The organism is Xanthomonas indica (assembly GCF_040529045.1).
GTDB lineage: Bacteria > Pseudomonadota > Gammaproteobacteria > Xanthomonadales > Xanthomonadaceae > Xanthomonas_A > Xanthomonas_A indica.
This window is the reverse complement of the sequence record NZ_CP131914.1, coordinates 713603-944288: the sequence shown is the minus strand read 5'-3', so window position 1 is coordinate 944288 and position 230686 is coordinate 713603. Positions and strand designations below refer to the sequence as shown.

General features: G+C 69.9%; 171 protein-coding genes and 1 riboswitch (2 of these 172 cut by a window edge). Of the genes, 65 read left to right on the top strand and 106 right to left on the bottom strand.

The genetic code is table 11. The annotated features are described in order from the left end of the window. Positions 1–1711, top strand: partial view of an acetyl/propionyl/methylcrotonyl-CoA carboxylase subunit alpha gene (locus Q7W82_RS03945; RefSeq protein ID WP_242157016.1) — the 3' portion only. 299 nt of this gene lie to the left of the window's left edge; only the last 1711 of its 2010 coding nucleotides appear in the window; its start codon lies beyond the left edge, outside the window; it ends in the stop codon at positions 1709–1711. Positions 1712–1788: 77 nt separating this feature from the next. After that, positions 1789–2529, top strand: a complete 741-nt coding sequence (locus tag Q7W82_RS03940; RefSeq protein ID WP_242157025.1) for a DUF6065 family protein — start codon at positions 1789–1791, stop codon at positions 2527–2529. A 7-nt stretch (positions 2530–2536) separates the two neighbouring features. Here the strand turns inward: Q7W82_RS03940 and Q7W82_RS03935 are convergent, their stop codons facing one another. Continuing rightward, positions 2537–2917, bottom strand: a complete 381-nt coding sequence (locus Q7W82_RS03935) for a hypothetical protein (RefSeq protein ID WP_242157028.1) — start codon at positions 2915–2917, stop codon at positions 2537–2539. 87 nt (positions 2918–3004) lie between these two features. After that, positions 3005–3568, bottom strand: a complete 564-nt coding sequence (locus Q7W82_RS03930; protein ID WP_242157044.1) for an excalibur calcium-binding domain-containing protein — start codon at positions 3566–3568, stop codon at positions 3005–3007. Positions 3569–4470: 902 nt separating this feature from the next. Here Q7W82_RS03930 and Q7W82_RS03925 point away from each other — a divergent pair. After that, the gene (locus tag Q7W82_RS03925) at positions 4471–5358 is read left to right on the top strand and encodes a hypothetical protein (protein WP_242157046.1); all 888 of its coding nucleotides are present in this window, start codon (positions 4471–4473) and stop codon (positions 5356–5358) included. 309 nt (positions 5359–5667) lie between these two features. Here Q7W82_RS03925 and Q7W82_RS03920 read toward each other — a convergent pair whose 3' ends face one another. Both Q7W82_RS03920 and Q7W82_RS03915 read right to left on the bottom strand, forming a co-directional pair. Continuing rightward, positions 5668–6078 carry a hypothetical protein gene (locus tag Q7W82_RS03920; protein WP_242157048.1) on the bottom strand — a complete coding sequence of 137 codons (411 nt, stop codon included), beginning with the start codon at positions 6076–6078 and terminating at the stop codon, positions 5668–5670. A gap of 14 nt (positions 6079–6092) precedes the next feature. Further along, positions 6093–8789: a bifunctional acetate--CoA ligase family protein/GNAT family N-acetyltransferase gene (locus Q7W82_RS03915; RefSeq protein ID WP_242157057.1), complete on the bottom strand. Its 2697-nt coding sequence runs from the start codon at positions 8787–8789 to the stop codon at positions 6093–6095. 620 nt (positions 8790–9409) lie between these two features. Between Q7W82_RS03915 and Q7W82_RS03910 the strand changes: the two genes are divergently transcribed. After that, positions 9410–11248: a monovalent cation:proton antiporter-2 (CPA2) family protein gene (locus tag Q7W82_RS03910; protein WP_242082920.1), complete on the top strand. Its 1839-nt coding sequence runs from the start codon at positions 9410–9412 to the stop codon at positions 11246–11248. 485 nt (positions 11249–11733) lie between these two features. Here the strand turns inward: Q7W82_RS03910 and zwf are convergent, their stop codons facing one another. Then, on the bottom strand, positions 11734–13515 hold the full coding sequence (gene zwf, locus Q7W82_RS03905) for a glucose-6-phosphate dehydrogenase (RefSeq protein WP_242157072.1): 1782 nt from the start codon (positions 13513–13515) through the stop codon (positions 11734–11736). After that, complete coding sequence (locus Q7W82_RS03900; protein ID WP_242157074.1) at positions 13512–15302, bottom strand: glycoside hydrolase family 15 protein; 1791 nt, start codon at positions 15300–15302, stop codon at positions 13512–13514. The genes zwf and Q7W82_RS03900 overlap by 4 nt, the downstream gene beginning before the upstream one ends. Positions 15303–15423: 121 nt before the next feature. Here Q7W82_RS03900 and Q7W82_RS03895 point away from each other — a divergent pair, with 121 nt between their 5' ends. Then, entirely contained in the window at positions 15424–16134 is a 711-nt protein-coding gene (locus Q7W82_RS03895) for a response regulator transcription factor (RefSeq protein WP_242157083.1), read from the top strand. A gap of 62 nt (positions 16135–16196) precedes the next feature. On the opposite strand, the gene Q7W82_RS03890 is transcribed toward Q7W82_RS03895, so the two are convergent. Next, on the bottom strand, positions 16197–17573 hold the full coding sequence (locus Q7W82_RS03890) for an ATP-binding protein (protein WP_242157087.1): 1377 nt from the start codon (positions 17571–17573) through the stop codon (positions 16197–16199). 257 nt (positions 17574–17830) lie between these two features. Between Q7W82_RS03890 and Q7W82_RS03885 the strand changes: the two genes are divergently transcribed. Together Q7W82_RS03885 and Q7W82_RS03880 are read left to right on the top strand one after the other, a co-directional pair. Beyond that, on the top strand, positions 17831–20119 hold the full coding sequence (locus Q7W82_RS03885; RefSeq protein ID WP_242157097.1) for a YadA-like family protein: 2289 nt from the start codon (positions 17831–17833) through the stop codon (positions 20117–20119). Positions 20120–20185: 66 nt separating this feature from the next. Next, positions 20186–22069, top strand: coding sequence for a S8 family peptidase (locus tag Q7W82_RS03880; protein ID WP_353949510.1), 1884 nt, complete (start codon positions 20186–20188; stop codon positions 22067–22069). Positions 22070–22362: 293 nt separating this feature from the next. Here Q7W82_RS03880 and Q7W82_RS03875 read toward each other — a convergent pair whose 3' ends face one another. Together Q7W82_RS03875 and Q7W82_RS03870 are read right to left on the bottom strand one after the other, a co-directional pair. After that, positions 22363–25680, bottom strand: coding sequence for an ankyrin repeat domain-containing protein (locus Q7W82_RS03875; protein ID WP_242157101.1), 3318 nt, complete (start codon positions 25678–25680; stop codon positions 22363–22365). Further along, a complete protein-coding gene (locus Q7W82_RS03870; protein WP_017909431.1) occupies positions 25673–25933 on the bottom strand; it encodes a YcgL domain-containing protein in 261 nt (86 codons plus the stop codon). The genes Q7W82_RS03875 and Q7W82_RS03870 overlap by 8 nt, the downstream gene beginning before the upstream one ends. A 218-nt stretch (positions 25934–26151) precedes the next feature. On the opposite strand from Q7W82_RS03870, the gene Q7W82_RS03865 reads away from it, so the two are divergent. The 5 genes from Q7W82_RS03865 to Q7W82_RS03845 all read left to right on the top strand — a co-directional run bounded on the left by Q7W82_RS03865 (position 26152) and on the right by Q7W82_RS03845 (position 32465). After that, complete coding sequence (locus tag Q7W82_RS03865; protein WP_242157103.1) at positions 26152–27351, top strand: beta-ketoacyl-[acyl-carrier-protein] synthase family protein; 1200 nt, start codon at positions 26152–26154, stop codon at positions 27349–27351. A gap of 8 nt (positions 27352–27359) precedes the next feature. Then, a complete protein-coding gene (locus Q7W82_RS03860; protein WP_242157106.1) occupies positions 27360–28136 on the top strand; it encodes a beta-ketoacyl synthase chain length factor in 777 nt (258 codons plus the stop codon). Beyond that, entirely contained in the window at positions 28133–28954 is an 822-nt protein-coding gene (locus tag Q7W82_RS03855; RefSeq protein WP_242157107.1) for a glycosyltransferase family 2 protein, read from the top strand. The genes Q7W82_RS03860 and Q7W82_RS03855 overlap by 4 nt, the downstream gene beginning before the upstream one ends. After that, on the top strand, positions 28951–30576 hold the full coding sequence (locus Q7W82_RS03850; RefSeq protein WP_242157117.1) for a tryptophan 7-halogenase: 1626 nt from the start codon (positions 28951–28953) through the stop codon (positions 30574–30576). The genes Q7W82_RS03855 and Q7W82_RS03850 overlap by 4 nt, the downstream gene beginning before the upstream one ends. 209 nt (positions 30577–30785) lie before the next feature. Beyond that, a complete protein-coding gene (locus Q7W82_RS03845; RefSeq protein ID WP_242157131.1) occupies positions 30786–32465 on the top strand; it encodes a tannase/feruloyl esterase family alpha/beta hydrolase in 1680 nt (559 codons plus the stop codon). Positions 32466–32526: 61 nt separating this feature from the next. On the opposite strand, the gene fabG is transcribed toward Q7W82_RS03845, so the two are convergent. The 9 genes from fabG to xanC form a co-directional block, all read right to left on the bottom strand. Further along, positions 32527–33264, bottom strand: coding sequence for a 3-oxoacyl-ACP reductase FabG (gene fabG / locus Q7W82_RS03840; RefSeq protein WP_242157133.1), 738 nt, complete (start codon positions 33262–33264; stop codon positions 32527–32529). Positions 33265–33414: 150 nt separating this feature from the next. Next, positions 33415–33846: a phosphotransferase gene (locus Q7W82_RS03835; protein WP_242158329.1), complete on the bottom strand. Its 432-nt coding sequence runs from the start codon at positions 33844–33846 to the stop codon at positions 33415–33417. 4 nt (positions 33847–33850) lie between these two features. After that, entirely contained in the window at positions 33851–36208 is a 2358-nt protein-coding gene (locus Q7W82_RS03830) for an MMPL family transporter (RefSeq protein WP_242157135.1), read from the bottom strand. Between the two features lie 100 nt (positions 36209–36308). After that, complete coding sequence (locus Q7W82_RS03825; RefSeq protein ID WP_311195487.1) at positions 36309–36956, bottom strand: LolA-related protein; 648 nt, start codon at positions 36954–36956, stop codon at positions 36309–36311. Further along, the gene (locus Q7W82_RS03820) at positions 36880–37854 is read right to left on the bottom strand and encodes an acyltransferase (RefSeq protein WP_160946961.1); all 975 of its coding nucleotides are present in this window, start codon (positions 37852–37854) and stop codon (positions 36880–36882) included. Before Q7W82_RS03820 ends, Q7W82_RS03825 begins: the two co-directional genes overlap by 77 nt. Then, positions 37851–38138 carry a hypothetical protein gene (locus Q7W82_RS03815; RefSeq protein WP_242157137.1) on the bottom strand — a complete coding sequence of 96 codons (288 nt, stop codon included), beginning with the start codon at positions 38136–38138 and terminating at the stop codon, positions 37851–37853. The genes Q7W82_RS03820 and Q7W82_RS03815 overlap by 4 nt, the downstream gene beginning before the upstream one ends. Positions 38139–38147: 9 nt before the next feature. Beyond that, positions 38148–38897, bottom strand: coding sequence for a lysophospholipid acyltransferase family protein (locus Q7W82_RS03810; protein ID WP_242158333.1), 750 nt, complete (start codon positions 38895–38897; stop codon positions 38148–38150). Positions 38898–38952: 55 nt separating this feature from the next. Then, positions 38953–39684: a ketosynthase gene (locus Q7W82_RS03805; protein ID WP_160946959.1), complete on the bottom strand. Its 732-nt coding sequence runs from the start codon at positions 39682–39684 to the stop codon at positions 38953–38955. Beyond that, entirely contained in the window at positions 39659–39928 is a 270-nt protein-coding gene (xanC, locus tag Q7W82_RS03800; protein ID WP_003470209.1) for a xanthomonadin biosynthesis acyl carrier protein XanC, read from the bottom strand. Before xanC ends, Q7W82_RS03805 begins: the two co-directional genes overlap by 26 nt. Positions 39929–40059: 131 nt before the next feature. On the opposite strand from xanC, the gene Q7W82_RS03795 reads away from it, so the two are divergent. Next, entirely contained in the window at positions 40060–41415 is a 1356-nt protein-coding gene (locus tag Q7W82_RS03795) for an NAD(P)/FAD-dependent oxidoreductase (RefSeq protein WP_242157141.1), read from the top strand. Continuing rightward, complete coding sequence (locus tag Q7W82_RS03790; protein ID WP_242157144.1) at positions 41412–42428, top strand: pteridine-dependent deoxygenase; 1017 nt, start codon at positions 41412–41414, stop codon at positions 42426–42428. The genes Q7W82_RS03795 and Q7W82_RS03790 overlap by 4 nt, the downstream gene beginning before the upstream one ends. A 231-nt stretch (positions 42429–42659) precedes the next feature. Here the strand turns inward: Q7W82_RS03790 and Q7W82_RS03785 are convergent, their stop codons facing one another. The 3 genes from Q7W82_RS03785 to Q7W82_RS03775 form a co-directional block, all read right to left on the bottom strand. Beyond that, complete coding sequence (locus Q7W82_RS03785; RefSeq protein WP_242157158.1) at positions 42660–44024, bottom strand: AMP-binding protein; 1365 nt, start codon at positions 44022–44024, stop codon at positions 42660–42662. A gap of 106 nt (positions 44025–44130) precedes the next feature. Beyond that, a complete protein-coding gene (gene cydB / locus Q7W82_RS03780) occupies positions 44131–45147 on the bottom strand; it encodes a cytochrome d ubiquinol oxidase subunit II (RefSeq protein WP_242157160.1) in 1017 nt (338 codons plus the stop codon). Beyond that, a complete protein-coding gene (locus tag Q7W82_RS03775; RefSeq protein ID WP_242157163.1) occupies positions 45147–46547 on the bottom strand; it encodes a cytochrome ubiquinol oxidase subunit I in 1401 nt (466 codons plus the stop codon). Before Q7W82_RS03775 ends, cydB begins: the two co-directional genes overlap by 1 nt. 497 nt (positions 46548–47044) lie before the next feature. Here Q7W82_RS03775 and Q7W82_RS03770 point away from each other — a divergent pair, with 497 nt between their 5' ends. The 4 genes from Q7W82_RS03770 to Q7W82_RS03755 all read left to right on the top strand — a co-directional run bounded on the left by Q7W82_RS03770 (position 47045) and on the right by Q7W82_RS03755 (position 51688). Next, positions 47045–49429, top strand: coding sequence for a S9 family peptidase (locus Q7W82_RS03770; RefSeq protein ID WP_242157165.1), 2385 nt, complete (start codon positions 47045–47047; stop codon positions 49427–49429). Positions 49430–49889: 460 nt separating this feature from the next. Beyond that, positions 49890–50450: a hypothetical protein gene (locus Q7W82_RS03765; RefSeq protein ID WP_242157167.1), complete on the top strand. Its 561-nt coding sequence runs from the start codon at positions 49890–49892 to the stop codon at positions 50448–50450. A 75-nt stretch (positions 50451–50525) separates the two neighbouring features. Next, on the top strand, positions 50526–51425 hold the full coding sequence (hemF, locus tag Q7W82_RS03760) for an oxygen-dependent coproporphyrinogen oxidase (protein ID WP_242157176.1): 900 nt from the start codon (positions 50526–50528) through the stop codon (positions 51423–51425). Then, positions 51422–51688, top strand: coding sequence for a DUF2164 domain-containing protein (locus tag Q7W82_RS03755; protein ID WP_242157178.1), 267 nt, complete (start codon positions 51422–51424; stop codon positions 51686–51688). Before hemF ends, Q7W82_RS03755 begins: the two co-directional genes overlap by 4 nt. 517 nt (positions 51689–52205) lie before the next feature. Here the strand turns inward: Q7W82_RS03755 and polA are convergent. Next, positions 52206–54977 (bottom strand): DNA polymerase I, encoded by a 2772-nt coding sequence (polA, locus tag Q7W82_RS03750; RefSeq protein WP_242157180.1) that lies wholly within the window; start codon positions 54975–54977, stop codon positions 52206–52208. A gap of 711 nt (positions 54978–55688) precedes the next feature. Between polA and Q7W82_RS03745 the strand changes: the two genes are divergently transcribed. Next, a complete protein-coding gene (locus Q7W82_RS03745) occupies positions 55689–55982 on the top strand; it encodes a DUF2782 domain-containing protein (protein ID WP_160946949.1) in 294 nt (97 codons plus the stop codon). A 294-nt stretch (positions 55983–56276) separates the two neighbouring features. Here the strand turns inward: Q7W82_RS03745 and Q7W82_RS03740 are convergent, their stop codons facing one another. Both Q7W82_RS03740 and Q7W82_RS03735 read right to left on the bottom strand, forming a co-directional pair. Then, positions 56277–56723 carry a universal stress protein gene (locus tag Q7W82_RS03740; RefSeq protein ID WP_242082880.1) on the bottom strand — a complete coding sequence of 149 codons (447 nt, stop codon included), beginning with the start codon at positions 56721–56723 and terminating at the stop codon, positions 56277–56279. An 85-nt stretch (positions 56724–56808) separates the two neighbouring features. Further along, positions 56809–57369 (bottom strand): sugar O-acetyltransferase, encoded by a 561-nt coding sequence (locus Q7W82_RS03735; protein WP_242157182.1) that lies wholly within the window; start codon positions 57367–57369, stop codon positions 56809–56811. Between the two features lie 222 nt (positions 57370–57591). Here Q7W82_RS03735 and Q7W82_RS03730 point away from each other — a divergent pair, with 222 nt between their 5' ends. The 6 genes from Q7W82_RS03730 (at position 57592) to Q7W82_RS03705 (ending at position 63508) form a co-directional block, all read left to right on the top strand. Then, positions 57592–57888, top strand: a complete 297-nt coding sequence (locus Q7W82_RS03730; protein WP_242157184.1) for a hypothetical protein — start codon at positions 57592–57594, stop codon at positions 57886–57888. Positions 57889–58171: 283 nt separating this feature from the next. Continuing rightward, a complete protein-coding gene (locus tag Q7W82_RS03725; RefSeq protein ID WP_242157186.1) occupies positions 58172–60109 on the top strand; it encodes a peptidase M61 in 1938 nt (645 codons plus the stop codon). Positions 60110–60228: 119 nt separating this feature from the next. Next, positions 60229–60969, top strand: a complete 741-nt coding sequence (locus tag Q7W82_RS03720) for an endonuclease/exonuclease/phosphatase family protein (protein ID WP_242157187.1) — start codon at positions 60229–60231, stop codon at positions 60967–60969. Further along, a complete protein-coding gene (gene clsB / locus Q7W82_RS03715) occupies positions 60966–62171 on the top strand; it encodes a cardiolipin synthase ClsB (RefSeq protein ID WP_242157195.1) in 1206 nt (401 codons plus the stop codon). Before Q7W82_RS03720 ends, clsB begins: the two co-directional genes overlap by 4 nt. Beyond that, entirely contained in the window at positions 62168–63130 is a 963-nt protein-coding gene (locus Q7W82_RS03710; RefSeq protein ID WP_242157198.1) for a lysylphosphatidylglycerol synthase domain-containing protein, read from the top strand. Before clsB ends, Q7W82_RS03710 begins: the two co-directional genes overlap by 4 nt. A gap of 135 nt (positions 63131–63265) precedes the next feature. Beyond that, the gene (locus Q7W82_RS03705; protein WP_242157200.1) at positions 63266–63508 is read left to right on the top strand and encodes a hypothetical protein; all 243 of its coding nucleotides are present in this window, start codon (positions 63266–63268) and stop codon (positions 63506–63508) included. Between the two features lie 76 nt (positions 63509–63584). On the opposite strand, the gene uvrD is transcribed toward Q7W82_RS03705, so the two are convergent. Both uvrD and Q7W82_RS03695 read right to left on the bottom strand, forming a co-directional pair. Next, a complete protein-coding gene (gene uvrD / locus Q7W82_RS03700) occupies positions 63585–65786 on the bottom strand; it encodes a DNA helicase II (protein ID WP_160946940.1) in 2202 nt (733 codons plus the stop codon). A gap of 70 nt (positions 65787–65856) precedes the next feature. Next, positions 65857–66738 carry a LysR substrate-binding domain-containing protein gene (locus Q7W82_RS03695; RefSeq protein WP_242157202.1) on the bottom strand — a complete coding sequence of 294 codons (882 nt, stop codon included), beginning with the start codon at positions 66736–66738 and terminating at the stop codon, positions 65857–65859. Between the two features lie 115 nt (positions 66739–66853). On the opposite strand from Q7W82_RS03695, the gene Q7W82_RS03690 reads away from it, so the two are divergent. Next, on the top strand, positions 66854–68371 hold the full coding sequence (locus Q7W82_RS03690) for an MFS transporter (protein WP_242157204.1): 1518 nt from the start codon (positions 66854–66856) through the stop codon (positions 68369–68371). Positions 68372–68558: 187 nt separating this feature from the next. Here Q7W82_RS03690 and Q7W82_RS03685 read toward each other — a convergent pair whose 3' ends face one another. The 4 genes from Q7W82_RS03685 to rpmB form a co-directional block, all read right to left on the bottom strand. After that, entirely contained in the window at positions 68559–69986 is a 1428-nt protein-coding gene (locus Q7W82_RS03685) for an FAD-dependent oxidoreductase (RefSeq protein ID WP_242157206.1), read from the bottom strand. A gap of 111 nt (positions 69987–70097) precedes the next feature. Further along, complete coding sequence (cls, locus tag Q7W82_RS03680) at positions 70098–71516, bottom strand: cardiolipin synthase (RefSeq protein ID WP_160946936.1); 1419 nt, start codon at positions 71514–71516, stop codon at positions 70098–70100. A gap of 159 nt (positions 71517–71675) precedes the next feature. Next, positions 71676–71843 carry a 50S ribosomal protein L33 gene (gene rpmG, locus Q7W82_RS03675; RefSeq protein ID WP_169411268.1) on the bottom strand — a complete coding sequence of 56 codons (168 nt, stop codon included), beginning with the start codon at positions 71841–71843 and terminating at the stop codon, positions 71676–71678. Positions 71844–71853: 10 nt separating this feature from the next. Further along, complete coding sequence (gene rpmB / locus Q7W82_RS03670) at positions 71854–72090, bottom strand: 50S ribosomal protein L28 (RefSeq protein ID WP_010342733.1); 237 nt, start codon at positions 72088–72090, stop codon at positions 71854–71856. A 296-nt stretch (positions 72091–72386) separates the two neighbouring features. On the opposite strand from rpmB, the gene Q7W82_RS03665 reads away from it, so the two are divergent. Genes Q7W82_RS03665 through Q7W82_RS03650 form a run of 4 tightly spaced genes read left to right on the top strand, consistent with a single transcriptional unit; the run spans position 72387 to position 78430 of the window. Continuing rightward, entirely contained in the window at positions 72387–72725 is a 339-nt protein-coding gene (locus Q7W82_RS03665; protein ID WP_242157208.1) for a hypothetical protein, read from the top strand. Between the two features lie 56 nt (positions 72726–72781). After that, a complete protein-coding gene (locus tag Q7W82_RS03660) occupies positions 72782–74035 on the top strand; it encodes a TolC family protein (RefSeq protein WP_242157210.1) in 1254 nt (417 codons plus the stop codon). Then, entirely contained in the window at positions 74032–75210 is a 1179-nt protein-coding gene (locus Q7W82_RS03655) for an efflux RND transporter periplasmic adaptor subunit (protein WP_242157220.1), read from the top strand. The genes Q7W82_RS03660 and Q7W82_RS03655 overlap by 4 nt, the downstream gene beginning before the upstream one ends. 10 nt (positions 75211–75220) lie before the next feature. Then, a complete protein-coding gene (locus Q7W82_RS03650) occupies positions 75221–78430 on the top strand; it encodes a CusA/CzcA family heavy metal efflux RND transporter (protein ID WP_242157221.1) in 3210 nt (1069 codons plus the stop codon). 57 nt (positions 78431–78487) lie between these two features. On the opposite strand, the gene Q7W82_RS03645 is transcribed toward Q7W82_RS03650, so the two are convergent. The 10 genes from Q7W82_RS03645 to Q7W82_RS03600 form a co-directional block, all read right to left on the bottom strand. Continuing rightward, positions 78488–80302 (bottom strand): DUF885 family protein, encoded by a 1815-nt coding sequence (locus tag Q7W82_RS03645; protein ID WP_242157224.1) that lies wholly within the window; start codon positions 80300–80302, stop codon positions 78488–78490. A gap of 379 nt (positions 80303–80681) precedes the next feature. Beyond that, positions 80682–81206, bottom strand: a complete 525-nt coding sequence (locus Q7W82_RS03640; protein WP_242157234.1) for a transposase — start codon at positions 81204–81206, stop codon at positions 80682–80684. Positions 81207–81632: 426 nt separating this feature from the next. Next, positions 81633–81974 carry a lipid-A-disaccharide synthase N-terminal domain-containing protein gene (locus tag Q7W82_RS03635; protein ID WP_019798940.1) on the bottom strand — a complete coding sequence of 114 codons (342 nt, stop codon included), beginning with the start codon at positions 81972–81974 and terminating at the stop codon, positions 81633–81635. A gap of 1 nt (position 81975) precedes the next feature. Continuing rightward, on the bottom strand, positions 81976–82698 hold the full coding sequence (locus Q7W82_RS03630) for a glycosyltransferase family 2 protein (RefSeq protein ID WP_209230346.1): 723 nt from the start codon (positions 82696–82698) through the stop codon (positions 81976–81978). Between the two features lie 86 nt (positions 82699–82784). Beyond that, positions 82785–83750 carry an NAD-dependent epimerase/dehydratase family protein gene (locus Q7W82_RS03625; protein WP_242157235.1) on the bottom strand — a complete coding sequence of 322 codons (966 nt, stop codon included), beginning with the start codon at positions 83748–83750 and terminating at the stop codon, positions 82785–82787. A 203-nt stretch (positions 83751–83953) separates the two neighbouring features. Next, complete coding sequence (locus tag Q7W82_RS03620; RefSeq protein WP_019798938.1) at positions 83954–84262, bottom strand: helix-hairpin-helix domain-containing protein; 309 nt, start codon at positions 84260–84262, stop codon at positions 83954–83956. Between the two features lie 33 nt (positions 84263–84295). Then, positions 84296–85216, bottom strand: a complete 921-nt coding sequence (locus Q7W82_RS03615) for a ParB/RepB/Spo0J family partition protein (protein WP_160946928.1) — start codon at positions 85214–85216, stop codon at positions 84296–84298. Continuing rightward, positions 85216–86013 (bottom strand): AAA family ATPase, encoded by a 798-nt coding sequence (locus tag Q7W82_RS03610; protein WP_242157243.1) that lies wholly within the window; start codon positions 86011–86013, stop codon positions 85216–85218. The genes Q7W82_RS03615 and Q7W82_RS03610 overlap by 1 nt, the downstream gene beginning before the upstream one ends. An 89-nt stretch (positions 86014–86102) precedes the next feature. Next, positions 86103–86744 carry a 16S rRNA (guanine(527)-N(7))-methyltransferase RsmG gene (rsmG, locus tag Q7W82_RS03605; RefSeq protein WP_242157261.1) on the bottom strand — a complete coding sequence of 214 codons (642 nt, stop codon included), beginning with the start codon at positions 86742–86744 and terminating at the stop codon, positions 86103–86105. Positions 86745–86790: 46 nt separating this feature from the next. Then, on the bottom strand, positions 86791–87405 hold the full coding sequence (locus tag Q7W82_RS03600) for a 4'-phosphopantetheinyl transferase superfamily protein (protein WP_242157295.1): 615 nt from the start codon (positions 87403–87405) through the stop codon (positions 86791–86793). 141 nt (positions 87406–87546) lie between these two features. On the opposite strand from Q7W82_RS03600, the gene Q7W82_RS03595 reads away from it, so the two are divergent. After that, positions 87547–87798 (top strand): GlsB/YeaQ/YmgE family stress response membrane protein, encoded by a 252-nt coding sequence (locus Q7W82_RS03595; protein ID WP_017908994.1) that lies wholly within the window; start codon positions 87547–87549, stop codon positions 87796–87798. A gap of 64 nt (positions 87799–87862) precedes the next feature. Here the strand turns inward: Q7W82_RS03595 and Q7W82_RS03590 are convergent, their stop codons facing one another. The 11 genes from Q7W82_RS03590 to Q7W82_RS03540 form a co-directional block, all read right to left on the bottom strand. Beyond that, the gene (locus Q7W82_RS03590) at positions 87863–88294 is read right to left on the bottom strand and encodes a GFA family protein (RefSeq protein ID WP_242157304.1); all 432 of its coding nucleotides are present in this window, start codon (positions 88292–88294) and stop codon (positions 87863–87865) included. Further along, on the bottom strand, positions 88291–89067 hold the full coding sequence (xth, locus tag Q7W82_RS03585) for an exodeoxyribonuclease III (protein WP_242157306.1): 777 nt from the start codon (positions 89065–89067) through the stop codon (positions 88291–88293). The genes Q7W82_RS03590 and xth overlap by 4 nt, the downstream gene beginning before the upstream one ends. 78 nt (positions 89068–89145) lie before the next feature. Then, a complete protein-coding gene (locus tag Q7W82_RS03580; protein WP_242157308.1) occupies positions 89146–89829 on the bottom strand; it encodes a hypothetical protein in 684 nt (227 codons plus the stop codon). Between the two features lie 161 nt (positions 89830–89990). Beyond that, positions 89991–90875 carry a peptidylprolyl isomerase gene (locus Q7W82_RS03575; protein WP_242157310.1) on the bottom strand — a complete coding sequence of 295 codons (885 nt, stop codon included), beginning with the start codon at positions 90873–90875 and terminating at the stop codon, positions 89991–89993. Positions 90876–90969: 94 nt separating this feature from the next. Next, entirely contained in the window at positions 90970–91983 is a 1014-nt protein-coding gene (locus Q7W82_RS03570; protein ID WP_242158335.1) for a glycerophosphodiester phosphodiesterase family protein, read from the bottom strand. A gap of 552 nt (positions 91984–92535) precedes the next feature. Next, a complete protein-coding gene (locus tag Q7W82_RS03565) occupies positions 92536–93972 on the bottom strand; it encodes a coniferyl aldehyde dehydrogenase (protein ID WP_242157312.1) in 1437 nt (478 codons plus the stop codon). A gap of 311 nt (positions 93973–94283) precedes the next feature. Next, positions 94284–94967, bottom strand: coding sequence for a pyrimidine 5'-nucleotidase (gene yjjG / locus Q7W82_RS03560; RefSeq protein ID WP_242157314.1), 684 nt, complete (start codon positions 94965–94967; stop codon positions 94284–94286). Positions 94968–95083: 116 nt separating this feature from the next. Next, positions 95084–95569 (bottom strand): M35 family metallo-endopeptidase, encoded by a 486-nt coding sequence (locus tag Q7W82_RS03555; RefSeq protein WP_242157323.1) that lies wholly within the window; start codon positions 95567–95569, stop codon positions 95084–95086. A 194-nt stretch (positions 95570–95763) separates the two neighbouring features. Then, the gene (locus tag Q7W82_RS03550) at positions 95764–97494 is read right to left on the bottom strand and encodes a cation acetate symporter (RefSeq protein ID WP_242157326.1); all 1731 of its coding nucleotides are present in this window, start codon (positions 97492–97494) and stop codon (positions 95764–95766) included. Next, the gene (locus Q7W82_RS03545; RefSeq protein ID WP_160969548.1) at positions 97491–97808 is read right to left on the bottom strand and encodes a DUF485 domain-containing protein; all 318 of its coding nucleotides are present in this window, start codon (positions 97806–97808) and stop codon (positions 97491–97493) included. The genes Q7W82_RS03550 and Q7W82_RS03545 overlap by 4 nt, the downstream gene beginning before the upstream one ends. Before the next feature lie 33 nt (positions 97809–97841). Next, positions 97842–99254 carry a DcaP family trimeric outer membrane transporter gene (locus Q7W82_RS03540; RefSeq protein WP_242157328.1) on the bottom strand — a complete coding sequence of 471 codons (1413 nt, stop codon included), beginning with the start codon at positions 99252–99254 and terminating at the stop codon, positions 97842–97844. 215 nt (positions 99255–99469) lie between these two features. Here Q7W82_RS03540 and acs point away from each other — a divergent pair, with 215 nt between their 5' ends. Both acs and Q7W82_RS03530 read left to right on the top strand, forming a co-directional pair. Beyond that, positions 99470–101413 (top strand): acetate--CoA ligase, encoded by a 1944-nt coding sequence (gene acs, locus Q7W82_RS03535; RefSeq protein WP_209230359.1) that lies wholly within the window; start codon positions 99470–99472, stop codon positions 101411–101413. 155 nt (positions 101414–101568) lie between these two features. Beyond that, on the top strand, positions 101569–102234 hold the full coding sequence (locus Q7W82_RS03530) for a response regulator transcription factor (RefSeq protein WP_242157330.1): 666 nt from the start codon (positions 101569–101571) through the stop codon (positions 102232–102234). A 117-nt stretch (positions 102235–102351) separates the two neighbouring features. Here Q7W82_RS03530 and Q7W82_RS03525 read toward each other — a convergent pair whose 3' ends face one another. The 6 genes from Q7W82_RS03525 to Q7W82_RS03500 are packed head-to-tail and all read right to left on the bottom strand — an operon-like array spanning position 102352 to position 108583. Beyond that, a complete protein-coding gene (locus tag Q7W82_RS03525) occupies positions 102352–103017 on the bottom strand; it encodes an epoxyqueuosine reductase QueH (protein WP_242157332.1) in 666 nt (221 codons plus the stop codon). Further along, complete coding sequence (gene mmsB, locus Q7W82_RS03520; RefSeq protein ID WP_242157334.1) at positions 103014–103904, bottom strand: 3-hydroxyisobutyrate dehydrogenase; 891 nt, start codon at positions 103902–103904, stop codon at positions 103014–103016. The genes Q7W82_RS03525 and mmsB overlap by 4 nt, the downstream gene beginning before the upstream one ends. Continuing rightward, positions 103901–105088 (bottom strand): enoyl-CoA hydratase/isomerase family protein, encoded by a 1188-nt coding sequence (locus tag Q7W82_RS03515; protein ID WP_242157336.1) that lies wholly within the window; start codon positions 105086–105088, stop codon positions 103901–103903. Before Q7W82_RS03515 ends, mmsB begins: the two co-directional genes overlap by 4 nt. Beyond that, on the bottom strand, positions 105073–105882 hold the full coding sequence (locus Q7W82_RS03510; protein ID WP_242157347.1) for an enoyl-CoA hydratase: 810 nt from the start codon (positions 105880–105882) through the stop codon (positions 105073–105075). The genes Q7W82_RS03515 and Q7W82_RS03510 overlap by 16 nt, the downstream gene beginning before the upstream one ends. Continuing rightward, positions 105879–107057 carry an acyl-CoA dehydrogenase family protein gene (locus Q7W82_RS03505; protein WP_242158350.1) on the bottom strand — a complete coding sequence of 393 codons (1179 nt, stop codon included), beginning with the start codon at positions 107055–107057 and terminating at the stop codon, positions 105879–105881. Before Q7W82_RS03505 ends, Q7W82_RS03510 begins: the two co-directional genes overlap by 4 nt. Before the next feature lie 11 nt (positions 107058–107068). After that, the gene (locus tag Q7W82_RS03500; protein ID WP_242158366.1) at positions 107069–108583 is read right to left on the bottom strand and encodes a CoA-acylating methylmalonate-semialdehyde dehydrogenase; all 1515 of its coding nucleotides are present in this window, start codon (positions 108581–108583) and stop codon (positions 107069–107071) included. A gap of 137 nt (positions 108584–108720) precedes the next feature. Beyond that, positions 108721–108921: riboswitch (cobalamin riboswitch) on the bottom strand. Between the two features lie 483 nt (positions 108922–109404). Between Q7W82_RS03500 and Q7W82_RS03495 the strand changes: the two genes are divergently transcribed. Further along, positions 109405–109980: a manganese efflux pump MntP family protein gene (locus tag Q7W82_RS03495; protein WP_242082790.1), complete on the top strand. Its 576-nt coding sequence runs from the start codon at positions 109405–109407 to the stop codon at positions 109978–109980. A 92-nt stretch (positions 109981–110072) separates the two neighbouring features. Here the strand turns inward: Q7W82_RS03495 and Q7W82_RS03490 are convergent, their stop codons facing one another. The 4 genes from Q7W82_RS03490 to Q7W82_RS03475 form a co-directional block, all read right to left on the bottom strand. Beyond that, positions 110073–110660: a 2OG-Fe(II) oxygenase gene (locus Q7W82_RS03490; RefSeq protein ID WP_242158368.1), complete on the bottom strand. Its 588-nt coding sequence runs from the start codon at positions 110658–110660 to the stop codon at positions 110073–110075. Between the two features lie 97 nt (positions 110661–110757). After that, positions 110758–113469: a TonB-dependent receptor gene (locus Q7W82_RS03485; protein WP_242157356.1), complete on the bottom strand. Its 2712-nt coding sequence runs from the start codon at positions 113467–113469 to the stop codon at positions 110758–110760. A gap of 325 nt (positions 113470–113794) precedes the next feature. Beyond that, positions 113795–115651 carry a sulfotransferase gene (locus Q7W82_RS03480; protein WP_242157357.1) on the bottom strand — a complete coding sequence of 619 codons (1857 nt, stop codon included), beginning with the start codon at positions 115649–115651 and terminating at the stop codon, positions 113795–113797. 122 nt (positions 115652–115773) lie between these two features. Next, complete coding sequence (locus tag Q7W82_RS03475; RefSeq protein WP_242157391.1) at positions 115774–119205, bottom strand: PAS domain-containing hybrid sensor histidine kinase/response regulator; 3432 nt, start codon at positions 119203–119205, stop codon at positions 115774–115776. Between the two features lie 968 nt (positions 119206–120173). Between Q7W82_RS03475 and Q7W82_RS03470 the strand changes: the two genes are divergently transcribed. Together Q7W82_RS03470 and Q7W82_RS03465 are read left to right on the top strand one after the other, a co-directional pair. Beyond that, a complete protein-coding gene (locus Q7W82_RS03470; RefSeq protein ID WP_242157396.1) occupies positions 120174–122600 on the top strand; it encodes an AAA family ATPase in 2427 nt (808 codons plus the stop codon). Positions 122601–122880: 280 nt separating this feature from the next. Continuing rightward, entirely contained in the window at positions 122881–123375 is a 495-nt protein-coding gene (locus tag Q7W82_RS03465) for a gluconokinase (RefSeq protein ID WP_242158376.1), read from the top strand. Positions 123376–123529: 154 nt separating this feature from the next. On the opposite strand, the gene Q7W82_RS03460 is transcribed toward Q7W82_RS03465, so the two are convergent. The 10 genes from Q7W82_RS03460 to Q7W82_RS03415 form a co-directional block, all read right to left on the bottom strand. Further along, positions 123530–123763, bottom strand: coding sequence for a DUF378 domain-containing protein (locus Q7W82_RS03460; RefSeq protein ID WP_048492074.1), 234 nt, complete (start codon positions 123761–123763; stop codon positions 123530–123532). 638 nt (positions 123764–124401) lie between these two features. After that, positions 124402–125013, bottom strand: coding sequence for a DNA-3-methyladenine glycosylase (locus Q7W82_RS03455; RefSeq protein WP_242157398.1), 612 nt, complete (start codon positions 125011–125013; stop codon positions 124402–124404). A 321-nt stretch (positions 125014–125334) separates the two neighbouring features. Next, positions 125335–127404, bottom strand: coding sequence for a S46 family peptidase (locus Q7W82_RS03450; protein ID WP_242157400.1), 2070 nt, complete (start codon positions 127402–127404; stop codon positions 125335–125337). 338 nt (positions 127405–127742) lie between these two features. Further along, on the bottom strand, positions 127743–128111 hold the full coding sequence (locus Q7W82_RS03445) for a hypothetical protein (protein ID WP_242157401.1): 369 nt from the start codon (positions 128109–128111) through the stop codon (positions 127743–127745). A 5-nt stretch (positions 128112–128116) separates the two neighbouring features. Beyond that, positions 128117–129052, bottom strand: a complete 936-nt coding sequence (locus Q7W82_RS03440) for an RHS repeat-associated core domain-containing protein (RefSeq protein WP_242157409.1) — start codon at positions 129050–129052, stop codon at positions 128117–128119. Between the two features lie 145 nt (positions 129053–129197). Then, complete coding sequence (locus Q7W82_RS03435; RefSeq protein WP_242157411.1) at positions 129198–129482, bottom strand: hypothetical protein; 285 nt, start codon at positions 129480–129482, stop codon at positions 129198–129200. 94 nt (positions 129483–129576) lie between these two features. Then, positions 129577–129921 (bottom strand): hypothetical protein, encoded by a 345-nt coding sequence (locus Q7W82_RS03430; RefSeq protein ID WP_242157413.1) that lies wholly within the window; start codon positions 129919–129921, stop codon positions 129577–129579. Between the two features lie 93 nt (positions 129922–130014). Continuing rightward, complete coding sequence (locus tag Q7W82_RS03425; RefSeq protein WP_242157415.1) at positions 130015–134220, bottom strand: RHS repeat protein; 4206 nt, start codon at positions 134218–134220, stop codon at positions 130015–130017. Between the two features lie 396 nt (positions 134221–134616). Beyond that, positions 134617–138456, bottom strand: a complete 3840-nt coding sequence (locus Q7W82_RS03420) for a translocation/assembly module TamB domain-containing protein (RefSeq protein ID WP_242157422.1) — start codon at positions 138454–138456, stop codon at positions 134617–134619. Further along, positions 138453–140234 carry an autotransporter assembly complex family protein gene (locus Q7W82_RS03415; protein ID WP_242157431.1) on the bottom strand — a complete coding sequence of 594 codons (1782 nt, stop codon included), beginning with the start codon at positions 140232–140234 and terminating at the stop codon, positions 138453–138455. The genes Q7W82_RS03420 and Q7W82_RS03415 overlap by 4 nt, the downstream gene beginning before the upstream one ends. A 206-nt stretch (positions 140235–140440) precedes the next feature. On the opposite strand from Q7W82_RS03415, the gene Q7W82_RS03410 reads away from it, so the two are divergent. Continuing rightward, complete coding sequence (locus Q7W82_RS03410; RefSeq protein ID WP_242157438.1) at positions 140441–140977, top strand: GNAT family N-acetyltransferase; 537 nt, start codon at positions 140441–140443, stop codon at positions 140975–140977. Between the two features lie 2 nt (positions 140978–140979). Further along, positions 140980–141522: a DinB family protein gene (locus tag Q7W82_RS03405; protein WP_242157440.1), complete on the top strand. Its 543-nt coding sequence runs from the start codon at positions 140980–140982 to the stop codon at positions 141520–141522. A 226-nt stretch (positions 141523–141748) separates the two neighbouring features. On the opposite strand, the gene Q7W82_RS03400 is transcribed toward Q7W82_RS03405, so the two are convergent. From Q7W82_RS03400 to Q7W82_RS03385, 4 genes are all read right to left on the bottom strand, one after another. Further along, entirely contained in the window at positions 141749–142399 is a 651-nt protein-coding gene (locus tag Q7W82_RS03400) for a DUF480 domain-containing protein (protein WP_242157442.1), read from the bottom strand. Between the two features lie 311 nt (positions 142400–142710). Next, on the bottom strand, positions 142711–143151 hold the full coding sequence (locus tag Q7W82_RS03395; protein WP_242157450.1) for a DUF2247 family protein: 441 nt from the start codon (positions 143149–143151) through the stop codon (positions 142711–142713). 31 nt (positions 143152–143182) lie between these two features. Beyond that, entirely contained in the window at positions 143183–158533 is a 15351-nt protein-coding gene (locus tag Q7W82_RS03390) for a hemagglutinin repeat-containing protein (protein WP_353949509.1), read from the bottom strand. Positions 158534–158601: 68 nt separating this feature from the next. Beyond that, positions 158602–160242: a ShlB/FhaC/HecB family hemolysin secretion/activation protein gene (locus tag Q7W82_RS03385; RefSeq protein ID WP_242158378.1), complete on the bottom strand. Its 1641-nt coding sequence runs from the start codon at positions 160240–160242 to the stop codon at positions 158602–158604. A 595-nt stretch (positions 160243–160837) separates the two neighbouring features. On the opposite strand from Q7W82_RS03385, the gene Q7W82_RS03380 reads away from it, so the two are divergent. Both Q7W82_RS03380 and pyrF read left to right on the top strand, forming a co-directional pair. Further along, positions 160838–161752, top strand: coding sequence for a 5'-nucleotidase, lipoprotein e(P4) family (locus tag Q7W82_RS03380; protein WP_242157477.1), 915 nt, complete (start codon positions 160838–160840; stop codon positions 161750–161752). Continuing rightward, the gene (gene pyrF, locus Q7W82_RS03375) at positions 161749–162483 is read left to right on the top strand and encodes an orotidine-5'-phosphate decarboxylase (protein WP_242157486.1); all 735 of its coding nucleotides are present in this window, start codon (positions 161749–161751) and stop codon (positions 162481–162483) included. The genes Q7W82_RS03380 and pyrF overlap by 4 nt, the downstream gene beginning before the upstream one ends. Positions 162484–162670: 187 nt before the next feature. Here pyrF and Q7W82_RS03370 read toward each other — a convergent pair whose 3' ends face one another. The 4 genes from Q7W82_RS03370 to Q7W82_RS03355 all read right to left on the bottom strand — a co-directional run bounded on the left by Q7W82_RS03370 (position 162671) and on the right by Q7W82_RS03355 (position 171549). After that, positions 162671–164188: a tryptophan halogenase family protein gene (locus tag Q7W82_RS03370; protein WP_242157488.1), complete on the bottom strand. Its 1518-nt coding sequence runs from the start codon at positions 164186–164188 to the stop codon at positions 162671–162673. A gap of 118 nt (positions 164189–164306) precedes the next feature. Further along, the gene (locus tag Q7W82_RS03365) at positions 164307–167336 is read right to left on the bottom strand and encodes a TonB-dependent receptor (protein ID WP_242157490.1); all 3030 of its coding nucleotides are present in this window, start codon (positions 167334–167336) and stop codon (positions 164307–164309) included. An 89-nt stretch (positions 167337–167425) separates the two neighbouring features. Beyond that, positions 167426–168487, bottom strand: a complete 1062-nt coding sequence (locus tag Q7W82_RS03360) for a LacI family DNA-binding transcriptional regulator (RefSeq protein ID WP_242157493.1) — start codon at positions 168485–168487, stop codon at positions 167426–167428. Further along, a complete protein-coding gene (locus Q7W82_RS03355; RefSeq protein WP_242157502.1) occupies positions 168484–171549 on the bottom strand; it encodes a discoidin domain-containing protein in 3066 nt (1021 codons plus the stop codon). Before Q7W82_RS03355 ends, Q7W82_RS03360 begins: the two co-directional genes overlap by 4 nt. A 377-nt stretch (positions 171550–171926) precedes the next feature. Between Q7W82_RS03355 and Q7W82_RS03350 the strand changes: the two genes are divergently transcribed. The 3 genes from Q7W82_RS03350 to Q7W82_RS03340 all read left to right on the top strand — a co-directional run bounded on the left by Q7W82_RS03350 (position 171927) and on the right by Q7W82_RS03340 (position 176591). After that, complete coding sequence (locus Q7W82_RS03350; protein ID WP_242157504.1) at positions 171927–172865, top strand: hypothetical protein; 939 nt, start codon at positions 171927–171929, stop codon at positions 172863–172865. Continuing rightward, positions 172865–175534, top strand: coding sequence for a glycerol-3-phosphate 1-O-acyltransferase PlsB (plsB, locus tag Q7W82_RS03345; protein ID WP_242157507.1), 2670 nt, complete (start codon positions 172865–172867; stop codon positions 175532–175534). Before Q7W82_RS03350 ends, plsB begins: the two co-directional genes overlap by 1 nt. A 214-nt stretch (positions 175535–175748) precedes the next feature. Further along, entirely contained in the window at positions 175749–176591 is an 843-nt protein-coding gene (locus Q7W82_RS03340) for a DUF2884 family protein (protein ID WP_242158380.1), read from the top strand. Positions 176592–176687: 96 nt separating this feature from the next. On the opposite strand, the gene Q7W82_RS03335 is transcribed toward Q7W82_RS03340, so the two are convergent. Further along, positions 176688–177266, bottom strand: a complete 579-nt coding sequence (locus Q7W82_RS03335; protein ID WP_242157509.1) for a DUF488 domain-containing protein — start codon at positions 177264–177266, stop codon at positions 176688–176690. Further along, a complete protein-coding gene (locus Q7W82_RS03330) occupies positions 177263–177466 on the bottom strand; it encodes a DUF465 domain-containing protein (protein ID WP_010342388.1) in 204 nt (67 codons plus the stop codon). Before Q7W82_RS03330 ends, Q7W82_RS03335 begins: the two co-directional genes overlap by 4 nt. 164 nt (positions 177467–177630) lie before the next feature. Here Q7W82_RS03330 and Q7W82_RS03325 point away from each other — a divergent pair, with 164 nt between their 5' ends. Next, the gene (locus Q7W82_RS03325; protein ID WP_242157511.1) at positions 177631–178209 is read left to right on the top strand and encodes an outer membrane protein assembly factor BamE; all 579 of its coding nucleotides are present in this window, start codon (positions 177631–177633) and stop codon (positions 178207–178209) included. Between the two features lie 119 nt (positions 178210–178328). On the opposite strand, the gene Q7W82_RS03320 is transcribed toward Q7W82_RS03325, so the two are convergent. The 4 genes from Q7W82_RS03320 to Q7W82_RS03305 all read right to left on the bottom strand — a co-directional run bounded on the left by Q7W82_RS03320 (position 178329) and on the right by Q7W82_RS03305 (position 183447). Further along, a complete protein-coding gene (locus Q7W82_RS03320; protein ID WP_242157513.1) occupies positions 178329–179708 on the bottom strand; it encodes an XVIPCD domain-containing protein in 1380 nt (459 codons plus the stop codon). An 11-nt stretch (positions 179709–179719) separates the two neighbouring features. Further along, positions 179720–180193, bottom strand: coding sequence for a hypothetical protein (locus tag Q7W82_RS03315; RefSeq protein WP_242157516.1), 474 nt, complete (start codon positions 180191–180193; stop codon positions 179720–179722). Positions 180194–180473: 280 nt separating this feature from the next. Beyond that, positions 180474–181037 (bottom strand): hypothetical protein, encoded by a 564-nt coding sequence (locus Q7W82_RS03310; protein WP_242157526.1) that lies wholly within the window; start codon positions 181035–181037, stop codon positions 180474–180476. Between the two features lie 202 nt (positions 181038–181239). After that, a complete protein-coding gene (locus tag Q7W82_RS03305) occupies positions 181240–183447 on the bottom strand; it encodes a methyl-accepting chemotaxis protein (RefSeq protein WP_242157527.1) in 2208 nt (735 codons plus the stop codon). A gap of 208 nt (positions 183448–183655) precedes the next feature. Between Q7W82_RS03305 and Q7W82_RS03300 the strand changes: the two genes are divergently transcribed. Continuing rightward, positions 183656–184018, top strand: a complete 363-nt coding sequence (locus Q7W82_RS03300; protein WP_242157529.1) for a hypothetical protein — start codon at positions 183656–183658, stop codon at positions 184016–184018. Here Q7W82_RS03300 and Q7W82_RS03295 read toward each other — a convergent pair. The 3 genes from Q7W82_RS03295 to Q7W82_RS03285 form a co-directional block, all read right to left on the bottom strand. Next, positions 184011–185603 carry a choice-of-anchor Q domain-containing protein gene (locus Q7W82_RS03295; protein WP_242157537.1) on the bottom strand — a complete coding sequence of 531 codons (1593 nt, stop codon included), beginning with the start codon at positions 185601–185603 and terminating at the stop codon, positions 184011–184013. The genes Q7W82_RS03300 and Q7W82_RS03295 overlap by 8 nt on opposite strands. A 287-nt stretch (positions 185604–185890) precedes the next feature. Beyond that, the gene (locus tag Q7W82_RS03290; protein ID WP_242157538.1) at positions 185891–187441 is read right to left on the bottom strand and encodes a cryptochrome/photolyase family protein; all 1551 of its coding nucleotides are present in this window, start codon (positions 187439–187441) and stop codon (positions 185891–185893) included. A gap of 49 nt (positions 187442–187490) precedes the next feature. Beyond that, complete coding sequence (locus tag Q7W82_RS03285; RefSeq protein ID WP_017912123.1) at positions 187491–187649, bottom strand: DUF2256 domain-containing protein; 159 nt, start codon at positions 187647–187649, stop codon at positions 187491–187493. A gap of 207 nt (positions 187650–187856) precedes the next feature. Between Q7W82_RS03285 and Q7W82_RS03280 the strand changes: the two genes are divergently transcribed. Beyond that, positions 187857–188765 (top strand): DUF6624 domain-containing protein, encoded by a 909-nt coding sequence (locus Q7W82_RS03280; RefSeq protein ID WP_242157539.1) that lies wholly within the window; start codon positions 187857–187859, stop codon positions 188763–188765. 36 nt (positions 188766–188801) lie between these two features. On the opposite strand, the gene Q7W82_RS03275 is transcribed toward Q7W82_RS03280, so the two are convergent. After that, complete coding sequence (locus tag Q7W82_RS03275) at positions 188802–189164, bottom strand: hypothetical protein (protein ID WP_242157541.1); 363 nt, start codon at positions 189162–189164, stop codon at positions 188802–188804. A 57-nt stretch (positions 189165–189221) separates the two neighbouring features. Here Q7W82_RS03275 and Q7W82_RS03270 point away from each other — a divergent pair, with 57 nt between their 5' ends. The 5 genes from Q7W82_RS03270 (at position 189222) to Q7W82_RS03250 (ending at position 193201) form a co-directional block, all read left to right on the top strand. Beyond that, on the top strand, positions 189222–189860 hold the full coding sequence (locus Q7W82_RS03270) for a DUF2199 domain-containing protein (protein WP_242157552.1): 639 nt from the start codon (positions 189222–189224) through the stop codon (positions 189858–189860). Positions 189861–190123: 263 nt separating this feature from the next. Continuing rightward, positions 190124–190396 carry a hypothetical protein gene (locus Q7W82_RS03265; protein ID WP_242157554.1) on the top strand — a complete coding sequence of 91 codons (273 nt, stop codon included), beginning with the start codon at positions 190124–190126 and terminating at the stop codon, positions 190394–190396. A 52-nt stretch (positions 190397–190448) separates the two neighbouring features. Next, on the top strand, positions 190449–191324 hold the full coding sequence (ttcA, locus tag Q7W82_RS03260) for a tRNA 2-thiocytidine(32) synthetase TtcA (protein ID WP_242157556.1): 876 nt from the start codon (positions 190449–190451) through the stop codon (positions 191322–191324). A 112-nt stretch (positions 191325–191436) separates the two neighbouring features. Further along, the gene (locus Q7W82_RS03255; RefSeq protein WP_242157565.1) at positions 191437–192342 is read left to right on the top strand and encodes a recombination-associated protein RdgC; all 906 of its coding nucleotides are present in this window, start codon (positions 191437–191439) and stop codon (positions 192340–192342) included. A gap of 67 nt (positions 192343–192409) precedes the next feature. Then, complete coding sequence (locus Q7W82_RS03250) at positions 192410–193201, top strand: SprT family zinc-dependent metalloprotease (RefSeq protein ID WP_242157567.1); 792 nt, start codon at positions 192410–192412, stop codon at positions 193199–193201. 671 nt (positions 193202–193872) lie between these two features. Here Q7W82_RS03250 and Q7W82_RS03245 read toward each other — a convergent pair. The 3 genes from Q7W82_RS03245 to hemH all read right to left on the bottom strand — a co-directional run bounded on the left by Q7W82_RS03245 (position 193873) and on the right by hemH (position 198104). Then, entirely contained in the window at positions 193873–196068 is a 2196-nt protein-coding gene (locus tag Q7W82_RS03245) for a methyl-accepting chemotaxis protein (protein ID WP_242157569.1), read from the bottom strand. Between the two features lie 237 nt (positions 196069–196305). After that, positions 196306–197148, bottom strand: a complete 843-nt coding sequence (locus Q7W82_RS03240; protein WP_242157578.1) for an alpha/beta hydrolase — start codon at positions 197146–197148, stop codon at positions 196306–196308. Beyond that, positions 197145–198104, bottom strand: a complete 960-nt coding sequence (gene hemH / locus Q7W82_RS03235) for a ferrochelatase (RefSeq protein ID WP_242157580.1) — start codon at positions 198102–198104, stop codon at positions 197145–197147. The genes Q7W82_RS03240 and hemH overlap by 4 nt, the downstream gene beginning before the upstream one ends. A 166-nt stretch (positions 198105–198270) precedes the next feature. On the opposite strand from hemH, the gene Q7W82_RS03230 reads away from it, so the two are divergent. From Q7W82_RS03230 to Q7W82_RS03205, 6 genes are all read left to right on the top strand, one after another. Continuing rightward, entirely contained in the window at positions 198271–199167 is an 897-nt protein-coding gene (locus tag Q7W82_RS03230) for a YSC84-related protein (protein WP_242157588.1), read from the top strand. A 125-nt stretch (positions 199168–199292) separates the two neighbouring features. Then, positions 199293–199523 carry a Sec-independent protein translocase subunit TatA gene (gene tatA / locus Q7W82_RS03225; RefSeq protein ID WP_242157590.1) on the top strand — a complete coding sequence of 77 codons (231 nt, stop codon included), beginning with the start codon at positions 199293–199295 and terminating at the stop codon, positions 199521–199523. A gap of 15 nt (positions 199524–199538) precedes the next feature. After that, positions 199539–200063, top strand: a complete 525-nt coding sequence (gene tatB, locus Q7W82_RS03220; RefSeq protein ID WP_242157599.1) for a Sec-independent protein translocase protein TatB — start codon at positions 199539–199541, stop codon at positions 200061–200063. Beyond that, positions 200060–200794 carry a twin-arginine translocase subunit TatC gene (tatC, locus tag Q7W82_RS03215; protein WP_160947470.1) on the top strand — a complete coding sequence of 245 codons (735 nt, stop codon included), beginning with the start codon at positions 200060–200062 and terminating at the stop codon, positions 200792–200794. The genes tatB and tatC overlap by 4 nt, the downstream gene beginning before the upstream one ends. A 628-nt stretch (positions 200795–201422) precedes the next feature. Continuing rightward, positions 201423–202415 (top strand): trypsin-like peptidase domain-containing protein, encoded by a 993-nt coding sequence (locus tag Q7W82_RS03210; protein WP_242157615.1) that lies wholly within the window; start codon positions 201423–201425, stop codon positions 202413–202415. A 98-nt stretch (positions 202416–202513) separates the two neighbouring features. Continuing rightward, positions 202514–202813 carry a hypothetical protein gene (locus tag Q7W82_RS03205; RefSeq protein WP_242157617.1) on the top strand — a complete coding sequence of 100 codons (300 nt, stop codon included), beginning with the start codon at positions 202514–202516 and terminating at the stop codon, positions 202811–202813. Between the two features lie 10 nt (positions 202814–202823). Here the strand turns inward: Q7W82_RS03205 and Q7W82_RS03200 are convergent, their stop codons facing one another. Continuing rightward, complete coding sequence (locus Q7W82_RS03200) at positions 202824–203717, bottom strand: BPSS1780 family membrane protein (protein ID WP_160947472.1); 894 nt, start codon at positions 203715–203717, stop codon at positions 202824–202826. A gap of 47 nt (positions 203718–203764) precedes the next feature. Further along, complete coding sequence (locus Q7W82_RS03195; RefSeq protein ID WP_242157623.1) at positions 203765–204535, bottom strand: glutamine amidotransferase; 771 nt, start codon at positions 204533–204535, stop codon at positions 203765–203767. A 230-nt stretch (positions 204536–204765) separates the two neighbouring features. Here Q7W82_RS03195 and Q7W82_RS03190 point away from each other — a divergent pair, with 230 nt between their 5' ends. Further along, positions 204766–205575, top strand: a complete 810-nt coding sequence (locus Q7W82_RS03190; protein ID WP_242157625.1) for a substrate-binding domain-containing protein — start codon at positions 204766–204768, stop codon at positions 205573–205575. Between the two features lie 261 nt (positions 205576–205836). Here the strand turns inward: Q7W82_RS03190 and Q7W82_RS03185 are convergent, their stop codons facing one another. Continuing rightward, positions 205837–207657 carry a GspE/PulE family protein gene (locus Q7W82_RS03185; protein WP_242157627.1) on the bottom strand — a complete coding sequence of 607 codons (1821 nt, stop codon included), beginning with the start codon at positions 207655–207657 and terminating at the stop codon, positions 205837–205839. A 76-nt stretch (positions 207658–207733) separates the two neighbouring features. On the opposite strand from Q7W82_RS03185, the gene glyQ reads away from it, so the two are divergent. Further along, positions 207734–208642 carry a glycine--tRNA ligase subunit alpha gene (glyQ, locus tag Q7W82_RS03180; protein ID WP_160947476.1) on the top strand — a complete coding sequence of 303 codons (909 nt, stop codon included), beginning with the start codon at positions 207734–207736 and terminating at the stop codon, positions 208640–208642. Positions 208643–208797: 155 nt separating this feature from the next. Continuing rightward, the gene (gene glyS, locus Q7W82_RS03175; RefSeq protein ID WP_242157637.1) at positions 208798–211104 is read left to right on the top strand and encodes a glycine--tRNA ligase subunit beta; all 2307 of its coding nucleotides are present in this window, start codon (positions 208798–208800) and stop codon (positions 211102–211104) included. An 808-nt stretch (positions 211105–211912) separates the two neighbouring features. Here the strand turns inward: glyS and rep are convergent. Beyond that, the gene (gene rep, locus Q7W82_RS03170) at positions 211913–213889 is read right to left on the bottom strand and encodes a DNA helicase Rep (protein ID WP_010340793.1); all 1977 of its coding nucleotides are present in this window, start codon (positions 213887–213889) and stop codon (positions 211913–211915) included. A gap of 135 nt (positions 213890–214024) precedes the next feature. Here rep and Q7W82_RS03165 point away from each other — a divergent pair, with 135 nt between their 5' ends. Next, positions 214025–214645, top strand: a complete 621-nt coding sequence (locus Q7W82_RS03165; protein WP_242082658.1) for a thymidine kinase — start codon at positions 214025–214027, stop codon at positions 214643–214645. A 166-nt stretch (positions 214646–214811) separates the two neighbouring features. After that, a complete protein-coding gene (locus tag Q7W82_RS03160) occupies positions 214812–215576 on the top strand; it encodes a sel1 repeat family protein (RefSeq protein ID WP_242157639.1) in 765 nt (254 codons plus the stop codon). A 202-nt stretch (positions 215577–215778) separates the two neighbouring features. Here the strand turns inward: Q7W82_RS03160 and Q7W82_RS03155 are convergent, their stop codons facing one another. From Q7W82_RS03155 to Q7W82_RS03140, 4 genes are all read right to left on the bottom strand, one after another. Beyond that, positions 215779–217383, bottom strand: a complete 1605-nt coding sequence (locus tag Q7W82_RS03155) for a glucan biosynthesis protein D (RefSeq protein ID WP_242157661.1) — start codon at positions 217381–217383, stop codon at positions 215779–215781. Between the two features lie 235 nt (positions 217384–217618). Further along, positions 217619–218431, bottom strand: coding sequence for a bifunctional DNA-formamidopyrimidine glycosylase/DNA-(apurinic or apyrimidinic site) lyase (gene mutM / locus Q7W82_RS03150; protein WP_242157682.1), 813 nt, complete (start codon positions 218429–218431; stop codon positions 217619–217621). Positions 218432–218566: 135 nt separating this feature from the next. Further along, positions 218567–218899, bottom strand: coding sequence for an EF-hand domain-containing protein (locus tag Q7W82_RS03145; protein WP_242157712.1), 333 nt, complete (start codon positions 218897–218899; stop codon positions 218567–218569). 71 nt (positions 218900–218970) lie between these two features. Next, the gene (locus Q7W82_RS03140) at positions 218971–220167 is read right to left on the bottom strand and encodes a fatty acid desaturase (RefSeq protein ID WP_242157714.1); all 1197 of its coding nucleotides are present in this window, start codon (positions 220165–220167) and stop codon (positions 218971–218973) included. 132 nt (positions 220168–220299) lie between these two features. On the opposite strand from Q7W82_RS03140, the gene Q7W82_RS03135 reads away from it, so the two are divergent. Further along, positions 220300–221142, top strand: coding sequence for an ATP-binding cassette domain-containing protein (locus tag Q7W82_RS03135; RefSeq protein ID WP_242157723.1), 843 nt, complete (start codon positions 220300–220302; stop codon positions 221140–221142). A 208-nt stretch (positions 221143–221350) separates the two neighbouring features. On the opposite strand, the gene Q7W82_RS03130 is transcribed toward Q7W82_RS03135, so the two are convergent. Then, positions 221351–221725: a helix-turn-helix domain-containing protein gene (locus tag Q7W82_RS03130; RefSeq protein WP_311195489.1), complete on the bottom strand. Its 375-nt coding sequence runs from the start codon at positions 221723–221725 to the stop codon at positions 221351–221353. 211 nt (positions 221726–221936) lie between these two features. On the opposite strand from Q7W82_RS03130, the gene Q7W82_RS03125 reads away from it, so the two are divergent. Then, on the top strand, positions 221937–222842 hold the full coding sequence (locus Q7W82_RS03125) for an NAD(P)H-binding protein (RefSeq protein WP_242157735.1): 906 nt from the start codon (positions 221937–221939) through the stop codon (positions 222840–222842). Positions 222843–222869: 27 nt separating this feature from the next. Here Q7W82_RS03125 and mnmE read toward each other — a convergent pair whose 3' ends face one another. The 5 genes from mnmE to rpmH all read right to left on the bottom strand — a co-directional run bounded on the left by mnmE (position 222870) and on the right by rpmH (position 229450). Continuing rightward, complete coding sequence (gene mnmE, locus Q7W82_RS03120) at positions 222870–224213, bottom strand: tRNA uridine-5-carboxymethylaminomethyl(34) synthesis GTPase MnmE (protein ID WP_242157765.1); 1344 nt, start codon at positions 224211–224213, stop codon at positions 222870–222872. A gap of 31 nt (positions 224214–224244) precedes the next feature. After that, a complete protein-coding gene (locus Q7W82_RS03115) occupies positions 224245–226986 on the bottom strand; it encodes a tetratricopeptide repeat protein (protein ID WP_242157771.1) in 2742 nt (913 codons plus the stop codon). Positions 226987–227084: 98 nt separating this feature from the next. After that, positions 227085–228815: a membrane protein insertase YidC gene (gene yidC / locus Q7W82_RS03110; RefSeq protein WP_242157787.1), complete on the bottom strand. Its 1731-nt coding sequence runs from the start codon at positions 228813–228815 to the stop codon at positions 227085–227087. Positions 228816–228833: 18 nt separating this feature from the next. Then, a complete protein-coding gene (gene rnpA / locus Q7W82_RS03105; RefSeq protein WP_160947493.1) occupies positions 228834–229271 on the bottom strand; it encodes a ribonuclease P protein component in 438 nt (145 codons plus the stop codon). A gap of 38 nt (positions 229272–229309) precedes the next feature. After that, positions 229310–229450, bottom strand: coding sequence for a 50S ribosomal protein L34 (gene rpmH / locus Q7W82_RS03100; protein ID WP_003469983.1), 141 nt, complete (start codon positions 229448–229450; stop codon positions 229310–229312). Between the two features lie 261 nt (positions 229451–229711). Between rpmH and dnaA the strand changes: the two genes are divergently transcribed. Next, on the top strand, positions 229712–230686 hold the 5' portion of the coding sequence (dnaA, locus tag Q7W82_RS03095) for a chromosomal replication initiator protein DnaA (protein ID WP_242157788.1). It continues 366 nt past the right edge of the window; only the first 975 of its 1341 coding nucleotides appear in the window; its start codon is at positions 229712–229714; its stop codon lies off the right edge, out of view.

Here is a 230686-nt window from a genome sequence, read left to right as displayed (position 1 = left end):
GGCCTGCGCCGCGCGTGGCCTGGTGTTCATCGGCCCGCCGCCAACGGCGATCCGCGCGATGGGCGACAAGAGCGCGGCCAAGGCGCTGATGCAGGCAGCCGGGGTGCCGCTGACGCCCGGCTACCACGGCGAGCGCCAGGATCCGCAATTCCTGCGCGAACAAGCCGCGGCCATCGGCTATCCGGTGCTGATCAAGGCCAGCGCCGGTGGCGGCGGCAAGGGCATGCGCCGGGTCGATGACGACGCCGACTTCGACGCCGCGCTCGCCGCCTGCCAGCGCGAGGCGCAGGCCGCGTTCGGCAACGCGCACGTGCTGGTGGAGAAGTACGTGCTGCGGCCGCGGCACATCGAGATCCAGGTGTTCGGCGACAGCCACGGCGAATTGGTGTACCTGTTCGAGCGCGACTGCTCGGTGCAGCGCCGCCACCAGAAGGTGCTGGAGGAAGCGCCCGCCCCTGGCATGGATGAGGCGCGGCGTGCGGCGATGGGCCAGGCCGCGGTGGAGGCGGCGCGCGCGGTCGGCTATGTCGGCGCCGGCACCGTGGAGTTCATCGTCGCGCCCGATGGCGCGTTCTACTTCATGGAAATGAATACCCGCCTGCAGGTGGAGCATCCGGTCACCGAGTGCATCACCGGCACCGACCTGGTGGAGTGGCAGTTGCGTGTGGCGGCCGGGCAGCCGCTGCCGCAGCGCCAGCACGAGCTGGCGATCCGCGGCCATGCGCTGGAAGCGCGGCTGTACGCCGAAGATCCGGCGCGCGGCTTCCTGCCCTCGATCGGCACGCTGCAGCACCTGCGCCTGCCCGCCGCCGACGCGCATACCCGGGTCGATGCCGGCGTCGAGCAGGGTGATGTGATCAGCCCGCATTACGATCCGATGATCGCCAAGCTGATCGTGTGGGATGTGACCCGCGAGCGCGCACTGCGGCGCATGCAGGCGGCGCTGGCCGCGTGCCAGGTGGTCGGCGTGTCGACCAATGCCGCGTTCCTGCAGCGCCTGGTCGGCACCGCCGCGTTCGCGCAGGCGGATCTGGACACCGCGCTGATCGAGCGCGAGCACGCCGCCCTGTTCGACACCCCCAACCCGACCACCGACGTCCTATGGAGCCTGGCGGCGCTGGCCTGGCAACTGCACGCGCACGCACCGGCCGCGCACGCCGACGATCCGCACTCGCCGTGGGACCTGCGCGACGGCTGGCGGCTGGGTGCGCCGGCGCCGCGTGCGCTGACCTTGCAGCAGGGCGACACGCAACGCACGTTGCACCTGGCCGCGCACGCCGGCGGCTGGCGGATCCACGCCGCGCAGGCGCAGGACGCGCTGGAGGCGAGCGGCCAGTTGCGCGACGGGCGCCTGTCCGCGTTCCTCGGCACGCAGCGGGTGCAGGCCGATGCGGTGTTCGCCGGCACGCAGTTGCATCTGTTCGTCGACGGCCACGGCTACCTGTTCGAGCGCCACGACCCAGTCGCCGATGCCGACCAGCCGGCGGTGGAAGGCGGCGGCCTGACCGCGCCGATGCCGGGACGCATCGTCGCCCTGCTGGTCGCGCCCGGCACCCAGGTGACCCGCGGCACGCCGCTGCTGGTGCTGGAGGCGATGAAGATGGAGCACACCCTGCAGGCGCCGGCCGACGGCACCGTGCAGGGCTTTCGCGTGCGCGAGGGCGAACTGGTCGGCGACGGCGTGGCGTTGCTGGATTTCGAAGCGGCGTGAGCCGCGCGCCTCGCCGCGGTCGCCAAGACCGTGGCGAGGCGTCACACTCGGCGCTGGTCCATCGTCCTGCCTGCGCCATGAAACTCACTGCCCACGTTCTCGACGGCCACACCCTCGACGTGCGCCCGGCACCGCGCGAGCGGCCGTGGATGGACCGCACCGCCGAGCGCTATGCCTACCGCTGCCTGCCGCTGGACATCGCCAATGCGCACGGCTGGGAATTGCTGTGCCAGACCGCCTTCGAGGCCGAGTGGAACGGCGGCAACGCGCTGGACGACCTGCGCGTGCAGCCCGCACCAGGCACGCACGCGCCGGCGGTCAGCCACTTCGGCTACGGCGTGCTCACCTTCCACGTGCCGTGCCTGTTCCGCACCGACGCCGGCGTGGACCTGTACGTCACCGCGCCGGTGAACCGGCCCAAGGACGGCATCGCCGGGCTCACCGGGCTGATCGAGACCGACTGGAGCCCGTATACCTTCACCATGAACTGGCAGTTCACCCGGCCCGGCCGGGTGCGGTTCGAGGCCGGCGAGCCGTTCTGCCATTTCTTCCCGGTGCAGCGGCGGGTGCTGGCCGAGACCGAACCGCGCTGGCAGCCGCTGTCGCAGACGCCGGAACTGGAGCGCGAACACCAGGCGTGGATGCACAGCCGCGGGCAGTTCCTGCACGACCTGGAACAGCCCGGCTCCGACGCGACCCGCGCAGGCTGGCAGCGCAGCTACTTCCGCGGGCCGGCGCCGGGGCAGTGCCCGGCCGGCGTGGAGCACCGGGTGAAGCTGCGGCTGGCGCCGTTCACCCGCAGCGAGGACGCGGAGTGAGCGTGACTCAGCGCGCGTGGCGCTGGCGCACGCGGGTGGACAGGCGGAACACGCCGTAGGCCAGCAGCATGCCCAGCATCCCGGCGACGGCATGCGCCCAGTCGAACACGCGCGGGCCGATACCGCCGACCTGGTCGCCCCACAGGTTGAACAGCACCAGGACGATGGCGGTGAGCCCCAGCCCGGCCAGGAACGCGGCGCGGTTGGCGCCCAGTGCGTAGAACAGGAACGGAAGCCCCAGCCCGACCAGGAAATGCACCGGGAAGAAGTACACCGAACCGTAGGGCCGCAGCAGCAACCAGACGATGGCGGCGAACACCGCGACGAAGGCGAACAGGCCCAGCGACAGCGCGCGGGTCTTGGCGGGGGGAAGGCGTGGCTCGGTCATGCGTCACCTGCAGGCAATCGCTGACCCTAGCCGAGGCCGGATCACGGTCCGGTCAAGATCCTGCGCAGCGCACGCGGCTGCCGGTCCTCAGCGCGCGCGCCGGCACCACTGCCGTTCGCACGGCACGCCGTCGTGGTTGCCGTCCATCTCCACGCCCGGGCAGTGCTGCAGGAAGTACACCGCTTCGGCGCACGAGGTCATCTGCGCGCAATGGGTGCGGCCGTCGCACTGGAATGCGGGCGCCGTCGCGGGCGTGGCCGGTGCGGTGGCCGTGCGCGAAGTGGGCGATGGCGCCGCCGCCGGGGTGGCGTGCGGTGCCGCCACGAAGCGCAGCGCCGCATAGCCGGCGAGTGCGAGCACCGCCAACAGCATCAGCACGCCGCGCCAGCGGCCGCGACGCGCGCGTGATGGGGCGGCCGCGCGTACTGGCGTGTCCGGTGCGCGACCAGGCCGCATCACCCGCAAGGCCCGCGGCCGTCCCTGCCCGTCGTGCTCCAGGTCGAAGGAGATCAGCTCGCCCACGCGCGGCGGCACGCCGTCGGCCGGGAACGCCGCGCGTTGCACCTCCACTTCGGTCTCGCGATGGGCCAGGCGCACCCGGCCGCAGCCGCGCGCTTCGTCCCACTGAATCAAGGTCCCGTGCGTGCGCATGGCGTCACCGCAAGAAGTGCATCGCCGCAGTGGACGCCGCCGTGCCCGGTGCGTCCCACCGTCCCTACCGCGCCTGCCTGCTCCCGCCAGGCGCAGCCCCACGCGCAGCATGCCATGGCCGCGCTGTCCGCGCCGGCCGGTCGCCACCGCGGCATGGAGGAGGCGGGCTACGTCGGCATGCCGCGTCGTCCGCTCAACGCTGCAGCGCCGGCGCGCGCAACTGTCTACCACCGGCTGCGCGGCGCTCGCTAGAGTCCGAAGCGTCGAGCAACGCCGACGCCCGCACACCGCGCGGCGCTGGCGATCGGCGCGCAACCCGGCATCGCGGCCGCCGCATGGCGCCGCCCCTGCAGCATTCGTCCCCCGATGCTGCCTGCCGGGCTCGCGCGTTTCCCCCACGCTCGACGCAACGGGGTCGTTCAACGCAGTTGCCTTCCACACGGGGTCAGGAGAGCGACATGGACATGTCTTCGGTCCGCTAGGCCGTTTTCACCGCATCGCCGCTTCCACCGCATCGCGTTCGCGCGGCGGCGGTGGACGCTGCACCTCCCACCGCGTCTCCCGCTTCGTCTGCGCGTGCAGGCGGATGCGGACGCCCGTGCCTGCGGCGTGGCCCTGGCGCGGCGGGAGTCCTTTCATCGCGGTCGCGCAGCAGCGCGGGCGTGCGACCGGTCCGGGGCCCGGGGATGTCCGGACACAGGACGCGGCATCGCCCGCACGCATCGACGCACACGACCGGAGGTCCATCATGCATCCGTCCCACACGCGCACCCTCGCCATCGCCGTCGCGCTGACCCTCGCCAGCGGCGCCGCCTCGGAAGGAAGCGCAGATCCAGGTCAAGCAACTGGCCCCGACCCAGCTCACCTCCGGGCAGACCTTCGCGGTCGGCATCTACAACGACGTGGGCGCCTACACCTTCGGCCAGGTGTGGAAGGATCCGCAGAACCCGGATCCGAGCTTCACCTCCAAGCCGAACAGCTTCCGCGACGGCACCGTGGTGTGCAAGGCGCTGTTCGCCGACGTGGACCTGAGCCAGGTGCCGTTCCTGCAGAACCCGGTGCTGTGGAACGCCTGGGTCACCAACAGCTTCAAGTCCGCCGATCGCGCGTTCAAGAAGGTGGCGCTGATCCAGATGGACTTCGCCGTACGCGACAGCCGCGTGCCCGGCACCGGCTGGATCTTCGGCACCTTCCAGTACAACGGCGCGGTCAGCGGCAAGCCCGGCTGGCAGAACCTGGTGCCGGTGGGCGTCATGTTTGGCAACGACCCGCAGAACACCGGCGACACCTACACCAACAAGCAGCCGACCCAGACCCGGATCAACCCGAACATCCTGCAGTCGGCGATCAACGCCAACGTGAAAGAACTGCCGCCGACCCACCTCGGCTGGAACGGCCGCCTCAACGGGCCGGTGGACAACCCGATCAGCTCCTGCATGAGCTGCCACATGACCGCCGAATCGCCGCAGCTCTCGCCGATGAACCCAACCTTCCAGGCCGACCAGAAAAAGATCCCGCCGGTCGGCTCCAAGGAATGGATGCGCTGGTTCCAGAACGTCCCGGCCGGGCAGCCCTTCGACGCGGCGGCCAAGAGCACCGACTACAGCCTGCAGCTGGCCGGCGGCATCGCCAATTTCTACGACTGGAAGTGCACCCAGGACGGCGTGTTCGTCAGCGGCGGCAACCTGTGCGAGCAGAGCAAGACGTCGCTGAAGCTGATGCGCTCCACCACGCCGCCGCCGACCGTGTACCCGGTCGAGCGCGGGGTGAGCAACCAGGAACTGGAGTAACCGTCACCACGCCTTGCCTGTCGCGCGCCGCTCGACGGCGCCGGCAGGCGGCCTGCGCAGAGCGCGGCGAAAGACGCAGGGATGCGTGGCGTCAGGCGTACTGGCGCCTGCGCTCGCTCAGCCGACCTGCTGCCCAACCTTCGCGACTCCTCCTGCACGACGTGCGTGGCGATCCCCTTCTCGCGTAGCAATCGACGCGCGCGCAGCAGCGTGTCGCCGTCGTAGTAGCGCGCGATGTACCTCATGATCGTCGCTGAACCCATGGGGAGCAGTGCCGATGAGCGCTGCGGGCTGCGCGGTCTACGGCACTTACAACGCGCACGAGCTCACCCGCGCCGCCAGGGTGAAGGGCACCTTGCCCAGGTCGCCAAGGCCCTCGACATCGAACGCATACACGCCCTTGGCCACGAGCGTCAGTTGCCCGTCGCGCGCGAGGTTGAAGGTCAGCATGTCGACGTCGACGGGGTGGTGCGCGCCGTCCAGGTAGAGCGAGCCGTCGATGTAGCCGGCGTGCGGGTTGCGCGGGAAGTCGAAGCGCTGGCCGGCCAGATCGCCGAGCCGGAGCGACGGCAGCGCGATGCCGTCCAGGCGGATCGCCGTATCCACGATCTCGCCGTCACGCAGGAACGGGCGCAGCAGGATCTCCAGCGCGGCAGCGTCCGGCTCGCCGGACAGGATCGCGTGGCGCGGCTGCAGGACGCTGGGCGAGAACGTCGACATCGCGGCGGCACCCGTCAGTGTTGCGCCACCGGCAACACCACGTCCATCAGCGTGGCGTCGTCCGGATCCGGCGTGGCCTTGAAGCCGAGTTGCTGGCACATCGCCAGCATGGTGCGGTTCTCGCGCAGCACCTGGCCTTCGACCACCTTGAGGCCGAGCCAGCCGGCGTACTCGATCATGATCCGCATCAGCTGCCAGCCGATGCCGTGGCCCTTGAGGTCGGAGCGGATCAGGATGCCGTATTCGCCGCGATCGTAATCGGCATCGGCATGCAGGCGCACCGCACCGAGCATGTCGCCGCTGCGCGGTTCGATCGCCACCAGCGCGATCGAGCGTGCGTAGTCGAGCTGGGTCAGGCGCGCGATGAACTCGTGGCTGAAATGCTTGACCGCCTGGAAGAAGCGCAGGCGCAGGTCCTCGTCGGTGACGCGGGCGAAGAAGCTGCGGAACAGCGCGTCGTCCTCCGGCCGCACCGGACGCACCAGCGCGGTGCTGCCGTCGTTGAGCACGATGCGCCGCTCCCACTCCTTGGGATACGGGAAGATCGCGAAACGCGGATGGCCGCGGCCCTTGTGCAGGCGCCGCGACGGCGCCACCGCCACCCGCGCATCGACCGCGATCACCCCGTCGCGGTCGGCCAGCAACGGATTGATGTCCAGTTCGCGGATCTCCGGCAGGTCGGCCGCCAGTTGCGCCAGCTTGACCAGCACCATCGCCACCGCACGTTCGTCGGCGGCCGGCACGTCGCGGTAAGCCTTGAGGATGCGGCTGACGCGGGTGCGGCCGATCAGTTCGTGGGCCAGGCGCAGGTCCAGCGGCGGCAGCGCCAGCGCCTTGTCGTCGATCACCTCCACCGCGGTGCCGCCGCGGCCGAACACGATCACCGGGCCAAAGGTCGGATCGTCGGCGATGCCGGCGATCAGCTCGCGCGCCTTCGGCCGCAGCAGCGAGGGCTGCACCAGCACGCCGTCGATGCGCGCATCCGGGCGCGCGGCGCGCGCGCGGGCGAGGATGCCCTCGGCCGCGTCGCGCACCGCCTCCACGCTGACCAGGTTGAGGCGCACGCCGTCCACGTCGGACTTGTGCGGGATGTCGGCCGAATGGATCTTCACCGCCACCGCCGAGCCCTGCGCCAGCATCGGCGCGGCCACCTGCGCCGCGGCCTCGGCATCGGCGGCGTGGGCTACGGCCGCGGTGGGAATGCCGTAGGCGGCCAGCAGCCGCGTGGTCGCCAGCGGATCCAGCCAGGTCTGCCCGGCGGCCAGCGCGGCATCGACGATGCCGCGCGCGGCGGCGGCGTCGAAGGCGAAATCGTCGGGCAGACTCGGCGGCGTTTCCATCAGCGCCGCCTGCGCCTCGCGGTAGCGCACCAGGTGCATGAAGCCGCGCACCGCGTCGGCCTCGGTGGCGTAGGTGGGGATGCGCGCGGCGTTGAGCGTGGCGGTGGCGCTCTCGTCGTTGCCCAGCCACACCGCGAACACCGGCTTGTCGCGGTGGTGGCGCGGGCGCTGGCCGAGGATGCGGGTCAGCGCCTGCGCCGCGTCGGCCGAGGAGGTGAACGCGGTGGGCACGTTGACCACCAGCACCGCGTCGTTCTCCGGATCGTCCAGCAGCGCGCCGGCGGCCGCGGCATAGCGCTCGCCATCGGCGTCCACCACGATGTCCACCGGATTGCGGTGCGACCACTCCTGCGGCAGCGCCGCGTCCAGCCGCTGCTGGATGGGCGCCGACAGTGCGGCCAGGGTGCCGCCGAGATCGGCCAGGGTATCCACCGCCAGGCGGCCGACGCCGCCGCCGTTGCTGAGGATGGCCAGGCGCCGGCCGGGGAAGGTGCTGAGCCGGCCCAGCGTCTCGGCCGCGGCGAACAGTTCGTCCAGCGCGCGTACCCGCAGCAGGCCGGCACGGGCGAACGCGGCGCCGTACACCGCATCGGAACTGGCCAGCGCCTGCACATGGGTGTCGGCGTTGGGATCGATGCGCAGCTGCCGGCCCGACTTCACCACCACCACGGGTTTGGCACGCGCGGCGGCGCGCGCGGCGGACATGAACTTGCGCGCGTCGCGGATGTGCTCGACGTAGAGCAGGATCGCACGGGTGCGGTAGTCGGTGGCGAAGTAGTCGAGCAGGTCGGCGAAATCCACGTCCAGCGCGTCGCCCAGCGAGACCACCGCCGAGAAGCCGACCGCGCGCGCCACGCCCCACTCCACCAGCGCTGCGGCGATGGCGCTGGATTCGGAGATCAGCGCCAGGTCGCCCGGCTGCGGGCAGTGCGCGGCGATGCTGGCGTTGAGCCGCGCATGCGGGGCGATCACGCCCAGGCAGTGTGGACCGAGGATGCGCAGGCCCTTGGCGCGCGCGGCGCTCTCCACCCGCGCCGCAGCCGAGCCCGGCCCGCTGCCGAGCCCGGCGGTGAGGATGATCGCCGCGGCGACGCCGCGCCGCGCGGCGATCGACACGATGCGCGGCACCATCCGCGCCGGCGCGGTGATCACCACCAGGTCCGGCACCCAGGGCAGATCGGTGAGGCGGCGCACCGTGGGTACGCCGTCGATCTCGCGGTAGCGCGGGCTGACCCAGCCGATCTGCCCGGGAAACCCGGCCGCGCGCAGGCTGCGCACCACCGCGCGCCCGGCCGAGCGCTCGCGCGGGCTGCCGCCGACGATGGCGACCGAGGCGGGGCGGAACACGGACTGCAGGTGATAGGTGCTCATGGCGGCGGCAGAGGCGAGCGAATGTGCTAACGGTACACGGCTGGCTGCGGCGCGGGGATGATCCAGGTCATCGATGCGGTGGTGCAGCCGATGCAGCGTCTGCGGCGACAGGGGTCGCTGTTGCGATGCCGACATCCGCGCGTCGGGGCTGAAGCCCCTCCCACAGGGGCGTCGGTCGGCTGCCCGGTGCTCACGGCTCGCGTGTGTCGCTGGGTCCAGAACGGCCCCGACCGCGGCACGTCATTCCTTGTGGGAGAGACTTCAGGGCACCTCGCATCAGCTGTGTTCGCCGCGCATAGCGCTCTCGTAGGAGCGGCTTCAGCCGCGACGAGGCTCTACCGGTAAGGAACGGTCGCGGCTGAAGCCGCTCCTACGCGTGTGCGCTTGTGCTTGCTCGAGGGCGCGCTTCGGGCGCGACGCGACCACGCCAGCAGGCCAGGCGACAGGGCAAACCCGGCGCTCCGGTCAAGGCGCCCCCCTCCACGCGAAGGCCCGCAGCACCGCTGCCTATATCCGCCCCCGACCTCTAGGATGCGCGGCGCCCAGCCGACACCCGCACACAGCCCGGGTCAGCAGACGGTCGCCTTGGCGGCCGCATAATGCGCCGATGGAGACGACTCGTGCATAGCGGCGGCCTGGAACTGGCGCTGGTGCTGCTGCTGGCCGCGGTGATCGCGGTGCCGGTGTTCAAGCGGCTGGGCCTGGGCGCGGTGCTGGCCTACCTGGCCGCGGGCGTGGTGCTGGGACCGGACGGACTGGGCTTCGTGCAGGACACCGAGCGCATCCTCAACGCCGCCGAGATCGGCGTGGTGATGCTGCTGTTCCTGATCGGCCTGGAGCTGTCGCCGGCGCGCTTGAAGGTGATGCGGCATGCGGTGTTCGGCGCGGGCTCGGCGCAGGTGGCGCTGACCGCGCTGCCGCTGGGTGCGCTGGCGCTGTGCATGGGCCTGAACTGGAAGAGCGCGCTGGTGATCGGCCTGGCGCTGGCGCTGTCGTCCACCGCGGTGGGCCTGCAGCTGCTGGCCGAGCGCAAGGCGCTCAACAGCGACTACGGCCGGCTCGGCTTCGCCATCCTGCTGTTCCAGGACCTGATCGCGATCCCGCTGCTGGCCGCGGTGCCGCTGCTCGGCGGCGCCAAGAACGACACCCTGACCTGGGCGGAAGTGGGCCAGGCGCTGGGCGCGCTGGCGCTGGTGGTGGTGTGCGGGCGCTTCGTGCTGCGCCACCTGTTCCGCACGGTGGCGCGCACGCGCATGCCCGAGGTGTTCACCGCCAGCGCGCTGCTGGTGGTGCTGGGCACTGCCTGGTTCCTGCAGAAGGCCGGCCTGAGCCCCAGCCTGGGCGCGTTCCTGGCCGGCGTGCTGCTGGCCGATTCGGAGTTCCGCCACGAGCTGGAGGCGCAGATCGAGCCGTTCCAGGGCCTGCTGCTGGGCGTGTTCTTCATCGCCGTGGGGATGGGCATCGACCTGGACCGCATCGTCGCCGAGCCGTGGCTGATCGCCGGCGCGGTGGCCACGCTGCTGCTGGTCAAGTTTGCGCTGCTGGCCGGCATCGGCCGCGTGCTGCGCCTGCCCTGGCGCAGCGCGCTGCTGCTGGGCAGCCTGTTGTGGCTGGGCGGCGAGTTCGCCTTCGTGGTGTTCACCGAGGCGCAGCGCGTGCGCCTGCTCGACGATGCCACCCACGACCGCCTGGTCGCGGTGGTCGGCGTGTCGATGGCGCTGACGCCGCTGCTGCTGATCGGCATGCAGCGCCTGCTCGGCGGCAGCGAGGCCGGCAAGGGCAAGCAGCCACAAACGCCGGCAGCGCAGTACGACACGGTGGAGACGCAGCGCGCGCAGGTGCTGATCGCCGGCATGGGCCGCTTCGGCCAGATCGTGGCGCGCCTGCTGACCGCGCAGCGCATCCCGTTCGTGGCGCTGGAACACAATCCGGACACGGTGGAGGACCTGCGCCGCTTCGGCAACCAGCTCTACTACGGCGACCCCAGCCGCCCGGACCTGCTGCGCGCGGCCGGCAGCGACGGCATCCGCCTCTTCGTGGTGGCGATGGACGACCCGGAGACCAACATCAAGACCACGCGGCTGATCCGCCGGCTCTACCCCAACGCCAGGGTGCTGGCGCGCGCGCGCAACCGCCAGCACGCCTGGCGGCTGATGGACCTGGGCGCCGAACCGTTCCGCGAGGTGTTCGCCTCCAGCCTGGAACTGAGCGAGCAGGTACTGCTCGGCCTGGGCCTGGATGCGGCCACCGCACGCGACCGCATCGCCCGCTTCCGCGAGCACGACACGCAACTGCTGCGCGCCCAGCACCTGGTCTACGACGACGACGCGGCAGTGGTGCAGACCGCGCGCGCGGCGCGTGCGGATCTGACCCAGCTGTTCGAGGCCGACGTCAACGATCCCACGGCCGGGCCGGCGGAGACGACGGGTGCGACAGGCGCGGAACAGCAGCGCAGTTGATGCGGGTGGCTTGGATGCTGCGACCGGAGCACGCGGCCAGCGGTGTCGCGGACGTGCGCTGCGTGATGTGCGCTCGTCGCTGCCGACAACGGCGGTCACGGTGGGTACGCCGTTGCCACGCACGGCGGAACGCGATGGGGATGCCGACGAGTCGCCGAGGCACCTGCCCACTGCGGCGTGGTGCGCGTGCAGTCGGGCGTGGTCGCGTCGGGGCTGAAGCCCCTCCCACAATTGCGATCGAAAGCTTCCGGCGCGGTGACGCCTGCTGGCTTCGACAACAGGGAACGATGGAACTCCGATGACCTGCCGGTTTGCCAAAGCCAATGCTCGGCAAGCGCGCTGTATCCGCACGCCATCAAGCCTTGCATTGTGGGAGGGGCTTCAGCCCCGACTGCAGGAGCCAGCCGCCATCGCTGCGCCGCTCCTGCTGACATGGAAGCATTTCCCCGAACACTGGCGCCCACGCCAGCGCCCGGGGCACCGCTTCAGCGCTTCCGTGCGGGACGCTTCGTGGCGCTGCCGGCCGCACGCTTGACGGCCTTCTTCGCGGTGGGCTTGGCGACCTTCTTCGCTGCCGATGGCTTTGCTGGCGCCGCGGCGGGCTTGGCCATGGTCGACTTGCGTGCCTTGGGCGAAGCGGAAGCATCGGCCGCCTTGGCCCCGCTGCGCTTCGGCGCCGGCGTCACCGGCCGGGTCTCGGTCGTGGCGGTGGCCTCCGGCGGACGCCGCGGCGGCGGGCGGCGCCCGGCGGTCAGGGTGCGCCAGGTGTGGCCGCCGTTGAGCGCCAGCAGCGCATCGGCCGCCGCCGGGCCGGCGCTGCCGGCCGGGTACTGCGGGGTTTCGTCGGCCGAGGTCTGCCAGGCGTCGAGGATCGGCTGCACGATGGTCCAGGCCGCTTCGACCATGGTCGCGTCCTGGAACAGGCCGGCCTCGCCGTGCATGCAATCCTGCAGCAGGCGTTCGTAGCCCACCGTGTATTCCTTGGGGAACCAGTCGCGGTAGCGGAAGTCCATGCGCACCGGCGCCAGGCTGACCCGCGCGCCCGGGCGCTTGACGTCGAACTGCAGCGAGATGCCCTCGTCGGGCTGGATGTGCAGCACCAGCCAGTCCGGGCCGTAGCCGCCGATCTCGGCGCTGCGCAGCGGCGCCAGCGGCGCCGGCTTGAAGCGGATCGCGATCTCGGTGGTGCGCTCGCGCAGGCGCTTGCCGGTGCGCAGGTAGAACGGCACGCCGGCCCAGCGCCAGGTGTCGACCTGCAGCTTCATCGCGACGTAGGTCTCGGTGTTGGAATCCGGCGGCACCGTGTCTTCCTCGCGGTAGCCGGGCACCGCGTTGCGGCCGATCGCGCCGGCCGCGTACTGGCCGCGCACCACGTCGGCGGGGCTCAGCGGCCGTACCGCCTCGATCACCTCGGCGCGCCGGCGCAGCATCGCCGCCGGGGTGAACGCCGCCGGCGGTTCCATCGCGATCATCGCCAGCAACTGGAACAGGTGGTTGGGCACCATGTCGCGCAGGCAGCCGGTGGGATCGTAGAAGCCGCCGCGGCCTTCCACGCCGATGGTCTCGGCCGCGGTGATCTGCACGTGGTCGATGCGGTCGCGGTTCCACACCGGCTCGAACAGGCCATTAGCGAAGCGGAAGGCGAGGATGTTCTGCACCGTTTCCTTGCCCAGGAAATGGTCGATGCGGAACACCTGGTCCTCGTCGAGCACGCGCCCGACGATGGCGTTGAGCTCGCGCGCGCTCTGCAGGTCGTGGCCGAACGGCTTCTCCACGATCACCCGGCGCCAGCCGCCGTTGGCGCTCTGCTTGACCAGCCCGGCCGCGCCCAGTTGCTCGATCACCGGCGCGAAGAAGCGCGCCGCGGTGGCGAGGTAGAACAGCACGTTGCCGCCGGTGCGGTACTGCGCGGCGACCTTGTCCAGCAGCGCGCCCAGGCTGCGATAGGTGCCGGCATCGTTGAAGTCGCCGCGCAGGTAGTGCAGGCGCGAGCGCAGCCAGCCCCACACCTCTTCGTCCAGGCCGTCGGCCTTGAACTCGGCATCGCGATCGGCCATCAGCCCACGCATCGCATCGCCGAGCATGCGCCGCCACGCCACTTCGCTGACCGCGCCGTGATCCACGCCGATCACCGCGAATTCCTCGGGCAGCGCGCCGCTGTGGCGCAGGTTGTACAGCGCCGGCAGCACCAGGCGCCGGGTCAGGTCGCCGCGGGCGCCGAACACCACGATCAGGCAGGGTGGGGTGGTCTGGGAGGCATCGCTCATGGATGGGTGTCCTGTTCGCCGATCAAGCCATGCAGGCGCAGCGCCGCGTGGACCAGCGCCACGTGCGAATAGCCCTGCGGGAAATTGCCGAGCATGCGGCCGCTGCGCGGGTCGTATTCCTCGGCCAGCAGGCCGACGTCGTTGCACAGGCCGAGCAGGCGTTCGAACAGCGCCTGCGCCTGCTCGCGGCGGCCCAGCAGCGCATAGTTCTCCACCAGCCAGAAGCTGCAGGCGACGAAGGTGCCCTCGCCGGCCGGCAGGCCGTCGCCGCTGTCGTCGTCGGCACGGTAGCGTTCGACCAGGCCGTCGATGCTCAGGCGCTCGGCGATGGCATCGGCGGTGGCGGCCACGCGCGGATCGTCCGGCGGCAGGAAGCCGACCAGCGGGATCAGCAGGGTCGCCGCGTCCAGCCGCTCGCTGCCGTAGCTCTGCACGAAATAGCCGTCGCGGTGCACGCCCTGCGCCAGCACCTGCGCGTGGATCTCGTCGGCCAGCGCGCGCCAGTGCGCGCGTTGCGTGGCATCGGCGTCGGTGACGCCGTCGCGCGCGCCGCAGTCGAACGCCAGCCACGCCATCACCTTGGAATGCACGAAGTGCTGGCGCTTGTCGCGGATCTCCCAGATGCCTTCGTCCGGATCGCGCCAGCGCTCTTCCAGCACCTCCAGCAGCTGCCGCGCCAGCGAGCGGCCATGCACCGCCGAGGCCATGCCCTCGTGGTGGCCACGGTGGAACGCGGCGATCACTTCGCCATAGACGTCGAGCTGGAACTGGCCGACCGCGGCATTGCCCACGCGTACCGGCGAGGCGCCTTCGTAGCCGGGCAGCCAGTCCACCTGCCATTCGGCCATGCGCCGCTCGCCGCCGATGCCGTACAGCGCCTGCAACTGGTCCGGCGACCCGGCCACGGTGCGCTGCAGCCAGCCATGGAAGGCGGCGGCCTCGTCGAAGTAGCCGGCCGCGCGCAACGCGGTGAGGGTGAACACCGCATCGCGCAGCCAGCAGAACCGGTAGTCCCAGTTGCGCTCGCCGCCCAGGCGCTCGGGCAGCGAGGTGGTCGGCGCGGCGACGATGGCGCCGGTCGGCAGGTAGCTCAGCCCCTTCAGCACCACCAGCGAGCGCCGCACCGCCTCGGTCCACGGGCCGGCATGCAGGCAACGGTGCGACCAGCCGTGCCAGAACGCCTCGGTCTGCGCCAGCGCCTGTTCCGGCTCCAGCAAGGGCGGCAGTTCCAGGTGCGAGGCGCCATGGCTGAGCACGAACCAGGTGCTTTCGCCGGCCTCCAACACGAATTCGGCCTCGGTGGCAAAGCCGTGGCCGTGCATGGCCTGCGGGCTGCGCAACGCGATCTGGTCCGGCCCGGCCACCGCCTGCAGGCCGCCGTCGATCTGCGACACCCAGGGAATGGTGCGCCCATAGTTGAAGCGCAACTGCAGCTGCATGCGCAGCGGCACCCGCCCGTGCAACCCGCGCACGATCCGCACCACGTGGTTGTGCAGCACCTCGTCGTGGCTGGCGACCATGAAGTCCAGCAGGGCCACCGCGCCGGTGTCGGTCTCGAACCGCGTCTCCAGCACCAGGCTGCCGTCGCGATAGGCACGGGTGCTGGTGAAGGCACCCTGCGGCGCGATCGCCCAGCGGCCGTGGTCGGGTTCGCCGAGCAGGGCCGCGAACAACGCGTCGGAATCGAAGCGCGGCAGACACAGCCAGTCGATCGAGCCGCAACGGTCCACCAGAGCCGCGCTGCGGCAGTTGCCGAGCATGGCGTAGTCTTCGATTCGCGAGGCCATCGTGGGCGCCGGGGCGGAGGAGCCGCGAGTCTGCCAGCGCCGGTGTTTGCGTTGCGTAATCGCCGCGCGGCGCCGTTCAGGCGCGCGCAAGCGACCGGCTGCCGCTACACTGCGCCTGCGCATGACTTCCGATCCCGCTGCCGCCGCCCTGCGCACCCTGGTCCTGGAGGACGATCCGATACTGCGCGATCGCATCCTGGTGCCGGGCCTGCGCCGCTTCGGCTTCGCCGCCGATGGCTGCGGCACCGGCGCGGAACTGCAGCAACGGGTGCAGCGCGAAGGTGCCGAGATCGTGGTGCTGGATGTCGGCCTGCCCGACACCGACGGCTTCACCCTGGCCGGCGCGCTGCGCCAGCAGTATCCGGACCTGGGCATCGTCATGCTGACCAGCCTGGGCCAGACCGAGGACCGCATCCGCGGCCTGACCGGTGGCGCCGACGCTTATCTGTCCAAGCCGGTGGAAATCGACCTGCTGGCCGCGACCCTGCACAGCCTGGCGCGGCGCGTGAGCGGGCGCCTGCCCGCGGCGCCGGCGCGCGGACGCTGGCAGGTCAGCGAAGACGGCTGGTGCCTGCTGTCGCCGTCCGGCGCTGCGGCCGCGCTGACCGGCAGCGAACGCCGGCTGTGCCTGCGCCTGCTCGAGCAACCGGGCCTGCTGGTGGCGCGCGAGGCGTTGATCGCCGCGCTCACCGACCGCGTCTATGACTTCGACGCGCACCGCCTGGATTCGATGGTGCACCGCCTGCGCAGCAAGGTGCAGCGCCGCTGCGGCGAACCGCTGCCGCTGGCCGCGGTGCACGGCCAGGGCTACATCTTCGATCCCGCCGGCTGACGCGCCCCTCGCCGGCGCGCGTCGCGTGGCGCGTTGCGCGGGCCGGCGAGGCCGCCCAGTCCCTACGCCGGCACCGACACAGGCGCCGGCACCGCATCGGCATGCGGCAGCACGATGCGGAAGCGCGTGCCCACGCCCACGGTGCTGTGCACCTGGATGCGGCCTCCGGCACGCACCACCAGGTCGCGCACCACCGCCAGACCCAGGCCGGTGCCGCGGTCGGCCGGCTTGGTGCTGTAGAACGGCTCGAACACCTGTGCGGCCACCTCCGCCGGCATGCCGTGGCCGTCGTCGGCGATCTCGATGACGGTGCCCTCCTCCGTGCTGGACACGGCGATGTCGAAATGGCCGCGGTCGGCGATCGCGTCGCGGCTGTTGGACGCCAGGTTCAGCAGCATCAGGTCGAACTGGCTGCGCTCGAAGCGGATCGGCGCCGGTGCCGCCGGTAGCGCGCAGCGCAGCACGATCCGCGCTTCCAGCAACTGCCGCAGCATCGGCTGCAGCGCCTCCACCGCGGCCGCGGCGTCGAAACGTTCGACATGCTCGGCATCGCGGCGGCTGAAGCGCAGCAGCCGGCGCACGATGGTCATGCCGCGCTCGGCCGACTCTTCCACCGCCGCCAGGCTGTCCTCCAGTTGCGCGATGCGCTGCGCGTCGCCGGCCAGATCGTCGTCGTGGCGTGCGGCGGCGAAGCCGGACATCACCGCCAGGATGTTGTTGAAGTCGTGGGCCAGGCCGCTGGCCATGCGCTCGGTGATCTCGCGTTTCTGCGCGTGGATCAGCTGGGTCTGCGCGCGTTCGCGCTCCTGCATCTCCTGCTGCAGGCGCTGGCCGCGCGCATTGGATTCGCGCAGGCTCTCGCGCAGCGCCTCGGTGGTGCGGTCCAGCAGCAGCGCCACCAGCAGGTAACTGAACAGCACCGGCAACACATTGAAGAACGCCTGGGCGGGCGTGTCGGCGAGCTCCAGCAGCGCGTCATGGCCGACGCCGACGCCGAGCATCAGCAGCAGCGCTGCGAACGTCACCCACAGCGCGCGGCGCCCGAGCACCAGGCCGGCCAGGATCAGCACCAGCATCTGCGCCAGCTGGTCCGGCAACTGCCGCTGGAACCCATGGATGGCGGCATTGACCAGCAGCGACCCGAGCATCGCCCCGAGCAGCAGCCGCACGCCACCGCGCAAGGCGCCATGGCGCACGCGCACGAAGCCGATCGCCGCGCACACCCCGATCAGCAGGCTCATGGTCAGCGAGATGAGCAGGCCGGGCTGCATCGGCTGCCCGCGCAGCTGTGGCCACGCCAGCACCAGCGCGATCACCAGCGTGGCCGGAATGGTCACCGCCAGGAACAGCAGCAGCAACTGGATCACCCGCGCATTGCGCCGATCCACCTCGTCCATCAGCGGCGCGCGGCCCAGCCAGTTCCAGAACGCCTTCGCCATGCCGCCGTGCTCCATTCCCGTTCAGTGAGAATCCGATGATGATCATGCGAGAACTTGCAGGTGACAAGCCGGTGACGGCGGGCCTAAGTTCGCATGACGGAACGCGCCTGGGGACGACGGCGCGGCTCCCAGATCACTCCTGACCGATGCGGAGGCGCACACGCGCCGCCGACGTCACCTTCTGCCCTGCCGTTTCCCAGCCCGAGATCGCCATGAACGATTGCACTTCCCCGCGCGGCGCCGCCGCCCGTCATCCAATGCCCCGTGCGACCAGCACCCTGGCCCTGGCCTGCGCACTGTGCCTGACCTCGACGGCGATGGCGCAGACGCCCGCCACCACGACAACGGCGGCCGGCACGGCCCAGTCCACCGGCACCGACGCCACGGCCAGCGACGCCAGCGCTACCCCGGCCGCGACCACCTACGATCCCAGCGTCTACTTCAAGGCCACCGGCGGCGCCGACAGCAACGCCGGCGCCGAGGCCGACGGCGACGAAGCGCTGGCCGCCGGCGAGGCCGCCTCGGCGGTGGGGACAGGGGCCATCGCGCTCGGCGGCGGTGCGGTCGGTTATGCCAACCACGCGGTGGCGGTGGGCCACAACAGCCTGGCCACCGAGATCTCCACCACCGCCGTCGGCGGCATGCTCGATGTGGATTATTCGTACCTGTCCGGCGGCGTGACGATCCTGCAGCAGACCTCCGCCACCGGCATGGCCGCGACCGCACTGGGCGCCGGCGCGCAGGCCAGCGGCAAGTTCAACGTGGCCGCCGGTGCCGGCGCGATCGCCAGCGACCGTTCCAGCGTCGCCGTCGGCGGCCTCGTCGACGTGGGCGAAGACGGCTTGAGCAGTGAAGGCATGCAGTTGCAGGCGACCCAGGCCACCGGTCCGATGTCGACCGCGCTGGGCGGTGGCGCGCTGGCCACTGCCTACAGTTCCACCGCGGTCGGCGCCCTGGCCGAGGCCAGCGCCAACCGCACCGTGGCCGTGGGCTCCACCGCCGTGGCCAACCAGTACGCGGCCGTGGCCGTCGGCGCACAGAGCCAGGCCACCGCCGAGTGGGCGAGCGCCTTCGGCAACGGCGCGCGCGCCTGGGGCGCCCACAGCGTGGCCATGGGCGCCAGCGCGTTCGCACAGAGCGACGACGGCACGGCGGTCGGCCCGGCCGCGCTCGCCCTCGGCGTCGGCTCCACCGCGCTGGGCAACGGCTCCTGGGCTGGCGGCACCCGCAGCCTGGCCCTGGGCGGGGGAATGGTGTGGAACGGCGAGTTCTTCCGCGAGACCCCGGTGCTGTTCTACGACAGCATCGCCGTTGGCACCGGCGCGGACGTGTTCGGCGACCAGTCGATCGCGATCGGCCCCGGCGCCCGCGTCGGCAACTCGAAGTTCGTCAACGACCAAACGACCATCACCAACCGCAGCGTAGCGCTGGGCGCCGGCTCGGTCGCCGAACGCGACAACACCGTGTCCATCGGCGCGGCCGGCAGCGAGCGCCAGCTCACCAACCTGGCCGCCGGCACCCTGGACACCGATGCGGTCAACCTGGCGCAGCTGCGCAACGTCGCCGCCGCATTCGGCGCCGGCAGCGTGGTCGACGCCAACGGCACCCTGATCGGCGGCAACTACCTGGTGCAGGGCAACCACTACACCGACCTGGGCTCGGCGATGGGTGCGCTGGACACCGCGCTGACCGGCTTCGGCAACCGCCTGAACACCCTCGGCGGCTCCGGCGGCATCAGCGTCGGCGACGGCGGCGGCGCGGCCACCGCGCCCAGCACCGGTGCCGGCACCAATGCCGTGGCCGTGGGCTCCGGGGCCACCGCCAACGGCAACAACGGCCTGGCGATGGGCGCGCAGGCGCTGGCCTACGGCCCCAACGACACCGCCATCGGCGGCAACGCCACGGTCAACGCCGACGGCAGTACCGCGGTCGGCGCCAACGCCCGCGTCGCCGCGGTGGCGACCAATGCGGTGGCGCTGGGCGAAAGCGCCAACGCGTCGGCGGCCTCGGCCACCGCGCTGGGCCAGGGCGCTTCGGCCAGCGCCGCGAACTCGGTGGCGCTTGGCCAGGGCGCGGTCGCCAACCGCGCCAACACGGTGTCGGTGGGCAGCGCCGGCAACGAGCGCCAGGTCGCCAACGTCGCCGCCGGCAGCGCCGACACCGACGCGGTCAACGTGGCGCAGATGCGCGCGGGCAACAGCGCCACCCTGAGCAGTGCCAACGCCTACACCAACACCCGCATCACCGCGCTGGACGACAGCTTCAACCAGTTGCGCACCGACACCGAACACCGCCTCGACGGCATGGACCGGCGCATGGACAAGCTGGGCGCGATGAGCGCGGCGATGCTCAACATGGCGGTCAACGCCGCCGGCACGCAGAGCCCGCGCGGGCGCGTGTCGGTCGGCGCCGGCTTCCAGGGCGGGCAGCAGGCGCTGTCGGTCGGCTACGCCCGCAAGCTCGGCGAGCGCGCCTCGTTCAGCCTGGGCGGCGCCTTCAGCAGCGGCGAGTCCTCGGCCGGCATCGGCGTGGGCATTGACCTGTGACCCAACGCGGCGCCGCGTGCGCCGCCGTTTTCTTTCTTCTCACTTCTCTTCCAGGATCTGCAGATGATGTCTTCCAATTCGCTCGCCGCTGCCCTCGCCGCCATCCTGTTCGCCGGCGCCGCGCAGGCGGCCACGCCCACCATCGGCCTGGGGGGCGTGCACGGCCCGGTGCCGCAATCGGCCACCCCTGGCGACCTGGGGCAGCGCTTCATCGTCAAGACTCGCGACGGCGGCACCCAGGCGCGCAGCCTGCTCGCCACCACCCTGAGCAGCGCGGTGGCGCGCAGCGGCATGCAGCGCGCGCAGATCGCCAGCAACGGCCTGACGCTGCGCAGCGCGGTCAGCGCCAAGGTGCTGCGCGACATGGCGGTGCCGGGCTGGCACGTGGTGCAGACCTCGCGTCACCTCAGCGACAGCGAACGCACCGCCTTCATCAACGAACTCAAGGCCGACCCGTCGGTGGTGTCGGTGCAGGTCGACCGCCTGTACCGGCGCCTGGACGAGGCCAGCGTGCGCCTGCCGGCGGCGATGGCGGCCGCCGCCTCCACCACGCCCAACGATCCGGCCTACGCCAAGCTGCAGTGGAACTTCCACGACCCGGTCGGCGGGGTCAACGCCGAAGCCGCCTGGACCCGCTCCACCGGCAAGGGCGTGGTGGTGGCGGTGGTCGACACCGGCGTGGTCAAGGACAACCCGGACCTGGCCGCCAACGTGCTGCCCGGCTACGACATGATCACCGACCACCGCGTCTCGCGCCGCGACACCGACGGCCGCGCGGCCGGCGGCTACGATCTGGGCGACTGGGTCGAGGCCGACTACTGCAATGCGCTGGGCGGGTCCGGCAACGCCGCGGAGCCGAGCTCGTGGCACGGCAGCCATGTCTCCGGCACCATCGCCCAGGTCACCAACAACAACCTGGCCACCGCCGGCCTGGCCTACGACGCCAAGATCGTGCCGGTGCGCGTGCTCGGCTCCTGCGGCGGCTTCGGCAGCGACATCGCCGACGGCATGCTGTGGGCCGCGGGCCTGCCGGTGGCCGGCCTGCCGACCAATCCGAACCCGGCCGAGGTGATCAACATGAGCCTGGGCAGCGGTGGCCCGGACACCTGCCCGCAGATCTACCAGGACGCGATCGACCAGATCAACGCCAAGGGCACGATCATCGTGGTCGCCGCCGGCAACTCCAATGCCGATGCCGGGACCTACACCATGTCGTCCTGCAACGGCGTCATCAGCGTCGGCGCCTCGCGGGTCAATGGCGGCCGCGCCAGCTACTCCAACTACGGCACCCGCGTGGACATTGCCGCGCCGGGTGGCGGCGGCGACGTCGACGGCAACCCGAACGGCTACATCTTCCAGGTGCTCAACGGCGGCACCCAGAGCCCGACCAGCGACTGGCAGATCGGCGGCATGGCCGGCACCTCGATGGCGTCCCCGCACGTGGCCGCGGCGGTGGCGATGGTGCAGAGCGTGGCCAAGACCCCGCTCAGCTGGACCGGCATGCGCGACCTGCTGCGCGCCAGCGCGCGGCCGTTCCCGGTGGCGATCCCGACCACCACGCCGATCGGCGCCGGCATCCTGGACATCGACATGCTGCTGCAGATGGCCACCACCCCGCCGTGCGATCCCTCGGACAGCAGCTGCGTGCCGCCGACCAAGACCCTGGTCAACAAGGTCGAGATGCGTGGTGTCGGCAGCCAGGGCGGCGACAGGCTGTACAGCTTCCAGGCCGCGGCCGGCACGGTGGTGAGCTTCATGACCTTCGGCGGCACCGGCAACGTGGCGATGTACGTGTCGGCGGGCAAGACGCCGACCAGCAGCAGCTACGACGCGCGGTCCACCCGTGCCGGCACCACGCAGACGGTGCGCCTCACTCCGTCCAGCGCCACGACCTACTACGTGCGCCTGAGCGGCAGCTACAGCGGCCTGACCGTGGTGGCGCGGCAGTAACGCCAAACCGCGCGGCGGTGCCGCTTGCCGCCGCGCCACGTGCGCGGGAGGCGGCCCTCCCGCAGCGGTTCCGACAGCAGCGACGTACCCACCATGACGCACTCGCCCGCCCTCCGGCGGGCATTTTTTTGGGCGCTGCGGCGCACCGCGCTGCCGCAAGCCCCCTCTCCCACCAGGAGAGGGATCGGGGTGAGGGTGCGGCACGAGACGCGGTGCAATGGGCGAGGCGCGGCGGCGCCCTCCCCTCATCCGGCCCTCAGGGCCACCTTCTCCCGCTGGGAGAAGGAAGAGCGCTAGCGGCTCTCGCGCAGGAACCGCGCCATCGACGACACCCCCGGCAGCGCCGGCTGGAACTGCCCGGCGACGTCGACGAAGCCGCGCATCACCGCGATCTCGCGCGGGGTGCGGTTCAAGGTGTCGCGCAGTTCCGGATCGGCGCCGGCGCGCAGCAGGCGCTGCACCAGCAGCGGCAGGCCGTGCAGCGCGGCCAGGTGCAGCGGGCCGAAGCCGCGCGGATCCTGCACCTCCAGGCTGACGTCCTCGTCGAGCAGGCGCTCGACGCCGGCCAGCACCACCGGCTCCTCACAGGCCGTGCCCGGTTCGGCGCGCGCGCCCAGCAGCAACAGCAGCGGCGTCACCCCGCCGGCGGAGCCGCGGTCGGCCTCGGCGCCGGCCAGCAGCAAGGTGTCCAGCAACGCCAGCAGGCGCGTCTTGTCGCGCGCGGTGAAGCCGTACAGCGCCGCGCAGTGCAGCGGCGCCAGTTGCTGGGCGTCGCCGGCATGCACGTCGGCACCGGCGGCCAGCAGCCGCGCGGCGATGTCGGGCAGGCCCAGCGCGCAGGCCAGCATCAGCACGGTGACCCCGCCGGGCAGGCGGTGTTCGATCTGCGCGCCGGCCTGCAGCAGGGCGGCGACGATCTCGGTCTGGCGCATGCTCACCGCCGCCGACAGCGGCGTGGCGCCACTGGCCGCGGCGTGCTGCAGATCGGCGCCGCGCGACAGCAGCAGCTTCACCGCTGCGGCATGGCCACCGCCGGCAGCGCGCAGCAGCGCGGTGCAGCCCTGCGCGTCCACCGCATCCACCGGCAGGCCCAGGTCGATCAGGCGGCGGATCGCCTCGGCATCGCCGACCATCGCCGCGGCCGGCACGTCGGCCTCGCGCAGCGGGCGCCGCGGCAGCGGCCAGGTGCGCCAGTCCAGCCAGTCGGCCAGGTCGCGGCGGCCGCTGGCCAGGGCCACGCCGAGCGGGGTCTGGCCGTCGGCGGCGCGCGCGTCCGGCGAAGCGCCTTGCTGGATCAGCAGTTTCAGCGAGGCCTCGCGGCCCAGCGCAGCGGCCAGGTGCAGCGCGGTCATGCCGTGGCTGTCGCGGGCCTCGCGGTCGGCGCCGCGCTCGAGCAGTTGCAGTTGCAGGCGCAGCCAGCCCAGCCGCACCGCCAGCGACAGCGGCGGATCGCCGGCCGGCGACGGCGCGAACGGATCGGCGCCACGCTCGAGCAGTTCCAGGGCGAACTGTTCCAGAGCGCGCGAGGCGTGATCGTGCTGGGCGCAGGCGGCGAGCAGGCGGGTCAGGCCGCCGCGGCCGGCCGGCGACACGCCGTGGCGCAGCATCGCCTGCAGGCTGGGCACCGCCTCCACGCCACGCGAGAGCAGCGCGAACATCGGGGTATCGCCACAGGCATCGAGCACCTCCGGCTCGGCGCCGTGCGCCAGCAGCCAGTCCACCGCCTGCGCGTTCAGCGCCAGCGGCGCATCGTGCAGCAGCGCGCCCAGTTCCTCGGCCGCGCACAGCCGCGCCAGCGCGGCCAGGCCGCCGCGCGGCTGGCCCAGTTGCAGGCCTTCGCGCAGCAGTTCCAGCGGCGGCCGGTCGGGCAGGCCGGCGGGGCCGGTCTCGCCCTGGCCGTCGCTGACCGCGGCCGGCAGCGGATAGTCCGGGTCCAGCGCGGACACGATCGCCCAGCGCCCGGCCTCGGCGGCCAGGTCGACCGCGCGGCGGCCGCTCTGGTCCGGCTGCGCCGGCGCCACGCCCAGCTCCAGCAGGCGCCGGATCAGGCCGGGGGCGACGTGATCGGCGGTGCAAGCCAGCAGGATCGCGTTGCGGCCGTCGCCATCGACCGCAACCACGTCCGGCTTGTGCGGCAGCAGCCGTTCCAGCACCGCCACGCGGCCGTGGCGGGCGGCTTCCAGCCACGGCGTGCGGCCCAGCGCGTCGCGCGCTTCCAGGTTGGCGCCAGCGCCGAGCAGGGCCTGCACGATCTCCACGTGGCCGGCCTGCGCCGCCTCGTGCAGCGCGCTGCGGCGCTGGCGATCGCGCGCATCGACCCGCGCCTTGTGCTTGAGCAGCAACTGCACGCCGGCCGGATCGTCTTCCTCGGTGCCGGCGGCGGCCAGCAGCACCGGGCTGGCGTCGGCCGGCTCCGGCTTGGCGCCGCGCTCGAGCAGGAACTTGGCCATGCGCCAGTTGCCGACCTGGCAGGCCACCGCCAGCGGGGTCAGGCCGTCGCGGTTGGCCGCGTCCAGTTCGGCGGCGGCGTCGCGCAGCAGCGCGGCCACGCCCGGGTCGGAACTGCGCGCGGCGTGATGCAGCGGGGTGTTGCCGTCGCCGTCGCTGGCGCGCGGGTCGGCGCCGTTGGCGAGCAGGGTCATCACCGCTTCCGGGCGGCCGTGCCAGCTGTCGCGGGTGGCGGCCAGCAGCGGGGTCATGCCCAGGTGCGGGCGATTGACGTCGACCCCGCGCACGATCAGTTCGCGCAGCAGGCGCAGGTCCGGCAGCACCGCGGCCAGCACCGGCAGGCTGCGCTGGTCGCGCCACTCGGCAGCGGGCAGCGCATGCGGATCGGCACCGGCCTGCAGCAACTGCAGCGCGCGGTCGACGCGGCCGCCGCGGGCAGCGTCGTACAGCGCCGCATGCAATTCGTCCTGTGCGGGCGCCGGCTCGTCGGCGCGCGGCGCGGTGTTGGCGCTCAGTTCGGCGAACAGGTCGGCGGAGGACACCGGCGGGGTCAGCGTCTGCGGCGGTGCCACCCGTTGCAGGCCGGCATGCAGCAGCGGCGACAGCAGCGCATAGGCCAGCGCCAGCGGCCAGCGCGCAGCGGCGGCGAGCAGTCCCGGCCAGGCCAGCACCACGCCGAGCCCGGCCAGCACCAGCACCAGCGCGGCCACCGCCAGTCCGCGCCAGGCCTGCACGTCCTGCTGCGCCAGCGCGTGCCAGCGCGCGCCCAGCGCGCCGTCCTCGCCGTCGCTGGCGTGCCACAGCGGCCAGGTCCGCCACAGGCCGAGCAGTGCGGCACTGGCGGCCACGCTCAGCGCCAGCGCGGCCGCCAGGCTGCCGCTGTCGTGCAGGGCCGCCAGCGGCCAGGCCACCAGCACCGCGACCAGCACCATGCCGCCGGCCCACAGCGCCAGCAGCGGCGCCACCGCGCCGATCAGCTCGCGCGCGGCACGCGGACGCGGCCGGCTGCCGCGGTGCCAGGACAGCGCCAGCGCGAACGCCGGCTGCGCCAGCCAGGCGCCCAGGGCGGCGGCCAGCGGGCCGAATCCGGCGGCCAGCGCCAGCACCGCACCCAGCGCGGCGGCGAGCATCGGCGCGCGCGCGCGGAGAAAGGAGTCAGTCATCGTGTCGATCGGTGGTGCCGGGCAGAGACGGCGGCAATTGCAGATGGAAGCCGCAGCCGGCGAGGTTGGCGCGCACCGCGGCCGGATCGGCGCGGGCCAGCGTGCGTTCGGCGGTCAACGCCACCTCGAGCACGAACGCCAGCGGCTGCAGCGACGCCAGCAGCGCCGGCGGCAACCGGCCGAAGTCGTCGCGGGCGGCGAGATACAGATAGGTGTCCGGCTTGCGTTGGCTTTTGTAGACGTAGGCTTGCATGCCCGTGGCGTGCGCCTGGCGTGGAAAGGCAAGCGATTGTGGAGGAAATGCGCCAGCGGCGAAAGCGCACGCCGGCCGTGCGCTGAACGGATCCAGGGCAAGCGCGCCATTCACGTTCGCGTCGTTGGCGTTTCACGGCATGACCGAATGCGTCGATATACTGCGGTAATTGTCCTTGTATGGAATACCGCGTGACCGAAGCGTCCTCGTCGCCCCGCATGGCTCCCGTGGCCATCCGTGCCTACACCGCGACCAATGCGCTCGGCAGCGGACTGCAGGCCCAGGCCGCGGCGCTGCGCGAGGGCCGCAGCGGCCTGCGTCGCAACGATTTCGGTCCGCAACCGCTGGAATGCTGGATCGGCCGGGTGGACGGGCTGGAAACCGCCGCGCTGCCGGATGCCCTGGCCGCATGGGAATGCCGCAACAATCGCCTGGCCTGGCTGGCGCTGCAGCAGGACGGCATGGCCGACGCGGTCGCCGCCGCGGCGCAGCGGCATGGCGCCGACCGGGTGGCGGTGGTGATGGGCACCTCCACCTCCAGCATCGGCGCCAGCGAGGAGGCCTACACCCGGCTCGATCACGATGCGGACGGCCCGCGCCTGCCCGCCGACCTGGATCGGCCGATCGTGCACACCCCGCATTCGCTCGGCGACTTCGTGCGCGCCGCCACCGGCCTGCGCGGCCCGTGCATCACCGTCGCCACCGCCTGCTCGTCCAGCGCCAAGGTGTTCGCCCAGGCGGCGCGGCTGATCGCCGCCGGCGTGGTCGATGCGGCGCTGGTCGGCGGCGTGGACACGCTGTGCGGCAGCGTGCTGTTCGGCTTCAACTCGCTGCAGGTGGTGTCGCCGGAGCCGTGCCGGCCGTTCGACGTGCGCCGGGTCGGGCTGTCGCTGGGCGAGGCCGGCGGCTACGCGCTGCTGGAACGCGCCGATGCCGCCGACGCGCCGCCGGCGCAGGCGCTGCTGTGCGGCTACGGCGAATCCAGCGATGCCCACCACATGTCCGCGCCGCATCCGCAGGGGCTGGGCGCCGGCCTGGCGATGCGCGGCGCGCTGCAACGTGCCGGGGTGGATCCGGCCGAGGTCGGGTATCTGAACCTGCACGGCACCGCGACCCCAGCCAACGACAGCGTCGAGGCCGCCGCGGTGGCGGCGCTGTTCCCGCCAACCCTGCACGCCAGTTCGACCAAGGCCTGGACCGGGCACACGCTCGGCGCCGCCGGCATCGTCGAGTCGGTGTTCGCCCTGCTGGCGCTGCGCGACGGCCTGCTGCCCGGCACCCTCAACAGCGAACTGCCCGATCCCGCCTGCGGCCCGCAGATCCGCTTCGCCACCGCCCATGCACAGGTCCGCTACGCCATGAACAACTCCTTCGGCTTCGGCGGCAACAACTGCTCGCTGCTGTTCGGCCGCGCATGAACATGCCGATGCTGAGCGCGACGATCGAAGGCATTGGTTTCTGGGCGCCCGGGCTGCCGTCGTGGACGCTGGCGCAGGCGTTCGCCCGCGGCGAAGGCGTGCTGCAGGAGACGCCGGCACGGCCGTCGCCGCAGTTGTTGGCGCCCAACGAGCGCCGCCGCGCGCCGGACACCGTGGCGGTGTCGCTGGACGCGGCGCTGGCCGCCTGCCAGCACGCCGGCCGCGACCCGGCCACGCTGCCGTCGGTGTTCACCTCCACCCACGGCGACCTGGCGATCACCGACTACATGTGCACCACCCTGGCCAGCGAACCGCTGTCGGTCTCGCCGACCAAGTTCCACAACTCGGTGCACAACGCCGCCGCCGGCTACTGGACCATCGGCGCCGGCGCCACCGCCGCGGCGACCGCGATCAGTGCGCACTCGGGCAGCTTCGCGCAGGGCCTGCTGGAAGCGCTGTCGCAACTGGCCGCGGGCGAAGACGCAGTGCTGCTGGTCGGCTACGACAGCCGCTCGGTGGGCGCGCTGGGCCGCATCGCGCGCAGCGAAGGCCTGCTCGGCGGTGCGCTGGTGCTGAGCGCCGGCACGCGCGACGGCAAGCCGCAGCTCCACGCGCAGTTGCGCGACGGCACCGCCCCGGCCGGCGATGGCGCGCTGGCGCGGCACGCCGCGGGCAACGCGATGGCGCCGATGCTGCCGCTGTTCGACGCGCTGGCGCTGGGCGGCAGCGGCTGCGTGCTCGACGCCGGCGGCGGCCGCTGCCTGCAGGTGGAGCTGCGCGCATGAGCCGCACGCCGCTGACCGCCGCCGACGCCGCGATCCTGATTCCGGCCCTGAACGAACGGCTGCGCATCCGCGAGGTGGTCAGCGCCGCGCTGGCACACTGCCCGCGGGTAATCGTGGTCGACGACGGCTCCGACGACGGCACCAGCGACTGCATCGCCGACCTGCCGGTGACCCTGCTGCGCCATCCGCAACGCCGCGGCAAGGGGGCGGCACTGCGCAGCGGCTTCGCCGAGGCGCAGCGCCAGGGCGCGCGCGCGGTGATGACCATGGACGGCGACGGCCAGCACAGCGCCGCCGACTTCCCGCGGCTGCTGGCCGCGGCCAACCGCCATCCCGGCTGCGTGATCGTGGGCGCGCGCCTGCGCAAGCGCGCCAGCCAGCCGCCGATCCGCCGCATCGGCAACGATTTCGGCGACTGGGGCATCGCCTGGGGCTGCGGCTTCCGCCTGGTCGACAGCCAGAGCGGCCAGCGCCTGTATCCGCAGTCGGTCTACACCCTGCCCGACGTGCCCGGCGAAGGCTTCGTGTTCGAGGCGCAGCTGCTGATCTCCGCGGCGCGCCAGGCCGGCGCGCGGGTGGTGGCGGTGCCGATCGAGACCCGCTACGCCAACCAGACCCCCGGCACGTTCCGCAAGAGCCACTTCCGGCTGGTGCGCGATCTGTGGAAGATCACCTCGCACGTGATCGTGCAGGTATGGACCTATGGGCACGTGGTACGCGAGTACCGACGCACCCGCGCCAACCCGGTGCTGATCGACGACGCCGACGGCACCCTCGACACGGCCCCCCTGGCCGTCGCCAAGGAAAAGACGACATGAATGCAGCGCAGGCGGATGTGGCGATTCTGGGCGGCGGGCTGGCCGGACTGACCCTGGCGCTGCAGTTGCGCCAGCGCGACCCGCAACTGCGCATCCGCGTGCTGGAACGGCGCGCGCACCCGGTGCGCGAGGCCGCCTTCAAGGTCGGCGAATCCTCGGTGGAGATCGGCGCGCACTACTTCGCCGAAGTGCTGGGCCTGCGCGAGCACCTGGATGCCGAACAGATCCGCAAGTTCGGCTTCCGCTTCTTCTTCTCCGACGGGCGCGCGGACATCGACCAGTGCACCGAGCTGGGCGTGAGCCAGTTGCTGCCAACCCCGTCGTGGCAGATCGACCGCGGCCGCTTCGAGAACTTCCTCGGGCAGCGCGCGCGCGAGATGGGCGTGGAATTCCTCGACGGCAGCACGGTACGCGGCGTCGACCTGGCCGAGGACGACGGCGAGCACTGCGTGCGCTACAGCCGCGACGGCGTCGACGCCCACCTGCAGGCGCGCTGGGTGATCGACGCCAGCGGCCGCGCCGGCCTGCTCAAGCGCAAGCTCGGCCTGGCCCAGGACAACGCACACCAGGCCAACGCGGTGTGGTGGCGAGTGGACGGGCTGGTCGATCCCAACGGCTGGTCGCAGGACAGCGCCTGGCTGCAGCGCTGCACGCCGCCGGACCGCTGGCGCTCGACCAACCACATGTGCGGCCCCGGCTACTGGTTCTGGCTGATCCCGCTGTCCTCCGGCGCGCATTCGCTGGGCATCGTCTGCGATGCCGCCCTGCATCCGCTGGAGACCATGAACACCCACGCCAAGGCGATGGACTGGCTGCGCACGCACCAGCCGCAGGTGGCCAGCACGCTGGAGCGCAGCGAACACACGGTGCAGGACTTCCTGTTCCTGCGCGACTTCTCCTACGGCTGCAAGCAGGTGTTCTCGGCGCAGCGCTGGGCGCTGACCGGCGAGGCCGGGGTGTTCCTGGACCCGTTCTATTCCCCGGGCAGCGACTTCATCGCCATCAGCAACACCTACATCTGCGAACTGATCGGGCGCGAGCGCGCCGGGCGCGACATCGCGCCGTATGCCGAGCTGTACCAGCAGCTGTACTTCTCGTTCTACGAGAACACCCTGACCCTCTACCAGGACCAGTACCCGCTGTTCGGCGACGCCCAGGTGATGCCGGTCAAGGTGATCTGGGACTACACCTACTACTGGTCGCTGCTGGCGCCGCTGTACTGCACCGACCGCATCGCCGACCTGGCGGTACTGGGCCGGCTGCGCCCAGCGCTGCAGCAGGCCCGCGCGCTCAACCTGGGCATGCAGGCGCTGCTGCGCGACTGGGGCGCGGCCAACCGCGCGCAGGCCGCGGCGGTGGCCGACGGGCGCCTGCTGGACCAGTACCTGATCGGCTGGTTCCACGAACTCAATCGCGCGCTGAGCGACCGGCTGGACGAGGCCGCGTTCGTCGCCCGCCTGCACGGCAACGTCGCGCGCATGGCGGAACTGGCCGGAGAGATCCTGGCGCGTGCCCGCCAGCAGCATCCCACGCTGGCCGACCACGGCCTGCTGGACGCCTGCCGCGATGCGGCGACGCCGCTGCCGGTGCTGTCGCCCGCCTGGTACGCGGACGCCGCCTGATCCACGCGCAGGGCCATGCCGCCCTGCAACAACACGCGCTCCGCCCGCCGTCGCAACATGCCCCGCGTGGGCCTCCATTGCGCGGCGCACGTCACACGGGGCGAATATCGCCCACGCATTCGTGTTTTCGCACGGGTGCCGGTTGACGCCCCGGCGCCACCGGCGCGACACAGGCCCGCCGCGCCCGGCGCGTCCCCCAGGAGAACTGCATGCGCTCCACGCTGCTCGCATTGGCCCTGCCACTGGCCGCTCTTGCCGCCACGTCCACCACCGCCCACGCGCAGGCGGCCCCGCGCGCACCGGCCACCCCGGCGCCGCTGCAACAATCCTGCGACGCGCTGGCGAGCCGGCTCGCCTATCCCGGCACCCGCTTCACCGCGGTGCGCAGCGTGGCCGCCGGCACTTTGCAAGTGGCCGGCCAGCCGATCGGCGCGCACTGCCAGATCACCGGCCTGATGCACGAACGGGTCGGCACGGACGGCCAGTCCTACGCGATCGGCTTCGAGATGCGCCTGCCGGCGGCGTGGAACGGGCGCTTCTTCTACCAGGCCAACGGCGGCCTGGATGGCAACGTGGTCCCCGCGCTCGGCGACATCGGCGGCGGCGGCCAGCGCGACAACCCGCTGCGCATGGGCTTTGCGGTCATCAGTTCCGATGCCGGGCACAGCAACGCGCAGAACCCGCTGTTCGGCCGCGATCCGCAGGCGCGCCTGGACTACGGCTACCAGGCGGTGCAGGCCCTGACCCCGATGGCCAAGCGCGTGGTGCAGATCGCCTACGGCAAGGCGCCGGACTACAGCTACTTCGGCGGCTGCTCCAACGGCGGCCGCCACGGCATGGTCGCCGCCGCGCGCGACGCGCAGGACTACGACGGCATCCTGGTCGGCGATCCCGGGTTCCACCTGCCCAAGGCGGCGATCGCCGACCTCGCCGCGGCCCAGCAACTGGCGGCGCTGGCCGGCGGCAGCGACACGCGCAGCGGCCTGACCGCGGCCGAGCGCAGCCTGGTGGCCGAGCGCATCGTCGCCACCTGCGATGCGCTGGACGGGGTGCGCGACGGCATGGTGCAGGACGTGCTCGCCTGCCAGCGCCGCTTCGACCTGAATCGCGACGTCGCCACCTGCGGCAGCGCCGGGCGCACCGGGCAATGCCTGACCCCGGCGCAGAAGCGCGCGCTCGGCGCCATCCACGCCGGCGTGCGCAACAGCGCCGGCACGCCGCTGTACGCGCCCTTCCCCTACGACCCGGGCATCGCCAGCGGCGACTGGGCCGGCTGGCGGCAGGACGCCTCGCTGACCCTGGTGCCCGGATCGGTGGCCTTCGGCTTCGTCACCCCGCCGGAGGATCCGGCGGTACTGCAGGACCTGAAGCGCTATGCGCTGCAGTTCGACATGGACCGCGACGCGCCGAAGATCTTCGCCACGGCCGGCGCCTTCCGCGAATCGGCCTGGTCGTACATGACCCCGCCGAACGAGACCCAGCTGACCACGCTGAAGAAGCGCGGCGGCAAGCTGCTGATCTACCACGGCACCGGCGACGGCATCTTCTCCTTCGCCGACACCGCGGCCTGGTACGACCGCCTGCGCACGGCCGATGCCGACGCCGCCAGCTACGCACGCCTGTTCGCGGTGCCGGCGATGGCCCATTGCGCCGGCGGACCGGCCACCGACCAGTTCGATGCGCTGAGCCCGCTGGTGGCCTGGGTCGAACAGGGCCAGGCGCCGGCCGCGATCATCGCCAACGCACGCGGCAGCGGCAGTGCCGCGCCCAATGCCGAGGTGCCGGCCAGCTGGAGCAGCCAGCGCAGCCGGCCGCTGTGCCCGTATCCGCAGGTGGCGCGCTACGTCGGCGGCGACGTGGAGGCGGCGTCCAGCTTCGTCTGCCGCTGAGCCCAGGCCGCGGTTGCGCCGCCGGCGTGGCGGCGCGACGCTCGCGTGGTCGTCCGTGCGGTCAGCCCATGCCGCCGTTGATGCCGATGACCTGGCCGTTGATGTAGGCGGCCGCGTCCGAGCACAGGAAGGCGACCAGCGCGGCCACTTCCTCCGGCTTGCCCGGGCGCCCGGCGGGGACCATCTGCTTGATTGTCTCCGGCGGGAATGCGCTCTCGGCCATCGCGCCCTGGATCACGCCCGGCGCGACCACGTTGACGCTGATCCCGCGGCTGGCCATTTCCCGCGCCAGCGAGAGGCTGGCGCCGTGCAGCGCGGCCTTGGCCGCGGCGTAGTTGGTCTGCCCGCGGTTGCCCAGCACCGCCGCCACCGAGGACACGCTGACGATGCGGCCCCAGCGCGTGCGCGCCATCGGCAGCAGCAGCGGCTGGGTGACGTGGAAGAAGCCGTGCAGCGAGACGTCGATGACCTTGTGCCACTGCGCCGCGCTCATGCCCGCCATCGGCGCGTCGTCGTGAATGCCGGCGTTGTTGACCAGCACCTGGATCGGGCCGGCCTCCAGTAGCGTCGCCAGCGCCTGCGCGCTGGCCTCGGCATCGGCCACGTCGAACGCCACCGCCTCGGCGCTGCCGCCGGCGGCGACGATCGCCTCCACCACTGCCGCCGCCCGCGCGACGTTGGCGTTGGCGTGCACGATCACGTGCAGGCCCTGCGCGGCCAGGGCGCGGCAGATCGCGCCACCAAGATCGCCGCTGCCGCCGGTGACCAGGGCACGGCGCGGTGCGGGGGATGCAGACATCGAAACTCCTCGGTCGCAATGGGATGGGCCGTCATCCTAACGGTTCATCTGCGCCCTCGTAGGCAAGGCGTCAGGCCCCACGACTTCCCGGGAAGACGCGTCGCGACGGAAAGGCACGTTGCGGCTGCAGCGCAGTAGCCGCCGACGCTGTCATGCCACGCGCAGCACCACCGTGGCGCGGCCCTCGGCCAGCAACTGCCCGGCATGGGTGATGCGGAAGGCGTACTGCTGGCTGTCCTCGGCCTGCAGCAGCACCTCGGCCTCGCCTTCGATCGGCTCGGCCAGGTCCTGCAGTTCGCTGACGTGCAACTGCACCCCACGCAGCGCCACCAGCATGCCCGGACGCACCGGGGTGTCGCTGGCGCGGCCGAGCAGGCCGCCGTGCACCGCCATCGCCTGCGCGCCGTATTCGCACAGGTGCAGCGCGTGCAGTCGGCCGCCGCTGCGCAGCGGATGCGCGGCCTGGCGATGCGCGCCGCTGCGCACCACCACGCGCTGCGCGTCCCAGGCCACCACCTCCTCCCACAGGCACATCAGGCCCTGGTGCGGCACCAGCGCGGCGATGGCCTCGCGTCCGTGCAAGGGTTCAGTGTGCATGGCGGCTCTCCAAGGCTTCGCTGACGGTCTCGCGCGAAATCAGCAGCGCCAGCACGAAATTGAACAGTACCCCCAGCGCCACGGTGCTGCCGATCGCACGCAGCACCGGGATGCTCGAGGCCGCCAGCAACGCGAACACCAGCAGGGTCATCAGGCTGCACACGATCAGCGCATGCAGGGTGCGCAACTGGTCGGCGCGGTCGTCGCCGGCGTGGTCGAAGAACAGCGCGTAGTCCAGGCCCAGGCCGGCGGCCAGGATCAGCGCGATCAGGTGGAACAGGTTCAGTTCGACCCCGCAGCCACGCAGGATCGCCAGGATCAGCAGCGTGGTCAGCGCCATCGGCAGCAGCACGCGCACGATCCGCCGCGGCGTGCGCAGGGCGATCGCCACGGTCAGCGCCAGCAGCACCGCGGCCACGCCCAGCGCGGCGAGCACGCGGCCGCGATAGGCGGCCACCAGCGACTCGGACGCGTCCTTCAGGTCCAGCAGCTGCGCGCCGCTGCCCTGCACCGCGCGCGCCAGCTGCGCCGGATCGCGCAGCCCGGTCAGCGACACCAGCGCGGTGGCACGGTCCGGGCGCTCCAGCAGCAGGCCGCCGACGGTGGTGGCCAGCGGCGTGCCGTGCAGGTCGCGCGCGGTCAGCAGCGGCGCGCTGCGCGCGACCTGCAGGTCGGCCAGGAACGGCGCGAAGGCGTCGGCGCGGAACGGCGTGGCGGCGACCGCCGCGGCGGTCATCGCCTGCGCCTGCGCCGGATCGGGCAAGGCGGCCTGGCGCCGGCGCTGGGTGGCGGCGCTGGGCAGGTAGCGCGCGGCCATGTCGTAGCCGGCCAGTTCGCCCTGCGCCACCAGCGCGTCCAGGCGCGGGCGCAGGCGTTCGGACGCGGCCAGCGCGGCCTCGGCGGAGGCGGCCGGCAGGGCCAGCACGTAGCGCACGTCGGGCGCGCCCAGTTCCTGGCGCAGGTGCGCGTCGCGGGCCAGGCCCTCGGCCGGCACCGGGGTCAGCTTGGACAGGTCGTTCTGCCAGAACGGCCCAGGCGCGAACACGATGACCGAGGCCGCCAGCAGCGCGAGCGGCAGCAGCGACCAGCGCGGCCGCGGCAGCCGCGCGATGCCGCGCCACAGCCGTTCCAGCAGTGGCGAGTCGGCATGGTCGCGCGGCGAGGGATCGATCAGCGCCGGCAGCAGCAGGCGCGTGGTCAGCGCCGCCACCAGCAGCCCGGCGATGGTGAACACCGCCAGCTGGCGCAGGCCGTCCACGCCGGAGAACAGGAAGGTGACGTAGGCGATGCAGGTGGAGACCACGCCGGTGGCCAGGGTCGGCCACAGATGGCGTGCGTTCTCGCGCGGGTCCAGGCCCGGGCGCTGATGGCTGAACAAGTGGATCGGGTAGTCCTGTACCACGCCGATCAGGGTGAAGCCGAACGCCACGGTGATGCCGTGCACGCCGTCGAACAGCTGCGCCACCGCGCCCAGCCCGGCCAGGCCGGCGCTGGCCAGCGGCAGCACGCCCAGCACCGGGATCTTCCAGCTGCGGTAGGCCACCAGCAGCAGCACGATCAGCCCCACCGTATCCAGGGTGCCGATCCACTGCGCCTCGTTCTGGGTACGCCCGCCGATCTCCACCGAGAACGCACCGGGACCGGTCAACGTCAGCTTGCTGCTGGTGCCGGCGCTGACCTTGGCGAAGGCGGCGTGGATGGCGTCCACGGCGCGCTGCTGGCCGGTGGGGTCGAAGCCGGCGGCGCGGGTCTGCGCCACCAGCAGCGCGTCCTTGCCGGCGCGGTCGAACCAGACCCCGTCGCGCTGCTGCGGGCCGCCGGCCGGCTGCAGGCGCTCGGCCAGGTGCAGCACTTCCAGGGTCGGATCGCGCGGCAGCAGCGGCTCCACCATCGCCGCCGCCGGCGAGCCCAGGTCCTGCAGCCGCGCCTGCAGCGCATCGCGCAAGGTCGGTGCATCCAGCGGCGTGGCGTCGAAGCTGTCGCTGAGCAGGTAGCGGTACGGCAGCAGGCGCGGCGGGATCGCATCCAGGCCGGCATCGGCGCCGTTGGCGACCAGTTCGAATACGGCGTGCTGGGCGGCCAGTTCCGCATGCAGCGCCTGCGACTGGCGCGCCAGCGTGGCCGCATCGGCCCCGGACAGCGACATCAGCAGCAGCCGCGAGCCGGGGCCTTCGCCGAGTTCGTCGAGCAGGAGTTTTTGCGCAGGGGTCTGCGCTTCCGGCATGAATTTGCGCAGATCGCCCGACACCTGCAGCGCGTTGCCCAGCCAGATCCCGGCCACGGTCAGCACAGCCAGCCACAACAGGGCCAGCGAGATGCGCATCTTCGAACTGAGGGCACGTGTCATCGCCGCGTTCCCGCGCATGCCTGCGCCGCGCGATCGGCGAGCGCGCGCACCGCCGTCAGGCCGGCAGCGCGCCGCCGGTCCTGCTCAACGCGTGCGGGGGTCACGCCGCGTCGCCGTGGCACAGCGCGGTCAGCGCAGCCCCGTCGGCGAGGGTGCCGGCGGCCTGCGCGGCGCCGGCCAGCAGGGTGCGCTGGACGTCGCCCTTGGTCGGGGTGGTCTCGATGCAGCGCAGCTCGGCGCCACGGCCGTACAGACGCAGGCTGCGCACGTGCGCGGCCATCGCCGGATCCTTGGGTTGCAACTGCAGCTGCCAGCGCTCGCGGGTGCCGCTGCTGCTGACGCTGAACTGCTGCTGCAGCAGCGCGCGGTCGCCGGACAGCAGCGCGCCGAAGCCGTTTTGCAAGCCGGCCAGTTCCGGCACGCGCGCCAGCGAGAAGCGCCGCGGCGGCTTGCCGTCGCGCTCCAGCGTGGCTTCGCCGCCGCGCAGGGTGGTGGTCTCGTGGTACGGCGCGGTGACTTCGCGCACCAGGGTCTGCGCGTCCGGGCGGCGGTACTCGCCCTGCACCCGCAGCGGCGCCTTCAGCAGCGCCGAGCCGCGCAGTTCGACGAAGGCGGTGCTGACCGGCGCCGGCCGCGCCAGCTTCTGCAGGATCCAGTCGGCGTCCGGCGCCTCAGGCGATGCGGCGCACAGCGGTGCGGCGCTGCACAGCAGTATCAGCATCCACGGCAAGGTGCGGCGCATCGGCATGGCGGTTGTTCCAGAAGTCGTAGAAGTTGAACCAGTTGTAGGGCGCGGAGCGGGTGTAATGCTCCAGCCTGGCGGCGTAATCGCGGATGAGCGCCGCCAGCACCGGCGCGCGCTGCCGGCGCGGCAGGTCCAGGCCCTCGCTGAAGGTCTCGAACACCAGTTCGTAGCGGTTGCCGCCGCGGTACAGGCCGAAGGCCAGCACCACCGGCACCTTGAGCGCGGCGGCGATCAGCCACGGCGAGGTCGGGAACAGCGCGCCCTGGCCGATGAACGCAGCCGGCAGCGCCGGATCCTCCGGGCGCGGCCGGTCCACCAGCAGCGCGACCAGCGCGCCCTCGTCGGTGGCCTGCTTGATGGCCATGACGATCGAGGTGCTGTCCATGCCGGCGTCGATGATGTTGGCGGCCAGTTGCGGATTCAGCGCGCCCAGCAGTTCGGTCATCGCCGGGTTGTGCGCCTTGTCCAGCACCACCTTGACCTGCACGTCCGGGCGCTCGGTGGCCAGCACCCGCAGCGCGTCGAAGCTGCCCAGGTGCGAGCCGAAGATCAGCACGCCGCGGCCGCGGTCCATCTGCGCGTGCAACTGGTCCAGGCCGCGGATCTGCACCCGGAACCGGTGCATCTGCCCGCACAGCATGAACACCCGGTCGAGGATGGTGGAGGCGAAGGTGTGGATGTGCCGGGCCACCTCCAGCAGCGTGGCCGGGCGGTCGAACACGCGGCTCAGGTAGTGCCGCGAATCGCGCCGCTCCGGGCCGCGCACCAGCAGGAAGTACAGGGTGATCGGATACAGCAGCAGGCGCCCGACGGCACGGCCGCCATAGCGGGCGATGCTGCGGATCAGCCACAGGGCGAAACGGCCGCCGCCTTCCGGGCGGTGCTTCCAGCCGGCGCTCACGGCGCCGCCTCGGCGTTCAGTTCGCCGCTGACCAGCAGGTCCTCGCCGCGCAGCACGCGGAAGCGCCAGCGCGGTGCGGCACCGTCCAGTTCCACCCGCGCCGGCTGCCCGGGAAACAGCGGCTGCACGAACTTCACCTGCGGCAGGCGCAGCGGCGCGCGCGCGCCGTGCGCCGCCTCGACGGCCTGCAGCACGTGGTCCAGCACCACGACGCCGGGCACCACCGGGCGGCCGGGGAAGTGACCGGGCAGGCTGGGATGATCATGCGGGACGACGAAATGCATACGGGCGACTCATATCCTGGGTTCGAGCATCGCACGGACGGCCTGGTGCGCGCGCTGGGTCACTTCCTGGCGATTCAGCGGGCCATCCTCGCCGTTCACCCGGATCGGCGTGCCGATCCGCACCCGGATGACGCCGGGCCGGACCCGGAACAGGCTGGTCGGCGGCAGCACCTTGCCCGCCCCGTCCAGCGCCACCGGCACCACGTCCACGCCCGCGTCGATCGCGGCCTGCAGCAGCCCGGCCTTGAACTCGGCCAGCGCGCCGCTGCGGCTGCGGGTGCCTTCCGGGAACAGGCACAGGTCCTCGCCACGGCGCAGCAGCGCCGCCGCCTCGCGCCGCATCATCGCCCCGGCGCGGCGGCTGTCGCGGTCCAGGAACAGCATGCCGGTATCGCGCGCATACCAGTTCACGAACGGCACCTTCAGCATCTCGTCCTTGAGCAGGAAGCGCAGCGGCACCGGCAACGCAATGAACAGCGCGCAGATGTCGATGATCGACTGGTGGTTGCTGACGAACAGGTGGTTGCGCGACCAGTCCACCCGCTCGCGGCCCTCCACCTGCAGCCGCGCCCCGGCGCCGAACAGCAGCACCGGCGCCCAGAACCGCGCGCCCATGCGCAGCGGCAGGCGCGGCCCGGTCAGCCGCAGCAGCACCAGCGCGACGACGATGCCCAGCGCGGTATGCGCCAGGGTGAAGACCAGCTGCAGGGCGTTCCACACGGCCCAGGCCATGCGCGAGGGCATCCCTGCCTGCGGCAACTTGCTGTTTTCCTTGATGATCTGCACGACCCTTGCGTCCCCTGCACTGCGCGCGTCAGCGCAACAGATCGCGCCAAAAAACCGGCCCCAGCCGCGCCAGCTGGTGCAGGAAGTCGGGCAGATTACGGTAGGGACGCTGCGGAAACCAGCGCCCGCGCAGCAGGTACTCGCCGACGAAGAAGCCGCCGATGACCCCATAGCCCAGCAGGTTGGCGAACAGCGAGGCGCGCGCGTCGCTGATCGGCAGCGGCGCGGCCAGGCCCAGTTGCGCCAGCACCCCACTGGGCTGGGCGCACAGCGCCAGCACCAGGTTGAGCAGGGTCAGCCCGACCAACAGCAGGGTCCAGGCCAGGGTCAGGCGGCGGGTGTAGCGCAACTGCTCCGGGGTGATCGGCATGCCGGCCTGGCGGTACAGGGCCTCGACGATGCGGGTGATCAGCGGCGTGCGCCCGCGCTGCAGGCTGCGCCCGAAGAACCAGGCCACCCAGGCGGTGAACAGCACCGGTGGGGCGGCCAGCAGCAGCAGGGCGTGCGGCGAGCGCCACAGCGGCACCAGCGCCACCGTCGCGGCGATGGCCAGCGCCCAGGCCCAGGGCCGCCAGCGCGCCATCGGCTCCACCAGCACCATCAGCACCAGCGCCGCCCCGGCCAGCACCGCCAGGTCCGGGCGGTGCGCGGCATTGGCCCAGTGCGCCAGCGGCGAGTAGGCCAGCGCCAGCAGCACGCCCAGGGCCAGCGCCCAGGGCGCGGCGTCGGCCGGCTCAGCTGGTCTTGTTGGCTTCGACATGCGCCGACAGCGCGCGCAGCGAGGCGAAGATGCGGCGGTTCTCGTCGTTGTCCGAGCGCAGCTGGAAGCCGTAGCGCTTGCTGATCGCCAGCGCCAGTTCCAGAGCGTCGATCGAGTCCAGCCCCAGGCCGGTATTGAACAGCGGCGCCTCCGGATCGATGTCGCCGGGCTGGACGTCTTCCAGGTTCAGGCTCTCGACCAGCAGCTCGGCCAGTTCACGTTCGGCGGCGGTTTGCGAAGACATCCAGGGGCTTCCAGGCGAAAGGACGGGTGCGACAAGATGGTGCATCGGGCGCTGCGGCGCAACCATCGGCCCGCGAACAGCACGCTATCATGCCGTTTCGCCCCGCCGTTGCGCCCGCAGGTTCCCTCAGGATGACGTCCCCCGCTGTTGCTTCCCCTCCCACCGCAAGCGCCATCGAGGCGGAAACGCCCGACGTGCTGGTGATCGGCGGAGGGCCGGCCGGCTGCGCGGCGGCGATCGTCCTGGCGCAACGCGGCTGGCGGGTGACCGTGCTGGAAAAGGACCACCACCCGCGCTTCCACATCGGCGAATCGCTGCTGCCGATGAACATGCCGATCCTGCAGCGGCTGGGCGTGCTCGACCAGGTGCGGGCGATCAGCGTGCTCAAGCTCGGCGCCGACTTCCCCAACGACGCCGGCGGCTACAACACCTTCCGCTTCGCGGATGCGCTGGGCGCGCAGTCCGACTTCGCGCTGCAGGTGCCGCGCGCCGACTTCGACCGGGTGCTGTTCGCGCAGGCGCGCGCGGTCGGCGCCGACGTGCACGAGGGCGTCCGCGTCGAGGCGGTCCAGTTGGACGGCGAGGCACCGACGGTGCAGGCGCGCAGCGCCGATGGCGTACGCCGCTACCGGCCGCGCTACCTGATCGACGCCAGCGGCCGCGACACCTTCCTCGGCAACAAGCTCAAGCTCAAGCGCGCCAACCCGCGGCACCAGTCGGCGGCGCTGTTCGGCCATTTCCGCGGCGTGGCGCGGCGCCCGGGCGAGGACGCCGGCAACATCAGCATCTACCGTCACGCGCACGGCTGGATGTGGCTGATCCCGCTGCCCGACGACGTGATGAGCGTGGGCGCGGTGTGCGACCCGGAGTACATGAAGACCCGCCAGGGCTGCGACAGCGAGACGTTCCTGCTGCGCACCCTGGCGCTGAACCCCGACGTCGTGGAGCGCATGGCCGGCGCGCAGCGCGTGGCGCCGGTGCATGCCACCGGCAACTACGCCTACGAATGCACGCGCATGAGCGGCCCGCGCTGGCTGATGCTCGGCGACGCCTACGCCTTCGTCGACCCGATGTTCTCCTCCGGCGTGTACCTGGCCATGCACAGCGCCGAGCGCGGCGCAGCGATGGTCGACGCGGCGCTGCGCGACCCGGCCAGCGAGGCGCGGCTGCAGCGGCGCCTGGAGCGGCACCTGCGCGGCGGCCTGGACGAGTTCAAGTGGTTCATCTACCGCTTCACCTCGCCGACCATGCGCGAGCTGTTCGCGCAGCCGCGTAACGTGCTGCAGGTGGAACAGGCAGTGGTGGCGATGCTCGCCGGCGACGTCTTCGACAACCGTGCGGTGCTGCGCCGCCTGCGCGTGTTCCGCGCCATCTATGCGCTGTCCGCGGTGGCGATGCTGCCGCGGGCGTGGCGCGCCTGGCGCCACCGCCGCCGCCAGGCCCGCGAACAGTTCCACGGCGACACCTTGCACGGAGATACCCCATGAGCCGCCCGCACCTGCAGTTTCCGCACCACACGCAGGGCCATCCGCAGTTGCAGGTGGACTACGTCGCCGAGACCGATCCCGGCCAGCTGCTGGGCGAGGACCACGTGCTGGCGGTGTTCGGCTTCGGCGAGACCGCGCCCTACCACGAGGACCCGCGCTACCTGCGCGTGCCGCTGCAGCCGCACGGCCCGCGCATGCTCGAGGTGTGGCGCACCGACGCGCCGGTGCACAGCGGCCGCGACGGCGCCATCGCCTGGGCCAGCGACGGCCGCCTGCAGTTCGGCGTCATCGAGATCGACGAGCGTCAGGTCGACCTGGACATCGAGGAAGCCGCCGCGCTCGCCTACGCCCAGATCACTGCCTTCGTGTCCGGCAGCGCCACGCCGCGCCTGCTGCGCATCTGGAACTACCTCGACGCGATCACCCTGGGCAGCGGCGACCGCGAGCGCTACCGGCGCTTCTGCGTGGGCCGCGCGCGCGGGCTGGGCGATTTCGACGCCACCCAGCTGCCCGCGGCGACCGCGGTCGGCCGCTGCGACGACGCACGGGTGATGCAGATCTACTGGCTGGCCGCCGCGCAGGCCGGCACCCCGCTGGAGAACCCGCGCCAGGTCAGCGCCTACCGCTACCCGCGCCAGTACGGCCCGCAGCCGCCCAGCTTCGCCCGCGCGATGCTGCCGCCGGCCGGCAGCGACATGCCGCTGCTGCTGTCGGGCACCGCCAGCGTGGTCGGCCACGCCTCCATGCACCAGGGCCAGTTGCTGGCGCAGCTGGAAGAGACCTTCGCCAACTTCGACGCCCTGCTCGCGGCCGCCCGCGAACACGCCCCGGACCTGCCGCCGCAGTTCGGCGACGGCACTCGCCTGAAGGTCTACGTGCGCGAGCCCGGCGACCTGCCGTTGGTCGCCGATGCCCTGGATGCCCGTTTCGGCGAGCGCGTGCCGCGCCTGCTGCTGCACGCGGTGATCTGCCGCGACGAACTGGCGGTGGAGATCGACGGCGTGCATGGTTGAGGCAGCTGCGGCGCGCGCTACGTCCCATGGTGTCGTAGGAGCGGCTTCAGCCGCGACGGGCCTTATCGGGAACGCCTGTCGCGGCTGAAGCCGCTCCTACGAGGGGAAGGTGCGACGTGTCCCGCTGAGTGGCGGCAGCACCGCGTTGTCAGAGTGCATCCGTCGCGATCAAGCCGCGGCGATGGCAGAACGCCAGTGCGCATGCGCCGCCGATGGCGGCGCGTGCCGCCCTCAGTCCTCGCGGCCCGCCGCCAGCAAGGCCAGCATGCGATCGCGCGGCAGCTTGCCGGTCTCGTTGCGCGGCAGGGCGTCGAGCAGGCGCAGCCGGCGCGGCAGGAACACCGGGTCCAGTTCGCGGCGCAGCGCGGCCAGGATCGCGGCCTCGTCCAGGGTCGGCGCCACCACCACCGCGGCGATGCGGCCCACCGCCTGGCCCGGCTCCGGATCCAGCTGCAGCATCGCGCCGTCGACCACGCCCGGCACGGACAGCAGGCGCCGGGTGAGGTCGGCCAGCGAGGCGCGCTTGCCGGCGATCTCCAGCAGGTCGGCCTGGCGGCCGCGCACCTGGAAACGGCCGTCGGCGTCCACGTCCATCAGGTCGGCCAGCAGCACCGGCTGCGGCAGATGCGGCGCGTGCACCAGGGTGCCGTCCGGCTGCGGCGCCACGCGCACGCCGGGCAACGGCGTCCACGGCACTTCGCAGGCGGTGCGGCGGCTGGCGAACACGCAGGTCTCGGTGGAACCGAACATCTCGCGCACCTCGCCGCCGAAGCGGGCCTCGGCGGCGGCGGCCAGTTCCTGCGCCAGCGGCGCGGTGGCCGAGACGATGCCGGCCAGCGGCGGCAAGGCGACACCGGATTCGACCAGCGCGCGCAGATGCACCGGCGTGGTCACCAGCAGGCGCGGCGCCGGCAGTTGCGCCAGCGCGCGGGCCACGTCCTCCGGGAAGAACGGGCGCCCGGCGTGCACCGCCAGCGGCGTCACCAGCGGCAGCAGGATCGACAGCTCCATGCCGTACATGTGCTGCGGCGGCACCGTCGCCACCACCTGCGGCACCGCCGTCTCCGGCCACAGCCCGACCAGCGCCAGCAGGTCCTGGCGGGTGCTGGTGAGGAAGCTGCCCCAGGTCTTCGGATTGGGCTTGGGCGCGCCGGTGCTGCCGGAGGTGAAGCCGATCGCCACCAGGGCGTCGTCGGCCAGCTGCGGCATCGGTCCGTCCAGCGACGGCAGCGTGTCCGGCAACTGCCAGTAGCGCGGCGGCGGCTCGGCCAGCGCCAGGTCGCCCAGGCAATAGCAGTCGGCATGGGTGCGCTGCACCTCGGCCACCACCGCCGGCGCGCGCGAGGACGGCAGCAGCGAGGTCTGCCCGCGTAGCGCCACCGCGCAGAACGCGACCATGAAGCGGTAGCGGTCCTCGCACAGGTTCAACGCATGCCGGCCGCTCGGCAACGCCGCGGCCAGGCCGCGCACGTGGCCGAGGAAGGTGGCCAGGTCGATGTGCTCGCCGTTGGCGAAGGCCAACGGCCGCCGCGCGTCGCCGACGGCAAGCGGATGCAACAGGGGCGCGGCGGGAATCTCGGAGGAAACGGCGGACATGCGGGGCGGCGACTCGGCGGGCGATGACCCGCACGGCGCGGGGAGCCGGTAGCTTGGCCGCCGCCGCCGCCGCTGGCAAGCCGCCGCCCAACGCGACGGCCCGCCGTCAGTGGTGGTAGCCGGTGTCGGCAGTGATCTTGCCGCGGAACACCCGGTACGACCAGGCGGTGTAACCCAGGATCACCGGCAGCAGCACCGACAGCCCGACCAGCACGAACCCCTGCGAGGACGGCGGCGAGGCCGCCTCCCAGATGGTCAGCCCGGGCGGCACGATGTTCGGCCAGATGCCCAGCACCAGGCCAAAGAAGCCAAGCACGAAGAAGCACAGGGTCAGCACGAACGGGCGCGCGTCGCGGCCCTGCGCCATCGCCGCACGCCACAGCGCCACCGCGTTGAGCAGCACCAGCAACGGCACCGGCGACAGCCACCAGAAATTGCCGTCGTGGAACCAGCGCGCCATGATCCGCGAGTCCAGGAACGGCAGCCAGGCGCTGACCAGGCCCATGAACACCACCACCACCAGCACCAGCGGCCGGGTCAGGGTGCGGGCGATGTGCTGCATCGCGCCCTCGGTCTTGAGGATCAGCCAGCTGCCGCCGAGCAGCGCATAGCCGAACACCACCGCCGCGCCGGTGAGCATCGAGAACGGGCTGAACCAGCCCAGCACCCCGCCCAGGTACTTGCCGTCCTGCAGCGGCATGCCTTCCACCAGCGCGCCCAGGATCACGCCCTGCCAGAACGCGGCGCACAGCGAACCCAGCGCGAAGGCCCAACCCCACAGGTACTTGGAACTGCGCGCCTTGAAGCGAAACTCGAAGGCCACGCCGCGGAACACCAGCGCGATCAGCATCAGCAGCACCGGCAGGTACAGCGCCGACAGCACCACCGCGTAGGCTTTCGGGAACGCCGCCAGCAGGCCGGCGCCGCCGAGCACCAGCCAGGTCTCGTTGCCGTCCCAGATCGGCGCGGCGGTGTTCATCATCAGGTCGAGCTGGTCCTCGTCCTCGGCGAACGGCGCCAGGATGCCCAGGCCGAGCACGAAACCGTCCAGCAGCACGTACATCAGCACGCCGAAGCCGATCACGCCGAACCAGATCACCGGCAATACGGTCGCCATGTCCATCAGCGGGTCTCCTCGATGTCGTCGTCGGCCGCCGACAGCGGCCGCGCCGGGGTCTTGTCGCCCTCCTGCATGCGCGGCGCCGGCTCGTGCGGCAGCGGGCCGTGGCGCAGCATGCGCAGGATGTACCAACTGCCGAAACCGAACACCAGCGCGTAGGCGAGCACGTACACGCTCAGCGAGATCCACACCATCGCCGGGCTGACCGGGCTGACCGCGTCGCGGGTATGCAGCAGGCCATAGATCACGTACGGCTGGCGCCCGATCTCGGTGACGAACCAGCCGGCGACCAGGGCCACGAACCCGGCCGGCAGCATCGCGTTCCATGCCACGTGCAGGACGCGCCGGCGCAGCAGCGTGCCGCGCCACCAGAAGAACAGTGACACCAGCGCCAGCAGCAGCATCGCCATGCCCAGCCCGACCATCACCCGGAACGCGTAGAACACCGGCTTCACCGGCGGCCGCTCGTCCCGCGGCACCGCGGTCAGCGGAGTGATCTCGCCATCCAGCGTATGGGTGAGGATCACGCTACCCAGGCGCGGAATGGTCACCTCGTAGTCGTTGCGCTCGGCGGCCTCGTTGGGCACCGCGAACACCACCAGCGGCACGCCCTGCCCCGGCGCCTCGCCGTGCCAGTGCCCCTCCATCGCCGCCACCTTGATCGGCTGGTGTTCGAGCGTATTCAGGCCATGCGCATCGCCGGCGGCGATCTGCAACGGCAGCGCGATCGCGGCGAACGCCACCGCCAGCTTGAGCATGCGCCCGGCCGCGTCCAGATGCTCGCCGCGGCGCAGATACCAGCCGCTGACCCCGCCGATCACGAAGCACGTCGTGATGAACGCGGCCAGCACCATGTGCGTGAGCCGGTACGGGAACGACGGGTTGAAGATCACCTCGCGCCAGTTTGCCGGCTGGAACACGCCTTCGACCACGGCGTAGCCGGCCGGCGTCTGCAGCCAGCTATTGGCCGAGAGGATCCAGAAGGTGGAGATCAGCGTGCCGATGGCGACCAGACAGGTCGACAGGAAGTGCAGCTTTTCCGGCACCTTGTGCCAGCCGAACAGCATCACCCCGAGGAACGAGGCTTCCAGGAAGAATGCGGTCAGCACCTCGTAGCTGAGCAGCGGACCGAGGATGTTGCCGGCACGTTCGCTGAGCACCGCCCAGTTGGTGCCGAACTGGAAGCTCATCACGATGCCGCTGACCACGCCCATGCCGAAGGACACGGCGAAGATCTTCAGCCAGAAGAAGTACAGATCGCGCCACACCGTGTCGCGGGTGCGCAGCCAGCGCCACTCCAGGAACGCCAGCCAGCTCGACAGGCCGATGGTGAAAGCCGGAAACAGCACGTGGAAACTGATGACGAATCCGAACTGGATGCGCGACAACAGCAGGGCGTCCATGGGGTGCGCCTGAGGCAGCGGAAACGATGCCTATTGTTGGTGCGGCGCGGCGAAATGGGATGTGACGGTTTGTCGCAGTGGCGTCTTGTCGCAGCAGCACCGTCGCGAGAGTGAGTGGTGCGTGGTGCGTCCTGCACGTGCGCTCACGCGGACGGGGCAGATGCCGACCACGCCGACCCTGTGTGGCCGCGCATGTAGCCGAAACATGTGCAAGCAGCTTGCGTTGCGCTTGCGCGCACCGAGGGAAGCGCGGCATCACGGGCGGGTGTTTTCAATGCACTGACGCCAGCGCTCGAGCCCTCCCAGCACACGCTTGCATCGTCCGCGGCACGATCGATGACCGAAGCGGGCGCCAGGTCCCTGAATGGGCGCCACCACGACCGGGCCGCGGCGCTTGCTCCGATCGCCTTGACCCAGCCCGCCCATGACCGATGGCGCAATCGCCGCCGCCCTGCCGGCTGCTACGCTTGCGGTTTGCCGTTCGTCCGGAATTCCAGATGCGTCGTCTCGCCCTGAGCGCTGTTGTGTTGCTGTCCCTGTCCTGCCTGCCGCCGCTGGCCGCGGCCCAGGATGCCGCCGCCCCGCTGACCATCGAGCAGGCCATGGCCGATCCGGACTGGATCGGGCCGCCGGTCGAGGACGCGTGGTGGGCCTGGGACGGGCACCAGGTGCAGTACCAGCTCAAGCGCACCGGCAGCCCGGTGCGCGACACCTACCGCCAGGGCATCGACGGCACCGCCGCGCAGCGGGTCGAGGACGCCCAGCGCAGCACCCTGGATGCGGCCAACCCGGTCTACGACGCACGCCGCCAGCGCATGCTGTTCGTGCGCAACGGCGACGTGTTCCTGCGCGACCTGCGCAGCGGCGCGCTGACCCAACTGACCCGCAGCAACCAGGCCGCGGCGCGGCCGCAATTCACCACCGACGGCGGCGCGCTGTGGCGGGTCGGCAACGATTGGTACCGCTGGAGCCCCGGCGGCGGCGTGCAGCAGGCCGCGGTGCTCAAGGCCGAGCGCGATCCCGATGCCGCGCCCAAGCCCGACGTGCTGCGCGAGCAGCAACTGCGCACGCTGGAAACCCTGGCCCGCGACCGCGCACAGCGCGACCTGCTGCGCCAGCAGGAGCAGGCCTGGCGCCGCGCCGACAGCAGCCGCGCGCCGGCGCCGGTGTACCTGGGCGACGACGTGGTGGTCGACGACAGCGCGCTGTCGCCGGACGGCCGCCACCTGCTGGTGGTGACCCACGCCAAGGGCGCCGAGGAAGGCCGCGACAGCAAGATGCCGCGCTACGTGACCGAGTCCGGCTACGCCGAATTCCAGGAAGCGCGCACCCTGGTCGGGCGCAATTCGCCGGTGGCGCAGACCCTGTGGCTGGTCGATGCGGTGGCCGGCACCGCGCGCAAGCTCGACCTGTCGGTGCTGCCCGGCATCGGCACCGATCCGCTGGCGGCGCTGCGCAAGGCCGCCAAGCAGGAGCCGCTGCAGGGCCCGCGCGCGGTGCGCGTGGAGACCGACGGCGACGGCAGCGGCGCCTCGATGCACTGGAGCGAGGACGGCCGCAACGTCGCCGTGCTGCTGCGTGCGGTGGACAACAAGGACCGCTGGATCGCCAGCGTCGACCTGGACAAGGCGGTGCTGCAGCCGCGCCACCGCCTCACCGATCCGGCCTGGATCAACTGGAGCTTCAACGATTTCGGCTGGATGCCGGACAACCAGACGCTGTGGCTGCTGTCCGAGCAGTCCGGCTATTCGCACCTGTACACCCAGCGCGGCAACGAGAAACCGCGCCAGCGCACCTCCGGCAAGTGGGAAGTGTCCGCGCCGGTGATCAGCGCCGACGGCCAGGGCTTCCTGTTCCTGTGCAACCGCAAGTGGCCGGGCGACTACGAGGTGTGCAAGCTCGACCTGCGCAACGACAGCGTCGCCGAACTGACCGCGCTGGACGGCGTCGAGGACTTCGCGCTGTCGCCGGACGGCCAGCAGTTGCTGGTGCACTACTCCGGCCCCTACCTGCCGCCGCAACTGGCAGTGCTGCCGGCCGCCGGCGGCAATGCGCGCGTGCTCACCGACACCCGTAGCGCCGCGTTCAAGGCGCGCCCGTGGGTGCAGCCGCAGTTCGTGCAGGTGCCGTCCAAGCACGGCGCCGGCACCGTCTGGGGCAAGTACTACGGTCCGGCGCAGCCGGAGCCGGGCAAGCGCTACCCGGTGGTGATGTTCGTGCACGGCGCCGGCTACCTGCAGAACGTCTCGGCGCGCTACAGCCCGTACTTCCGCGAGCAGATGTTCCATAACCTGCTGGTGCAGAAGGGCTACATCGTGCTGGACCTGGACTACCGCGCCAGCGCCGGTTACGGCCGCGACTGGCGCACCGCGATCTACCGCGACATGGGCCATCCGGAACTGGAGGACTACCTGGACGGCCTGGACTGGCTAGTCGACAGCAAGCAGGGCGACCGCAGCCGCGCCGGCATCTACGGCGGATCCTACGGCGGCTTCATGACCTACATGGCGCTGTTCCGCAGCCCTGGCACGTTCAAGGCCGGCGCCGCGCTGCGTCCGGTGGCCGACTGGAGCCAGTACAACCATGAGTACACCTCCAACATCCTCAACACCCCGGACCTGGACCCGGAGGCCTACCGCACCTCCTCGCCGATCGAGTACGCCAGCGGGCTGCGCGACCACCTGCTGATCGCCCACGGCATGGTCGACGACAACGTGTTCTTCAAGGACTCGGTGGACATGACCCAGAAGCTGATCGAGCTGCACAAGGACAACTGGGAGATCGCGCCGTACCCGCTGGAGAAGCACGGCTTCACCCGCGCCGACTCCTGGCTGGACGAGTACAAGCGCATCCTCAAGCTGTTCGAGCGCGAGCTGCACTGAGCCGGCCGCTCGCCGAGGCGCCTGCCGTCGACGTGCGGCAGGCGCCGGGGCGCCGCCGCGTCGGCGCCCGCAGGATCCCGCCGAGCACCTGCACCCGTCACGCACCGCGCCGTCCCGTAGGAGCGGCTTCAGCCGCGACGCGCGTTACCGGGCACGCCTCGTCGCGGCTGAAGCCGCTCCTACGCAAGCGCCCGCAGCTACCAGGACACGACACGGTGCTCGCGCCCCTGCGCATTCGTAGCCATGCCGTTCGACCGGACGGCATGGGCACGACCTTGCCGTAGTCCGCGCCTGGCGACACCGCATCGGCCGTGCCCCGGCCGCGAGGCCGCGCGCTCGGAACCTGCGCGTGACCGCGTCCTCTCGCGCGCACCCGGCTTGCGCCCGGGTCCACCGTCCCTATCCTTGCCGGATTGCCGCCGACGCACATGCCGGTGTCGCCCCGACCGAAGGACCGCCGATGCCGCCCCCGCCCTTGCCCCTGACCGCTGCCCGCAACCAGACCATCGATGCGATGGCTAAGCTCACGCTGCTGCTGGGGGTGCTGTCGCTGCTGTACGGGATTGGCCAGGCCCTGCTGCTGTTGGCGCTGCCCGAGGGGGCGATCGACGGCGTGCTGCGCCAGGCCGGCCTGGCGTTGCCGTCGCTGCTGCAATGGTGCGTGACCCATGCGCTGGCGCTGTCCTGGCTGACCGCGCTGCTGTCCGCGGGCCTGTGCGCGGCGGCGTGGGCGCTGCTGCAGCGGCGCGAGTGGGCGCGGCTGGCCTTCATCGTGTTCCTGGTGGTCACCGCCACGGCCAACTTCGCGGTGCTGCCGCTGCTGTGGCAACTGCTCGACATGCTGCAAGCCTGGGCGCCGCAGCATGCCTTCGATCTGCAGCAGATGCAGCACGACCTGGCCCTGGGCCGGATCACCTTCATGGTCAGCGGCGCGCTGACCGCCCTGGTCTTCGCCGGCCTGCACGGCTGGCTGGTCTACCAACTGTGCCGCCCCGCGATCCGCGCCGAGTTCCGCCGCTGACGCACACCGACCGGCACACGCCGTCCGCGCAGCCCCCCGCTGACGCCTGACACAGCCAGCTTCTAGAATGGCGGCATGCCTACCTTCGACCGTGTCCGCGACTATCTCACTGGCCTGCAAGACCGCATCTGCGCGGCGGTCGAGGCCGCCGACGGCCAAGCCCGTTTCGCCGAAGACCTGTGGCAGCGCGCGGAGGGGGGCGGTGGCCGCACCCGCATCCTGCGCGACGGCGCCCTGTTCGAGCAGGCCGGAATCGGCTTCTCCGACGTCGCCGGCACCCGCCTGCCGCCCTCGGCCAGCGCCAACCGCCCGGAACTGGCCGGCGCCTCCTGGCGCGCGGTCGGGGTGTCGCTGGTGTTCCACCCGCTCAGCCCGTACATCCCCACCACCCATGCCAACGTGCGCTACTTCGAGGCGCAGCGCGATGGCGCCACCGTGGCCTGGTGGTTCGGCGGCGGCTTCGACCTGACCCCGTACTACCCGTTCGACGAGGACGCCCGCCACTGGCACCAGACCGCGCACGACCTGTGCGCGCCGTTCGGCGAAGACCGCTATGCGGCGCACAAGCGCTGGTGCGACGAGTACTTCTTCCTCAAGCACCGCAACGAGACCCGCGGCGTCGGCGGCCTGTTCTTCGATGACCTGCATGCCGATTTCGAGCGCGACTTCGCCTACCAGCGCGCGGTCGGCGACGGCTTCCTCGACGCCTACCTGCCGATCGTCGAACGCCGCCGCGGCCTGCCCTGGGGCGAGCGCGAGCGCGAGTTCCAGCTGTACCGGCGTGGCCGCTACGTCGAGTTCAACCTGGTCTACGACCGCGGCACCCTGTTCGGCCTGCAGAGCGGCGGCCGCAGCGAGAGCATCCTGATGAGCCTGCCGCCGCGGGTGCGCTGGGAGTACGGCTTCCAGCCCGAACCGGGCAGCGCCGAGGCGCGCCTGGCCGAGTACCTGGTGCCGCGCGAGTGGCTGGCATGAGCGGGCCGGCGCGCACCGCGGTACTGGGGCGCGAGGACAAGCGCGCCATCGCCGAACAGGTGCAGGCCTACCTGCGCACCGAGCTGCAGCAGCAGGTCGGCGCGTTCGAGGCCGAGTTCCTGCTCGACTTCGTCGCCGAGCGTATCGGCGCGCATTACTACAACCGCGGCCTGCACGATGCCCGCGCGCTGTTGGCCACGCAGCTGGATACCCTGGACGACGCGCTGTACCAGCTGGAACAGCCCACCGACGCGCGCCGCTGAATGCGGCAACGCACGCCGCCGGCGCGGCGTCAAAAACCTGCGGGCATAAAAAAGCCCCGCGGACCAGGGGGAGGTCGGCGGGGCCAGGGAACGGGGACTTGGGGAGGAGTCGCCGTTCCTGGATCTGCTCCAGGGGATGGGAGGAGATCCGCGACAGGTATTGCGCCTGTCGAGGGATATAAGAACATTTCCCACCTTGCTCGTTCGTGAAGATTTAAGTTAAAAATTCGTCAGATTAAGGACGGATTCATTCCCAAAAATCGATACGAATACGCCGCGTCAAAATTCCGTTCAATGGCTGCTGCGCCGCATGGCTGCAGGTGTGACGCCAGTTGGAATTCCGCGGCGCACAGCGCTTGGACGGTCAAAAAACCAACGCGAATGGGAAAGCGAAAATCACTGGCGGGATAATCCCCGGGAAAATCCGATTTCGATATCCGCGGTGCACGCGTGCGATGTCTACGCAAGACACCGCAGCGCAGGCCGAGTCCCGGGTGCATCCCCGGGACCCGGGCGATCAATGTGCCTCGTCCCAGTTGTCGCCCACCCCGCTGTCCACCACCAGCGGCACCTTCAGCTCCGCCGCCGCGGCCATGCGCCGGGTCACCTCCGGCAGCAGGGTGTCGACGAAATCGGCATCCGCCTCGAACACCAGTTCGTCGTGCACCTGCAGGATCATCAGTGCGCGGTCGCGGTGCGCCTGCAGCCAGGCGTCCACGCCGACCATGGCGCGCTTGATGATGTCGGCGGCGGTGCCCTGCATCGGCGCGTTGATCGCCGCACGCTCGGCACCGGCGCGCAGGCCCTGCTGGCGGGCGTTGATGTCGTTCAGGTACAGGCGGCGGCCGAACAGGGTCTCCACGTAGCCCTGGGTGCGTGCCTGCTCGCGCATGCGCTCCATGAAGTCGCGCACGCCCGGGTAGCGGCTGAAGTACAGCGCCACGTAGTCCTGGGCCTCGCCACGGCCGATGCCCAGGTTGCGGGCCAGGCCGAACGCGCTCATGCCGTACATCAGGCCGAAGTTGATCGCCTTGGCGGCGCGGCGCTCGTTGCCGGTGACCTCTTCGAGCTTGCGCCCGAACACCTCGGCGGCGGTGGCGCGGTGCACGTCCACGCCGCTGCCGAAGGCGCGCAGCAGGCCCGGGTCCTCGGAGAGGTGGGCCATGATCCGCAGCTCGATCTGCGAATAGTCGCAGGCGATCAGCTTGCGCCCGGGCGGGGCGACGAAGGCGCGGCGGATGCGGCGGCCGTCGTCGGTGCGGATCGGGATGTTCTGCAGGTTGGGATCGGAGGAGGACAGCCGCCCGGTGGCGGCGCCGGCCTGGTGGTAGCTGGTGTGCACGCGGCCGGTGTCGGGATTGACCATCTCCGGCAGCTTGTCGGTGTAGGTGCTGCGCAGCTTGGCCAGGCCGCGGTATTCCAGGATCACCCGCGGCAGCTCGTGCTGGTCGGCGATCGCCTCCAGCGCCTCCTCGTTGGTGCTGGGCTGGCCCTTGGGGGTCTTCAGCACCGCCGGCAGCTTCAGCTCGTCGAACAGCACCGCCTGCAGTTGCTTGGGCGAGTCCATGTTGAAGCTGCGCCCGGCCAGCTCGGTGGCCTTCTGTTGCGCCGCCAGCATGCGCTGGCTCAGGTCCTGGCTCTGCCTGCGCAGCTCGGCGATGTCCACGCACACGCCGTTGGCCTCGACCCGCGCCAGCACCGGCACCAGCGGCATCTCGATCTCGCGGTAGACCCGCGCCAGCGCCGGCTCGGCGTCCAGCTGCGCCGACAGCGTGCGGTGCAGGCGCAGGGTGATGTCGGCGTCCTCGGCGGCGTAGCGGGTGGCGTCGTCGATGGCCACCTGCGAGAAGGCGATCTGCTTGGCGCCCTTGCCGGCCACGTCCTCGTACTTGACCGTGTCGTAGCCCAGGTAGCGCCGGGCCAGCGAATCCATGTCGTGGCGGCTGGCGGTGGAATTGAGCACGAAGCTCTCCAGCATGGTGTCGTCGGCGTAGCCCTGCACTTCCACGCCGTGGCGGCGCAGCACGTGCAGGTCGTACTTGCCGTGCTGGCCGACCTTGGCCTTGGCCGGATCCTCCAGCAGCGGTTTCAGCAGCGCCAGCGCCAGCGCGCGATCCAGTTGCACCGGTGCGCCGGGATAGTCGTGGCCCAGCGGCAGGTAGTCGGCGCGGCCCGGCTCGGTGGCGAAGCTGAGCCCGACCAGGTTGGCGCGCATCGCGTCCAGCGCGTCGGTCTCGGTGTCGAAGGCGAAGCCGTCGGCGGCGCGCAGGCGCCCGAGCAACTCCTCGAACTGCTCGGGTGTGCTCACCGCGGTGTAGTCGCCTTGGGCGGCCAGTGCCGGATCCAGCACGGCGGCATCGGCCGGCGCGGCGCCGCGGGCATAGCCGGCGGCGGTGCCGCGCAGGCTGGGCGTGGCTTCGCTGGCGGCCTCCGGCGCGGCCACGCCGCCGTCCAGGTCGCGCAGCGCCTGGGTGAAGCCGTAGCGCTGGTACAGGCCGCGCAGCTGCTCCGGTTCCTGTTCGCGCAGGCCCAGGGTGCGCGGCCCGCCGGCCAGCGCCACGTCGGTCTTGATGGTGACCAGTTCGCGGTTCAGCGGCAGGCGTTCCAGCGCCGCGCGCAGGTTGTCGCCGATCTTGCCCTTGATCGCGTCGGCGTGGGCGATCACCCCGTCCAGCGAGCCGTACTCGGCCAGCCACTTGGCCGCGGTCTTGGGCCCGCACTTCTCCACCCCGGGCACGTTGTCGATGGCGTCGCCCATCAGCGCCAGCAGGTCGACGATCTGGTGCGGCCAGACCCCGAACTTCTCCATCACCGCCGCATCCGAATCCATGCGGCTGCCGCTCATGGTGTTGACCAGCTGCACGCCGGGGCGCACCAGCTGGGCGAAATCCTTGTCGCCGGTGGAGATGGTGACGTCCAGGCCGTCGCCGGCGCCCTGCAGGGCCAGCGTGCCGATCACGTCGTCGGCCTCGACCCCGTCCTGGCGCAGGATGGTGATGCCCAGGGCATGCACGATCTGGCACATCGGCTCGACCTGCGCGCGCAGTTCGTCGGGCATCGGCGGGCGGTTGGCCTTGTACAGCGGGTACAGGTCGTCGCGGAAGGTCTTGCCCGGCGCGTCGACCACGAAGGCCACGTACTCGGGGCGCTCCTTGAGGGTGGCGCGCAACATGTTGACCACGCCGAACAGCGCGCCGGTGGGCTCGCCAGCGGCATTGGTCAGCGGCGGAAGCGCGTGGAACGCGCGATACAGGTAACTGGACCCGTCGATCAGGACTAATCGGCTCATCGGCCAATTCTACGCTGCGGCGATGAGCCCCTCTCCCAGCGGGAAATGAGATGGGGTGACGGTCGGCGCGAAGCGACGCGCTGATTTGATCCACGAGGCTGCGCCCGTACCCTCATCCGCCCCTGCGGGGCACCTTCTCCCCAAAAGGGGGCTGTGGTCCCGAAGGGAGAAGGGAACTGCGAGCCCCCTCTCCCACCGGGAGAGGGGTTGGGGTGAGGGTCCGGCGCGAAGCGACTCGCTGATTTGATCCACGAGGCTGCGCCCGTACCCTCATCCGCCCCTGCGGGGCACCTTCTCCCGAGGGGAGAAGGGAACAGCCAGAGCCCCTCTCCCCCCGGGAGAGGGGTTGGGGTGAGGGTCCGGTGCGAAGCGACGCGCTGACTTGGTCCACGAGGCTGCGCCCGTACCCTCATCCGCCCCTGCGGGGCACCTTCTCCCGAGGGGAGAAGGGAACAGCGAGCCCCTCTCCCACCGGGAGAGGGCTTGGGGTGAGGGTCCGGCGCGAAGCGACGCGCCGACTTGGATCACGACGCTGCGCCCGCACCCTCATCCGCCCCTGCGGGGCACCTTCTTCAGAGGGGAGGAGGAAACTGCGAGCCCCTCTCCTACCGGGAGAGGGCTTGGAGCGAGGATCCGGCGCGCCATTGGCATGCCGTACGCACACACTCGGCGCATACTCTGCGTCATGTCCTGCCCGTGGAGAACACCGTCATGAAAGCCCTGATCCTGGTCCCGTTGTTGCTGCTGGCGGGCTGCGCCTCGACCGGCCTTGGCCCGGACGGCGCGCCGGTGGACGTGCGCGGCGCGGAAACGACCCAGCGCAAGATGGAGAACGGCGACACCGTCGACGAGTATCGGGTGGGCGGTCAGCTGCGCATGGTCAAGGTGACGCCGGCGCGCGGACCGGCCTACTACCTGTACGACCGCAACGGCGACGGCCACATGGAAGTGGACGGCAGCAAGGACAACGTCTCGCCGGTGTACTGGAAGCTCTACAGCTGGTGATGCACACACTGCGCGCTGCCAAACGGCTGCGCGCAGCGGCGTGTGTACGCATCCGCCGCACGCCGGCCGACAGCCGCACTAGCAGCGCGACAGGCACTGGCGGCGGTAGCGGTCGGTGCGGCGGTCTTACGTCGCCGCCTGCTCCTCGCCTGCGGCGACCTACCTAGGCCCAGGCCGCGAGGCATCATTCGCGATCGCCATCCCGCGTGCGGCGACGCCGCGCCGGTACCCGCCGAACGCAGGCGTCGATCGTTCCAGCCTCCGCGCCGATGCCGGCGCGGGGCCGTCAGCCGCTCAGCGGATCACCAGCACCGGGATCTGGCTGTTGGTGAGCACTTCGGCGGTCTGGCTGCCGAGCAGGACCCGGCTCATGCCGCGGCGGCCGTGCGAGGTCATCACGATCAGGTCGCTGTTGCAGGCCACGGCCATGTCGATGATGCCCTCGGCGGCGTAGCGGTCCAGCACGTGGCGGCCGTGCGCGGTCACCCCGGTGGCCGCGGCGGCGGCCAGTGCCGGCGCCAGGATCGTCTGCGCGCCGGCTTCGCGGTCCTGGCGGTACTCGGGGCTGGCCTCGTAGCCCACGCTCCAGCCCATCGCGTCGTACATGCCCATCGCCCATGGCTCGGACACGGTGACGATATCCACCTCCGCGCCGAGCGCGGCGGCCAGCGCCAGGCCCTGCTGCAGACCCTTGGCGGACAACTCGGAACCATCGATGGCGATCAGGATGCGCTGGTACATGGGGTGCCTCCGGTGACGCCGCGCGCGGCGGCTAGGACAGCATTGCACACCCGTTGCGTGGCGCCCGCCTTGACCCGGATCAAATTCAGGCGCTGTGCGGCTTCAGCAGGCGTGCCGGATTGCCGGCCACGCGCGCACCGGCCGGCACGTCGCGGGTGACCACGCTGCCGGCGCCGATCACCGCATCGTCGCCGATGGTCACGCCCGGCAGCACGATCGCGCCGCCACCGATCCAGACGTTGCGCCCGATCGTCACCGACCGCCCCAGTTCCAGCCCTTCGGCACGCTGTGCGGCTTCGCGCGGATGATCGGCCGCGTAGATCTGCACCGCCGGCCCGATCTGGGTACCGGCGCCGATGTGCACCGGCGCCACGTCCAGGATCACGCAGTTGAAGTTGAGGAATACGTCCTCGCCGAGATGGATGTTGTAGCCGTAGTCGCAATGGAACGGCGGTCGCACCACCGTGCCGCGTCCGACCGCGCCCAGCCCTTCGACCAGCAGCGCGTGGCGCCGCGCCGGCGGCTCGGCCAGTGCCGCGTTGTAGCGCAGCATCCAGGCACTGGCCGCGTCCTGCTCGGCCTGCAGCTGTGCATCGTTGGGACGATAGGCCTCGCCGGCCAGCATCTTCTCTTTCTCGCTGCGCATCCTTGCCCTCCCAGGCAGTGGTCGAACCGGCATGATCGCATCGCGCTGCGTGACGACCAACGCGCGCCGCCCTGGGTCACGACGCGCAGACCGCGGCGACGTCGTGACCTGCGCGCCACGCCGCATTCACTGTCCAGCAACGCATCCGCGTCCGATCATCGGACGACCGTGCAGGCGCTTGCGAGGCCGCGCGGACGTTTTCCCCAGACAAGGCGGTGCGCGATGTCCCAGCGTGTGGAAGCAGGCCAGATGGTGTTCGTCGCCGACGGCGAGGTCGGTGTGGGCGCGGTGCGCGAGGTGCGCGACGGCGGCGCGGCCTTCGTCATCAATATCGAGAACGGCGGTGATTTCGTGGTGCCGTCCAGCGCGGTGCGCGACGTGCATTTCGGCAAGGTGATCCTGGCCGTCGAGCACCTGCCCGCACCGCTGCGCGAGGCGCTGCGGCATCCGCACGCTGCGGAGCTGCCGACCTCGACCTACGCCGCCAGCGATCCGAGCGACGGGGCGCTGAAGGACTGAAGCGACGGGCTGCCCGGCCGTGGCGTCGGGCGTCCAAGGGGGCTGACGACGCCTCGCTTGTGAGCGATCTGCACCGCGCCAGACCGGCCAGGCCGCGCTGCCGCCAGGCACCGGAAGGACGCCGCGTTCGCGTCGTCGCCCTCCGGCTGCCGCCAGCGCGCGCAGCACGTGCATGAACGGCATCGCCTGGCGCTTCGGCAGCCGGGCCGCCGCCGCTGCACCGGTGGCGACGGCAGGTGCTAACGTTCCGCGCTTCTGCCCCCCTCGCCCTTCGGAGCCGCGCATGTCCGCCACCGCTTTCCCCGTCTCCCGTCGCGCCCGCCGGGCGCTGGTCCTCGGCATCGGCCTGGCGCTCGCCGGCGCCGCGCAGGCGCAGGTGGTGCGCACGCCCGACGTGCCGGCGCCGCAGGACACGCCCTACCCCGGCACGCTGACCCTGCAGGTGGACGCTGGCGACGTGCGCCAGGGCATCTACCGGGTGCGCGAGACCATCCCGGTCAGCGCCGGGCGGCTGACCCTGCAGTACCCGCAGTGGATCCCGGGCGACCATTCGCCGAGCGGGCCGGTGGCGATGCTGGCCGGCCTCACCCTCACCGCCAACGGCAAGCCGCTGCCGTGGCGCCGCGACACCTTCGACGTGTATAGCTTCCACGTCGACGTGCCGCAGGGCGTGAGCGCGATCGACGCCAGCTTCCAGTACCTGTCGCCGCGCGACGACGGCTTCGAGATGACCGACAAGATGCTGCAGCTGGAGTGGAACAAGGTGGCGCTATACCCGGCCGGCCACGACACCCGCGGCATCACCGTGGTGCCCAGCGTGACCCTGCCGGCCGGCTGGGAGTTCGGCACCGCGCTGGAGACCGCCAGCCGCAACGGCGCCACCACCACCTTCAAGCCGGTGGACTTCACCACCCTGGTCGACTCGCCGATCTATGCCGGGCGCTACTTCAAGCGCGTGGACCTGACCCCGGCCGGCGGCGCGCCGGTGCACCTGGACGTGGTCGCCGACGCGCCGCGGTTCCTGGACATCAGCGCCGAGCAGTTGCAGGTGCACCGCAACCTGCCTGTGCAGGCGATCAAGCTGTTCGGCTCGCACCACTACGCGCACTACGACTTCCTGTTCTCGCTGTCGGACGTGCTCGGCGGCAACGGCCTGGAGCACCACCAGTCCAGCGAGAACGGACTGGCCGCCGACTACTTCAGCGCCTGGGACGAGAACGCCCCGGACCGCGACCTGCTCGCGCACGAGTACACGCACTCGTGGAACGGCAAGTTCCGGCGCCCGGCCGACCTGTGGACGCCCGCCTTCAACGTGCCGATGGGCGACTCGCTGCTGTGGGTCTACGAGGGCCAGACCCAGTACTGGGGGTATGTGCTGACCGCACGCGCCGGGATGTGGACGCCGCAGCAGTTCCGCGACGCGCTGGCGATGACCGCGGCCAACTACGACCGCAACCGCGCCGGCTTCCGCTGGCGCTCGCTGGAGGACACCACCAACGACCCCACCGCCGCGCATCGCGCGCCGCTGCCCTACCGCAGCTGGCAGATGAGCGAGGACTACTACAGCGGCGGGCAGATGGTGTGGCTGGCGGTGGACGCCAAGCTGCGCGCGATGAGCGGCGGACGCAAGTCGCTGGACGACGTGGCCAAGGCGTTCTTCGGCATCGACGACGGCAGTTTCGCGGTCAAGACCTATACCTTCGACGACGTCATCGCCGCGCTCGATGGCGTGGTCCACTACGACTGGGCCGACTACATCAACCGGCGCGTGTACCAGGTGGACCCGCCGCTGCTGGAAGGCCTGCAGGCCAGCGGCTGGACGCTGGTGTACACCGACCAGCCCAGCGCGTTCGAGAAGCAGTACGACGGCCGCCACCAGTCGGCGCGGCACCGCTACAACTTCGCCTGGTCGATCGGCCTGGTGATGAACGACGACGCCAGCATCAACGACGTGCTGTGGGACGGCCCGGCGTTCAAGGCCGGGGTCAGCAGCGGCGCCACGGTGCTGGCGGTCAACGGCCAGGACTACTCGCGCGACACGCTCAAGCAGGCCATCGCCGACGCCAAGGGCGGCAGCGCGCCGATCGTGCTGACGCTCAAGTACCAGGGCGGCGTGCGCGACGTGCCGGTGAACTACCACGATGGCCTGCAGTATCCGCACCTGGTGCGGGTCGAGGGCACGCCGGACTACCTGAGCAAGATCATCGCCGCACGGCGCTGAGCCGACACCGCCGCCGCTGCCGGCAACGCAGCGGCGGCAGGCCACGCGCAGCGGCGCCGTCACGCGCCGCACGCGGACGCCGGCGACAATGGCAGGCGTAATGTCCGTCCTGCCCCGGCATGCCTGCGATCGAGTTGCTGACCATCAATGCGCACATGGGCTTCAGCGTGCTGAAGCGGCGCTTCATGCTGCCGGAACTGCGCGCGGCGATCCGCGCCCTGCCCGCGGACCTGGTGTTCCTGCAGGAAGTGCTGGGCGAACACCAGGTGCATGCCGGCCGCCATGCCGACTGGCCGGCGCAGAGCCAGTACGAATTCCTCGCCGACGCGCTGTGGCCACAGTTCGCCTACGGCCGCAATGCGGTGTATCCGCATGGGCACCACGGCAACGCGCTGCTGTCGCGCTTCCCGATCGCCTCCTTCGTCAACCGCGACGTCTCCATCGCCGGCCACGAACACCGCGGACTGCTGCATGCGGTGCTGGAGATCCCCGGGCATGCCGTGGCGGTGCACGCGATCTGCGTGCACCTGGGCCTGCGCGAGGCGCACCGGCGCCGGCAGATCGGCCTGCTCGGCGCGTTGGTCGCCGAACTGCCGGCACAGGCGCCGCTGATCGTCGCCGGCGACTTCAACGACTGGCGCCAGCGCGGGCATCCGCTGCTGCTGCGGCATGGCCTGACCGAGGCCTTCGCGCACCTGCACGGGCGCGTGGCGCGCAGCTTCCCGGCGCGCTGGCCGCTGCTGCCGCTGGACCGGATCTATGTGCGCAACGTGCGCATCAAGGCCGCACGGGTGCTGACCGGCCGCCCCTGGTCGCACCTGTCCGACCACGCGCCGCTGCACGCCAGGATCGTGCTGTGAACCGGGCTGCGAACTGCGACACGCGCTGGCGCCAGGGCCACCGCCTGCAGTTGCTGGAGAACGGCGATGCGTATTTCCCGCGCGCCTTCGCCGCGATCGACGCGGCCCGGCACGAGGTGCTGCTGGAGACCTTCATCTGGTTCGAGGACAAGGTGGGCCTGGCGCTGAAGGACCACCTGGTCGCCGCCGCGCGCCGCGGCGTGCGCCTGCGCCTGCTGGTGGACGCGTTCGGCTCGCCGGATCTCTCGCCCGGCTTCGTGCGCGAACTCACCGAGGCCGGCGCCGAACTGCGCCTGTTCGACCAGCAGCCGACCCTGCTCGGCGTGCGCCTGAACGTGTTCCGGCGCATGCACCGCAAGCTGCTGGTGGTGGACGGGCGGATCGGCATGATCGGCGGCATCAACTGGTCGGCCGATCATCTGGCCGATTTCGGCCCGGAGGCCAAGCAGGACTATGCGGTGGAGGTGCACGGCCCGGTGGTGGCGGACATGGTCGCGTTCGTGCGCCGCACCCTGGACACCCACGGCACCGGCGCGGGTTGGGTGCCGCAGGAAAAGGTCGATGTGCCGCCCGCCGGCGAGGCCGAGGTCTGCTTCCTGCCGCGCGACAATGCCGGCCGTTCGCGCAGCATCGAACGCGCCTACCGGCAGGCGTTCCGCGGCGCGCGCCACGAGATCGTGCTCGCCAACGCCTACTTCTTCCCCGGCTACGGCTTCCTGCGCGACCTGTGCGCCGCTGCCCGCCGCGGGGTGGCGGTGAAGCTGATCTTCCAGGGCCAGCCGGACACGCCGCTGGCGCTGTTCGCCGCACGCGCGCTGTACCGGCATCTGGTCGATGCCGGCGTGCAGATCTTCGAATACTGCGAGCGCCCGTTCCACGGCAAGGTCGCGGTAATCGACGGCCACTGGAGCACGGTGGGATCGAGCAACCTGGATCCGCTGAGCCTGGCGCTGAACCTGGAAGCCAACCTGGTGATCCGCAATGCCGCCTTCGCGCGCGACCTGCACGGGCGCCTGCAACGGCTGATGCAGCGGCACTGCCGCGAAGTCGTGCCGGCGCAGGTGCCACGCGGACGCTTCTGGCAACCGCTGCTGCGGCCGCTGCTGTTCCATGTACTGCGCAACGTGCCGCAGTGGGCCAGCCGACTGCCCAAGCGCACGCCGCGCACCGCGGTGCTGCGGCGCAAGCGGCACGCACCATGAGCCGCCCGCGCAAACGCTGGCGCGTGCTGCGCCGCGTCGCCTATCTGGCCTTCCTGGTGCTGGTGGCGGTCCTGCTGGTCCGCGCGGCGCACAACGTGGATTGGGCGCAGGTCGGCACGACCCTGGCCGGCTACGGCGCCGGCACCCTGGCCGCCGCGGCCGGGCTGAGCCTGGCCAGCTATGTGCTGTATGCCGGCTACGACCTGGCCGCGCGTCGCTACGCGGCGCATGCGCTTCCGACGCCGCGGGTGATGGCGATCGCGACCATCGCCTACGCCTTCAGCCTGAATGTCGGCGCGCTGATCGGCGGCACCGGCATCCGCTACCGCCTGTATGGACGCGCCGGATTGGGGCTGGCGACGATCAGCCGCGTGGTCGGCTTCGCCATCGCCACCAACTGGATGGGCTACCTGCTGCTGACCGGCGCGTTGCTGGTCAGCGGCCGCCTGCGCACGCCGGCGCAGTGGCCGCTGAGCGGCGCGGCACTGCCCTGGATCGGCGCCGCGATGCTGGCCGCCGTGCTGGCGTACCTGATCGGCTGCCAGCGCGCGCATGGCCGCACGCTGCAGGTGCGCGGCCACGTCCTGCACCTGCCGCCGTTGCCGCTGGCCCTGCTGCAACTCGGCCTGGGTGCCGGCAACTGGGCGCTGATGGGGGCCCTGCTGTACGTGCTGATGCCGGCCGGCGTGGCCTACCTCTCGGTGCTCGGCGCACTGCTGGCGGCGGCCGTGGCCACCGCCATCGCCCACGTGCCGGCCGGCATCGGCGTGCTGGAAGCGGTGGTGCTGCCGCTGTTGGGATCGCAGGCGCCGCAGTCGGCCCTGCTGGCGGCATTGCTGGCCTATCGCGCCTTCTACTACCTCGGCCCGCTGCTGCTGGCCTGTGCTGGCTATGCGGTGCTGGAGGCGCGAAGACGGCGCGACACGCAGGCACCACCGCACGCAGCGGGCACCGACTGACACAGCGGCGGCCAATCGCGTTAGCAGCGGCCCCACCGCGGTGAGGCCGCGACGCTTGGCCTCAGCCAAGCATCGCCACACGCAGCGTTTGTTACGCTCGCGGCGACCAACGCGACCGCGCATGGACGGATCGGCATGAAACGCCATGGAGACCCGCTTTCGGACCTGGCGGTCGAGGCGGTACGGCCTGTCGCCATGGCCGAGGTCACGCTGTGCGCCGACCCCGGCGAGCCGAGGGCGATCGCGCAGTGCTTGCCGGATTGTGCCGACGAGATGGAGCGCATGGGTGCCGATTACGATCATCTGCACCTTTCCGACCGCATCGCGCAGTTCGAGACTGCGCCGCAGTTCGTGGTGGCTGCCGCGGCGTTGGGATGATGCAGTCCGCGCGCCGGAGCGGTTGGCGGCCGACCTGCGCACCGCGCACGCCCCGGCATACCACCATCGCGTCGGCCTACAGCACCGTCAGATTGGCGTACGCCATCACCAGCCATTTGGCGCCGGCTTCGTCGAACTGCACCTGCACGCGGGCGTGGGCGCCGCTGCCTTCGTAATCGATGACCACGCCGCCGCCGAACTTGGGATGCTGCACGTTGGCGCCGAGCTTGATCGCCGGCGCCTCGATCACGCTGTGGCCCAGGCTGCGCGGTGCGCCCAGCGAGGCGCTGCGCGAGACCTGCACCTTCGGCCGCACTTCGTGCAGCAGCTCGCGCGGGATCTCGCGCAGGAAGCGCGAGGGCACGTTGTAGTTGTCCTGGCCGTGGATGCGCCGCGACTCGGCATAGCTCAGCACCAGCTTGTGGCGGGCGCGGGTGATGCCGACGTAGGCCAGGCGCCGCTCTTCCTCCAGGCGCCCGCTCTCTTCCAGCGAACGCGCACTGGGGAACAGGCCGTCTTCCATGCCCGCCAGGAACACCAGCGGGAATTCCAGGCCCTTGGCCGAGTGCAGGGTCATCAACTGCACGCCGTCCTCGCCGGCCTGGGCCTGGCCTTCGCCGGCCTCCAGCGAGGCGTAGGCCAGGAACGCGACCAGTTCGGTCATCGCCTGGCGGCCCTCGTCGGCGTCCTCGTCGCCGTCGGCGCGGACGAAGCGCGAGGCCACCGACACCAGTTCGTCGAGGTTGTCGGTGCGCGACTCCGAATCCAGCCCGCCGCGGCTCTCCTTGCTCCAGTGATCGCGCAGGGTGGAACGCGCCAGCACCTGGTCGATCTGTTCGGGCAGCGGCAGCCCGGCCACGTCCGCGGCCAGTTGCTCGATCAGGCCGAGGAACTGGCCCAGCGCGTTGCGCGCGCGTGCGGCCAGTTCGCCGCCCTGCTGCGCGGCCTGTTGCGCCGCCGCCCACAGCGACAGCGACTGCGCGCGCGCCAGGCGCCGCACCTCGTCCAGGGTACGGTCGCCGATGCCGCGCGGCGGCGTGTTGACCGCGCGCTCGAAGGCCGCATCGTCGGCACGGTTGGCGACCAGGCGCAGGTAGGCCAGGGTGTCCTTGATTTCGGCGCGCTCGAAGAAGCGCATGCCGCCGTAGACGCGGTACGGCACCTGCTCGGCGATCAGCGCCTCTTCGAACGCGCGCGACTGCGCGTTGCTGCGATAGAGCACCGCCGCCTCGCTGTAGCTGCCGCCGTCGCGTACCCATTGGCGCACGCGCTCGACCACGTAGCGCGCCTCGTCCACCTCGTTGTAGGCCGCGTACAGGTCGATCGGCTCGCCATCGCCGGAGTCGGTCCACAGCTGCTTGCCGATGCGGTCGGGGTTGTGCGCGATCACCGCGTTGGCGGCGTTGAGGATGTTGGCGCTGGAGCGGTAGTTCTGCTCCAGGCGGATGGTCTGCGCGCTCGGGAAATCGGTGAGGAAGCGCTGCACGTTCTCGACCTTGGCGCCGCGCCAGCCGTAGATCGCCTGGTCGTCGTCGCCGACCACGAACACGTGGCCGCTGTCGCCGGCGAGCACGCGCACGAAGGCGTACTGGATGGCATTGGTGTCCTGGAATTCGTCGACCAGGATCTCGCCGAAGCGGGCGCGGTAATGCGCCAGCAACGCCGGGGTGTCGCGCAGCAGTTCGTGCGCGCGCAGCAGCAGTTCGGCGAAATCGACCAGGCCGGCGCGGTCGCAGCGCTCCTGGTACAGCGCATAGGCGTTGCGCAGGGTGGTGACCCATTCGTCGCGCGGCTCCGGCTGGATGTGCTGCGCGCGGCGGCCCTCGTCCTTCTGCTGGTTGATCCACCACACGATCTGCTTGGGCGGGAACTTGCCCTCGTCCAGCTCCAGCTGCTGCACCACGCGCTTGACCAGCCGCAGCTGGTCGTCGGCGTCGAGCACCTGGAAGCTCTCGGGCAGCTTCGCGTCCTGCCAGTGCAGGCGCAGCAGGCGGTGCGCCAGGCCGTGGAAGGTGCCGATCCACATGCCGCGGCTGCCGTTGCGCAACTGCAGGTCGGCGCGGTGGCGCATCTCGCCCGCGGCCTTGTTGGTGAAGGTGACCGCCAGGATGCCGTGCACCGGCACGCCATGCACCTGGTGCAACCAAGCGATGCGATGGGTGAGCACGCGCGTCTTGCCGGAGCCGGCGCCGGCCAGGACCAGGTAGTGGCCGGGCGCGGCGGAAACGGCCTCGCGCTGGGCGGGGTTCAGATCGTCGAGCAAATGAGAGACATCCACCCGCGCATTTTAGCCGGTGCAGCGGCGCAGCGGCTGCGACAGCGCGCGCCGCGCGGCACACGACCTGGCGTCAATCGGTGCGGAACAGCCGTTCGGCGAGGAAATCCACGAACACGCGCAGCTTCGGCGACAGTTGCCGGCGCGACGGCCACACCACGAAGAACGCGCCGCCGTCGGCCATGTGCGCATCCAGCACCGACTGCAGGCGGCCGTCGGCCAGCGCATCCTGGGCCAGGAACGCCGGCATGCAGGCGATGCCCATGCCGGCGATCGCCGCCGCACGCACCGCTTCCATGTTGTTGCAGGTGAGCACCGCCGGTGGCAGCGGCGCCGATTCGGCCAGCGGCCAGTCCTGCGGCTTGCCGGTATCGGGAACGCGGAACACCACGCCATCGTGCGCGGCCAGTTCCGCCGGGGTCTGCGGCACGCCGCGGCGGCGCAGGTAGTCCGGCGCCGCGCACAGGCAGAAGCGGAACGGTCCCAGCCGCCGCGCCAGCAGCCGCGAGTCGGCCTGCACGCCGCTGCGGATCACCGCGTCCAGGCCGTGTTCGAGCAGATCGACCACGCGGTCGTCGAAGTCCAGGTCCAGCTCCACGTCCGGATAGCGCTGGCGGAATTCGGGCAGCAGCGGTACCAGGAACCGGTAGCCGATGGTCGGCAGGCCGACCCGCAGGCGCCCGCGCGGCGCCTGCCGGGTCTGCGCCAGCGCCTCCTCGGCCTCGCGCAGGTCGGCCAGCACGCGCTGGCAATGCTCCAGGAACAGCGCGCCCTCGGCGGTCAGCGCGATGCGCCGGGTGGTCCGCTGCAGCAGGCGCACGCCGAGCTCGCGTTCCAGCGCCGCGACGCTCTTGCCCACCGCCGAGGCCGAGATGCCGAGCACGCGGCCGGCACCGACAAAACTGCGCTGCTCGGCGGCACGGGCGAAGGCAACGATGCCGGTGAGGCGGTCCATGCGGCGATATTAGAGCGTTCTGTTCCGCAAAGTGTGGAAGAGCAGTGTCTTTTTCGCGGATTGCCGCCTCGGTATCTCTAGTGACCTTCCGGCATCCGCCACACGAGTCGCTCCGATGACCGCCGCTTCGACCTCCCCCTCCACGCCCCTGCCGCGCCGGGGTGCCGCCCTGGCCGCGGTGTGCCTGGCCGCCCTGGCGCTGCCGCTGAACTTCTCCGGCGGCGCCATCGCCACCCCGGCGATCGGCGCGGCCCTGGGCGGCAGCGCGCTGGCCCTGGCCTGGATCACCAACGCCTTCATGCTCAGCTTCGGCAGCCTGCTGCTGGCCGCCGGTGCGCTCGCCGATCGGCATGGACGGCGCCGGGTGTTCCTTGGCGGCCTGGCGCTGTTCGCCCTGGCGACGCTGGGCGTGGCGGTGGCCGGTTCGGTCGCGGCGATCGACCTGTGGCGGGCGCTGCAGGGTGTCGGTGCCGCCGCCGCGCTGGCCGCCGGCACCGCGGCGCTGGCGCCGCTGTACACCGGCGCCGCGCGCACGCGTGCGTTCAGCCTGCTCGGCACCACCTTCGGCACCGGCCTGGCGTTCGGCCCGCTGGCCGCCGGCGCGTTGAGCGAACGGCTGGGCTGGCGCGCGATCTTTTTCGGCGTGGCCGCGGTCGCGGCGCTGGCATGGGCCCTGGCCGCGCGCTGGCTGCCCGCCTCGCGCGCTCCGGCCGCCGGTCCGCCCGACCGTGCCGGTGCCGTGAGCTTCAGCGCGGCGCTGGCGCTGTTCACCGCCGGCCTGATCCAGGGGCCGCACAGCGGCTGGAGCAGCGCCGCGACGTTGGCCCTGTTCGGTGCCGCCGCGCTGTTGCTGCTCGGCTTCGTGCGGATCGAACGGCGCCGCCGGCATCCATTGCTGGACCTGAGCCTGTTCCGCTACCGGCGCTTCGTCGGCGTGCAGCTGCTGCCGGTCGCCACCTGCTACAGCTACGTGGTGTTGTTGGTGCTGCTGCCGCTGCGCATGATCGGTGTGGATGGCGCGCCCGCCGCCAGCGCCGGCCTGACGCTGCTGGCGCTGTCGGCACCGATGCTGCTGGTGCCGAGCCTGGCCGCCGTGCTGGCGCAGCGGATCGCCCCGGCCTGGCTGTCCGCGGCCGGGTTGGCGGCGGCCGCGGCCGGCCTGTGCTGGCTGGGCGCGCGGCCGCCGGCGCAGGCGCTGCCGGCGCTGCTGCTGATCGGCGCCGGCACCGCCCTGCCCTGGGGCCTGATGGATGCGCTGTCGGTCAGCGTGGTGCCGAGCGAACGCGCCGGCATGGCCGCCGGCCTGTTCGGCACCCTGCGCGTGGCCGGCGAAGGCATCGCCCTGGCCAGCGTGGCGGCCTTGTTGGCGGCCTTGCTGCAGATGCGGCTGGCCGCGGTTGCGCCGCTGCTGCCGCACGCGGCCCTGGCGGACACCGCGCAGCGCCTGGTCGCCGGCGATCTGTCGGCCTCCATGCACGAGGGTGCGCTGTCCGCAACGCAACTGCGCCTGGCCTATGCGGCGGCCTTCGGCACGCTCATCCGGGTGCTGGCGGCGATCACCGCGCTGGCGGCGATCGCGATCTGCCTGCTGCTCGGGCGCACGCCGCAGCACGCGGTGGATGAACGCTTCTGATGCCCGCGGGGAAGTCCCGTGCAGGAGCGGCTTCAGCCGCGATGGGCGTTACCGGGAACGCCTGTCGCGGCTGAAGCCGCTCCTACGAGGTCCCACGTCGGTCCGCTGCGGCAACCAAAGCGATGCGAGGTGTTCGGATGTCATCGCCGCGCCGACATGCATCGTGGCGAGGCCTGCTCCGCGGTGGTCAGTGCGTCGCGACGCGGGCCGACACGTCCAGCGCCAGCAGCGCCTGCGCGGTCTGCTGCGCCTGCACCCGCAGCTCGGGGATCGCCAGGCTTTCCCACAGGCTGCCGATGCGCAGGCTGCCGAGCACGCGGATGCGCGGCGTGGCGTGGCCATCGGCGTCGAGCAGCGCACCGTCGGCGGCGCTGCCCACGCCGATGCCGTGCGGCCCCGGCTGCGCATGGCCACAGCCCAGCAACTGGTGCAGCAGCGGATTGCGCATGGTCTGCGCGCGCAGTTCCACGCCGGTGGCATTGATCACGCAGTGCGCGTCGAGCTGCAACGGCGCACCGTCGGCGCCCATGCCGTTGACCTGCACGCAGGCGCCGACCGGGAACACCGTGTCCAGCCGCGCACGGTGCAGGCGCAGCTGGCCGACCCGGCGCATCGCCTGCAGTTGCGCGAACACCGGTTCGGCGATGCGATGCCGGTGCACGTCCCAGTAGCGCACCACGTGGCGCAGGAACCGGCGCTGCTCGGCGACCGACAGCGATTGCCACAGTGCCTGGCTCAGCGGCCGCACCCGGTCCATCACGCTCTGCCAGTTCTGGCCCTGCGCCTGCGCCGCGGCGGCGTGGCGGCGCAGCGCGCGCACGCGCTGGCGCAGCGGCAGCGCCAGCAGCGCCTGCGCATCGAAGTCGGCCGGCGCGCCATGCGCGGCGTGCGGCAACGGCAGCAACGCGTGCCGCGAGACCACGTGCACCGGGCCACGGTGCGCATTGGCCAGCAGGGTCAGCACGCTGTCGGCCATGCTCAGGCCGGAGCCGACGATGCACACCGTCGCCTCGCGCGGAATCGCCTGCAACTGCGCGTAGTCCCAGGCCTCGATCCGCGACGGCGCGTCGAGACTGGGGGCACCGCGCGCCGGCAGCGGACGCAGGCTGTTGCCCAGCGCCAGCACGGTGGCACCGGCGTGCAGGTGGGCACCGTCGTGCAACTGCAGGCGTTGCCCGCCGGTCGGCTGCGGGTGCAGCGCCAGCACGCGCGCCTGTCGCCATTGCAGGCGCGCCGGCCCGGCGGCCTGCGCCTGCTGCAGCCGCGCGCGCAGGTAGGCGGCGTAATGGCGGCGCTGCACGTAGGCGTCGGCCAGCGCCGCGCGCGACAGCTGCGGATACAGCGCTTGCTGCTGCAGCCAGTCGAGGAAATCGTCGGGCGCCTCGGCGAAGGCGCTCATACGGCCGGCGGTCACGTTCAACAGGTGCTCGGCGCAGGGCGTCGCATAGGCCACGCCCTGCGCCAGCGCCGGCTGCGATTCGATCAGTTGCACGCGCAGCGCGGTGTCGGCGTGGCGCAGCAGCTGCAAGGCGACCAGCACGCCGGCCGCGCCGCCGCCGACGATGGCGATGTCGCAGTCGTCCTCGACCGGGTCGCTGGGGACAAGCTCACTCATGCCGCGATTGTAAGGGAAGCCCCCACCGACCCGGTCCGCGGCTGAGAACCGTCGCGCATGTGCCGGCACCGATCGCGCATGAGCGCGTCATGCGCCTGTCATCGGCATGCGTCACATCAGGGCATCGGCGAGGCGGGCGATGCCTTCGCGGCTGCGTCGCCAGGCCGGCCGCTTGCGCCAGTCCTGCAGCGTCAGCACCCGCGCATCGGCCAGGTAATCGGCCTCCACCGCGCGCAGCCGCTGCACCACCGCGGCGCTGTAGCACAGCATGCCGACCTCGGCGTTCAACGCGAACGAGCGGATGTCCAGGTTGATCGAGCCGACCAGGGCGATGCCTTCGTCCACGCTCAGATGCTTGGCGTGCAGGAAGCACGGCCGATACAGCGCGATCTTGACTCCGCTGCGCAGCAGTTCGTCGTAGTAGGCCTCCTGCGCCCAGGCGGTGAGCCGCTGGTTGTTGCTCTCGGACAGGATCAGTTGCACGTCCACCCCGGACAGCGCGGCGATGCGCAGCGCGCTGAGCGTGGCCTCGTCCGGCACGAAGTACGGCGTGACCATGACGATGCGCCGCCGCGCCAGATGGACGAGCGCGTTGACGGTGTCGCGCGCATTCTCGAACGGGTACGCCGGCCCGCTGGGCAGCAGCTGCGCGGCGACGCCGCCACCGTGGATGGAGGCGGGCGCGACCACGCTCAGGCGCTGCCCGGTCTCGATGAACCAGTCGCTGGCGAACACCGCTTCCAGATGCGCCACCACCGGCCCCTGCACCCGCGCCACCAGTTCGCGGTTGGGATGGCCGGGGACGAACTGCGGCTCGGCCAGGTTCTGCGAGCCGATGTAGCCGACGCGGTTGTCGATCACCGCGATCTTGCGGTGGTTGCGCAGGTCCATGCGGCCGCTGCGGCGCCAGCGCAGCCCGCCCGGCAACAAGGCCTGCACCTCGACCCCGGCCGCATGCAGGCGCTTGCGGTAACGGCGCAGGCCGCGGCGGCCGCCGCGCGCATCCAGCAGGAGCCGGCAGCGCACGCCGCGCGCGGCGGCGCGCAGCAAGGCGGCGCTCACCGCATCGCCGACCGCGTCGTCGAACATCAGGTAGTACAGCAGGTGCACGCGCTCGACCGCCGCATCGATGTCGTCGATCAGCGCCTGCAGCGAGGGCGCATAGCGATCGAGCAGCTCGACGCTGTTGCCATGGGTCGGCATGAAATCGCCCTGGCGCTCGACCAGCGGCACCACTTCGGCGACCACGGTGTCGGCCGGCGGCGCCCAGCGCAGCGCGGTCAGCGGCACCTGCTGCTCGCGGATCACCTGCGAGGCCAGCGCCTGGCGGCGGATGCGCTCGCGTGACAGCCAGGGATGGCCGAGCAACAGGTACAGCGGCAATCCCAACAACGGCACGAAGCCCACCAGCAACAGCCAGCTGCGCGCCGCGCCGGGCGTGGTGCGGGTGGGGATCCACAACAGCGCCACCAGCCGGATCAACCAGTCCAGCGCCAGCAGCCACGTGCCTTCCAACCAGACCGGCAGCATCGCGATCCTCGCAACCCAGGTCGCCCGATTCTGCGGACTGCGCCGGCAAACGCAACCATGGCCGCATCGGCGGCGGGGTTTTCCGTTCCCCAGACGCACGAAACCCGCCTTGCGGCGGGTTCGGTGTCCAGCGTGAGCGGCGATCCGAGGATCAGCCGATCACTTGATCTTGCCTTCCTTGTACAGGACGTGCTTGCGCACGACCGGATCGTACTTGAGGAATTCCATCTTCCCCGGGGTGTTCTTCTTGTTCTTGTCCGTGGTGTAGAAGTGGCCGGTACCGGCCGAGGAAATCATACGGACCTTATCGCGCTTGCCTGCCATGATGCTCTACTCCTCAGACCTTTTCGCCGCGCGCACGCAGCTCAGCCAGAACGGTGTCGATGCCGTTCTTGTCGATGGTGCGCAGCGCGTGCGCGGAAACCTTCAGCTTGACCCAGCGGTTCTCGCTGGCGACCCAGAAGCGGCGCTCGTGCAGGTTGGGCAGGAAACGACGGCGGGTCTTGTTGTTGGCGTGGGAGACGTTGTTACCCGTCTGCACACGCTTGCCGGACACTTGGCATACGCGGGACATTGCGCACCTCGATAGTAGTTTGGTCGCCCATAGCCTGGGAGACGGCGGCCCCGGCAGCCCTGCGGCCACCACGCGACGTGGGAAATCAAACGGTTACGCTGGGAAAGGCCGGCCGGAGATCGCGCATCCGGCCGCCGGCCCCGACCTCGTCGGGCACAGCGAGCCGCGCATTATGCAGGCGATCAAAGGCTTGTGCAAGTTGTCCACAGGGCCGGGCGCCGCGCAGCCCTGGCCGACGGACGCGGCGGGCGTTGCTATTGTATCCGCCGGAATCCGCTTGCTAGCCTGCTCGGGTCATGCGCCGCCTGTTCCGACCACTGCGTACCTCCCTGCTGATGCTGCTGCTGGCGGCGTTCGTGGTCGTGCCGGTGGCCGATGCGCTGGCCTGCGCGCTGGAGCCGGAGTCCGCGGACGCCGTGCACACGCCCGCCGCGGCGCATGCCGATGGCGACGACAGCGACGGCAAGCTCGCCGGCAGCTGCAGCCACAATCATTGCCACCACTCGAATCTGAGCCTGCCGGCGAGCGCCCTCGCCGTGTTCGGCGCGCCGCGACCGGCGCGCTGGATGCAGGCCACCGACGCTTCCCCTGCGGGCGTCGTCCAGGACGGATTGAAGCGCCCGCCCAGAGCGTGAGTTGAGCGTGTCCCGCGATCGCGGGTTTCCGTTTTCCTCACCTCTGGAATTTCTTCATGTCGACTCCGACACGTCGGCCGCCGCGCGCGGCCGGGCGGGTCGTCGCCGTGCTGCTGGGCCTGGCCCCGGCCACGCTGGCGATGGCGCAGACCGCTCCTTCCTACGACACCTTGCTCGAACGGCTTGACCAGTTGCCTGGCGCCCGCGTCGGCGCGGCCCTGGCCGAGGCCGCCGATGCGCGCGCCGAGCAGGCCCGGGCGCTGCCCAACCCGGCGCTGTCCTGGTCCAGCGAAAACGCCTGGGGCAGCGGCACCTATGCCGGCACCGGCCGGGCCGAGATCTCGCTCACCCTGTCGCAACCGCTGGAACTGTGGGGCCAGCGCGGCGCACGCATCCGCGCGGCCCGCGCCGACGCCGATGCGGCCGCCATGCGTGGCGCGCAGCACCGCAGCGATGCCGCCGGCGAGCTGGCGCTGGCCTATGCGCAGGCGGAGGCCACGTTGCGCCGCGCCGCCCTGGCCGACCAGGCGCTGGCGCTGACCCGCGCCGATGCGGCGGCCATGGCCGCGATGGTCGCGCAGGGCCGCGAGCCGCAGCTGCGCGCGGTGCAGGCGCGCAGCGAGGTGGCCGATGCCAGCGCCGCGCTGGACGAGGCGCAGGCATTCCGCGACGCGGCGCTGGCGCGCCTGGCCGCCATCGCCCTGCTGGAGACGCCGGTGCAGTCCATCGACGCCGGCCTGCTCGACCGCGCGCCGCCGTTGCCGCGCGCGCGTGAGGTGGCGGCACTGCCGGTGCGCATCGCCAGCGCCGAGGCCGAGGCCGCTGCGCGTCTGGTCGAGGTGGAGCGCAAGCGCGCCCTGCCCGACCTGAGCCTGACCGCCGCGCAGACACACTTCCGCGAAGACCGCGCCCACGCCTACACGCTCGGCGTCAGCCTCAGCGTGCCGCTGTTCGACCGCAACCGCGGCGGCATCCGTGCCGCCAGCGCCGAACGGCGCGCGGCCGAGGCGCGGCTGGACCAGCAACGGCGCGCCAGCGCCGCCGACCGTCTGGCGGCGCTGGCCACGCTGAAGGCCGCCGGCAGCCGCACACGCGCGGCCGACGACGGCGTGGCGGCCGCGGAGGAGGCCTATCGCCTGGCCCGCATCGGCTTCGATGCCGGACGCATCGCACAACTGGAACTGCGCAGCACCCGTGCCGCGCTCATCGCCGCCCGCGGCATTGCCGTGGATGCCCGCCTGGCGCGGGTCACGGCAGAAATCGAACTGGCCCGCCTGGAAGGGCGCGCGCCGTTCATGGAGGCCCAATGAACCTGTCCCGCCCACTCTTCCGTGCCGGCAGCCTGCTGCTGGCCCTCCTGCTGGCCGCCTGCGCCGGCGACAAGCAGGCCGCCCCGGCGACCGACGAGGCGCACGGCCATGGCGCCGAGCGCCGGCAGGATGCGCCCGAGCCTGCGGCGATGTCCGCCGCCGATGCCGGCGACACGGTGCGGCTGACCCCGCAGCAACGCGCCGCGTCCGGCATCGAGGTGGTCGCGGTTGGCCGCGGCGGCGGTGCCTCGACCCGTCTGGCGGGCCGGGTCGAACCGGCGGTGGGCGCGCGCGCCGCGGTGGCGGCGAGCATCACCGGCCGCGTCGAGCGCGTGCTGGTCGCGCCCGGCAGCATGGTGCGCCGCGGGCAGCCGCTGGCGATCGTGGTCAGCGGCGAGGCCGCGGTGTTCCGGGCCAATGCGCTGGCCGCCGGCGCCGAGGCCGAGGCCGCGCGGCTGGCGCATGCGCGCGACCAGGCGCTGGTCGCGCAGGGCGTTGTCGCCCGCCAGGAATTGGAACGCTCGCACGCGCGGGCCGTGGCGGCACGCGCGCAGGCCGCGGCGGCGCAGGCGCAGGCCGCCGCCAACGGCGCGCCCGACGCCAGCGGCCGCGTGCGCATCGTCAGCCCGCTGGACGGGCGAGTCGGCAGCGTGCAGGTCACCCCCGGCAGCGTGGTCGCGGCCGGCAGCGTGGTGGCCGAGGTCACCGATCCGGCGATGAACGAACTGGTGTTCGCCGCGCCGCCGGCACTGGCCGCGCAGGTCGCGCCGGGGACGACGCTGGAGGTGAGCGCGCCGGGCGGCACCTTTGCCGCCGCGGTCACCGCGGCGACCGCCGACCTGCGCGCGCCGGGCGGCGCCGCGGTGATCCGTGCGATGCCGGTCGCCGCGCCGGTGCCGCCGGCGGGGTCGCCGGTGTCGGCCGTGGTCGTCACCGAGGGCCAGGACACCGCGCTGAGCGTGCCGGCCGACGCGGTGCAGACGGTGGAGGGACGCAGCGCGGTGTTCGTCGCCGTTGCCGAGGGCTTCCGCGCGCAGCCGGTGCTGACCGGGCGCCGGGCGGGCGATCGCCTCGAGATCCTCGACGGGTTGCGCGGCAGCGAACGCATCGCCGGCCGCAATGCCTTCCTGCTCAAGGCCGAACTGGCCAAGGGCGACGTCGAGCACGGCCACTGAGGAGACAACCATGTTCAACCTCATCATCGACACGGCGGTGCGCCTGCGCTGGCTGGTGCTGTTCCTGGCCGCATTGATCGCCGGCTGGGGCCTGTACCAGTTGGGGCGGCTGCCGATCGACGCGGTGCCGGACATCACCAATCGCCAGGTGCAGCTCAACACCGTCGCCCCGGCGCTGACCCCCGAGCAGATCGAACGCCAGGTGACCTATCCGCTGGAGACGGCGCTTGCCGGCATTCCCGGCCTGGTCACCACGCGCTCGCTGTCGCGCAACGGCTTCTCGCAGGTCACCGCGATCTTCAGCGACGCCACCGACCTGTACTTCGCCCGCCAGCAGGTGGCCGAGCGCATGCGCGAGGCGGCCGAGGATCTGCCCGACGGCGTGACGCCGCGGCTGTCGCCGGTGACCACCGGGCTGGGCGAGGTGCTGATGTGGACGGTGGACTTCACCGCGTTCGACCCGGCCCGGCTGGCGCGGCCGGGCGCGGCGGGCTGGCAGGCCGGCGCGGTCTACCGCACGCCGGAGGGCGAGCTGCTGCGCACCCCGCAGGAGCGCGCCACCTACCTGCGCACCGTGCAGGACTGGATCATCGCGCCGCAGATGCGTGCCAGCCCGGGCCTGGCCGGGGTCGACACGATCGGCGGCTACGTCAAGGAATACGCCGTGCATCCGGACACCGCGCGGCTGGCCGCGCACGGCCTGGGGCTGGCCGATCTGGTGACGGCGCTGCAGCGCGCCAATGTGCAGGCCGGTGCCGGCTTCGTGCAGCGTGCCGGCGAAGGCCTGGTGGTGCGTGCCGACGGCCTGGCGTTGGGCGCCGACGATCTCGCGCAGGCGCCGGTAGCCACCCGCAACGGCGTGGTGGTGCGCGTGGCCGACGTGGCCGAGGTCGCACCCGGCCGTGCGCCGCGCCTGGGCGCGGCCAGCCGCAACGGCCACGAGGCGGTGCTGGGCACGGCGCTGATGCTCGCCGGCGACAACAGCCGCACCGTGGCGCAGGTCGCGGCCGCACGGCTGCAGCAGGTCAACGCCACGCTGCCGCCGGACATCGTCGCCGTGCCGGTGCTGGACCGCAGCGTGCTGGTCGACGCCACCATCCGCACGGTGGCCAGGAACCTCACCGAAGGCGCGTTGCTGGTGGTAGTGGTGCTGTTCCTGCTGCTGGGCAACCTGCGCGCGGCGGCGATCGCCGCACTGGTGATCCCGCTGTCGTTCCTGTTCGCGGTGATCGGCATGCACCGCTTCGGCATCAGCGGCAACCTGATGAGCCTGGGCGCGCTGGACTTCGGCATCCTGGTCGACGGCGCGGTGATCGTGGTCGAGTCGACGTTGCTGCTGTTGGGGCAGCGCCGTGCCGAACTGGGCCGCGCGCTCACCACGGCCGAGCGGCTGGGCGTGGCCGCCGAGGCGGCGCGCAAGATGGCGCGGCCGGCGGCGTTCGGCCAGTTGATCATCCTGCTGGTGTTCGCGCCGATCCTCACCCTGGAAGGCGTGGAGGGCAAGACCTTCCAGCCGATGGCGGCGACCTTCATGCTGGCCCTGGTCGGCGCCTTCCTGTTCTCCTTCACCTTCGTGCCGGCGCTGGCCGCGCTGCTGGTGCGCGAGCCGACGGCGCGTGCCGTCGCGCCCCAGGACCACGCAGGGGACCACGAGACCTGGCTGCTCCGCCGGCTGCGGCAGCGCCTGCAACCGCTGATCGGCGGCGCGGTCGCACGTCCACGCATGGTGGCCGCCGGGGTGGCGCTGATGGGCGTGCTGGGCGTGGGCGCGTTCGCGCTGCTGGGCCGCGAGTTCATGCCGACGCTGGACGAAGGCAACGTGGCGATGCAGGCGCTGCGCGTGCCCTCGACCTCGCTGGAGCAGTCGCTGGCGATGCAACTGGCGCTGGAGAGGGCCATCGCCCGGCAGCCGGAAGTGGCGGCGGTGTTCTCGCGCACCGGCACCGCGGAGGCGGCGATCGATCCGATGCCGACCAACATCTCCGACAGCGTGATCGTGCTGAAGCCGCGCGCGCAGTGGCCCGATCCAGCGCTGCACAAGGAGGCGCTGGTGGAACGACTGGAGAAACTGGCCGGGCAACAACTGGGCAACAGCGTGGAGTTCAGCCAGCCGATCGAACTGCGCTTCAACGAGTTGATCTCCGGCGTGCGCACCGACCTGGCGGTGATGGTGTTCGGCGAGGACATGCAGCGGCTGCGTGCGGCCGCCGACCAGGTGGCGCTGAAGCTGCGTGCGGTGCCCGGCGCCGCCGACGTGCGGGTGGAACAGGTCGCCGGCCTGCCCACCCTCAACGTGCGCATCGACCACGTGGCCGCCGCGCAACTCGGACTGACCGCGGCAGACGTCAGCGAGGCGGTGAGCACCGGCATCGGCGGCGCCACGGCCGGGCGCATCTTCGAGGGCGACCGCCGCTTCGACGTGGTGGTGCGGCTGGACGATGCCGCGCGCAACGATCCGGACCAGCTCGCCGCCTTGCCGATCGCCACGCCCGCCGGGCAGGTGGTGCCGTTGTCCTCGGTGGCGCGGATCGACGTCAGCGAGGGGCCGAACCAGATCAGCCGCGACAACGGCAGCCGCCGCGTGGTGGTGCAGGCCAACGTGCGCGGCCGCGACCTGGGCGGCTTCGTCGCCGCGGCGCAAGTGGCGGTGGCCGAGGTGACACTGCCGCCGGGCGCCTACCTGCGCTGGGGCGGGCAGTTCGAGAACCTGCAGCGCGCCGAGCGGCGCCTGGCGATGGTGGTGCCGGTGGTGTTCCTGCTGATCGGCAGCCTGCTGTTCATGGCCTTGCGCAACATCCGCGAAGCGTTGCTGGTGTTCGGCTGCGTGCCGCTGGCACTGGTCGGCGGCCTCCTCGCCCTGCTGCTGCGCGGCATGCCGTTCTCGGTGTCGGCGGCGGTCGGCTTGATCGCCGTGTCCGGCGTGGCGACCTTGAACGGGCTGGTGCTGATGCAGGCCATCGGCGAGCGCCGCCAGGCCGGTGCGACGCCGTGGCGGGCGGCGATCGACGGCGCGGCCAGCCGCCTGCGGGCGGTGCTGACCACCGCGCTGGTGGCGATCGTCGGCTTCCTGCCGATGGCCATCGCCAGCGGCGCAGGTGCGGAGGTGCAGAAACCGCTGGCGACGGTGGTGATCGGCGGGCTGCTGACCGCCACCGCGCTCACCCTGCTGGTGCTGCCGACGTTCGCCGCGCGCATCGCCGCGCCGCGCGTGGCCGGCTGATCCGGTGCAGGCCGGCGCCCTTCCCGCGGGACGCGGCGCCGGCCTGTGCGGCGGCGATCAGGCCTTCTTCTTGCGCGCGGCGATGTAGGCGCGGATCTGCTGCTGCAGCACCGGCAGCGGCACCGAGCCCTGCTGCAGCACCGCGTCGTGGAAGGACTTGATGTCGAACTCCGGGCCGAGTTCGCGCTCGGCCTCGGCGCGCAGGTCGAGGATGGTCAGCTCGCCGAGCTTGTAGCTCAGCGCCTGGCCCGGCCAGGAGATGTAGCGGTCGACCTCGGTGGTGACCTCGTGCTCGCTGAGCGCGGTGCGCTCGCGCAGGTAGGCCTGCGCCTGTGCGCGGGTCCAGCCCTTGTGGTGCACGCCGGTGTCGATCACCAGACGGCAGGCGCGCCACATCTCGTAGCTGAGCCGGCCGAAGTCCTCGTAGGGCGTGGCGTAGATGCCCATCTCCTTGCCCAGCTTCTCGGTGTACAGCGCCCAGCCCTCGCCGTAGGCGGAGATGTAGTTCTCGCGGCGGAACGCCGGCTGCGCGCCCTGCTCCTCGGCCAGCGCGCCCTGCAGCGAATGGCCCGGCGAGGACTCGTGCAGGGTCAGCGCCGGCAGGTTGTACAGCGGCCGCGACGGCAGGTCGTAGGTGTTGAGCCAGTAGGTGCCGACGCCGCCGCGCCCGGCGGTCCAGAACGGGGCGATGTCCGCCGGCACCGGCACGATGGTGAAGCGCCCGCGCGGCAGCGTGCCGATGAACTTGCCGACCTCCCCGTCCACGCGCTTGGCGATCCACGCGGCACGATCGAGCAACTCCTGCGGGGTCTTCACGTAGAACTGCGGATCGGTGCGCAGGAACTGCAGGAACGCCGGGAAGGTCTTCTGCCCGGCCGGCGCGTGGAAGCCGACCTGCTGGATGATCGCGTCCATCTCCTTCTGGATCCGCGCCACCTCGCGCAGGCCGAGCTGGTGGATCTGCTCGGGGTCCATGTCCAGCGTGGTGTACTCGCGGATCTGTTGGCGGTAGTAGGCCTTGCCGTCTGGCAGGGCTTCGGCGGCCAGCGTGGTGCGTGCCTGCGGCATGTACTCCTGGCGGTAGAAGGCCAGCAGTTGCGCATAGGCCGGGATCACCTTGTCGCGCAGTGCCGCCTGCGCCTGCGCGCGCAGTTGCGCCTGCTCGGCGGCCGGGATCTGCGCCGGCATCTGCTTGAACGGCGTGTACAGCACCGCCGTGGTCGGGTCCTTCAGTTCGGCCACAGTGGCGATGGCGCCGTCGCGACCGTCGAGCACCGCGCGCGGCACGCTGAAGCCACGCTTGAGCCCGGCGCGCATGTTGTCGGTCTGCTGCGCGAAGTAGCGCGGCACGTCCTCCAGCCGCGCGATGTAGGCGCGGTACTCGTCGAGCGTGCGCAGGTTGCGCCGCGCCATGAACGCCAGGTCCGACCAGAACGCGCTGTCGGAGTTGAACGGCATCTCGTAGGCGCGCAGGCGCACCGCCGCGGCCAGGTTCTCCACCTGCGGCCGGTACACCGCCAGGTTCACCTGGTTCTCCGGCGAAAGCTGGGCCGCATCGAGCGTGTCCAGCTGCCGCAGCACGTCCTCCCACACCTTCAGGCGCGCTGCCTGCGCGGCCGCGCCGACATCGGGCAGATGGCGATTGTCGCCGCTGCTGTCGCTGTCCTCGTCGGCCTGCCCGAGCTGCGCCTGGCGCCAGGCCCACTCCTTCTCGTAGATGGCCTGGAAGCGCGCATCGGCGGCGCTGGCGTTGGCCGTTGCCGGTGTTGCGCTGGACGCTGCCGACGACGGCGGCGCGGCCAGTGCGGGCGTGGTCACGGCGAACGCGATCAGCAGGGAAATGGCCAGCGGGGTCTTGGCGAGCATCGGCATGGGCGGCACACGGCGGGAACGGATCGTCGATGATCGCACCCCTGCCCTGCCTGGCGGGTGGGCCGGAAGTCCTGTGTGGGACAAGGCCGGGGACGCAAACGCGCCGCGCGGCGGTTGTGCCGCACTACAACCGTGAGGACTGCAGCTCTGGCTCTGGCTCTGGCTCTGGCTGGCCACGGCCACGGCCACGGCTACGGCTACGGCTACGGCTACGGCTAAGCAGGATGGCCCCCCATGTGGGAGGGACTTCAGTCCCGACGCGCGGTCGCTCCGCCTGCGATAGCACCCAGCAGCAGCCTGCAGCCATTGCACCGCTCGCATGCCTGCTGTTACGAACAGCAACCATGTAACCGCAATCCTCACAGCTGTGTGCACGACATCATGCCGCCGCACATGCACCAGAGCTGGATGCCTCGTACGGCGCGATAGCGGGCGAACACAGCCAAACCGCATCCCAGTACGGGTAGTCGCCAACCCGACGCACCAGACCGGCGCGCAATGGGTTGGCGACGATGTAGCGCGCGGCCGGCAGCAACTGCCGCGCATCGCGTAGTGCGCGATCGTGAAACCCCTCCATCCACACGGCGCCGCCACGGCCGCGCGCGTGATTGGCTGCCCTCGCGGCGCGACCCTTCGCTTCCCGTATGACGGTCGACAGCGCAGCGCCACCATCGAGCATGACCAGCCCATGCCAATGATCGGGCATCAGCACCCAGCACAGAAGTTGCGCGCCCGCCCAGGTGTCGGCATGGCCCAGGCAGGACGCGGCCGCCCAGGCGCATCGCCAATCCTCGAACAGGCGCTGGCGCTGCCAAGTCACGGTGGTGACCAGGTAGATGCGTCCGGTCTCGCTCCAGCGCCCTGCACGCAGCGCGCGGTAGCCTCTGGGAAGTCGAGTGTCCATGACCCCAGGGTTGCAGGGCGGATTCCGCGACACCATCGCGGATCGACCGGCGCAGGTGTGAGGAAACTTGCGGGTGCGGCGTCAGAAATCCTGTACTTGCTGCTGGATGCAGCAGCGGGCAGGGCTACCGAGACGTGGAAGATCGCGCGTCGGGACTGAAGTCCCTCCCACATGTGCGTACCTGATGCCATCGGAGGCGATGACAGCAGGACCACTGAAGCATGGCGGGCTCATGCGTCGGAGCTAAAGCCGCTCCTACGACGGCCGGCGTCAGAAATCCGGTACTCGCTGCTGGATGCAGCAGCGGGCAGGGCTACCGAGACGTTGGAGATCGCGCGTCGGGGCTGAAGCCCCTCCCACAGTTGCAGGGTCGCGATCGGACCGTGTTGCGCACCGCCTGCGATCACGCGCAAGCGTGCCGCGCGCTCAATGCGAGGCGCGGTCGCGGCGCCAGCCGCGGTGCTTGATGTCCAGGTACAGGCTGTAGAAGGCGGTGAAGGCGGGGAACAGGTTCTGCAGCACGCCCACCGAGTCCTGCTTGGCCGAGAACATGAAGTAGCTCAGCGTCATCAGGCTGCCGACCACGCTCATGTACCAGAACAGGCGCGGGATCACCGGCTTGCCGGCGCGCTTGGAAGCGACGAACTGCACCAGCCAGCGGCCACCGAACATCAGCGCGCCGACGTAGCCGATCAGCTTCCAGCCGGTGACGTGCAGCCCGGTCCAGTACAGCGCCTGGATCGGTTCGTTGAGGAAATGCGCCTCCATCTCAGCGCTCCTGCACCGCGGTGCGGCGGCTGCGCGCGATCAGCCAGGCCACGCCGCGCAGATCGCGGATGCCGACCAGGGCGCGGTTGAGGTTGTTGTACTTGGACACGCCGGAGGTGCGGTGGCGGTGGTTCACCGGCACACTCAGGGTCTGCCAGCCGGCGCGCTGCATCAGTGCCGGCAGGTAGCGGTGCATGTGGTCGAAGTACGGCAGGTCCAGGAACGCTTCGCGCTCGAACAGCTTGATGCCGCAACCGGTGTCCGGGGTGTCGTCGCGCAGCATGCGCGCGCGGATCGCGTTGGCCCACTTCGACGCCCAGCGCTTGCTGCCCGAATCCTGCCGCGACACCCGCCAGCCGGCGAACAGCTTGACCAGCGGCGCCGCCGCGGCGCGGGCGGCCAGCAGCTTGGGAATGTCGGCCGGGTCGTTCTGGCCGTCGCCGTCGAGGGTGGCGATCCACAGCCCGCGCGCGGCCTTGACGCCGTTGCGCACCGCGGTGCTCTGCCCGCTCTGGCTGACGTGGTGCAGCACGCGCAGTTCCGGCGTGGAGGCCTTCAGCCCTTCGAGCACCGCCAGGGTGTCGTCACGCGAATGGTCGTCGACATAGACGATCTCGAAGTCGATCGTGCCGCGCAGCGCAGCGACGATCTCGGCGACCAGCGGCGGCACGTTGTCGCGCTCGTTGAACACCGGGACGACGACGGAAAGGGAAAGCTGGCTCATGGATTCGGCAAGGCTGGGCGCGGGGGCGCGTGGGGGAAAAAAGCGGCAGGCATTGTGCCGCGGACCGATGATCCGCGGATGAAGCGTCAGGCGGCGGCGCCGAAATACTCCCGGCACCAGGCCACCACCTGCGGCAGGCCGACCTCGATCGGGGTGCTCGGATCGAAGCCGAACGCGGCGTGGGCCCGCGCAGTATCGGCCATCGTCTCGATCATGTCGCCCGGCTGCATCGGCCGGTACACCTTTTCGGCGCTGCGCCCGGCGGCGGCCTCGATCACCGCGATGAAACGCTCCAGCTCCACCGGGGTATGGTTGCCGAGGTTGAACACGCGGTGCGGCACCGCCTCGCCGGACGGGTGATCGAGCGCGCCGAGCACGCCGGCGACGATGTCGGCGACGAAGGTGAAATCGCGGCGCATGCGCCCGTGGTTGAACACCTCGATCGGGCGCCCGGCCAGCACCGCGCGGCTGAACAACAGCGGCGCCATGTCCGGGCGGCCCCACGGACCATACACGGTGAAGAAACGCAGCCCGGTGGCGCGCAGGCCGTACAGCTGCGCGTAGGTATGGGCCATCAGTTCGTTGGCGGCCTTGGTCGCCGCGTACAGCGAGCGCGGCTGGTCGATGCGCTGGTCCTCGGAGAACGGCGGCGTCGCCGAATCGCCATAGACCGAACTGCTGGACGCATAGACCAGGTGCTCCACGCCGCGGTGCCGGCACAGCTCCAGCATGTTGACGAAGCCGACCAGGTTGCTGTCGACGTAGGCGTAGGGATTCTGCAGCGAATAGCGCACCCCGGCCTGCGCGCCCAGATGCACGACGCGGGTCGGCTGCACCTCGTCGAACAGCGCGGCCAGGCCGTCGCGGTCGGTCAGGTCCAGGGTGCGGATGTCCGCGCCCGCGCACAGCGCGGCGACGCGGTCGCGCTTGAGCTGCGGGTCGTAGTAGTCGTTGTAGTTGTCCAGGCCCACCACCAGCTGCCCGGCGGCGCGCAGCGCGCGGACAGTGTGGGCACCGATGAAGCCGGCGGCGCCGGTGACGAGAGTGGGCATGGCGGAATCCTGGAAAGCGAAAGGCGAAGAAACGGCGGGCGTCGCGACACGGCAACGATCAGGGCAGGCGGGCGTTGACGCCGCCCGGATCGACGGCGCCCGCCCGGCGGTGCTGCAGGATCGGGCTGCCGCCCGGGCTGATCTGCGTGTCCTCGTTGCTCATGCAATGCTCCGGTTGCTGGTGCGCGCCGCGGCGCGCGGCCTCAGCGCAGGGTCAGCGGCGCGTCCTTGGCCAGCGCCGCCTTGCGCTCCTTGCTGAACTCCCACCACGGACGCGGCGTCTCGCCCTGCATGAAGCGCACGATCGACAGGAACACGTCGATCACGCAGTGGTCGTGCACCACCCCGGTGCGCAGGCACAGCTGCGCATACATGTCGTAGGGATCGCGGCCATGCAGGTGCGCGGGCACGCGGATGCCGATCAGGCGCAGGTCCTTCTCGCAGGCCGGCCCGACGTTGGGCAGGTCGGTCAGGCGCAGCAGATGGTGGCGGTCGACCTTGCTGGGATGCATGGCGGAAGCGGTCCTGGCGGACGCAGGCGGCGCTCAGGCCTGCCGCGGGCGCAGTTTCTCGAGCACGCCGTCCAGCGTGTCCAGGTCGGTGTAGTGGATCACCAGCTTGCCCTTGCCGCCGCGGCCGTGGGCGATGGACACCTTGGTGCCCAGCGACTCGGACAGCTCGGTCTCCAGCGAGGCGATGTCGGCCTGCGGCGCGGTGCGCGCCGGCTTGGCCTTGCGGTTGCTCGGCACCTTGCCGGCGGCGAACTGCTGCGCGCGGTGCTCGACCTCGCGCACCGACCAGCCCTGGTCGGCGGCGTCGGAGGCCAGGCGGCTGGCCAGTTCCGGCGACAGCGTCAGCAGCGCGCGCGCATGGCCCATCTCCAGGCGCCGCGCTTCCAGCAGCGCGCGGATCGCCGGCGGCAGTTCCAGCAGGCGCAGCAGGTTGGACACCGAGGCGCGCGAGCGGCCCACCGCTTCGGCGGCCTCGGCATGGGTCAGCGAGAATTCGTCGATCAGCCGCTGCAGCGCCTGCGCCTCTTCCAGCGGATTGAGGTCCTCGCGCTGGATGTTCTCGATCAGCGCCATGGCGATGACGGTGCGATCGTCCAGCTCGCGCACCACCACCGGCACCTCGCTGAGGCCGGCCAGCTGCGAGGCGCGCCAGCGGCGTTCGCCGGCGACGATCTCGAAACTGCCCGGGGCCAGTTCGCGGGCGACGATCGGCTGGATCACGCCCTGCGCCTTGATCGACTCGGCCAGCTCCTGCAGCTTGGCCTCGTCCATCTCCTGGCGCGGCTGGTACTTGCCCGGCTGCAGCTGGCCGACCGGCAGACGGCGCAGGCTCTCGCCCGGCTGCAGCTCGGCGGTGGGCACCGGCGCCGCCGCGCCCTTCGGCCCCAGCAGCGCTTCCAGGCCACGGCCGAGGCCGCGCTTCTTCGCTCCGAGGGCGGGGGGCTTGGCACTCATCAGTACGTCTCCATGGCCGGCATCGGCCGATTGCGTTCGTTGCGGCGGCGCACGATCTCGCCGGCCAGTCCCAGGTAGGCGACGCCGCCGCGCGAGGTGCGGTCGTAGCCGACGATGCTCTGGCCATGGCTGGGCGCCTCGGCTAGGCGCACGTTGCGCGGCACGATGGTGCGGAACACCTTGTCGCCGAAGTGGTTGGTCAGCTCCGCCGACACCGCGTTGGCCAGGTTGTTGCGCACGTCGAACATGGTGCGCAGCACGCCTTCGATCTCCAGCGCCGGATTCAGTTCGGCGCGCAGCGCCTCGATCGTCTCCAGCAGCGCGGTCAACCCTTCCAGCGCGTAGTACTCGCACTGCATCGGCACGATCACCGAATCGGCGGCGGTCAACGCGTTCAGGGTCAGCAGCGACAGCGCCGGCGGGCAGTCGATCAGGATGAAGTCGTAGGCCTCGCGCAGCGGCGCCAGCGCGGTCTTCAGCCGCTGCTCGCGCGCCGGCTGGTCCATCAGCTGGATCTCGGCGGCGGTGAGATCGATGTTGCCCGGCAGCAGGTCGAAGCCCTCCGGCGCGGTCACCCGGATCTGTTCGGCGCTGCTCTCGCCGAGCAGCACGTCGCAGGTGGAGGCGGCCAGCTCGCGCTTGTCGATGCCGCTGCCCATGGTCGCATTGCCCTGCGAGTCCAGGTCCACCAGCAGCACGCGCTGCGACTGCCGCGCCAGCGACGCGGCCAGATTGACCGCCGTGGTGGTCTTGCCGACGCCGCCCTTCTGGTTGGCGATGGCGATGATGCGGGCCATGCGGGAGCCTCGTCGGCGATGGGGTGGGACCGGGCATTATGCGGTCACAGCCCCCCCTGGCGGAAATCGGGGCCGGCCGCGGCCGCCGCTCAACCGCGCTCGACCACCACCAGGTGGCGGTCGGCGCCCAGGCCGGGGACCTGCAGCGGGTGCACCGTCGGCGCCACCCAGCCCGGCGGCAGCGCGGCGATCTCCTCGTCCGGGCGCACGCCCTTCATGGCCAGCAGACGCCCGCCGGGGCGCAACAGGTGGCCGCCGACGGCGACGATGCCGGCCAGGGTATCCAGCGCGCGCGCGGTCAGCAGATCGTAGGCGCCGGCCTCGTGCAGCGCCTCGGCGCGCGATTCGGCCACCCGCGCGTTGTCCAGGCGCAGCTGGCGCACCGCCTCGCGCAGGAACCGCGCCTTCTTGCCGTTGCTCTCGACCAGGGTCACCCGCAGTTGCGGCCGCGCGATCGCCAGTGGAATGCCGGGCAGCCCCGGGCCGGTGCCCAGGTCGGCCAGTGCGCCCTCGCTGGCGAACGGCTGCATTGCCAGCGAATCCAGCAGGTGGCGGGTCACCATCTCGTGCGGGTCGCGGATCGCGGTCAGGTTGTAGGTGCGGTTCCAGCGCGTCAGCAGCGCCAGGTAGGCCAGCAGCGGCGGCGCCAGTGCGGCGGCGTCCAGGCCTTGCGCGTGCAGGCCCTGCTCGAGCGCGACGCGGACGGAATCGGGAAGGGAGGCATTGGTCATCGGCGGATTATCGCAGGTGCCGCCGCGGCCCGAAGCGCGCGCCGCGCTAGGCCGACGCCGCGCACCAGGCCAGGGCGGCCCGGTAGCCGGGCGCGGCCTCCCATTCGTGCAGGTGCCAGGCCGCGACCGGGCCCAGCCCCGGGTCGCACCAGACCAGGCGCAGCGCGCCGCCGGCGTCCTCGGCGAAGCGCAGCCGGTGCAGGCCGAAGGCGATGCCGTGGCCATGCGCCTTGAGCAGCGCCTCCTTGGCGCACCACAGGCGGAAGAACAGTGCCTCGCGGGCCGGCGCCGCCAGCGCGGCCAGCAGCGCGACCTCGTCCGGATGGAAGAAGCGCTGCGCCAGTTCCAGCAGGCGCGGCCGCGGCCGCTGGCGCTCGATGTCCACGCCCAGCCGCGCATGCGCGGCGACCGCCACCAGCAGGTAGTCGCCGCTGTGGCTCCAGCCGGTGTCCACGTGCGCCAGCGGTGCGTGCAGCCCGGGCCGGCCGCGGGCGTCGCGGCGCAACGGCAACTGCGCCGCCGGCATCGCCAGTTCGCCGGCCAGCAGGCGTCGCGCCTGCGCCTCGCCGGAGGTGCGCGGCGGATGCGGGCGCAACCACACTGCCACCGGACCGAAGCGCCACTCCGGCGACTCCGCGGTCGGGGCGGGACTGGGCGGCACCGGTACGCTCACGCCGCGCCCACAAAGCGCAATGGCGGCTGCGCAGCGCGGCCGGCGCTATACGGTCGCTTCACGGCGGCGCTCCTTAAATGGCGCCCACCCCACCGCTCCGGGTGTGGGCCGAACCGAGGAGTCTGACGCATGGGCATCATCATCTGGTTGATCGTCGGCGGCATCGTGGGCTGGCTGGCCAGCATCATCATGCGCCGTGACGCACAGCAGGGCATCATCCTGAACATCGTGGTCGGCATCGTCGGCGCGCTGATCGCCGGCTGGCTGTTCGGCGGCGGCATCAACCAGGCGATCACCCTGTGGACGTTCCTGTATTCGCTGATCGGCGCGATCATCCTGCTGGCGATCGTCAACCTGTTCACCCGCGGCCGCGCGCGCTGACGCGTCGCCCCCGCCGCTTGCGCAAACGCCCGGTTCGCCGGGCGTTTTGCGTTTGTGCCCCGGCTCACGGCGCAGCGCGATCGGCCGGGTGCCGCACACCGTCCTCGACCGGTACCGCGATGGCCAGCGCATACGGGTCCACGCCTTCCAGGCAGCCGACGTTGTAGCCGTACAGGCTGGGATCGGAGCGGCGCCGATGATGCGTGTAGATGCCGCAGGTACTGCAGAAGTAGTGCTGTGCGGTGTGGGTATGGAACTGGTACAGGCGCAGCGCCTGCTCGCCCTGGCGGACATGCAGGGCGGCCAGCGGCACCGAGGCGACGATGGCGCCGCGGCGCCGGCACAGCGAGCAGTTGCAGCGGCGCGGGTCGACGATGCCGTGCGGCAGCTCGAGGTCGATCTGCACCGCACCGCAGTGGCAGCTCAGCCGGTGCAGCGGCGCGATCGCGGTATCGCCGACCTTGTCGATGCAGCGGCGCAGGTGGCGCTCGCTCATGCTGCCGGCTCCAGTTCGACCCAGGCCGGCGCATGGTCGCTGGGGCGGTCCCAGGTCCGTGGCTCGCGGTCGATGCCGGCCCCGCGGGTGCGCGCCTTCAGCGCCTCGGACACCAGGGTCAGGTCGATGCGCAGGCCCAGGTCGCGGCGGAAGCCGGCTTGGCGGTAATCCCACCAGCTGAAGATGCCGCCATCGGCATGGTGCAGGCGGAAACCGTCGTGCAGGCCGAGGGCGAGCAGCTTGTGCAGGGCGCCGCGCTCGGCGGTGGAGGTGAGGATGTGGTTGTCGCTCCACACCAGCGGATCGTGCACGTCGCGCGCGTCCGGGGCGATGTTGAAGTCGCCCAGCACCACCAGCCGCGGATGCCGCTGCAGCTCGTCGGCCAGCCAGGCGTGCACCGCCTCCAGCCAGCGCAGCTTGTAGGCGTACTTGTCGGTGCCCACGTCCTGGCCGTTGACCACGTACAGATTGACGATGCGCAGGTCGCCGACGGTGGCGGCGATGGCGCGCTTCTGTTCGTCCTCCAGGCCCGGCACGCCGATCTGCACGTCGCTGATCGGCGCGCGCGACAGGATCGCCACGCCGTTGTAGGTCTTCTGCCCGGCGAACACGCTGCGGTAGCCGGCCTCGGCCAGCGCCGTGTCGGGAAACTTGTGGTCCTCCAGCTTGGTCTCCTGGATCCCGACCACGTCCGGCGCGAACCCGGCCAGCCACTGTTGCAGGTGCGGCAGGCGCACGTTGAGCGAGTTGACGTTCCAGCTGGCGATCTTCAAGGGAAATCCGGGACGGGGAGCCGGCCGCTATTCTGACTGCAGCCGCCGCAGCGGCCAAACCCCGGGGCACCGGGCCATTCAGCGCCGCGCGCAGCACTGCGCGAACAGCGCCGGCGCCAGGCGCAGCGCCTGCTGCCGCTGCGCCTCGTTCAAGCCGTCGAGCAGTTCCTCGGCGCCGAGCGCCTGTTCCGGCGGCGGGAACGGCCGCTCCGGCGCCTGCCGCGCGGCCAGTTGCCAGGCCGCGGCATACGGCGGGTCGGCCACCGCCAGCCAGGGCGCGCGCAGCAGTTGCGCCAACGCGTCGATGGACCCGCGGTCGCCATGCAGCGCGCGGTCTTCCAGTTGCGTCACCACCTCCTCGGCGTCGCGCTCGTCGGCGGCCGACAGTGGCGTGCGTTGCCCGTCCGCGTCGGTGGCGCCAGCCCGTGCCACCACCTGCGCCACGCGCCGGGTCAGGAGGTAGCGCTGCGCATCCGCATCGCCGCGTGCGGCCGCGCTGTGCAGCATCGCCTCGATCTGTGCCGCATCGAGTTGGGCGACGTCGCGGCAGGCCGCGCGCCGGCGCTGTTCGGCGACGCGGCGCGCCGCAGCGGTCGCAGGGTCGTCCTTGTCCGCGCCCGGCAGCACGACCGGACTGGGCGGCGCCTGCGCGCGTTGCCGGCAATCCAGCGCCAGCATCGCGGTGGTGTACAGGCGTTGCGCCTCGCTGGTCGCGGGCGCGGGTGTCGCGTCGGGCGCGGTGCCGGCGGACGCGGAGGGCATCGGCGTGCTCAACGCTGGCGGTCGTGGCGAGGGCGCCAGCGCCGCCGCGCGCGGGGGCGCGGCGGGCACTGCCGCCGATGGCGTCCGCATGGCCGCGAGCGCCACCGCCGCCACGGCTGCGCCGCCGAGCCAGAGCAGGCGGCGCCGCGACCCCGCCATGCTCACTGCGCCGCGGCCGCGTAGGCCGCGCGGTCGAAGGCGATCGGCTGCGCCGCGCGCAGCCGCTGCATGGCGTAGTCGGCGGCCTGCTCGCGCAACTGCAGGGCGATCTGCCCGCGCGCCGTCTCGAACGTCGCATCGGTCTTCGCATCCAGGCGGATCAGGTGATAGCCATCGGGGCCGCGTACCGGCGCAGACACCTGATCTACCGCAAGCTGGCGGATCGGCGCGACGAAGGCATCGGCCAGGTAGCGGCCGAAGGTCGGCGACAGCTGCCCGCCCTCGCCGGCGCTGGCGGCGTCGTCGGATTCGCGCTTCGCCAACGTGGCGAAGTCGGCGCCGCCGTCGAGCTGACGCTTGAGCGCCTCGGCGCGCTGCAGCGCGTGCGCCTCGCTCAGCGTTTGCCCGGCACGCGGTCCGCCCTGCGGGCGCAGCGCGACGAACAGATGCCGCAGATGGTATTCGGTGTAGTCGTCCGGGTGCGCGGCGAACTGCTGGCGCAGCCTCGCCTCGTCGATCTGCACATCGGTCCCGAGCCGCGCCTTCGCGGCGTCGGCCAGGATCGCGTCGGCGGCCTGGCGCAGGCGCGCGGCCACCACAGGATCGTCCTGCAGATGCTGCTGCCTGGCCTGCTCCAGCAGGATGGCGCGATCGGCGAAACGGCGCACGATGGACGGGTCGTCGATCTTGGCGAGGCTGCGGACGTCATTGCCGACCAGCGCGCGGTACTCGCTGGCGGTGAACTGCTGTGCGCCCACGCGCAGGACCACCGGATCGGTGGCACCGCGGTCGGCGACGGGCGCGGCCAGCGCGGCGACGGCGCTCAGCGCGCAGGCGGCCAGCACGACGGACTTGGCGAAGGCGGACTTGGCGAAAGGAAGGAACATGCGCTTCTCCGGGAAAGAGGCGGCGCGCGGCGGCGGAGCGCCGCGGCCGCAAAAAGCGGCCGACCGCAGGGCCGGCCGCCAGACGTACCAGGACTCAGTCGTGCTTGTCGCGCGCCTTGAGGTAGGCGATCGCCGCCTTCGGATCGTCGGTGGTGATCAGGCTGAACGCCTCCTGGTTGACGATGAAGTTGAGATCGCCACGGTTGTCGGCGGTGTCGCGGCCGCCGGAATAGGAGAAGTACAGGTCCGACAGCCGATAGCAGCAGGCGCCGCTGTTCTGGTAGAACTCCCCGGCGCGCGGGCTGTCCGGAATCGCCTGGAACACGCCCACGCGCACGCCGCGTTCGCGCACGCGATCGGCCTCGTCCTGCAACAGGCCGCCGACCTGCTTGACGTTGATCTCCATCGCCTGCTTGGTGTCCAGCCAGGCCGAGACGGCATTGTTGACGTTGATCTTGGTCAGCATGTTGGTGGTGAACACCGGGATGCCGACCATGCTGCTGCCATCGGCACGGAACGCCGAGCGGCTCGGGTACAGGGTGGCGTTGACCTTGGCCGCGACGAAGCTGGGCGAGGCCGCCGAGAACGCGGCGTCGGCCGCACGCGACACCGCACGGACCGCGTCGGCGGTCTTGATGTCGAACACGATCGGGGTCTTCAGGCCGTGCGCCTTGAAGTAGGAGAACAGCTCGTCCACGCGCGGCACGTGGTAGCCGGTGGTGGTGCGGCGGTCGGGGGTCAGCAGGAACAGGCCGCTCACCACCGACCACGGGGTCACGGTGATCGACGGGTTGTAGCCCTGGTTGGTCATCGGGTCGTACTTGGTCTCGCCGGCACGGCTGGTCCAGACGTTGGTGGTGCGGCCCAGGTTCCAGTCGTGCAGCACCACCGGCACGCCGTCGCTGGTCATCTTGATGTCCAGTTCCACGCCGTCCATGCACTGGTCGTTGGCCAGCTGCAGCGCGCCACGCGAGTTTTCCGGCATGTCGGGGAAGTTGCCGTACTTGCCCCACAGACCGCGGTGGGCCAGCACCATGGTGTCGCCGCTGCTGTCGGCGAACAGGATGTTGCTCATCTTGGTGCCGACGGTGTCGTTGCAGTTGGCCATGGCCAGCTGCGGCACGACGGCCAGCACCGCCAGGGCGGCGAGCGCGCGGCAGGCGCGTGCCAGGGGCGAGGGAAACAATGCGATCTTCATTGGGCTGCGTCCGGTTCTGAAGGAAAGGGGAAGACATGGGGGACGAGCGCCGGTCAGGTCGACGCATGACGGCAGCTCGTGTGGTGCGCTCCGCACGGACGTCTCGCGCAGGAGCCTGAGCCACCGTGATCGGCGGCGGCGTCGGGCGAGAACCTAATAACTTACTGTGAATTATTTATTTCCGGTGCACGACCCGGTGATGGACTGTGGACTGCGCCGCGCTTTGGTGCCGTCTGGGTTTGCGGTGCGTCCCGGTGACGGGTCGGTCGGACCACATCTGTGAGCGCCGACCGACGCGTGCACCCGCGGGATCGGGCCTGGGCTTCGCCGGTCGCGGCTGAAGCAGGCTTCTAGTGCACACATTTTCTTGTAGGAGCGGCTTCAGCCGCGACGCTCTACCGGTAACGCCTCGTCGCGGCTGAAGCCGCTCCTACACGCAGGTGCCCTATCGCGACGTCCCGCTCACCGCACCAGGAACGAAAGCATGCGCGCGATCCGCGCGTACGGCGGCTTCAGCAGGTCGCTGCCGGCGCGGCGGGCCTGCCACAGGATCGGCAAGGCCTTGCTGAAAGCGTCGAAGCCGGCGCGGCCGTGGTAGGCGCCCATGCCGCTGGGGCCGATGCCGCCGAACGGCAGCGCGTTGGCGGCGAAGTGCAGCAGGCTGTCGTTGACGGTGACGCCGCCGGCGACGGTGGCATGCAGGATGCTCTCGATGCGCGCGCGGTCGTGGCTGAAGGGATACAGCGCCAGCGGCCGGTCGCGGCTGTTGATCTCGGCGATGGCCGCATCCAGCGAGCGGTAGCTGCGCACCGGCAGGATCGGGCCGAAGATCTCCTCCTGCATCAGCACTGCGTCGTCGCCCGGCTGCAACACCACGGTCGGCACGATCAGCCGCTCGCGCTCGGCGCGTTCGCGCTCCACCGTGGCCAGTTCGATGACCTCCAGGCCGCGCGCACGGGCATCGTCCAGATAGCTGCGCAGGCGCCGGTACTGGCCGTCGTTGACGATGCGGGTGTAGTCCTCGGCACTGGCGAAATCGCCGTAGCGCGCCAGCACCTGCGCACGCAGCGCCTGCACCAGCGCCGCCTCGCGGCCGGCGTCGACCAGCACGTAGTCCGGGGCGATGCAGGTCTGCCCGGCGTTGAACCACTTGCCGGTGGCCAGGCGCGCGGCGGCCTGTTCCAGCGGGTAGTCGGCGCAGACGATGGCCGGCGACTTGCCGCCCAGTTCCAGGGTCAGCGGGGTCAGGTTGGGCGCGGCGGCGGCCATCACCTTGCGCCCGACCGCGGTGGACCCGGTGAACACCAGGTGGTCCAGCGGCAGCGCGGCGAACGCCGACGCCACCTCGGCCCCGCCCAGCGCCACCGCCACCCGCTGCGGCGGGAACACCTCGGCCAGCAGCGACTGCAGGAACTGCGCGCTGCGCGGGGTGTGCTCGGAGGGTTTGAGATAGACGTGGTTGCCGGCGGCGATGGCGGTGGCCAGCGGGATCAGCGCCAGGTTGACCGGGTAGTTCCAGGGCGCGATCACCCCGACCACGCCGACCGGCACCGGCCGCACTTCCGCCCGCGCCGGCCACAGCCGCCAGCCGGCGCCGACCCGCTGCGGGCGCATCCAGCGCGTGAGGTGGCGCAACAGATGATCGATCTCGCCGAGCACGGTCATGCCATCGGCCAGCAGCGATTCGTGGCGCGAACGGTGGCCGAAATCGGCGGCGATGGCATCGGCCATCTCCGGCAGCCGCCGCTTCAGCGCCGCGCGCAACCGCAGCAGGTCCTCGCGGCGTTGCGTGCGATCCGGCTTGGCCGATTGCCAGGCCGCGCGCAGGCGCTGCAGGGTGACGGGCAAGGCCGCAAGCGGCGTGTCGGCGGAAGCGGCGTCGGCAACGGAGGTCGGCATGGGCGCACTATACGATGGCGGTTGCGGCTGTCGTGCGCCATGCCATGGGTCGGCAGCATGCGGCCGAGACCCCGGGTCTGAGGGTGTGTCGCGTCGGGACTGAAGTCCCTCCCACAAAGGCGCAGGAGCAACAGAGCGAGATGCTGCGGCATACCGTTCCGGGACCGACAGCCCCACCCTTCCGCTGTCGGGACTAACGTCCCTCCTACAAGGGAGCACATGTCAGCATCGCTGCGGACTGGAGTTTGCACCTGTGGGAGGGACTTCAGTCCCGACCCGATGACCTCAGGCGCTGCCGCGCATCCACCCGGCTATGCGGGTTCTTCCAGCAGCCACGCCTGCAGCTGCGCCAGCGAGGCGACTTCGTGGTGCGGCACGATGCCCTCCGGCGCGGCGGCGCCATGCGCATTGAACCAGCAGGTGTGCAGGCCCGCGGCCAGGCCGCCGGCGATGTCCGCCTGCGGGTTGTCGCCGACCATCAGCACCTGCGCCGGCGGCGGATCGCCCAGCTGCGCCAGCGCGTGCGCGAAGATCGCAGGGTGCGGCTTGGCCACGCCCACCACCTCGGAGATGGCGATCACCTCGAAGCGATCGTGCAGGCCGGTGCGCTGCAGGCGGGCGGTCTGCAGCGCGCCGAAGCCGTTGGTGACCAGGCCCAGGCGGGCGCGTCCGCGCAGGGCGTCGAGCAGGTCCACCGCCCCATCCAGCGGCGCACACAGTTCGGCCATCGCCGCCAGGAACGCCGCGTTCAAGGTCTCCGGCGCGGTCTGCAGGCGCTGCGCCCAGTCGGCGAACCGGCGCTGCTGCAATTGCAGCGCCGTGATCGCCCCGTTCTGGTACTGCACCCACAGCGGCCGGTTGCAGGCGGTGTAGGCGGCGTACTCGGCTTCGCCGAACTGCACGCCGTAGCCGGCGAACATGCGCTGCAGGCCGGCGAAGGCGTCGAAGTGGAACAGGGTGTCGTCGGCGTCGAACAGGATCCAGCGGTAGCGCATGCGGTGGCACGACGAAGGCAGCGGGCGGTCATGGTAACGCCGCCTCGCCGCACAGACGACGACGCCGGCCCTTGGGCCGGCGTCGCCTGCGGCAACTCAGCACTGCGCTGCCGCCGTCATCCGCCCGTCCGTGCCAGGTCCTCGACCAGCAACTCGTAGGCATCGGCGGTGTTGCGCTTGAGCGTATAGGACAGCGCACGGACCTGCCGCTCGCCATAAGCATGGTCGTCGGTGCCCCGCACCACCGCCCAGTGCGACGCCTCGTGAACCAGGGTCCCCGCCTGCTCCACCGCATCCAGGGTGAAGTATGCCGCGCACAGGTAGATGCGCTGCGGATTGTTCGGCCACACGTACGCGATCGTGTCCTCGGCCTCGTGCTCGTCGAACTCGAACGCGGTCGTGCGGTCCAGCCGCTGCAGCGCCTCGACGATCTGTCGGTAGTCCCGACGGTAGCCGTCCAGATGCGCGGGGGTGCCGCGGCTGTCGAAATGCTTGCCGACCAGGCCGGCGAGCGCCTGATCGGACAGCCCGAGGACGTGGTTGCAGAGGGCCACGGCGTTTGCCAGCGCTTTGTCGGCGACCTGGAATTCCTGCGGATTCAATGGGCGTGTCATCGTCTTGCCTCGTCATCGGCCACATGGCCGTGACGCCAGCGTGCGGCGACCAGCGCGCGCCGGCACTCGGTCAGCGCCTCAGATCGGCAGGCGCAGATGCTGATGCCGACAACGTCGCGATCGCTCCAACGCAGGACGCCGGCACGAGGCCGGCGTCCTGTCGATGACAGCCGTGTCGATGCTCAGTGCCCCGACCCGCGCGAGGCGCCCAGCCCGGTCTCGGCGCGGATCTGCTGCGCCTTGAACGCGGCACGTTCCTTGCCGGCCTGCGCGCTGCGGTCCAGCACCGAGAACAGCCAGATGCCGACGAAGCCGATGGTCACCGAGAACAGCGCCGGCGAGGTGTACGGGAACGGCGCCGAGCCGGTCGGGTTGCCCAGCGTGTCCACCCATACCGACGGCGACAGCACGGTCAGCACCAGCGAGGAGATCAGGCCCAGGAAGCCGCCGATCACCGCGCCGCGGGTGGTGCAGTTCTTCCACAGCAAGGACAGGATCAGCACCGGGAAGTTGGCCGATGCGGCGATGGCGAAGGCCAGCGACACCATGAAGGCCACGTTCTGCTTCTCGAACACGATGCCCAGCAGCACCGCGATCACGCCCAGGGCGATGGTGGTGACGCGCGACACCTTCAGTTCCGAGCCGGGGGCCGGATTGCCCTTCTTGATCACCGTGGCGTACAGGTCGTGGGACACCGCCGAGGCGCCGGACAGGGTCAGGCCGGCGACCACCGCCAGGATGGTGGCGAAGGCCACCGCGGAGATGAAGCCCATGAACACGTTGCCGCCCACCGCATTGCCGACCAGCACCGCCGCCATGTTGGCCGCGCCCTTGCCGCCGTGGATGGTGCCGGTGGCGACGTCGGCGAACTGCGGGTTGGTCAGCACCAGGGCGATGGCGCCGAAGCCGATGATGAAGATCAGGATGTAGAAGTAGCCGATCCAGGTGGTGGCCCACAGCACCGACTTGCGCGCCTGCTTGGCGTCGGGGACGGTGAAGAAGCGCATCAGGATGTGCGGCAGGCCGGCGGTACCGAACATCAGCGCCATGCCGAAGGAGATCGCCGAGATCGGATCCTTGACGAAGCCGCCCGGGCCCATGATCGACAGGCCGGCGCTGGCCGCCTCTTCCGGCGAGGCGCCGCCGTTGGCCGCCACCGCGGTCTTCACCCGCACGCCCTCGGCGAACAGCGCCTCGAAGCTGAAGTTGAAGTGCCACATGATCGCCACCGCCATGAACGTCACGCCGGTCAGCAGCAGCACCGCCTTGATGATCTGCACCCAGGTGGTGGCGGTCATGCCGCCGAACAGCACGTAGACCATCATCAGCACGCCGACCAGGCTCACCGCCACCCAGTAGTCCAGGCCGAACAGCAGCTTGATCAGCGCGCCGGCGCCGACCATCTGCGCGATCAGGTAGAACAGCACCACCACCAGCGTGCCGGAGGCGGCGAAGGTGCGGATCGCGGTCGGCGCGAAGCGGTAGCCGGCCACGTCGGCGAAGGTGTACTTGCCGAGGTTGCGCAGGCGCTCGGCCATCAGGAAGGTCAGGATCGGCCAGCCGACCAGGAAGCCGATGGCGTAGATCAGGCCGTCGTAGCCATTGGTCATCACCGCCGCGGTGATGCCCAGGAACGAGGCCGCCGACATGTAGTCGCCGGCGATCGCCAGGCCGTTCTGGAAGCCGGTGATGCCGCCGCCGGCGGTGTAGAAATCGGACGCCGAGCGGGTCTTCTTCGCCGCCCACTTGGTGATCCACAGGGTGCCGGCGACGAAGAAGGCGAACATCCCGATCGCCACCCAGTTGGTCGGCTGCTTGTCGGTCTGGCCGACATCGCCGCCGGCGGCCAGGGCCGCGCCGGCCGGCAGCAGCGCGGCCAGCAGCAGCAGAAGGAAGCGCAGGTGCTTGCTCATTGGCGGGCGTCCTCGAGGATGTCGGCGGTCAGCTGGTCGTACACGGTGTTGGCGCGACGCACGTAGATGGCGGTGATGGCGATGGTGAAGACCATCACCCCGATCGCGATCGGAATGCCGATGGTGGTGACGCCGCTGCCCATCGGCTGGGCCAGGAACGCCTTGTCGAAGGCGATCAGGCCGATGAAGCCGAAGTAGGCCAGCAGCATCAGGATGGTCAGCGTCCAGCCCAGCGCGTTGCGCTGGCGCTTGAGCGCGTGGTACTTCGGATTGGCGTCGATCTTGGCGATCAGCGCGTCGTTGGAGAGGGTCATGTGGTGCCTCCGGGGTAGTGACCGCAGCGCGGATCAGAAGCTGTACTTGGTGGTGAACTGCAGGCGGGTGATGTCGCCCTTGGCGCCGCTTTCGATCTCGCGCTTGCCGTACATCAGCTCGGCGCCGATATCGACCTTGGGCAACGGCGAATAGAAGACGTTGCCGCGGATGCTCTGCACGCTTTTGGTCACGCCCAGGCCGGTGCGCGCGGTGTCGTTGTCGTAGTCGCTGCGCGCGTAGATCAGGTTGGTGCGCAGCTTGGGCGAGAACGCATGCCGCCAGCCGACGTAGCCGGCGACCACCCCGACCGTGTCCAGGTCGCGATCGGCCGCGTCGTACACCGCGTTCTGGGCGATGCCCAGGCCGATGTAGCGGCCGATGCCTTCGCCGCCGGTGAGCTGGTAGAACAGGCTGTCGCTGTCGCTGGCCACCCACTTGCCGCCCAGGGTCAGGCCGCCGGAGGCCTTGCTGGCGTCGGCGCCGGTGGCGCGGTTGTCGACCTTCTGCTGGCCGACCACGCCGGCGACGCCGAAGCTGCCCCAGTCGCCCTTCCAGCCGTAGCGCACGGTCAGGTCCGGCAGCGCGCCACGGTCGGAGCTGGCGGTGCTGACCACGCCGGCCGCGCTGCGCGTGTACAGGGTGGTTTCCGGGTTCTCCAGGGCGATGCTGAAGCCGCCGTTGGTATAGCGCAGCTGCGCCTGGCGCACAAACACCACGCCGTCGGTGGGGCCGATGAAATCGGCCGCTTCCGGCAGCGCCGCCGGGTCCATGAAGTTGGACCAGGTCTGGCCGGCCAGCCAGTGGTTCCAGTACATGTAGGCGTGGCGCAGGGTGGCGCCGTAGGTGTTGGTGGCGGTCTGGGTGCCCAGCGCGTTGCCGAAGAAGTCCAGTTCCACCAGCGCGCCGGCCTTGTTGCCGCCCTCGGTGACGCTGTCCACGCCGAAGTTGATCCGCGAGAACTTGGCGTGGGCGTTGTAGTCGGTGCCGGACTTGGCGCCGCCCACCGGGGTCTGCCCGGGCAGGTACAGCGCGCGGCCGGTGGCATCGTCGGCGAGTTGGCCGTCGCCGGTGCGGGTGGCCAGGAAGTCGGCCTTGATGAAGCCGCCGACCTTGAACGTGGTGCCGGGCGCCGCGCCCGGGGTGATGGTGGTGACCTGGATCGGCGCCTTGCCGGCCGGCGGTGCCGGGGGTGCCGGCGGCGGCGCGGCCTGGCTGGAGCGGACCGCGGCGACCTCGGTCTGGGTCTGCGTGATCTGCCCCTGTTGCTGTTGCTGCGCGGACAGCAGTTGCTGCACCTGCCGCTCCAGCTCGGCCACGCGGGTCTCCAGCGCCTGTTCGCGCGCCGAGGGTTTGCCTTGGGCGAAGGCCGCGCCAGGCGCGACCAGGGCCACCAAGAGCGCGGCCGCCAACGGGCGGCGCGCCAAGGATGCGATGCGGTTGCTCATTACTCCCTCCCGAATAATGGATGGCCGCACGCATGCGCACGGCCGTAGCCCAGCGTGCGCGAGCGCGCCGGCCGCGCCTATTGGCCATTAGTCGAACGTCGGCTGAGTTACGACCATCGTCTAAGGCCCGACGCGTGTGCGCCTGACGCCGGATGCGGCACACTGCGCGTTGACGCGCCGCCGCATGCGGCGCCCCGTTCATTGCAGAGGGAACCATGGCCGATCTCTATCCCGTCGATCCGCAGTTCGCCGCCCGTGCGCGGGTCGACAAGACCCAGTACCAGACCCAGTACAAGGCATCGGTGGAACAGCCGGAGGCGTTCTGGGGCAAGGTGGCCGAGCGCCTGGACTGGTTCAAGAAGCCGACCCGCATCAAGGACGTCAGCTTCGCCCTGGACGACTTCCACATCCGCTGGTTCGACGACGGCGAACTCAACGCCAGCGTCAACTGCCTGGACCGGCAACTGGCCACCCGCGGCGACAAGACCGCGCTGCTGTTCGAGCCGGATAGCCCGGACGCGCCGTCCTACCGCGTCACCTATCGCGAGCTGTACGAGCGCGTGTGCCGGCTCGGCAACGCGCTGCGCGCACTGGGCGTGCAGAAGGGCGACCGCGTCACCATCTACCTGCCGATGATCCCCGACGCGGCAGTGGCAATGCTGGCCTGCGCGCGCATCGGCGCGATCCACTCGGTGGTGTTCGGCGGCTTTGCGCCCAACTCGATCGCCGACCGGGTGATCGACTGCGGCAGCAAGCTGATCATCACCGCCGACGAAGGCCTGCGCGGGGGCAAGAAGATCCCGCTCAAGGCCAACGTGGACGCGGCGCTGAAGCTGCCCGGCACCACCAGCGTGGAAACCGTGCTGGTGGTGCGCCACACCGGCGGCGCGGTGGACATGCAGGCCCCGCGCGACCGCTGGTTCCACGACGTGGTCGACAGCCAGCCGGCCGAATGCGAACCCGAGCGCATGAACGCCGAGGACCCGCTGTTCATCCTCTACACCTCCGGTTCCACCGGCAAGCCCAAGGGCGTGCTGCATACCACCGCCGGCTACTTGCTGTACGCGGCCTACACCCACGAGACCGTGTTCGACCTGCGCGAGGACGACATCTACTGGTGCACCGCCGACGTCGGCTGGGTCACCGGCCACAGCTACATCGTCTACGGGCCGCTGGCCAACGGCGCCACCGCGCTGATGTTCGAGGGCGTGCCCAACTACCCGAGCGTGTCGCGCTTCTGGGAGGTCATCGACAAGCACCAGGTGACGATCTTCTACACCGCCCCGACCGCGATCCGCGCGCTGATGCGCGAGGGCGAGGCGCCGGTGAAGAAGACCGCGCGCACGAGTCTGCGCCTGCTCGGCAGCGTCGGCGAGCCGATCAATCCCGAAGCCTGGCGCTGGTACTACGACGTGGTCGGCGATGGCCGCTGCCCGATCGTGGACACCTGGTGGCAGACCGAGACCGGCGGCATCCTGATCACCCCGCTGGCCGGCGCCATCGACCTCAAGCCCGGCTCGGCCACGCTGCCGTTCTTCGGCGTGCAGCCGGCGCTGGTCAGCGCCGACGGCGAGATCCTGGAAGGCGCCACCGAGGGCAATCTGGTGCTGCGCGATTCCTGGCCGGGGCAGATGCGCACCGTCTACGGCGACCACCAGCGCTTCATCGACACTTACTTCCGCACCTACCCCGGCAGCTACTTCACCGGCGACGGCTGCCGCCGCGATGCCGACGGCTACTACTGGATCACCGGCCGCGTCGACGACGTCATCAACGTCTCCGGCCATCGCATCGGCACCGCCGAGGTGGAGAGCGCGCTGGTGGCCCACCCCAAGGTCGCCGAGGCGGCGGTAGTCGGCTTCCCGCACGACATCAAGGGCCAGGGCATCTACGCCTACGTGACCCTGGTCGCCGAAGAACAGCCGAGCGAGGCCCTGCACAAGGAACTGGTGGCCTGGGTGCGCAAGGAGATCGGCCCGATCGCCGCCCCCGACCACCTGCAGTGGGCGCCCGGCCTGCCCAAGACCCGCTCGGGCAAGATCATGCGCCGCATCCTGCGCAAGATCGCCGAGAACGCCCCCGACCAACTCGGCGACACCTCGACCCTGGCCGATCCGTCGGTGGTGGATTCGTTGGTGAACGAACGGCTCGCGCGCTAGCGCGCTACGCGCGCCGGGAATGGGGAATCGAGAATGGGGAATGGAAAAAGCCATTCCCCGTCGCTTCATTCACGCAGGCGCCCGACGCGTTGCTTTTGCCGTTGCTTTTGCCGTTGCCATTCCCCATTCCCGGTTCCCCACTCCCGGCCTTCCAAATGCCCACCCTGCTGATCGCCGACGACCATCCCCTGTTCCGCGAGGCGCTGCGCGGGGCGGTGCAGCGGGTGATGCCCGGGGTGCAGTTGTACGAGGCCGACAGTGTCGAGACGCTGTACGCGCTGGCCGAGCGCCATGCCGATGCCGATCTGCTGCTGATGGATCTCAACATGCCCGGCGCGCAGGGCTTCAGCGCGCTGGTGCACATGCGCGCGCTGCATCCGCAGTTGCCGGTGGTGGTGGTGTCCGCGCGCGAGGAGCCGACGGTGATGCGGCGCGCGCTGGACCACGGCGCGTTCGGCTTCATTCCCAAGTCGGCCGATTCGGACACCATCGGCCTGGCCCTGGGCACGGTGCTGGACGGCGAACACTGGGCGCCGCCGGAAGCGCACAACGTGCCGCCCACCGACCGCGCCGAGCGCGAGGTCGGCCAGCGCCTGCGCGAACTGACCCCGCAGCAGTTCCGCGTGCTGCAGATGCTCGGCGCCGGCAGCCTCAACAAGCAGATCGCCTACGACCTGGGCGTGTCCGAGGCCACGATCAAGGCGCACGTCACCGCGATCCTGCGCAAGCTCGGCGTCACCAACCGCACCCAGGCGGTGCTGCTGGCCGGCAAGCTGGCCATCGACAGCGACGCCATCGTGCTGCCGCCGGAAGAGGACTGAGCCGGCAGCGCTCGCGCGGCCCCGGTTTGCGTCTACCGCTCCGCCCTCCCGCGCGCCAAGGTGCACGTGGCGCGCCGCATCGCGGTCCCGCGCCGGTGTCCGGCCTGCAGGCGAGGCTCAGTCCGACGGCTTGCCCTCGTCGTCGCCATAGAACAGCACGCCGAGCTTGATCCGCTCGCGGCCCTGCGCGCGGCGGTGGCGATTGGTGTCGCGCAGCGAATACACGCAACCGCAGTACTCCTGCTGGTAGAAGCGCTCGCGCTTGCTGATCTCGACCATGCGCGCGGCGCCGCCGTGCTTGCGCCAGTTGTAGTCCCAGTAGGTCAGGTCCGGGTACGGTGCGGCCGCGCGGATGCCGCTGTCGGTGATCTGGCGCATGTCCTTCCAGCGCGAAATGCCCAGCGAACTGGTCATCACCGCATAGCCGTGCTCGTGCGCATACAGCGCAGTGCGCTCGAAGCGCATGTCGAAGCACATGGTGCAGCGGATGCCGCGCTCGGGGGCGTTCTCCATGCCCCGGGCACGCGCGAACCAATTGTCGGTGTCGTAGTCGGCATCGACGAAGGGCACGCCATGTTGCTCGGCGAAGCGGATGTTCTCCTGCTTGCGCAGCTCGTATTCCCTGGCCGGGTGGATGTTGGGGTTGTAGAAGAACACCGTGTAGTCGATGCCGGACTCCACGAACGATTCCATCAGCTCGCCCGAGCACGGCGCGCAGCACGAGTGCAGCAGCAGGCGTCCACTGCCGCCGGGCAGGGTCAGGCGCTCGCGGACAGTGCTCATGGCGCCTCCGCGAGCAGCTGGACGACGCTGGAGAAATCCAGGGCGCCGCGGCCCTGGCGGCGGTTCAGCGCGTACAGGTTGCGCGCCAGTTCGCCGAGCGGGATCGCCGCGCCGGTGGCCATCGCCGCTTCCGCCGCCAGGCCCAGGTCCTTGAGCATCAGGTCGCTGCCGAAGCCGCCGCGGTAGCCGCGCGAGGCCGGCGCCTGGTCCAGCACGCCCGGCCATGGGTTGCAGACCTCGGTGGCCCAGCTGCGGCCGGTGCTGACCGCCATCATCCGCGACAGCGCCGCCGGATCCAGGCCATGCGCCGCGCCCAGCGCCAGCGCTTCGGCGGTCGCGGCCATGATCACCCCCAGCGCCATGTTGTTGCAGAGCTTGGCGACCTGCCCGGCACCGGCCTCGCCCATGTGGAAGATGTTGCGGCCCATCGCCTCCAGCACTGGGCGCGCGCGCTCCAGGGTGGCGGCCGCGCCGCCGACGATGAAGGTCAAGGTGCCCGCGGCGGCGCCGGCGGTACCGCCGGACACCGGCGCATCCAGCGGCTGCAGGCCACGCGCCACTGCCGCGGCGGCCAGCGTGCGCGCCGAGGCGGGCGCAATCGTGCTGCTGTCGATGAGCAGGGCGCCCGCGGGAATGTGCGCGAGCAGTCCCTCCGTACCGAGGAACAGGGCTTCGACGTGGCGGCTGGCCGGCAGCATCGAGATCACCACCTCGGCCTCGGCGACCGCGGCCACCGCACTGTCGGCGGCGTGCGCGCCGGCGGCGGCGGCGGCCGCGAGGGCGGCGGGGTTGAGGTCGAACACGCGCACCACGTGCCCGGCCCTGACCAGGTTGACGGCCATCGGGCCGCCCATGTTGCCCAGGCCGATGAAGGCGATCCGGCTCATGCGCGGGTCTCCGTGTGACGGCCGAGATCGGCCAGGGGGTGGGCCTGCGCCGGCCAGGGCGCATGGAAGAAGTCGCGCGCCCACGCCGCGGACGCGGCGTCGAGGGTGGCCGGCTGCCAGCGCGGGGCGCGGTCCTTGTCGATCAGCAACGCGCGGATGCCTTCGGCGAAGTCGCCATGCGCGGTGCAGTGCAGGGCCACGGTGTACTCCTGGCGGAACACCTCGGCCAAGGACAGCGATGCGGCGCGCCGCTGCAGTTCGAAGGCCAGCCGTGCCGAGCCCGGCGCGCCGGCGGCCAGCGTGGCCTGTGCCGTCGCGATCCATGGGTCGGCGGCATCGAGGCCGGCGATCGCCGCCACCACCGCGTCCAGCGTGGGATGCGCGCAGGCATCGGCGATCGCCGCGGCGTGCCGCTGCAACGGACCGGCCGGCGCCGGCGTGGCGAAGCGGGCCAGCAGCGCGTCCAGCGCGCGCGCCGTGTCCTGCGCAGCGGCCGGCCAAGGCGTCTCCTGCAGGGCGGCCAGCACCGCCGCGCGCGCGGCCTCCGGCACGTGCACATCGGCCATGCCAGCGTAGATCGCATCGCCGGCACCGAGCGGCGCGCCGGTCAGCGCCAGGAACAGGCCCGCCTGCGCCGGCACCCGCGACAGCAGCCAGCTGCCGCCGACGTCGGGGAACAGGCCGATGCTGATCTCGGGGAAGGCGAGCCGGGACCGTTCGCCGACCACGCGGTGGCTGGCGCCCGCCATCAGCCCGATCCCGCCGCCCATCACGATGCCGTGGCCCCAGCACAGCACCGGCTTGGGGAAGGTGTGGATGCGGTAGTCGAGGCGGTACTCGGTTTCGAAGAAGGCCTCGGCGTGCGCATCGCCGCGCGGGTCCGCCGGCGTGGTAGTGCCGTGCGCGACACGCTCACGCATCCCGCGATACAGGCCATGGAGGTCGCCGCCGGCGCAGAACGCCTTCTCGCCCGCGCCCTGCAGCACCACCAGCGCCAGCGTCGGGTCCTGCGCCCATTGCGTCAGTTGCGCATCCAGCAGGCGCGCCATCTCCAGCGACAGCCCGTTGAGGGTGCGCGGCGCATTGAGCGTGGCGATCCCGATGCGACGGCCATCGCCCGCGGCCCGCATCTCGAACAGCACCGCGGCATCGTCGGCAGCGGAGGCGCTCACGCGTTGCTCCATACAGGGGCGCGCTTGCCGAGGAAGGCATTGACGCCCTCGGCCTGGTCGGCGCTGTCGAACAGGTCCACGAACGCCTCGCGTTCGCTGACCAATGCGCTCGCATGCGACTGCGTGCGGGTCGCCTGCACCAGGCGCTTGGCCGCGGCCACGCTGATCGGACTCTGCCGCGCCGCCTTGGCCGCCCACTCCAGCGCGCGCGCCAGCGCCTGCCCGGTCGGCACCACCTCTTCGACCAGGCCGATCCGCAGCGCGGTCTCGGCATCGACGCGTTCGCCGAGCAGGATCATGCGCTTGGCCCAACCCTCGCCGACCAGCCGCGGCAGGTGCTGGGTGCCGCCGGCGCAGGGCAGCAGGCCCACCGTCGCCTCGGGCAGGGCCATCTGCGCCTGCGCCTCGGCAATGCGCAGGTCGCAGGCCAAGGCCGCTTCGAGTCCGCCGCCCATCGCATAGCCGTTGATCGCGGCGATGCTGACGCCGCGGAATCCGCTCAGCGCCTCGAAGGCCTCGCCGAAACGCCGCGCCGCCTCGCGCGCCAGCGCCTTGTCGCCGTCGGCGAACTGGTTGAGGTCGGCACCGGCGCTGAAGAACTTCTCGCCGGCACCGACCAGTACCAGGGCATAGATCTCGCGATCCGCGTCCAGCGCGCCGACCAGCTCGCCTAGCGCGCGCAGGCTCTGCACGGTCCAGGTGTTGGCCGGCGGATTGGACAGGGTGACCACGGCGGTGTGGCCGTCGATCTGCAGGCCCAGCCCGGTCCAGTCCCGGTTGCGGTAGGAGGTGTCGGCAACGCTCATCGCAATTCCTCTTCGGTGTTCAGCAGGTGGCGCGCGACGATCACGCGCATGATTTCGTTGGTGCCCTCCAGGATCTGGTGCACGCGGCTGTCGCGCAGCAGGCGTTCGACCGGATACTCGCGGATGTAGCCGTAACCGCCATGCAGCTGCAGCGCGTCGTTGCAGATCGAAAAGCCCGCATCGGTGGCGAAGCGCTTGGCCATCGCGCACCACACCGTCGCATCGCGGGCGCCGGCATCGAGCTTGCGCGCAGCGGTGTGCACCATCTGCCGCGCAGCGACCAGTTGCGTGGCCATGTCGGCCAGGGTGAACTGCAGGGCCTGGAACTCGGCGAGCTTCTTGCCGAACTGGCGACGCTCGCCCAGATAGCGCCGCGCCGCGTCCAGCGCGCCCTGCCCCGCGCCCAGCGAGCACGCGGCGATGTTGAGGCGGCCGCCGTCGAGGCCGCGCATCGCGATGCGGAAGCCCTCGCCCTCCTCGCCCAGGCGATGCGCCAGCGGCACGCGCACGCCGTCGAAGCTCACCGCGCGGGTCGGCTGGCTGTGCCAGCCCAGCTTGTCCTCGTTGCGCCCGTAGCCGATTCCCGCCGCATCGGCCGGCACCGCGAAGGCGCTGATGCCGCGCGCGCCGTCCTCGCCGGTGCGCGCCATCACCACCAGCAGGTCGGTCGCGCCGGCGCCGGAAATGAAGGCCTTGCTGCCGTCGATGCGGTAGCCGTCGCCATCGCGCACCGCGCGGGTCTTCAGCGCGGCCGCGTCGGACCCCGCGCCGGGTTCGGTCAGGCAGTACGAGGCCAGCTTGCGGCCGCTGGCCAGCGCCGCGCCCCAGTCCTTGCGCACCGCCGGCGTGGCGAAACGGGTCAGCATCCAGGTGGCCATGTTGTGGATGCTGATGAAGGCGGCGGTGGACGGATCGACCGCGGCCAGTTCCTCGAACACGATCGCCGCATCCAGGCGCGACAGTCCGCTGCCGCCGGCGTCCTCGTCCACGTACAGGCCGCAGAAACCGAGTTCGCCGGCCCGGCCGATCGCCTCGCGCGGGAAGATCCCGTCCGCATCCCAGCGCGCCGCGTGCGGCGCCAGTTCGGCCTGGGCGAAGCCGCGCGCGGCCTCGCGATAGGCGCGCTGCGCCTCGTCCAGGCCGGCATCGGCCGGCTGCTCCAGCGGCCACTGCATCGCCGTGGCCATCACGACAGGCGGATCGTGGTGTTGACGCCCTGGCCGGCGCCGGCGTCGTCGAACCAGCGCGCGGTGACGGTCTTGGTCTGCGTGTAGAACTGCACCGCCTGCTTGCCGTAGGGGCCGAGGTCGCCGAGCTTGGAGGCGCGCGACCCGGTGAAGGAGAACAGCGGCACCGGCACCGGGATCGGCACGTTGATGCCGACCTGGCCGACGTCGATCTCCTCCTGGAACCTGCGTGCGGCGGCGCCGGATTGGGTGAACAGCGCCGTGCCGTTGCCGTTCGGATTGGCGTTGACCAGGGCGATCGCGTCCTCCAGCGTGGCCGCCTCCAGGATCACCAGCACCGGGCCGAAGATCTCTTCGTCGTAGATGCGCATGCCCGGTGCGACCCCGGAGAAGATCGTCGGGCCGACGAAGTTGCCGTGCGCGAAACCGGGCACCGTCGGGTTGCGCCCGTCCAGTTCCAGCGTCGCGCCCTCGGCGATGCCGGCGGCGATCAACGCTTCGATGCGCTCGCGCGCGCTGCGCGAGATCACCGGGCCCAGGTCGGTGCCGGGTTCGCTGCCGGCGTTGACCTTCAGTGTCTGCGCCCTGGCCACCAGGTCGGGAATCCACTGCTGCGCCTCGCCGACCAGCACCACCGTCGAGGCTGCCATGCAACGCTGGCCGGCGGCGCCGAAGGCCGCGCCCACCAGCGCGTCGAGGGTCTGCGCGCGCGGCGCATCCGGCAACACCACCGCGTGGTTCTTGGCGCCCATCATGCATTGCACGCGTTTGCCGGCCAGCGCCGCGCGCTGGTACACGTGGGTGCCGACCTTGGTGGAGCCGACGAACGACAGCGCCTTGATGTCGGCGTGGTCGCACAGTGCATCGACCACCTCGGCGCCGCCATGGACGACGTTCAGCACGCCCTTGGGCACGCCCGCCTGCAAGGCCAGTTCGACCAGCCGCATGGTCACCAGCGGATCCTGCTCGGACGGCTTGAGCACGAAGGTGTTGCCGGTGGCGATGGCCATCGGGAACATCCACAGCGGAATCATCGCCGGGAAATTGAACGGGGTGATGCCGGCGCACACGCCCAGCGGCTGCAGCAGCGTGTAGGTATCCACGCCGTTGGCGACGTTGTTGGCCAGTTCGCCCAGTTGCAGGTTGCCGATCGCCGCGGCCTGTTCCACCACTTCCAGGCCGCGGAAGACATCGCCTTCCGCGTCGGCCAGGGTCTTGCCCTGCTCGCGGGTGAGGATCGCCGCCAGCTCGCCCATGTGCGCCCGGATCAGCTGCTGGTAGGTGAGGAAGATCCGCGCGCGGACGCCGATCGGCGTCTTGCGCCAGCTGGCGAACGCGCGTTGCGCGGCGGCCACGGCGGCGTCGACTTCCGCGACGGTGGCGAAGGGCACGCGTGCGAGCACGTCCTGGGTCGCCGGATCGACCACCTCGCGCCATTGGCTGCTGCTGGATTCGACGAACGCGCCGTCGATCAAGAGCTTGACGGTCGCCACCTCGGCGCGGGTCCGGGTCATCTGGTTCACGGGTCCTGTCTCCTCATCGCATCACCACCGGGCGGGCGGCGATGGACAGGACAAGCGAACGCGCGGCGCAGGGCCCCGACGTCGTTCGGCTCGTCAGGTTGCCCACCGCAACACCCGAGAAAGAACGTCGCAGGACGTCCGCGTCAGGCCGGTCTCCGGGCTTGCGAGCAATGCGCGATCGCATTACCCCGACACCTTCCCGCTTGCGCAGTGGTCTGTTGTCGGGTGTTCTCGCCTACCGTTGCGGGGGCAGCGCCGGCATCGGACCGGCTTCCCGTTTCACCCGGCGCATCTTGCGACGACCAGGCACCTGAAGCGTGGCCAGTGTAGTCGCGCCGCGGCGGCGGCAACACGCTGCAGCGCAGCGCGCGGTGTGGGCGCCGGCACGCAGCGCACGAATGCCGACAGCGCAGAAGCGACGGTCGCCCGCAGCGACGGGCGTGCACGACAGGCGTGTACAGGACGCAGCGACAACATCCAGCGCGCCGCACGATCGCCGCCGCACCTGGCCGCCGCGACGTCCCGCACGGGACGCCCGCCAGCACGTGCCGCTATAGCCGATGCTAAGAAGAGAAGCTGCAGGTTCGCGTGCGTTCCAGGGATGTTCGCTGCAGTTGGCGACTGTTAGACTGCGCGTCCCCTTGGGGAGTAGCCTGCTGTCCGCCCGGTGCGGACAGCGCCCGTATCAACAGACTCGGCCGATGCGCCGTGGTACGGGCAGCCAGTTCGGTTGGCGAGACCAGCGGCGAGTGCGCAAGGCGACGGCCGGGCGCGCGCGCTCGTCGTTGTCGCCTGTCCCGGTACGGTTCCCCATGTCGTTTCTTTCGATTCTGCTGCTCGGCATCGCCATGTCGACCGACGCCTTCGCCGCGGCGGTCGGCAAGGGCGCGGCGATGCAGCGGCCGCGCTGGGCCGATGCGCTGCGCGCCGGCCTGATCTTCGGCTGCATCGAGGCGCTGACCCCGGCGCTGGGCTGGGCGCTGGGCCAGGCCGCGGCCAAGTACGTGGTCGCCTTCGACCACTGGATCGCCTTCGGCCTGCTCGGCGCGCTGGGCGTGCACATGATCGTCGCCGGCCTCAAGCCGGAGACCGACGCGCCCGAGGACGCCGCGCCCAAGCGCCACGGCTTCTGGAACCTGGCCGCCACCGGCTTTGCCACCAGCATCGACGCGATGGCGGTCGGCGTCGGCCTGGCCTTCCTCGACGTGAACATCGTCGAGGTCGCGGCGATCATCGGCCTGTGCACGCTGACCATGGTCACCCTGGGCATCATGCTCGGCCGCGCGCTCGGCACGCTCGCCGGCAAGCGCGCCGAGATCGTCGGCGGCGCGCTGCTGATCGCGATCGGCAGCACCATCCTGTTCGAGCATCTGCATGGTGCAGGTTGATCGACGGGGCGCTGGTGCGGCCGGGATTCGGGATTCGGGAGTGGGGATGTGCGGTGACGTGCGTGCCCATCCCGCATTGACGGCGTCCTGGGTCAGGCCGGCTTGGCGGTGAATTCGAGATAGGTGGACAGGATGTACTTGTCGCCGCTGCGCGGCGGCAGGCCGGCGTGCAGGAACATCCAGTACGGCGGGAACACCAGCAGGCGCCCGGCGCGCGGGGCGACCTCCAGGTCCAGGTCGAGGAAGCGGGTATGCCCGCCCTCGGCCACGTCGTTGAGGTACCACAGGAACACCAGGTAGCGGCCGGTCTCCGCGTCGCAGGCGTCGAAGTGCGGCTGGAAGCGTTCGCCGGCATCGGCGCGGTAGCGCTTGATCCGCAGGTCGGCCAGGCGTGGGCGCCACGGCACTTCGGCGGACAGCCCGAGCTCGGCGTTGTAGCGGGCCAGCGCCGCGCGCACCTGCTCGATGAAAAAGCCCTGGAACGCGGGATCGGCGAGACGGGTGACGTTGAGTTCGGTCCAGGCGCTGTCGTCCAGCCCGGCGCGCTGGCCGGCGCCATTGCGGCTGTGCTGGGCGGCGCTGTGTTCGAATTGCGCGATCAGTTGCGCGCAGAAGCCCGGCTCCAGTGCCCCGTCGTAGACGCGGACGTAGTGGCGCAGGTCGGTGTGGTTCAGGCACATCGGCATGCTGCCCCCGCAGCAGAACGGCGCGCCCGGAGGGGCGCGCCGTGTCGCACGCTCCGGCGCCGCCCGCGTGTGCGGGCGGCGCCGGCTCCACTCAGAAGCGGTAGGTGGCCCGCATCCAGTAGTAGCGGCCGAGCGTGTCGTAGGTGCTCACGTCGGTGTTCGCGTTCAACACGTTGTTCTGGTACATGACCGGCGGCTGCTTGTTGGTCAGGTTGTCCACGCCCAGGTCCAGGCGCAGGTTGGCCCCGGCCATGTCGTAGCCCACCTGCAGGTTGTGGTACATGTAGCTGCCGTAGTCCAGCACCACGCCCTTGAACGCCGCATCGGCGGACATGTTCTGGCTCAGGTCGCCACTGCCGACCTGCACCTTGCCGATCCAGCGGGTGGTCCAGCTCGCATCCCAGTTGCCCAGCTTCCAGCCGACCTGGGCGTGCGCGCGCCAGTGCGTGTAGTTGCCGTAGGACGAGTTGTAGCGGCCGGCCATGTGCACCACCGTGTCTCCGGTGTCGATGTCGTAGCGGTGCAGGTAGGTGCTGTCCACGGCCACGGTGAACTTGCCGAACGCGGTCTCCGGCAGCACGTAGTTGGCGCCGAGGTCGATGCCCTGGGTGTTGAGCTTGCCGATGTTCACGACCGGCGTCTGGATGTAGTTGATGTTGCCGGCGCTGACGGTACCCGCGCCGTAGCGGTGGATGTAGCTGCAGTACGGGCTGTTGTCGTCGTTGTAGCAGAGGTCGGCCACGGTCTGCGCGGAGATCGACTGGATCAGGTCGTTGAGCTTGACCTTCCACCAGTCGAGGTTGACCGACAGGCCCGGCACGTACTCGGGGCTGTAGACCAGGCCGTAGTCGAAGGAGGTGCCCTTCTCCGGCTTGAGCTGATAACCGACATAGCTGGACCCGGACACGATGCCGTTGGTCTGCGACAGGCCCGAGCCGTTCCAGCCGGCCGGCACGCCGGCGCAGGCATTGGCGTGGCCGCTGCCGCTGTAGCCGATGCACGGATCGACGAAGTTCGGCGAGTCGGCGGTCGGGCCCTGGTAGATGTCGCTGATCGTCGGCGCACGGAACACCTGCGCCGCGGTGCCGCGCACCATCAGGTCGTGGATCGGACGCCATTCCACCTGGAACGAGGCGCTGTTGTTGCCCGAGCGCACGCTGCTGTAGTCGGAGTAGCGGTCGCTCAGGGTCAGGTTGAGCGCGCCGACCGGGGAGGACTGCTCCAGCACCGGCACGAACAGCTGGGCGTACGCCTCCTTGACGTTGAAGCTGCCGCTCAGCGGCGAGGAGCACGCTTCGGAGGAGACCGCGCAGGTGTTGTCGCTGTTGATCAGCGCATTGGCCGACACCGTGGAGTTCAGGCTCTCCTTGCGGTACAGCGCGCCCACCGCCAGCTGCGCGGCGCCGGCCGGCATCTCCCACAGGCTACCGTTGGCGCTGGCTTCCCACTGGCGCATGATGGTGGTGGTTTCCTGGCGCGGAATCGATTCGTTGCTCTTCAGCCAGGCGATGGTGTTGGCGTTGTTCTGGTCGAAGATGTTGACCTGCCCGCTGTCGATCGCGCTCTGCAGCGCGGCGTAGTCGACGTAGCCGTGGCTCCAGTTGCGCTGGCGATAGTGACCGTAGTTGAAGTTGGTGTCCCACACCCAACTGCTGTCGCCGATGCCGCCCTTCAGGCCGATCACGTCCTGGTCGGTGGCGGTGTCGTAGAAGCCTTCGCGCTGGCCCAGGGTGGTGAAGCGCGAACGGAACTCGTAGCCGTTGGGGCCGAATTCCACGCCGAACGGGTTGTACGGGTTGTTGGCGGCGATGGTGATGCCGTCGTTCTGCGCGTCGAACGGCAGCGGCGCGATCGCGAAGTTCGACATGGTGTGGTTGTGGTAGGCGTTGACGTACGCCTGCATGGAGTCGGTGATGTTGAAGCTGCCGAGCACGAAGCCGCCGACGCGCTGCTGCGGGGTCAGCAGCAGGTTCTCCGCCTGGTAGTTGTAGGCGTCGGCCGAGGCGCTGTAGCACTTGTAGCCGCCGCTGCCGTTGCTGGTCAGCGCGCCGTTGGCGCTGCAGCCGTTGGCCGCCAGGGTCGCCGCCGGCAGCTTGTAGTAGCCGCTGGGCGTGCGGCTGGAACCGCCCTTGTAGACGCTGCCGCTGGACAGGTACATCGCGTACTTGGAGAACGCGCGGTTGGCGCTGGAGACGTCCTTCTGCTTGTTGTAGTCCAGGCCGACCACGACGTTGCCGCGGTCCCAGGTCTTGCCGAAGGTGAAGCTGCCGCCCTGGCGCGCGCCGTCGCCGCGGCTGGTCTGGCCGTAGTTGGCGGAGACTTCGCCGCCTTCGAAGTTCTTGCGCAGGATGAAGTTGACCACGCCGCCGATCGCGTCGGAGCCGTACATCGCCGAGGCGCCGACCTTCAGCACTTCGACATGGTCGATCATGTTGGCCGGGATCGAGTTGACGTCGTTGTTCTGGATGCGGTGGCCGTCGATCAGGATCAGCGTGCGCTGGTCGCCAAGGCCGCGCAGCGAGATGGTCGAGGCGCCGTCGCCGCCGCCATTGTTGACCTGCGGGTTGGTCGCGGCGCCGGCGATGCCGGGCAGCGCCTGCAACAGGTCGCCCAGGGTCTGCTTGCCGCTCTGCTGGATCTGCTGGCGATCGACCACGGCGACCGGGCTGGCGGTCTCCACATCCACGCGACGCACCAGCGAACCGGTGACGGTCAGCTTGTCCAGGGTCACCGGCGCATCGCCGGACGCGGACGCCGCCGGTGCAGCGCTCTGCGCGTAGAGCGTGGCGGGAAGCGTCGCCATGGCCAGGCAAACGGCGTGAGCGAGTCTGTTCTTTGCTACGGACATCGGGAAGACCTCGTGTGATGTGCGACAAGCGCCGGCACTGTGCGCCGCGCGCGAACGTCCCGAACGCACCGAAGGCGCGGCGGGTGAAATGGATGCCTCGGGCCAGCGGTCCATTACGGGACCGTCAGGCACTTGTTAGTTTTTTATAAGAAGGGTGTTGTTTCGGTGTGCCGGCGTGCGCCAGCGGCTGACAAAAACGCCGCTACAACCGGGTGCAACGCGCACTGCGTTTTTGCCGTTCAACCGGCAGACGGGAACGGTTCAGACAAGCGCACGCGACTCAACCGCCGGCGTAGTCCCAGCGATCCAGGAACGGTTGCAGCACCGGCAGCACCGGCGCGAAGGCGTCCCGGTAGGCGTGCCAGCGGTCCAGGGCCTTGCGGTTGATGCCTTCCACCACCTGCGCATAGCTCGGCGTGCTGATGAAGCCCTTGCCTTGTGCATGCCGCTGGTACTCCAGCAGTTGCTCCGGTTGCGGCAGTTGCAGGAACTGCCCCAGGCGCGCCACCTGCGCCTGCGGGTCGGCGACCAGGTCCTCGTAGCGCAACTCCAGCGTGCGCGGCTGCAGCAGGGCGGCGTGATACAGCCAGAAGTCCATCGCGTCGGCATAGCCGCGGGCCAGCCGTGGCAGGCTGGCGCATAGCAGGGCGAAGGCCGGCGAGCGGAACGCCTGCATGTAGCAGCTCAGCAACACGTCGCAGGGATGGCGCAGCGCCAGGATCACCGGCGCCTCCGGGAACAGGCGCCGGATCAGCGGCAGGCGCAGCAGGTTCAGCGGGTTCTTGTCGATCAGGCGCTGGCCCGGCTGCAGTTGCACCACCCCGCGCACCGCCTGCCAGTACTCGGCGCGCAGCGCGTCGCAGGCGGCATCGTCGAGCTCGCCCAGTCCGTCCGGCCAGGCCACGCCGCGCGCCTCCAGGCGATCGGCCAGCCCCTGCAGGAACGGCCGCTCGTCCATCGCCACCAGTTGCGGGTGGGCGTCGAGCATCTGCTCCAGCAAGGTGGTGCCCGAGCGCGGGAAGCCGACCACGAAGATCGGCGAATCCAGCATGGCCGGCGCCGTCACCGGCCGCGCCGCGGCATGGCGCGCCGGATCCCAGCGATGCCGTGCGACCGGCAGCGGCGGCGCATCCGCCGCCGCCAGTTCCGGCACCAGTGCGGCCAGGCCCTCGACCTGGCCGGCATGGCCCTGCGCGCAGGCGTCCAGCGCTTGGTCGTACAGGCCCAGGCGATCGCAGACCCGCGCCAGGGCGAAGAACAGGTTGCTCTGCTTGCGCCGGTCCACCGCGCTGCCGGTGGCCAGCAGCCCGCGCAGCAGCGCATGCGCCTGCGGCCAGTGGCCATCGCGCATGGCCAGCACCGCCAGCGCATTGCTGGCGTCCTGGCGCACGTCGGGGTCGTCGATCCGCTCCGGCGGCGGCAGCTGCGCGGCGGCCTCCCGCGCCTGCGGCAAGCGGTTGGCGCGTTCGAGCACCAGCACCAACCGCGACCAGGCCCGGGCCGGCTGCGCCATCGGCCCCTCGGCGCAGGCGCGCAACAGCCCGCAGGCCGCATCGGTCTCGCCGCCCTGCGACAACAGCCAAGCCAGCTCCACGGTGGTGTCCGGGTCCAGCGGCGGCCACTGCCGCCAGCCGGCGATCAGCGCCTGCACGCGCTGGAAGTCGCCGCATTCGTGGCAGGCCATCGCCGCGTGCACGCACAGCGGCGGCGCCTGCGGCGCCAGCGCGTGCGCATCGAGCAGGTGTTCGCGGGCCGCGGCGTAGTCGCCGGCGTCCATCGCCAGCAGGCCCAGGTTGTGGTGCGGCAGCGGATCGTCCGGCGCCAGCGCGCAGGCGCGCAGATAGGCCTCGCCTGCCGGGCCGGGTTCGCCGGCTTCGCGCAACGCCGTGCCGAGGTTGTTCCAGTGCGCGACCTCGTGCGGTTCGCGCTCGGCCAGCCTGCGGTACACGGCGGCGGCCGGCGCCGGCTGGCCCTGCATCTGCAGGCTCATCGCCAGCAGGCTGCTGGCCAGCACATCGTCCGGGTGCTGCCGCAGGTAGGCGCGGGCACCGTGTTCGAGCGTCTGTGCCTGGCCGGCCTCCAGCGCCGCCAGCAGGTCCGGGAGCGACGGCATCGCGGTGGTGTCCAGGGAGGTCATGCGCAGGCGGGTCGTGGGCGGTCCGCCACCTTAGCCGCCCGCCCGCGCCGTGCGCCACGCCGGCCGCGCCGGCGGCCGCCACAGAGTGCATACATTGCCGTTACAAAGACGCGCGACGGTTCCTAGATCGGATCGTGGTAGGCGGTGAGGAAGGCGCGCAACGAGGCCGGCTTGACCGGTTTGGTCAGCAGCCGGTAGCCGCGCTCGCGCGCCTGCAGTTTCAGTTCGTCGCGGCCGTCGGCGGTGAGCAACGCGCCGGCCACCGGCCCGGGCATCGCCTCGCGTAACGCATCCAGGGTCTCCAGGCCGTCGAGCCGGTCGTGCAGGTGGTAGTCGACCAGCATCACGTGCGGCGCGCGCGCGGCCTGCGCCAGCGCCTCGTCCACGGTGCTGGCGCAGATCACCTCGACCTGCCAGCGCCCGAGCAGCGCGCGCATGCCGTCGAGGATTTCCTGGTCGTTGTCCACGCACAGCACGCGCAGCCCGGCCAGCGAGTCGGCCGCGGCCGCGGCGCGCGGCGGGCGTTGCTGCGCCTGCGGCGGCGGCGCCGCCCGCGGCACGGTGATGGAGAACATGCTGCCGTGGCCGACGCGGCTGCGCGCATCCAGGTCATGGCCGAGCAGGCGCGAGATGCGCTGGCAGATCGACAGGCCCAGGCCCAGCCCCTGCTCGCCCCAGTCGAATGGCTGCTGGTAGCGCTGGAACTCGTCGAAGATCTGCTGCATGTGGTGCGGCGGGATGCCCGGGCCGGTATCCCAGACCTGCAGTTCCAGCGTCGCGCCGCGGCGGCGCATGCCCAGCACGATGCGGCCCTGGCGGGTGTAGCGCAGCGCGTTGGCGAGGAAATTCTGCAGCACCCGGCGCAGCAGCCGGCGGTCGCTGCGCACCCACAGCGGCCGCGCGTACACGTGCAGGCGCAGGCCGCGGCCGGCGGCGATCGGGCTGTACTGCGCGGCCAGTTCGCGCAACAGCAGGCCGGCATCGACGTCCTCGATGGTCGGGCGCAGGCCGCCGGCATCCAGCCGCGACACGTCGAGCAGGCCGTCCAGCAGCTCCTCGGCCGCACGCAGCGAGGCGTCCACGCGCTCGGCCAGATGCCGCTGCTCCTCGTTCTGGTGCGCGTCGCGCAGGGCCGAGGCGAACAGCCGCGCGGCGTTGAGCGGCTGCAGCACGTCATGGCTGATCGCGGCCAGGAAGCGGGTCTTGGACTGCTGCGCCAGCTCGGCCTCGCGCGAGCGCTCGGCCACGCGCTGTTCCAGGGTCTCGTTGGCCTCGAGCAGCGCCTGCTCGGCGCGCTTGTAGTCGGTGATGTCGTTGTAGCTGGTGACGTAGCCGCCGCCGGGCAGCGGCTGGCCGCGCATCTCGATCACCTTGCCGTCGCTGCGGGTGCGTTCGAACACGTGCGGGGTGCCGGCGCGCATGTGCGCGATGCGGCGGGCGATCTGGTCCTCCACCTGGCCGCCGCCCAGTTCGCCGCGCTCGGCGTTGTAGCGGATCAGGTCGGCGACCGGGCGGCCGACGTAGAGCATGCCGTCGGGATAGCCGAACATCTGCTGGTAGCGGCGGTTCCACGCGGTCAGGCGCATCGCCGGATCGACCACGCTGACCCCGGCGCTGATGTTCTCCAGCGTGGTGGACAGGATCTCGCGGTTGAAGCGCAGCTCCTGCCCGGCCTCGTCGAGCACCGCCACCACTTCGCCCAGGTCCATGCCCGAGCCGCGCAGCAGGCTGGTCAGCACCAGGCGCGCGGAGGCCGCACCGATCGAGGCGGCGAGCAGGCGCTCGGTGAACTGCACCCAGACGCGGTCGGCCACGGCGGTGGGCTGCGGCTCGCGGCCAAGCAGTTGCGCCTGTTCGGCGAAGGCGCGACGGGCGTGACGCTCGCCGACCATGCGTTCGGCCAGCGCCTGCAGGTCGACCACGCGCACCTGCCCCAGCCAGTCTCCGGCCACCGCCGGGCGCTGCGAGTACGGCTCCAGGAACGGTGCCGCGCGCAGGCGCTCGTCCAGGCCCGGGCGCCAGCGCGCCGACACCAGCATCATCGTGCCGACGTTGACCAGCAGCGACCAGAACGTGCCGTGCGCCAGCTGGTCCCAGCCGCTCATGCCGAACAGCTGCTGCGGGCGCAGCCAGGAGATGCCGAACGGCCCGTCCAGCAACCAGGCCGGCGCCAGCCAGCCAGCCTGGGTCAGCGCCGGCAGCAACAGCGTGTAGATCCAGGTGGCGAAGCCCAGTACCATCCCGGTCTCCACGCCCTTGCGGCTGGCGCCACGCCAGTACAGCCCGCCGATCACCCCCGGCGCGAACTGCGCCACCGCGGCGAAGGCCATCAGCCCGTACGAGGCCAGCGTGGTGTCGTTGCTGCTGCTGCGGTAGTAGCCATAGGCGATCAGCGCCAGCAGCAGGATCGCCAGGCGGCGGATCCACAGCACCTTCGAGGCCACGTCGGCGCCGGCGGCCTGGTGCCCGCGGCGGCGCAGCAGCACCGGCATCACCAGGTCGTTGCTGATCATCGTCGCCAGCGCGATGCTGGAGACGATGACCATGCCGGTGGCGGCGGAGAAGCCGCCGACGTAGGCGACCAGCGCCAGTGCGGTGCGGCTTTCGGCCAGCGGCAGCGCCAGCACAATGCTGTCATCGGCCACGTCGCCGCCACCGAACAGCGCGATGCCGGCCGCGGCGATCGGCACCACCATCGCCGAGATCAGCACCAGGTACAGGCCGAACAGCCAGCGCGCCTTGCGGATGTCGCCGATGTCGCTGCACTCCACCACCGCCACGTGGAACTGCCGCGGCAGGCACACCAGCGCCAGGAAGCTGAGCAGGGTCTGCGAGATGAAGCCCACCGGCGGCGTGTTCTGGAACAGCGTGCGCGTCGACGCCAGCACCTGGCCGCCGTCGCGCGCGGACAGCCAGACATAGGCGAACACGCCCACCGCCACCATCGCCAGCAGCTTGACCACCGACTCCAGCGCGATCGCCAGCATCATGCCGTGGTGGTGCTCGGTGGCATCGACCTGCCGCGTGCCGAACAGCGTGGCGAACAGCGCCATGCCCAAGGCCACGTACAGCGCGGGATCGGCGTAGAACGGCGCGCCGGCGCTGGACTGGCCGCTGAGCACCTGCAGGCTCATCGCCACCGCCTTGTACTGCAGCGCCAGGTACGGCACCACGCCGATCAGGGCGATCACCGCCACCAGCGCGGCCAGGCGCCGCGAACGGCCGTAGCGCGAGGAGATGAAGTCGGCGATGGACACGGTGTTCTCGCTGCGCGCGATCAGCGCCAGGCGCTCGACGATGCGCCAGCCGAACAGCAGCATCAGCAACGGGCCCAGGTAGATCGGCAGATAGCCGGCGCCGTTGCGCACCGCGCTGCCGACCGCGCCGTAAAAGGTCCACGACGAGCAGTACACGGCCAGCGCCAGGCTGTACACCGCCGGCCGCAGCCACGGCCGCTCCGGGTACAGCGGACGGCGATCGCCCCACCACGCCACCGCGAACAGCAGCGCCGCATAGCCGACCGATACCAGCAGCAGGATCCAACTGGAAACCAAAGGCGAGTCCCCCCGACGATGGGTGCAGTCTAGAGGGTGGGATGCGTTTCGGCGTAGTCGGGAGTTCGGGGCTCGCTGCGTCTCGCTTGGGCTGCGCGTGCCCCGGGCTGGTGTTGCTATTGCTTTATGGCCCCCCGGGCGCGGCAGCCACGGCGAGGTGTGCTTGATCAGCCTTCGGCTGTGGTGGAGCGCTTCTTTGGTTACGTTTCTTTGCACAAGCTAAGAAGCGCTTCTGAGTAGCCGAAGGCTGATCAAAGTAGCTCGCCATCAGGCGAAAGCCTTTTCTGTTGCTTTCAAGCTTCCAAACGCAACAGCCGCAGCAACGACAACAGCAAAAGCAAAGCTTTCGCCTTGCGGCGAGTTACTTTTCTTTGCTCGCGCAAAGAAAAGTAACCAAAAGAAAGCGCGCCCTGCCTACGCGCCCTCCGCGCTGCGCGCTCCGGGTCCGCGTCCAGCCCGGGGATCCGCGGAAGGGGCTTGGCTGCTTTGCAGCCAAGTCCGGGGCAGTCGCCTCACGGCGCCAGCCCGCCCGCCGGGGCGAAGCAATGCTTTGCCTTTTTCCGGCGAGCCCTGCCCCTGCCGCGGACGGCGCACGTCCATGTGCGCCGCCCTTCGGGTTTTTCCCCGCGCTGGCCGCCGCTTCGGAAGGGAGCCCGATAATGCAAAGGCAACAACCGAAGCAACAACAACAGCAACAGCAACAGCAACAGCAACAGCCATCATGGAGCTGCAATCCATGCGTAGGAGCGGCTTCAGCTGCGACCAACGAAGCCGCGATGGTCTAAAGACCCGCCCTGCGCCTCGCGCCCTAGCTTTCTCCAAGATGCCTACTCCCACGGCAGCAACCGCTTCACGCGCCTGCCTGCCGTGTCCAGCGCGGGCAACATCCAACCTGCAGCCAGCCACCGCCGCCCCACCGGCGCTCGGGCTAAGATGCGCGCGGTGACCACCTGCGCCCGCCCCCGCTGATGTCCGGCATCCCGGCCGCCGTGCCGACGCCCCCGCCGTCGCTGCAGCAGCAGACGCAGCGCCTGCACACGCAATTGCAGCAGGCGCAGACGCGCCAGGCGCAGGCCGAGGCGGAGGTGGAGCGGCATCTGCCGGCGGTGGAGCAGGCGGTGGCCGCGATCCGGCGCCGCTTCATGGCGCACGCCAGGACCGCGGCGCGGGCGGCGGTGCGGCGCGAACGCCGCCGCGCCTGGGGGCCGGCGCTGCTGCTGCGGCCATTGCTGCCGGACTGGCGCTGGCGTGCGGCCTTGATCGGCATGCTGGTGTTGGTCCTGCCGTGGACAAGCGCACACTGGCTGGGCGAGACGCGCGGCTTCCTGGACTGGTGGCGACAGGTCGGCCTGCACGGCGATGGCGGCCTGCTGCTGCAGAGCCTGCTGCCCTCGCTGGCCGCGTATAGCCTGCTGGTCGTAGCCGGCGCGCAGTTGCTGGCCTGGCACCACAGCCATGCCGAACGGCGCGCGCTGCAGGCGTTCGCACGCACGTCGCTGGCGCTGGCGCAGGTGGCCGACACCGGGCAGCGCGATGCGGGGCCGACGTACGCGGTGACCCGCGCGCCATGGCCGCAGCGCGCCCTGCACGGCCGTTGGACGGTGCCGGCCACGCACGGCGCTCTGTCCGGTGCACGCCTGCTCGCCTTGCACGACGGCGCCGCGGAACCACGCCTGCTCGCCCTGATCGTGCTGCCCGGCGGCGACCATGCGGCGGCCTGCATCGTCCTCGACCCCACCGTGACCGAGGCCGCGCCACAGGCGCTGCACGCGGTGGCGCTGGCGCTCGCGCAGGACGCGATGGAGGACGCGGCCCCGATCGCCCCGCTGCACGAGCATGTGCAGGCCTGGGATGCCGCGCACGGCCAGCAACGCGCGCTGCAGCAGCGGCTGCAGAGCCTGGACGCGGTGCAGCGGCATTGGGCCGACATCGCCCTGCCCGACACCACGCTCGATCAGATCCTGAAACTGATGGACCTGTTCGTGTCCGGACGCCAGCCGGCGCCGAAAGGCATGCTCCTGCACGGGCCGCCGGGCACCGGCAAGACCCTGATCGCGCGCAAGCTGGCACGCCATGCCGGCTGCCACGTCGAGGCGCTGGGCGTGGCCGACCTGAAGGCCGCGCACGTCGGCCATACCGGCCCCAAGGTGCAGGCGATCTGGCAGCGCTGCCGCGAGCACGCACCGTCGATTCTGTTCATCGACGAATGCGAAAGCGTGTTCGCACGCCGCGGCAGCGCCGACAGCGACAGCTTCAGCGCCGAACTGGTGCAGACCTTTCTCGCCGAATGGGACGGCTTCCATGCCGCGCACGGGCAGGTGCTGGTGATCGGCGCGACCAACCGCCCGGCGCTGCTGGACGACGCGATCCTGTCGCGCTTCACCGCCAGCATTGCCATCGGCCTGCCCGACGCCGCGGCGCGCGCCCGCATCCTCGGCGCCGAACTGCGACGTGCCGGTTTCGCGCTGAAGCCGGACACGCAGGTGATCGCCGACAGCAGCGGCCTCTCGGGCCGCGACCTGCACACGCTGGTCGCGCGGGTGGCCGCCGAGTGCGTGGACGGAACGCTGGACAATGCCACCTTGCTGACCCAACTGCGCGCGCTGCGTGGCAAAGGCTCCACCGCCGTCGCCACGCTCGGCTGGGACGACATCGTGCTGCCGGCGGCCACGGTCGAGGAGTTCGTCGGCCTGGGCAAGGAACTGCGCAATGCCGAGACCCTGGCCAAGCTCGGTGTGCCGGTGCCACGCGGCATCCTGATGGTCGGCCCGCCGGGCACCGGCAAGACCCAGGTCGCGCGGATCCTGGCCAGCCAGTCGGGCCTGGCCTTCATCGCCCTGAGCAGCGCCGACCTCAAGGCCGGCTATCTCGGCCAGTCCGGCCAGCGCGTGCAGGCCGCATTCGAGCGCGCGCGGGCGCAAGCGCCGTGCATCGTGTTCGTCGACGAACTCGACATCGTCGCGCCGGCGCGCGGTGCCGACGGCGACGACGCCTACACCCGCGAGATCGTCGGCCAGCTGCTGCAGGAACTGGACGGCGTCGCCAGCCACGCGGGCCAGGTGTTCCTGCTGGCCGCCAGCAACCATGCCGCCGCGATCGACCCGGCGTTGCTGTCGCGGCTGGACCGGCAGATCGTCATCGCCCTGCCCGACCGCGATGCGCGTGTCGCCATCGTCGCGCGCCTGCTGCGCGGCAAACCGCTGGATCTCGACGCCGACGCCGCGGCAGCCTGGGTTGCCGATCGCAGCGAAGGCCAGTCCGGTCGCGACCTGCAGACCTGGATCAGCCGGGCCATGCGCCGCGCCGTCCGCCGCACCCTGCAGGATAGCGACGACGCCTCCGGCACGCGGCTGCAGTGGGACGACCTGGTCGAGACGGCGAACGCGACGACGTAGACACCGCGGGAAGATGCAAGCGCGGGGTGCGGAACCAGGAGTGCCGGCTGGCGTCCCTGTGGGAGGGGCTTCAGCCCCGACGCGATGGTCCATGGCAGAACACGGTTCCCCCGGCGCGCCCACCAACCGCAGATGCCAGGACTGGTGCACGACCCGGTTACAGCTGCACTGCACGTCCACACAACGCCCACGCTGGCATCATGCGCCAGACCCCACAGGACCGCACCACGTGACCGAACCCGCCTCGTCACTTTCGCCGCGCGCCGAAGCCATCATCGCGATGGGCGTCTCCGGCAGCGGCAAGACCAGCGTCGCCCAGGCACTGGCGGCGCACTACCGGCTGACCTTCCTGGACGCGGACGATTTCCACAGCGCCGCCGCCAAGGCGCAGATGGCGCACGGCATCCCGCTCAGCGATGCACAGCGCGCGCCCTGGGTCGCGGCCCTGGCGCAACGCCTGCGCGCATCGGTCGATGCCGGGCAGAGCGTCGTGCTGGCCTTTTCCGGGCTGCGCAAGGCGCACCGGCAGCAGTTGCGGGACACTGGGGTGCCGATGCGTTTCGTGTTCCTGCATGCGGCGGCGCATGTGATCGCCCAACGCCTGGCTGCGCGGCATGGTCACTTCATGCCGCCGGCACTGCTGCAGAGCCAGCTCGATACGCTGGAACTGCCACTAGACGAGCCCGACGTGATCTCGGTGGACGTGGACGCACCGTTCGCCACGGTCGTGGCCGATGCCATCGCGCACTTGGATGCCACCGTTACGATCGCCTAGGTTGGTGCCGGCGCCGCCTCAGCAGGAGAGGCGGTGCCTGGCGCGGTGGTGCCGCAGGATCGGACGCACCAGACAACGCCACCACATGACCACGCCCAGCCACGACGATCCCGACACCACGACATCGGGATCGCGCGCACCGGCCGCTGGCCACTCAGCGATGCGGCGCATGCTCGGCATGCCGCACCGGCTCATGGCGATTGGTGAACAACGGGACCAGTTGCCACAGCGCCGAGAGACCGACCAGCGCATAGACCACGCGCGACAGCGGCGCGTCCTGGCCGCCGAACAGCGCCGCGACCAGGTCGAACTGGAACAGGCCGACCAACCCCCAGTTGAGCCCGCCAACAATCAACAGAACCAGGGTGACGATGTTGAGCACTTTCATGGCGGCATCTCGACGTAGGGAGAACCTGCAGCCTGGGTCGCGCTGCATTCCCGTGATGCGAGTGCGGTGTGTGTGCGGCATGAATGCGTGCAATGCGCTGCTTATGCGTGGTCGGCGAATGCCGCATGCACTGTGCTGTGGCGGTGGCCGCGTGAACTCTTTCGAATTTGCGTGAATAGGGAACATGCGTGCTGCTGTAGGCACTGCTCTTCCCCAATCCGGGAATAGTCCTAGCTGGGGCGTAATCGTCTTCGCACCAATGAGACCGCGCGTCGGGACTGAAGTCCCTCCCACAATGGCATGCCAGCTGGCCGTGACGCTGCGTGTCGGAAGCCACTTCGCTATCCCAGCGCCTACTCATAGGATGCGTCTTGCGACGGTTCCCAGCACAGTGACGCGGCGCGCAACCTAGCTCGTTTTTTTGAGTGTTGTGGGTAGCACCACACGAGCGTCAACCGCTTTTCGTAGGAGCGGCTTCAGCCGCGACGAACGAGAAGAAGATGCCTCAGCCACGTTCCCGCATTCGAGCCGGAGCCTCTTCCATCACGAGGGCATGCAATGCGATCAGCTTACGGCGACCGGCAAGGCGCTGATTTCGTGCAACTTGGAGAGCGACGATGCCCACACGCGCCGCACTACTAGCGCTGCCTCACCCGCCCCGCCACGAAACGCGACACGTTCGGATCGCCCGGCACATGCCAGCGCCACGGCGCCTCCATCGCCTTGCTGATGCCGATCCGCGTGGTGACGACCGGCGCGGCAGGCGGCGGCGTCCCGTCCTGACCCAGCCAGAGGCGCGACTGCCGCGTGGTCAGGTCCAGCCCGTTGTCCGCGCCCGACACGCCCAGCGCCTTGGCCAGCCGCCCCGGCCCACGGGTGAGATCGGCCGTGCGCACCGCGCCGCGTGCCAGCTGCATCGCCTCGACCCCGGCCACCGGTGCCAGGGCGCGGATCAGCACCGCATGCCCCGGCGCACCGCCGCACACCGCATTGAGCGCCCAATGCATGCCGTAGATGAAGTACACATACAGATGCCCGGGCGGGCCGAACATCACCCGCGTGCGCGGGGTCATGCCCCGGAACGAATGCGCCGCCGGATCCTCCGCACCGCAGTAGGCCTCCACCTCGACGATGCGCCCGCAACGGCCATCGGCGGTGACGAGCAAGGTGTTCAACAACTCAGGCGCGACCTCGCGCGCATCGCGGGCGTAGAACCCACGCGGCAGTGGCGTGGCGACAAGAGCTTTCATCGGGTCAGTCTAAGCCCTGCATCGCAGGCGCGGAGTGAGCCGCGGCCGGCGCATTCAAGAGCAACAGCCCACACCCGTCACTTCAGTCTCCCGACCACAGCGCATGATGCTCATTGTGGAGGGACTTCAGTCCCGACGCATGAACGTGTCCGGTATCGGGATCGTCTTTCTGATCTCCAACAGCACAATGCATCGAGGCGAGCGCTAAGGGCTCACGCTTCCGAAGCAACGGCGGACGATGCCGCCGCCGCACCAGGGCACAGGGCATGCCCTATTTCGCTAGAGGCAATGCCAAGCGACATGCGTCCCAACCCGCCCCACTCACTCCTGCGGAACGTTCAACTCCTTCAGCAATTGCGGCGCCGGATACACCTTGGCCATCAGCCAGCGCAGGTAGCGCATGTCCACATGGATCGCGCGCTTGTAGCGCGGGTCGTACCACCAGCTGGCGCTGACCGCTTCCCAGTTGCTGTCGAAGTTCAGCCCGATCAGCTCACCGCGCGCATTGAGCACCGGCGAGCCGGAGTTGCCGCCGGTGGTGTCCAGGTTGGTCAGGAAGTTCACCGGCTGCGTCTTCGACTGCGGATCGACGGTGCTGCCGAAATCGCCCTTGGCGATCGCCGCCAGCAGCGGCTTGGGCGCATCGAACGGTTCCTTGCCGGTGTTCTTCTCGACGATGCCAGCCACCGTGGTCAGCGGCGCGAAGCTCACCGCATCGCGCGGCGCCAGCGGCTCCACACGGCCATAGCTGATCCGCAGCGTGCTGTTGGCGTCCGGATACACTGCACGGCCCTGCTGCTTGCGCCAGGCGAACAGCGCACGCATGTAGGCCGGGCGCAGCCGCAACTGCTCGCCCTCGCGCGCCTTGCGCGCGTCGTCCAGCCGCAGCTGCGCCGGCACCAGCTTGGCGGCCAGCGCCAGCAACGGATCGGCCGCAGGCGCCTTGCCTTCGCGCGCGGCAGCGAAGCGGGACAGGCGCTCGGCCTCGGTGCCCAGCGCGGTGCCGGCATACGCCTTGTCCAGCACCGTCTGCAATTGCGCCGGGGTCCGCCCGAACGCCGCATCGAACTCCGGCACCCGCTGCGCCTCCGGCAGCTGCTGGTAGCGGGTCAGCAGCGTCGTCAGAAGCGCCTTCTCCACGGCCGACGAATAGCGACGCTGCACCTGCTTGAGCATGCCCTCGATCAGCGCCAGATCGCGCTGCTGATAGCCGCTCTCGCGTTGATCGTCCGGCTTGCCCGCTTCCAGCCGCAGCCGCTCCAGCGTCAGCGCCGAACGCAGCGCCTGGGTCTGCGTGGCGATCAACCCCAGCAGCAGATCGCGCTCGCGCAATGCCGAAGCCTGGCCGAGCACCTTCTGCAGCGCCGCGATATCGCGCGCGTCGCTGCCGTGCGTGGCCGCGAGCATGCCGCGCTCGTCCTCGGCGCGTAGCCGCACCGCATCGCTGCGCTGCAGCCCTTCCAGTTCGCCAGCGGCCCGCTTGCGGTTGTTCTTCAGCGACTGCAGCTGCGACGCATAGCGCGTGCGTGCCTCCGCATCGGTCTTGCCGGCCGCCTCGATCACCCCGATCAACTGGTCCAGCACCGCCACCCGCTGCGGCAACGTCGCCTCCACCTGCTCGGCGAACTCGGCCGCCGTGCGGTGCCGATAGGTGATGCCTGGGTAACCGGCCAGCATCGCGAAATCGCCGGCCTTCGGCCCATCGGCGGCGATCTGCAGATGCGCCGGCGGCTGGTAGGGCACGTTATCGGCGCTGTAGTCCGCCGGCTTGCCGTCCTTGCCCACGTAGGCGCGCAGCAAGGTGAAATCGCCGCTGTGCCGCGGCCACATGAAGTTGTCGATCTCGTCGCCGTAGTTGCCGATCGCCCGCGGCGGCGCATACACCAGGCGCACGTCGCGCAGTTCCAGCTGGCGGATCCGGTAGAAATCGGTGCCGTAATACATGTTGGCCACGCTGCAGCGCACCCCGGCCTCGCGCTCGCAGACGGCGACGATACGCTTGCTCGCCACATCCACCGCATCGTAGTAGGCCCGCCCGGTCTTGCCCCTGGCCGGCCCCAGCACCTGATCGGTGACCTTGTCGAAGCCCACCGTCACCAGCACCCGGAAATCCGGATTGGCCGCACGCTCGTCGGCGCGATCCCGCGCGATGAATCCGTTCTCGATCAGGTTCTCCTTGACCGAGGTGTTGTACTGGATCACCCCGTAGGCGACGTGGTGATTGGTCAACAACAACCCGTCCCCGGACACGAACGCCCCGGTCCCGCCCCCAATCTTCACCACTGCGCTCAACGGTGGCTGGACCACTTCCGCGAGCGTGCTTGGATCGCCCTGGAATCCCGCCTCACGCAAGGGCTTGGCTAACTCCGGCATCTGCGATGGGATCCACATGCCTTCGTCGGCATGGGCGGCGGTGATCAGGGCGAGGTTTAGGGTGAGTGAGGCTGCTAGGCAATTTGGCACAGGTATTCAATTGCCTGAGATGTGAGTGGCCTCGACCTTAGCTTGCGTTTTGTCGACGCGCAAGCGGCGACATTGCTCAACATACATGCATCGGGGAATTTGCACGGCTAAGCTTAGCCATCTCTACTGCTCTATTGGCGCCCTTGGCAAATTCTAACGGCCCAGCGAACACTGAACACCGGTAAAATATGGCACCAAGCCAAAATTAATTATATTAATTTACATGCGGATTAGAATTTCTATTCTAAATCGGCCATAACCACACCTTATTCTGGTAAGTCATAGACGCCAAATGGTCCATTTACCGAAGCCCAATTCGAACTATCTAGTTTTTTTAGAAAAACAAGATAATATTTTCCACTTTTACAGCATGTGGAGTTAAGTTCTGCCAAAGGACCGTGAAATGCAAATTGCAGATCACCCTCAGCTGAACCTTTTAAAAATTTTTCTACGTGGAGTCTTGCGCAGATAAAGTTAACTTTACATCCAGCTTCATATATTGAATCAACCCGCGCGATCACAACCAACTCAGATTGAGCAGCCTTTTCTTGCAGATCCATTTCCTTTTGATAATTACAAATGCCAGTGATTGGAAGGACAAAAAATAGCAACAGCACGCCGATTTTGAGCTTCATATGAATTACTCTCCGTGCCATGGCTCGGCAGCGCGTATCCCGCTCCCGGGAATCTCACTACGCGCTTTGTTTTCATTATCCACTGCATTTCCGGTATCAGATCCCACAACGTGAGGTATCGCATGCCCCACCATCTCGTGCATCAGAATGTCTGCCGGATCGTCACGAAGCTGCGCTCCAGAGGTGTCCTTTAGAGAATTCAAAGGATTTCCTGAAATTGTTACCTCTTGATCACCGCCGTGTGTTCTACCTACAGTTACACCTCCACCAGCGGCGCTGTCCACGTCCTCTTGATTCCCGCTCATTGGGTCAGTGAATGTCGAATTTATGCCAACTGTAATTGTCTCACTGCTGTCGATTGCTGCATTTAGCTTACTTTGATAATAAGTAGAACGTCCTTTTTGGTTTGCTGATGACTTGCTTTGCTTTAATTTTCCATCTTTGTCAAACTTGAATTTTCCAGCACTCCTGCTTCGAATCATACCCTCTATAGCTTTCTTGTCTTTAAGATCTGCAAGCTTCACGATCCGCCCATCTGGATCGATAAACTTATAAGGGTTTCCATAAGAATAGTTATAACGGCCGAACTGTCTCAGATCTTTGCTCTGATTAACAGTTATGGGATCCACACTAAGCATCCTTCCAAGCAAGGGATCATAATACCGTTGCTGCATGTATGTGAATGTTGTCGAGACATCTGTGACATGCCCCGTATAACCCGGTCCATCTATCGCAGGGCGATTCAAAAGGTATCCATATGGCTCATACTCACTACGCTCTATGATGTTTCTATCTTTGTCCGTGGCCAACACCAAAGATCCTAATCCGTCTGTATGAATATAGCGGACCGTCTGCGCCAACGCGCCAAAAGCGACGAACAATGAAAGCACGGTAGCAGCCATCAGGCGCATCACCGCACGAATCCCCTGGAAATTTGACATCACTCGTCCTTGCGAGTTGGAACCATAGATGTACGATGTAGAGTCGACTTTTCTCATGGACGTCGAATCGACAACGCTTCCCATATCAACATTACGGTGCAACGTACCCAACGAAACCTACGGCGTAGACTCCGTCAGAGCAGGCTTACTTCAAGTAGATCTCGACGATGTCGCAGCCATTGCTCTGCACATCGACCTTGCGCTTGTTCGTCAACGCCGTCATCAAGACGGCCAGCAGTGCCTTGCCACCCGGTTGATCGTCTTGAAAATGCAAGACAGCATTTCCCGGTACGGCTGCCTTGCATTCCGCTGGCGTTTCCGACAGCCAGACGAAATGGTCGGTATGGGCTTGGTAAGTGCCCAACTTCACGACGTCGAGGTTCTGCATCGATTCGTTTGCCGATGCGTGCCAACTCAGCAAAGCGAGCATCAACAGCAAGCCTCTTTCACATTTCATATTGCTTCTCTTCCTGAAATTGGATCGATGTTCGCCATGCAAATGAGCGTGACCTCATCGTAATCTCTTATTTCTTCAGCCGTATTGAAATGACTTTGGTGCGATTACCGAAAAGGCAGACGCCCGAGTCGACCAGGAGTTCGACGTCCGAATTACTGGTGTATGCAGCCAGCGCCATCGCCGTCAACTCTTTGTACGATGGATGATCCTTGTCGATCGCGAAGTCGTTCAGGGGGGCCGAACACCCGGATGGTCCATCGTTGGAGGTATGAATCACCATGCCTTCGCCGTACCAGCCATTCTCGACGTAGGTGATTTTCCCAGTCCAGACCACTTGCATGGCAGCGACCGCCTCGCAAGAAAAGCATGATGCTGCAATCGCCAACAGCAACCCCATTATCTTGAAGCTCATTTCATCCCCCTTTTTTGATCCGTTATTGTCGTTTTTTACCGCCTATAGCCCTTCGCCGCGGCAGCAAAGGGCTCCAACCGCCGCCGGCTGGACTTAGCCGTTCAACAGCAGCTGATACAGCAACGGCACGATATCCACTGCAGGCCGCTGGTCATGCGTCACGTTCGACGCCGCAGTGCAGTTACCGTCCGCCGTGCATGCCGTCACGCGATATGAGTAGGTGCCCGCCGGCCTGGCCAAGGAGGTCCAGTTCGCCTGGTTGCCGTCGTACACCGAGGTCCAGGTAACGCCATCCACGCTCTCTTCCACCACGTAGCGGGTTGCGCCGGAGACCGGGTTCCAGTTGACGTAGTCCTTGACCGAGAGCGCCTGTCCCAACGGCCAGTCGGCTTCGGCAACCAGGCTGCCGCCAAGCAGGATGTAGTCGGTGGACTTGGACTGGCGCTGGTTCTTCTGGAAGCGCAACGCCCCGGACTGGTCGTACAGCGAGCCGATGTTGCCGGCGCTCTGCAGCGCCAACGTGCGACGGCCGTTGCCGTCGTAGCGGTAGGTCTCCTTGCCGGTCGCCTGGCGCAGGCGGTTACCGTAGTCGAAGACGAAGGCCTGGCCGTTCTTGTTGCTGAGGTTGCCCTGCGGGTCGTAGCTCATGCCGATGACCGTGCTGCCGCCGCAACTGCCGGTCTTGACGTTGGTGAGCTGCCAATTGCTGTCGTAGCAGTAGTAGTGATCGCGGCCCGGCGCGACGACGTGGGTCAGGTTGTCGAGGACGTCGTAGCTGTAGGTGGCAGTGCCAAACATCGGCGACTCGGCCTTGGTCAGCCGATCCATGCCGTCATAGGTCATGGTGCGGTTGCCGCGCTGGTTGCGGCCCGTGGCGCCGTCGCTAATACCTGCGACATTGCCATTGGCGTCGTAGTCGTAGCCATCGCTGAGGAACGCCGTGCCGCCGTAGGCATCCTGGCTGGTATCCGGCAACTGACGCGCGTTCTGCGTCATCGTGTGGACGATACCGTTGCCGTAGGTGAACTGCTTGATCGCGCCGTTCGGGTAGTAGCTCACGCCGGTGGCATAGCTGCCGGCCTGGGTCGGTTGGCCCAGGGCATTGGGTGCATAGTCCACCGTTTGCCCGGACGGATAGCGATGCGCGGCCAGGTTGCCGCTGGCATCGTAGGCGTAACCCAGCGCCCAGGTCTCGCCATCGGCCTGGCCCTGGCTCTCCGCGATCAGCAAGCGGCGCTTGTTGTAGGCGTAGCTGTTGTAGGTGGCGACACCGTTGTTGGTGGTGGTGATCTGCTTGACCGCCCCATCCGGCCAGTAGCTCCAGGCCTGGTTGCCGTTGCCATCCGGGAAGCTCAGCGCCTTGATCCGATTGCGCACGTCATAGCTGCGGTCGACCCGGCGGCCGGAAGCGAAGGCCGAATCCGCATCGCACGACGTGGTACTGGACAGCGACAGGCCAGCCGCGCTCCACACCAGGTTGCCAGCAGCGTCATAGCCATTGGCGGTGGCACCGGTTTCCGGTTCCACCGTCTTGCACAGTTGCTGGTAGGTGTCGTAGACGTAGCTGCGAGTGACCGACACGGTGCCGTTGGCGTCACGGCGGCGGATGGACAGCGGCTTGCCGAAGATGTCGCGATTGATCTCGGTGGTGGCGCCCTCCGGATGCTGGAACCAGACCGGCGCGTCGTAGCCTGGGCGGTCGAAGACCTGATAGCCGGACAGGGTCTGGTTGCCCCGCGGATTGGTCACGCGCATCTGGTTACCAGTCAGGTACTCCGTCTTCGTCGTCAGCAGGCCCTGTTCGGAGTCCTGGGACACCGACGTGGTCCGGCCGAGCGCGTCGTACTGCGTCCACGTGCCGGTCGACAGTTGATCGGACGTGCCCGGGTAGGAGGCGAATAAGGTGTGCCCCTGATGGTCGTAGCTAAACCGGCTGAACCGCTGGGTGGCGCCCGCGTTCGCTGCGTCGTACTCCTGGGTCAGCACCGGCCGCCACAGGCCATCGAGGTAGGTGACCTTCCTGGCGTTGCCAGTTGACACCGTATGCCGCCAATGCCCTGCAGGCAGACCGAATTCGGTGGCGTTCACCTGCTCGAACGCCAGGCCCGTCGACGCCCAGGCGACGGTATCGCCGCTGGGATAAGCGATGTTGGTCAATCGCCCCATGGCATCGTAGGCGTAGCTGGTCGCGTACCCGTTTTCGTCGGTCGCCGAGCTAATCAGGCCACGGTCATCGATGACGGCCGTGTCGCTAGTGCCGTCCGCATAGGTGATGCCCTGCGGCATGCCGCGTTTCCAGCCGCTGAGGCTGGTGGCATTGCCATTTCCGTCGGTGACCTTCGCCACCGTTCCGTCGCCATTGTAAGCAACCGTCTGGATGGTCTTGCCGAACCGCGAGAAACGCGTCGGCAGCGCGGTCGCAGCGTCGTACGTGTTGGCGGACATCTCCTGTGAATCGCCGGGTGCCGTCTTTGTCACGGACGCGACCTGACCGATGACCCACAGGTTGAGGTTGTCGTAGTACGCGGTGGCCTCCGTGCGAGTATTGAACGCACTGGAGCGGGTCACGCTGGTGGGGCGTGCGAACACGTCGAAGCTGTTCACCGCCATCTGGAAGGTGCCGCCATCCTGGGTGATGGTGGTGCGCTTGAGCGGCCTGAGCCCCGCAATGGAGACGTCGTCTTCGTTCGATCCATGCCCAGAACCGACGAAATTCGGAAACGGCTGATTGGCGACCTCATCGCTGGTGACGTAGTCGTTCACACTCGCGCTGAGGATATTCACGGTATCCCCAGACGAACTGCTGGTGTACGAACCGTCTTCCACACCCAGATCCAGCCCTTCGTTCAAGTTGTACCAGGCACCGAAGGTGTAGCGCTTGAAGTCGTTTTCAGGACCGCGCACCTCGGTCTGCATTGACTTTCTGCAAGCGGTCGGCGGCAGGTTGGGTCGCTGACAGGTTTCCGCAAAGGCCAGCCCGCCAGCACCGATGCCGTAGGTATACGACCACTGCATCGATGGCAAGCCAGGGCCGCTGATCGACTTGCTGACCAGGGTGAAGTTGTCCGAGAAGTTGGGGATGGTCAGGTACTGATAGCTGGTACTCGGACCGGCCGCATCCATGAAGCTGTTGCACTGCTTGGGGATGTTGTGGCGGAAATGCCGCTTCACCGAGAACGCATAGGTTGCCGTGGCATTGCTGGGCAACGTGACGGCGTAGGTAAAGTTGCCGGTCGACATCTCCGGCGCCGGGCAGCGCGGAGGATCTTGATAGAGCGGCAAGGCAGGCGTCGGCGTAATGATCATGTCGCCGCTCTGCACGTAGCGCGACTGGGCATTATCCGGTTGCGTCACCGTCAACGACTTGTCGCCGTACGAATAGGTCCAGTTGCCGATGCTGGATTCGACCGACGTGATGTTGGCACCGGAAGTTCCGGTCACCCGAATGTAGCGGCCATCGCTGGCGTCGATCCGCGACAACTGGTCGCCGTTGTAGGTGTAGGTAACCCAATTGCCGAAGCGATCCTCGACCCGTGTGGCCAGGAAAAACACTGCTAGACGCGACATCGACGCGCTTGCGGAGTAGTTCCCCATCCGCTTGGAGATGGATGGGTGGGTCTTGCTGACCACCCAGTCGAAATAGTATTTGTCGCCTTCCGGCGACAGCGCCACGAATCCTTCGCCCGGATAGCCGTTCTTGGTACTCGCCAGGCAGGAGAAGCGCCAAAAATCCTTGGTGATCCAGGGATAGCTTGCGCCGTTGTTCGGTGCCGGCAACTGCGTCGAAGGACCCATGAGCATCTGGCGATCGCCCGACCCCGGGATGTGCAGATTGTTGCCTGACCAATAGTCCCGGGCGGGGATGGTATAGCTCGGTGGTTCTGCGGGCTGACTGCAGCGACTATTCGGGCTATTGCCGTACACCTGCCAGCCGTTCGTGCTGAACACACCCATCAGGTACGGCACATCGAACGAACCGCCAACGCCGAAACCGTCGAGCTTTCCACTGCGCCCCGCACCGTCGTCTTCCACGACGTGCGTGCGCTGCAGACGGACCGGCAGCTTGCTGTTGCCGGGGATGTCGATGTCCGTCCAGTTGAACACCACGCTGCCGTTCTTCAGGCTGACCTGCTCGCCGAAAGAATCGACGCTCAAGCGTCCGATTTCCTGCGATTGCTTGATGCGCTCGACGTACCTCTGGTCGTACCGCAATTCGTCCGCAACGGCGGTGGCTGCATATCCGAGGGCCAACAGCGCCAGTCCTGCGCGCAGCCGGGAGAACGTCTGGAACCTATCCATAGAGAAGTCTCAAGAAAGCAGTCGGCAACCGGTGCGAAGGCTGCAGCGCGCGACTGGCGTGCGCGGCAGGGACACGGTCGATATCTGGATGTGCTGCAGGCCGGCACGCGCCCGGAAACGGGGCGCCGGTATGGGACGAGGCTGCTAGGGCGGCAATCGCGACGTATTGCGCAGCTGTGTGACAGGCAAGCCGGTGCCGAAGCGACAATCCATGTTTCCCCCTGGTTTCAGTATCGTGCCCTGGGGATCACTGGGCGCAGCCATGTCGGCGCATAGCGCTGCCGAAATGCTGTAATGCTGCCGCGATCTGGATCCCCGGCGGAACTGTGATAGACCGCACCCGAGGCTGTCAAGGAGATTTTGCGGTTGCAGCATGCGCCGTACTCAAACGGCGCACTACTTCTCCTTCCGCCAATTCACCGACCCACGATTCTCCACCGTGCTCGATTCCACCTCGGCATCGAAGCCGCGGCCGAGCAGATACTTCAGCGTCAAGACCGAGCCGCTGCCGATCAGCGACACGCCGTAGCTGACGTAGAGTTTCGGCGAGAGGTATTTGCCGAAGCCCACCACCGAGCCGCCGAGGGCGCGGGACTGGCTGACGCCGGCATCGTCGAAGCCGAGCTTGGCGCCGAGTTGCGAGGCGAGCAGGCCGCTGCCGGCCGACAGGGCGCTGGCCGCAGCGGTGACCTGGTCGGCTTCGGCACTGCTGGTGTTGCTGAGGCTGCGGCCCAGCACCAGGTAGGACATCGCTTCGGACTGCGACATCGACGGGTCGGACCACACATCCGCATGCGGGGCGGTGGCGCGGCCAGTGACGTCGATGCCGGCGGTGACGTCGGCGACCTGGCGCTGCGCGCGGATGTTGATGCGCGGGTCGGAGACGATGTTGTTGCTCCAGGTGAGCTGACCGCGGGTGATGGTCAGGTCCTGCCCGTACGCCTTGTACTTGCCGCTGACGTCCAGCCCGCCGGTGGCGGCCATCTCGCGGCCCGGCCGCGAGCGCACCTGCATGGCGCCGGTCAGAGCGCCCTTGAGGCCGAAGCCGGCCATCTTGACCTGATCGCCCAGGGTCACGCGCAGGTCCATTTCCAGCGGCGAAGTCGGCGTGGCCTCGGGATCGGCCGGGTCCAGCACCACCACGTCCTCGGACAACGAAGTGCCGCGGTCCAGCCGCTCCAGGTCGATGTCGGCCGACGGCACGGTGACCTGGCCGCTCAGCATCATGGTGTTGTTGGCGATGCCGAACTGCAGGTCGGGATTGGCCACCGCGCGCAGTTCCGCGGTGTTGGACACCAGCACGTTGGTGCCGCGGATGTTCAACTGCAACGGCGTGCGGTCGCCGTACCAGGACAGGCCGCCATCGACATTGAGCGTACCCTCGCCGGACTTCACCGAGGCGACGATGCGCGCCGAGCCGTCCGGCTGCGCGTCGAAACGGCCCTTGCCTTCGCTCAGGGTCAGGCCCAGCGCCGGCAGTTCGCCGGTGAAGTTGCTCAGCGTGGCGTCGCCGCCCATCGCCGGCTGCGAGCGGGTGCCGCGCAGGCTGACGTGGCCTTCGACCAGGCCCTTGGGCCGGACCAGGTCGGGCGAGAACAGCTCCAGCCAGTACAGCCGCGCCATGTTCATGTAGATCTCGCCGGTCAGCGGCGCGTACGCATCCCAGCCGGTGTCGACGGTGGCATCGACGAAGCCGTCGCCCTGGAAGCCGATGCCGAGCTTGGAGTGGATGTGCTGGGCGCTGAAATCGGTGACGAAACTGAACTGGTCGTAGCGCAGCAGTTCGCCACGCGCGTTGTCGCCCAGGCGCAGGCCGCCCTCGCGCGAGGCCAGGCGCAGCGAGCCCTGCCAGGCATTGCCGGCCGGCTTGAAGCTGCCGTCGATGGACAGGTCGCCGCGCAGGTACATCTTGCGGCCGCTGTTGGGCGGCAGCCATGGCTGCACCAGGGCCAGCGGCAGGGCGTCGCCGCGCAGGGTCAGGCCCTGCTTCGGCCAGTCGGCGGACACGCACAACGCGCCGCCGCTGCCCGGCGCCAGGCAGCTCTCGGACAGGCTGAAGGCATTGCCGGCCACACTGAAGTTCGCAGCCTGCCGCAGTTGCCACGGTTCGCCCTTGGCCGGGGCGATGCGCAGCGTGTTCAAGGCGCCCTGCCAACGCGCGCCATCGCGGCGCACCTGCCCGGCCAGGGCCAATGCGCCCATGTCGTTCTGGGTCTTGGCATCGAGTTGCAGGTTCTCCACCGCGCCACGCGCATCCACGCTCAGCGTCTGCAGCAGCACGCCGGCATTGATCGCACTGCCGCGCAGGGCGAGTTCACCACCGTTGCCGCGCCAGGGCAGGCGCCCGCGCAGGCTGAGGCTGTCGGCGCCGTAGCTGTCCCACTTCAGGCCGTTGCCGGTGAGGTCGGCGGTGAGGTCCGGCGCATCGCGGCGGCCCTTGACCTGCACGCTGCCGCGCAGGCTGCCGGCGCCGCCGGGCAGCAGGTCGGCCAGTTGCAGCGGCTGCAGTTGCGCATCGATGTCGAGCTGGTCGCCGACCTTGCCCTGCGCCTGCAGGCGGCTGTCGCCCAGGCTCAGCTGCAGCTTGCCCTCGCCCTGGCTGCCCTGCAGGGCGAGCTTGGCGTTGGCGTCGAGGGCGCGGCTGCGCAGGCGTCCGTTCAAGCGCGGGATGTCGAGCGTGGCCTGGTAGCCGGCGGCGCTGCCGTCCGGCCGCGGCGGCAACTGCTTGCCCTGCGAGGCGAAGGTGCCGGACAGCTTGCCGTCCCAGCCCGGCGCGAAGTAGCCCGGGTCGAACCCAGCCAGCGTGCCTTGCACGTCCCAGTTCAACTCCGGCACCCAGGCCACGATGCCGCCGAGGTCGAGGGTGCCGCTGGGCATGGTCGCGCGCACCTGCTTCAACTGCGCCTGGCGATCGTCGCCGCGCACGTCCAGCAGCAGGTTGGCGCTGTCCTTGCCGCGGGCGACAGTGGCCTCGCCGTAGGTGGCCCACTGTTTCATCGTGCCGGCCACACCCAGGTTGGCCTCGACCAGTTTGATCGGCACCGCTGGCGCGTCCGGGGTGGACGGATCCGGCGCAGTGGTGAAGGTCATGCCGCTGGCGTTGACCGCGAAGCGCAACTGCGCATTGTCCGGGTCGCGCAGATCGGCGGTGCCGCGCAGGCGCAATTGCCCGTCGAACGCGCGCAGCTGCAGCGGCGCGACGGTGAGCACCTGGTTGTCCAGGCTCAGGTGCGAGGGATCGAGCACGAGCTTTTGCCCGTCGCGCGATAGCTCGCCTTGCAGGTCGGCATTGCCGCCCTTGCCCTTGGCACGCAGGTCGAAGGCCAGCGGCACGGACGCCGGGGCGTCGTCGGCCGGCGGCACCAGCAGCGACGGATCCAGCGCCTTGCTGCTGGCAGCGAACTCCCACACCGGATCGGTGCGGCCGGTGAACACCAGGGTGGCGCGCAGCGGCGCCGGCGCGTTGCCGGCGATGGCCACTTCCATCTTGTCCAGGTCGCCGCGCGCGACCAGGCCCAGGCGCGCCGGGGTGCGCCCGCGCGCGGCCGGCAGCACGGCACTGGCGGTGAGGTCGGCCTTGTAGTCCTGGCCCGGCAGGTAATCGCCATTGACGCGGAAATCGCCGCGGTCGCTGTTCACCACCACCTGGGTGGCGCGGAACTCGCCGTTGGCCACTTCCACGCCGCCGCGCAGCGTGCGGATGTCGATCATCGGCTGCTGGGCCTGGGTAATGCGCAGGCCGTCGATGGCGATGCGGTCGGCCTGCAGGGCCAGCGGCACTTCGATCTGCGGCAGCGACTGCGGCCAGCGCGGCAGTTCGAACGGTTCGTCGCTCTTGGCCAGGTTGAGCGTGGCGTTGGTCAGTTCCAGCGCGTCCAGTTGCAGCTTGCGCCCGAGCAGCGGGCGGATGTCCGGATCGAGGTAGGCGCGCTCGGCGGTGAAGTGGATCTCGTTGTAGCGGAAGTCCAGGTTGTGCAGGGTCAGCGGACCGGCCAGCGGCCCTTCGGCGCGCTCCCAGGTGAGCGTGGAGCCGGCCGGCAGCCGCGCCACCACCTGCGCCAGCAGGACGTCGCGCCCGGCCACGGTCTGCAGCAGCCAGTACAGCGCGATCACCGCCAGCAACACCAGCCCGGCCACGGTCAGCGCCGAACCCCACCAGAACCGCTTGCGCCGATAGAAACGCGGGCGCCGCGGCGGCGGCGCGGCGGGCGACGTCGGCTCGATCGGCGCGCTCACAGGTTGGCTCCGATGTTGAGGTAGAGCTGGAACTGCGAGTCGGGATCGTTCAAGCCATGGGCGATGTCCACCCGCACCGGGCCGACCGGCGAGCGCCAGCGCAGGCCGAAGCCGACGCCGGTGTGCCAATCCGGCGTATCGTCGAAGGCGCTGCCGCTGTCGACGAACACCGCGCCGCCCCACGGGCCGCCCTTGAAGTAGTGCTCGTACTCGGCGCTGCCGGTGAGCACGTGCTTGGCACCCAGCGCGAAGCGATCCGGCCGCGGCGTGCGCGGGCCGACCTCGCGGAACGCATAGCCGCGGATGCTGTTGTCGCCGCCGGCGAAGAACCGCAGGCTCGGCGGCATCGCCACCAGCGCGTCGGTCCAGGTGCTGCCGGCTTCGCCGCGCAGGATCAGGCGGTCGTTGTCGCCGATGCCGTGGAACCAGTTCACCCGCATGTTCGCCTGCACGAAGCTGGCATCCGAACCCGCGCCCTCCGCGCCGCCGCGCAGGCTGATGTTGCCGCTGAAACCCTTGCGCGGGAACACCTTGTCGTCCACGCCCACGTAGTCGGCTTCGATCTGCGGATAGAACAGCGTCGAGGTCTGGTACAGCGCGCCGTCGAACACCTCGTCGGTGGCGTAGCGCCAGCGCTCGCGCAACGCGTTGATCGAGGCGATGGCGGTCCAGTGCTCGTTGATCTGGCCGCTGCGACTGCCGGTGAGCTTGACGTTGCGCAGGTCGATGTAGTCGGTCTGCTCGTCGTAGACGCGCAGCGAGGTGGTGTACCAGCCGTCGAGCCAGCGGAACGCCGGGATCCGGTAGCTGGTGATGAAGCTCTTGCGCTTCTGGGCGTAATCCAGCTGGGTGCTGAGCTTGTGCCCGCGCGCATTGACGTAGCGGCGGTCCACGCCCAGGCGCACGCCGGCGCCGCTCTCGCTGCCGTAGCTGAGACCAGCGGTGTAGATGCTGCGCTTGGCGCGGGTGAGGTTGACGTCCACCGGCACCTCGCCGTTGGCGTCGGCCTCTTCCGGCTTGGGCTGGATGTCGATCACGCTGAAGTAGTCGAGCTTGACCAGCGACTCGCGCAGACGGTCGAGCTTGCCTTCGTGGTAGTAGCTGCCTTCCTTCCAGTACACCAGCGGATCGAACAGCTTCTGGTTGAAGTAGTCCTGGTGGAAGCGGATCGGCCCCATGTTGTAGCGGCGGCCGCTGTCCCAGCTCAGGTCGATGTCGGCGGCGTGGTCGGCGCGGGTCACCTCGACCTTGCGCTGGGTGAAGTCGGCATCGAAGTAGCCGCGCTCGGCCAGGCGCCGGGTGATGGTGACCTTGCTGGTCTCGTAGACGCTACTGACGAAGATGTCGCCCTGGCGCGGGCGGAAGTTCTTCAGGTCCTCGCCCAGGTAGCGGTCGTCCTCGGCCGGGCCGGTGATGCCTACATGGAAATTGCGCACCCGGATCGGCTCGCCCTTGTCCACGTGCACCACCACGGTCAGCTTGTCGTCCTGGCGCGGCGCGTCGACAGTGATGGTGGGAGTGAAATAGCCGAACGGCTCCAGCGCCTGCCGGGTCTGCCGTTCGGCCTGGCTCAGCAGATACTCCAGGCGCGACTCGCCCTGGTCCTTGCCGATGGCGTCGTACAGCGACAGCGAGACCTGGATGTTCTCGATCATCGCCTCGTCTTCGTCCTTGTTCAGCCCCTCGATTTGTACTTTCTCGATGACGCCGCGGGCCTCGGCGAGGCCGGCCAGCGAGAGCAGGGACAGGAAGGTGGCGAGACGGGGGATGGGTCGCATGGGCGTCAGAATACCGGCACCCCATGTGAAGCTGTTAACTAGACGTTTGTTATGTGTGACCGGGATGTCGGGTGCCGCGGCCACTGCGCAGGGATGTCTTTCGGGCTGTGGCACGCAGATGCCCCCACGAAACGCGGGCCGCTCGCACTGCTTGCCAAGCCACGGCGGCGGCGCCACGCTGGCCGCCTGACCCGCAGGAGCGCCGCATGTCCACCGTGATCGAGACCCCACGCCTGGTGCTGCGCCGGCTGGACCCCGAGCGCGATGCGACGCCGATGCTGGCCCTGCTCAACGACCCCGGCTTCCTGGCGCACATCGGCGACCGCGGCGTGCGCGACGAAGCCCAGGCCAGCCGCTATCTCGCCGACGGCTCAGTGCGCAGCTACGCCGAGCACGGCTTCGGCCTGTATGCGGTGGAGGGTCGCGACGACGGCGCCTGGATTGGCGTGGCCGGGCTGGTGCTGCGGCCGACCCTGCCCGCGCCCGACCTGGGCTACGCCCTGCTGCAGCCCTACGCGGGCCAGGGCTACGCCAGCGAGGCGGCGCGCGCCGTGCTGGAGTACGCGCGCAGCGTGCTGGCGCTGCCGCGGGTCTACGCGATCGTGGCACCAGGCAATGCACGCTCGCTGCGGCTGCTGGCCGCGCTGGGCTTCATCGCCCAGGGACGCGTGCGCCTGAGCCCGGAAGCGGCCGAGGTCGAACTCCATCTGTGCGAACTGCACGCCCCCCAGGAGCACGCCTGAGCATGGACACCTTGCACACACTGCGGCTGTTCGCCAACTACAGCCACTGGATGAACCAGCGTCTCTACGCCGCGGCCGCGACCCTGCCGGACACCGCCATCGCCGAGCCGCGCGGCGCCTTCTTCGGATCGCTGTTGGGCACGCTCAACCACCTGGTGGTGGCGGATACGATCTGGCTACAGCGCTTCGCCCAGCATCCGGCCCGGCACCCGGCGCTGCAGGCCATCGCCGCCAAGCCGGTCCCGCCCGCCCTGGACATGCCGCAGGCCGACTGTCTGGCGGACCTGCGGACGCAGCGCGAGGCGCTGGATGCAACGATCGCCGCCTGGATGACGGAACTGCAGCCCGACGATCTCGATGTGGCGCTGCGCTATCGCAATACCCGCGGCGAATCGCACTGCCGGCGCTTCGGCGACCTGCTGCTGCACTTCTTCAACCACCAGACCCACCACCGCGGCCAGGCCACCACCTTGCTCAGCCAGGCGGGTGCCGATGTCGGTGTGACTGATATGTTGGCGGTGATTCCGCAGGTAGAGGTGGCGTGATCCTGCGATCGCGGGCCGCTGTGCTCGATGAGCGACTTGGCGTTTTTCCAAGTGGTTTTAGCAATGCGCCTTTGCCGTGGCGTAGCGGCATCTGTCGTCGCAACTGTACGAGCGGCTTCAGCCGCGACAGGCATCCCCTGTAGAGCGCATCGCGGCTGAAGCCGCTCCTACACGTGAGCCTCCGTGTTTGCGGGAGACTACCTTTAGAGGACAGACACGCGCCGCGTCACTCGGAGCCGCGCTGCGCCTGCAACTGCGCCACGATCTCGCGCAACTCCGCCACCTCGGCCTCCAGCGCCTGCACCCGGCTTTCCAGTTCGTCATTCCCCGACGCCGCCGGCCGCGCCTTGAACGTGGCTGCCAACGCCTCCGCATCCACCGGACCGGTGAGCAGATGCATGTAGCGGTCCTCGCGCTGCCCGCTGGCGCGCGGCAACTGCACCGCCAACTGGCGCTGTGCCAGCCGTTCCAACTGATGACGGACATCGTCCGCATCGGCAAAGCGCGCCATGCGCTCGGCGCGTGTCAGCAACTCATTGACCGTCTGCGGGCCGCGCAACAGCAGCAGGCCGAGCAAGGCCACCTGTTGCTGGGTCAGATCCAGCGCCGCCGCCAACCGATGCTCGTAGCGCTCGGCGCGCGATGAGAACTGCTGCCGCACCAATCCGCGCCCCTCCAGTTGCCGCAGCGCGTGCTGCACATCGCCCGGGCTCAACGCCATCACCGGCTCTCGCGACGTCTTCTGATTGGCCGCCACCACCGTCGCATTGACCGTGAGCGGATACGCATCCGGCGTGGTCGCCTCCTTCTCGATCAGACAGCCGAGGGCGCGGGCTTCGATGGTGGAGAGAACGGGGATGGTGGGGGTGTCGGTCATTGTGTGGACTGCTTGCTGGTCAGGGTTGAAGCATACTGCTTGACAGTCTCGGCTCTGTAGGCTGACGCAACAAATCATGGTGCCTTGCCCTTACCATGCCGACGGCGAGCACGTGCTGAAGAATACCGGGTGATGCACGTGAGCTTGGTTCTTTCTTGGCGGGCTGGTCGGCGGCGGTACGGCTGTAGATAAACTCTTACCTCACATCGATGTCGTGATCAGCGATCAGGTTGCCATGAATCTTCAAGATGATGTACACCGTTCGATTTAGGCATCGAGTGAATTCCAGAGGGCTAAAACTAAAATGAAAATTAATTTATTATATTATTTTTAATGCAAAGTTTTTTAGAAAGCTCTGCTATCACTCGCATCATTGCGGCTAGCGGATCTCCTCTTCCGCCTCCATAAATACTACATTCTGCCATATCTTCCGGATAATAGAAATCCGCGTAGACTTCCTGAAGCAGCCGTATCTTCTCATTATCATCAGAATTCAAATTCGATATATAAACTAAGAAAGCAAGTCTCCATTTTTCCTGTTCAACAAACTCTTCAAATGGGCCAGCGTTTTTATATAACGCGTCGAAGAAATCCTCCTCCGAAGCCTCATCCACTACCAACATAGATATTGCCTTCTCATCATGAGATTTTCTCAAAATATAATTACAGTAATCAATTACATCATCCTTACCGATCCAGCCTCTCTTTTTCCCAACAACCAAAGTCCCCCAGTCCACGAGGCCTAAAGACATCAGCACACCTAAAGCTCGATTCATAAATTTACTACTTTCCTCTGCTGGGCGTCTGATTAGGATAGCCTGTAACTTTCCCACCAGGGATAAATCGCCTATGCGTCACTCCATCACTGTCAACAATCCATTCGAAGACACCGTTCACGCCTCTATTGGATCCTTCCAATTGTCTCAGCTCCGCGGTTCCTAGTATTACACCTTTAGGCCCCCTGACTGGTATGCTAAATACAGATGCATCATCTGCATAGTTATCAATAAAATCACTGAAGCCGTGTTGTCCATCATCCAATTTGTTGGCGCTACCAATACGAGGGTTTTCCAACACTCGGTTATTTACTCGCACAGGGTGATTGATCATACCATCGCCCCATATTGCATCCGGCAACAAGTTGTTTGGCGTTCCCAATCCAAGGCGTGCGGCATCATCTACCACTGCATCTACTGGCTCGAGATTTTTTATCGGCAGAGTCCCCGCTGATCTACCCAAACTGGGAACCGCGCCAGATGGAACAAATCCAATTAGGGAATAGAGCGCTTCTGCATAAGGCGTGGGCAGCCCTGTTTTGCTGAGTAGCATTCCACCTAACGTGGACGTCGCTTCACCCGTTGCCGCCGTTTCAAAGCCGGCGGCAGTCTGATCTGCACCCCAAGGTATAAGTACACAAGAAATGGCGGTCTCTAAGCATCCTCCGCTACCTGCGGACATGGCTGCTGCGCCCGTTGCTGCTTGTAATGCACCGCCCAAGCGCGCAAAGGGATGTCCATTGCTGTTATCCCACTTCGTCGTAGCATCTGTCGCTACATCCAACACCCCATAGTCGAACAGTTGCTCGTCAGGCGCTTTGCCCGTTTTTGCTGCGAGACTTGTGCCGAAATTTTTGTACGTCTGCGTCGACAGCAGATCTTGCTCGTCTTTGAGCGGAACACCCGCGGCTTCAACAGCTGCCCAGAATTTTTGTTCTTCACTACCATCCGCATATTGAGCAGAGCATTTCACTAGCGCGCATGCGGCTGCAGTGAGCCGTGCCTCTTCGGCGGTATCACCCTTGCTTAGTTCCTTGATCCGATTGATTTCTATGTCCGTCAGCATGCGGTTGTTTTCGACCGCATTGCGCGTGATCGCACTGCCGACGGCGGTGTCATTCAAGCTTCCGCCCGTGATCCCGCCGACCAGCGCGCCAACCGCCTGCGACAGTGCCAGAATCGTCTGCTTGTCCTGCTCTGACAGGTCGCTCGGCTTGGCGTCGGCGCCGTAGAGCGTCTTTGTCAGGTACTGGGCCGCCAGCTCACCACCGGCGCCGACCAGTGCACCGCCTGCGGCCGAACTGCCGTTGGCCTCGGCCAGCACAGCACCCAGCAGCGCATGCGAGAGCAATTGCGCTGCCGCATTCGGGTCGCTGCCGTGGTCGCCATCGAAGGTCCGCCCGATCAGTTGCGCCGCGTACGGCGCCAGCGCGTTGCTTGCCGCCTGCGTGCCGCTCTGGCCCGACACCCCGCCCACCAGTGCGGTGGTCACTGCCTGCAAGGCGCGGCTGTACTCGCCACCCGTGCCCCATTGGGTTTGGCTGGTATAGGCATCTCGGTAGGCTGCACTCTGGCTCAGCAACAGATCCTGCTGCTGAGTTGGGTCCAGCTTCGCGAACGCCGCTTGTTGATCGCCGTTCAGGCCTTCCAGGTAGGCATCGCGCGCCTCGGCAGTCTTTTGTGCCGCGTTGGCTGCGATGTCACCTGCCACCTGCCGACTGGTCTCCAGCACGGTCCCGGCGGCCGCGCCCATGGCCTGCTGTTCGGCCAACACCTTGCGCACGTCCGGCAGCGTCGCCAGCGCCTCGGTCGCCTTGCTGGCATCGGTGTTGATGCCCGTCTCAGCCGCCGTGGTGCGCTTGCCGCCGATCGTGATGTTGCCTTCGGTCAGCGTGGCGCGCGTGGTCGTGCTGTCGTTGCCGCTCTGGGACATCGGCAGCCCGCCGCCCAGCCCGCCGCTGTTGACTGAGCCGTAGTTGCCGTTGGCAATCGTGTTGCCGATGTCTCGTGCCTGCCCGCCCACCGTGCTGCCATCGGCCCCGGTAGACGATTGACCAGTACCGCTACTACCGAACCCGCCAGCGAGGCTGCCAGAACTGGCCGAGTAGCCCATCCGGTTCTGCAGGTCGCTGAAGGTCAGCGAGGTGGCGGTCAGTTCGCTATTGTCCGCATTGGTGCTGGCGATGGCGCCGCCGACCAGGTTCACATTGCCCGCATCGACGTGGTAGCCCCCCTTGCCGGCGAACAGGCCCGACTGTTCGGTCACGCCGGAGGAGGTGCCGTTGGCGTTGGCGGTGCTGGCGTAGCCGCTGGCGTCCCAGGCGGTGCCGAAGGACACCTGGATGCGGCCGCCATAGCCGCTCTCCTTGGACTGGATGTTCGAGGTGTCCTGCAGCGACTCGATGGTCAGATCGCCGCCGGTCTGCACGTCGATGCGGTCGGCCTTGGCTACTGCGCCGCGCAGCGTGGTGTCGCCCTTCGAGGTGAGGGCGATGTTCTGCGCGGCCAGCTCCGTGTTCTTCCACGTGGCGCTGTCGGCGTTGGAGGAATGGCTGCCGACGCTGGCCTGCACATAGGCATAGACGCCGGTCTGCGCGCCGACCGATGCGCCCACGCCCACTTCCAACCCAGCATTGCTGCCCTTGCTCTGTTCCGAACCCGAGGAGTTGCCTGCTTCCAGCACCAGGTCGCGCGCTGCGTCCAGGCTCAGGGTGTCGCCGGCCTTCAGGTTGCCCTGCACCACGTGCAGGTCGCCGCTGGTGCTGGTCAGGCTGACGTTGCCGCCGCCGCTGATGGTCGAGCCTTGCGCGGTCTGGCTGCCGGCTTTGTACTTCTCCGTGCTGGTGGCATAGCCCACGCCCGCTTCCACGCTGACCAGCGCGCCGCTGCCACCGTTTTGCGCGATGCTGCTGATCGCACTGGCGGCCTGATAGCCGTTGGCCACTGCCGCCATGCCCTGCATCGCCGACAGCCTGCCGTCGGAGTTGCGCGCCGCATCGACGTTGTTGATCAGGTCGATCAGTGGCGACTTCACCCGCGCGAACGCACCGATCTTCAGCGTGTCGTCCTGCGAGGACGCGGCATGGCTGTCGTTGGCGGTGAGCAGTTGGATCGACGCGGCAGTCACGTCCACGTCCTTGGCCGCGACCACGTTGCTGGCGCTCTGCGTGTAGGTGCCGCCTGCGCTCAGGTTGACGTTGCCGCCCAGGCTGCCCACGCTGCTGGCCACCTGCGTCACCGTGGCGTTGTCGTCGCGGTGCTTCTCGGTGTGATAGCCGGAGAAGCGCTCGGTGTCGGAGATGACCACCGTGCCGATCGCCTTGTTGTCCGAGACGTTGGCGTTGCCGGCGGTGTCCTGCCCGCTCTGGATGGTCAGGTCGCCGGCGGCATGCATGGTCACATCGCCCGTTGACGCGATATTGCTGGCGGTCAGGGTGATGTCGCCCTTGGTCGTGCTCAGGTTGGCGTTGCCGCCCACCGACAGTTGCGTGCCGGTGATGGTATCGGTCTGGCCGTTGCCGTTGCCCTTCTGGTTGTAGTTGCCGAACGGCAGGCCCGCCGCATTGTTGAAGCTCCAGCCCTTGCCGCGGCTGTCGTTGCCGCTGGACTCGGTGGTATGCGCCACGCCCAGGTCGATGTTCTGGCTCGCCAGCAACAGCGCGTTGCCCTCGGCCGACAGTTGCGTGCCCTGGCTGGTGATCGAGCCGTCGCTGGCGAGCAGGGTCAGGTTGCCGCCGGCGCTGACCTGGCTCACCCGCGCGGTACTGGTGCTGTCGTTCTGACCGGCAGTGGAGCTATGCGATCCGGCCTGGATCACCACTGGGGTAAGTGCGGCCGCGGTGCCGGCCGTATCGCCCTCGGCGCGGCGGCTGAGCTTGCCCATGGTCGAACCGCTGTCGGGCATGTTGCTGGTCGCCGAGTCGCGTGCGCTGCGATACGCCGCGGCCGGGTCGTAGGTCACGCCGATGGAGAAGCCGCTGGACTTGCTCGACTGGTTGGACTGGTTGTCCACCGTGTCCTGTGCCGCGAGCAGCGCGATGTCCTTGGCCACCAGGGTCAGGTCCTTGCCGGCGGCGACGTCGGAGGCACCGATGGTCAGGTGATCGCCCGCATTGATCAGCAGATTGCCGTTCTTGGCACCGACTGCCGAGGCCACCTGGGTGGTGCTCTCGGTGCTGCTGTCGCTGCTGCTGCGCGACTTGCCGTAGCCGAGGCTGGCCACGCCGCCGGAGAAGCTGGCGCTGAAGCCGGACTTCTTCTGGGCGCTGCTGTGCGCTTCGCTGCTCTGGTCCTGCGCCGAGACGATGGCCACATCGTTGCCGGCCACCAGTCGCGCGTCCTGCTGGGCCAGGACGGTCGAGCCGACCACGGCGATGTCGTTGCCTGCCTTGATCTGCACGCTGCCAGCGTCCAGCGACGTGCCCACGGCCAGGCTGTCGTGCCACTCGTCATGCGTCGTCGTGGTCTTGCTGGACAGGAAGCCCTTTTTCTTCTTCTGCATGTCCTGCACGGCGTCGTGCTGCTCCTGCTCGGCGAGCAGGTTGACGTCGTTGCCGGCGGACACGGCCAGCGTGCCCTTGTCGGTGAACACGTTGGCCGCGGTCAGGTTCACGTCGTGGCCAGACTGCAGGGCGATGTCGCCGCCAGCGGTGAACTCGGTGCCGTGGACGGTCTCGTCGCGGGTGCTGGTGGTCTGCTTGTAGCGCTTGCGCGTCTCCAGGGTGGTGCTGCTGTCGACCGTGGTCAGCGTGGTGCTGTTGAGGTCGTTGCCGGCGACCACGGCCAGGCCGTTGCCGGCGTCGAGCTTGGCGGCGGTCAGGTTGACGTCGTGGCCGGCGCTGAACACCAGGTTGCCGCCAGCGTTGAGTGACTGCTGGTCGATGTCCTGGGTGGTCGTGGTGGTGACGACCTTGGTCTTGCCCTGGCGGCTCGCCTCGGTAACGGTGTGGCTGTCGCCCAGTACCGAGGTCACGTTGAGGTCGTGGCCGGCGGAAGCGATCAGGTTGCCGTCGGCGGTAACCTGCGCCTGGCGAATGGTCAGGTCGTTGCCGGCGGCCAGTTGCAGGCTGCCGCCTGTATCGATGCTGGTGCGCACCGTCGCCTTGCCGTTGGCGTCGGTGGCCGGGGTCAGCGACAAGTCGTGGCCGGCCTGCAACGCGGCGTCGCCGCCGGCGGCGATCGTCACGCCGTGCAGTTGCAGGTCGTTGCCGGCCTGCAGGGACAGGTTGTTGCCGATGGTCAGGCTGGTGCCTACACCATCGTGCAGCTCCCCCTTCTCCCGCGTGCTGGCGGTGGGTTGCAGGATCAGGTCACGCCCGGCCTGCAGCGCTGCGCTGTTGCCCGTCTGGACCGTGGTTCCGGTGAGGCTGATGTCGCGCCCCGCCTGCAGCAGCAGATTGCCCTGCGCCACGATGCTGGAGCGCCCATTCATGGCATCGCCGCTGGTGCTGCTGGTCAGGTCGCGACCGGCGCTGAGCAGCACGTCGCGACCGGCGATCTGGCCGCCGAGGTTCAGCAGATCCTGCTTGGCCTGCAGTGCCACCGTGCCACCGGACGCGATGCGACCCTGATTGAGCAGGTTGCCGGCGGTGGCGCTGACGTTGGCGCCGCTGATGGTGCCGCTGTTGCTCAGATCGGCCGTGGCGTTGAGCACGGTGTCTCCCGCGCCGCCGGCCAGCAGCGCGCCGTCGCTGCGCAGGGTCAGCGCGGTCTTCGACGACAGGTACACCACCGGCACCAGCACCTTCTGGCCCTGATACTCCTGTTCCACCATCCACACGATGTCGTGGGTCAGCGCGGCGACCTGATCGGCGGTCAGCGCCACGCCCACGCTCAAGTGCAAGGCGTCGGCCTCGGCCACGCCGCCGTCCAGCAGCGCACGGTACTGCGCCACGCCGTCGGCATAGTTGCCCAGGTAGCGGCGGCCGGTGAGCTGGGTGATCTGGTCCAGGACCAGACGCTGTTCGTAGAAGCCATCGCCCAGGCGGGTCTGGGTCCACTGCGGATCCACGCCGAGCTTGTCGAGCAGGTAGTCGCTGCTGATGAAGTTGTTGTAGTCGACGAAGCGCGGATCGGTCTCGATCAGGTAGCGGCGGCCGGGGGCGCTGTTGTTGGCCTTGACCCCGCCCAGGCCGTTGGCGGCGCGGCCCAGCGTGTTGACGCTGGCGCCGCTGCTGCCGACCAAGCGATACAGTCCGCCCATCGGCAACACGATGTTACCCAGCGGCGCACCGACGCCGCCGACCACTTGCGGCACCTGGCCGGTGCCGGGGTCGACCTGCTGGTATTGGCCGGGCACGGTGCCAGCGGTGAGCACCGCCTGCGCGGTGCCGGCCTGGACCTGGCTGCGGCTGCCGCTGCTGGCACCGCCGAGCTGGGCCTGCACGCCGCTGGCCTGGACCTGGGACGCAGTGGCGCTGCCGCCGTTGGCCAGGGTGGCCTGGCCGTCGTCGATGCGGATGGCATCGAGGCTGGCGGCAACGATGCGGTTGCCGACCGCAGCCTTGCCGGTGGCGGCCGCGGTCTGCGCCTGCACGGCGATCCCGCCGGCGCCGCCAGCGCTCTGCGCGCCGCGACGGTTCAGGACGCCACCCTGGGTGGCATTGAAGGCGGCGCCGCTGATGCTGCGGCCATCGCTGCCGACCGCGCCGTTGCTGATGGTGGCGCCGTTGATCGCCACGCCCTGGCCGCCGGTCATGTTGGCGGCGAGGGCGATGTATGTGTTCTGCAGTGTGCCGGTTCCAACGACGGACGCTCGCGTGCCGCCGATGCTGCCGGTTCCCGACTGCGATTCGGAGTCGTCGATACTGCAGGCCGTCTTGCCCGGGGGCGGCGTGCAGCCGCCGGAACGCGGGCTGTCGGTGTACTCGGTGTCGGTGTAGTTCACCGTCTGCTTCAGCGCGAGCGCCTGGTTGAGCACGCTTTCGTTGCCGCCGATCATGCCGTCGGCCAGACCGGACACGCCGCGCTGGTTGACCCACAGGCCGCCGCCCGCCGCGATGGTGGACGCGGTGTTGGCGACGCTGCCGGACAGCGCGATGTTGCCACCGGCCACGATCCGGCCTTCGGCGCTGGCCGCGGTCACGCGTTCGCGCGACTGTGCGTCGAAGGTCCGGAACAACCCGAGATTGTGGCCACGATGACCAGCAGGTTCCGGGTCGTTGCGCAGTTCCTGCTCCGGCATCGCCTGGTTCGCCGCGGCGCGCTCGTCCGCGGTCATGGCCGAGGTCGCCGTGGCGATCGTGCGCCGCCGATTGTTGATCTGATTGGCCGCGATCAGGATGCTGCCATCGGCTTCGATGCTGCCCGAGACGTTGTCCAGCGTGCCGGTGCGCGCGGTGAGGGTACCGTTGCCGTCGCGCGCGGCGCCGATGGCGATGTTGCCGAGGCTGAAGATCTTCGCGTCGCGGTTGACCAGTTGGTCGCGCACCAGCAAGGTCATGCCGCTGGTGGCGCCGATCAGCGCGCTGCCGTAGGCGGCGTTGTCGGTGGCGCCGCCGAGATCGGCGCCATTGACCAGGGTGCCGGTATCCACCAGCACGTTGCCGCCGACCAGGCTGCCGGTGTTGGACACCGACCCGGCAGTGACCTGCAGGTTGCCGCTGGCGGAGAGGTCGCCGGCGTTGGTGACGCTGCCGCCGGTGTTCAACTGCACGTTGCCCGAGCGCATGCTGGCGCCGGCCACATTGTTGATGCTGCTGGCATTGATGCCGAGGCTGCGCCCGGCCTGCAGCGCCGAGGCGTTGACGAAGTTGCCGCCCACCGCCAGGCGGAAATCGCCATTGCTGGTGATGTCGGCACCGGCGCGATGGGTGTAGTCGCTACGGATGGTCAGGTCGAGCAGGTTCTGGCCGAGGATGCTGCCGCCGCCGTCGAAGCCGACGGTGTCGATGACCACGTCGCCCGCGCCACCGGCGCTGCTGCCGGCGCCGATCTGCCCGCCGCTGTTGCTCAGGCTCTGCAGGGTCAGGCGCACCGCCTGTTCGGCCTTGATCTTGCCGTTGCGGTTGTCGAGCGTGGCACCGCTCCGCTGCAACAGCATGCTGCCGCCGGCGTAGGCGTTGCCGCCCTGGTTGTCGAGCGCATTGGTGTTGGCAATCAGGTCGCCGCCGGCCACCAGTTGCCCGCTGGCGTTGGCGATGCTGGCGGCGTCGAGCACGACGCTGCCGCGCCCGCCCAGGCTGCCGCCGACGTTGCGCAACTCGCCGCCGGTGGTGAGCCGGGTGAGGCCGCCGCCGTTGTTGGCGATGCTGCCCTGGCTGTTGTCGATGCGGCCGCCGGACAGGGTCATGGCGTTGCCGCTGTCGAGCTGGCCGCCGCTGTTGAGCAGCGCACCGGTGACCGCGACGCTGAGATCGCGGGCGGCGCCGATGCGGCCGCTCTGGTGATTGTCGAGCTGGCCACGCGTGGTCAACGCCAGGTCGCGCCCGGCCTGCAGGGTGCCGGCGCTGTTGCTGACGTTCTCCGCGCTGAGGGCCAGATCGGTACTGGCGCCGAGCAGGCCGCCATCGTTGGTCAGCGCATGCGCCAGATCGGCGCGCAGATCGCCGCCGGCACCGTTGGCGCTCACCGCCTGCAGCGTGCCGCCGCGGTTGTCGAGGCTGTCGGCGCGCAGCACGAGGCTGCCGCCGGCGGCCTGCAGCACGCCGCTACGGTTGTCGAGCGCGCCGTTGCCCAGTTGCAGGTTCAGGCCGCGCGCGGACACGTTGCCGCCGACGTTGCCCAGTCCGGCCGCGGTGACGCTGGCATCGCCGGCCGCGGCAATGGCGCCGCCCTGGTTGTCGAGCGTGCTGCCGGCGCTGAGTTGCAGCTGGCCCTGGGTGAGGATGCGACCGCCGGCATTGCCGAGGGCGCCGCTGCTGCTGACCGTGAGCGTGCCGCTACCGGCGTGTTCGATGCGCCCTTGCGCGTTGTTGATCGACGCCGCGCCCAGTTGCAGGGCGCTGCCGTTGCTGACCAGACGGCCGCTGCCGTTGTCGAACGCGCCGGTGACGGCGATGCGAGTGGTGCCGCTGCCGCTCTGCACCAGGCTGCCGCTGCCGTTGCGCAGCGTCGCCGCGCCCAGGTCCAGGCCCGCCGCCTGTAGTGTGCCGCCGACGCCGTTGAGCGCGCTGTTGTCCAGCGCGCCACCGGCGCGCACGGTGAGCAGGCCGCCGGCCAGCAGGTCGGCGCCGCGGTGATCTACGTCGCCGCTCGCGGTCAGCGCGACATCGCCGCCGACGCGGGCGGTGCTGCCGGCCAGCGCGAGTTGCGTGGCATCGGCGGCGAGGTTGCCGGCGGCGATCAGACGGCCGCTGGCGCTGAGCGTGCCATCGGCATGCAGGGTCAGCGCGCCGCTGTTGCCGAGGCCGCCATCGGCGCGCACGCCCGCCGCCGCCACACCGCCGATGGCGACGTTGCCGCCGCTCAGGCGCAGATTGCCGCTGGACAGGGTCTGCCCGGCGTTGTCGATGCGCTGGCCCTGCAGCGCGATGTCGGCGCCGCTGACGGTGCCGTGCTGGAGCACGCCGGCGTCGCTGCCGAGCACGACCTGGTTGGCGTTGAGCGTACCGGCCACGGTCAGGTCGCCATGCGCCTGCAGTTGCAGCGTGGTCGCCGCGCTCAAGGCGCCGCTCTGGGTCAGCGCACCGCCGGCCTGTGCGCTGAAGGCGCCGGCCGAGGCCAGGGTGCCGCCCAGAGTCAGATCGCCCTGGCTGACCAGGGCCACGTCGCCGGTTTCGCTGCCGAGCTGGCCGCTGCTGGCGACGCTGGCCGCCTGCACGCGCAAGGCGCTGCCGGCGATCAGATCGCCGCGGTTGTCGATGGCGCCATTGGCGGTCAGCGCCAGGCGCTGCACGCCGTAGCTGCGGCCGGTCTGCTGCAGCGAACCGACGTCCAGTTGCAGGCGCTGGCGCGCACGCAGCGCGCCGGCGTTGCTGAGCAGACCGCTCACGGTGAAGGTGCCATTGCCCAGGGCGGCGAGCATGCCGCTGGCGCTGTTGGTGGCGCTGGCGGCGGTAATGCTCAGGTCGGTGCCGGCAACCACCTGGGCGGCATTGTTAAGGGCACCGGTGGCGCGTAGGTCGAGCGTCGAAGCGGACTGCACCAGGCCACCGAGTGCGAGATCGCCCGTGCTGGTCATCGCCAGCGTGGTGCCGGCGTCGACGGTGCCCTGGCTGTCGATGGCCGCGCCGTTCAACTGCAGCGCGCCGGCGCTGTGCAGCACGCTCTGGTTGCCGCTGCGCAGGGTGCCGCCGGCCTGCAGGGTGGCGTCCTGGCCGGCGCTGAGGCTGCCGTTCACTTGCAGGTCGCGCTGCGCCTGCGCCTGCAGTCCTTGCGTGGTGGCGAGTTGGCCGCCAAGCGACAGGTCGCGCCCTGCGCGCAGGTCCAGTGCCTGCGCGCTGAGCGTGCCGGCCTGCAGCAGATCGCCCTGTGCCCGCGCGCTGAGTCCGGTGGCGGCGGCGACGGTGCCGCCCAAAGTCAGGTCGCCCTGGCTGGTCAGCGTCACCTGGCCGCTCTGGCTGCCGAGCTGGCCGGTGCTGGCGATGCGCGCGGCGTCGAGCTGCAGGTCGCGCTTGGCGATCAGTTCGCCCTGGCTGTCGATGGCACCGCTGGCGTGCAGGCCCAGTGCGTCGCCGGCGTAGGCCTGGCCGCTGTGCTGCAGGTCGCCGACCTGCAGGGTCATCGCCTGGCCGGACTGCAGGGTGCCGGCATTGGCGAGCGTGCCGGCGGTGGTCAGGCCCAGCGCGCCGCGCGCGGCGAGGCTGGCGCCGGTGACGTTGGCGATGCCGGCGGCGGTGACGGTGAGATCGCGCCCGGCCAGCACCTGTCCGGCATTGGTCAGCTGCGCTCCCGCAGTGAGCGCGAGGTCGCGGCCGGCCTGGGCCACGCCGGCCACGGCCAGGGCGCCATCGCTGTGCAGGCCCAGATCGGTGCCGGCGTCGAGCGTGCCGCGGCTGTCGATGCTGCCGCCCTGCAAGGTGATCGCACCGGCCGTGCTCTGCAACACTGCGGCGTTGCCGGTGGCGACGCTGGCGCCCTGCAGCTGCAGGTCGCCGCTGGTCAGCGCCTGGCCATCGACGCTCAACGCACGCTGCGCCTGCAGCGTCGCGCCGGTCGCGCTCTGCAATCCACCGGCGACGCCGACATCGCGCCCGCTCAGGGCGATCGCGCGCGCCTTGGCCACGCCGTCCAGGCGCAGGTCGCCCAGCGCGGTGGCGTTCAGTGCCTGCGCGGCGATCACGCTGCCGCCCAACTGCAGGTCGCCCTGGCTGGTGAGCGTGACCTGGCCGTTCTGGCTGCCGAGCTGGCCGCTGTTGCTGAGGCTGCCCACGTCCACCAGCAGATCGCCGCCAGCGATCACGTTGCCGCGGTTGTCCATCGCGCCGCTGCTACGCAGCGTCAGCGCCTGGCCAGTGGAGAGCGTGCCGCTGTGCTGCAGGCTGCCGGCCTGCAGGGTCAGCGCCTGCTCGCCGCGCAGCAGGCCGGCGTTGTCGAGCAACCCATCGACGTGCAGATCCAGTCCGCGACCGGCCGCGAGCGTGCCGGCAGCGCGGTTGACCGCGCTGCCCGCCTGCACCTGCAGATCGCGCCCGGCCACCACGCGGGCGCTGTTGTCGAATGCACCCGCGGCAGTCAGCAGCACGTCGTTGCCGCCCTGGGCGATGCCGGCCAAGCGCAGCGCGTCCTGAGTGTGCAGGGTCAGGTCGGTGGCGGCGTCGAGCGCACCCTGGCTGTCGATGCTGCCGCCCTGCAGAGTGATCGCGCCGGCCGTGCTCTGCAGCACGGCATTGCTGCCGGTGGCGATGCTGGCACCCTGCAACTGCAGGTCGCCGGTGGCCAGGGCCTGGCCATCGACCCCGAGCGCACGCTGCGCCTGCAGCGTCGCACCGGTGGCGCTCTGCAACGCACCGGCGACGCCCACATCGCGCCCGCTCAGGGCGATCGCGCTCGCCTTGGCCACGCCGTCCAGACACAGGTCGCCCACTGCGGTGGCGCTCAACGCCTGCGCCGCGATGACGCTGCCACCCAGCGTCACATCGCCAGCGCTGGTCACGCGCAGTTGGCCGTCCTGGCTGCCCAGCTGGCCGCTGCTGGTCACGCTGCCGGCGCTGATCGCCACATCGTGCTTGCCGATCAGGTCGCCGGTATTGCCCAACGCGGTCGTTGCCTGGACGGTCAACGTATCGCCGGCATAGGTGCGGCCACTCTGTTGCAGGCTGCCCACGGTCAAGGTCGCGGCCTGACCGGCCTGTACCAGACCGGCGTTGTCGAAGGTGCCCTGTACGCTGGCGTCGAGCGTCGTCTGCGCGAGCCACTGGCCTTGCGCCTGGTTGCTGGCGCTGGCGGCGGTGAGCTGCAGCGCGCGCCCGGCGAATACCTTGGCCTGGTTGTCGAGGGTGCCGTCGGCCAGCACCGCGACATCGCGCCCGCCCTGGGCGAGGCCGGCCAGGTGCATGTCGCCCGTGCTGTGCAGGCGCAGATCGGTGCCTGCGTCCAACGTGCCCTGGCTGTCCAACACGGCGGTATCCACCTGCAGGGCGGTCGCGCTCTGCAGGATGGCGCCGCTGCCCAGTGCGACGCTGGCGGCGTTGACGCCGACCGCGCCGCTCGCGCTGGCCTGGCCGTCCACGCGCAGCGCACGTTGCGCCTGCAGTTGCAGGGTGTCGGTGCTCTGCACGGTGCCGGCCACGCCCAGGTCGCCCGCAGCGGCGAGCTGCACGCCGGCCGCACGCAGGCTGCCGCGCTGCTGCAGATCGCCGAGCGCCTGCGCGTTCAAGGCGCCGGCGGCCACGACCACGCCATCGAGTTGCAGGTCGCCGCGGCTGTTCAGCAGGACCTGGCCGTGCTGGCTGCCGAGCTGGCCGCTGCTGGCGAGACTGCCGGCATCGATCTGCACATCGCTGCCGCCGACCAGGTCGCCCTGGTTGGCGACGGCGCCATCCACGGTCAGCGTCAGCGTCGTGCCGGCATTGGCCGAGCCGGCCTGCGCGAGGCTGCCGGCGCGCAGGCCGAGCGCACCACCGGCGTACAGCTGGCCGTCGTTGGACAGCACGGTCGCGCTGCTCAGGCTGGCATCGCCCAGGGCCGACAGGCTGGCGCCAGCGGCGTTGCTGAGACTGCTGGCGTTGGCGCTGAGCGCGCCGCCGGCCACGACCTGCGCCTGGTTCTGCAGCGCCCCGACGCCGGTCAGCGTGAGGTCGCCACGCGATTGCACGGTGCCGGCCAGCGACAGGTCGCCGGCGCTGCGCAGCGCCAGGGTCGTGCCAGCGTCGAGCACGCCGGCCTGGGCGATGCTGGCGCCGTCCAGCGCCAGTGCGCCGCCGGTCTGCACCTGCCCGCTCTGCAGCAAGGCGCCCTGCGCGTGCAGCGTGGCGTTGCCGCCGGCCGCCAGGGTGGCGCTGCTGCGCAACTGGCCATCGGCGCTCAACTGCAGGTCGCCATCGGTACGCACCACGCCGTCCAGCGTGGCGTCGCCGGCGGCCTGCAGCTGCGCGCTGCCTGCGCCCAGGGTACCCGCTTGCAGCAAGGCGCCGCCGGCCTGCGCGGTCAGCGCGCCCTTCGCCGCGACCTGCCCGGCCAGGGCCAGGTCGCCGCGGCTGCGCAGGGCGACGTCGCCACCCTGGCTGCCGAGTTCGCCGCTGCTACGCAGTTGCGCCGCGTCCACGCTCAGCGCGGCGCCGGCGACCAGGCTGCCGCTGTTGTTCAGCGCCGCGGTGGTGGCGAGCGTGGCGTTGCGCCCGGCGTAGCTGCCGCCAGTGTTGCCGACGCTGGCCGCGTCGATGCGCAGGTCGCGTCCGGCGTACAGGGTGCCGGCGTTGTCGAGCGCGCCCGGCGTCGCCAGCGCGACGTCGCCGCCGGCCGAGACCACCGCACCGGCCGCATTGCCGATCGCCGCCGCGCCCAGATCCAGGCGCCCGCCGGCGCTGAGCTGGCCGAGCGTGTCCACGCGTCCGCCGGCCTGCACGCTGGCGTCCTGCCAGGATTGGGCAAGGCCGGACAGGCGCATGTCGGCATCGCTGCGCAGGCTGAGGCCGGTCCCGGCGTCGAGCACGCCGGCGGCATCGATCCGCGCCGCCTGCACCGCCAGGCTGCCGGCGCTCTGCACGGTGCCGCCTTGCTGCAGCCAGGCCGCTCCGGCCTGCAGCTGCGCCGCGCCACCGGCGTAGGCGCTGCCGCTGCTGCGCAATTCGCCGCTGGTACTCAGCGCCAGATCGCCGCCGCTGTAGAGACTGCCGCCGGCATCCAGTTCCGACCCGAACAGGGTGATGGCGCCGGCGCTGCTGCGCCCGCTGTGCACCAGCGCGCCGCTGGCGGCGGCGTCGAGCAGACCATGGGCGATGGTGTCGCCGCCCAGCGTCAGTTGCGCGGCGCGCAGGCGCACGCCGGCCTGCTGCGAACCGAGCACGCCCTGCTGGCTCAGCGCGCCGCTCGCGCGCAGGTCGACGTCGTCGCGGGCCACCGCGGTGCCGGCCAGGCTGAGCTGGCCGGCGCTGTCGATCTGCAGGCTGCCGCTCTGCGCGGACAGGGTGCCGCGGCTGACCACGCCCACGCCGGCCTCGGTGGCGATCAGGCGGATGCGGTCGGCGTACATGCCGCCCAGATACGCCACGTCGATGCCGATCGCCGGCGCTGCGCCATCGCTGCCCGGCAGCACCTCCAGCAGCATGCCGTCGTAGCCGATGCGCTGCGCACCGGCGCTGGCCAGCAGGTCCTTGGCCCACACCGAACCGCCCACGCTCAACTGCCGCGACAGCAGGTCCAGGCGGTCGACGTTGTACGCATCCAGGCCATTGCTGCCGACGCTCAGCGCGCCGCCGGTGATGGAAAACCCGTTCAAGGCGCCATCGGCGCCGAGCAGCGGGGTGCCGGTGGCCAGGGTGACGCGCGAGGTGTTGAGGAAGCCGCAGCCGTCGCAGACGATGCCGTTGGGGTTGGCGATCACCAGTTGCGCCTTGGCGCCGGCGATTTCGGTATAGCCCTGCAGGCGGCTGGTGGTGGAGGTGACTTCGTTGAGGATCAGCGTGGCCGCGCCGCTGTTCTTCAGGTTGTCGTTGCCGGCGATGTAGCCGCCGAGCTCGGTCTTGGAGATCTGCGCGCTGTTGTTGAGGATCAGGCCGTTGCTGCCGACGTCGAAGCGCGAATAGCGGTTGTGCGAGACGCCGCGCGCGTTGGGGGCGACGATGTCGACCACCGGCACGCCGTTGGCGGCGGCCTGCTGGCCGGGCTGGCGTCCGTCCGGATTGGCGACCGGCGCAACCTGCGCGTACAGCGGCAGCGAAGTCCAGGTGACGGTGCAGCACAGCAAGGCGGCCAGGCCGCGCTTGAGCGGCTCGAGCAGGCGGTGGCGGCGGTCGGTACGGTCCATGTGCATCGTCATGTCTCTCGTGCCGCGCACCGCGGCAAAACCCATCGCGTTGCCTGCCGCCGGCCGGCGGCAGGGACGTGTCAGAACTGGTAGATCAGGCGCACGCCGTAGGCCGGCTGCGCGCTGTGGAAGTCGCGCGGCGCGTGCAGGTCCCAGCCGGCGAAACCATCCCAGCTGAGCCCGCCATGCGCGCCGCGCACGCCGACGAAGCCGCCGACCAGGCTGCGCCCGGCCAGGCCGGCGGCGCTCGGCCCGGCGATGCGGCCGGCATCCACGCCCAGGTACGGGGTGATGCCCAGGCGCTGCACCGGCAGGTTGAGGCTGTTGCGCCAGTACGCGCCGCGCTCGGCGCCGAGGGTGCGTTCGCCGTCGAAGCCGCGCACGCTGTAGCGCCCGCCCAGGGTGATGAATTCCGAACCCAGCAGCAGTTGCGAAGACGTCTGCGCATGCAGGCTGCTGTCCCAGCTCATCGCCAGAGGACCCAGCGCGAACGGCAGGCCGGCGCTGACGTCGAGCGTGGTGACGCCGTAGCGGTAGCCGGGGAAGCCCACTGCCGGGTCGTAGCCGGTCCACTGCCCGTCGAACCAGGGCGTGCCGCGGCGATGGCCCAGGCGCGTGTCCAGTTGCAGCTTGCCCAGGTAGTGGCGATGGCTGAGGTAGAGCTCGGCGCTGGTGGTGTGGCGGCGCTGGATGCCGATCTCCACGCCATCCAGGTAGCTGCGCGCCGCGCGCTTGGCCACCACCATGCCCAGCGTGGTCTTGCTGGTACCGGTGCGGTGGATCACCCGCTGCAGATCCAGTTGCGCGCTGTCGGAACTGCCGCTGGACTGGAAGCTCTGGCGGAAACCCTCCACCTGCTGGTGGTAGCGGTACGACGACAGCGACAGGGAGAACGTCCACCAGCCCCACGGCACGCTGTAGGACAGGCTGTTGCCGCGGGTGCCGCGCTGGGCACCGTCGTCGACCAGGTCGTGGGTGTAGCCGATCGAGAGCAGGTCGTTGATGCCCAGCGGCGCATCCAGGGCGACGTCGACGCCGCCCTGGTAGCGCCCAGTGGCGCGCACACCCGAATCGTCGGCGTTGAGCACCGCGCGCCAGCGCCGGCTGCGCTGCACGGTGATCAGCAGGTCCGATTCACCGGGCTGCTCGCCCGGGGCGATGTCGATCTTGGCATCCTGCGACGGCACCCGCTTGAACTGCTCCACGCCCTGTTCGATCGCGCGCAGGTCCAGCACATCGCCCGGCCGCAGCGGCAGCGCACCGCGCCAGAACACGCGGCCGTCCGCCGACTGCACGCGCACCTGGCGCAGGCGCCCGGGCAGCAGCTCGAAGCGCAGCTCGCCGCGGGACAGGTCCTGCGCAGGCACGCCAATGCGGGTGGTGACGAACCCGCGCGCGACCAGTTGGTCCAGCGCACGGCGGCGGATCAGATCGATGCCGGCCGTGCCGATGCAGCGGCCCTCGTAGCGGCGCAGCGATCGCCACAGCCAGGAAAAACGCGCCGCATCGGGGCCGCCGCCGCTGAGGCGGATGCGCTGGATCGGGAAGCACAAGGCTTCGGTCGGCAAGGCGGTGCTGCGCATGTCGGCCGGCGCTTCGGCCTCGCGCGGGCCCACGAAGGGCGCCTGCCGGTCCTGCTCCTGCTGCCGCTGCACCTGCTCGGCCTGGCGCAGCTGTTCCTGGCGGTCGAGCGTGCTCGGCGGTTCCTGCGCCTGCGCCATGGACACACCGGCGAGCAGGCACGCAGCCAGCACAATGCGAGAAGCTCCTTTTCTCCAGCGATCCACTGCAACGTCCCCTGTGACGCTTCCGGCGTTTGCCTGCAGGTGCAGGCGCGATCACGCTGCAGCGCACAAGGCGCCGCGTTGCGCGGTTTTCCGTACGCATAAGTGTGGTGCAAACCACAGCGCGGCGCGATCCGGAAACTCCCGACACGGCGTCAGGAAATTCCCGTCAAAACAAGCATTTACGTGCGTCACGTCGCTTTTTGCGGTGACGCTTGTCACGCATTTCATGGCCACGGCAGCGCCCCGCGTGGCGCCGTCGCCTCCCCGTGCCAAGTCGCAGAGGTTGCGTCCTGAACCGACCACTGCGCTCGGCGCGACATGGCCGGTGCAGTCATTGCGGCAGCGGGCCCGGCGTCGACGCAGCAACGGTGGCGGTCCTTCGCAGTGTCGGCTCGCCCTGCATCCAGGCAGCCGAGACGGTCGCCTCATAGTGGCGGCCACGCGCTGCGCAGCAGTGCCAGGCACCCGGCACGCCTGTCATCGCAACCGGCTAAAATCCGCGGTTCATTTGCCTAGGTTCCCGCGCCCGATGACTCCGATCGCCCGCACCGCACTGGCCTGCGCCGTGCTCGCCCTGTCCGCCTGCAAGCCGCAGACACAGGTCGCCGACCCTGCCGCCAAGCCGGCCGCCACGGCGTCTGCCGCCGCGTCCGCTGCGGCCACGCCCGGTGCGGCCGACGACAATCTCAACGCGGTGCTGTGGATGCAGCGCTCGGCCGAGTACCAGGCCCTGGCCGAGCAGACCTATCGCGCCGCCGCCGACCGCCTGGATGCCGCGCTGAAGGAACCGAACTGGGACGCGCTGGTGCCGGAGGAGCGCGGCAACGCCGCCACCGGGTTGAAACCGGCAGTGGTGATGGACGTGGACGAAACGGTGCTGGACAACTCGCCCTACCAGGCGCGCCTGATCCGCAACGGCAAGGAGTACGACGAGGTCACCTGGGACCAGTGGGTCGCCGAGAAGAAGGCCAAGCCGATCCCCGGCGTGGTCGATTTCGCCAAGGCCGCCACCGCCAAGGGCGTCACCGTGCTGTACGTGACCAACCGCGCCGTGCACCTGACCGACGCGACCCTGGCCAACCTGCGCAGCGCCGGCCTGCCGGTGGCCGACAACAGCGTGCTGCTGGGCCTGGGCACGGTGGTCAAGGATTGCGAGCAGAACGGCTCGGAGAAGAACTGCCGGCGCAAGCTGGTCGGCCAGCAATACCGCGTGCTGATGCAGTTCGGCGACCAGCTCGGCGATTTCGCGCAGGTGGTGGCCAACACCCCGGAAGGCCGCGCGCAGTTGCTGCAGCAGTACCACGACTGGTTCGGCGAGCGCTGGTGGATGCTGCCCAACCCCAGCTACGGCTCCTGGGAACCGGCGCTGTTCAACAACGACTTCACCCAGTCGCGGGCCGCGCGCCACCAGGCCAAGGTGCAGGCGCTGGAGCTGGCGCAGTGAGCCGCGCGCCGCTGCCACTGACGCCGCGCGAGCGCCTGATCTTCGCCCTCGACGTGCCCGGGCGCAGCGAGGCGCTGGAGTGGATCGAGCGGCTCGGCGACGCGGTGGCGTTCTACAAGATCGGCATGGAACTGCTGGCCTCCGGCGAGTACTTCGACGTGCTGGACACGCTGGCCGGGCGCGGCAAGCGGGTGTTCGTGGACCTGAAGTTCTTCGACATCCCGGCCACGGTGGGCGGGGTGATCCGGCGGCTGTCGCAGTGGCCGGTGGACTACTGCACCATCCACGGCTGGCACCCGCCGATGATGCAGGCCGCGGCCGAGGCCAACGGCAGCGACATGCGCCTGCTGGCGGTGACCGTACTGACCTCGATGGGCCGCGCTGACCTGGCCTCGATGGGCATCGACCGCGCGCCCGAAGACGTGGTGGTGGAACGTGCGCTGGCCGCGCAGGCAGCCGGCATCGACGGCGTGATCGCCTCCGGCCAGGAAGCCGCACCGATCCGCCGCGCCACCGGCGCCGGCTTCTCCATCGTCTGCCCGGGCATCCGCCCGGACGGTCCGGTCGGCGATGACCAGCAGCGCACGGTGGGCGTGGCCCAGGCCTTCGCCGACGGCGCCGATGCGATCGTGGTCGGCCGGCCGATCCGCCAGGCCGCCGACCCGCGTGCCGCGGCCGAGGCGATCCAGCAGGAAATCGCCGCGACGCTGGCTGGCCGCACCGGCCATTGAATTTAAAATCAATGGCTTAGACGTAGATTATTAAACCATTGCATTAGCTTCGGCGTGCCGGTAGCATGCCCAGCGTCCGGCCTTGCCGGAGATGTGCCAACACCGTTCTCCGGCTTCGGTCGGATTTGGAGAGGCCCGCGCCTGGTGCGCGTGGCCTCTTTTTTTGTCCGCGCAGCGCGGGCAGTGCTTACGCAGGCTTGGCCGCGCAGTAGCGGTCGATGAAGGCCTGGTGCGGCGGCATCGCGTCGGCGCAATGGCCGATGGTCTGCTCGACGCTGGCCATGAAGCGCTCCAGGTCGGCCTGCGGCACCTGGTCCACCAGCGGGTGGTAGGCACGCGGTAGGATGCCCTGCCCGACCATCACCTGCACCCAGCTGATCTCGGCGAACATCTCGTCGCCGTTGCGGTAGAAGCGGCCGCTGTCGCGGAACAGCCCCAGCGTCTCCTGCAGTTCCGGGGTGATCGGCATGCTGCGGCAGTGCCGCCAGAACGCGCTGTCGTCGCGTTCGGTGGCGTGGTAGTGCAGCAGCAGGAAGTCGCGGATGCGGTCGAATTCGAACGCGATGCGCTCGTTGTAGCGCCGCACCAGCACCGGGCTGATGCCCTCGCGCGGGAACAGTTCCAGCAGCTTGGAAATGCCGGACTGGATCAGGTGGATGCTGGTCGATTCCAGCGGTTCCATGAAGCCGCTGGCCAGGCCCAGCGCGACCACGTTGCGGTTCCACACCTGCTTGCGGCGGCCGGTGACGAAGCGCAGCGGGCGCGGATCGGCCAGGGCCGGGCCGTCGAGGTTGGCCAGCAGCGTAGCCGCGGCCTCGTCGTCGCTGATGTGCGCGCTGCAGTACACATAGCCGTTGCCGGTGCGGTGCTGCAGCGGAATGCGCCACTGCCAGCCGGCCGCGCGCGCGGTGGCGCGGGTGTAGGGCGTGGGCGGACCGATCTTGGCGCAAGGCACCGCCAGCGCGCGATCGCACGGCAGCCAATGGCTGAAATCGTGGTAGCCGGTGTGCAGCGCCTGCTCGATCAGCAGACCGCGGAAGCCGGAGCAATCGATGAACAGGTCGCCGGCGATCGTGTCGCCCGACGCCAGGCGCACCGAAAGCACGTCGCCGGATTCGGGATGCAATTGCACCTCCTCGACGATGCCCTCGCGCCGGGTCACCCCGCGCTGTTCGGCGTAGCGGCGCAGGAAGCCCGCATACAGTGCCGCATCGAAATGGTAGGCGTAGGCGATGTTGGCCAGCGGGGAATTTGGCGGCACATCCGTGGCCGAGGTCATGAACCGGTCGCGCTTGGCGGCGACGGTGTTGAGCGTATAGGCGCCCAGCGGCTTCGCCTTGCCGGCCAGCGCCTGCTTGAACCAGTACTGCTGGAACGGCAGCAGCCCGAGCGGATGCCCGATCTCGGTGCCGAAGCCGTGCACGTAGGACGTGCCGGGGCGTTGCCAGTCGGCGAACTCGATGCCGAGCTTGAAGCTGCCCTGGGTGTGGCGCACGAACTCGGCCTCGTTGATGCCGAGCAGATTGTTGAAGGCCTTGATGTGCGGCACGGTGGCCTCGCCGACGCCGACGATGCCGATCTGCTCGGACTCGATCAAGGTGATGCGGTAGTCGGGGCCCAGCACACGCGCCAGCGCGGCAGCGGCCATCCAGCCGGCGGTGCCGCCGCCGACGATGACCAGGTTGCGGAGAGGGGCGGCGATCATGCGTGCGTGGTCCTGTACCGAGGAAAGAGGCGACCGCAAACGCGGACGGGGCCACGCGGCCCCGTCCGTTGAATCCCCACGCGCGCCGGTCGGGCACGCGCGTGGGTCATGCCGTGGATCAGAACTTGGCGCCGATCTCGAAGGTCACGGTGCGCGGCACGTACATGATGTCGCCGGTCTTGTTGATGGTGATGTTCGGATCGAAACGCCCATCGGAACCGAAATCGTTGTACGAGTACGACGCGTAGTTCTTGAAGTTGAAGGCATTGAGCAGGTTCACGCGTGCGGTCAACTTGAAGTCGTTGTACACGGTGAAGTCCTTGGTCGCCTGGAAATCGACCGTACGGTAGCCCCAGATCTTGCCGCCGACCAGGAACTTGCCGCTGCCTGGCGGCACCGCCGCCACCTGCTGGCAGGTCGCGCCGTCCGCATCGGTGTGGCCGTAGCAGGCGATGGTGTTGATCGGTTCCGGCGTCGCCAGCACCACCTTGGCACCGAAGGTCAGGCCCCACGGGCCATCGATCGAGCCGGACGCGACGAAGCGGTGCGCCGACACGGCATCGGACTTCACGAACGGATAGTCGTGGATGGTCGCCTTGTCGAACGCGTACGGCTCGTCGATGTTGCGGTTCTGACGCGCGCTGGTGTGGGTGTAGGACAGGGTCAGGCCCCAGCCCGATTCCTTGGTGTACGGCTTGTCGGCCGACAGCAGCACCTGGCTGCTGCGCTGCTCCAGGCCGTTCATACCGATGATCGTGTTCTGGTAGCCCGGCACCGGCTCGCCCCACGGCGCACTGCCGTTCTGGAAGTAGGCGCCGTTCGGATAGCGGTTGATCAGCGACATCGCGAAACCGTCGTAGCTGAGGATGCGCTGGAAGGTGACGTCGGTCTGCCAGTCACCGACCTGATTGGTGATGCCGATGCTGTACTGGTCGCTGTACGGCGTCTTCAGGTGGTTGTTGAACATGAACAGCTCGGCGCTGCCACTGACGCCGGGGATGGTGTTCAGCTGATCCACGCCATTGAGGTAGCGCGGATCCCACGCGGTGCAGACGCGGTCGCTGCGGTAGCACTGACCGGTGGCCGGGTTCTGGAAGTACACCGCGACCGGCGACAACGCGGCCTTGCTGGTTTCCAGCGCCAGCTGTTCGAACAGATTGCGATCGTAGGAGCGGCCAGCACCGCCGTGCAGCACCGCACTCTCGTCGCCGAAGAAGTCGTAGGAGAAGCCCAGGCGCGGCGCCCAGCCATCCTTGAAATTCTTGCGGTTACGGCCGGTGCTGATGTAGTCGGCGGCATTGATGCCGCTGGGCAGCAGGCGGTTGGCCCAGGGCTGGCCCGGGTTGGCCGGATCGTCGGAGTACAGCGCATTGACAAAGGCCTGCGAGGTGACGAAGTCGGTGTAGGCCGGGCTGTCTTCGTAGTCCCAACGCACGCCGACGTTGATCATCAGCTTGTCGGTGGCCGCCCAGTCGTCCTGGATGTAGATGCCGTACTGCTTGGACGGCGACTCCACCGTAGCCTTCTGGCCGGGCGTGTTGTAGGGCGCGACGTAGTCCACGCGGTACGGCGTGGCGGCCACGCCACTGCTGTTGACCGCATAGCTGAACTGCGGGTTGAGCGCGGCCGCATCCTGCGAGGTCAGCTTGATGTCCTTGTAGCTGACGCCCATCTTGATGGTGTGCTCGCCGTGCCACTGGAAGCTGGTGAAGGTCAGGTCGTTCTGCAGGAACCAGCCCTTCTGGCTCTTGCGCTGCACGTTCAAACCGCCGGCGGAGCCGGTCTCCAGGAAGGTGTACTCGTCCACGTCGGTGGAGCCGGCGCGGGGAGCCAGGTACTTGTAGACGATGCCGTTGCCGATGCTCTTCGGATTCGGGTTGTTCTCCGAATCTTCGGTGCCGACGATCAACTCGTTGAACCAATTGTCGGCACTGTGCTGCCAACGGATGTTGGCGCGCTTGTCCTTGTTGATCTTGTCGGTGCCGTGCTCCGGCGTGCTGGTGCCGCCGACGTTGCCGGTCTGGGTCTCGTCGCGGTACTGGCCGCTCAGTTCGATGCGATCGCGGTCGGTCGGCTCGAAATCGATCTTGCCGAAGTACAGGTCCTCGGTGAACGGCATGTTGGCCGCGCCGAACTGGCTCGACAGATTGGACGGCAGCAAGCCGACGTACGGCTGCGCCGTGTTGTCCGCCTGCACGCTCTTGGGCACCACGTTCTCCTTGCCTTCGTAGGCGACGAAGAAGTGCATGCGGTCCTGGATGATCGGGCCGCCCAGCGCGAAGCCGTATTCCTTGGTCTGCGAATCGATCTTGCCGTTCGCCTCGTCCGGACGCTTGTCGCGTAGATCCTGGTCGGTGTAGCGATAGAAGGCCTCGCCATGGAACTCGTTGGTGCCGGACTTGGTGGCCGCGGTGATCGCCGCGCCGCTGATCTGGCCGTACTCCGCCTTGTAGTTGGAGGTAATGACCTTGTACTCGCCGATCGCCAGCTGCGGGAACGGGTTGCCCTGGGTGTCGCTCTGGCCGGCGATGCCGCCGCCCTTGACGTAGCTCTTCTGGCCGACGCCGTCGATGTACAGGTTGCCGGCGCTGGCGTTGGATGCACCGCCGCGCAGCTTGGTGTTTCCGTTGCCGTCGATCTGGAACACCATGCCCGGCACGGTGTCGGCGAACTCCAGGAAGTTGCGGGTGGCCTGCGGCAGCTGCTGGATCTGGTGCAGCGACACCACGTTGCCCACTTCCGAGGTCTTGACGTCCTTCAGCAACGGCGCGCTGACGGTGACGGTGTCCAGCGTGGTCGCGTTGCCGCCGGCGGCCGTGGTCCCGGCATCGAGATCGACGGTGGACGAGGACGCCACCTGCAGGGTCACGGTCTTGGTGACGCCGTTGGCCTCGACCTTGTAGGTGCCCGGCGGCAGGCCGACCACGGTGTAGTTGCCGTTGGCGGCGACGGGCGCGCGGCGCACCGAGCCGGTGGCGATGTTGGTGACGGTGACCTCGGTGCCGGCCTGGGCGGCGGCGACTTGGCCGCGCAGGGTGGCGCTGCTGGACTGCGCCATCGCCGGCATCGTGGCGAACAGGCAGGTGGCCAGCGCGCAGCACAGCAGGCTGCGTGCGGGCAGGTTGGAGGCGGAACGCGATTTCTTCATGACAAAAGCCCTCCCAGGGCGGTAAACGGGATCGTTGTTGTGTTCTTCTAGGTGGTGCAAAAACGACATCGGTGCTGCATGCGTCGGTGTCAGTCCATGGCGGTCCCTCGCTGGGCACTGGAAGCACGAACGATGAGTTGCGGGGCGATCGCGCCGGCCGACGCTGCCGCCGCCGCCGAAGCGGCGTGCGGCTCCAGCGCGGCGAGCAGCAACTGCATGGCGCGGGCGCCGAAGCCGGCAATGTCCACGCGCATGGTCGTCAGGGCCGGATGCACGTAACGTGCCATCGGCACGTCGTCGAAGCCGGCCAGGGCGATGTCCTCGGGCACGCGCAGCCCGGCATGGGTGAAGGCGAACAGGCAGCCCAGCGCCATCATGTCGTTGGCGGCGAACACCACGTCCGGACGCTGGCCCTGCAGCAGGGCTTCGCCGGCGCGGTAGCCGGAGGCCTCGTCGAAGGCGCCGGGCAGCACCAGCGGCGCCACCTGCGGGCAGCGCTCGCGCAGTTCGTCGCGGTAGCCGCGCAGGCGCTCGCGCGCGTCGAAGTTGTCGTCCGGCCCGGCGATGAAGGCGATGCGGCGATGGCCCACGTCCAGCAGGTGGCGGGTCATCGCCCGCGCGCCGCCGTAGTTGTCGACATTGAGCACCTGCGCCTGGCCCAAGGGCTCGGCGCAGTTCATCAGCACCGCCGGCAGCGTGCCGGGGAGCATGTCGGCCGGGTCCTCGGCATCGCTGGCCAGGGACGGCGACATGATCAGCAAGCCGTCGACACGCCCGGGCATGCGCCGCACCGCCAGCCGCTGCTGCTCCGGTTCACCGTGGTAGCTGGACACCAGCAGGTGCAGGCCGCGCTCGCGCGCCACCGTGTCGATGCCGCGGATCAGTTCGGAGAAGAACTCGCCGTGCAGGTCCGGCAGCACCACGCCGATGGTGTGGGTGCGGCGGCTGCTCAGGCTGCGCGCGGCGTGGTGCGGCACGTAGTGCAGGGTCCGCGCGGCTTCCAGCACGCGGGCGCGGACGGTTTCGGCCACGTGCTGGTGACCGTTCATGGTGCGCGAGACGGTGGCCACCGAGACGTTGGCCAGCCGCGCCACGTCCTTGATGGTGATGTTGGCGCGCGGATCCGGCGCCGGGACGGGGGGCGGGCTCACCAGCGTGCCTCCAGGGTCCGGAACGGGGTGGACAGGGTCACGCCGCCGGCGTCGTACTGCGCGATCCGGCGGCCGTCCACGCGCACCTGGGCCGGCCGCGTGCGCGTCGGCCAGACCACGCGCACGGCGGTGCCGGAGCGCAGGCCGCTGTCGAGTTCGACGCGCAGCCGCCCGTCGCGCTGGCGCGCGCGCAGGCCGAGGGTGCCGTAGGCGGTGGGCAGGCGCTGTACGGCCAGGCCGTCGTCGGCCAACCAGGCCGGCGGCACGCCGGGCAGCAGCACCAGCGCGTCGTCGCCCTCGTGCATGAGCATGCCGAACAGGGTGCGCGCGTACTCGGCACCGATCCAGGTATGCGGCATGTCGCCCAGGTAGCGCGGGAAGCGCAGTCGCGACTGCACCACCTCGGCCAGCACCTGCCATTCGAACGGGCGGCGGTCGCGCAGCAGGTCCTGCAGCAGTTCGTCGGCCACCTGCGGCTGGTCCAGATGCACGTAGGTCAGCACGTTGCGCATCTCGTACGGGGTGTAGGCCCACAGCGCGTTGGGCTGCTTGCGCTTGCGCACGTCTTCCAGGTAACGGGCGAAGGTGGTGCGCAGCGCGGCCTCCGGCAGCAGGTCCTGCTGGCCGGTGGGATCCAGCGCGATGGAGACGCTGGTCGGATCGCCGTCGCCCAGGTCGGCCGCGGCCGGAATGTAGTCCGCGCCCTTCCACGCCATGGTGGCGCGGATCGAGGCGGCCAGCGAGGTGCGCAGCGCGGCGTACTGTTCGCGCGCCCAGGCCGCGGTGGCGGCATCGCCCAGCGATTCGGCCAACCAGGCACCGTCGTGCCAGCCCTTCAACGCCCAGTAGTCGTCCCAGTAGCTGTGGGTGGGACTTGAATAGCCTTCGTGGCTGATCGACGGGGCGAGGATGCCGCGGAAGCGTTCCGGCGCCGGCTGCTCGGCCATGTAGCCGGGCACCAGGGTGCGCTCGCGCGACGTCTGCAGGAACTGCATCGCCAGCTTCACCTTGGGCAAGTAGGCGCGCACGCTCTCCGGGCCGCCGTCCAGCCGCGCCACGTCGGCGACCAGGGCGATGTACTCGCCCTGGCTGTCGTACTCCAGGTCCGAGCCGAAACCGTCGTTGACGCTGCCGTCGTCGTTGAGGATCGGCGAGACCAACCCGTTCGGGTGCACCGCGTGGTCGCTGTACCACTGCAGGTAGTCGCGCGCGACCTGCGCCTGGCCCATGCGCAGCAGGATCGCCGAGGTGGCCATGCCGTCGCGGATGAAGGAGCGGTTGTAGTTGCGCGGCCCCGGCTGCATCGCCGGGCCGGTCTGGTTGATCAGCATGTACGCGGCCTGCGCGCGCAGCATGTCCACCAGGCTGGCGTCGGGCAGACGCAGGCCGACATTGCCCAGGCGCTGCTGCCAATCCGCGGAGACCTGCTCGGCCAGCGCCTCGAAGCTGCGGCCCGCATCGCCGCGGCCGGCGGCGAGCAAGGCATCGCGGTCCAGCGGCGGCGCCGGCGGCAGGCGACCCTGGGCGTCGGCGCTGGCGGTCCCCAGCGGGAACGCCAGCACCACGTCCTGCTGCGCGCCCGGCGCCAGGCGCACGGTGTAGGTCAGCATCGCCGCGGCCAGGCCGTCGGCGTCGTGCGCCTGGCGCTGCGTCGGCAGCGTGCCGGCGGCGACATGGCGGGTGATCTCGGTGGCGCCGTTCGCGCCGAACGCCTCGGCCCCGCCGGCGCTGGGCGCGCTCAGCGAGGTCAACAGCACGCGGCCGTTGACCTGCACGGTGCCGCCGTCGACGGCAATCGCGTGGATCGGCGACAGGCCGCCGTTCTGCCACGGCGGATTCATCTGCATCGGCCGCACCAGCAGCGACAGGGTGCCGCTGACCGGGGCGGTACCGGTGTTGCGCAGGCGATGGCGCAGCAGCGTCACCGGCTGGCCGTCGCGTTCGATCGCGAAGGTCTCGCTGCGCAGTTCCAGCCCCGGCTGCGGCGACCAGCGCACCGACGGCATCGGCTTCCAGCCGTCGCGCAGGGCGTGGGCCAGCGCATGGCCGTCGGCGCCGGCGGCGGTGCCGGAGGCGTCTCGCCACAGCGGCTGCACCAGCGGCGCGCCCTTCCACGCTTCCAGGTTGCCGTATTCGTCGAAGATCGATTTCTGCCGGCCGGCGTGGATGCCGACCGCGGTCCAGTAGGTCTGCTGCATGTGCAGCGAGGCCGGGAACAGCGCGCGCGTGGCGCCGCGCTGCGCGGCGACCTGGTAGCGCTTCATCGGCGTCATCACCGCCTTCGGCCCGAGCAGACGCAGGCGCGCCAGGGTCGGCGCGACGCCACCGGGCGCAGCGTCGACGCGCAGGCGCAGCGCGCGCACCGGCAGCGGCGCCGTGCCGGCCAGGTAGGCGCTGTCGCTGTCGCCGGCCTGCGGGTCGTCGGCCAGCGTCCGCCAGCGGCCTGCGGCATCCTGCGCCTGCAATTGCGCCGCGCCATGCGCGCCGGCGAACTCGACGATCATGCCGGCGCTGTCGAACGCGCGCGGGAAGGCGATGTCCAGTTGCCGCGCCTGCATGCCCTTGCCCGGCATCGCCACCGCAGTACCACCCTGCCACAGCGCCGCGGCGTCGGCCGCGGACACGCCACGCAACTGCGCCGCGTCGGCGCCCAGCGGCTGCATCTCGTAGATCGACACGCCCCAGTCGGCGCTGCGTTCGGGCGCGGCCAGGCGCAGGTAGCGGGCCAGGTGCGGGGCGAAGAAGACGGTCTCGATGCCGCCCAGCGAATCGGTCATGGTGTAGACCGTGTCCCAGCGCTGGCCATCGCGCGAGGTCTGCAGCAGAAAGCCCTCCGGATTGGAGGTGTCCCACTGCAGGCGCACGCCGCCGACCTGCGCGGCGCGGCCCAGATCGATCTGGAACCAGTGGCCGGGACTGAAGGCGCCGGCAGTGCGGGTGCTGGCGTCGCCGTCGATCAGATAGCCGATCGCCTGCGCCTTGACCTGCTTGGAGGAACTGGACGCCTGCCATTGCGCACGCGGCGGCAGGCGGCCGTCCTGCGCCTGCACCGGGGCCGTCATCGCAAGTCCGCACAGGACTGCAGACAACACCCAGGCGCAGCGGCGCGCGCCACCGTGACCGAGCACTCGGATGATCTCTGACGAATATCGCACTGGGTCCCCCGGCCAGCACCGCCTCAATCGAGGTGGGCGGACGTTAGCAGCAACTGCAAGCGGTTACATGATGCGTTGCAACATGTGCAATCCCCCGGCACGTCTGGCGATACGCCGACATGCCTGTCCCGACGGCCCCAGGCCGGGTCATGAAATGTCCTGCCACGACAGCCGCCGCCCCCAGGTCGCTGCCGGGTCGCCCCACGCCGCCGCCCCGCCCGGCTTGCCGGAATCGCCCGCGCCCAGCAAGATGCGGAACGTTTTGGGGAACGAGCCCGTACCGTATGTCGTCCTGCCCGACCCGGGTCATCTCCTTACGCGCCCTGTGCGTCCTGCTGTTGGCGATGCTCGCCCTGACCATGGGCGGATGCAAGCGCACGCCCGCCGAACTGCCCGGCGCCAGCGCCGAGCCGGCCGCGGCGGTGCGCACGCTGGCACACGCGCTGCAGCGCAACGACCTGCTCGGTTACGCCCAGGCCGCGGTGCCGCCGGCCCAGTACCAGCGCCTGCAGCAGGCCTGGAACGAGGACCGCAGCCGCTGGCCGTTGACCGAACTGCCGCTGGCCGAACGCCTGCCCGAGGTGCTCGACACCCTCGCCGCGCCGGATGCCGAGCGCCAGCTGCAACGCGCCTTCGACGCGCAGTTCGGCGGCCAGGCGGCGAGCCTGAAGCAGGCGGCGCACTCGCTGGGCCTGTTCGGCGTGCAGTTCCTGCGCAACCAGGGCCACTACACGCCCGAGCAGCGTGGCCACTACGTGCAGCTGGTGCAAGCGCTGAGTGCCTGGGCCGCGCGCGCGCCGTTGTCCGAGCGCAAGCGCGCCCAGGCGGCGATCGCGCGGCTGTGCGCGGGCGCGCGCCGGACCGGTGTGCGCAGCGATGCCGACCTGCGCAAACTGGGCATGGACGAGAGCCTGCGCCGGCTGGGCCCGTTCCTGGCCGATCTCAAGGCGGTGCTGGCCGACTATGGCCTGGACCTGGACGCCAGCGCCGGCGCGCTGCGCACCGGCCTGGTCAACCAGCAGGGCGACCAGGCCGTGGTGCGCATCCAGTACCCGCTGGACGGCGAACAGATCGACACCACCGCGGTGCTGGTGCGCCGCGACGGGCACTGGTATCTGCGCGACACCCTCCGCGAGGTGGATGCACTGCTGGCGGCCAGCGCCAGCCCCCCCGCCCCGGCCGCGGCACCCGCCGCCGACCCCGCCCCGCCGGCTAAGCGATAATGGCCCCGATGCCAGAACAAAATCCCCTCCCGTTCCCCGACGACGCCGCGGCCGCACGCGCGGCCGACGCGGCACCTGCGCCCGCCGACGCCTCCCCGGCCGACCCCGGCGCTGCCTCTTCCTCCACCGCCCCCTCCTCCCTGCCGGTGGCGGCGACCACCGCGCGGCAGGCCAAGGGGCCGCTGTGGGCGCGCCTGCTCGGCCGCCTGGCCGATCCCTGGCTGGGCCTGAAGATCGAACCGGCCGAGCCCGGCCAGTACAACGACGGGCGCCCGGTGGTGTACGTGCTGGAGGACTATGGCCTGTCCAACGCGCTGATCCTGGACAAGGCCTGCCGCGAGTCCGGCCTGCCCTCGCCGCTGGTGCCGCTGCCCGGCGACCCGCTGGGCCGCAAGCGCGCCTACCTGGCGCTGTCCCGGCGCAGCAGCAACCATGCGCTGCTGCCGGAGCAGCGCGGCGCCAAGACCCACTCCGACTCGCTGGCCAAGCTGCTGCAGGCGCACCGCCTGCGCCCGGACCTGGACATCCACCTGGTGCCGGTATCCATCTTCGTCGGCCGCGCCCCGGACAAGCAGAGCGGCTGGTTCGCCGTGCTGTTCTCGGAAAACTGGGCGCTGGTGGGCAGCTTCCGGCGCCTGCTCGGCGTGCTGCTCAACGGCCGCAGCACCATCGTGCGCTTCGCCCCGCCGGTGTCGATGCGGCAGACGGTGGAGGAAGGGCTGCCGCCCGAGCGCACCGTGCGCAAGCTGCAGCGCGTGCTGCGCACCCACTTCCGGCGCATCCGCGAGGCGGTGATCGGCCCCGACCTGTCGACCCGGCGCCTGCTGGTGGACCAGGTGCTGGCCGCCGAGCCGGTGCGCGAGGCGATCGCCGCGCAGGCCAAGCGCGACAACAGCAAGCCGGTGGACGCCTGGCGCAAGGCGCATGCCTACGCCTGGGAGATCGCCGCCGACTATTCCAGCCCGGTGGTGCGCTCGGCCAGCTTCCTGCTCACCCACGTCTGGAACCGCATCTACGCCGGTGTGCTGGTCCACCACCTGGACAAGCTCAAGGACGCCGCGCCCGGGCACGAAGTGATCTACGTGCCCAGCCACCGCAGCCACATGGACTACCTGCTGCTGTCCTACCTGCTGTACGAACGCGGCATCGTGCCGCCGCACATCGTGGCCGGCATCAACCTCAACCTGCCGGTGGTCGGCACCCTGCTGCGCAAGGGCGGCGCATTCTTCATCCGCCGCTCGATCAAGGGCAACGCGCTGTACTCGGCGGTGCTCAGCGAGTACGTGGCGCAACTGGTGGCCGGCGGCTACTCGATCGAGTACTTCGTCGAAGGCGGACGCTCGCGCACCGGCCGGCTGCTGCAGCCCAAGGGCGGCATGATCGCGATGACCCTGCGCGCGTTCCTGCGCCAGCCGCGCAAGCCGGTGCTGTTCCAGCCGATCTACGTCGGCTACGAGAAGCTGATGGAAGGCAACAGCTACCTCGACGAGCTCAGCGGCCGGCCCAAGGAAAAGGAATCCATCTGGGCGCTGCTGTGGGGCATCCCCAAGGTGCTCAAGCAGAACTACGGCCAGGTGGTGGTGAACTTCGGCGAGCCGATCGCGCTGAGCCAGATGCTGGCGCAGCGCGCGCCGGAGTGGGATGGCCGGCCGCTGGGCGAGGACGAGAAGCCGGCCTGGCTGAGCGGCACCGTCGATGCGTTGGCGCAGCAGATCCAGGTCCACATCAACGCTGCCGCCGACGTCAATCCGGTCAACCTGCTGGCGCTGGCGCTGCTGTCCACGCCCAAGCACGCCATGGGCGAGGCCGACCTGATCGCGCAGATCGAACTGTGCAAGAAGCTGCTGGCGGAACTGCCGTACTCGGACCGGGTCACGGTGACCCCGCACTCGCCCGAGCGCATCATCGCCCACGCCGAAGAGATCAACGTGCTCACCCGCACGCCGCATCCGCTCGGCGACGTGCTCAGCGTCAATGGCGACAACGCGGTGTTGCTGAGCTACTTCCGCAACAACGTGCTGCACCTATTCACCGCCTCCTCGTGGGTGGCGTGCTGCTTCCAGAACAACCGTCGCATGAGCCGCACCGGCCTGCTGCGGCTGGGCCGCACCGTGTACCCGTTCCTGCAGGCGGAACTGTTCCTGCCGTGGAGCGAGGACCAGTTCGCCGAGCGCATCGAACGCACCATCGAGGTGTTCGTGCGCGAAGGCCTGCTGCTGCAGCTCAACGAGGACGACGGCAGCGTGCTGGCGCGCAACACCGGGCAGACCGACGAGGTGTTCCGCCTGCGCGCCATCGGCCACTCGCTGCAACAGGCATTCGAGCGCTACTACATCGCCATCTCGGTGCTGGTGAAGAACGGCCCGGGCAAGCTCGGTGCCGGCGAACTGGAGAGCCTGTGCCAGCAGGCCGCGCAACGCCTGAGCCTGCTGTACGCGCCGGCCGCGCCGGAGTTCTTCGACAAGACCCTGTTCCGTGGCTTCATCCAGAAACTGCGCGAGCTGAAGCTGGTGTGGCCGGACGAGAACAGCAAGCTGGTGTTCGACGAGCGGCTGGATGCATGGGCGAAGGATGCCAAGTTCATCCTTGGCCGCGAGTTGCGCCACACCATCGAACGGGTCAGCCCGGAAGCGGCCAAGGTCGAGGAGCCGCCGGTTCCGCAGGATTGAGGCGGCAGTTGCCGCCCTCCAGGCGTGCCGCGGTGGCATTCTGGCGCGTGGCGACGCGCCATGCATAAAGGCGCCCTGTTATCACTGCGGCGCGGCGGGTGACACCGCGGCATAGTGACTTCCGACACGCGACCGTGGGCCGGTGCGGCCCGAGCATGCTTGAAACTCCCTGCTGCGGGTTCCGGCGATGCGCACAGTTCCTCTTTTCGCTCTGTTGCTGTTTGCCGCCTCCAGCGGGCCCGCATGGGCCGACCAGGACGATGACGGCGGCAAGCACGACCATCGGCCGCAGGTGTCCTCGCGCCAGTGCGGCCTGAGCACGCCGTTCAACGTGCTGGCCGACAGCGGCGGCATCTGGCTGACCCGCAGCGGTGGCGACGGGCCGCGCGAGATCTTCTTCCATGCCGGCGAATTGAGCGTGGATCACCGGGTGCAGCAGGTCGGGGACGCCGATGCGCAACGGCTGCTGGAGATGGAACGCGAAACGCGCGCGCTGATGCCGCAGGTGGCCGACCTCTCGCACGAGGTGGTCGATCTCAGCTACGACGTGCTCGGCTCGGTCGTGGAGATGCTGACCGGCAGCGCCGGCAACGCGCGCAAGATCGAACGCCTGCGCACGCACGCCAACGCCTACGTCGACGGCACGCTCGGCAAGGGGCGCTGGGACCAGGACGCGTTCGACGACCGGTTCGAGGACTATGTGGAGACGCAGGCGGAGCGCTTCGTGGGCAGCATCACCCGTCACGTGCTCTGGCAGGTCGTCACGGGCCGCGCGGATGCCATCGGCGACCGCGCCGAGCGCATGGATGCCGCCCTCGAGGCGCGGCTGGATGCGCGCAGCAAGGGCATCGAGCGCAAGGCCGAGGCGCTGTGCGCGCGGGTGACGCGGCTGGATGCGCTGCAACAGGCGCTGGAGTATCGCTACCGCGGCCAGCCCCTGCGCCTGCTCGCCGCCACCCACGACGGGGCGAGCGGGCAGAACGCCACCGTCCTCGTCAGCGCCGACGATACGCCGCGGAGCAACGCCGTCGCGGTGCCGTCGGTCCCGCAGCATTGAGTCTGACGCCGCAACGCATAGCGCGATGTGCGGCGGACTCCTGGCACGTGGCGCCGCCCCAGGCAGCCTGGCGCCCTGCGACCACGGCGGCGCCACTCAGGCGTCGAACAGGTCGCCGGTGCGCGGCCCGGCCTCGGCCGCATCGGGCGGATAGACCAGCTGGCCCTGCGCGTCGCTGCGCGCGGCCGGGTTGAGCGCGGCCGGTTCCTGGCGGCCGACGTCGATCAGGTGCACCACCGGGTGGCCCTGGTGCAGCAGATGGTCGCAGATGATCTGGCGATGGCACTGGCGCCAGTAGGCCTCGGCGCACATCACGGCGCACGCGCCTTCGTCACCGAAGGCCTGCAACTCGGTCAGCGCCTCGGTGAATTCGCTGCCCAGCGCATAGTCGGCGTAGTTGTGGAAACTGACGCTGCGCCAGTGGCCGTTGCGCTGCGGATCGACGCCCGGCTGCTTGCCGCGGCGCCCGCCCAGGGCGCGGAAATGCCGGTAGGCGATGCCGGCGGCGGCCAGCGCCGGCGCCAGCGCGCTGCCGTCGAACTGCGGGAACCGCCGCGAATACGGAAACGCGCGCACGTCGGCCAGGCGGCTGACGCCGGCGCCCTGCAGGATCTGCAGGAAGGTCTCCAGGCTGCGCGTGGAATGGCCGACGCTGAAGAAGGTCGCCGCGCTCACGCCGGTTCGTCGGGGATCAGCAGATGCTCCAGGCGCATGATGCAGTCCTTCAGTTGCAGCTTGCGCTTCTTCAGCCGCTTGGCTTCCAGCTCGTCGTCCAGATTGGCCGGGATGCGCTGCAGCTGTTCGTCGAGCGCACGGTGCTCGCGACGCAGGGCGTCGATGCGCAGGGAGATCTCGGCGGGCGTCAGGGTATCCACGAGGTTCGAGCATACACAGGCCACTGGTCCGCCGTCACCGTGCACCGCGCCGCTATGCCGGGCGCAGGCCAGCCGGCACAATGCGCGCGGGAGCCGCGGCGGAGGCGGCACCCTCCCACCCTCGTGCCACCCGCGGCAGGATCGCCGCGTCGAAAGGAGTCAGCATGCGTTCGTTCCGTTCCCCGTTCGTTCTCGCCCTCGCCCTGGCGGCAGCCCTGCCGCAGCTTGCCGCGGCGGCCGATCCCACGTTCTCCGGCTTCCTGTGCTGCAACATGCGCAGCGACGGCAGCTGGATCAGCGACAGCAATTACGCCGAAGACGGCAAGCGGGTGATCCCGGCCGGCACGCCGGTGCAGGTGACCGGCTACGGCCGCTACCGGGTCAATGTGCTGATCGACGGCAAGAAGCAGTCGATCGGCAACGACTACAGCCGCGACCTCGGCAACGCCGCCTTCGCCCAGCGCTACGTGGTCGCGCAGGATCCCAAGCTGAAGCTGGCGGCCTACCCGCCGAAGATCCGCGAGGCGATCGCCGCCAACCGCGTGACCCAGGGCATGACCCGCGAGCAGGTGCTGATGGCGATCGGCTATCCGATCAGCAGCGAGAACCCGAGCCTGGACGCGCCGCTGTGGCGCTACTGGCTCGACAGCTTCAACGAGTTCCAGGTGTCCTTCGACGGTAGCGGCAAGGTCGACAAGCTCACCGCCGATCCGAAGACCCAGAACCTGGTCTGGCAGCCGTAATCCTGGCGCGCAGCCGCGCGCCTTGGCGCCGCACTCCGGACCAGACAGGAGGCGGCGCGCACCGCGTGCATGGCCGCAGCGTCAGGCGACCATGGCGCGGGCCGGCGCCCCCGCTGCACTCAGCGGCTCAGCACCTGCGGCGGGTCGTTCCGCGTCGGGCCCTGTTGCGACGCCTGCAGCGCCTGTTCCTGCGCCTGCGCCTGGCGTTGCGCCTGCCCCTGCTGCGCCCCCAGTTGCTGCAGCTGCTGGTAGGTCTCCTGCGCCGGCCGCGCGATCGCCTCGCTGGTCGGCATGTGCGCACGATTGGCGTAGGGATCGGGGGAGACATCGCCGCCGCTGCGGTACACGAACGCCAGTTCGCCGCCCTGATGGGAGGCGGTGGGTCGGTTGAAGCCGACCGACAGCTGGTCGCGCTCGCTGAAGCCGTTCTGCCTGGCCAACAGGGTCAGGCTGGCGGTCATGCGCTCGCTGTTGTCGTCCCAGCCCTTGCCGATCGCCTGTTCGGCCTGGGCCACGCCGGTGCGCACCCGGTCGTGCAGGGCGCGGTCGGCGCCACCCGGCGCGGCGGCGGGCTCGCCGGCACGCGGCGCGGGCGGCTGCGCCTGCGGCTCGGACTTCGGTGTCGGCGCGGGACCGTCGCGGAATCCTGCCGGCAGCAGATCGCGCGGCACCTGCGCGGCATCGATGCCGACCGCCTTGAGGTCGGCATGCACCGCCGGCGGCGTGCGCTCGGGGTGCTGCGCCTGCGCCCGGTCCTCGGCATTGGCGATCTGCGCCAGCGCGCGCTCGCCATAGTGCTGCGGGTAGCCGCGCGCGTCGTAGAACAGCTTGCCCATCGCCTCCACGTTGCGCGGATTGTCGGCGTCGATCTTCAGATCCTTGCCGAAGCTCAGCCCGTCCCTGGCGGTATAGGTGGCCTTGCTGCCCACGCCCTGCTTGTCGATGTAGCTCGCCATCTCGGTGCTGGCGTTGTACAGGTCCTTGAGCGTGGCCTTGGGGTTGTTGCGGGTGACGTAGTCGGCCAGCGTGTTGACCCCAGCGATCTCGTCCTTGGCCTCGCGCGTACGCTGTTCCTGCCCATAGGCCTTGAGCGCAGCGGTGTAGTCATGCGGCGAGGGCGAGGCGGCGATGCCGTCGATCTTGGCGGCGAACGCCGCATTGCTGCGGTCGATGGCCGTCTTGTTGATGGCATGGCCGATCTCGTGGCCCAGCACGATGCGCGCGGTGTTGGCCGAATCGTCGAGCGGGGAATGCATCTTCGCCGTTGCCAACACATCCATGGGCAGCTCGATCTGCCCCGTGCGCGGGCTGTACGACCCGGTGCCCGCCTCGGGACTGGGCGCGAAGCCGGACAGCTGCTGTTGCCCGATCGCCTGCTCCACGCGCGAGCGAAGCTCCGGCGTGTTGTCCAGCATCTGCCGCAGCGCCTGGCCTTCTTTCGGATGCGCCTGCGCGAAGGTGTCGACCATGCCCTTCAGGCGTTCGTCGTCGTGTGCCATCTCCGCGCTCCTTATGCGTCGACCAGGATCTGCAGCATCTCCACGCACGCCTGCGCATCGTGTTCGCCGGCGTCCTTACCGACGAAGGCGTACACGGCGACCGCGCCGCGTTCGAAGTGCCAGCGGCCGGCGCTGCCGGGGCGCGGCGGCGCGATCCAGCGCGGCACGAAACCGGCGGCGACCAGCGCCTGGCGATACCCGGCCAGCGATTGCGTGCACTGCGCCGGCGCCGCGCCCGGCGCGGGCGTGAAGCGCAGGTCCAGCCGCGACGGCGGCGCATCGTCGGCATCGGCGACCGATTCCAGCGTGTAGCCGCCACCGCCGGCCAGCGTGCCGGACGCGCTGAACGCATGCCCGCCCTCGTCCTCGACCTGCACGCCGGTTTGCGCGGCAACCCGGGAGGCGACCAGATCCTGCTTGCCGCCGATCGCCAGGATCAACCGTACTACGCCTTGTGCCAGGTGCTCTGGCGTCATCTCCGACATGGTCCGCTCCGTGTGTGCAGGGGTGATCGAGGGGGAAGAGGAATGCGCGCCGGCACACGCGGCCAGCAGCGCAGTGGCCAGCAGCAGGGCCGCGCGCAGCGCCGGGCGCATGCCGGCTGCGCGCCGCGACCGGCGGCCATTGCGATGAAACATCCGCTCCATGAAACGCTTCTCCGTCAAACGCCTTCCGCGCATGTGATCGCAGCCAGGCATGAGCCTGCGATTGTAGCCAGCGCATCGGCATCTGGCAGCCGGCCGCGGCGCATGCGATGGCGCCGCATCAATCCCAATCGGCGCGGCGCTGCCAGACGAAGCCGGGCAGGTCGATGCGCTTGCGCGGCGTGCCATCCCAGTCCACGGTGAAGCCTGCCTCACGCAACGCCGCGGCCACCTGTTGGCCGACCGCCAGGTCTGCGTCCTCGCGCCCGTCCAGATCGCCGAATGCCAGCATCAGCCCGCCGCCGTCGATCGCCCGCTCCATGTCCTGGCCGTGATAGAAGCAGTAGCCGTGGTAGCGCCGGTCCGGCGCGTCGGCCACTGCCTGGTTCACGTCGACGTGGCCGTCGGACATGGTGTAGCCGGCATTGGCGAGCGCACAAATGCCGTCCTCGTGCAGCCGCTCGAACAGCGCCTCGAGCCGGTCGCAATCGGTCTGCGCCGGCCAGGTCTGCTCCGCCTGCTGCTTGGCCTGCCATTGGCTGGCGACCGAGGCGCGCAGCATCGCCTCGTCGCCGTCGTCTTCCAGGACGTCCTCGATCATCTCCTGGATCTCGTCCTGGGAGTAGAACCCGGACCAGACCCATTTGCGGATCGCGTCGGACACGTAGGCGTCGGATTCGTTCATGGCAGATCCTGCGGGCGTTCGGACCGTCCATGATTCCACACGTCATCCGTCGCTGCAGGTGGCCAGGACCCGACGGACACCGGCGGTTGCCATGGAACACCATCCGCGACTGTCGGCCGCGCTGCGCGAACGCGCGCCACGCCTTACCAGGGAGGAGGCGTGGCGTGCGCGCTGCGGTCCGCAGCGCGCCGTCTCGGCATCCCTAGCCGGCGCATTCGACCAGCAACGGCGCCGCCACCCGCTGCAGACCACGCCTGGCGCTCGAGGGAGCGGCCGCGCCCAAGGGCTTGGCCTGGCTCCGCGCCGGCATGTCGCCGGTGCTGCCGGCCACGCGGAACAGCGTCACCGCCTCGCCGAGCTGGATGGCCTGCTCCTCCATCGCCTGGGCCGCCGCCGCGGCTTCTTCCACCAGGGCAGCGTTCTGCTGGGTGGCCTGATCCATGTGGGTGATGGTCTGGGTGACCTGTTCGATGCCGCTCGACTGCTCCTGCGACGCGGCCGAGATCTCGGTCATGAAGTCGGTCACGCGCTGCACGCTGGCGACGATCTCGTGCATGGTGCTGCCGGCGCTGTTGACCAGCAGCGAGCCTGCGTCCACCTTGCTCACCGAGTCGTCGATCAGCTGCTTGATCTCCTTGGCGGCTTCGGCCGAGCGCTGCGCCAGCACCCGCACTTCGCTGGCGACCACCGCAAACCCGCGGCCCTGCTCGCCGGCGCGCGCGGCTTCCACCGCGGCGTTGAGCGCGAGAATGTTGGTCTGGAAGGCGATGCCGTCGATCACGCTGATGATGTCGGCGATCCGCCTGGACGAGGTCTGGATGCCGTTCATCGTGTCGATGACCTGGGCCACCACCGCGCCGCCTTGCGACGCCACCGCGGTCGCGCCGATGGCCAACTGATTGGCCTGGCTGGCGCGTTCGGCGTTCTGGCGCACGGTGGAGGTCAGCTCCTCCATCGAGGCGGCGGTTTCCTCCAGGCTGGCGGCCTGCTGCTCGGTACGACGCGACAGATCGGCGTTGCCGGCGGCGATCTCGCCGGCGGCGCCGGTGATCTGCCCGGCCGCATGCTGGATGCGGCCAACGATCCCGGTCAACTGGGCCACGGTAGCATCGGCATCCTCGCGCATCTGCGCGAACACGCCCTGGAACTGCCCCTCCATGCGCGTGGTCAGGTCGCCGCTGGCGATGTCCTGCAGCAGACTGGACAGCGCCTGCAGATTGCCGTCGGTGGTCGCCATCAACTGGTTCAACCCCTCGACCATGTCGCGGAAGTCGTACTGGAAGCGCGCGGTGTCGCCGCGCACGGCGAAGTCGCCGGCGGCCGCGGCGTCGACCAGCCGCCCGATCTCGGCGTTCATCGCCGACAGATTGCGCTTGACCTGGTCCATGGTCTCGGTGAGCGCGGCCTGCTCGCCGGGCAGGCGATCCATGTCCTGCGACAGGTCGCCGATCGCGTAGCGTCCCATGATCTCGAGCAGGCGCTGCTGGAGGCTCACGTGCATGTCGAGCAACGCATTGCTCTCCCGCACCATGCGCCCGTACTCGCCGGGAAACGCGTGCTCGTCCATGCGCTGGCTGACGTCGCCGTGCTCGTGGTGCCTGGCCACCTGCGACTGCGCCGCCATCACCGCCTGCAACTGCGCCTGCATGCGGTCCATGCTGGTCAGCAGACGGCCGGTCTCGTCCTTGGGCTGCGGCGGGATCCGATGGTCCAGCCGGCCCTGGGCGATGGATTCGGCGATCTCCGTCGCGCGCCCGAGCGGCCCGGCCAGGCTGCGGGTGATCAGCACGCTCAAGATCGCGCCGAGCACCGCCGCCAGCAGGCCGAACCCGATCAAGGCACGATTGCTGAACAGCAGGGCCGCCTGGATCTCGTCGGAACTGAGCGCGTTCTGCCGGATCTGCAGATCGACCGCGTTCTGGATCACCTGCACGCGCCGCGCCAGCAACGGCGCGGCATCGCCGTACAGCAGTTGCCTGGCCGCCTCGATCTCGCCGGAACTGGCCAGCGCCAGCACCCGGCTGTTGACCGACCGTGCAGCCGCCTGCGCGTCATGGATCTCCTTGCGCATGGCCAACCCTGCCGGCGTGCCGGGCAGGGCGTCCAGCGCCTTGCGACGGCGATCGTTGTCGACGCGGATCTCCTGGATCTTGGCGGCGAGCGCCGGGCGCTTGTCGGCCGGCGACAGCATCATGTCGCGCAGATAACGCTCCGCGCTCATATTGTTGCGCAGCATGGTGTACAGCAGTTCGGTCTTCAGATTGTTCTCGTGGACGATCTTGTCGACCGCCTGGCGCACGTTGTGGAACTGGTAGAGCGCCAAGGTGGAGGACGCGCCAAGCAGCACGATCAGCAGGCCGAACGACAGCGCAAGGCGCTGACTCACCTTGAAGGAGTGGAAGAAATGCATCGGGGGGACTCGCGAGGGGGGGTACCTCTATCGGTATCTGCATCGCGAACTTGACCCCCAGCGAACGACCCAGGTCCCAAATCCGGACATTCGCAGGCGCAGACGTCGCCGGCGCCGCGCCATCGCGCGGCACCGCCGATGCCCAGGAAAGCAGATACGCCACCGTATCGTCCGCAGCGCGTGCGCAGGCTCGAACGGCGTTGTTGGCATGCACCGCAACGCGCGTCATGCCTGCAATGGCGAGGTCCGCGCGGCGCCGGCCGCCACCTGGCACACGTCGTCGGCCGCACCGGACAAGCTGCGGCGCAAGCCGAGCGCACGGTTGCGGCGCGATCGCTCGACGTGGCGGCCGCATGCGGCGCGGACTGGTCTGCGAGCCGACACCAGCGCGGTGCGGCACGGCGGCACCGTCGCGCCGCCCGGTGGCGCATTGCCGGATCAGCACATCAGTGCGGGAAGCGACGTTGCCGCACGCTCTTTTCATCCCGGCGACAGACGCGCAGTCGCACCGGCCACGCCGGCGCGACCGCGCGGTGCCATGCACGTCATGACCGTGAATCGGCCTACTTGATCTCCACCGCGCCGAGATCGCACACGGTGGTATTGCGCGGATTGCCGCGCTGGTCGATGGCGGCGCAGCCGCTGCCGGCGTTCAGCGCGGGGCTGTTGGCCGCGGGCAGTTGGGTCAGTGTCGGCCCGCCATTGTTCGCGGGGGCCGACAGCAGCGGATCGGCCGCTTTCACGGTGCCCGTTGCCAGGCAGGCGTTCGGCCAGACCGCGCCCTTGGCCGAGTACTCGATGAGATTGTTGCCGGTGTTGCCCTGGTTGTTGCAGAACACGCGCTCGGTCTTGGAGTACAGGATGCTGTTGCGGAGGTCGAACCTGTCGCCGAACAGCGTCACCCACGGCGTGTTCTCGGCGAAGGTGACGTTGTTGAAGCGCACGCTGGGGCTGCCCTGGTCGCCATTGGCCGGCTGCCAGCCGACATGCTGGATGGCCGCGCCCACGCCCTTGGCCGTGTTGCCGTAGAAGGTGCTGTTGCTGACGTCGCAGGCGCCGTAGCAATCCAGGTACAGCGCGCCGGCGTTGCCCTGTTCAGCCTTGTTGGACAGGAAGCTGGTCTCGGCGACGCGGATGGTGCCCGGCGTGGTGATGGTGGTGCCGGCATGCGAGGTGTCGGTGAAGCCCATGCTGATGCGGGCGCCGCCGCCTGGGCCACCGGTGGCGACGTTGTTGGCGAAGGTCGAATACTTCACGTCGATGGTGTCAGGCGCGTACGCCCACAGCGTGGCGCCGCCGGACCCGTTGGCGGCGACGTTGTTGCGGACCACGGTACCGCACACCGCCAGCGTGCCGCCGCTGCCGACGCCGCCCTTGAGATAGCCGGCCAGCGACGCGCCGTCGGTGTCGATCGCGCCGCCGCCGCCGAAGTTGCCGGCGTCGGGGAACCCTTGCGGGGCATTGATCGCCTGGTTGTTGGCGAATTCCGAGCCGACGATGGTCAGCCGGCTGAGCTGGGTGTACAGCGCGCCGCCGAGCCATGAGGTGTTCTTGTAGAAGCCGCTGCGAACGATGGTCACCTCGGCGTCGCTGCCGGCGAAGATGGCGCCGCCGCCGATGCTGCTGCGGTTGGCCAGGAACTGGCTGTTGAGAACTTCCAGTTTGCCGCGGTAGCCGACCTTGATCGCGCCGCCGCCCCAGGTGCCCGGATCGTAGGCCTGGTTGGATGCCGGCTGCACCGAACTGCCGTTCTGCAGTTTCAGATTGCGCACAGACAGCGCGCTGCCGGCGTTGACCAGCAGGATCCGGGCGGACTGGCGACCATCCAGGGTGATCCTGCCCTGGCCATCGATCACGGTGGGCGTCGTCGCCGCGATGACGATCGAACGGTCGACTGCGATGCTGGTCGGCTTGGTGCCGCAGTTGAAGGTGATGTAGCCGCCTTGCGCAGCGGCGGCGGCCAGCGCGCTGGCGGTGCAACTGGCCTGCGTGCCGGTGCCGACCACCGTGGCCGCGGTCGGCTGCGCCCAGGCCTGCGGCACGCTGCATTGCGGCGCCGCAGGGACCGCGGCGATCGCGGTGGCGGTGGTCATGAGGGCGAGCACACCCAGCGCGCGGGCGCTGGTGGTGAGGGAGAGCGTCGTGGTCATGATCATGCTCGATAGGGTTGCGGGGGAAACAACACGACGCGCGACAGTCATCCGGCTGTCACCGCGTCGCTGACACCTCGAGTGCAACCGGCGGGCCTGCGCCGACCGGCGGCATAGGGTGCTTGAGCGCGTGGCGATCGACTGGAACGCAGGTAACAGATTGCGCGATGGCAGACGCATCGCATGCGACAGCGCGCGAATGCGCGGCGCGCTGCACGATTCGGTTGGGTCGCAGGACACGTTCCGGCAATGCGGGCATGTGCAGCGCTTGCGTTCGCTACGCGTGGCCCGCGCTACAGCGTGTCCAGGCGTTCGCGCAACTGCTGCGCGTGCGCGCGCAAGGCCTGCAGTTGCGTGGCCGGCAACTTGCCCAGCTGGCGGTAGACCATGTCCAGGCGGCGATTGCGGCCCAAGGTGTCCTGGTGCCGTGCGAAGAAGTCCCAGTACAGCGCGTTGTACGGACACGCATGCGAACCGGTCTTCTGCTTGCGGTCGTAGCGGCAACCCTGGCAGTAGTCGCTCATGCGGTCGATGTAGGCCGCGCTGCTGACGTAGGGCTTGGTCGCGAGCAGGCCGCCGTCGGCGAACTGGCTCATGCCCACGGTGTTGGGCAGTTCGACCCATTCGAACGCGTCGATGTAGACGCCCAGGTACCAGCGATGTACCGCCGCCGGGTCCAGGCCGGCCAGCAGGGCGAAGTTGCCGATCACCATCAGCCGCTGGATATGGTGCGCGTACGCATCCTGCAGGGACTGGCCGATGGCGTGGTGCAGGCAGCGCATGTGCGTGTCGCCGGTCCAGAACCAGGCCGGCAGCGGCGTGTCGTGGCCGAGCGCATTGCGCGCTTCATAGCCGGGCATGTGCGCCCAGTAGATGCCGCGCACGTACTCGCGCCAGCCCAGGATCTGCCGCACGAAGCCCTCCACCGCCGGCAGCGGCGCCGCGCCGGCGGCATAGGCGGCCAACGCGCGCTGCACCAGTTCCTGCGGCCGCAGCATCTTGGTGTTCAGGGCGAAGGAGAGCTGCGAATGGAACAGGCGTGGGCTGCGCGTGCTCATCGCATCTTCGTAGCGGCCGAAGTGCGGCAGGCCGTCGGCGATGAACCGGTCGAGGCAGGCCAGCGCCTCGGCGCGGTTCAACGGCCAGCGCAGCGCGTCTGCCTGCGGCTGGCCGAAACTGTCCACGCCGGCGGCCTGGATGCTGGCCCATAGCGCGCGGTGATCGTGGCTCGGGCGCGTATCCGGCGGCGCCGCCGGTTCGCCGGGCCAGGGCTGGCGATTGTCGTGGTCGTAGTTCCACTGCCCACCCTCGGGCGTGCCGTCCGCCGCCAGCAGGATCCGGTGGCGCTTGCGCATGTACCGGTAGAAGTGCTCCATCAACCACTGCGGGCGTCCGCGGAAGAAGTCCGCCAGTTCACCGCGGCGGGTGTAGAAGTGCGCACTGTCCACCGTTTCGATGGCGAAGGCCTGCGTCGCACTCCACTGCCGCAGCTGCTGGTCCAGGCGCCATTCGTCCGGATCCTGGTACTGCAGGCACTGCGCACCGTAGTGCGCCATCAGCGCACCGAGATTGGCGGGGATGGACTGGCGGTTGCTCGCGTCGTCGATCGCCACGTAGCGCACGCGATGGCCGGCGCTGCGCAGATGCCGGGAAAAGTCGCGCATCGCGGCGAACACCGCCAGGATCTTCTGCGCATGGTGCAGGACGTAGTCGGTCTCCTGCCGCACTTCCATGAGCACATACACCACGCCGGGATCGCACACGTCGAACCAGGCATGGTCGGGATCGAGCTGGTCGCCCAGCACAAGGCGCAAGGTGTGGGCGGTGGACGGCACCGGGCTCATGCAGCGCGGCACGCCTGCGTGCATGCGGTGCGCCAGCGCACGGCCCGGCTCATGGCGCCTCCGGCGCGCGCACGCGCTTGCGCTCGCCACGGCAGCGGTCGGAGCAGTACTTCACCTCGTCCCAGACCTTCTCCCACTTCTTGCGCCAGCGGAACGGCCGGCCGCAGTGCAGGCAGGGCTTTTCCGGCAGATCCTGTTTCTTGCGCATGCGCGATCCCGCGGCGATGTGGGACGGACCGGCCGGCGTGGCCGGGACCAGCAACCGGTATTTGCATAGTGTGCCCCGCCAAGTCCCCGACGGGACACTCCCGCCGCGGCCCAGGCGCAGTCGCGACCGAGTGCTGCCGATAAGACCGGACTGCGCTACTGTCCGCCCAGGCTGCGCGCCGCGCGGCCACGCCAGAGTGGATCGAATATGTGCCAGGGATACGCGCTGTTTGTCGCATTGCTGGCCGCGAGCGCGGCGCCGGTCTCCGCTGCGGAGCCTGCACGTTTGAATGATGCGCTTGCGGCCTACGATGCGAAGGACTACGGCACTTGTGCCGATACCTTGGCGCGCATCGACGCAGCTCCGGCCGGCCTACCAAGCGGAGGGGATCTGTTCTACGTCGAATGCCTGGCCGCTGCCGGGAGAACGGATGCGGCCGTGGCGGTGCTCGACGCGCGACTGGCGCAAGGCCGCATCGATGTGCAGGAACTGATGCACAAGGATCGACCCGGCCTGAACCGGCTGCGCGCCTCGCCGGCGTGGCCAGCGCTGCTCGCCCGTGCCGAGACGCTCGATGCCGCACGCCAGGCGCGCCTCGACCAGCCACTACGGCAGGCATTACTGGCGCGTGTGGAGAAGGATCAGGCCGTCCGACAGAAGGCCATTGACGAGGAAAACACACCCGCGTCATGGCAGCAGACGGTAGCGGTGGATCAGGACAACACCGCCTGGCTGAAGACCATGGTGGCGAAGAAGGGATGGCCGACGCGCACATCGGTGGGCGAAGACGGATCCAAGGCCGCGTTCCTGATCGCCCAGCACGCCACCCTGGACCCCGCCTTCCAGGAGCAGGTCCTCGCGTTGATGCAGGCCGCCCTGGCGCAAAAGGAAGCGGATCCTTCCGACGTAGCGATGCTGCAGGATCGCGTGCTGCTGCACCAAGGCAAGCCGCAGCTTTACGGTACGCAGTTCAAAACCGAGCCGGACGGCACGATGGTCCTGGACAGGACCCAGGACATCGATGGCCTGGATGCGCGCCGCGCGACGATGGGCCTGCCGCCGATCGCCGAGTACAAGGCCTCCCTGTCCGAGGTCTACCATGCGCCGGTACGATGAACGGACCGGACGCACATGGCGTCCACCCGCGCGCCCTCACTCCTGCGCCGGCCACTCGCGGAACACCACGCAGACCGTGGTCGGGTCCAGCATCGCGAACTCGCGCGCGCCCCATGGCTTGAGCGCGACGGTACGGCAATTCGGATGCAGCCACTGCGGCGCACGTGCGGACAACTCGGCATAGATCGTGTCGATGCTGTCGGTTTCGATGCCCAGTTCCGGCCGGTCCTTGGCCGCCCATTCGGCGTTCTCCACCAGATAGGCCTTGGCGCCGTCGCGCGCGATCACCGCCATCGTTGCGTCCTGGTACAGCACCTGGAATCCCAGGCCGTCGACGAAGAAGGCCAGCCCGTCCTGCATGCGCGCGTAGAAGATCTTGGGAATGAGGTTCTTGAACATGGGGCGACCCTGCGTCCGTGACCAGTGGCGAGTGTAGCGGGCCGGTCCCGGCACGGCATGACGACAAAAACAGCGCCGCCGGATACCTGCCGCGCGCCGGGGCTGGCGATGCCGCAGGCGGCTACACTGGCCAGCCCTCTTGCCGTCTCGACCCCAACCATGACGTTCCGCTTCACCTGCAGCGCCTGCGATCAGGTCCACGAAGGCATGCCCGGCTTCAGCGTAGCGTCGCCGCTGAGCTATGCGTTGATTCCGGAGGCGCAGCGCGCCACCCGCTGCGAGCTGGGCTCGGACGATTGCGTGATCGACGAGGCTCACTTCTTCGTCCGCGGCTGCATCGAGATTCCCGTGCATGGTCACGCCGAACCGTTTTCCTGGGGCGTGTGGGTCTCGCTCAGCGAAGCCAGCTACCTGCAGTGGGTCCGCTATTTCGATCAGCCGCAGCGTGCGCATGTGGGGCCGTTCTTCGGCTGGCTGAACACACGCCTGTCGCCGTATCCGGAGACCGCCGGCCTCAAGACGCAGGTCCATCTGCGCAACGAGGGCATTCGCCCATGGATCGAATTGGAGCCGACCGCGCACCCGCTCGCAGTCGAACAGCGTGAAGGCATCTCCGAGCAGCGAGTGGCCGAACTGTATGCGCTGATGACGCACATATCCATCTCCGTTGCGACGGACCAGGGGACGACGCCATAACGCTGTCGTCGGTGTGGATGTTTGTGGGCCCCGGGCCGCGTTTCCGTCCGTGTAGCGGAGGCGTGGAGCCGCGCGCGGCGCCGCAGCGGTACGCTGACCCAAGACCCGGTTAGCGTCGGCGCGTAAGACTCGGCGGCGTACGAAGGCCCATTCCGACCAAGCATCAGCACTACGAAATTGGCATGTAGGCTGTGCGAGAGCATCGCACCCGCGAAGCGGTGATGTCGCACGCCGCATAGGCACGCCCCGAATCGGAGCAGCACATGGGATATGAGTATCGCCTGACGTTTGCCGGCGCCGATCCAGCAAAGACACGACATGCCATCGGCCAGCTGCCGGGCGTGGAACATGCGGACGCGCGCGATGCCGGCGCCGCCGCCGCGCTGGCACGACCGATGCCGGACGCAGTTATGTGGTGCACCGCGGACGGCCTGTCCTTCTGCGCGAACACCAGCGAGGGACTGCGCTGCCTCGGCACCGTCATCGCCCGCCTGACCAGCACGTTCGGGACGGTCGAGGTGGCGGAATTGGAGTGACCCGCAACGCCCCCGCGGCACGGCGCCAGCCGCGCCGACTACACTACCGCCGATGACCTCGCCCCTGCCCCTGCCGCCGCTGCAGCCGCTCGCCGATCCCGCACCGCCTGCCGCCCGCAACGCCGCGGTGCTGGGCAGGCGCCTGTGCCGGCAGGTCGGCCAGGCCATCGCCGATTTCGGCATGATCGGCGCCGGCGACAAGGTGATGGTGTGCCTGTCCGGCGGCAAGGACAGCTACACCCTGCTGGACATCCTGCTGCAGCTGCAGCGCAAGGCGCCGGTGCCGTTCGAGCTGGTGGCGGTGAACCTGGACCAGAAGCAGCCGGGCTTTCCCGCCGACGTGCTGCCGACCTACCTGCGCCAGCGCGGCGTGCCCTGGCATGTGATCGAGCAGGACACCTACTCGGTGGTCACCCGGGTGGTGCCGGAGGGCAAGACCCTGTGTTCGCTGTGCTCGCGGCTGCGCCGTGGCGCGCTGTACCGCTATGCGGCGGAGCACGGCTTCACCAAGATCGCGCTGGGCCACCACCGCGACGACATCGTCGCCACCTTCTTCATGAACCTGTTCTTCCACGCCAAGCTGGCGGCAATGGCGCCGGTGCTGCGCAGCGACGATGGCCGCCACGTGGTGATCCGGCCGCTGGCCTATGTGCGCGAGGACGACATCGCCGCCTACGCGCAGGCGCAGGGCTTCCCGCTGATCCCCTGCACGCTGTGCGGCAGCCAGGAGACGCTGCAGCGCCGCCAGGTCGGGCAGCTGCTGCAGCAGTGGGACCGCGAGCATCCAGGGCGGGTGGAGCAGATCGCCCGCGCACTGGGCAACGTGCATCCGGCGCAACTGGCCGACCGCGCGCTGTTCGACTTCGCTGCGCTCGGCGGCGCGGCGATCGCCCCGGCTGCCGCCTGGGCGGACGACGCGCCGGGCTGAGCCTGCTCGCTGAACCGCCCGATGCGGTACCCGGGCGGACACGATGCGACAATGGCCGCCGCTCCCCGGCGCACGCCGCCGGACCGTTCCGTTTCCTTCCGCTGGATGCTCGATGTTCTTTCGCAATCTGACCCTGTTCCGCTTCCCCACCACGCTCGATTTTTCCGAGGTCGAAAAGCTCCTGCCGGAGGCCCTGCTCAAGTCGGTCGGCCCGCTGGAAATGAGTTCGCGCGGCTTCATCTCCCCGTTCGGCCGCGACGAGCAGGAGGCGCTGTCGCACCGCATCGCCGACTTCCTGTGGCTGACCGTCGGCGGCGAGGACAAGATCCTGCCCGGCTCGGTGGTCAACGACCTGCTGGCGCGCAAGGTCGCCGAGATCGAGGAGAAGGAAGGCCGGCGCCCCGGCGGCCGCGCACGCAAGCGGCTCAAGGACGACCTGATCCATGAATTGTTGCCGCGCGCCTTCGTCAAGTCCTCGCGCACCGACGCCATGCTCGACCTGCAGCACGGCTACGTCGCCGTGGACACCTCCAGCCGCAAGACCGGCGAGAACGTGATGTCGGAGATCCGCGGCCTGCTCGGCAGCTTCCCGGCGCTGCCGCTGAACGCCGAGGTGGCGCCGCGCTCGATCCTCACCGGCTGGATCGCCGGCGAGCCGCTGCCCGAGGGCCTGAGCCTGGGCGAAGAGTGCGAGATGAAGGACCCGATCGAAGGCGGCGCGGTGGTCAAGTGCCAGCACCAGGAACTGCGCTGCGACGAGATCGACAAGCACCTGGAAGCCGGCAAGCAGGTGACCAAGCTGGCACTGGTGCTCGACGACCACGTGTCCTTCGTGCTCGGCGACGACCTGGTGATCCGCAAGCTGAAGTTCCTCGACGGCGCGTTGGACCAGCTCGAGCATGCCGACCAGGATGGCGTGCGCGCCGAACTGGACGCGCGCTTCGCGCTGATGAGCGCCGAGGTGCGGCGCCTGTTCCTGCTGCTGGAAGACGCGCTGAAGCTGAGCAAGGCCGACTGATGCCGCGGCGGAGGCGGCCGCACGCGGCTGTCACCGTGCGCGCCCGCGCCGGCGGTATGCTGTGCCCATGCCCGATCTGCTCCGTCGCCTGATCGCGCCGCCCCCGGCGGCCGTCGAACGCGACCTCGTCCGCTTCCGGTTGGACGAGCGCGAAGTCGAGGTGCTGCGCGTGCGCGACCCGCGCGCGCGGCGCATCAAGCTCAGCGTGGACGAACGCGGCGCGCGGCTGACCCTGCCGCTGCGCGCCAGCCTGGTCGCCGGCGAGCGCTTCCTGCTGGAGAACCGGCAGTGGCTGGCGCAGCAGCTCTCGCGCTATGTCGCCGCCGAAACGCTGACGCCGCTGCGGCCGGGCGAAGCCGGCGAACTGCCGCTGCGCGGGCAGTCGCTGCCGGTGGCCTGGCACGACGCCCGCTACGCGCGCATCGAGGTCGCCGACGGCGTGGCCCACCTGCACCTGCCGCCACGCGGCGGCGATGCGGCGCTGCGCCGCGCACTGCGCGATTTCTATGAGGCCCAGGCACGCGCCGACGTCGGCCGCTGGCTGCCGCAGTATCTGCCGTCGCTGCCGCGTGCCCCGCGCGCGGTGCGCTACAAGGTCATGTCCTCGCAGTGGGGTTCGCTGGCGCCCGACGGCAGCATGGCGCTGGACCTGGCGCTGGTGCTGGGGCGGCCCTCGGCGTTCGAGTACGTGCTGGTGCACGAGCTCTGCCACCTGATCCAGGCCAACCACTCGCCGGCGTTCTGGCACGAGGTGGAAGCGCGCTTCCCCGACTGGCGCGCCGAGCGCACCTGGTTCCATCAGCACGGCCGCCAGCTCAAGGCGCACCTGCGCTGGCTGCTGCGGCCGGAGCGCACCTGAAGGGCGCATCCACGCACGACGGGTTTCACCAGGAACGCCCGACGCGGCTGAAGCCGCTCCTACGACAGGACAGGCAAGCTGCATCCGGTCAGCGTGGGCGGAAGCACCTTCTTCGAAGGGTCCTGAAAGCGCTGCCGCGGTTGCGCGCGTGGCACCGGCGCGGTGTGGCGCGGAGCGGAACGCGCGAGCAGGAAATGTTGCGCCGCCGCACGTCATCGCGCAGACGGTCGCTGTAGAGGCATGAAGGGAAGCTGGGTTCTGAGCGCGCGATGCGCTCGCATCGCGGTGTGTTGGCCCAGCGCTGCGGAAGCAGAACTCCATGCAGCGCCCGGTAGGCCCCCTCTCCTCCCGCCTACCGCAAATCAGGCGCGTCCTCCGGCGCCAGCGAGGCGGTACGGTCCGTGCGGCGCTACGCCGGCATGTCAGGACGCCGGGATCGAGCCGCGAACACAGGACGTATCGCGTCTACGCCTGTTGACGGCAGGCGTGGGCGCAACTTAAGCGAAAATTTTTCTACACACAAGCTTCACGTTGGGTGTGTAGGGAGCACACCTACATGGCTGTCCGCATGCCCCTGACGCATGCGCATTTGGCCTGGCAACGGACGACACGCGAAGCGCCGCCGGCGCGGTGCATGGGGCATCCGATCGATCCTTCCGGCACGCTTCGCATCAGGCGCTGCGCGCGTAGTCGAAGCCGGCTGGCGCAGGCTGGATCGCCAGCACCGGCAATTCGTCCTCCGCAGGCAGAACCGACGGTGCCGCACCGGCCAGGCGGAACACCGCCACTGCCTCGCTCAGGCTGCCGGCCTGCTGCTCCAATGCGCGCGAGGCCGCCGTGGCCTGCTCCACCAGCGCCAGGTTCTGCTGGGTGCTGCGGTCCATCTGCGCCATCGCCTGGCCGACTTCGTCGATGCCGGCGGCTTGCTCCTGCGACGCGGCCGCGATCCCGGTCATGAGCGCATTGACCTCGCTCACCGATGCCAGCACGCGGCCCATGGTGCGGCCGGCATCGTGCACCTGTGCCGAGGCCACCGCGACCTGGTCCACCGATGCCTCGATCAGGCGCTTGATCTCCTTGGCCGCATCGGCCGAGCGTTGCGCCAGCGCACGCACCTCGCTGGCGACCACGGCGAAGCCGCGGCCCTGTTCGCCGGCGCGTGCGGCCTCCACCGCGGCATTGAGCGCCAGGATGTTGGTCTGGAAGGCGATGCCGTCGATCACCCCGATGATCTCGCCGATCTTGCGCGAGGCCGCTTCCACGCCCTGCATCGCGCCGACCGCCGCGTCGATCGAAGCCCCTCCCTGGCCCGCCACAGTCGTCGCCGCGTCGGCCAGTTCGTTGGCGTGGTGCGCATGCGTGGCGTTCTGGCGGACGGTGGCGGTCAGGCGCGCTGCCGCCCGGGCTGTACGCTCCAGCGTGCCGGCCTGTTCGGCGCTGCGCTGCGACAGGTCCTGGTGACCGCCGGCGATGGCGCCGGCCTCGGCGTCGATCGCCGCGGCGGCGTGCTGGATGCCGGCCACGATCGCGGCCAGTTGATCGGCGCTGGCATTGGCGTCGTCGCGCATGTCGGCGAACACGCCGCGGAAGTCGCCGTGCATGCGCACGCCGAGATCGCCGCTGGCGATGGCGCGCAGCAACCCGGACAACTGGCCCAGGTTGCCGTCCACCGTCGCCATCAACTGGTTGAGGCTCTCGAGCATGATGCGGAAATCGTGCTGGTGCGCGCCCAGGTCGGCGCGTGCGCTGAAGTCGCCGGCCGCGGCGGCCTCGGCCAGGTGCCAGATGTCGCGGCTCAGCGTCCCCAGGTTGGCCTTGATCGCATCCATCGCCTCGGAGATCGCGGCCTGCTCGCCGGGCAGGCGCGGCATGTCCTCGCTGAGGTCGCCGATGGCGTAGCGCCGCATCAGCGCCACCGTCGACTGCGCGGTGCCCACGTGCAGGTCGACCAGCGCATTGGCGTCGCGCAGCAGCTGCCCGTAGTCGCCAGGGAACGCCACCGCCTCGCCGCGCCAGGCGATGGCGCCGTCCGCATGCTGTTGCGCCATCCGCCGCTGCTCGGCCAGCACCGCCCGCAGCTGCGTCTGCATGGTCTGCATGCTGCGCAGCAGGTCGGCAGCTTCGTCGTTGCCCTGGGCCGGCACCACCGCATCGAGCTGACCGGCGGCGATGGCAGCGGCCACACGGGTGCCGTCGCGCAAGGGCCGCACCAGGCTCTGGGTGATGCACCAGCCCAGCCAGGCGCTGACCGCCAGCAACAGGCCGCCGCCGAGCAGCAGCATCCAGCGCGCGCGGGTCATGGTGGCCACCGCCTGCGCGTAGGAACCGTCGCTGAGCGTGCGCAGGTGCGCGGCATTGCGCTGGATCGCCTGCTGCCACTGCGCCAGCAGCGGCTGCAGGGTGTACAGGTGCAGGGTCTGCGCATCCAGGTTCTGGTTGTCGGCGGCCAGGGCCAGCACCTGCGACTGGAACGGCTGCACCTGCGCGTAGGCCTTGTCGATCGCTGCGCGCAGCTGTGCGCCGGTGCGGTCGGCCGGGTCCAGGCGCAGCGCGAACAGCGTGCGCCGCGCCTGCGCATAGTCGTGCTGGGCCGCGCCGATGGCGCGCACCACCGCCTGCTTCTCGTCCGGGTTGGTCAAGATGACGTCGTTGAGCAGGCCGATCTCCAGCCGCGCCTGCGCGGCGACCATGGCGTTGGACAGGCGGATCTTCTCCATCTTGTCCAGGGCGATGTCGTCGAGCTGATGCCGCGCCAGCGCCATCGACGCCAGGCTGGCCACGATCAGGGCGCCGCAGATCAACAGCAGGGCAGCGAAAGCGAAGGTCAGGCGTGGGCCGACCCGGTAGCGGCGAAGGAAGCGGATCATCGGAGGCGCGGCGCAGGGCGAAAGGTGCGCGCTACGCTGTGCGCGGAAGTTTTCCGAAACGCGACGGCTCGGCGACAACATGCCGAACTGTGACGCCGGAAAGCGCACGACCGCGGCAGGCCGCACAGCGCCGGCGGTCAGTCCGTCGCAGTGTGCGTGCGCGATGCTCGGCGGCACGATGGCGTACCGAGCGGAGACTGCGGCGCGACGACCGCGTCGCCCGCCGCCGCGGCCGCCTCAGAGGAAGTCGCGCAGCACCGCGGCCACCGCCGCCGGTTGTTCCATGTGCAGGTGGTGGGTGCCGGGCAAGGTGTGCACGCGGCCGTCGCGCAGGCACGCGGCACGCTGCAGGCGCAGCGGCTCGGGCAGCATGTCCTGCGCCGGGTCGGCGAACACCACCGCGGTCGGGCATTCGATGCCGGCCAGCAGCGCCTGCATCTGCGGCTCGGTCGCGCGGATCGCCGTCGGCAGGGTCAGGCGGCGGTCGCTGCGCCACACGTAGCCGCCGTCCACCGCCCGCACGCCGCGTTCCACCAGCAGACGTGCCGCCGGCTCGCTGAGCTGGTTGGCGAGCATCCGCGCCCGCACCGGCGCGGCCAGGTCGGGGAACACGCGCAACGGCGTGGCGGTGGCGCGGCGGGTGCTGGCCACGCTATGGCGCAGCCGTGCCACTGCCCCCGCCTCGCTTTCGGCCAGGCCGCCCAGCATTTCGATCGCCACCAGCTTCTCGATGCGCTCCGGCGCCGCGGCGGCCAGCAGGCTGGCGATGGCCGCGCCCATCGAATGGCCGATCAGCACGAAGCGCTCCCAGCCCAGCGCGTCGGCCGCATCCAGCACCGGATGCAGGGCACTGGCCAGCAGGTACTCGGCGCCATCGGGCAAGGCGCTGCTGTGGCCATGGCCGGGCAGGTCCAGCATCACCAGGTCCAGCTGCGGCAGGTGCCGGCTGAGCGGCACGAAGCTGGCGGCGTTGTCGAGCCAGCCGTGCAAGGCCAGCGCCTTCGGCCCCGCCGGGTCTCCGCTGCGCAGCCCGGCCAGCGCGCCCACCCGCGAGGGGCAGGCGAAGGGACGCACACTCATGCGGCGCGGGCCGCCAGCTGCGCCAGCGCGCGCGCGTGCGCCGGGGCGTCGTTGAGGCAGGGGATGTAGCGCACCTGCATGCCGCGTTCGGCGCAGGTCTCGACAAAGCCCATCGCCACTTCTTCCAGGGTTTCCAGGCAATCGGTGGCAAAGCCGGGACAGATCACGTCCACCTGCTTGACCCCCTGCCCGGCCAGCTCCCACAGCCGCGGTTCGGCATACGGGCGCAGCCAGCGCTCGGCACCGAAGCGCGACTGGTAGCCCAACTCCCATTGCCCGGCCTCCAGGCCCAGCGCGGCGGCGATCGCCTGCGCGCTGGCTTCGCAGCGCTGCGGGTAGGGGTCGCCGTTGTTGGCCACGCGCTGCGGCAGACCGTGGAAGGAGAAGAACAGGCGCTCGCCGCGGCCGTGCTGCGCCCAGTGCGCCCGCACGCTGTCCGCCACCGCGGCGACCCAGGCCGGATCGGTCGGGTAGTCCTCGATCAGGTGCACCGGCAGCTGCGGATGGCGCGCCTGCCAGGCGCGCACCACGTCCTCGATCGAGGCGGTGGTGGTGGTCGAATACTGCGGGTACAGCGGCAGCACCACGATCCGGCGCACGCCCGCCTCGCGCAGCGCATCCAGGGCCGGCGCCAGCGCCGGCGCGCCGTAGCGCATCGCCCAGGCCACGCGGTGGCCGGGCAGTTCGCGCTGCATACCCTCGGCCAGGCGCCGGGTATACACCGCCAGCGGCGAACCGTCCGCCAGCCACACCTGCGCGTACTTCTCCGCCGACTTCGGCGAGCGCCGCGGCAGGATCACCCAGTGCAGCAGCGGCCACCAGAACAGCCGCGGGATCGCGACCACGCGCTTGTCGCCGAGGAACTCGGCCAGATAACGGGCGACCGCAGGCGCGGTCGGCGCCTCGGGCGTGCCTAGATTCACCACCAGGATGGCGGTCTCGGGTGCGTCGGACATGCGCGCATTGTGGCAGAGCGCGCACGCCACGGCGTGTCGATTCGCTCGATCGCGGCGATCGATGGCGCCTGCGCGCAGCCCGGCACCACTCATTGCCGATTCATTGCCCTGTGACTAAGTTCAAGCGCTTGCAGTATCTTGCTGCGGACCTACTTCGGAGCCCGCCATGCCCCTCCTGCCGCGCCTCGCCCTGTTGTTGAGCACCCTGTTGTTCGTCGGCCACGCCGTGGCCGGCCCGGAAGAGGACGAGCGCGCCCGCAACGCGCTGCGCGTGCTGACCGACATCCAGAAGATTCCCGAGCAGGCCATCCCCGACAAGCTGCTCGACGAGGGCCGCGCCATCGTGGTGATCCCGGATACGCTCAAGGCGGGCCTGGTGATCGGCGGGCGTCGCGGCCACGGCCTGATGTCGGTCAAGCGCCCCGATGGCACCTGGTCCAACCCGGTGTTCGTCAAGCTCACCGGCGGCAGCATCGGCTTCCAGGTCGGCGTGCAGTCCTCCGACGTGGTGCTGGTGTTCCGCAACGACCGCAGCCTGGACAACATCGTCAACGGCAAGTTCACCCTCGGCGCCGATGCCGGCGTCGCCGCCGGCCCGGTGGGGCGCAACGCCGCCGCCGCCACCGACGGCCAGCTCAAGGCCGAGATCTGGTCGTGGTCGCGCGCCCGCGGCCTGTTCGCCGGCGTCGCCCTGGACGGCGCGGCGCTGCAGATCGACGATGCCGCCGACCTCAATGCCTACGGCAGCAACACCACGCCGCGGATGATCTTCGAGGGCCGCACTACCAACCGGCCGTCCAACGACATCGTCGCCTTCCGCGACAAGCTTGAGGAAGCCACCTACGCCGCGCGGCAGAGCCGTGGCACCGACAGCAACGGCAACCCGGGCGCCGCCCCGGCACCGGCCATGCCGGCGCCGCAGCCCACGCCCGAACCGACCGCCGCGCCCGACGCCGCCGCCAGCACCGTGCCCCTGCAGGGCCAGACGCCACCGGCGCAGCAGGGCTTCCAGCCGGTGTCCGACGGCGAGATCCGCACCGAGAAGCTCGACGGCGATCGCTGAGCGTTGTTCCCAACGTCACCTGTCCGTCCCGGCCTGCAGGCGCGCCTGCATGGCCGCGAGAGGTAACGCGGCGCGGCGCGGTGCGTTATCCTGCGGGTTCCTTACGACTTTTCTGCGAGCGGATCATGGGCAGTCTTAGCATCTGGCACTGGCTGGTGGTGCTGGTGATCGTGCTGCTGGTGTTCGGCACCAAGCGGCTGACGAGCGGCGCCAAGGATCTGGGCAACGCGGTCAAAGAGTTCAAGAAAGGCATGCGCGACGAGGACAAGCCGGCCGGCCAGCTCGGCGACGAGACGCGCAGCAGCAGCGAGCCGTCCCGCCAGACCCAGGCCGAGCGCGACCGCGACTCTCACTGACGGGACCCCGCCGGCGTGTTCGATATCGGATTCAGCGAACTGCTGGTGATCGCGGTGGTGGCCCTGGTGGTGCTCGGCCCCGAGCGCCTGCCCAAGGCGGCGCGCTTTGCCGGGTTGTGGGTGCGCCGCGCCCGCGCGCAGTGGGACTCGGTGAAGCAGGAACTGGAACGCGAACTGGAAGCCGAGGAACTCAAGCGCAGCCTGCACGACGTGCAGAGTTCGCTGCGCCAGGCCGAGACCCAGTTTCGCGACGGCAGCGAGGAACTGCACCGGCAGACCGAGGCACTGCGCCGCGAGATCGATCCGAACCCGCCGGTAGCGCCTGCGGACAACGCGCCGACCGCGGCGGCCACCTCGACCGACGCCTCGACGCCGTACGTTGCCGACACGGCCACGCCCCCGCCGACGGCCTCGACGACTCCCGCAGCGTCCGTGCTGCCGGCCGCCGCGCGCGGTGCAGCCGCGCCGCATCCGGCACCCGGCGCCGCGACCGCGCACACCGGCCAGCCGCCCTCCCGTGATCCGGAGGCGCCGCGATGAACGTCGAAGCCGAGAGCAGCCTGATCGAACACCTGATCGAACTGCGCGCGCGGCTGATGCGCGCGCTGATCGGCCTGGGCGTGGTGGTGGTGGCGCTGCTGCCCTTCTCCAAGCGCCTGTACTCCTGGCTGGCCGAGCCGATGCTGGCGCAGTTGCCGGTGGGCCAGAGCGTGATCGCCACGCACCCGGCCGGCGCAGTCATCGCCCCGCTCAAGCTGGCGTTCTTCCTGGCCCTGTTCGTGTCCGCGCCGTGGCTGCTGTACCAGGCGTGGGCCTTCGTCGCCCCCGGCCTGTACCAACGCGAGAAGCGCCTGGCGCTGCCGCTGCTGGCTTCGGCGGTGCTGCTGTTCTACCTCGGCTGCGGCTTCGCCTATTTCCTGGTGCTGCCGGCGGTGTTCCACTTCCTGACCACGTTCAAGCCGGACGTGATCCAACTCACCCCCGATGCCGGCGCCTACCTGGATTTCGTCCTGGCGATCTTCTTCGCCTTCGGCGCCAGCTTCGAACTACCGGTGGCACTGGTGATCCTGGCCCTGCTCGGCTGGGTGACCCCGCAGCAACTGCGCGAGGGCCGCGGTTACGCGGTGGTCGGTATTTTTGTGCTGGCCGCCGTGCTGACCCCGCCGGACGTGGTGTCGCAGCTGATGCTGGCGATCCCGATGTGCCTGCTGTACGAACTGGGCATCGTGGCGTCGAGCTGGCTGGTGTCAAGCCAGGCGCGCACGCAGTAACCGCAGCTGCACTCCGACCGCACGACCTGGTGCGGTGATCTGGGATGCAAACTACGGCACGACCCGCAGTGGGTGACGTATAAAGTCCCCACGGGCAACTGCGCCGTCATTGCGAAACAGCAACGGATGCCCCCTGAGGGCCGCGAATAAACCCAAGGAAGGTGCCGCGTGCGAATGACTGCCGGTGCACAGGACCAAGACCATTGCCTTGAGCGCATGCTGATCGCCCGTGCGCGGGTGCTGTCGCTTGCGCGACGACGTGATCTAGGAATCCAGCAGTGCGATGCGCTTCCACAGCGCGGCGTGGGCCGCGTTGCGGCGCGCCATTCCCTGCCATTTGGCCAACGCCGCGCCTGAGTAGAGAGATGTGTTGTCGGCTCGTGGCCGGCGCCGGATCGCGCGATCCGCGCACACGGCGCCGGAGCCGTATCCGATCACAGCAGCATCGGCACCGGGCCGCACCCGGCCCTGCCGACACGGCCATGGAAGACCGTCTTCATGGCGGTGGCACTCGCGCCGCCGCCCCCTCCTGTCCCTGACGGACAGGCAAGCCGGCAGAGCGCAGGACGTCGCTCACGACCGGCATCGCTCGCAATGAAGCAGTATCCCAATGACCAAGGAGTACGTCATGAAACGTCTGGCTGCACTGGGATTTACCTTGCTGGTATCGACAGCGGCGACCGCGGCGGTCGCAGGTACGCCATCGTTCCAGAAACAGGGCGGGAAAGCGAAGTTCATCAACGGCGACAATCTGGTGACCGGCGTGTACGCGGAGACGGCCACCCCGGCGGACACGCGCTTGCAGAGCCCGCAACAGAAAGCCGCCGGCCTGAGCGCGGTGATGGTCACCCGCAATGGCGACCAATACGTCTCGTCGGCAAGCGCGGAGGACGTGGCGCTCTTCGAGGAGGCGATCAAGGCGATGGAACTGCTCGGCCGCCTGCCGCACTCCGTACCCGGCACGCCACCGACGCGTCCCACCGGCGATGGTGCCGGCCGCGCCGTCCCCAACGTGGTGATCGGGACCGATGAACGGGTGCAGGTGACCACCACCACCAACGCGCCGTACTGGCACATCGGGCGCATCGGCATCGGCTGCACGGGAACGCTGATCGGACCCAAGCACGTCCTGACCGCCGGCCACTGCGTGTCCGACGGCGCTGGCAATTGGTATTCCAGCCTCGACTTCACCGTGGCCCAGAACGGCAGCTACCAGCCGTGGGGAACGGCGACGTGGGCGCGTGCCATCACCACGACGGCGTGGCTCAACAACGGCGACAGCAACTACGACTATGCGCTGATCGTCCTGAGCACTGCTCCCCATGGCGGGAATGCAGGCTGGGGCACCTACTCCGGAGGCACCCATACCATCACCGGATACCCGGGCGACAAGCCGTTCGGAACGATGTGGAGTGCGTCCGGCGGTGTCTCGACCAGCGGCTCCTACAGGCTCTGCTACACCATCGACACCAGCGGCGGCAACAGCGGAAGCGGCATCTACGACAGCGGCTACGTGGTCCGCGGCGTCCACACCACCGGCTCGTCGAGCCAAAACTGCGGGACGCGGCTGACCAGCACCGTCTTCAACACGCTGCAGAACTGGATCGCCGACAACCCGTGACGAGCGCCCGATCCCGATCCTGAGTGCCATCGCCGTGGTGCTGCGGAGGACTGCGCACCACGGCTTACACCGAACCGACGATGCGAGAGGAGTTGCAGATGAGACGGATGCTTGCCGCGACGCTGGTCCTGGTGGCGGGCTGCAGCCTCGGCAGCGGGCCGGCCGCGAATCGCGAGCCGCTGGAGTCCGCGCTGATTGTCGGCAGCGCGCAATCCCCGGACCCTGTGCTGGCCAGGGTCATGGAACTGAAGGAGCGGGGCGTGGTGGAGGGCGTCGTGGTGTACGAATCGTTTCCGGTGCGGATCCGCCTACGCGCGCCCAGGCGGGTGATCGACGAACTGGAGGCGATGCCACGGGCGGCCCAGAGCGCTCCCGGCGACGGCAGCGGCCGTCGCTGAGCTGCCGCGATCAGGCTTCGATGACGTTCGGTGGCGGCGCCACGGCCGCCGCATCGCCGGCGTGCACGAACATCTGCTTCCAGGCCGCATACACGATCCCGGCCAGCACCGGCATCAACAGCGCCATCAGCAGCAACTGCGCGACCAGCGCCGCCACCGCGGTGCCGACGAGGAACTGCAGCACCAGCATCACCACGGTCAGCGCAAAATAGAACGCGAACATGGCCAGGAAGGCGAGGACGAAGAACACCAGCATCGCCGGCAGGTTGTGCAGGCAGGCGCGCAGGCCGTGACCGATGGCGGCGATGCCGTTGCGGCCGTCGAACATCACCTGCGGCGCGAACAGGAACAGGGTCAGCGCCACGGCCACGAACCCGACCGCCACCAGCATCAGCCACAGCAGGATGCGCAGCGCCGGCAGGGTCGCGACCAGTTGCTCCACCTGCAGCGGATCCGGCTGCGCGCCGGACTGGCCCAGCTCGTTGAGCTTGTTCATCACCGTGGTCAACTGCATCCATCCGTCCGGGCCGATCACCACCACCGCCAGCAGGGCCAGCGCCAGTCCGACCACCACCTGCGGCAACAGCGCCACCAGCAGGTTCGGCGTGCGGCCGCCCTGCAGGCCCTGCAGCAGATGCGCCGGCTCGGCACTGCGGCCCTGGTCGACCTCGCGCACGGCCCACACCAGCCCGCCGAACAGCAGCGGCCCGGCCAGGCCCATCAGCAGTTGCGCCAGCATGCCCAGGGTCGGGTTGAGCACGCCCAGGAACAGGGCGATCAGCGCCGTCAGCCCCCAGATCAGTCCCAGCCGGCCCAGCGCCCATGGCGCCCGTCGCAGCAGGGACATGCCGGCCAACAGCCATTCCGCGCCGGCCGAGGCCGGCAGCTTGCGAATCTCGATCATTGCCAATCCGAAGTGGGGGACGCCGTACAGCGCGGCGACTGCACAGATTATCGCGGTTTTGCCTGGCCGCTGCTGTGCTGCCCGCGTGCGTGCTGAACGAAGCGCCGCAACAGTTTGCGCGCCAGCGGTGCGGCGCTGACCTCGCGGGCGATGGTACGGGCGCAGCGTCCGGCGCTGCGTAGACAGTCGGCACGCGCCTGCACGTAGCCGCGCATGTGGTGGGTGGCGAACTCCGGATGGAACTGCAGGCCCCAGGTCGCCTCGCCCCAGCGGAAGGCGTGGCACTGGTCCTGCGCCGAGCGCGCCAGCACCGTGGCGCCGGCCGGCGCGCGCAGCACCGTCTGCAGATGCGTGGCATGCGCGGGGAAGCGCGCCGGCAGGCCGGCGAACAGCGGATCCTCGGCCGCGGGCGGATGCAGTTCGATGTGCACGGTGCCCGATTCGCGCCCGGCCGGGTTGTAGGCCACCTCCCCGCCCAGCGCGTGCGCCAGCAGCTGGTGGCCGTAGCAGATGCCCAGCAGCGGCGTGCCGTCCTCGGCGGCCTCGCGCAGCCAGCTTGCCGAGCGCTCGCTCCAGTCGGCCCGGTCGGTGACGAACGCCGCCGAGCCGGTGACGATGACCCCGGCGAAGTCGCCCCGCGCCGGCAAGGCTTCCCCGGCGGCGACATTGGCCACCACCGTGTCGCGCTCGGCCAGGCCGGCGGCGACCCGGATCCAGTGCGGGAAGCGTCCGTAGCGCCGCATCGTCGCCACCGGTTCACCGGTCTCGAGGATCAGGAAGGGCGCAGCACGACGACGGGCGGAAGAAGCCAACGGCATGGTGGGATTCTAGACGGCGGCGCGCGGCTTTTTGCAAGCGCCGGTGATGCGGATGGCATAAGCATATAACTGCGATCAAGGGGATGCGGCAGCGTGCCCCAGGCCCGTGGAATGGCGCCGTCGCAGTGGCGCGCAGGCGCACTGGCATGACCCGCGCGCGCTGGCGGCTTCTCCTCCGCTTCAGCGCGGATCGCGCAGGCTGTCGCCGTTTTCCCCCTGGCAGGTGTGCAATGCGTCGTTCCCTGATCCCCTTGACCCTGGCCGTGCTGCTGCTCGCATCCGCGTCCGCATCGGCGGCGGCGCCGGAAGCGAGCCGCCCCGCCCCGCCTACGACGCTGACCGTCCTCAGTTCCGGCGGCATCATGGGCGCGATCCGCGCCGTCGCGCCCGACTACGAACGGGCCACGGGCGTCAGGCTGCACATCGAGGCGGCGCCGTCGATGGGCGACACGCCGCAGGCGATCCCCAACCGCCTCGCCCGTCACGAGCCGGCGGACGTGCTGCTGATGGTCGGTGCGGCGCTCGACAAGCTCCTTGCCAGCGGCCAGGCGCGCCCCGCCAGCCGCGTGGACCTGGGCGAGTCCTACATCGCCATGGCGGTCAAGCAGGGCGCGCCCAAGCCGGACATCTCCACCATGGACGCCTTCCGCATGACCCTGCTGGACAGCCGCTCGGTGGCCTATTCCGACAGCGCCAGCGGCGTCTACCTGTCGCGCACGCTGTTCCCGCGGATGCGGCTCGGCGACGGTTTCGCCGCCAAGGCACGGATGATTCCCGCCGAGCCGGTCGGCGCGGTGGTCGCGCGTGGCGAGGCGCAACTCGGCTTCCAGCAATTGAGCGAACTCAAGCCGGTCCCCGGCATCGCCATCGTCGGCCTGATCCCCAAGCAGGCACAGCAGATGACGCTGTATTCCGGCGCCGTCGCCACCGCCAGCACGCAGCCGCAGGCGGCGCAGGCGCTGCTGGAGTACCTGGCGTCCCCGGCGGCCGCGAAGGCGATCGCGGAAAGCGGCCTCACGCCGCTCGCCAGGAAGCCATAGCCACGGCACGGATCGCGGCGCTGCGTCGCCCCCCTCGTCCGACGCGTGGGCGGCGCGCATCATTGCCTGTTGTGTGGCTTAGCGGGACACACCGTGATCCCGTAGGTGCGCCAGCCATCGCGATGATGGAACTGGGATGGGAGCGTCGGGATGGGGGATCGGCAGAAGCGCGTCCGGCGCGCAGTGAGACGCCTCCGCAAGCGACATCGGGCGCGCAGCCGCCGCACGAAGAGACCAACGCCAACCGCGCCTCCCGCCCGCTCACTCCCGCGGCGGCAGCACCGACAGCACTTCTTCGATGGTGGTCAGTCCGGCGGCCACCTTTTCCAGGCCGGCGCGGCGCAGCGTGCGCACGCCCTCGTCCTGGGCGGCGCGGCTGAAGCCGGCCAGGTCCATGTCGGCGCGGATCAGGGTACGCAGGCGCGGGGTCACCGGCAGCAGTTCGTACAGGCCGACCCGGCCCAGGTAACCGGTGCGGCGGCACTCCAGGCAGCCGACCGGGGCGTAGGGCTGCAGCGGCTCGGGCAAGGCCTCGCCCGGTTCGCGCAACGCGTCCCACTCATGCGGCTCCAGCGCGTGCGGGCGCTTGCAGTGGCCGCACAGGGTGCGCACCAGGCGCTGCGCCAGCACGCCGTTGAGGGTGGAGGCGACCAGGTAGTGCGGCACGCCCAGGTCGAGCAGGCGGGTGATCGCCGAGGGCGCATCGTTGGTGTGCAGGGTCGACAGCACCAGGTGCCCGGTCAGCGAGGCCTGCACCGCCATCTGCGCCGTCTCCAGGTCGCGGATTTCGCCGATCATGATGATGTCCGGGTCCTGCCGCAGCAGGGTGCGCACGCCGCTGGCGAAGTCCAGGTCGATGTTCGGCTGCACCTGCATCTGGTTGAATTCGGTGGCGATCATCTCGATCGGGTCTTCCACGCTGCACACGTTCACGTCCGGCGTGGCCAGGCGCTTGAGCGTGGAGTACAGCGTGGTGGTCTTGCCCGAGCCGGTGGGGCCGGTGACCAGCACGATGCCGTGCGGGCGTTCCACCAGCGCGTTCCAGCCGGCCGCTTCCTGCGCGCTGAAGCCGAGCTGGTCCACGCTCTTGAACGCGGCGTCCGGGTCGAAGATGCGCATCACGCACTTCTCGCCGAAGGCGGTCGGCATGGTCGACAGGCGCATCTCGGTCTCGCGCCCGCCCGGCGAGCGGGTCTTGATGCGCCCGTCCTGCGGCCGCCGCCGCTCGGCCAGGTCCATGCGCCCGAGCACCTTGATGCGGCTGACGATGGCGGTCATCACCGCCGGCGGCACTTCCAGCACCTTGTGCAGCACGCCGTCGATGCGGAAGCGCATGCGCCCGGCCTCGCGCCGCGGCTCCAGGTGGATGTCGCTGGCGCGCTGTTCGTAGGCGTACTGCAGCAGCCAGTCGACGATGTGCACGATGTGGTGGTCGTCGGCGTTGACGTCGCCGCCGCGGCCCAGTTCCACCAGCTGCTCGAAGCTGGGCAGGCCGCTGCTCTGCTCGGTGCGCCCGTCCTTGGCGCCGCGCACCGAGCGGGTCACGCCGAAGAACTCCATCGTGTAGCGATGCAGGTCCAGCGGGTTGACCACCACCACTTCGATGCGGCGCCGCGCCAGGTGCTGCACGTCGCCGAGCCAGTCCAACGCCAGCGGTTCGCTGGTCGCCACCAGCAGGCGCTCGGGCTGCAGCGCGAGCGGCAGGATGCGATGGCGGCGCGCGTAGGCGTGCGAGACCACGCCGGTGACCGCGGCCACGTCGACCCGGGTCGGATCGATGCGCAGGTAGCGCAAGCCGCAACGCTGCGCCAGCCATTCGGTCAGCCGCTCCAGGCTCAGCTCGCTGCCCGGCGGGCGGGTCGCGGCCAGTTTCAGGTTGGACAGCAGCACCAGCGGATGCACGTCGCTGACGGTGCGCGCGGTCTGCGCCGAGAACTGCACGCGGCCGCGTTCGGCCGGTGCGACCAGGCCGTCGGCGAGCAGCGCCGCGGCTACGCGCTCGAAGCTCAGCCGGCCCGGCGGCAAGGCGACGGCGGGCTCGGCGGGCAACGACGCGGGCGGCGCGGCAGGGCGCGAATCCATGGTCCAGGTCCGGTGCGCGGAAGTCCCCGCGAGTCGGTCGCTATACTAGCGCACCCCTCAACCGGCCCCCTGCGAGATGTCCGTTTCCCGGTCCGTTCCGATCACGTTCCAGGGTCTGATCCAGACCCTCAACCAGTTCTGGGCGCAGCACGGCTGCGTGCTGATCCAACCGCTGGACCTGGAAGTGGGCGCCGGCACCTTCCATCCGGCCACGTTCCTGCGCGCGCTCGGGCCGGAGCCGTGGAACGCGGCCTACGTGCAACCGAGCCGCCGTCCCACCGACGGCCGCTACGGCGAGAACCCGAACCGCCTGCAGCGCTACTACCAGTATCAGGTGGCGATGAAGCCGAACCCGGACAACATCCAGCAGTTGTACCTGGACTCGCTCAAGGCGCTGGGCATCGATCCGCTGGTGCACGACCTGCGCTTCGTCGAGGACAACTGGGAATCGCCGACGCTCGGCGCCTGGGGCCTGGGCTGGGAGGTGTGGCTCAACGGCATGGAGGTCACCCAGTTCACGTATTTCCAGCAGGCCGGCGGTCTGGAGTGCAAGCCGGTGCTGGGCGAGATCACCTACGGGCTCGAGCGCCTGTGCATGTACCTGCAGAACTGCGACAACGTCTACGACCTGGTGTGGACCTACGGCCCCGACGGCAGCCCGGTCACCTACGGCGACGTCTACCACCAGAACGAGGTGGAGCAGAGCGCGTACAACTTCGAACACGCCAACGTGGCCGAGCTGTTCCACCGCTTCGACGCCTGCGAGCAGGAAGCGCAGGCGCTGGTCGAAGTCGGCCTGCCGCTGCCGGCGTACGAGCAGGTGACCAAGGCCAGCCACGCCTTCAATCTGCTCGACGCACGCCGCGCGATCTCGGTGACCGAGCGCCAGCGCTACATCCTGCGCGTGCGCGCGCTGGCGCAGGCGGTGGCCAAGGCCTACTACGCGCAGCGCGAGAAGCTGGGCTTCCCCGGCGTCAAGAAGTGATGCAAGCCCCTCTCCCGCCGGGAGAGGGGTTGGGGTGAGGGTACGCCGGCACGCACGGCCGGCTGCTCCGACTCCCCAGGCGCCCGCACCCTCATCCGCCCCTTCGGGGCACCTTCTCCCGCAGGGAGAAGGAACCGCTAAGCAAGGTCTGACACATGAGCCAACACCTTCCCCTGCTGATCGAACTGGGCACCGAGGAACTGCCGGTCAAGGCATTGCCGGGCCTGGCCCAGGCGCTGTTCGACGGCGTGATCGCCGGGCTGGAGAAGCGCGGCATCGCGGTCGAGCGCGGCGACGCCAAGCCGCTGTCCACGCCGCGCCGGCTGGCGGTGCTGCTGCCGGGCGTGGCCGTCGAGCAGCCGGAGCAGCGCGCGGAAGTGCTCGGCCCCTACCTCAACATCGCGCTGGACGCCGACGGCCAGCCGACCAAGGCGCTGCAGGGGTTCGCCGCCAAGGCCGGGATCGACTGGACCGCGCTGGAGCGCACCAGCGACGCCAAGGGCGAACGCTTCGTGCACCGCGCGGTGAACCCGGGCGCGCGCACCGCCACGCTGCTGCCGGAGATCCTGCGCGAGGCGATCGCGGCAATGCCGATCCCCAAGCCGATGCGCTGGGGCGATCACGATTACGGCTTCGCGCGGCCGGTGCAGTGGCTGGTGCTGCTATTCGGCAGCGAGGTGGTGCCGATGCCGCTGTTCGGCGTGGAGGCCGGCCGCGACAGCCGCGGCCACCGCTTCCTGCACGACGCGCCGGTGCCGCTGGCGCAGCCGGGCGACTACGTGACCGCGCTGCAGGCCGCGCAGGTACTAGTGGACCCGGACCTACGCCGCGCGCGCATCGTCGCCGAAGTCGAGCAGGCCGCACGCGAGGCAGGTGGCAGCGCGCGCATCGCCGAGGACAACCTGGAGCAGGTGGTGAACCTGGTCGAATGGCCGTCGGCAGTGCTGTGCAAGTTCGAGCCGGCGTTCCTGGCGGTGCCGCAGGAAGCGCTGATCGAGACCATGGAGAGCAACCAGAAGTTCTTCCCGGTGCTGGATGCCGGCGGCAAGCTCACCGAGCATTTCATCGGCATCGCCAACATCGTCTCGCGCGACGTCGCCGAAGTGGCCAAGGGCTACGAGCGGGTGATCCGCCCGCGCTTCGCCGACGCCAAGTTCTTCTTCGACGAAGACCTCAAGCAGGGCCTGGAGGCGATGGGCGCCGGCCTGGCCAGCGTCACCTACCAGGCCAAGCTCGGCAGCATCGCCGACAAGGTGCAGCGCGTGGCTGCGCTGGCCGAGGCGATCGCCGCGCAGGTCGGCGTGGACCCGGCACAGGCGCGCCGCGCCGCCGAACTGAGCAAGAACGACCTGCAGTCGCGCATGGTCAACGAGTTTCCGGAACTGCAGGGCATCGCCGGCCGCCACTACGCGCTCGCCGCCGGCGAACCGAGCGAGATCGCCCTGGCGATCGACGAGGCCTACCAGCCGCGCTTCGCCGGCGACGACGTCGCGCTGTCGCCGCTGGGCAAGGTACTGGCGATTGCCGAACGCCTGGACACGCTGGCCGGTGGCTTCGCCGCGGGATTGAAGCCAACCGGCAACAAGGATCCGTTCGCACTGCGGCGCAATGCGCTGGGGTTGGCGCGGACGGTGATTGAGAGTGGGTTTGAGTTAGAGATTTTGCGTCTGCTCTACGTCGCTAGTTTTTTGAACAACACGGAAGTTGTTTTGCGCACTTCTTTGCCATCTCAATCGATGGTCAACAATGTTGTGCGTTGGCTAAGAGGAACTGGAGATGCATCCGAACTGGAAAGCCATTTCAAGAAGATACTCTTCGGTAAAAAAGTAACTGAAGAGCGCTACGCCGAAGTCCGGCGCGCCTCAGAAGAGCAGGCTCCATCGTGCTATGACTTCATCCTCGACCGCCTGCGCGGCTACTACGCCGACAAGGGTGTGCCGGCAACGCAGTTCAACGCAGTAGCCGCGCTGTTCTCGGTCGCGGCTGAAGCCGCTCCTACAAAGGACACGACGGCGCCCGCAGGAGCGGTTTCAACCGCGACCACCGCGCTCGGCTCGCTGTACGACTTCGACCGCCGCATCGACGCGATCGGCACCTTCGCCGCGTTGCCGGAGGCCGAGGCGCTGGCCGCGGCCAACAAGCGCATCCGCAACATCCTGCGCAAGGCCGAAGGCGAGATTCCGGCGCAGGTCGACGCGGGCCTGCTGCGCGAACCGGCGGAACGCGCGCTGGCCGAGGCGGTGGAAGCAGCGATCGCCGAGACCGACGGCGCGCTGCGCCAGCACGACTACGTCACCGTGCTGAATTTCCTGGCGCGGCTGCGCCCGCAGGTCGACGCGTTCTTCGACGGCGTGATGGTCAACGCAGACGACCAGGCGCTGCGTCGCAACCGCCTGGCCCTGCTCAAGCGCCTGGGCGATCGCCTCGGCAGCGTCGCGGCGATCGAGCACTTGTCGGCGTAAGCGCCAGCGCCGTCGAGCGAGAACGGGCCGCTTAGCGGCCCGTTCTCGTTTATGGAGATGGCTGCCGCCGCGATGCGCGGCGCCACTGGCTTCGGCACACCGCAATGCGTCGGGACTGAAGTCCCTCCCACAGTGCATTGGCTATATGTTCCGCACGCCTCGGCAGGAGCCGCGCGTGTTTCTGCCGCAATGAAAGGAACCAGCAATCACAGCGCAGAGGAGAACGCGCCTGGCCGGAGGCCTCCAACCCTGCACACAACGGACAGTGTGCGAGCGCCCGCGATCAAGCCCCTCTCCCCCCGGGAGAGGGGTTGGGGTGAGGGTACGGCGCGAAGCGACCCGCGGAGTGTGGGTCCACGAGGCTGCGCCCGGACCCTCATCCGCCCCTTCGGGGCACCTTCTCCCACAGGGAGAAGGAACAGCCGACTAGCCCTCTGCCTCCGGGAGAGGGTCTGGGGTGAGGGTACGGCGCGAAGCGACCCGCAGAGTGTGGGTCCACGAGGCTGCGCCCGGACCCTCATCCGCCCCTACGGGGCACCTTCTCCCGCCGGGAGAAGGAACAGCCCACTAGCCCCTCTCCCTCCGGGAGAGGGGTTGGGGTGAGGGTACGGCGCGAAGCGACTCGCGGAGTGTGGGTCCACGAGGCTGCGCCCGGACCCTCATCCGCCCCTACGGGGCACCTTCTCCCGCAGAGAGAAGGAACAGCGACAAGTCCACGCACTACACGCACTAAACCCAAGCCTCACCACCCGCAGCGCAACGCACCCCGCGTTACGAATCCCCAATCCCAATTCCCCAATCCCGGCTCTCAATCGAACAACGCCTGGATCGCCGCCAGCCCCGCGTTGGCGCGCTCCTTCTTGCGCGCGGCGTCGGCCACCGGGTCGGCGCCGTCGCGCTGCATTTCCTCGGCCGGGATCTCGTCGAAGAAGCGGCTGGGCTTGAGCCGGATGTGCTCGCCGAACTTGCGGGTGAGCTTGCTGTAGCTCATCCACAGCTGCTCCTTGGCGCGGGTGATGCCCACGTACAGCAGGCGCCGCTCTTCCTGCAGGTTGCCTTCTTCCAGGCTGACCTCGTGCGGCAGCACGCCGTCCTCGCAGCCGACGATGAACACGTAGCGGAACTCCAGGCCCTTGGACGCGTGCATGGTCATCATCCGCACCTGGTTGCCGCCGTCGTCCTTGTCGTTGCGCGACAGCAGCGCCAGCTGCGCGGCCAGGTCGCCGACGGTGGCGCCGCGCGGGCCGCCTTCGAACCACTTGGCCAGTTCCTCCAGGTTGCCGCGGCGGCGCTGGAAACTCGCTTCGTCCTTGCACTGGCTGCGCAGTTCGCGGATCAGCCCCGACTGCTCGGCCAGCTGGCGCACCACGTCGGCCGAGGACAGCGTGGTCGAGGCCGCGCGCAGTTCGTGCAAGATGTCGACGAAGTCGCTCAGGCCGTTGGCCGCGCGTGGCGGCAACTGCTGCAACGCACCCACCGACTCGGCCGCGCGCGACATCGGCAGGTGCTTGGCCGAGGCCAGTTCGGCCAGCTTGGCCAGCGAGGTCGCACCGACCTCGCGCTTGGGCGCCTGCACCGCGCGCAGGAACGCCGCGTCGTCGTCGGGATTTACCAGCAGGCGCAGCCAGGACAGCACGTCCTTGACCTCCTGCCGCTCCAGGAACGCGGTGCCGCCGGTGATGTGGTACGGCACGCTGGCCATCTGCAGCGCCTTTTCCAGCGGCCGCGACTGGAAGTTGCCGCGGAACAGGATGCAGAAGTCGCTCCACGGCACCTGCTTGGCGGTGCCCAGGTAGGCGATCTCGGCGGCGACCTTTTCCGCCTCGTGCTCGCTGTCGCGGCACTCCCACACGCGGATGCGCTCGCCGTCGGCCTGGTCGCTCCACAGCGTCTTCAGGTGCTCGTGCGGGTTGTGCGCGATCAAGGCATTGGCAGCGCGCAGCACGCGGTTGGAGCAGCGGTAGTTCTGCTCCAGCTTGATGATCTGCAGGGCCGGGTAGTCGCGGCCCATCTGCATCAGGTTTTCCGGGTTGGCGCCGCGCCAGGCGTAGATGCTCTGGTCGTCGTCGCCCACGCAGGTGAAGTTGCCGCGCGGGCCGGCCAGCATCTTCAGCAGCCGGTACTGCGCGTCGTTGGTGTCCTGGCTTTCGTCCACCAGCAGGTAGCCGATGCGTTCGCGCCAGGCCATCACGATGTCCTCGTTCTCCTCCAGCACCTGCACCGGCAGGCGGATCAGGTCGTCGAAGTCCACCGCATTGAAGGTGCTCAGCCGCGCCTGGTAGCGCTCGTACAGACTGGCCGCTTCCTGCTCGCGGTTGCTGCGCGCCGCCGCCATCGCCTGTTCCGGCGACAGCCCGGCGTTCTTGGCGCGCGAGATCAGGTTCTTGGCGTCCTCGATCGCATCGGGCTTGGCGCCGGGCATCAGGTCCTTGATCTGCGCGGCGGCATCGTCGGCGTCGAAGATCGAGAAGCCGCGCTTCAGGCCCACCGCGGCATGTTCGATCTGCAGGAACTTCAGCCCCAGGGCGTGGAAGGTGCAGATGGTCAGGCCGTCGGCAGCCTCGCTGCGGATGCGCTTGGCCACGCGCTCGCGCATTTCCTTGGCCGACTTGTTGGTGAAGGTGATCGCGGCGATGCGCTTGGCCGGGTAGCGGCCACTGGCGATCAGGTGCGCGATCTTTTCCACGATCACGCGGGTCTTGCCGCTGCCGGCACCGGCCAGCACCAGCAACGGACCCTCGCAATGCAGGACCGCGGCGCGTTGGGGAGGATTGAGACCGTGCATGAAGACTTCCCTTGGCCGCGCATTGTACCGGGCGCCGGCCGGCGGCGACGCCCCGCCTCCGCGCCGGCGCTGAACCCGTTCGCGATTCGGCCGACGAAGGCCGGGGCGCGCGGCCGCCGCGCTAGAATCGGCGGCATGGCGAAACTGTATTTCTACTATTCGGCGATGAACGCCGGCAAGACCACCACGCTGCTGCAGTCGGCACACAACTATCGCGAGCGCGGCATGCGCACGGCGATCCTGACGCCGCGGCTGGACCACCGCGCCGGCAGCGGCGTGGTCGCCTCGCGCATCGGCCTGCGCGCCGACGGCATGCCCTTCGTCGCCGAGACCGATCTGCTGGCCACCATCGAGGCCGATATCGCCAACCACGGGCCGCTGCATTGCGTGCTGGTGGACGAGGCCCAGTTCCTCAGCCGCGCCCAGGTCTGGCAGCTCAGCGAAGTGGTCGACCGGCTGCGCATCCCGGTACTGTGCTACGGCCTGCGCACCGATTTCCGCGGCGAACTGTTCGAGGGCAGCCAGTACCTGCTGGCCTGGGCCGACGAACTGCAGGAGATCAAGACCATCTGCCACACCGGCAGCAAGGCGACGATGACCGTGCGCGTGGACGAGAACGGCCACGCGGTGCAGGACGGCCCGCAGGTGGAGATCGGCGGCAACGAGCGCTACGTGTCGGTCAGCCGCCCCGAGTTCAAGAAGATCATGCGCGGCGAAGGCCGCATCGATCCGCTGCAGATCGCGCTGCCGCTGTAACCCGGATGTCACCACTGACGCACCGCGCTGGTGCGTCGCGGCACGATGCGATGAACCGTGGCTGACGCGTGCCGTACGCGCGTCTGTTCCTATGCCATCAGTCTATGGAGCGCACCTGGCGGCATGCCTAGAATCGCGCCGATCGCTCACTCATGGGATGAGGAACATGCTTTCGTTCAGAGGATTTCTTGCCAGCAGCGGCACCGCATTGGCCTGTGCCCTGCTGCTCGCCCTGCCCGGCCTCGCCACTGCGGCCCCGGGCGACCACACCTTCCAGGACATCCCGGCGCAGGTGCTGACCGACGGCTTCCTCGACGCGCACCTGGACCTGTTCTATCGCCGCGCCGGCATTCGCGCCGACAAGAAGGGCGAGTACGCCGAGGCCCGGAAGCAGTACCAGTTGGCCGCCCGCTATGCCGACAAGCCGTCGCAGGCGCGGCTGGGCGAGATGTACTGGGAGGGCCAGGGCGGCGCTGCCGACCATACGATGGGCTTCCTGTGGATGGCGCTGGCCGCCGAGCGCGGCTACGACCAGTTCGGCGCGCGCAAGATGGAGTACTGGAACCAGCTGACCCCGGACGAGCGCAAGCGCGCGGCCAAGCTCGACAAGTCCATGCTCGCCGAGTACGGCGACCAGGTCGCCAAGCCGCGCCAGGAAGCGGTATTGCGGCGCGAGGCGATGCGCAGCACCGGCGGCCTGCTCGGCCACTCCGGCGCGGCCGGCCCGCTGTCGATCAACGGCCCGCGCGGCGGCAGCATCGATCCGGAAGTGTTCTACGCCAAGCAGTTCTGGGAACCGAGCGCGTACTGGAAGCTGCAGGACCAGGTGTGGGACGGCCGCACCCCGGGCCGGGTCGACATCGGCGATGTCGAGGACATCAGCACGGAAGGCGCGCCGCAGAAGCCGCCGCAGGAGCCCGACAAGCACTGAACGCGGAGCCATTTCCGCGTCGGGACTGAAGTCCCTCCCACAGCAACACATTGCCGGGACCGCGCATCCTTGTCGGAGCGGCTTCAGCCGCGACGCGCGATGCGCACCACGCTCGCACACCCGGCTGCGCCAGGACTGAAATGCGAGCGCAATGCCCGATCCAAGCACGCGCGCTGCCGGCAGGCAGCGCGCGCGGTTGCGCTCAATACAGCTTGCGCTCGGCCGCCGGAGGCGGCGTCCACTGATACAGCCAGGTCTCGGTCAGCGGCCGCTCGCCGCTGCGCAGGTACAGGCGGATGTCGATCTGCTCGCTGCCGTCGTCCGGCGGCACCACGTCGAACATCGCGCGGTAGCCGGAAATCTCGTGCAGCGGCCGCGCCGAGACGATCTCGGTGCGGCCGCGGTTGAGCTGCAGCACCGCCTCGACCTTGGCGTCCTTCTCCTTGCCCAGCTTGGCCAGCTCGCCGCCGGCGAAATCCACCGCAAAGCGCCACGAGAAATAGTGCCGCTTCTGCCCGACCACGCCACCCAGGCCGGTGCGGGTGGCCACGCAATGCGCCAGCGGCGAGGACGCGGGCGGCTGCGCGCCCCAGTACAGGCGATAGCCGAACAGCAGTTCCTGGCCCGGCTGCGGCTTGTCCTGCGGATTCCAGAACGCGACGATGTTGTCGAAGGTCTCGTCGACGGTGGGGATCTCCACCAGTTGCACCGAGCCCTTGCCCCAGCCCTGCTTCGGCTCCACCCACAGGCACGGGCGCTTCTCGTAGAACACGCCGTCGTCCTGGTAATGATCGAAGTTGCGGTCGCGCTGCAGCAGGCCGAAGCCGCGCGGGTTCTCGTCGACGAACATGTTGAAGCGCAGGTGCGGCGGATTGCACAGCGGCCGCCAGATCCACTCGCCGCCGCCGGTCCACATCGCCAGGCCGTCGGTGTCGTGGATCTCCGGGCGCCAGTCCCAATCCATGCGGCGATCGTTCTCGCCGACCTGGTACATGCTGGTGCACGGACCCAGGCCCATGCGCTCGATGGTCTTGCGCGGATACAGGGCGCTGTCGATGTCCATCAGCAGCACGTCGCCGTTGGTGATCGCGAAGCGGTAGGCGCCGGCCACGCTGGGCGAATCCAGCAGCGCATAGACCACCACCGTGTCCGAGCCGGCCTTGGGCTGTTCCAGCCAGTAGGCGATGAAGTCCGGGAATTCCTCCGGACCACCGGTGCCGGTGTCGATCGCCAACCCGCGCGCCGACTGGCCGTACTGGCCTTCCTTGCCCACCGCACGGAAGTAGCTGGCGCCGAGGAAGGCGGCGAAGTCGCGCTCGGTGTCCTGCTTGGTGTTGAGGCGGAAGCCGGCGAAGCCCAGTTCCTTCGGCAACGGCTTGCCCTTCAGCCCGCTGCTGCCGTAGTCGAACGCCGCGCTGTCGTAGGCCAGTTCCTGCGCCTGCCCGTCGACCAGGTCGAACATGTGCACGGGCGTCTTGAAGTACAGGCCCAGGTGGAAGAACTTGGCCTGAAACTTCGGCCCCTGCTCGGCCGCCCACAGCGCGTGATCCTGGCGGTAGCGGATCGACTGGTACTGGTCCCAGGTCAATCCCTCCACCGGCGCCGGCAGCACCCGCTTGTGGCTCTGGTACGGCGCCTCGGCCATGGCCCGCGCGTGGCCCTTGAGCCAGGCGTAGTCGAACGGCTGCGGCTTGCCCAGGCGGCGCAGGCCCACCGCGGGGGCGGCCTGGCCGAGCATCGGCATCGCCGGCAAGCCCATGGCGGCGAAGGCGGCGGCGGCGTTCTTGAGGAAATCGCGTCGTTGCATGGCCGGGATCGAAACGGAAAAGGACGCTCATCATAGACAAGCGGCGCCGAAGACGGCGGTGATGGCGCCCATGCGGTGGAATCCGCGGGCACGGGCACGCCGGACAGCCGAGACCTGGCGCGTGGGACGCGTCTTCCCGCCCCTGCCTTCCGGATTTGGCAATGCGGACCGGGCAACAGGTCTACCCGCGCGAGCCGACTGCGCCATCTACGCTCCACGCGAGCGCCGCCATCGCTCAGCGCTGGCAGTGGCCGCACCAGACGCTGGCGCGCTGGCCGATGCTGGCATGGCGCAGCGTGCGCCCGCAGCGCTTGCAGGCCTCGCCCTCGCGGCCGTAGACCGACAGTTCCTGCTCGAAGTAGCCCGGTGCCCCGTCCGGGCTGATGAAATCGCGCAGCGTCGTGCCGCCGCGCTGGATCGCATAACCCAGGATCGCCTTGGCCGCCTCGGCCAGGCGCGCGTAGCGGGCGCGCGAGACCTCGCCGGCCTCGCGCAGCGGACTGATGCCGGCCTGGAACAGACTCTCGGCGGCGTAGATGTTGCCCACCCCGACCACGATGCGCTGGTCCATCAGGAAGGTCTTGACCGGCGCGGTGCGGCCGCGGCTGAGCCGGAACAGATGATCCCCGTCGAACGCCTCCGACAGCGGCTCCGGCCCCAGTTCGGCCAGCAACGGATGGGTCTCGCCCGGCGCCTGCCACAGCAGGCAGCCGAACCGGCGCGGATCGTTGAAGCGCAGCACGCGGCTGTCTTCCAGGCTGATGTCGACATGATCGTGCGCCCGCGGCGGCGTGTCGCCGGGCAACACGCGCAGACTGCCGGACATGCCCAGATGCAACAGCGCGCTGCCGACCGCGGTGTCCAGCAACAGATACTTGGCACGCCGGCGAATCCCGTCGATGCGCTGCCCCGGCAGGTGCTCCGCCACCTCCGGCGGGATCGGCCAGCGCAGATCCGGCCGCCGCAGGATCACCCCGTGGATGCGCCGCCCCGACAGATGTGGCTCCAGGCCGCGCCGGGTGGTTTCGACTTCGGGGAGTTCGGGCATGGGGTCGTTGAGTGTCGCAGGTAGATGGACAAGCTTAGCGGGCGCGAGGTGCCCTTCCGCTGAAGCAGGGGTCGGCGGATGGACACCGCACGCACGGCGCGACGGGCCGCATAGCGCGCCTGGCGCAGGCAGCGCTCACTGCGGCGGCGCCGCGAGTTCCCGCGCGCTGAGGTAGCCGTCACCGTTGGTGTCCTGCTTGCGGAAGCGGGCGGTCAGGGTGGCGAGGTGTTGCGCGCGGGTGATCGGCGGGCCGCGGCCGCCGGGCAGTTCGGCCGGGCTGAGCACGCCGTCGTGGTCGCGGTCGCGCGCGTCGAAGGCGTAGCTCATCCAGGCCAGGTATTCGTCCAGGCTGACACGGCCGTCGCCGTCGCGGTCCATGCGCTGCAGGTAGCTGGCCGTGCTGTCGATCGCCTGCGCCTGGGCGTTGGCGATGCCAACAGCGATCAGGGCGCAGGCGATGCTCAGCATCCGCCACGCCATCAACGACGAACGCCGCGCAAGGCGGCGTTCGTGTGGCGGGGCAGGCGGTCCGCCGCGGCTCATGCCAGGGCGTAGCCCTTCAGCCGCGCCGCGTAGGCCTGTAGCGCGGCGATGCCGCTGGCTTCGGCGTCGTGGCACCAGGCCTGCAGGTGCTTGAGACGTTCGCTGGCGTCATGGGTACGCGCCTCCAGCAGGGCAGCCAGACGCGCGCGGTGCTCGACCAGGGTGCGCATGCGCGGACGCTGCGCCACCCAGTGCTGCAGCTGTGCGCGGGCGTCGGGCTTGAGCCAGCGGCCATCGTCGACCAGACCCTTGCGCAGGCGCCGCGGCAGCAGCTTGCGCAGCTTGGCGCCGGCCTGCGCGGCTTCTTCCTTGAGCGCAGGCTTGAACACGTTGCGCTGGTAATCGGTCATCGCCTGGAAGCGATGCGACAGCAGCGCGCGCAGGGTGTCGGCGTCGGGCACGGCGATGTTCGGGCGCACGTCCAGGGTCGGCGCCACGCGCAGGATCTTGGCCAGGCGCAGGGCGGCCAGCGCACGGATCGCGATCCAGCCGATGTCCAGTTCCCAGCGGCGCATCGAGAAGCGCGCCGAGCTCGGGAAGGCATGGTGGTTGTTGTGCAGTTCTTCGCCGCCGATCCACAGCGCCCACGGCGTCAGATTGGTCGAGGTGTCGGCCGACTCGAAGTTGCGGTAACCCCACCAGTGGCCCAGGCCGTTGATCACGCCGGCGGCCCAGAACGGGATCCAGGCCATCTGCAGCGCCCACAGCGCGATGCCGGGCAGGCCGAACAGCGCGAAGTTGACCACGAACAGCGCCACCGGCCCCAGGTTCGCGTACGGGGTGTACAGGTGCCGCTCGATCCAGTCGTCCGGCGCGCCCTTGCCGTACTGCTCGATGTCGCCGCGCTGGGTGCGCGCTTCGCGATACAGCTCCACGCCACGCCAGAACACGCGGGCGATGCCCTTGGTCTGCGGGCTGTGCGGATCTTCCTCGGTCTCCACCTTGGCGTGGTGCTTGCGATGGATCGCCACCCACTCCTTGGTGATCATCGAGGTGGTGAACCAGGTCCAGAAGCGGAAGAAGTGCGACAGCAGCGGATGGAAATCCACGCCGCGGTGCGCCTGGCTGCGGTGCAGATACAAGGTCACCGCGAAGATGGTGAGCTGGGTGAACAGCAGCAGCACGGCCAGCATGCCCCACCAGCCGACGCCGAGCAGGCCGTTGCCGAGGAAGTCGAGGATCGCGTCGAACATTGCCAGAAGCTCCAGAGCGTAGGACGGCGTGGGGTCAGAACATGATGGGGGTTGCGACTGCAAACTTCACCCGGCGCTCGCGTATGGTATTCAGCCGCCAAGCGCTCCCGATCACAGAACGGTGTCGGTTCCATGTCAGTTGCCTCTCCCCAAGCAACCCCCGTGCCAGCGGCCGCGCCGCTGATCGAATTGGACCGCGCCAGCGTGGTGCGCGGCCAGGTCCGCGTACTGCACGCGCTGAGCCTGCGCATCGCACTCGGCCAGCACACCGCCATCCTCGGCCCGAACGGCTGCGGCAAATCCTCGTTCATCAAGCTCATCACCCGCGAGCTGTATCCGTTGGCGCGCGCCGGCGAGGAACCGGCGGTGCGGGTGCTCGGCCAGAGCCGCTGGCAGGTGGACCGGCTGCGCAGCCAATTGGGCATCGTCACCGGCGATCTCAGCGTCAATCTCGCCGACATGCCCGGGCTGGATGTGGAAAGCGCGGTGCTGTCCGGATTCTTCGCCAGCTATGTGGTGCCGCCGCACCGCGAGGTGACCGAGGCGATGCGGGCGCGGGCGCGCGAGGCGCTGCAGGCCGCGCACGCGCTGCCGCTGCTGCGGCGCCCCTACGCCGAATTGTCAGCCGGCGAAACCCGACGCGTGCTGATCGCGCGCGCCCTGGTCAACCGGCCGCAGGCGTTGCTGCTGGACGAACCCAGCACCGGGCTGGACCTGGTCGCACGCGAGCACCTGCTGGCGACGATGCGCGACCTCGCCCGCCAGGGCATCACCCTGGTGCTGGTCACGCACCACATCGAGGAGATCGTGCCGGAGATCGCGCGGGTGATCCTGCTGCGCGAGGGCCAGGTGTACGCCGACGGCACGCGCGAGGAACTGCTGGCCGATGCGCCGTTGTCGGCGGTATTCGGCGGACCGGTGCGGGTGCAGCGCGACGGCGACAGCTACAGCGCGCGGGTGGTTGCGGAGCGCTGATCGGCGGTTGCCGGGTTCGGGCGTTCGGGGCCGTCGGATTGCGAGATGTCGCAGGTGATGCGGGTGATGCGGGAATGTCCGTAGGAGCGGCTTCAGCCGCGACCGGGCGTTCCCAGTAAAGCCCGTCGCGGCTGAAGCCGCTCCTACGTATCTACGTATGAAACGGCCTCGGTGATCAGCAGCTCCGCCATTGGTGCCCACACTGCGCTCAGCCAGCGGCAGCGCGCGCGCTCGGCGCCGGTGCGTCGCTCTCGAACGCGGCGCGCGCGCTGCGGATCTGCGCGTGGTGATCGGCGGCCCAGCGCACCAGCGGCGCCAGCACCACGCTCAGCGATTGGCCCAGCGGAGTGAGCCGGTATTCCACCCCAGGCGGCACGGTCGGCAGCACCTCACGCGCGACCAGCCCTTCGCGCTGCAGGTCGCGCAGGGTCTGGGTCAGCATCCGCTGGGAGATGTCCGGCAGCGCGCGGCGCAGTTCGCCGAAGCGGTGCGGGCGTTCGGCCAGCAGCATCACGAACAGGGTGCTCCACTTGTCGCCGATCTGCGCCAGCACGTCGCGCACCGGGCACTGGTCGATGGCCATGCCGGCGCGCTGGTAGTCCTGCAATTGCTGGCTCAGCAGCACGTCGCCGGCAGTGGCCGGGGGTACGACGATGGCCATGGTGGTTACCTCGGGGTAAGCAGGGGCGGAAAAAGTGCCGTCTTTACAGCCCGGCCCAGGTCTCTAGGATAGACCAGGTTCCTTTTCCAGACCATGGCGTCCTGCGACGCCTCCCTTCCTCAGGAGACCTGTCATGTCCGCATCTTCCGATTCCCTGCTCGTGACCGGCGCCGGCGGCCACTTCGGCCAGCGCGTGCTCACGCACCTGCTCGACACCCTGCAGGTGGCGCCGTCGCGCGTGGTGGCGATGACCCGCCAGCCCGACCGCCTGGCGGCCTGGGCCGCGCGCGGCGTGGACGTGCGCCACGGCGATTTCGACGACGCCCCCTCGCTCGACGCAGCGTTCCGCGGCGCCGGCCGCGTGCTGCTGATCAGCACCGACGCACTGGACCGCCCCGGCCACCGCCTGCAGCAGCACCAGGCGGCGATCGCCGCGGCCGAGCGCGCCGGCGTCGGCCACCTGGTCTACACCTCCTGCCCGGAACCGCACGGCTCGCCGCTGCTGTTGGCCACCGACCATGCCGGTACCGAAGACGCCCTTGCCGCCAGCGCCGTGCCCGCCTGGACCGTGCTGCGTAATCACTGGTACTTCGAGAATCTGTTCATGAGCCTGCCGTCGGTGCTGGCCTCTGGCCAGTGGTACAGCGCGGCCGGCGACGGCGGCATCGCCCACATCGCGCGCGATGACCTGGCCCGCGCGGCCGCGGTCGCCCTGGCCGGCGGCGACGGCAAGCGCACGCTCACCCTCAGCGGCGCGCGCGCCTACACCACCGCCGAGATCGCCGCACTGGTCGCGCAGGTCCTGGACGTACAGATCCAGGTGGTGCCGGTACCGGTCGAGGGCCTGGTGCAGGGCATGGTCGGCGCCGGCCTGCCCGAGCCGGTCGCGCGCGTCTATGCCTCGTTCGACACCAACACCGCGGCCGGCCGCGTCGCCACGGTCACTGGCGACTACCAGGCGCTGACCGGGCAGGCGCCGCTACCGTTCGAACAGTGGCTGCAGGACCAGCGCACGCAGCTGGCGGCGTTGAAGCCGTAAGCAAACGCGGCGGCGTGCGCGTGCGCGCTACTTGCCGATGCAGAAGCTGGAGAAGATCCGCCCGAGCAGGTCGTCGGCGCTGAGCGTGCCGACGATCTCGCCGAGCGCGGCATGCGCCAGGCGCAGTTCCTCGGCGGCCAGTTCCAGGCGTTCGTGCTGCAGTTCGGCGGCGGCCGCGTCGGCATGGGCGGCGGCGCGCTGCAACGCATCGACGTGGCGCGCGCGTGCGGAGAACTCGCCATCGCTGCCCTCGCCGGCCGCCGCGCCGGCGATCGCGCGCAACTGCGCATGCAACTGCTCCAGGCCGCTGCCGGTGGCGGCGGAGACGTAGACGCGCTCGGCGCTGGCGGCGGGCACCGCAGCCAGCAGGTCGCTCTTGTTGTGGATCCACAGGCGCTGCGGCACCTCGGCGATGGCATCGGCGATCGCCGCGTGGCCGGCCTCGGCCTGGCGCGCATCGAGCACGATCAGCGCCAGGTCGGCGCGCTGCAGTTCCTGGCGCGCGCGGCGCATGCCTTCGCGCTCGATCGCATCGCCGCCCTCGCGCAGGCCGGCGGTGTCGACCAGGGTCAGTTCCACGCCATCCAGGCGCACGGTCTCGTGCAAGGTGTCGCGGGTGGTGCCGGCGATGTCGGTGACGATGGCGCGGTCGCTGCCGGCCAATGCGTTGAGCAGGGAACTCTTGCCGGCGTTGGGCGGGCCGACCAGCACCGCATGCAGGCCATCGCGCAGGCGCCGGCCGCGTTCGGCGTCGACGCGTAGCTGCGCCAGATCCGCGCGCGCCTGCGCCAGGCCGGCACGGACCTGTTCGCCGCCGAGGGTGTCCAGCGCCTCGTCGGCGAAATCGATCGCCGCTTCGATGTGGATGCGCAGGCGGATCAGCTGTTCGGCCAGGTCGTCGACGCGGCGCGAGAACACACCGTCCAGCGAACGCCGCGCCGCACGTGCCGCGCGCAGGTCGCCCGCGGCGATCAGGTCGGCGATCGCCTCGGCCTGGGCCAGGTCGAGCTTGCGGTTGAGGAAGGCGCGCTCGCTGAACTCGCCCGGGCGCGCCGGCCGCGCGCCGAGTTCGCAGCAGCGCGCCACCAGGTGCCGCAACAGCACCGGGCTGCCATGCGCCTGCAGTTCCAGCACGTCCTCGCCGGTGAAGCTGCGCGGCGCCGGGAACCACAGGGCGATGCCGTCGTCCACGACCTCGCCGTGCGCGTCGCGGAAACGCGCGTAGCGGGCGCTGCGCGGCACCAATCCGCCAAGACCGAGACCGGCGGCAACGGCCGCCGCCGCCGGACCCGACACGCGCACCACGCCGACACCGCCCGCACCAGGGGCGGTGGCGATGGCGGCGATGGTGTCGGTGGCGGAAGACGGCATGGCGAGAGCGGCAGGTCGGTAGCGTGGCGAATTACAGCGTCTGCAACTGGCCGCGGACGTAGGCGGCCGACGCACCGTTGGGTTGCAGTTCCAGGTAGGTCTGGAAGGCGTGCTTGGCCTTGGCGGCATCGCCCAGCTGGCGGTAGGCGTCGCCCAGGTTGACATAGGCCACCGCGCGCGAAGGATCGATCTTCAGCGTGTTCTCCAGCCAGCGCACGGCCTGCGCGTACTTGCCCTGGCGATAGTAGATGAAGCCCAGGTTGTTGGCCGCCAGCGCAAAGTCCGGGCGCAGCTTCAGCGCCTCGGTGAACTGCGCTTCGGCCTCGTCGTAGCGCTTCTCCTTGTACAGCTGCAGGCCGCGGTCGTTGGCGCGCTGCGCACGCTGCCGGTCGGACACCGGGCCGGCTGCGGCCGGCACCGCCAGCGGCCGCTCGCCGCCCTGCAGGTCCTTGACCACCACCGCCGGCTTGGCCGGGGTGGCCGGCGCGGTGGCGCTGCTGGCGCCGGCGTGCGGCGTCGCGGTCGACGCCGGCGCGGCCGCATCGACGCGGTCGTTCATCGCGATCGCCGCCGAGGACAGCTGCTGCGTACTGGCGGTGAGGAACTCCTCGCCCTCCGGCACCTGCAGCACGAATTCGCCGCCCTGCGAACCGGGCAGGCTGCCGAACGCGGGCGTCTGCTGCGAGATGCTCGACACCGCCGGCGCCACGTAGGCGGCCAGCTCGGTGCCGGTGATCAGGCCGTCGCCGTTGAGGTCAGCCTTGCCCGACAGCGCCTGCAACAGCACCCAAGTGAACACCGAATGGCCGTTGGGGCCGCTGTCGGCCACCTGCTGGTCGGCGCCGCCGGCGGTGAGCATCTGCCGGGCGATGCGCCGCGCGTTCTCGCGCAGGTAGGCGCTGGTGCCGCCGCCGCGGGTCAGGCCCAGGCCGCTGTAGCACGCGTCCATCACGAACAGCACGTGCTTGGCTTCCAAGCTCTCGGCGATGTCCTGGATCTCGGTCATCGGAATCGCGTCGGTGGCGAACTGCGCCGGATCCGAATCGGCGGGCACGATGTAGCCGAGGTCGCGCCCGGAGGCCAGCTTGCGGGTGGCGCCGTGGCCGGCGAAGAACACGAACACGCGATCGTTCTTGCCCACGCCGCCGTGCGCGAGCCGATCGTGGAAGGCGGCCAGGATGTTGTTGCGGGTCGCTTCCTGGTTCTTCAGCACGATCACCTGCGACGACGGGAAGCCGAAGCTGCCGGTGAGCGTCTGCGCGATGGCCTGCGCATCGTTGGCCGCGTACTGCAGCTTGGGCCAGTGCGCGTAGTCGTCGATGCCGATGACGATGGCCCACGACTTGTCGTAGCCGCTGGTCACCGCCGGCGCGGCGGCGTTGCTGGCCGCGCGCGCGACGCTGAAGTCGCGCCCGTTCCAGCCGGCGAACTGGTAGCCGTCGGCGCTGAGCCGGTCCAGGATCTGCGGCAGCGCCTTGACCGTACGTTCGTGGATATCGTGGAACAGCAGGATGCCGCGCTGCTCGCGGCCGACCTGCTCGAGCACGCGCTGCACGATCGACTCCGGCACCGGGTCGGCCCAGTCCAGCGAATCCACGTTCCACATCACCGACTTCAGCCCGGCCTCGCCGAGGATCTGCATGCCCTCGGCATTGCGCGCGCCATAGGGGAAGCGGAACAGCGGCGCGCGCTTGGCGTCGACCGCGCGCAGCATGCGGTCAGTGTCGAGGATCTGGCTGCGCAACGCGGCGCCGGTTTCCTTGGATAGTTGCGCGTGGGTCAGGCTGTGGTTGCCGACGGTGTAGCCCTGCTCCATCAGGCTACGGCTGACGCTGGCCAACGGCGACAAGTCGACCTTGCCATCGGGCTCCAGCTTGCCCAGGTTGCGGCCGACTTCGAAGAACGTGGCCGGCACGTCGTAGCGCTTGAGGATGGCGACGATCTCGTCGGTGTACGCGCGATGCGGGCCGTCGTCGAAACTCAGCACCACGGTCTTCGGCGGCAGGTCGCGGCCGAACACCTCGCGGTCGCTGTCCTGCATCGACATCGGATACGGGGTGATCACGCCGTAGTCGCGCAGGATCGCCTCGCGCGTGTACAGCGTGCCCAGGTGGGCGACGTAGTCCTCCCACTTCTCGCGCTTCTGCACGATCGCGCGGGTGCGGTCGAAGCGGCTGAAGATCACGGTGATCTCGCGGTTGTAGGTGCGTTCGATCTCGTCGAGCGCGTCCAGGTCCTCGCCGATGCGCTGGTGCAGCTTGATCGCCGGCAGCGAGGAATCCTTGCCGATGCGCAGCTGCCAGTCGGCGAGAATCTCGCGGAACGCCAGGCGGTCGGCGTCGTACAGGTCCGGCGCCGATTCGACGTAGTCCAGCAGGCTGCCGATCGCGGCGAAGCGCTGCGGGTCCGGCAGCGCCAGAAGCGCATCGAATTGCCTGGCAAGCACCTCGCGGCGCTCCAGGCCCTCGTGGAACAGTTGCTGGCCGACGCTGCTGGAGGTCTGCCGGTCGGCGGGCGACTGCCTGGCCTCGTCGGCCAGCAGCACGATGATCTTGCGCTGCGCCGCCAGTTGCGCCTGCAGGCCTCGCAGCAGCGCCGTGGCCTGGGTCTGCAACGCCGGCGAGCCGGGGATGGCGATCGCCGTCTCTGGCGATGCGGGCTTGGCGGCCGTTGTCTCGCTGCCGGCGGGCGAACGCTGGCAGGCGGCCAGGACCAACGCGAGCAGGCCGATCACGGCCACGGACGGCGACAACGGACGACGGCGCTTGCGCATGACCACGGACTCGCGAGCAAGGCGGTGCGGGACCGCACGCGCCGGCGCCTTCCCCGGCCACATGCGCAACGCCCGCCGGAGGGCGGGCGTTGTCGGGTTTACTTCTTGGCCTTGGCCGGCGGCTTGCCGCTGCCGCCACCGCCGGCGGTGGCCGGTTCGCCGTGGCGCTTGGTCATCCACCACTGCTGCAACAGGCCCAGCGAACCGTTGGTGACCCAGTACAGCACCAGGCCGGACGGCACGAAGGCCATCATCACGCCGAACACCAGCGGCATGAACTGCATCATCTTGGCCTGCACCGGATCCATGCCCGGCGACGGCGTCAGCTTCTGCGTCAGCCACATCACCGCCACGTTGATCACCGGCAGGATGAAGTACGGATCGCGCGCGGTCAGGTCCTGGATCCAGGCGAACCACGGCGCCTGGCGCAGTTCCACCGACTCCACCAGCACCCAGTACAGCGCGAAGAAGATCGGCATCTGGATCAGCACCGGCAGGCAGCCGCCCATCGGGTTGATCTTCTCCTTCTTGTACAGCTCCATCATCGCCGTCTGGAACTTCTGCTTGTCGTCGCCGTAGCGCTCCTTGAGCTGCTGGATGCGCGGCTGGAACTTGCGCATCTTGGCCATGCTCTTGTATTGCGCGGCCGACAGCGGATACAGCATCAGCTTCAGCAGGACCACCAGGCCGACGATTGACCAGCCCCAGTTGCCTATCAGGCTGTGCAAATGACTCAGGATCCAGAACAGGCCTTGGCCCAGCATCGCCGGCAAGGTGAAACGGCTGTAATCGACCACGCGGTCCAGCCCCTTCACCTGCTCCTTGGCAATCTGATTGACCAGCTTCGGGCCCACCCACAGCCGCGCTTCGGTGCTGGCACTGGCGCCCGGCGCCACGGTGAAACTCGGACCGCGTGTTTCGATCACGTGCCGCGGACCGTCATTGGACAGCACGAACAGCGATTCCTGATCAGCCTGAGGAATCCAGCTGGTGAAGAAGTGATGCTGCAGCAGTGCGATCCAGCCACCCTTAATGGTCTGGTTCAGCGGGCCGTCGTCCAGATAATCCTTGAACGCGCGGCGCTGGTAGCCATCGGCCGGGCTGAACCAGGTGGCGCCGTTGAAGCTGAAGGAATCCGGGTTGGTCATGCCGCGGCTGACGATGGTCGGCACCCGGCTCAGCTTGCGGAACACATAGCCCTGCCACGGCTTGCTGCCGTGGTTGATGACCTCGTCGTGCACCTGCACGGCGTAGTGGCCGCGCTGCAGGGTGTAGACGCGGCGGATGCTGATGCCATCCGGGCCGTTCCACACGAACGGCACCTGCAGGCTGTCCTGGCCCTTGGCCAGCACGTAGTCCTTGCCCGGCTGCTCGGGACGGAAGCCGCCCGGACCCGGCGATGGCGAGTTGTGCTCGCCCACCCAGCCGCTGATGGCGGTGTACGGATGCGCCGGGTCCTCGGTCAGCAGTTGCACCGGCGGGCTGCCGGGCTGCTTGGTCTGCGGGAACAGCAGCAGGTCGGCGTCGAACACGCTGCGGCCATCCAGGGTCAGGCGCAGCACGTCGGTGGTGACGGTGACGCGCGGCGCAGCGCTGGCCGCGGCGGTCTCGGGCGTGGTGCTGGCCGGCGCGGTGCCGGGCACCGTGGCCTGCGGCACGGCCGGCGCATGGGTGGCGCCGGCGTCGGCGTCCTGCGCCGGCGGCACCGTGGTCGCCGCCGCGACCGTTGTCGCAGTGGCGTTCGGCGCGTGTTCCTTGTTCCACTCCATCCACAACAGCGCCGCGACCATCAGCCAGGCGAAAATCAGGAAAAGGCGGGTCTGGTTCATCGGACAGGCAAGCTCGGCTCAGCCAGAAGCGGTTTCTGACGTGGAAGTGGGGGAAGAAGGACGAAGAGGCGGCGGCATTGTGCCGTCCGCGGCCGGGGCCGGCAATGCGCCGGCGCGACGCAGCAAGCGCTCATAGGCCTGGCGCAGTTGCACGCCGCTGGCCTGGGCGGCGGCGCTGCGCGCCACCACCACGTAATCGCCGGGCGCCAGCCACGGCAGCAGCTGCCGCGTGGCCTCACGCAGCACCCGCTTGATGCGGTTGCGCACGACCGCGCGCTTGTCGACCTTGCGCGACACCGCCAACCCCAGCCGCGCCGGGTGCGGCGCACTGCGCCAGTGCAGGCTCATCAGCGGCTCGGAGCAGCGGCGCGCGGCATCGAACACGACGCGGTATTCCGCAGACGTGCGAACCCGCGCAGAGCGAGGAAATCGCCTACGCGGGTCGGGAGGATTCACGGTCCGGATTGCAGGCGCCGCCTGGGGCGGCGAAGCAATCAAGCGCTCAGGCGCTTGCGGCCCTTGGCGCGGCGGCGGGCCAGGATCTTGCGGCCGTCGGCGGTGGCCATACGGGCACGGAAGCCGTGGTCGCGCTTGCGCTTGAGGTTGCTGGGCTGGAAGGTGCGCTTGGTGGCCATCGGGGCGCTCTGATCTGAATGGGGCGGAAAGAACCGGAAATTCTATAGGACTACTCACGCCGCGGTCAACTCCCTGTCTGGACGGGAGTGGAGCAGAGAAGCGCCCGGCCTGTGGATGGATCTGTGAATAGCCGTGGGAAAACCATTCCCGACCCTGCGCGCCGGTGGTAGTCTGATCCATCCGCTTTCCTCTCCCACCGGCCGAATGCGCCGCGCCCGAGCGCGCCCTTCATGCCCGGTCTATCGACGAATTTAGATCTGATGGATGCTTGGCCCCGTTGCCTGGAACGTCTGGAAGCCGAATTTCCAGCCGAGGACGTTCACACTTGGTTGAAACCGCTGCAAGCCGAACAGCGCCATGACAACAGCATGGTGCTGTACGCCCCGAACGCCTTCATCGTCGAGCAGGTGCGCGAGCGCTACCTGCCGCGCATCCGCGAGCTGCTGACCTACTTCGCCGGCAGCGGCGAGGTGCTGCTGCAGGTCGGCTCGCGCCCGCGCGCGCCGGAACCGGTCGCCGCCCCGCCCAGCGAGACCGCCGCCGCGCGCACGCCGGCGCCGCCGTTGCTGGAGCCGTTCGCCGGCAATCTCGATTCGCACTACACCTTCGCCAACTTCGTCGAAGGCCGCAGCAACCAGCTCGGCCTGGCCGCGGCGGTGCAGGCCGCGCAGAAGCCCGGCGACCGTGCGCACAACCCGCTGCTGCTGTACGGCGGCACCGGCCTGGGCAAGACCCACCTGATGTTCGCCGCCGGCAACGCCATGCGCGAGCAGAATCCGAACGCGCGGGTGATGTACCTGCGCTCGGAACAGTTCTTCAGCGCGATGATCCGTGCGCTGCAGGACAAGACCATGGACCAGTTCAAGCGCCAGTTCCAGCAGGTGGACGCGCTGCTGATCGACGACATCCAGTTCTTCGCCGGCAAGGACCGCACCCAGGAAGAGTTCTTCCACACCTTCAACGCGCTGTTCGACGGCCGCCAGCAGATCATCCTGACCTGCGACCGCTATCCGCGCGAGGTCGAGGGCCTGGAGCCGCGGCTGAAGTCGCGCCTGGCCTGGGGCCTGTCGGTGGCGATCGATCCGCCCGATTTCGAGACCCGCGCGGCGATCGTGCTGGCCAAGGCGCGCGAGCGCGGCGCGGAGATCCCCGACGACGTGGCGTTCCTGATCGCCAAGAAGATGCGCTCGAACGTGCGCGACCTGGAAGGCGCGCTCAATACGCTGGCCGCCCGC

Coding starts and splice junctions, on each gene's coding strand:
- Q7W82_RS03855 (WP_242157107.1), top strand. CDS start 28,133: ATGAGCCGCACGCCGCTGACCGCCGCCGACGCCGCGATCCTGATTCCG.
- cls (WP_160946936.1), bottom strand. CDS start 71,516: ATGCTGCCGGTCTGGTTGGAAGGCACGTGGCTGCTGGCGCTGGACTGG.
- hemH (WP_242157580.1), bottom strand. CDS start 198,104: ATGTCCGACGCACCCGAGACCGCCATCCTGGTGGTGAATCTAGGCACG.
- Q7W82_RS03210 (WP_242157615.1), top strand. CDS start 201,423: ATGAAACGTCTGGCTGCACTGGGATTTACCTTGCTGGTATCGACAGCG.
- tatC (WP_160947470.1), top strand. CDS start 200,060: ATGAACGTCGAAGCCGAGAGCAGCCTGATCGAACACCTGATCGAACTG.
- Q7W82_RS03390 (WP_353949509.1), bottom strand. CDS start 158,533: ATGACGATGCACATGGACCGTACCGACCGCCGCCACCGCCTGCTCGAG.
- plsB (WP_242157507.1), top strand. CDS start 172,865: ATGGCCCCGATGCCAGAACAAAATCCCCTCCCGTTCCCCGACGACGCC.
- Q7W82_RS03440 (WP_242157409.1), bottom strand. CDS start 129,052: ATGTCAAATTTCCAGGGGATTCGTGCGGTGATGCGCCTGATGGCTGCT.
- Q7W82_RS03570 (WP_242158335.1), bottom strand. CDS start 91,983: ATGGCCAACTGCAACGACACCGTCGGCACCAAGATGAGCAACATCCTG.
- Q7W82_RS03770 (WP_242157165.1), top strand. CDS start 47,045: ATGCGTCGTCTCGCCCTGAGCGCTGTTGTGTTGCTGTCCCTGTCCTGC.
- Q7W82_RS03590 (WP_242157304.1), bottom strand. CDS start 88,294: ATGAGCGAGCGCCACCTGCGCCGCTGCATCGACAAGGTCGGCGATACC.
- Q7W82_RS03200 (WP_160947472.1), bottom strand. CDS start 203,717: ATGATCGAGATTCGCAAGCTGCCGGCCTCGGCCGGCGCGGAATGGCTG.
- Q7W82_RS03935 (WP_242157028.1), bottom strand. CDS start 2,917: ATGACCGAGCCACGCCTTCCCCCCGCCAAGACCCGCGCGCTGTCGCTG.
- Q7W82_RS03875 (WP_242157101.1), bottom strand. CDS start 25,680: ATGACTGACTCCTTTCTCCGCGCGCGCGCGCCGATGCTCGCCGCCGCG.
- Q7W82_RS03885 (WP_242157097.1), top strand. CDS start 17,831: ATGCCCCGTGCGACCAGCACCCTGGCCCTGGCCTGCGCACTGTGCCTG.
- polA (WP_242157180.1), bottom strand. CDS start 54,977: ATGAGCCGATTAGTCCTGATCGACGGGTCCAGTTACCTGTATCGCGCG.
- yidC (WP_242157787.1), bottom strand. CDS start 228,815: ATGAACCAGACCCGCCTTTTCCTGATTTTCGCCTGGCTGATGGTCGCG.
- glyQ (WP_160947476.1), top strand. CDS start 207,734: ATGTCCGTTTCCCGGTCCGTTCCGATCACGTTCCAGGGTCTGATCCAG.
- Q7W82_RS03545 (WP_160969548.1), bottom strand. CDS start 97,808: ATGACCCTCTCCAACGACGCGCTGATCGCCAAGATCGACGCCAATCCG.
- Q7W82_RS03460 (WP_048492074.1), bottom strand. CDS start 123,763: ATGAAAGTGCTCAACATCGTCACCCTGGTTCTGTTGATTGTTGGCGGG.
- Q7W82_RS03395 (WP_242157450.1), bottom strand. CDS start 143,151: ATGTCTTTAGGCCTCGTGGACTGGGGGACTTTGGTTGTTGGGAAAAAG.
- Q7W82_RS03310 (WP_242157526.1), bottom strand. CDS start 181,037: ATGAACGAATCCGACGCCTACGTGTCCGACGCGATCCGCAAATGGGTC.
- Q7W82_RS03805 (WP_160946959.1), bottom strand. CDS start 39,684: ATGTCGAAGCCAACAAGACCAGCTGAGCCGGCCGACGCCGCGCCCTGG.
- Q7W82_RS03660 (WP_242157210.1), top strand. CDS start 72,782: ATGTCGACTCCGACACGTCGGCCGCCGCGCGCGGCCGGGCGGGTCGTC.
- Q7W82_RS03615 (WP_160946928.1), bottom strand. CDS start 85,216: ATGAGTGCCAAGCCCCCCGCCCTCGGAGCGAAGAAGCGCGGCCTCGGC.
- Q7W82_RS03285 (WP_017912123.1), bottom strand. CDS start 187,649: ATGCGCAAGAAACAGGATCTGCCGGAAAAGCCCTGCCTGCACTGCGGC.
- Q7W82_RS03735 (WP_242157182.1), bottom strand. CDS start 57,369: ATGCGCAGCGAGAAAGAGAAGATGCTGGCCGGCGAGGCCTATCGTCCC.
- Q7W82_RS03720 (WP_242157187.1), top strand. CDS start 60,229: ATGCCTGCGATCGAGTTGCTGACCATCAATGCGCACATGGGCTTCAGC.
- mnmE (WP_242157765.1), bottom strand. CDS start 224,213: ATGCCGTCTTCCGCCACCGACACCATCGCCGCCATCGCCACCGCCCCT.
- Q7W82_RS03190 (WP_242157625.1), top strand. CDS start 204,766: ATGCGTCGTTCCCTGATCCCCTTGACCCTGGCCGTGCTGCTGCTCGCA.
- Q7W82_RS03385 (WP_242158378.1), bottom strand. CDS start 160,242: ATGGCGCAGGCGCAGGAACCGCCGAGCACGCTCGACCGCCAGGAACAG.
- Q7W82_RS03185 (WP_242157627.1), bottom strand. CDS start 207,657: ATGGATTCGCGCCCTGCCGCGCCGCCCGCGTCGTTGCCCGCCGAGCCC.
- Q7W82_RS03595 (WP_017908994.1), top strand. CDS start 87,547: ATGGGCATCATCATCTGGTTGATCGTCGGCGGCATCGTGGGCTGGCTG.
- Q7W82_RS03610 (WP_242157243.1), bottom strand. CDS start 86,013: ATGGCCCGCATCATCGCCATCGCCAACCAGAAGGGCGGCGTCGGCAAG.
- Q7W82_RS03465 (WP_242158376.1), top strand. CDS start 122,881: ATGGGCGTCTCCGGCAGCGGCAAGACCAGCGTCGCCCAGGCACTGGCG.
- Q7W82_RS03765 (WP_242157167.1), top strand. CDS start 49,890: ATGCCGCCCCCGCCCTTGCCCCTGACCGCTGCCCGCAACCAGACCATC.
- Q7W82_RS03825 (WP_311195487.1), bottom strand. CDS start 36,956: ATGCCGATGCGCCGCACCTTGCCGTGGATGCTGATACTGCTGTGCAGC.
- Q7W82_RS03270 (WP_242157552.1), top strand. CDS start 189,222: ATGACGACAAAAACAGCGCCGCCGGATACCTGCCGCGCGCCGGGGCTG.
- Q7W82_RS03540 (WP_242157328.1), bottom strand. CDS start 99,254: ATGAGCAACCGCATCGCATCCTTGGCGCGCCGCCCGTTGGCGGCCGCG.
- Q7W82_RS03580 (WP_242157308.1), bottom strand. CDS start 89,829: ATGCCCTCCGCGTCCGCCGGCACCGCGCCCGACGCGACACCCGCGCCC.
- Q7W82_RS03125 (WP_242157735.1), top strand. CDS start 221,937: ATGTCCGCATCTTCCGATTCCCTGCTCGTGACCGGCGCCGGCGGCCAC.
- Q7W82_RS03710 (WP_242157198.1), top strand. CDS start 62,168: ATGAGCCGCCCGCGCAAACGCTGGCGCGTGCTGCGCCGCGTCGCCTAT.
- Q7W82_RS03900 (WP_242157074.1), bottom strand. CDS start 15,302: ATGGCCTCGCGAATCGAAGACTACGCCATGCTCGGCAACTGCCGCAGC.
- Q7W82_RS03495 (WP_242082790.1), top strand. CDS start 109,405: ATGTCGTTTCTTTCGATTCTGCTGCTCGGCATCGCCATGTCGACCGAC.
- Q7W82_RS03830 (WP_242157135.1), bottom strand. CDS start 36,208: ATGACACGTGCCCTCAGTTCGAAGATGCGCATCTCGCTGGCCCTGTTG.
- Q7W82_RS03315 (WP_242157516.1), bottom strand. CDS start 180,193: ATGTCGGAGATGACGCCAGAGCACCTGGCACAAGGCGTAGTACGGTTG.
- Q7W82_RS03415 (WP_242157431.1), bottom strand. CDS start 140,234: ATGCGACCCATCCCCCGTCTCGCCACCTTCCTGTCCCTGCTCTCGCTG.
- Q7W82_RS03230 (WP_242157588.1), top strand. CDS start 198,271: ATGCCCCTCCTGCCGCGCCTCGCCCTGTTGTTGAGCACCCTGTTGTTC.
- Q7W82_RS03745 (WP_160946949.1), top strand. CDS start 55,689: ATGAAAGCCCTGATCCTGGTCCCGTTGTTGCTGCTGGCGGGCTGCGCC.
- Q7W82_RS03480 (WP_242157357.1), bottom strand. CDS start 115,651: ATGACCTCCCTGGACACCACCGCGATGCCGTCGCTCCCGGACCTGCTG.
- Q7W82_RS03865 (WP_242157103.1), top strand. CDS start 26,152: ATGGCTCCCGTGGCCATCCGTGCCTACACCGCGACCAATGCGCTCGGC.
- Q7W82_RS03380 (WP_242157477.1), top strand. CDS start 160,838: ATGACTCCGATCGCCCGCACCGCACTGGCCTGCGCCGTGCTCGCCCTG.
- Q7W82_RS03565 (WP_242157312.1), bottom strand. CDS start 93,972: ATGCCGACCTCCGTTGCCGACGCCGCTTCCGCCGACACGCCGCTTGCG.
- Q7W82_RS03730 (WP_242157184.1), top strand. CDS start 57,592: ATGTCCCAGCGTGTGGAAGCAGGCCAGATGGTGTTCGTCGCCGACGGC.
- Q7W82_RS03645 (WP_242157224.1), bottom strand. CDS start 80,302: ATGCCGATGCTCGCCAAGACCCCGCTGGCCATTTCCCTGCTGATCGCG.
- Q7W82_RS03430 (WP_242157413.1), bottom strand. CDS start 129,921: ATGAGCTTCAAGATAATGGGGTTGCTGTTGGCGATTGCAGCATCATGC.
- Q7W82_RS03445 (WP_242157401.1), bottom strand. CDS start 128,111: ATGAAGCTCAAAATCGGCGTGCTGTTGCTATTTTTTGTCCTTCCAATC.
- Q7W82_RS03620 (WP_019798938.1), bottom strand. CDS start 84,262: ATGCATCCCAGCAAGGTCGACCGCCACCATCTGCTGCGCCTGACCGAC.
- Q7W82_RS03785 (WP_242157158.1), bottom strand. CDS start 44,024: ATGTCCGCCGTTTCCTCCGAGATTCCCGCCGCGCCCCTGTTGCATCCG.
- Q7W82_RS03525 (WP_242157332.1), bottom strand. CDS start 103,017: ATGAGCACTGTCCGCGAGCGCCTGACCCTGCCCGGCGGCAGTGGACGC.
- Q7W82_RS03410 (WP_242157438.1), top strand. CDS start 140,441: ATGTCCACCGTGATCGAGACCCCACGCCTGGTGCTGCGCCGGCTGGAC.
- Q7W82_RS03265 (WP_242157554.1), top strand. CDS start 190,124: ATGGGATATGAGTATCGCCTGACGTTTGCCGGCGCCGATCCAGCAAAG.
- Q7W82_RS03705 (WP_242157200.1), top strand. CDS start 63,266: ATGAAACGCCATGGAGACCCGCTTTCGGACCTGGCGGTCGAGGCGGTA.
- Q7W82_RS03775 (WP_242157163.1), bottom strand. CDS start 46,547: ATGGACGCCCTGCTGTTGTCGCGCATCCAGTTCGGATTCGTCATCAGT.
- zwf (WP_242157072.1), bottom strand. CDS start 13,515: ATGAGCGATGCCTCCCAGACCACCCCACCCTGCCTGATCGTGGTGTTC.
- Q7W82_RS03845 (WP_242157131.1), top strand. CDS start 30,786: ATGCGCTCCACGCTGCTCGCATTGGCCCTGCCACTGGCCGCTCTTGCC.
- Q7W82_RS03915 (WP_242157057.1), bottom strand. CDS start 8,789: ATGAGCACCTATCACCTGCAGTCCGTGTTCCGCCCCGCCTCGGTCGCC.
- Q7W82_RS03405 (WP_242157440.1), top strand. CDS start 140,980: ATGGACACCTTGCACACACTGCGGCTGTTCGCCAACTACAGCCACTGG.
- Q7W82_RS03160 (WP_242157639.1), top strand. CDS start 214,812: ATGCTTTCGTTCAGAGGATTTCTTGCCAGCAGCGGCACCGCATTGGCC.
- glyS (WP_242157637.1), top strand. CDS start 208,798: ATGAGCCAACACCTTCCCCTGCTGATCGAACTGGGCACCGAGGAACTG.
- Q7W82_RS03695 (WP_242157202.1), bottom strand. CDS start 66,738: ATGGACCGCCTCACCGGCATCGTTGCCTTCGCCCGTGCCGCCGAGCAG.
- Q7W82_RS03630 (WP_209230346.1), bottom strand. CDS start 82,698: ATGAGCCAGCTTTCCCTTTCCGTCGTCGTCCCGGTGTTCAACGAGCGC.
- Q7W82_RS03485 (WP_242157356.1), bottom strand. CDS start 113,469: ATGGCGACGCTTCCCGCCACGCTCTACGCGCAGAGCGCTGCACCGGCG.
- Q7W82_RS03255 (WP_242157565.1), top strand. CDS start 191,437: ATGTTCTTTCGCAATCTGACCCTGTTCCGCTTCCCCACCACGCTCGAT.
- Q7W82_RS03275 (WP_242157541.1), bottom strand. CDS start 189,164: ATGTTCAAGAACCTCATTCCCAAGATCTTCTACGCGCGCATGCAGGAC.
- Q7W82_RS03145 (WP_242157712.1), bottom strand. CDS start 218,899: ATGCTGAGCATCGCCTGCGCCCTGATCGCTGTTGGCATCGCCAACGCC.
- Q7W82_RS03350 (WP_242157504.1), top strand. CDS start 171,927: ATGTCGTCCTGCCCGACCCGGGTCATCTCCTTACGCGCCCTGTGCGTC.
- Q7W82_RS03325 (WP_242157511.1), top strand. CDS start 177,631: ATGCGTTCGTTCCGTTCCCCGTTCGTTCTCGCCCTCGCCCTGGCGGCA.
- Q7W82_RS03365 (WP_242157490.1), bottom strand. CDS start 167,336: ATGAAGAAATCGCGTTCCGCCTCCAACCTGCCCGCACGCAGCCTGCTG.
- Q7W82_RS03295 (WP_242157537.1), bottom strand. CDS start 185,603: ATGATCATGACCACGACGCTCTCCCTCACCACCAGCGCCCGCGCGCTG.
- cydB (WP_242157160.1), bottom strand. CDS start 45,147: ATGGACATGGCGACCGTATTGCCGGTGATCTGGTTCGGCGTGATCGGC.
- Q7W82_RS03240 (WP_242157578.1), bottom strand. CDS start 197,148: ATGAGTGTGCGTCCCTTCGCCTGCCCCTCGCGGGTGGGCGCGCTGGCC.
- Q7W82_RS03320 (WP_242157513.1), bottom strand. CDS start 179,708: ATGGCACACGACGACGAACGCCTGAAGGGCATGGTCGACACCTTCGCG.
- Q7W82_RS03815 (WP_242157137.1), bottom strand. CDS start 38,138: ATGCATTTCGTCGTCCCGCATGATCATCCCAGCCTGCCCGGTCACTTC.
- Q7W82_RS03245 (WP_242157569.1), bottom strand. CDS start 196,068: ATGATCCGCTTCCTTCGCCGCTACCGGGTCGGCCCACGCCTGACCTTC.
- Q7W82_RS03165 (WP_242082658.1), top strand. CDS start 214,025: ATGGCGAAACTGTATTTCTACTATTCGGCGATGAACGCCGGCAAGACC.
- Q7W82_RS03870 (WP_017909431.1), bottom strand. CDS start 25,933: ATGCAAGCCTACGTCTACAAAAGCCAACGCAAGCCGGACACCTATCTG.
- Q7W82_RS03370 (WP_242157488.1), bottom strand. CDS start 164,188: ATGATCGCCGCCCCTCTCCGCAACCTGGTCATCGTCGGCGGCGGCACC.
- Q7W82_RS03930 (WP_242157044.1), bottom strand. CDS start 3,568: ATGCGCACGCACGGGACCTTGATTCAGTGGGACGAAGCGCGCGGCTGC.
- mmsB (WP_242157334.1), bottom strand. CDS start 103,904: ATGAGCCGGATCGCCTTCATCGGCCTGGGCAACATGGGCGGCCCGATG.
- Q7W82_RS03740 (WP_242082880.1), bottom strand. CDS start 56,723: ATGTACCAGCGCATCCTGATCGCCATCGATGGTTCCGAGTTGTCCGCC.
- Q7W82_RS03690 (WP_242157204.1), top strand. CDS start 66,854: ATGACCGCCGCTTCGACCTCCCCCTCCACGCCCCTGCCGCGCCGGGGT.
- Q7W82_RS03130 (WP_311195489.1), bottom strand. CDS start 221,725: ATGGCCATCGACCAGTGCCCGGTGCGCGACGTGCTGGCGCAGATCGGC.
- Q7W82_RS03195 (WP_242157623.1), bottom strand. CDS start 204,535: ATGCCGTTGGCTTCTTCCGCCCGTCGTCGTGCTGCGCCCTTCCTGATC.
- Q7W82_RS03860 (WP_242157106.1), top strand. CDS start 27,360: ATGCTGAGCGCGACGATCGAAGGCATTGGTTTCTGGGCGCCCGGGCTG.
- Q7W82_RS03450 (WP_242157400.1), bottom strand. CDS start 127,404: ATGTGGATCCCATCGCAGATGCCGGAGTTAGCCAAGCCCTTGCGTGAG.
- Q7W82_RS03790 (WP_242157144.1), top strand. CDS start 41,412: ATGAGCCGCCCGCACCTGCAGTTTCCGCACCACACGCAGGGCCATCCG.
- Q7W82_RS03755 (WP_242157178.1), top strand. CDS start 51,422: ATGAGCGGGCCGGCGCGCACCGCGGTACTGGGGCGCGAGGACAAGCGC.
- Q7W82_RS03355 (WP_242157502.1), bottom strand. CDS start 171,549: ATGACGGCCCCGGTGCAGGCGCAGGACGGCCGCCTGCCGCCGCGTGCG.
- Q7W82_RS03510 (WP_242157347.1), bottom strand. CDS start 105,882: ATGAGCGTTGCCGACACCTCCTACCGCAACCGGGACTGGACCGGGCTG.
- acs (WP_209230359.1), top strand. CDS start 99,470: ATGGCCGATCTCTATCCCGTCGATCCGCAGTTCGCCGCCCGTGCGCGG.
- Q7W82_RS03685 (WP_242157206.1), bottom strand. CDS start 69,986: ATGAGTGAGCTTGTCCCCAGCGACCCGGTCGAGGACGACTGCGACATC.
- Q7W82_RS03490 (WP_242158368.1), bottom strand. CDS start 110,660: ATGTGCCTGAACCACACCGACCTGCGCCACTACGTCCGCGTCTACGAC.
- Q7W82_RS03470 (WP_242157396.1), top strand. CDS start 120,174: ATGTCCGGCATCCCGGCCGCCGTGCCGACGCCCCCGCCGTCGCTGCAG.
- rsmG (WP_242157261.1), bottom strand. CDS start 86,744: ATGACCAATGCCTCCCTTCCCGATTCCGTCCGCGTCGCGCTCGAGCAG.
- Q7W82_RS03920 (WP_242157048.1), bottom strand. CDS start 6,078: ATGTCGACGTTCTCGCCCAGCGTCCTGCAGCCGCGCCACGCGATCCTG.
- Q7W82_RS03550 (WP_242157326.1), bottom strand. CDS start 97,494: ATGAGCAAGCACCTGCGCTTCCTTCTGCTGCTGCTGGCCGCGCTGCTG.
- Q7W82_RS03880 (WP_353949510.1), top strand. CDS start 20,186: ATGTCTTCCAATTCGCTCGCCGCTGCCCTCGCCGCCATCCTGTTCGCC.
- Q7W82_RS03890 (WP_242157087.1), bottom strand. CDS start 17,573: ATGGCGAAGGCGTTCTGGAACTGGCTGGGCCGCGCGCCGCTGATGGAC.
- yjjG (WP_242157314.1), bottom strand. CDS start 94,967: ATGCGCTACCGCTGGATCCTGTTCGACGCCGACGACACCCTGTTCCAC.
- xanC (WP_003470209.1), bottom strand. CDS start 39,928: ATGTCTTCGCAAACCGCCGCCGAACGTGAACTGGCCGAGCTGCTGGTC.
- Q7W82_RS03500 (WP_242158366.1), bottom strand. CDS start 108,583: ATGACCCGGACCCGCGCCGAGGTGGCGACCGTCAAGCTCTTGATCGAC.
- Q7W82_RS03725 (WP_242157186.1), top strand. CDS start 58,172: ATGTCCGCCACCGCTTTCCCCGTCTCCCGTCGCGCCCGCCGGGCGCTG.
- Q7W82_RS03435 (WP_242157411.1), bottom strand. CDS start 129,482: ATGCTCGCTTTGCTGAGTTGGCACGCATCGGCAAACGAATCGATGCAG.
- Q7W82_RS03455 (WP_242157398.1), bottom strand. CDS start 125,013: ATGAAAGCTCTTGTCGCCACGCCACTGCCGCGTGGGTTCTACGCCCGC.
- Q7W82_RS03280 (WP_242157539.1), top strand. CDS start 187,857: ATGTGCCAGGGATACGCGCTGTTTGTCGCATTGCTGGCCGCGAGCGCG.
- Q7W82_RS03115 (WP_242157771.1), bottom strand. CDS start 226,986: ATGCGCAAGCGCCGTCGTCCGTTGTCGCCGTCCGTGGCCGTGATCGGC.
- Q7W82_RS03135 (WP_242157723.1), top strand. CDS start 220,300: ATGTCAGTTGCCTCTCCCCAAGCAACCCCCGTGCCAGCGGCCGCGCCG.
- Q7W82_RS03400 (WP_242157442.1), bottom strand. CDS start 142,399: ATGACCGACACCCCCACCATCCCCGTTCTCTCCACCATCGAAGCCCGC.
- Q7W82_RS03155 (WP_242157661.1), bottom strand. CDS start 217,383: ATGCAACGACGCGATTTCCTCAAGAACGCCGCCGCCGCCTTCGCCGCC.
- Q7W82_RS03300 (WP_242157529.1), top strand. CDS start 183,656: ATGCACCGCAACGCGCGTCATGCCTGCAATGGCGAGGTCCGCGCGGCG.
- Q7W82_RS03505 (WP_242158350.1), bottom strand. CDS start 107,057: ATGCAGTGGCCGCTGGAGCAGCCGGCCGATGCCGGCCTGGACGAGGCG.
- Q7W82_RS03795 (WP_242157141.1), top strand. CDS start 40,060: ATGACGTCCCCCGCTGTTGCTTCCCCTCCCACCGCAAGCGCCATCGAG.
- Q7W82_RS03850 (WP_242157117.1), top strand. CDS start 28,951: ATGAATGCAGCGCAGGCGGATGTGGCGATTCTGGGCGGCGGGCTGGCC.
- Q7W82_RS03530 (WP_242157330.1), top strand. CDS start 101,569: ATGCCCACCCTGCTGATCGCCGACGACCATCCCCTGTTCCGCGAGGCG.
- Q7W82_RS03425 (WP_242157415.1), bottom strand. CDS start 134,220: ATGGATAGGTTCCAGACGTTCTCCCGGCTGCGCGCAGGACTGGCGCTG.
- rpmB (WP_010342733.1), bottom strand. CDS start 72,090: ATGTCCCGCGTATGCCAAGTGTCCGGCAAGCGTGTGCAGACGGGTAAC.
- Q7W82_RS03290 (WP_242157538.1), bottom strand. CDS start 187,441: ATGAGCCCGGTGCCGTCCACCGCCCACACCTTGCGCCTTGTGCTGGGC.
- mutM (WP_242157682.1), bottom strand. CDS start 218,431: ATGCCCGAACTCCCCGAAGTCGAAACCACCCGGCGCGGCCTGGAGCCA.
- Q7W82_RS03650 (WP_242157221.1), top strand. CDS start 75,221: ATGTTCAACCTCATCATCGACACGGCGGTGCGCCTGCGCTGGCTGGTG.
- rep (WP_010340793.1), bottom strand. CDS start 213,889: ATGCACGGTCTCAATCCTCCCCAACGCGCCGCGGTCCTGCATTGCGAG.
- Q7W82_RS03665 (WP_242157208.1), top strand. CDS start 72,387: ATGCGCCGCCTGTTCCGACCACTGCGTACCTCCCTGCTGATGCTGCTG.
- Q7W82_RS03250 (WP_242157567.1), top strand. CDS start 192,410: ATGCCCGATCTGCTCCGTCGCCTGATCGCGCCGCCCCCGGCGGCCGTC.
- Q7W82_RS03640 (WP_242157234.1), bottom strand. CDS start 81,206: ATGGACACTCGACTTCCCAGAGGCTACCGCGCGCTGCGTGCAGGGCGC.
- Q7W82_RS03140 (WP_242157714.1), bottom strand. CDS start 220,167: ATGTTCGACGCGATCCTCGACTTCCTCGGCAACGGCCTGCTCGGCGTC.
- Q7W82_RS03655 (WP_242157220.1), top strand. CDS start 74,032: ATGAACCTGTCCCGCCCACTCTTCCGTGCCGGCAGCCTGCTGCTGGCC.
- Q7W82_RS03305 (WP_242157527.1), bottom strand. CDS start 183,447: ATGCATTTCTTCCACTCCTTCAAGGTGAGTCAGCGCCTTGCGCTGTCG.
- Q7W82_RS03575 (WP_242157310.1), bottom strand. CDS start 90,875: ATGTTCCTTCCTTTCGCCAAGTCCGCCTTCGCCAAGTCCGTCGTGCTG.
- ttcA (WP_242157556.1), top strand. CDS start 190,449: ATGACCTCGCCCCTGCCCCTGCCGCCGCTGCAGCCGCTCGCCGATCCC.
- Q7W82_RS03515 (WP_242157336.1), bottom strand. CDS start 105,088: ATGGAGCAACGCGTGAGCGCCTCCGCTGCCGACGATGCCGCGGTGCTG.
- Q7W82_RS03940 (WP_242157025.1), top strand. CDS start 1,789: ATGAAACTCACTGCCCACGTTCTCGACGGCCACACCCTCGACGTGCGC.
- hemF (WP_242157176.1), top strand. CDS start 50,526: ATGCCTACCTTCGACCGTGTCCGCGACTATCTCACTGGCCTGCAAGAC.
- Q7W82_RS03895 (WP_242157083.1), top strand. CDS start 15,424: ATGACTTCCGATCCCGCTGCCGCCGCCCTGCGCACCCTGGTCCTGGAG.
- Q7W82_RS03205 (WP_242157617.1), top strand. CDS start 202,514: ATGAGACGGATGCTTGCCGCGACGCTGGTCCTGGTGGCGGGCTGCAGC.
- tatA (WP_242157590.1), top strand. CDS start 199,293: ATGGGCAGTCTTAGCATCTGGCACTGGCTGGTGGTGCTGGTGATCGTG.
- Q7W82_RS03625 (WP_242157235.1), bottom strand. CDS start 83,750: ATGCCCACTCTCGTCACCGGCGCCGCCGGCTTCATCGGTGCCCACACT.
- fabG (WP_242157133.1), bottom strand. CDS start 33,264: ATGTCTGCATCCCCCGCACCGCGCCGTGCCCTGGTCACCGGCGGCAGC.
- rpmH (WP_003469983.1), bottom strand. CDS start 229,450: ATGGCCACCAAGCGCACCTTCCAGCCCAGCAACCTCAAGCGCAAGCGC.
- Q7W82_RS03635 (WP_019798940.1), bottom strand. CDS start 81,974: ATGGAGGCGCATTTCCTCAACGAACCGATCCAGGCGCTGTACTGGACC.